Annotated in this window: 208 protein-coding genes, 4 tRNA genes and 1 riboswitch (2 of these 213 only partly in view); of the genes, 114 read left to right on the top strand and 98 right to left on the bottom strand. The window is 69.8% G+C overall.

The features are described from left to right. From ACFY3D_RS28745 to ACFY3D_RS28720, 6 genes are all read right to left on the bottom strand, one after another. Window positions 1–913 carry the start of a valine--tRNA ligase gene (locus tag ACFY3D_RS28745; RefSeq protein WP_389984839.1) on the bottom strand. Its footprint begins 1673 nt before the window's first position, so only the first 913 of its 2586 coding nucleotides appear in the window; it begins with the start codon at window positions 911–913; its stop codon lies beyond the left edge, outside the window. 337 nt (window positions 914–1250) lie between these two features. After that, window positions 1251–2531: an ATP-dependent Clp protease ATP-binding subunit ClpX gene (gene clpX / locus ACFY3D_RS28740; protein WP_350949523.1), complete on the bottom strand. Its 1281-nt coding sequence runs from the start codon at window positions 2529–2531 to the stop codon at window positions 1251–1253. A gap of 192 nt (window positions 2532–2723) precedes the next feature. Then, entirely contained in the window at window positions 2724–3368 is a 645-nt protein-coding gene (locus ACFY3D_RS28735; protein ID WP_350949522.1) for an ATP-dependent Clp protease proteolytic subunit, read from the bottom strand. Window positions 3369–3379: 11 nt separating this feature from the next. Then, a complete protein-coding gene (locus tag ACFY3D_RS28730; protein ID WP_386206743.1) occupies window positions 3380–4024 on the bottom strand; it encodes a ClpP family protease in 645 nt (214 codons plus the stop codon). A 465-nt stretch (window positions 4025–4489) separates the two neighbouring features. Further along, on the bottom strand, window positions 4490–5869 hold the full coding sequence (gene tig, locus ACFY3D_RS28725) for a trigger factor (RefSeq protein ID WP_362900085.1): 1380 nt from the start codon (window positions 5867–5869) through the stop codon (window positions 4490–4492). A gap of 209 nt (window positions 5870–6078) precedes the next feature. After that, window positions 6079–6945 (bottom strand): helix-turn-helix transcriptional regulator, encoded by an 867-nt coding sequence (locus ACFY3D_RS28720; protein WP_350949520.1) that lies wholly within the window; start codon window positions 6943–6945, stop codon window positions 6079–6081. Between the two features lie 243 nt (window positions 6946–7188). Between ACFY3D_RS28720 and ACFY3D_RS28715 the strand changes: the two genes are divergently transcribed. Beyond that, entirely contained in the window at window positions 7189–7698 is a 510-nt protein-coding gene (locus ACFY3D_RS28715) for an ATP-binding protein (RefSeq protein WP_350949519.1), read from the top strand. Between the two features lie 138 nt (window positions 7699–7836). On the opposite strand, the gene ACFY3D_RS28710 is transcribed toward ACFY3D_RS28715, so the two are convergent. Beyond that, window positions 7837–7910 (bottom strand) — tRNA-Pro (locus ACFY3D_RS28710). An 88-nt stretch (window positions 7911–7998) separates the two neighbouring features. Here ACFY3D_RS28710 and ACFY3D_RS28705 point away from each other — a divergent pair. After that, window positions 7999–8069: transfer RNA gene (locus ACFY3D_RS28705), tRNA-Gly, on the top strand. Window positions 8070–8595: 526 nt separating this feature from the next. On the opposite strand, the gene ACFY3D_RS28700 is transcribed toward ACFY3D_RS28705, so the two are convergent. After that, the gene (locus ACFY3D_RS28700; protein WP_389984836.1) at window positions 8596–9876 is read right to left on the bottom strand and encodes an FAD-dependent oxidoreductase; all 1281 of its coding nucleotides are present in this window, start codon (window positions 9874–9876) and stop codon (window positions 8596–8598) included. An 86-nt stretch (window positions 9877–9962) separates the two neighbouring features. On the opposite strand from ACFY3D_RS28700, the gene ACFY3D_RS28695 reads away from it, so the two are divergent. The 3 genes from ACFY3D_RS28695 (at window position 9963) to ACFY3D_RS28685 (ending at window position 13989) form a co-directional block, all read left to right on the top strand. Next, the gene (locus tag ACFY3D_RS28695; protein ID WP_362514978.1) at window positions 9963–10580 is read left to right on the top strand and encodes a TetR family transcriptional regulator; all 618 of its coding nucleotides are present in this window, start codon (window positions 9963–9965) and stop codon (window positions 10578–10580) included. A gap of 104 nt (window positions 10581–10684) precedes the next feature. Continuing rightward, window positions 10685–12271 (top strand): phytoene desaturase family protein, encoded by a 1587-nt coding sequence (locus tag ACFY3D_RS28690; protein ID WP_389984833.1) that lies wholly within the window; start codon window positions 10685–10687, stop codon window positions 12269–12271. 44 nt (window positions 12272–12315) lie between these two features. Continuing rightward, window positions 12316–13989, top strand: coding sequence for a SpoIIE family protein phosphatase (locus tag ACFY3D_RS28685; RefSeq protein WP_389984830.1), 1674 nt, complete (start codon window positions 12316–12318; stop codon window positions 13987–13989). A gap of 94 nt (window positions 13990–14083) precedes the next feature. Here the strand turns inward: ACFY3D_RS28685 and ACFY3D_RS28680 are convergent, their stop codons facing one another. After that, window positions 14084–15622 (bottom strand): choice-of-anchor I family protein, encoded by a 1539-nt coding sequence (locus ACFY3D_RS28680; protein ID WP_389984828.1) that lies wholly within the window; start codon window positions 15620–15622, stop codon window positions 14084–14086. Window positions 15623–15829: 207 nt separating this feature from the next. On the opposite strand from ACFY3D_RS28680, the gene ACFY3D_RS28675 reads away from it, so the two are divergent. After that, window positions 15830–16402 (top strand): TIGR03086 family metal-binding protein, encoded by a 573-nt coding sequence (locus ACFY3D_RS28675; protein ID WP_389984825.1) that lies wholly within the window; start codon window positions 15830–15832, stop codon window positions 16400–16402. An 18-nt stretch (window positions 16403–16420) separates the two neighbouring features. Here the strand turns inward: ACFY3D_RS28675 and ACFY3D_RS28670 are convergent, their stop codons facing one another. Next, window positions 16421–16552 (bottom strand): hypothetical protein, encoded by a 132-nt coding sequence (locus tag ACFY3D_RS28670; protein WP_350949513.1) that lies wholly within the window; start codon window positions 16550–16552, stop codon window positions 16421–16423. A gap of 198 nt (window positions 16553–16750) precedes the next feature. Here ACFY3D_RS28670 and ACFY3D_RS28665 point away from each other — a divergent pair, with 198 nt between their 5' ends. The 4 genes from ACFY3D_RS28665 (at window position 16751) to ACFY3D_RS28650 (ending at window position 20495) form a co-directional block, all read left to right on the top strand. Beyond that, window positions 16751–17347 (top strand): metal-dependent phosphohydrolase, encoded by a 597-nt coding sequence (locus ACFY3D_RS28665; RefSeq protein WP_389984822.1) that lies wholly within the window; start codon window positions 16751–16753, stop codon window positions 17345–17347. 84 nt (window positions 17348–17431) lie between these two features. Further along, a complete protein-coding gene (locus tag ACFY3D_RS28660) occupies window positions 17432–18232 on the top strand; it encodes a DeoR/GlpR family DNA-binding transcription regulator (RefSeq protein ID WP_389984819.1) in 801 nt (266 codons plus the stop codon). After that, a complete protein-coding gene (gene galT, locus ACFY3D_RS28655) occupies window positions 18229–19308 on the top strand; it encodes a galactose-1-phosphate uridylyltransferase (protein WP_389984816.1) in 1080 nt (359 codons plus the stop codon). The genes ACFY3D_RS28660 and galT overlap by 4 nt, the downstream gene beginning before the upstream one ends. Window positions 19309–19380: 72 nt before the next feature. Beyond that, window positions 19381–19517: riboswitch (cyclic di-AMP (ydaO/yuaA leader) on the top strand. 3 nt (window positions 19518–19520) lie between these two features. Next, window positions 19521–20495, top strand: coding sequence for a hypothetical protein (locus ACFY3D_RS28650; RefSeq protein WP_350949509.1), 975 nt, complete (start codon window positions 19521–19523; stop codon window positions 20493–20495). A 34-nt stretch (window positions 20496–20529) separates the two neighbouring features. Here the strand turns inward: ACFY3D_RS28650 and ACFY3D_RS28645 are convergent, their stop codons facing one another. From ACFY3D_RS28645 to ACFY3D_RS28595, 11 genes are all read right to left on the bottom strand, one after another. Continuing rightward, on the bottom strand, window positions 20530–20958 hold the full coding sequence (locus tag ACFY3D_RS28645; protein WP_362900062.1) for a nuclear transport factor 2 family protein: 429 nt from the start codon (window positions 20956–20958) through the stop codon (window positions 20530–20532). 209 nt (window positions 20959–21167) lie between these two features. Continuing rightward, entirely contained in the window at window positions 21168–21881 is a 714-nt protein-coding gene (locus tag ACFY3D_RS28640) for an AfsR/SARP family transcriptional regulator (RefSeq protein ID WP_362900060.1), read from the bottom strand. A 1045-nt stretch (window positions 21882–22926) separates the two neighbouring features. Further along, window positions 22927–23964: an aldo/keto reductase family protein gene (locus ACFY3D_RS28635; RefSeq protein WP_362900058.1), complete on the bottom strand. Its 1038-nt coding sequence runs from the start codon at window positions 23962–23964 to the stop codon at window positions 22927–22929. Between the two features lie 129 nt (window positions 23965–24093). Further along, window positions 24094–24675, bottom strand: a complete 582-nt coding sequence (locus ACFY3D_RS28630; protein ID WP_389984813.1) for a flavin reductase family protein — start codon at window positions 24673–24675, stop codon at window positions 24094–24096. Between the two features lie 10 nt (window positions 24676–24685). Continuing rightward, entirely contained in the window at window positions 24686–25390 is a 705-nt protein-coding gene (locus ACFY3D_RS28625) for an SRPBCC domain-containing protein (RefSeq protein WP_362766312.1), read from the bottom strand. Window positions 25391–25459: 69 nt separating this feature from the next. Further along, window positions 25460–26821 carry an MFS transporter gene (locus ACFY3D_RS28620; protein WP_389984809.1) on the bottom strand — a complete coding sequence of 454 codons (1362 nt, stop codon included), beginning with the start codon at window positions 26819–26821 and terminating at the stop codon, window positions 25460–25462. Beyond that, entirely contained in the window at window positions 26818–28044 is a 1227-nt protein-coding gene (locus ACFY3D_RS28615; RefSeq protein ID WP_389984806.1) for a hypothetical protein, read from the bottom strand. The genes ACFY3D_RS28620 and ACFY3D_RS28615 overlap by 4 nt, the downstream gene beginning before the upstream one ends. A gap of 487 nt (window positions 28045–28531) precedes the next feature. Next, window positions 28532–29401: a L,D-transpeptidase family protein gene (locus ACFY3D_RS28610; protein WP_389984803.1), complete on the bottom strand. Its 870-nt coding sequence runs from the start codon at window positions 29399–29401 to the stop codon at window positions 28532–28534. A gap of 33 nt (window positions 29402–29434) precedes the next feature. After that, window positions 29435–30553, bottom strand: coding sequence for an FAD-dependent oxidoreductase (locus tag ACFY3D_RS28605; RefSeq protein WP_389984800.1), 1119 nt, complete (start codon window positions 30551–30553; stop codon window positions 29435–29437). A 583-nt stretch (window positions 30554–31136) separates the two neighbouring features. Further along, complete coding sequence (locus tag ACFY3D_RS28600; RefSeq protein WP_389984797.1) at window positions 31137–31658, bottom strand: MarR family winged helix-turn-helix transcriptional regulator; 522 nt, start codon at window positions 31656–31658, stop codon at window positions 31137–31139. Between the two features lie 127 nt (window positions 31659–31785). Further along, window positions 31786–33045, bottom strand: a complete 1260-nt coding sequence (locus ACFY3D_RS28595; RefSeq protein ID WP_389984854.1) for a M50 family metallopeptidase — start codon at window positions 33043–33045, stop codon at window positions 31786–31788. A 262-nt stretch (window positions 33046–33307) separates the two neighbouring features. Between ACFY3D_RS28595 and ACFY3D_RS28590 the strand changes: the two genes are divergently transcribed. Then, the gene (locus ACFY3D_RS28590) at window positions 33308–33913 is read left to right on the top strand and encodes a response regulator transcription factor (RefSeq protein ID WP_389984794.1); all 606 of its coding nucleotides are present in this window, start codon (window positions 33308–33310) and stop codon (window positions 33911–33913) included. A 36-nt stretch (window positions 33914–33949) separates the two neighbouring features. On the opposite strand, the gene ACFY3D_RS28585 is transcribed toward ACFY3D_RS28590, so the two are convergent. After that, window positions 33950–35065 carry a PP2C family protein-serine/threonine phosphatase gene (locus ACFY3D_RS28585; protein WP_389984791.1) on the bottom strand — a complete coding sequence of 372 codons (1116 nt, stop codon included), beginning with the start codon at window positions 35063–35065 and terminating at the stop codon, window positions 33950–33952. 119 nt (window positions 35066–35184) lie between these two features. Between ACFY3D_RS28585 and ACFY3D_RS28580 the strand changes: the two genes are divergently transcribed. Together ACFY3D_RS28580 and ACFY3D_RS28575 are read left to right on the top strand one after the other, a co-directional pair. Then, window positions 35185–36414, top strand: a complete 1230-nt coding sequence (locus ACFY3D_RS28580; protein ID WP_389984787.1) for a GNAT family N-acetyltransferase — start codon at window positions 35185–35187, stop codon at window positions 36412–36414. Between the two features lie 55 nt (window positions 36415–36469). Beyond that, window positions 36470–36670 carry a hypothetical protein gene (locus ACFY3D_RS28575; RefSeq protein WP_350949495.1) on the top strand — a complete coding sequence of 67 codons (201 nt, stop codon included), beginning with the start codon at window positions 36470–36472 and terminating at the stop codon, window positions 36668–36670. 3 nt (window positions 36671–36673) lie between these two features. Here ACFY3D_RS28575 and ACFY3D_RS28570 read toward each other — a convergent pair whose 3' ends face one another. Further along, window positions 36674–37141 carry a ribose-5-phosphate isomerase gene (locus ACFY3D_RS28570; protein WP_389984784.1) on the bottom strand — a complete coding sequence of 156 codons (468 nt, stop codon included), beginning with the start codon at window positions 37139–37141 and terminating at the stop codon, window positions 36674–36676. A 99-nt stretch (window positions 37142–37240) separates the two neighbouring features. Here ACFY3D_RS28570 and def point away from each other — a divergent pair, with 99 nt between their 5' ends. After that, window positions 37241–37729, top strand: coding sequence for a peptide deformylase (gene def, locus ACFY3D_RS28565; RefSeq protein WP_350949493.1), 489 nt, complete (start codon window positions 37241–37243; stop codon window positions 37727–37729). A 72-nt stretch (window positions 37730–37801) separates the two neighbouring features. Here def and ACFY3D_RS28560 read toward each other — a convergent pair whose 3' ends face one another. Together ACFY3D_RS28560 and ACFY3D_RS28555 are read right to left on the bottom strand one after the other, a co-directional pair. After that, on the bottom strand, window positions 37802–39211 hold the full coding sequence (locus tag ACFY3D_RS28560; RefSeq protein WP_362900037.1) for an aldehyde dehydrogenase family protein: 1410 nt from the start codon (window positions 39209–39211) through the stop codon (window positions 37802–37804). A gap of 153 nt (window positions 39212–39364) precedes the next feature. Further along, on the bottom strand, window positions 39365–39985 hold the full coding sequence (locus ACFY3D_RS28555; protein WP_389984781.1) for a disulfide bond formation protein DsbA: 621 nt from the start codon (window positions 39983–39985) through the stop codon (window positions 39365–39367). A 221-nt stretch (window positions 39986–40206) separates the two neighbouring features. On the opposite strand from ACFY3D_RS28555, the gene pepN reads away from it, so the two are divergent. Further along, window positions 40207–42774, top strand: coding sequence for an aminopeptidase N (pepN, locus tag ACFY3D_RS28550; protein ID WP_389984779.1), 2568 nt, complete (start codon window positions 40207–40209; stop codon window positions 42772–42774). 177 nt (window positions 42775–42951) lie between these two features. Further along, window positions 42952–43914 carry a hypothetical protein gene (locus ACFY3D_RS28545; RefSeq protein ID WP_389984776.1) on the top strand — a complete coding sequence of 321 codons (963 nt, stop codon included), beginning with the start codon at window positions 42952–42954 and terminating at the stop codon, window positions 43912–43914. Between the two features lie 18 nt (window positions 43915–43932). Here the strand turns inward: ACFY3D_RS28545 and ACFY3D_RS28540 are convergent, their stop codons facing one another. The 3 genes from ACFY3D_RS28540 to ACFY3D_RS28530 form a co-directional block, all read right to left on the bottom strand. Continuing rightward, window positions 43933–44523, bottom strand: coding sequence for a hypothetical protein (locus ACFY3D_RS28540; protein WP_389984773.1), 591 nt, complete (start codon window positions 44521–44523; stop codon window positions 43933–43935). A gap of 89 nt (window positions 44524–44612) precedes the next feature. Continuing rightward, a complete protein-coding gene (locus ACFY3D_RS28535) occupies window positions 44613–44975 on the bottom strand; it encodes a DUF5130 family protein (RefSeq protein ID WP_350949487.1) in 363 nt (120 codons plus the stop codon). 61 nt (window positions 44976–45036) lie between these two features. Continuing rightward, window positions 45037–45336, bottom strand: a complete 300-nt coding sequence (locus ACFY3D_RS28530; protein ID WP_350949486.1) for a hypothetical protein — start codon at window positions 45334–45336, stop codon at window positions 45037–45039. Between the two features lie 282 nt (window positions 45337–45618). Between ACFY3D_RS28530 and ACFY3D_RS28525 the strand changes: the two genes are divergently transcribed. The 3 genes from ACFY3D_RS28525 to ACFY3D_RS28515 all read left to right on the top strand — a co-directional run bounded on the left by ACFY3D_RS28525 (window position 45619) and on the right by ACFY3D_RS28515 (window position 49371). Beyond that, window positions 45619–46443 carry a nuclease-related domain-containing protein gene (locus ACFY3D_RS28525; RefSeq protein ID WP_362900029.1) on the top strand — a complete coding sequence of 275 codons (825 nt, stop codon included), beginning with the start codon at window positions 45619–45621 and terminating at the stop codon, window positions 46441–46443. A gap of 522 nt (window positions 46444–46965) precedes the next feature. Then, the gene (gene ilvD / locus ACFY3D_RS28520) at window positions 46966–48804 is read left to right on the top strand and encodes a dihydroxy-acid dehydratase (protein WP_389984770.1); all 1839 of its coding nucleotides are present in this window, start codon (window positions 46966–46968) and stop codon (window positions 48802–48804) included. A gap of 81 nt (window positions 48805–48885) precedes the next feature. Further along, entirely contained in the window at window positions 48886–49371 is a 486-nt protein-coding gene (locus tag ACFY3D_RS28515) for a WYL domain-containing protein (RefSeq protein ID WP_350949483.1), read from the top strand. Between the two features lie 144 nt (window positions 49372–49515). Here ACFY3D_RS28515 and ACFY3D_RS28510 read toward each other — a convergent pair whose 3' ends face one another. The 3 genes from ACFY3D_RS28510 to ACFY3D_RS28500 all read right to left on the bottom strand — a co-directional run bounded on the left by ACFY3D_RS28510 (window position 49516) and on the right by ACFY3D_RS28500 (window position 51239). Continuing rightward, window positions 49516–49755, bottom strand: coding sequence for a zinc ribbon domain-containing protein (locus tag ACFY3D_RS28510; RefSeq protein WP_389984767.1), 240 nt, complete (start codon window positions 49753–49755; stop codon window positions 49516–49518). A gap of 32 nt (window positions 49756–49787) precedes the next feature. Then, a complete protein-coding gene (locus ACFY3D_RS28505) occupies window positions 49788–50609 on the bottom strand; it encodes a GNAT family N-acetyltransferase (RefSeq protein WP_389984764.1) in 822 nt (273 codons plus the stop codon). A 120-nt stretch (window positions 50610–50729) separates the two neighbouring features. Beyond that, complete coding sequence (locus ACFY3D_RS28500) at window positions 50730–51239, bottom strand: HNH endonuclease (protein ID WP_362900022.1); 510 nt, start codon at window positions 51237–51239, stop codon at window positions 50730–50732. A gap of 318 nt (window positions 51240–51557) precedes the next feature. On the opposite strand from ACFY3D_RS28500, the gene ACFY3D_RS28495 reads away from it, so the two are divergent. From ACFY3D_RS28495 to ACFY3D_RS28485, 3 genes are all read left to right on the top strand, one after another. Then, on the top strand, window positions 51558–53630 hold the full coding sequence (locus ACFY3D_RS28495) for a prolyl oligopeptidase family protein (protein WP_389984761.1): 2073 nt from the start codon (window positions 51558–51560) through the stop codon (window positions 53628–53630). A gap of 278 nt (window positions 53631–53908) precedes the next feature. Continuing rightward, the gene (locus tag ACFY3D_RS28490; RefSeq protein ID WP_389772104.1) at window positions 53909–54715 is read left to right on the top strand and encodes a helix-turn-helix domain-containing protein; all 807 of its coding nucleotides are present in this window, start codon (window positions 53909–53911) and stop codon (window positions 54713–54715) included. Between the two features lie 114 nt (window positions 54716–54829). Then, window positions 54830–55177 carry a VOC family protein gene (locus ACFY3D_RS28485; protein ID WP_389984758.1) on the top strand — a complete coding sequence of 116 codons (348 nt, stop codon included), beginning with the start codon at window positions 54830–54832 and terminating at the stop codon, window positions 55175–55177. Between the two features lie 136 nt (window positions 55178–55313). Here ACFY3D_RS28485 and hypF read toward each other — a convergent pair whose 3' ends face one another. Then, entirely contained in the window at window positions 55314–57737 is a 2424-nt protein-coding gene (gene hypF / locus ACFY3D_RS28480) for a carbamoyltransferase HypF (protein ID WP_389984755.1), read from the bottom strand. A 325-nt stretch (window positions 57738–58062) separates the two neighbouring features. Here hypF and ACFY3D_RS28475 point away from each other — a divergent pair, with 325 nt between their 5' ends. From ACFY3D_RS28475 to ACFY3D_RS28400, 16 genes are all read left to right on the top strand, one after another. Further along, a complete protein-coding gene (locus tag ACFY3D_RS28475) occupies window positions 58063–58740 on the top strand; it encodes a phosphoheptose isomerase (RefSeq protein ID WP_389984752.1) in 678 nt (225 codons plus the stop codon). After that, window positions 58737–59030, top strand: a complete 294-nt coding sequence (locus tag ACFY3D_RS28470; protein ID WP_389984749.1) for a HypC/HybG/HupF family hydrogenase formation chaperone — start codon at window positions 58737–58739, stop codon at window positions 59028–59030. Before ACFY3D_RS28475 ends, ACFY3D_RS28470 begins: the two co-directional genes overlap by 4 nt. Further along, complete coding sequence (locus tag ACFY3D_RS28465) at window positions 59017–59751, top strand: SIS domain-containing protein (protein ID WP_389984746.1); 735 nt, start codon at window positions 59017–59019, stop codon at window positions 59749–59751. The genes ACFY3D_RS28470 and ACFY3D_RS28465 overlap by 14 nt, the downstream gene beginning before the upstream one ends. Before the next feature lie 87 nt (window positions 59752–59838). Then, on the top strand, window positions 59839–60915 hold the full coding sequence (locus ACFY3D_RS28460; RefSeq protein WP_389984743.1) for a hydrogenase expression protein HypE: 1077 nt from the start codon (window positions 59839–59841) through the stop codon (window positions 60913–60915). A gap of 1 nt (window position 60916) precedes the next feature. Next, window positions 60917–62698, top strand: coding sequence for a nickel-dependent hydrogenase large subunit (locus ACFY3D_RS28455; protein ID WP_389984740.1), 1782 nt, complete (start codon window positions 60917–60919; stop codon window positions 62696–62698). Between the two features lie 39 nt (window positions 62699–62737). Further along, window positions 62738–63457, top strand: coding sequence for a NifU family protein (locus ACFY3D_RS28450; protein ID WP_389984737.1), 720 nt, complete (start codon window positions 62738–62740; stop codon window positions 63455–63457). Continuing rightward, the gene (locus ACFY3D_RS28445) at window positions 63454–64137 is read left to right on the top strand and encodes a DUF5947 family protein (RefSeq protein ID WP_389984734.1); all 684 of its coding nucleotides are present in this window, start codon (window positions 63454–63456) and stop codon (window positions 64135–64137) included. Before ACFY3D_RS28450 ends, ACFY3D_RS28445 begins: the two co-directional genes overlap by 4 nt. After that, entirely contained in the window at window positions 64130–64762 is a 633-nt protein-coding gene (locus tag ACFY3D_RS28440) for a DUF6084 family protein (RefSeq protein ID WP_389984731.1), read from the top strand. The genes ACFY3D_RS28445 and ACFY3D_RS28440 overlap by 8 nt, the downstream gene beginning before the upstream one ends. Continuing rightward, a complete protein-coding gene (locus tag ACFY3D_RS28435; protein WP_389984728.1) occupies window positions 64759–66303 on the top strand; it encodes a hypothetical protein in 1545 nt (514 codons plus the stop codon). The genes ACFY3D_RS28440 and ACFY3D_RS28435 overlap by 4 nt, the downstream gene beginning before the upstream one ends. Continuing rightward, entirely contained in the window at window positions 66300–66803 is a 504-nt protein-coding gene (locus ACFY3D_RS28430) for a hydrogenase maturation protease (protein WP_389984725.1), read from the top strand. The genes ACFY3D_RS28435 and ACFY3D_RS28430 overlap by 4 nt, the downstream gene beginning before the upstream one ends. After that, complete coding sequence (locus ACFY3D_RS28425; RefSeq protein ID WP_389984722.1) at window positions 66797–66901, top strand: DUF6893 family small protein; 105 nt, start codon at window positions 66797–66799, stop codon at window positions 66899–66901. The genes ACFY3D_RS28430 and ACFY3D_RS28425 overlap by 7 nt, the downstream gene beginning before the upstream one ends. A 237-nt stretch (window positions 66902–67138) precedes the next feature. Continuing rightward, the gene (locus tag ACFY3D_RS28420) at window positions 67139–67531 is read left to right on the top strand and encodes a hydrogenase maturation nickel metallochaperone HypA (protein ID WP_389984719.1); all 393 of its coding nucleotides are present in this window, start codon (window positions 67139–67141) and stop codon (window positions 67529–67531) included. Beyond that, entirely contained in the window at window positions 67506–67757 is a 252-nt protein-coding gene (locus tag ACFY3D_RS28415) for a HypC/HybG/HupF family hydrogenase formation chaperone (protein WP_350949465.1), read from the top strand. Before ACFY3D_RS28420 ends, ACFY3D_RS28415 begins: the two co-directional genes overlap by 26 nt. Before the next feature lie 6 nt (window positions 67758–67763). Further along, complete coding sequence (gene hypD, locus ACFY3D_RS28410) at window positions 67764–68891, top strand: hydrogenase formation protein HypD (protein WP_350949464.1); 1128 nt, start codon at window positions 67764–67766, stop codon at window positions 68889–68891. Next, window positions 68888–70177: a hydrogenase expression/formation protein HypE gene (gene hypE / locus ACFY3D_RS28405; protein WP_389984715.1), complete on the top strand. Its 1290-nt coding sequence runs from the start codon at window positions 68888–68890 to the stop codon at window positions 70175–70177. The genes hypD and hypE overlap by 4 nt, the downstream gene beginning before the upstream one ends. Before the next feature lie 28 nt (window positions 70178–70205). After that, on the top strand, window positions 70206–70589 hold the full coding sequence (locus ACFY3D_RS28400) for a hypothetical protein (protein WP_389984712.1): 384 nt from the start codon (window positions 70206–70208) through the stop codon (window positions 70587–70589). Between the two features lie 181 nt (window positions 70590–70770). On the opposite strand, the gene purU is transcribed toward ACFY3D_RS28400, so the two are convergent. Beyond that, the gene (gene purU, locus ACFY3D_RS28395) at window positions 70771–71625 is read right to left on the bottom strand and encodes a formyltetrahydrofolate deformylase (protein ID WP_350949462.1); all 855 of its coding nucleotides are present in this window, start codon (window positions 71623–71625) and stop codon (window positions 70771–70773) included. A gap of 294 nt (window positions 71626–71919) precedes the next feature. Here purU and ACFY3D_RS28390 point away from each other — a divergent pair, with 294 nt between their 5' ends. Then, window positions 71920–72423 (top strand): NUDIX hydrolase, encoded by a 504-nt coding sequence (locus ACFY3D_RS28390; protein ID WP_389984709.1) that lies wholly within the window; start codon window positions 71920–71922, stop codon window positions 72421–72423. A 289-nt stretch (window positions 72424–72712) separates the two neighbouring features. On the opposite strand, the gene ACFY3D_RS28385 is transcribed toward ACFY3D_RS28390, so the two are convergent. Continuing rightward, complete coding sequence (locus ACFY3D_RS28385) at window positions 72713–73207, bottom strand: GNAT family N-acetyltransferase (protein ID WP_350949460.1); 495 nt, start codon at window positions 73205–73207, stop codon at window positions 72713–72715. After that, entirely contained in the window at window positions 73204–74775 is a 1572-nt protein-coding gene (locus tag ACFY3D_RS28380; protein ID WP_389984706.1) for an XRE family transcriptional regulator, read from the bottom strand. The genes ACFY3D_RS28385 and ACFY3D_RS28380 overlap by 4 nt, the downstream gene beginning before the upstream one ends. 342 nt (window positions 74776–75117) lie before the next feature. Here ACFY3D_RS28380 and ACFY3D_RS28375 point away from each other — a divergent pair, with 342 nt between their 5' ends. The 4 genes from ACFY3D_RS28375 (at window position 75118) to ACFY3D_RS28360 (ending at window position 78944) form a co-directional block, all read left to right on the top strand. Continuing rightward, window positions 75118–75402: a hypothetical protein gene (locus tag ACFY3D_RS28375; protein ID WP_362514799.1), complete on the top strand. Its 285-nt coding sequence runs from the start codon at window positions 75118–75120 to the stop codon at window positions 75400–75402. A 650-nt stretch (window positions 75403–76052) separates the two neighbouring features. Then, window positions 76053–76928, top strand: coding sequence for a mechanosensitive ion channel family protein (locus ACFY3D_RS28370; protein ID WP_389984851.1), 876 nt, complete (start codon window positions 76053–76055; stop codon window positions 76926–76928). Window positions 76929–76948: 20 nt separating this feature from the next. Further along, complete coding sequence (locus ACFY3D_RS28365; protein ID WP_350949457.1) at window positions 76949–77347, top strand: globin; 399 nt, start codon at window positions 76949–76951, stop codon at window positions 77345–77347. A 55-nt stretch (window positions 77348–77402) separates the two neighbouring features. Continuing rightward, on the top strand, window positions 77403–78944 hold the full coding sequence (locus ACFY3D_RS28360; RefSeq protein WP_362899977.1) for a glycoside hydrolase family 13 protein: 1542 nt from the start codon (window positions 77403–77405) through the stop codon (window positions 78942–78944). Window positions 78945–78985: 41 nt separating this feature from the next. On the opposite strand, the gene ACFY3D_RS28355 is transcribed toward ACFY3D_RS28360, so the two are convergent. The 4 genes from ACFY3D_RS28355 to ACFY3D_RS28340 all read right to left on the bottom strand — a co-directional run bounded on the left by ACFY3D_RS28355 (window position 78986) and on the right by ACFY3D_RS28340 (window position 84734). After that, window positions 78986–79426, bottom strand: coding sequence for an acyl-CoA thioesterase (locus tag ACFY3D_RS28355; RefSeq protein WP_389984703.1), 441 nt, complete (start codon window positions 79424–79426; stop codon window positions 78986–78988). A 174-nt stretch (window positions 79427–79600) separates the two neighbouring features. After that, entirely contained in the window at window positions 79601–81265 is a 1665-nt protein-coding gene (gene ettA / locus ACFY3D_RS28350; RefSeq protein ID WP_362899973.1) for an energy-dependent translational throttle protein EttA, read from the bottom strand. A gap of 146 nt (window positions 81266–81411) precedes the next feature. Beyond that, window positions 81412–82668 carry a GGDEF domain-containing protein gene (locus tag ACFY3D_RS28345; protein WP_389984700.1) on the bottom strand — a complete coding sequence of 419 codons (1257 nt, stop codon included), beginning with the start codon at window positions 82666–82668 and terminating at the stop codon, window positions 81412–81414. A gap of 722 nt (window positions 82669–83390) precedes the next feature. Further along, window positions 83391–84734, bottom strand: coding sequence for a hypothetical protein (locus ACFY3D_RS28340; RefSeq protein WP_389984697.1), 1344 nt, complete (start codon window positions 84732–84734; stop codon window positions 83391–83393). Between the two features lie 322 nt (window positions 84735–85056). On the opposite strand from ACFY3D_RS28340, the gene ACFY3D_RS28335 reads away from it, so the two are divergent. Further along, window positions 85057–85584, top strand: a complete 528-nt coding sequence (locus ACFY3D_RS28335; protein WP_389984694.1) for an ATP-binding protein — start codon at window positions 85057–85059, stop codon at window positions 85582–85584. A 235-nt stretch (window positions 85585–85819) separates the two neighbouring features. Here ACFY3D_RS28335 and ssb read toward each other — a convergent pair whose 3' ends face one another. Beyond that, entirely contained in the window at window positions 85820–86716 is an 897-nt protein-coding gene (ssb, locus tag ACFY3D_RS28330) for a single-stranded DNA-binding protein (protein WP_389984691.1), read from the bottom strand. Window positions 86717–87009: 293 nt separating this feature from the next. On the opposite strand from ssb, the gene ACFY3D_RS28325 reads away from it, so the two are divergent. Beyond that, window positions 87010–88377, top strand: a complete 1368-nt coding sequence (locus ACFY3D_RS28325) for an acyltransferase (RefSeq protein WP_389984688.1) — start codon at window positions 87010–87012, stop codon at window positions 88375–88377. Between the two features lie 36 nt (window positions 88378–88413). On the opposite strand, the gene ACFY3D_RS28320 is transcribed toward ACFY3D_RS28325, so the two are convergent. The 9 genes from ACFY3D_RS28320 to ACFY3D_RS28280 all read right to left on the bottom strand — a co-directional run bounded on the left by ACFY3D_RS28320 (window position 88414) and on the right by ACFY3D_RS28280 (window position 101400). Next, window positions 88414–90051, bottom strand: coding sequence for a GTP-binding protein (locus tag ACFY3D_RS28320; RefSeq protein WP_389984685.1), 1638 nt, complete (start codon window positions 90049–90051; stop codon window positions 88414–88416). After that, a complete protein-coding gene (locus ACFY3D_RS28315; protein WP_389984682.1) occupies window positions 90048–92504 on the bottom strand; it encodes a dynamin family protein in 2457 nt (818 codons plus the stop codon). Before ACFY3D_RS28315 ends, ACFY3D_RS28320 begins: the two co-directional genes overlap by 4 nt. Before the next feature lie 1121 nt (window positions 92505–93625). Continuing rightward, window positions 93626–94858, bottom strand: a complete 1233-nt coding sequence (gene cobA, locus ACFY3D_RS28310) for a uroporphyrinogen-III C-methyltransferase (RefSeq protein WP_389984679.1) — start codon at window positions 94856–94858, stop codon at window positions 93626–93628. 229 nt (window positions 94859–95087) lie between these two features. Beyond that, window positions 95088–96170 (bottom strand): nicotinate-nucleotide--dimethylbenzimidazole phosphoribosyltransferase, encoded by a 1083-nt coding sequence (gene cobT / locus ACFY3D_RS28305; protein ID WP_362899952.1) that lies wholly within the window; start codon window positions 96168–96170, stop codon window positions 95088–95090. Window positions 96171–96245: 75 nt separating this feature from the next. Then, window positions 96246–97073 (bottom strand): sirohydrochlorin chelatase, encoded by an 828-nt coding sequence (locus ACFY3D_RS28300; protein ID WP_389984676.1) that lies wholly within the window; start codon window positions 97071–97073, stop codon window positions 96246–96248. A gap of 327 nt (window positions 97074–97400) precedes the next feature. Then, window positions 97401–97943, bottom strand: a complete 543-nt coding sequence (locus ACFY3D_RS28295) for a GNAT family N-acetyltransferase (RefSeq protein WP_389984673.1) — start codon at window positions 97941–97943, stop codon at window positions 97401–97403. A 232-nt stretch (window positions 97944–98175) separates the two neighbouring features. After that, window positions 98176–98940 (bottom strand): lactate utilization protein C, encoded by a 765-nt coding sequence (locus tag ACFY3D_RS28290; RefSeq protein WP_389984670.1) that lies wholly within the window; start codon window positions 98938–98940, stop codon window positions 98176–98178. Then, window positions 98937–100343, bottom strand: coding sequence for a lactate utilization protein B (locus ACFY3D_RS28285; RefSeq protein WP_389984666.1), 1407 nt, complete (start codon window positions 100341–100343; stop codon window positions 98937–98939). Before ACFY3D_RS28285 ends, ACFY3D_RS28290 begins: the two co-directional genes overlap by 4 nt. A gap of 136 nt (window positions 100344–100479) precedes the next feature. Next, window positions 100480–101400 carry a heterodisulfide reductase-related iron-sulfur binding cluster gene (locus tag ACFY3D_RS28280; protein WP_389984663.1) on the bottom strand — a complete coding sequence of 307 codons (921 nt, stop codon included), beginning with the start codon at window positions 101398–101400 and terminating at the stop codon, window positions 100480–100482. Between the two features lie 70 nt (window positions 101401–101470). Here ACFY3D_RS28280 and ACFY3D_RS28275 point away from each other — a divergent pair, with 70 nt between their 5' ends. Beyond that, entirely contained in the window at window positions 101471–102226 is a 756-nt protein-coding gene (locus ACFY3D_RS28275; protein WP_350945368.1) for an FCD domain-containing protein, read from the top strand. On the opposite strand, the gene ACFY3D_RS28270 is transcribed toward ACFY3D_RS28275, so the two are convergent. Next, entirely contained in the window at window positions 102155–103648 is a 1494-nt protein-coding gene (locus ACFY3D_RS28270) for a sulfatase (RefSeq protein ID WP_389984660.1), read from the bottom strand. The genes ACFY3D_RS28275 and ACFY3D_RS28270 overlap by 72 nt on opposite strands. Before the next feature lie 111 nt (window positions 103649–103759). On the opposite strand from ACFY3D_RS28270, the gene ACFY3D_RS28265 reads away from it, so the two are divergent. Continuing rightward, complete coding sequence (locus tag ACFY3D_RS28265; protein WP_389772033.1) at window positions 103760–104779, top strand: LLM class F420-dependent oxidoreductase; 1020 nt, start codon at window positions 103760–103762, stop codon at window positions 104777–104779. 78 nt (window positions 104780–104857) lie between these two features. Here the strand turns inward: ACFY3D_RS28265 and ACFY3D_RS28260 are convergent, their stop codons facing one another. Together ACFY3D_RS28260 and ACFY3D_RS28255 are read right to left on the bottom strand one after the other, a co-directional pair. Continuing rightward, window positions 104858–106054 (bottom strand): hypothetical protein, encoded by a 1197-nt coding sequence (locus ACFY3D_RS28260; protein WP_389984657.1) that lies wholly within the window; start codon window positions 106052–106054, stop codon window positions 104858–104860. Continuing rightward, the gene (locus tag ACFY3D_RS28255) at window positions 106051–106569 is read right to left on the bottom strand and encodes a sigma-70 family RNA polymerase sigma factor (RefSeq protein ID WP_362899934.1); all 519 of its coding nucleotides are present in this window, start codon (window positions 106567–106569) and stop codon (window positions 106051–106053) included. The genes ACFY3D_RS28260 and ACFY3D_RS28255 overlap by 4 nt, the downstream gene beginning before the upstream one ends. A gap of 359 nt (window positions 106570–106928) precedes the next feature. Between ACFY3D_RS28255 and ACFY3D_RS28250 the strand changes: the two genes are divergently transcribed. Next, on the top strand, window positions 106929–107579 hold the full coding sequence (locus tag ACFY3D_RS28250; protein ID WP_350945363.1) for a response regulator transcription factor: 651 nt from the start codon (window positions 106929–106931) through the stop codon (window positions 107577–107579). Between the two features lie 85 nt (window positions 107580–107664). Next, window positions 107665–108492: a DUF4328 domain-containing protein gene (locus tag ACFY3D_RS28245; RefSeq protein ID WP_389984654.1), complete on the top strand. Its 828-nt coding sequence runs from the start codon at window positions 107665–107667 to the stop codon at window positions 108490–108492. A gap of 51 nt (window positions 108493–108543) precedes the next feature. Here ACFY3D_RS28245 and ACFY3D_RS28240 read toward each other — a convergent pair whose 3' ends face one another. Continuing rightward, window positions 108544–108810, bottom strand: coding sequence for a DUF6504 family protein (locus tag ACFY3D_RS28240; RefSeq protein ID WP_350945361.1), 267 nt, complete (start codon window positions 108808–108810; stop codon window positions 108544–108546). Window positions 108811–108881: 71 nt separating this feature from the next. Then, window positions 108882–109637 (bottom strand): GntR family transcriptional regulator, encoded by a 756-nt coding sequence (locus tag ACFY3D_RS28235; RefSeq protein ID WP_350945360.1) that lies wholly within the window; start codon window positions 109635–109637, stop codon window positions 108882–108884. Window positions 109638–110024: 387 nt separating this feature from the next. On the opposite strand from ACFY3D_RS28235, the gene ACFY3D_RS28230 reads away from it, so the two are divergent. From ACFY3D_RS28230 to ACFY3D_RS28200, 7 genes are all read left to right on the top strand, one after another. After that, a complete protein-coding gene (locus ACFY3D_RS28230; protein WP_350945359.1) occupies window positions 110025–111140 on the top strand; it encodes an extracellular solute-binding protein in 1116 nt (371 codons plus the stop codon). Next, window positions 111137–112015, top strand: coding sequence for an ABC transporter permease (locus ACFY3D_RS28225; protein ID WP_350945358.1), 879 nt, complete (start codon window positions 111137–111139; stop codon window positions 112013–112015). The genes ACFY3D_RS28230 and ACFY3D_RS28225 overlap by 4 nt, the downstream gene beginning before the upstream one ends. Then, complete coding sequence (locus ACFY3D_RS28220) at window positions 112003–112857, top strand: ABC transporter permease subunit (RefSeq protein ID WP_350945357.1); 855 nt, start codon at window positions 112003–112005, stop codon at window positions 112855–112857. The genes ACFY3D_RS28225 and ACFY3D_RS28220 overlap by 13 nt, the downstream gene beginning before the upstream one ends. Further along, entirely contained in the window at window positions 112854–113999 is a 1146-nt protein-coding gene (locus ACFY3D_RS28215) for an ABC transporter ATP-binding protein (protein WP_389984650.1), read from the top strand. Before ACFY3D_RS28220 ends, ACFY3D_RS28215 begins: the two co-directional genes overlap by 4 nt. Continuing rightward, the gene (locus ACFY3D_RS28210) at window positions 113989–114651 is read left to right on the top strand and encodes an HAD family hydrolase (RefSeq protein WP_389984647.1); all 663 of its coding nucleotides are present in this window, start codon (window positions 113989–113991) and stop codon (window positions 114649–114651) included. The genes ACFY3D_RS28215 and ACFY3D_RS28210 overlap by 11 nt, the downstream gene beginning before the upstream one ends. Window positions 114652–114688: 37 nt before the next feature. Then, complete coding sequence (locus ACFY3D_RS28205) at window positions 114689–116437, top strand: serine/threonine-protein kinase (RefSeq protein ID WP_389984644.1); 1749 nt, start codon at window positions 114689–114691, stop codon at window positions 116435–116437. 62 nt (window positions 116438–116499) lie between these two features. Continuing rightward, window positions 116500–117462: a quinone oxidoreductase family protein gene (locus ACFY3D_RS28200; protein ID WP_389984641.1), complete on the top strand. Its 963-nt coding sequence runs from the start codon at window positions 116500–116502 to the stop codon at window positions 117460–117462. 16 nt (window positions 117463–117478) lie between these two features. Here ACFY3D_RS28200 and ACFY3D_RS28195 read toward each other — a convergent pair whose 3' ends face one another. Genes ACFY3D_RS28195 through ACFY3D_RS28185 form a run of 3 tightly spaced genes read right to left on the bottom strand, consistent with a single transcriptional unit; the run spans window position 117479 to window position 120292 of the window. Further along, window positions 117479–118588 carry a PucR family transcriptional regulator gene (locus ACFY3D_RS28195; protein ID WP_389984638.1) on the bottom strand — a complete coding sequence of 370 codons (1110 nt, stop codon included), beginning with the start codon at window positions 118586–118588 and terminating at the stop codon, window positions 117479–117481. Then, window positions 118588–119391, bottom strand: a complete 804-nt coding sequence (locus ACFY3D_RS28190) for an ABC transporter permease (RefSeq protein ID WP_389984635.1) — start codon at window positions 119389–119391, stop codon at window positions 118588–118590. The genes ACFY3D_RS28195 and ACFY3D_RS28190 overlap by 1 nt, the downstream gene beginning before the upstream one ends. Then, window positions 119360–120292, bottom strand: a complete 933-nt coding sequence (locus ACFY3D_RS28185; protein WP_389984632.1) for an ABC transporter ATP-binding protein — start codon at window positions 120290–120292, stop codon at window positions 119360–119362. The genes ACFY3D_RS28190 and ACFY3D_RS28185 overlap by 32 nt, the downstream gene beginning before the upstream one ends. 176 nt (window positions 120293–120468) lie before the next feature. Between ACFY3D_RS28185 and ACFY3D_RS28180 the strand changes: the two genes are divergently transcribed. Continuing rightward, window positions 120469–121302, top strand: a complete 834-nt coding sequence (locus tag ACFY3D_RS28180; RefSeq protein WP_389984629.1) for a patatin-like phospholipase family protein — start codon at window positions 120469–120471, stop codon at window positions 121300–121302. A gap of 174 nt (window positions 121303–121476) precedes the next feature. Next, window positions 121477–122511: a 1-acyl-sn-glycerol-3-phosphate acyltransferase gene (locus ACFY3D_RS28175; protein WP_350945338.1), complete on the top strand. Its 1035-nt coding sequence runs from the start codon at window positions 121477–121479 to the stop codon at window positions 122509–122511. A 194-nt stretch (window positions 122512–122705) separates the two neighbouring features. Here the strand turns inward: ACFY3D_RS28175 and ACFY3D_RS28170 are convergent, their stop codons facing one another. The 5 genes from ACFY3D_RS28170 to ACFY3D_RS28150 form a co-directional block, all read right to left on the bottom strand. After that, entirely contained in the window at window positions 122706–122921 is a 216-nt protein-coding gene (locus tag ACFY3D_RS28170) for an SHOCT domain-containing protein (RefSeq protein WP_389984626.1), read from the bottom strand. 253 nt (window positions 122922–123174) lie between these two features. After that, entirely contained in the window at window positions 123175–124698 is a 1524-nt protein-coding gene (locus ACFY3D_RS28165) for a cobyric acid synthase (RefSeq protein ID WP_389984623.1), read from the bottom strand. Then, a complete protein-coding gene (locus ACFY3D_RS28160) occupies window positions 124695–125642 on the bottom strand; it encodes a cobalamin biosynthesis protein (protein WP_389984848.1) in 948 nt (315 codons plus the stop codon). The genes ACFY3D_RS28165 and ACFY3D_RS28160 overlap by 4 nt, the downstream gene beginning before the upstream one ends. Before the next feature lie 55 nt (window positions 125643–125697). After that, window positions 125698–126504 (bottom strand): phosphotransferase, encoded by an 807-nt coding sequence (locus ACFY3D_RS28155; RefSeq protein ID WP_389984620.1) that lies wholly within the window; start codon window positions 126502–126504, stop codon window positions 125698–125700. A gap of 58 nt (window positions 126505–126562) precedes the next feature. Then, complete coding sequence (locus tag ACFY3D_RS28150) at window positions 126563–127036, bottom strand: hypothetical protein (RefSeq protein WP_389984617.1); 474 nt, start codon at window positions 127034–127036, stop codon at window positions 126563–126565. Window positions 127037–127180: 144 nt separating this feature from the next. On the opposite strand from ACFY3D_RS28150, the gene ACFY3D_RS28145 reads away from it, so the two are divergent. Further along, window positions 127181–127254, top strand: a tRNA-Arg gene (locus ACFY3D_RS28145). Window positions 127255–127605: 351 nt separating this feature from the next. Continuing rightward, entirely contained in the window at window positions 127606–128388 is a 783-nt protein-coding gene (locus ACFY3D_RS28140; protein ID WP_389984614.1) for an alpha/beta fold hydrolase, read from the top strand. A 45-nt stretch (window positions 128389–128433) separates the two neighbouring features. Here the strand turns inward: ACFY3D_RS28140 and ACFY3D_RS28135 are convergent, their stop codons facing one another. Beyond that, entirely contained in the window at window positions 128434–129627 is a 1194-nt protein-coding gene (locus tag ACFY3D_RS28135; RefSeq protein ID WP_389984611.1) for an IS110 family transposase, read from the bottom strand. A 483-nt stretch (window positions 129628–130110) separates the two neighbouring features. Here ACFY3D_RS28135 and ACFY3D_RS28130 point away from each other — a divergent pair, with 483 nt between their 5' ends. Then, the gene (locus tag ACFY3D_RS28130; RefSeq protein WP_389984608.1) at window positions 130111–130380 is read left to right on the top strand and encodes a hypothetical protein; all 270 of its coding nucleotides are present in this window, start codon (window positions 130111–130113) and stop codon (window positions 130378–130380) included. A 231-nt stretch (window positions 130381–130611) separates the two neighbouring features. Here ACFY3D_RS28130 and ACFY3D_RS28125 read toward each other — a convergent pair whose 3' ends face one another. After that, window positions 130612–132126 (bottom strand): family 43 glycosylhydrolase, encoded by a 1515-nt coding sequence (locus tag ACFY3D_RS28125; protein ID WP_389984605.1) that lies wholly within the window; start codon window positions 132124–132126, stop codon window positions 130612–130614. Window positions 132127–132457: 331 nt separating this feature from the next. Between ACFY3D_RS28125 and ACFY3D_RS28120 the strand changes: the two genes are divergently transcribed. Together ACFY3D_RS28120 and ACFY3D_RS28115 are read left to right on the top strand one after the other, a co-directional pair. Continuing rightward, a complete protein-coding gene (locus ACFY3D_RS28120) occupies window positions 132458–132793 on the top strand; it encodes an SCO4225 family membrane protein (protein ID WP_389984602.1) in 336 nt (111 codons plus the stop codon). A gap of 204 nt (window positions 132794–132997) precedes the next feature. Then, window positions 132998–134251: a YihY/virulence factor BrkB family protein gene (locus tag ACFY3D_RS28115; RefSeq protein WP_389984599.1), complete on the top strand. Its 1254-nt coding sequence runs from the start codon at window positions 132998–133000 to the stop codon at window positions 134249–134251. On the opposite strand, the gene ACFY3D_RS28110 is transcribed toward ACFY3D_RS28115, so the two are convergent. Both ACFY3D_RS28110 and ACFY3D_RS28105 read right to left on the bottom strand, forming a co-directional pair. Beyond that, window positions 134222–136459 (bottom strand): family 2 encapsulin nanocompartment cargo protein terpene cyclase, encoded by a 2238-nt coding sequence (locus ACFY3D_RS28110; RefSeq protein WP_389984596.1) that lies wholly within the window; start codon window positions 136457–136459, stop codon window positions 134222–134224. The genes ACFY3D_RS28115 and ACFY3D_RS28110 overlap by 30 nt on opposite strands. A gap of 142 nt (window positions 136460–136601) precedes the next feature. Beyond that, complete coding sequence (locus ACFY3D_RS28105) at window positions 136602–136823, bottom strand: hypothetical protein (protein ID WP_350945322.1); 222 nt, start codon at window positions 136821–136823, stop codon at window positions 136602–136604. A 143-nt stretch (window positions 136824–136966) separates the two neighbouring features. Between ACFY3D_RS28105 and ACFY3D_RS28100 the strand changes: the two genes are divergently transcribed. From ACFY3D_RS28100 to ACFY3D_RS28085, 4 genes are all read left to right on the top strand, one after another. Further along, window positions 136967–138232 carry a GAF domain-containing protein gene (locus tag ACFY3D_RS28100; protein WP_389984593.1) on the top strand — a complete coding sequence of 422 codons (1266 nt, stop codon included), beginning with the start codon at window positions 136967–136969 and terminating at the stop codon, window positions 138230–138232. A gap of 98 nt (window positions 138233–138330) precedes the next feature. Beyond that, window positions 138331–139848, top strand: coding sequence for an aldehyde dehydrogenase family protein (locus ACFY3D_RS28095; protein ID WP_389984590.1), 1518 nt, complete (start codon window positions 138331–138333; stop codon window positions 139846–139848). After that, window positions 139848–140297, top strand: coding sequence for a DUF779 domain-containing protein (locus tag ACFY3D_RS28090; RefSeq protein WP_350945317.1), 450 nt, complete (start codon window positions 139848–139850; stop codon window positions 140295–140297). Before ACFY3D_RS28095 ends, ACFY3D_RS28090 begins: the two co-directional genes overlap by 1 nt. 84 nt (window positions 140298–140381) lie before the next feature. Further along, window positions 140382–141548, top strand: coding sequence for a helix-turn-helix domain-containing protein (locus tag ACFY3D_RS28085; RefSeq protein ID WP_389984585.1), 1167 nt, complete (start codon window positions 140382–140384; stop codon window positions 141546–141548). 106 nt (window positions 141549–141654) lie between these two features. Here ACFY3D_RS28085 and ACFY3D_RS28080 read toward each other — a convergent pair whose 3' ends face one another. From ACFY3D_RS28080 to ACFY3D_RS28055, 6 genes are all read right to left on the bottom strand, one after another. Further along, window positions 141655–141879 (bottom strand): hypothetical protein, encoded by a 225-nt coding sequence (locus tag ACFY3D_RS28080; protein ID WP_350945315.1) that lies wholly within the window; start codon window positions 141877–141879, stop codon window positions 141655–141657. A gap of 107 nt (window positions 141880–141986) precedes the next feature. Next, a complete protein-coding gene (locus tag ACFY3D_RS28075) occupies window positions 141987–142601 on the bottom strand; it encodes a TetR/AcrR family transcriptional regulator (RefSeq protein ID WP_389984582.1) in 615 nt (204 codons plus the stop codon). 134 nt (window positions 142602–142735) lie between these two features. Next, complete coding sequence (locus tag ACFY3D_RS28070) at window positions 142736–143203, bottom strand: hypothetical protein (RefSeq protein ID WP_362899863.1); 468 nt, start codon at window positions 143201–143203, stop codon at window positions 142736–142738. A 263-nt stretch (window positions 143204–143466) separates the two neighbouring features. Then, window positions 143467–144279, bottom strand: coding sequence for an SAM-dependent methyltransferase (locus ACFY3D_RS28065; protein WP_362899861.1), 813 nt, complete (start codon window positions 144277–144279; stop codon window positions 143467–143469). Between the two features lie 145 nt (window positions 144280–144424). After that, window positions 144425–145339, bottom strand: a complete 915-nt coding sequence (locus tag ACFY3D_RS28060) for a helix-turn-helix transcriptional regulator (protein WP_350945311.1) — start codon at window positions 145337–145339, stop codon at window positions 144425–144427. A gap of 123 nt (window positions 145340–145462) precedes the next feature. Continuing rightward, window positions 145463–146215: a DUF6907 domain-containing protein gene (locus ACFY3D_RS28055; RefSeq protein ID WP_389984578.1), complete on the bottom strand. Its 753-nt coding sequence runs from the start codon at window positions 146213–146215 to the stop codon at window positions 145463–145465. Window positions 146216–146494: 279 nt separating this feature from the next. On the opposite strand from ACFY3D_RS28055, the gene ACFY3D_RS28050 reads away from it, so the two are divergent. Next, window positions 146495–146968, top strand: a complete 474-nt coding sequence (locus ACFY3D_RS28050) for a PepSY domain-containing protein (protein WP_389984575.1) — start codon at window positions 146495–146497, stop codon at window positions 146966–146968. A gap of 35 nt (window positions 146969–147003) precedes the next feature. On the opposite strand, the gene ACFY3D_RS28045 is transcribed toward ACFY3D_RS28050, so the two are convergent. Continuing rightward, window positions 147004–147720, bottom strand: a complete 717-nt coding sequence (locus ACFY3D_RS28045) for a hypothetical protein (RefSeq protein WP_389984572.1) — start codon at window positions 147718–147720, stop codon at window positions 147004–147006. Between the two features lie 134 nt (window positions 147721–147854). On the opposite strand from ACFY3D_RS28045, the gene ACFY3D_RS28040 reads away from it, so the two are divergent. Continuing rightward, on the top strand, window positions 147855–148103 hold the full coding sequence (locus ACFY3D_RS28040) for a hypothetical protein (RefSeq protein WP_389984569.1): 249 nt from the start codon (window positions 147855–147857) through the stop codon (window positions 148101–148103). 109 nt (window positions 148104–148212) lie between these two features. Further along, window positions 148213–148509 carry a hypothetical protein gene (locus tag ACFY3D_RS28035; protein ID WP_389984565.1) on the top strand — a complete coding sequence of 99 codons (297 nt, stop codon included), beginning with the start codon at window positions 148213–148215 and terminating at the stop codon, window positions 148507–148509. Between the two features lie 59 nt (window positions 148510–148568). On the opposite strand, the gene ACFY3D_RS28030 is transcribed toward ACFY3D_RS28035, so the two are convergent. Next, window positions 148569–149195, bottom strand: a complete 627-nt coding sequence (locus tag ACFY3D_RS28030) for a uridine kinase (RefSeq protein ID WP_389984561.1) — start codon at window positions 149193–149195, stop codon at window positions 148569–148571. A gap of 290 nt (window positions 149196–149485) precedes the next feature. On the opposite strand from ACFY3D_RS28030, the gene ACFY3D_RS28025 reads away from it, so the two are divergent. Beyond that, the gene (locus ACFY3D_RS28025; RefSeq protein ID WP_389984558.1) at window positions 149486–149887 is read left to right on the top strand and encodes an isoamylase early set domain-containing protein; all 402 of its coding nucleotides are present in this window, start codon (window positions 149486–149488) and stop codon (window positions 149885–149887) included. 130 nt (window positions 149888–150017) lie between these two features. On the opposite strand, the gene ACFY3D_RS28020 is transcribed toward ACFY3D_RS28025, so the two are convergent. After that, the gene (locus ACFY3D_RS28020) at window positions 150018–150461 is read right to left on the bottom strand and encodes a DUF6789 family protein (RefSeq protein ID WP_389984555.1); all 444 of its coding nucleotides are present in this window, start codon (window positions 150459–150461) and stop codon (window positions 150018–150020) included. 88 nt (window positions 150462–150549) lie between these two features. Next, on the bottom strand, window positions 150550–151662 hold the full coding sequence (locus tag ACFY3D_RS28015) for an acetate/propionate family kinase (RefSeq protein ID WP_389984552.1): 1113 nt from the start codon (window positions 151660–151662) through the stop codon (window positions 150550–150552). A 386-nt stretch (window positions 151663–152048) separates the two neighbouring features. Here ACFY3D_RS28015 and ACFY3D_RS28010 point away from each other — a divergent pair, with 386 nt between their 5' ends. Then, entirely contained in the window at window positions 152049–152396 is a 348-nt protein-coding gene (locus ACFY3D_RS28010) for an STAS domain-containing protein (protein ID WP_389984549.1), read from the top strand. A 147-nt stretch (window positions 152397–152543) separates the two neighbouring features. Here the strand turns inward: ACFY3D_RS28010 and ACFY3D_RS28005 are convergent, their stop codons facing one another. After that, entirely contained in the window at window positions 152544–152762 is a 219-nt protein-coding gene (locus tag ACFY3D_RS28005) for an EF-hand domain-containing protein (protein ID WP_362899841.1), read from the bottom strand. 155 nt (window positions 152763–152917) lie between these two features. Here ACFY3D_RS28005 and ACFY3D_RS28000 point away from each other — a divergent pair, with 155 nt between their 5' ends. From ACFY3D_RS28000 to ACFY3D_RS27990, 3 genes are all read left to right on the top strand, one after another. Continuing rightward, on the top strand, window positions 152918–153397 hold the full coding sequence (locus ACFY3D_RS28000; protein ID WP_362899839.1) for a GNAT family N-acetyltransferase: 480 nt from the start codon (window positions 152918–152920) through the stop codon (window positions 153395–153397). Between the two features lie 406 nt (window positions 153398–153803). Then, the gene (locus tag ACFY3D_RS27995; RefSeq protein ID WP_389984546.1) at window positions 153804–154874 is read left to right on the top strand and encodes a lytic polysaccharide monooxygenase; all 1071 of its coding nucleotides are present in this window, start codon (window positions 153804–153806) and stop codon (window positions 154872–154874) included. 188 nt (window positions 154875–155062) lie between these two features. After that, window positions 155063–155623 carry a cellulose binding domain-containing protein gene (locus ACFY3D_RS27990; RefSeq protein WP_389984543.1) on the top strand — a complete coding sequence of 187 codons (561 nt, stop codon included), beginning with the start codon at window positions 155063–155065 and terminating at the stop codon, window positions 155621–155623. Window positions 155624–155759: 136 nt separating this feature from the next. On the opposite strand, the gene ACFY3D_RS27985 is transcribed toward ACFY3D_RS27990, so the two are convergent. Both ACFY3D_RS27985 and rpmG read right to left on the bottom strand, forming a co-directional pair. After that, on the bottom strand, window positions 155760–156005 hold the full coding sequence (locus ACFY3D_RS27985; RefSeq protein WP_350945297.1) for a type B 50S ribosomal protein L31: 246 nt from the start codon (window positions 156003–156005) through the stop codon (window positions 155760–155762). A gap of 2 nt (window positions 156006–156007) precedes the next feature. Beyond that, window positions 156008–156172: a 50S ribosomal protein L33 gene (gene rpmG, locus ACFY3D_RS27980; RefSeq protein ID WP_350945296.1), complete on the bottom strand. Its 165-nt coding sequence runs from the start codon at window positions 156170–156172 to the stop codon at window positions 156008–156010. Window positions 156173–156340: 168 nt separating this feature from the next. Here rpmG and ACFY3D_RS27975 point away from each other — a divergent pair, with 168 nt between their 5' ends. The 4 genes from ACFY3D_RS27975 (at window position 156341) to ACFY3D_RS27960 (ending at window position 164309) form a co-directional block, all read left to right on the top strand. After that, complete coding sequence (locus ACFY3D_RS27975; RefSeq protein ID WP_389984540.1) at window positions 156341–158083, top strand: sialidase family protein; 1743 nt, start codon at window positions 156341–156343, stop codon at window positions 158081–158083. A 136-nt stretch (window positions 158084–158219) separates the two neighbouring features. After that, complete coding sequence (locus ACFY3D_RS27970) at window positions 158220–160589, top strand: Tex family protein (protein ID WP_389984537.1); 2370 nt, start codon at window positions 158220–158222, stop codon at window positions 160587–160589. A gap of 948 nt (window positions 160590–161537) precedes the next feature. Continuing rightward, entirely contained in the window at window positions 161538–162941 is a 1404-nt protein-coding gene (locus tag ACFY3D_RS27965; RefSeq protein WP_389984534.1) for a ricin-type beta-trefoil lectin domain protein, read from the top strand. Window positions 162942–162986: 45 nt separating this feature from the next. Continuing rightward, a complete protein-coding gene (locus ACFY3D_RS27960) occupies window positions 162987–164309 on the top strand; it encodes an RICIN domain-containing protein (protein WP_350945293.1) in 1323 nt (440 codons plus the stop codon). A 246-nt stretch (window positions 164310–164555) separates the two neighbouring features. Here ACFY3D_RS27960 and ACFY3D_RS27955 read toward each other — a convergent pair whose 3' ends face one another. The 7 genes from ACFY3D_RS27955 to ACFY3D_RS27925 all read right to left on the bottom strand — a co-directional run bounded on the left by ACFY3D_RS27955 (window position 164556) and on the right by ACFY3D_RS27925 (window position 172031). Beyond that, entirely contained in the window at window positions 164556–165998 is a 1443-nt protein-coding gene (locus ACFY3D_RS27955; RefSeq protein WP_362899825.1) for a WGR domain-containing protein, read from the bottom strand. 79 nt (window positions 165999–166077) lie between these two features. After that, window positions 166078–166734, bottom strand: a complete 657-nt coding sequence (locus ACFY3D_RS27950; protein WP_389984531.1) for a DUF998 domain-containing protein — start codon at window positions 166732–166734, stop codon at window positions 166078–166080. A gap of 362 nt (window positions 166735–167096) precedes the next feature. Next, window positions 167097–168260: a 4-hydroxybenzoate 3-monooxygenase gene (locus ACFY3D_RS27945; protein ID WP_350945290.1), complete on the bottom strand. Its 1164-nt coding sequence runs from the start codon at window positions 168258–168260 to the stop codon at window positions 167097–167099. Window positions 168261–168406: 146 nt separating this feature from the next. After that, window positions 168407–169153 carry an IclR family transcriptional regulator gene (locus ACFY3D_RS27940; protein ID WP_389984527.1) on the bottom strand — a complete coding sequence of 249 codons (747 nt, stop codon included), beginning with the start codon at window positions 169151–169153 and terminating at the stop codon, window positions 168407–168409. A gap of 57 nt (window positions 169154–169210) precedes the next feature. Then, window positions 169211–169654, bottom strand: a complete 444-nt coding sequence (locus ACFY3D_RS27935; RefSeq protein ID WP_350945288.1) for an SRPBCC family protein — start codon at window positions 169652–169654, stop codon at window positions 169211–169213. Between the two features lie 23 nt (window positions 169655–169677). Beyond that, complete coding sequence (locus tag ACFY3D_RS27930; RefSeq protein WP_350945287.1) at window positions 169678–170583, bottom strand: aminoglycoside phosphotransferase family protein; 906 nt, start codon at window positions 170581–170583, stop codon at window positions 169678–169680. Next, on the bottom strand, window positions 170583–172031 hold the full coding sequence (locus tag ACFY3D_RS27925; RefSeq protein ID WP_350945286.1) for a helix-turn-helix transcriptional regulator: 1449 nt from the start codon (window positions 172029–172031) through the stop codon (window positions 170583–170585). Before ACFY3D_RS27925 ends, ACFY3D_RS27930 begins: the two co-directional genes overlap by 1 nt. 230 nt (window positions 172032–172261) lie before the next feature. Here ACFY3D_RS27925 and ACFY3D_RS27920 point away from each other — a divergent pair, with 230 nt between their 5' ends. Then, window positions 172262–172546, top strand: a complete 285-nt coding sequence (locus tag ACFY3D_RS27920) for a hypothetical protein (RefSeq protein ID WP_350945285.1) — start codon at window positions 172262–172264, stop codon at window positions 172544–172546. A gap of 320 nt (window positions 172547–172866) precedes the next feature. Beyond that, window positions 172867–173604: a glycosyltransferase family 2 protein gene (locus ACFY3D_RS27915; protein ID WP_350945284.1), complete on the top strand. Its 738-nt coding sequence runs from the start codon at window positions 172867–172869 to the stop codon at window positions 173602–173604. A gap of 77 nt (window positions 173605–173681) precedes the next feature. Here ACFY3D_RS27915 and ACFY3D_RS27910 read toward each other — a convergent pair whose 3' ends face one another. Both ACFY3D_RS27910 and ACFY3D_RS27905 read right to left on the bottom strand, forming a co-directional pair. Continuing rightward, window positions 173682–174047 (bottom strand): STAS domain-containing protein, encoded by a 366-nt coding sequence (locus ACFY3D_RS27910; protein WP_389984524.1) that lies wholly within the window; start codon window positions 174045–174047, stop codon window positions 173682–173684. 88 nt (window positions 174048–174135) lie between these two features. Beyond that, on the bottom strand, window positions 174136–174510 hold the full coding sequence (locus ACFY3D_RS27905; RefSeq protein WP_389984521.1) for an STAS domain-containing protein: 375 nt from the start codon (window positions 174508–174510) through the stop codon (window positions 174136–174138). Window positions 174511–174608: 98 nt separating this feature from the next. Between ACFY3D_RS27905 and ACFY3D_RS27900 the strand changes: the two genes are divergently transcribed. Continuing rightward, window positions 174609–175850 (top strand): hypothetical protein, encoded by a 1242-nt coding sequence (locus tag ACFY3D_RS27900; RefSeq protein ID WP_389984518.1) that lies wholly within the window; start codon window positions 174609–174611, stop codon window positions 175848–175850. 475 nt (window positions 175851–176325) lie between these two features. Here the strand turns inward: ACFY3D_RS27900 and ACFY3D_RS27895 are convergent, their stop codons facing one another. Beyond that, the gene (locus ACFY3D_RS27895) at window positions 176326–177666 is read right to left on the bottom strand and encodes an APC family permease (protein WP_389984515.1); all 1341 of its coding nucleotides are present in this window, start codon (window positions 177664–177666) and stop codon (window positions 176326–176328) included. A gap of 133 nt (window positions 177667–177799) precedes the next feature. Here ACFY3D_RS27895 and ACFY3D_RS27890 point away from each other — a divergent pair, with 133 nt between their 5' ends. Further along, entirely contained in the window at window positions 177800–178195 is a 396-nt protein-coding gene (locus ACFY3D_RS27890) for a hypothetical protein (RefSeq protein WP_389984512.1), read from the top strand. Window positions 178196–178468: 273 nt separating this feature from the next. On the opposite strand, the gene ACFY3D_RS27885 is transcribed toward ACFY3D_RS27890, so the two are convergent. Next, the gene (locus ACFY3D_RS27885; RefSeq protein WP_389984509.1) at window positions 178469–179701 is read right to left on the bottom strand and encodes a glycosyltransferase family 4 protein; all 1233 of its coding nucleotides are present in this window, start codon (window positions 179699–179701) and stop codon (window positions 178469–178471) included. Between the two features lie 35 nt (window positions 179702–179736). On the opposite strand from ACFY3D_RS27885, the gene ACFY3D_RS27880 reads away from it, so the two are divergent. From ACFY3D_RS27880 to ACFY3D_RS27870, 3 genes are read left to right on the top strand one after another with little or no spacing between them, the layout of a single operon-like run. Continuing rightward, window positions 179737–180594: a PIG-L family deacetylase gene (locus ACFY3D_RS27880; protein WP_350945277.1), complete on the top strand. Its 858-nt coding sequence runs from the start codon at window positions 179737–179739 to the stop codon at window positions 180592–180594. A 54-nt stretch (window positions 180595–180648) separates the two neighbouring features. After that, window positions 180649–181710 carry a YbhN family protein gene (locus ACFY3D_RS27875; RefSeq protein WP_389984506.1) on the top strand — a complete coding sequence of 354 codons (1062 nt, stop codon included), beginning with the start codon at window positions 180649–180651 and terminating at the stop codon, window positions 181708–181710. A 53-nt stretch (window positions 181711–181763) separates the two neighbouring features. Beyond that, the gene (locus ACFY3D_RS27870) at window positions 181764–185135 is read left to right on the top strand and encodes a BTAD domain-containing putative transcriptional regulator (protein WP_389984503.1); all 3372 of its coding nucleotides are present in this window, start codon (window positions 181764–181766) and stop codon (window positions 185133–185135) included. A 40-nt stretch (window positions 185136–185175) separates the two neighbouring features. Here ACFY3D_RS27870 and ACFY3D_RS27865 read toward each other — a convergent pair whose 3' ends face one another. Further along, on the bottom strand, window positions 185176–185754 hold the full coding sequence (locus ACFY3D_RS27865) for a hypothetical protein (RefSeq protein ID WP_389984499.1): 579 nt from the start codon (window positions 185752–185754) through the stop codon (window positions 185176–185178). A 189-nt stretch (window positions 185755–185943) separates the two neighbouring features. Between ACFY3D_RS27865 and ACFY3D_RS27860 the strand changes: the two genes are divergently transcribed. The 7 genes from ACFY3D_RS27860 to ACFY3D_RS27830 all read left to right on the top strand — a co-directional run bounded on the left by ACFY3D_RS27860 (window position 185944) and on the right by ACFY3D_RS27830 (window position 193432). Beyond that, the gene (locus ACFY3D_RS27860; protein WP_389984496.1) at window positions 185944–186489 is read left to right on the top strand and encodes a DedA family protein; all 546 of its coding nucleotides are present in this window, start codon (window positions 185944–185946) and stop codon (window positions 186487–186489) included. Window positions 186490–186541: 52 nt separating this feature from the next. Beyond that, a complete protein-coding gene (locus ACFY3D_RS27855; protein WP_389984493.1) occupies window positions 186542–187555 on the top strand; it encodes a D-alanyl-D-alanine carboxypeptidase family protein in 1014 nt (337 codons plus the stop codon). A gap of 127 nt (window positions 187556–187682) precedes the next feature. Further along, on the top strand, window positions 187683–188330 hold the full coding sequence (locus ACFY3D_RS27850) for a GntR family transcriptional regulator (RefSeq protein WP_350945271.1): 648 nt from the start codon (window positions 187683–187685) through the stop codon (window positions 188328–188330). A 263-nt stretch (window positions 188331–188593) separates the two neighbouring features. After that, complete coding sequence (locus tag ACFY3D_RS27845) at window positions 188594–189274, top strand: isochorismatase family cysteine hydrolase (protein ID WP_362899785.1); 681 nt, start codon at window positions 188594–188596, stop codon at window positions 189272–189274. A gap of 3 nt (window positions 189275–189277) precedes the next feature. Beyond that, complete coding sequence (locus tag ACFY3D_RS27840; RefSeq protein WP_389984490.1) at window positions 189278–190894, top strand: hypothetical protein; 1617 nt, start codon at window positions 189278–189280, stop codon at window positions 190892–190894. 78 nt (window positions 190895–190972) lie between these two features. After that, entirely contained in the window at window positions 190973–192850 is a 1878-nt protein-coding gene (atzF, locus tag ACFY3D_RS27835; protein WP_389984487.1) for an allophanate hydrolase, read from the top strand. Between the two features lie 177 nt (window positions 192851–193027). Continuing rightward, the gene (locus ACFY3D_RS27830) at window positions 193028–193432 is read left to right on the top strand and encodes a RidA family protein (protein WP_350945267.1); all 405 of its coding nucleotides are present in this window, start codon (window positions 193028–193030) and stop codon (window positions 193430–193432) included. Here ACFY3D_RS27830 and ACFY3D_RS27825 read toward each other — a convergent pair. After that, entirely contained in the window at window positions 193416–194384 is a 969-nt protein-coding gene (locus ACFY3D_RS27825; RefSeq protein WP_389984484.1) for a TrmH family RNA methyltransferase, read from the bottom strand. The two genes, ACFY3D_RS27830 and ACFY3D_RS27825, sit on opposite strands and share 17 nt — an antisense overlap. Continuing rightward, window positions 194377–195150, bottom strand: a complete 774-nt coding sequence (locus ACFY3D_RS27820; protein ID WP_389984481.1) for a DUF4184 family protein — start codon at window positions 195148–195150, stop codon at window positions 194377–194379. The genes ACFY3D_RS27825 and ACFY3D_RS27820 overlap by 8 nt, the downstream gene beginning before the upstream one ends. A gap of 337 nt (window positions 195151–195487) precedes the next feature. Here ACFY3D_RS27820 and ACFY3D_RS27815 point away from each other — a divergent pair, with 337 nt between their 5' ends. From ACFY3D_RS27815 to ACFY3D_RS27775, 9 genes are all read left to right on the top strand, one after another. After that, window positions 195488–196120: a hypothetical protein gene (locus tag ACFY3D_RS27815; RefSeq protein WP_389984478.1), complete on the top strand. Its 633-nt coding sequence runs from the start codon at window positions 195488–195490 to the stop codon at window positions 196118–196120. A gap of 199 nt (window positions 196121–196319) precedes the next feature. Continuing rightward, window positions 196320–198104, top strand: a complete 1785-nt coding sequence (locus ACFY3D_RS27810; protein WP_389984475.1) for a substrate-binding and VWA domain-containing protein — start codon at window positions 196320–196322, stop codon at window positions 198102–198104. A 282-nt stretch (window positions 198105–198386) separates the two neighbouring features. After that, on the top strand, window positions 198387–200594 hold the full coding sequence (locus ACFY3D_RS27805; RefSeq protein WP_389984472.1) for a sigma factor-like helix-turn-helix DNA-binding protein: 2208 nt from the start codon (window positions 198387–198389) through the stop codon (window positions 200592–200594). 522 nt (window positions 200595–201116) lie between these two features. Beyond that, window positions 201117–202244 carry a GNAT family N-acetyltransferase gene (locus ACFY3D_RS27800; protein WP_389984469.1) on the top strand — a complete coding sequence of 376 codons (1128 nt, stop codon included), beginning with the start codon at window positions 201117–201119 and terminating at the stop codon, window positions 202242–202244. A gap of 157 nt (window positions 202245–202401) precedes the next feature. Then, window positions 202402–203232: a glycosyltransferase family 2 protein gene (locus ACFY3D_RS27795; protein ID WP_362899771.1), complete on the top strand. Its 831-nt coding sequence runs from the start codon at window positions 202402–202404 to the stop codon at window positions 203230–203232. 2 nt (window positions 203233–203234) lie between these two features. Then, entirely contained in the window at window positions 203235–204185 is a 951-nt protein-coding gene (locus ACFY3D_RS27790) for a glycosyltransferase family 2 protein (RefSeq protein WP_362899769.1), read from the top strand. Next, window positions 204182–204985 carry a polysaccharide deacetylase family protein gene (locus tag ACFY3D_RS27785; RefSeq protein WP_362899767.1) on the top strand — a complete coding sequence of 268 codons (804 nt, stop codon included), beginning with the start codon at window positions 204182–204184 and terminating at the stop codon, window positions 204983–204985. The genes ACFY3D_RS27790 and ACFY3D_RS27785 overlap by 4 nt, the downstream gene beginning before the upstream one ends. A gap of 278 nt (window positions 204986–205263) precedes the next feature. Further along, window positions 205264–208572, top strand: a complete 3309-nt coding sequence (locus tag ACFY3D_RS27780) for a hypothetical protein (RefSeq protein ID WP_389984466.1) — start codon at window positions 205264–205266, stop codon at window positions 208570–208572. 92 nt (window positions 208573–208664) lie between these two features. Then, entirely contained in the window at window positions 208665–209891 is a 1227-nt protein-coding gene (locus tag ACFY3D_RS27775) for a DUF418 domain-containing protein (protein WP_389984463.1), read from the top strand. Here ACFY3D_RS27775 and ACFY3D_RS27770 read toward each other — a convergent pair. Both ACFY3D_RS27770 and ACFY3D_RS27765 read right to left on the bottom strand, forming a co-directional pair. Continuing rightward, window positions 209888–211270, bottom strand: a complete 1383-nt coding sequence (locus ACFY3D_RS27770) for a xylan 1,4-beta-xylosidase (protein ID WP_389984460.1) — start codon at window positions 211268–211270, stop codon at window positions 209888–209890. The genes ACFY3D_RS27775 and ACFY3D_RS27770 overlap by 4 nt on opposite strands. Before the next feature lie 284 nt (window positions 211271–211554). Further along, window positions 211555–212580, bottom strand: coding sequence for a phosphotransferase family protein (locus ACFY3D_RS27765; RefSeq protein ID WP_389984457.1), 1026 nt, complete (start codon window positions 212578–212580; stop codon window positions 211555–211557). A gap of 195 nt (window positions 212581–212775) precedes the next feature. On the opposite strand from ACFY3D_RS27765, the gene ACFY3D_RS27760 reads away from it, so the two are divergent. Further along, window positions 212776–213858 carry a GNAT family N-acetyltransferase gene (locus ACFY3D_RS27760; protein WP_389984454.1) on the top strand — a complete coding sequence of 361 codons (1083 nt, stop codon included), beginning with the start codon at window positions 212776–212778 and terminating at the stop codon, window positions 213856–213858. A gap of 135 nt (window positions 213859–213993) precedes the next feature. Here the strand turns inward: ACFY3D_RS27760 and ACFY3D_RS27755 are convergent, their stop codons facing one another. Beyond that, window positions 213994–215400, bottom strand: coding sequence for a PLP-dependent aminotransferase family protein (locus ACFY3D_RS27755; RefSeq protein WP_389984451.1), 1407 nt, complete (start codon window positions 215398–215400; stop codon window positions 213994–213996). 67 nt (window positions 215401–215467) lie between these two features. On the opposite strand from ACFY3D_RS27755, the gene ACFY3D_RS27750 reads away from it, so the two are divergent. From ACFY3D_RS27750 to ACFY3D_RS27720, 7 genes are all read left to right on the top strand, one after another. Continuing rightward, window positions 215468–216142, top strand: a complete 675-nt coding sequence (locus tag ACFY3D_RS27750) for a pyridoxamine 5'-phosphate oxidase family protein (RefSeq protein ID WP_389984449.1) — start codon at window positions 215468–215470, stop codon at window positions 216140–216142. Between the two features lie 339 nt (window positions 216143–216481). Continuing rightward, window positions 216482–218194, top strand: a complete 1713-nt coding sequence (locus tag ACFY3D_RS27745; protein WP_389984445.1) for a serine/threonine-protein kinase — start codon at window positions 216482–216484, stop codon at window positions 218192–218194. A gap of 42 nt (window positions 218195–218236) precedes the next feature. Next, window positions 218237–219688 (top strand): hypothetical protein, encoded by a 1452-nt coding sequence (locus tag ACFY3D_RS27740; protein ID WP_389984442.1) that lies wholly within the window; start codon window positions 218237–218239, stop codon window positions 219686–219688. Between the two features lie 55 nt (window positions 219689–219743). Next, window positions 219744–220868, top strand: coding sequence for a DUF2510 domain-containing protein (locus ACFY3D_RS27735; RefSeq protein ID WP_389984439.1), 1125 nt, complete (start codon window positions 219744–219746; stop codon window positions 220866–220868). A 22-nt stretch (window positions 220869–220890) separates the two neighbouring features. Beyond that, window positions 220891–221493: an oligoribonuclease gene (gene orn / locus ACFY3D_RS27730; RefSeq protein WP_350945247.1), complete on the top strand. Its 603-nt coding sequence runs from the start codon at window positions 220891–220893 to the stop codon at window positions 221491–221493. Window positions 221494–221569: 76 nt separating this feature from the next. Next, a tRNA-His gene (locus ACFY3D_RS27725) sits at window positions 221570–221645 on the top strand. Between the two features lie 153 nt (window positions 221646–221798). After that, complete coding sequence (locus ACFY3D_RS27720; protein ID WP_389984436.1) at window positions 221799–222053, top strand: LuxR C-terminal-related transcriptional regulator; 255 nt, start codon at window positions 221799–221801, stop codon at window positions 222051–222053. A gap of 62 nt (window positions 222054–222115) precedes the next feature. On the opposite strand, the gene ACFY3D_RS27715 is transcribed toward ACFY3D_RS27720, so the two are convergent. Next, entirely contained in the window at window positions 222116–222475 is a 360-nt protein-coding gene (locus ACFY3D_RS27715) for a transposase (RefSeq protein ID WP_389984845.1), read from the bottom strand. 10 nt (window positions 222476–222485) lie between these two features. Further along, the gene (locus ACFY3D_RS27710; RefSeq protein ID WP_389984433.1) at window positions 222486–222623 is read right to left on the bottom strand and encodes a hypothetical protein; all 138 of its coding nucleotides are present in this window, start codon (window positions 222621–222623) and stop codon (window positions 222486–222488) included. A gap of 314 nt (window positions 222624–222937) precedes the next feature. Between ACFY3D_RS27710 and ACFY3D_RS27705 the strand changes: the two genes are divergently transcribed. The 4 genes from ACFY3D_RS27705 to ACFY3D_RS27690 form a co-directional block, all read left to right on the top strand. Beyond that, window positions 222938–223507, top strand: a complete 570-nt coding sequence (locus tag ACFY3D_RS27705) for a helix-turn-helix domain-containing protein (protein ID WP_389984842.1) — start codon at window positions 222938–222940, stop codon at window positions 223505–223507. 89 nt (window positions 223508–223596) lie between these two features. Next, window positions 223597–224964, top strand: a complete 1368-nt coding sequence (locus ACFY3D_RS27700; protein ID WP_389984430.1) for an amidohydrolase family protein — start codon at window positions 223597–223599, stop codon at window positions 224962–224964. Between the two features lie 114 nt (window positions 224965–225078). Then, window positions 225079–226608: an aspartate ammonia-lyase gene (locus ACFY3D_RS27695; protein WP_389984427.1), complete on the top strand. Its 1530-nt coding sequence runs from the start codon at window positions 225079–225081 to the stop codon at window positions 226606–226608. A gap of 69 nt (window positions 226609–226677) precedes the next feature. Then, a protein-coding gene (locus ACFY3D_RS27690) for an MFS transporter (RefSeq protein ID WP_389984424.1) crosses the window boundary here: on the top strand, window positions 226678–227948 show its 5' portion. 40 nt of this gene lie beyond the right edge of the window; the window shows 1271 of its 1311 coding nt (coding positions 1–1271); the start codon lies at window positions 226678–226680; its stop codon lies beyond the right edge, outside the window.

Raw genomic sequence — 227948 nt, 5'->3', positions numbered from 1 at the left:
CCCCGCGCTCGTCCATGACCGCCAAGGACGGCAGCGAGTGACGTCGCCCGATCTCGAAGTCATTTGGGTCGTGCGCCGGGGTGACCTTGACCGCTCCCGTACCGAAGGCCGGGTCGACGTGCTCGTCGGCGACGATCGGGATGCGGCGACCGGTGAGCGGCAGCTCCACCTCGCGGCCGATCAGGTGCGCGTAGCGCTCGTCGGAGGGGTGCACCGCCACAGCGGTGTCGCCGAGCATCGTCTCGGCCCGGGTGGTGGCGACCACGATGGAGTCGTCGCCGTCGCCGTAGCGGATCGAGACGAGCTCGCCCTCGTCCTCGCTGTGCTCGACCTCGATGTCCGACAGCGCGGTCAGGCAGCGCGGGCACCAGTTGATGATGCGCTCGGCACGGTAGATGAGCCCGTCGTCGAAAAGCTTCTTGAAGATCGTCTGCACTGCGCGGGAGAGACCGGGGTCCATGGTGAAGCGCTCGCGCGACCAGTCGACACCGTCGCCGAGCTTCTTCATCTGGCCGAGGATCCGGCCACCGGACTCCTCCTTCCACTGCCAGACGCGCTCGACGAACGCCTCACGGCCGAGGTCGTGCCGGGACAGACCGTTCTTTGCGATCTCGCGCTCGACGACGTTCTGGGTCGCGATGCCCGCGTGGTCCATGCCGGGCAGCCAGAGCGTCTCCTGGCCGCGCATGCGAGCGCGGCGGGTCAGCGCGTCCTGGATGGAGTGGTCGAGGGCGTGGCCGATGTGCAGGACACCGGTCACGTTCGGCGGAGGCAGGACGATGCTGTACGGCTCGCGCTCGCTGCTCGGGTCGGCGGTGAAGTGTCCCTCCGATACCCAGCGCTCGTAGCTCCGGGTCTCCACGTCGGCGGGTGCGTACTGGGTGGGCAGCTCTGGCGTCGTCACGATGCCCAAGTCTAGGGATGTCCGCGTGTCCCCCGTCCCACGGACCGTCCTATGGATCGCTTCTCCTGTGACTTCTTCCGGCGAACGAGATGCTCCCCTCCCCGTTGCAGGCCGACGAACACCGAGCGGACACCGGCGGATACGAAGCAGGCACCCGCGGGCTCCGGCGAACAGGTGACCAGGATCGGCGGATACCCGCGGATACGAAGCAGGGGCGGAGAGGGACATCGGCGGCCTCAGCCGGATACGTCGCGGGAGTCGGTCAGCCGGAAACAGGCGGTGCCCCCCGCGGGAGAATCCACGGGGGGCACCACTCGTGCGAGCCTGGAGCGGCTCGCGCGGACTTCTACGCCGACTTCTCCCGCGGCGGCCGCTGCTGCTTGTTGAGCTGGTCGCGCGGGACGAGCGTGGGATTGACGTGCTCCAGAACCGACTCGCGGGTGATCACCACTCGCGCCACGTCCTGCCGCGAGGGCACCTCGTACATCACCGAGAGGAGAACCTCCTCCAGGATCGCCCGCAGGCCGCGGGCGCCGGTGCCTCGGAGGATCGCCTGATCGGCGATGGCCTCCAGCGCGTCGTCGGTGAATTCGAGCTCGACGTTGTCCAGCTCGAACAGCCGACGGTACTGCTTGACGAGGGCGTTACGCGGCTCGGTGAGGATCTGGATGAGCGCCTCACGGTCGAGGTTGTGGACACTCGTGATCACCGGAAGGCGGCCGACGAACTCGGGGATCATGCCGAACTTCAGCAGGTCCTCGGGCATGACGTTCTCGAAGATGTCGGCGCTGTCGATGTCCTCCTTGGAGCGGATGATCGCGTTGAAACCGATCCCCTTGCGGCCGACCCGGGACTCGATGATCTTTTCGAGACCGGCGAAGGCCCCACCACAGATGAACAGCACGTTGGTGGTGTCGATCTGGATGAACTCCTGGTGCGGATGCTTACGTCCGCCCTGTGGCGGCACGCTCGCGGTCGTGCCCTCCAGGATCTTCAGCAGGGCCTGCTGCACGCCCTCGCCGGAGACGTCCCTGGTGATCGACGGATTTTCGCTCTTACGAGCGATCTTGTCGACCTCGTCGATGTAGATGATGCCGGTCTCGGCCTTCTTGACGTCGTAGTCGGCGGCCTGGATCAGCTTGAGCAGTATGTTCTCGACGTCCTCGCCCACGTAGCCCGCCTCCGTCAGGGCGGTGGCGTCGGCGATGGCGAACGGAACGTTCAGCATCTTCGCCAACGTCTGGGCGAGCAGTGTCTTGCCGGAACCGGTGGGGCCCAGGAGCAGGATGTTGGACTTGGACAGCTCAATGCCGTCGTCACGCCCGCGCTCGCCGGACTGCACCCGCTTGTAGTGGTTGTAGACCGCCACGGAGAGAGCCTTCTTCGCCTGGTCCTGACCGATGACGTAGGCGTCGAGGAATTCGTAGATCTCCCTCGGCTTGGGAAGGCTGTCCCACTTGAGCTCAGAGGACTCGCTGAGCTCCTCCTCGATGATCTCGTTGCAGAGGTCGATGCACTCGTCGCAGATGTATACGCCGGGTCCGGCGATGAGCTTCTTGACTTGCTTCTGACTCTTTCCACAGAAAGAGCACTTCAGCAGGTCTCCCCCGTCGCCGATGCGTGCCACCCCAGATACTCCTTTGCGTGGGACCGCCCTGGCTACCGCGGTCCGTTTCTTCCGACCGGCCCGATACCCGATCGAAAAGTCATCCCGCTTAGGTTTCGACGTTACCGTCTTCTGAGCCCTCAGTGAGCCCCCTAGCGGCGAGTCGCACCGGAACGTGCCTGATTCGGCACGGTTCCGGTGCGATATGCCTCGTTAGGAGGCTACGGCCTTCGCGAGTTTCTTGCGGGACGGGATGATGTCGTCGATCAGCCCGTACTCCTTCGCCTCGACGGCGTCGAGGATCTTGTCCCGCTCGATGTCCTTGCGGACCGCCTCCGGCGCCCTGCCCGAGTGCTGAGCGATGATCATCTCCATCTGCGAGCGCATCCTGAGGATCTCGCGCGCCTGGATCTCGATGTCGCTTCCCTGGCCGCCGCCCTCGGTGGACGGCTGGTGGATCAGCATGCGGGCGTTCGGCAGGGCGAAGCGCTTGCCCGGCGTGCCGCCGGCCAGCAGGACCGCCGCCGCCGAGGCCGCCTGGCCCAGGCAGACCGTCTGGATCTCCGGCCGGACGAACTGCATCGTGTCGTAGATCGCCGTCATGGCGGTGAACGAACCGCCCGGCGAGTTGATGTAGATGCTGATGTCGCGGTCGGGGTCAAGTGACTCCAGGGTCAGCAACTGCGCCATGACGTCGTTGGCTGACGCGTCGTCCACCTGCACGCCGAGGAAGATGATGCGGTCCTCGAAGAGCTTGGCGTACGGGTTCATCTCCCGCATGCCGTAGGACGTGCGCTCGGTGAAGGACGGAAGAACGTAGCGGCCGTTGATGTCTCCCGGCCGGATCAACTCACTCACCTTGTGCCCCTTCAGGAGACGGCGCCCGTGGAGGGCACCTGCCGAGCGCTGCGCACGACCTGGTCGATGAAGCCGTAGTCCTTGGCCTCCTCGGCCGTGAACCAGCGGTCGCGGTCGGAGTCGGCCTCGATCTGCTCGAGATTCTGGCCGGTGTGGAACGCGATGCGCTCGGCGAGGGTCTTCTTGACGTAGAGCATCTGCTCCGCCTGGATGGCGATGTCGGCGGCGGTGCCGCCGATGCCGCCGGAAGGCTGGTGCATCATGATGCGGGCGTGCGGCAGGGCGTATCGCTTGCCCCGCTCGCCGGCGCACAGAAGGAACTGGCCCATGGAGGCGGCCAGACCCATCGCGACCGTGCACACATCGTTAGGCACATATTCCATCATGTCGTAAATCGCCATACCAGCGGTCACGGAACCGCCTGGCGAGTTGATGTAGAGCCAGATATCGCGCTCTGAGTCGTCCGCGGCGAGCAGGAGCAGCTCGGCGCAGATCCGGTTGGCGATCTCGTCGTTGACCTGGGTGCCCAGCACGATGATGCGCTCACGCAGCAGCCGCTGGTAGAGCTGGTCTTCGAGCCTGAACGAGCCGGTTGGCTGGCTCATCGACTCGGGCCCGGAGCCGGTCGGCTGGTAGAAGGTCGGCGGGCTGGTCACAGCGTCACCTTCCGATGCGTCGTAATCGATTGGCTTTGCTTGTGACCTTAACGCGCGCCACCTACCGGACATGCCTCCTCAACGCACTGTTCGCTGACGGCGCATGCTGCCCGCCGCCTCCCCACCACGTCCGCGGCTCCCCTGTTGTGCCTCCCTGCGAGGGCTGAGAGGCCGGAGCCTCCCCGGCGTGTCGCCGCTCGCCGGAGAGGCGAAGGTGGGCATGCGAAGGAAGGCGCGCGACAGGCTGGGGCCACGAGATCCCTCAACGGCTCTCAGAGGGCCCAGGAGCCCTCGAAGCTCTGGGGCGGAGCAGTGGGGCCGGGGAGATTCCGGAGACCTCCAGGCGTCGCCCTGCGGCACGCGCACCCTCACCCGGGGACGAAGACGCCCCCGCCGCGCGGAGCGCGGCGGGGGCGTCGGGCGGCGGAGGCAGCGGACGAATCCGGTCTCCCGCTCGGCCGAAGACTACTTGGCGGCGGTCTCGACCTCGGTGTCGTCGGCCTCCTCGGAGACCTCCTCACCGTTGATCTCGGTGTAGATGGCCTTGAGGTCGACCTCGTTGCCGGCCTCGTCGGTCACCTTGGCGGCGTCGCCGATGACGCTCTTGGCCTTGTCGCGGACGATCTCGACCATGGCCAGCGTGAGCTGGTCGTTGTCGGCCAGGTGCTGGGCCAGCGTGTTGGGCGCGACGTTCATCTGCATGGCGCGGCGCACCACGAAGTTGGTCAGCTCCTGCTCGCTGACACCGAGGTCCTCGCTCTTGACGATCTTGTCGAGGACGAAGCCCGTCTTGAGCGCCTTGGCGGCGCTCTCGTCGAACTCCGCGAAGCGCTCCTCCTCGGTGGTCTGGTAGAGGCGGAAGTATGCCTCCCTGCTCAGGCCACTCTCGGCGATCTGGTGCTCAAGGTTGTGCTTGCGGTTGTCGACCTCGGCCTTGAGCGCGCTCTCGGGCAGCGGAATGTCGATCTTGTCGAGCAGGGCGGCGAGGGCGTTCTCGCGAGCCTGGACGACCTGGTCGATCAGCTTGTTGCGGCGGGCCGTCTCGCTGATGCTCGCCTTGAGCTCGTCGAGAGTGTCGAACTCACTGGCGAGCTGGGCGAACTCGTCGTCGAGCTCGGGGAGGACCTTCTCCTTGACGCTCTTGACGGTGATGGTGACCACTGCCTCCTCGCCGGCGTTCTCGCCGCCGACCAGGTTGGTCGTGAACTCCTTGGTCTCACCCGCGGACAGGCCGACCAGTGCGTCGTCCAGCCCCTGCAGCACCGAGCCGGCGCCGACCTCGTAGGAGACGTCGTTGGCCTGCTGCTCCTCGATGTTGACGCCGTCGATCGCGGCGGCCAGGTCCATGACGACGAAGTCACCGGAGGCCGCGGGGCGCTCGACGCCGGTCAGCGTGGCGAAACGCTGACGCAGGCCGTTCAGCTGCTCCTCGATGTCCTTCTCGGAGACCTCGGAGACCGGGACGGTCACCTCGATGCCCTGGTAGTCGGGGACCTCGAAGCCGGGACGAACATCCACCTCGGCGGTGAACTCGACCTGCTGGCCGTCCTCGATCTTGGTGACCTCGATCTCCGGCTGGCTGACCGGGAAGATGTCGCTCTCGTCGACGGCCTGGCCGTACAGCTTGGGCACCGCGTCGTTGAGGGTCTCCTCCAGCACCACGGCGCGGCCGAACCGCTGCTCGATGATGCGAGCCGGAACCTTGCCGGGGCGGAACCCGGGGACGCGCACCTGCTGCGCGACCTTCTTGTACGCCGCCTGCAGGCTCTCGCCGAGCTCCTCGAACGGCACCTCGACGGTAAGCCTTACCCGGGTCGGGCTGAGCTCCTCCACAGCGGTCTTCACGGGGTCGTCTCCTTGATCAAGCTTCGAGTGATCGCGGGCGCGTCAGGACTTAACGGCTACCGCGGCAAGCTCGCGCGCCGCGCCCACATGAGCGGCACCTGGCACAGCCGTCGAGACACGCGAGATTAGGGCATGCTCCACAGCGGCGGGTGTTCAGCGCCGCTGGCCAGTCTAGGGCAGAGCGGCACCAGGGAGCGACCAATGGCCGCTCAGTCCTCCTTGATGATCCGCCGCAGGATGTCGTTCGTCTCGCCGGGCGTGGTGCTGACCGCGCACAACCGCTCCATGACCTCGCTGTAGCGGTCGACGTCCTCACGCTTGTCCAGGTAAAGGGCGCTGGCCAGCTGTTCGACGTAGACGACGTCGGGGAGTTCGCTGTCGTTGAAGCGGAGCACGCTGAAGGCGCCGCCCTCCGCGCTGTGACCTCCGAAGCTGAAGGGCATGACCTGGATCGTGATGTTCGGCTGCCGCATGAGGTCGAGCAGATGCTCCAGCTGGGCCCGCATGACGTCCGCGCCGCCGATCGGACGCCGCAGGGCGGCCTCGTCGATCACGGCCCAGAAGAAGGGGCCGTCGGGTCGGCCGAGCACCTGCTGGCGTTGCATGCGCAGATCGATGCGGCGGGCGATCTCCTCGGGCGCGATGCCGGCGCTCCCCGCGGTGATGACCGCCCTGGCGTACTCCTTCGTCTGCAGCAGGCCCGGCACGAACTGCACCTCGTAGGTACGGATCCGGGAGGCCGCCTCCTCAAGGCCGACGTACGTCTGGAACCATGAGGGCAGCAGGTCGTTGAACCTGTGCCACCAGCCGGGCTCGTTGGCTCTGAGCAGCAGATCCATCACCGCCGACCGGGCTTGCTCGTCCTCCACCCCGTAGAAGGTGAGCAGGTCCGCCACGTCGCGTTCCCTCAGGCCGACCCTGCCGAGTTCCATCCTGCTGATCTTGGACTCGGATCCGCGGATCAGATGGCCCGCCTCCTCGCGCGACAGCCCCTTGGCCTCACGCAGGCGACGCAGTTGGGAGCCTAAAAGGATACGCAGAGCTGTGGGACCCGATCCCGGTTGAACCTGCGTCACTTCGCCTCCCTCTGTACTTGGGCCAGCGCACACAGTGTCACTACTTCCGGCCGCTATGACAAGGTCTCAACTCCCTGCCCAATTCGCCAAGTCGACGTCCTAACCGCCCATGCGGCTGCACATTGCAACTGCACGTGCATTTGGGTCTTGCAGCGGACGTGTCGGTGACCCATGATGGCCTAGTGCATATTGGGCTTATGGTGCACAAGCTCTGAAAACTCTCAAGTAGTACGGAGACTCACGATGACAGCGGGAGGTACCGGCAGGATGGTGGAGGAGCCAAAATCGGCTGCCGACTACCTGCAGGCGACCCGCCAGGTGGGCTTTGACGAGCTACTGGAGGCCAACCACTCCGGCGCCACCGCGTGTCCCCTGCCCAATCAGGCCGACTCGGTGAAGACCGCCAGGGACGTGACACGTTCCACATTCCACGACTGGGGGCTGGCGGAACTCAGCGATGACGCAGCGCTAGTGGTTTCGGAACTCGTCACCAACGCGGTCCGTTACGCGCTGTGCCCGCCCGGCCGGACCGAGATCAACCCGATCACGCTCGTCCTGGTGCACCTCTCTCCCCACGTGCTCCTGGCCGTGACGGACCCGAGCAACGAGGTGCCGACGCCCAAGGAGCCCGACTTCGTCTCGGAGAACGGCCGGGGCCTCTACATCGTGGAGACCTACAGCCAGGGCTGGGGCTGGGATCACCTCAACTGCGGCGGCAAGGCCGTCTGGGCCTTCTTCAGCCCTCACTCCTGACATTCTCCCCACAGCGGGATCATTTCCGCGTTTCTCTGCGGGCACCCTTGGCCCGCCCGTCCCACGCGCGCCGCGAAGAGCCACTCGCCCTCCGGAACGAAGAACCGGGCACCGGTCGAAACCGATGCCCGGCACGTGTCGGGGTGACAGGATTTGAACCTGCGGCCCCCTGCTCCCAAAGCAGGTGCGCTACCAAACTGCGCCACACCCCGTAGGTCGAGTGCGCGCACGCTCCGGAACTCCGGTACGCTTACGCCCTGACGAACGGATGAAGTCTAGACCAGACTGACGCCGGCTCGCGCGGACGTAGCTCAATGGTAGAGCCCCAGTCTTCCAAACTGGCTACGCGGGTTCGATTCCCGTCGTCCGCTCAGATGATGAAAGGCCAGGTCAGCCCATACGCGGCGACCTGGCCTTTCACGTTTCGCCAAAACTTCAGGAACTTCCGTGCCCGCTGCGTGCCCGATGGTTTTCTGGACCCGTTTTCGCGGGCTTTCTTGAATTCCTTCCCCGGCGCCCGAGCGATGGCCTGGTCAGGTCCTTGCTCGCGTGCTGGTAGACGAGCGCCGCCCGAGTGGAGGAGTGTCCCATTCCGGTCATCAGGCTCTTCGGGGCTCCCCCCGCTGTCCGATGCCAAGGTGTTACCGACGCGCCGGGGATCATGGAAGTGGAACGCCGGAAGACCCACCTCGGTCTGTACCTTCCTCCAGATCCCACGGGAGCGGGAGCGCCCCCTTGGGACCGACGAAGACAAGGCCGCCCTCCCCCGGCTCCGCGAACTCGTCGAAGTGTGCTCGCAGAACGGGAATGATCTCCGGAGGAATGGAGACCGTCCGCCGACCAGCCCGCGACATGGTCGAAGGTCTGAGTCCGACGTGACGGGTAAGGCACCAGATCTCACAGGGAGGCTTTGCGTCTCAGGGCCGTGAGGTGCCCGGCGGCGCGCAGGAAGGTCCTCAGGCCGGCCCGGGTTACCGGGTTCTCGTCCACGAACCGATGGGCCGCCTTGAGGGAGTCGCGCACGGCGGCGAAGCCGTACTCGCGCATCCTCGCCTCGTAGACGGCGATGGCCGCGACGGGGTCGCCGCCACCGGTGAGAGCGTCGCGAAGCGACCGGGCGTCGCGTAAGGCGATGTTGGCGCCGATCCCCCGCATCGGGGTCATGCTGTGGATCGCGTCTCCGAGCAGGGTGATGTTCGTGGCGGGCCAGGGGCCGATCGGCACCGAGGTGCGGATCGGCAGCAGCGAGACGGTGTCGGGGTCGGAGGCGGTGACCAGTGTGCGGAGGTCCGGGTGCCAGCCCTCGGTCATCCGGGTCACGATGTCCCTCAGCCGCTCACCGTCCATCGTGGCGAGGTCGTGGGGGAAGCGACCGGTCGCGGCGCCGAAGGCCCACATGACGTAGCCGCCGGTGTTGTCGAACAGGGCACCCTCCCGTTCGGTCCTGCCGATCCCCGGCGGCAGGACCGTACTTCCGGCGTTCCCGGCGCCCGCGAGATCGTGCGGCGCGGCGAACATGCCGAGGCCCCTCGGTGGAATGACCATGTTGATGGCCTCGTACAGGCCCGGGTCGATCAGAGGGCGCGTGGCGGCGGTGAGCGGGAACTTGCCCGCGATCGTGACGATGCCGGTGTCGACGCGGCGGGCGTGCGGCAGGTACTGGCGTCTGACGCGGGAGTTTCCGCCGTCGGCGGCGATCACGATGTCGGCGGTCTCGGCGGTGCCGTCGGCGAAGCGCAGGGTGACGGTGCCTTCGGGGTCACGGGTGTAGCTCTCGAAGGTCTTGCCGAACCGGACGACACCGCTGGGCCCTTCGAGGCCGGAGAGCAGGATCTGCCGCAGGGTGATCCTGCTGACCGAGTGGTGGGCGTCCACCGGATCGGTCACGGACGGACTTTCCAGGGTCAGCAGCGGTCTCATCCGGTGGCTGAGAAAGCGGAAGTCCTGTGCACCGCGACCGGAGGTGGCCAGGAACGCCTCCCACAGTTCGGGGGGCAGGCAGTCGCGCAGGGCCCGGGAGCCGTCGGGGTCGATGTGGACGCGGTAGCCCTGGAGCCGGTCGGAAGGGGTGCGGTCGCGCTCGTAGACCGTCACGTCGATCCCCGCGCCGTGCAGCCCCTGCGCCAGGCAGAGACCGCCGATCCCGCCTCCGACGACGGCGACTCTCATGTTCGCCATGGCATCACTATCAACCATCGGGATGAATCTATCAACCAAAAGGTTGATAGATTCATCCCGATGGTTGGCCGGTGTTACCGTGAGGCATGGACAAGCCCTCTCGCCGCGCCCCCGTGGAGCGCAGGCGTGATCCCGAGCGCACCAAGAGGCGCATCGTCGAGGCGGCCAAGGCCGAGTTCTCCGCCAAGGGATTCGCCGGAACGAGGGTGAGTGAGATAGCCGCCAGAGCCGGAGTGAACAAACAGCTCATCTCTTACTATTTCGGCGGGAAGGAAGGGTTACTCAAGGCGCTCACGGCGGATTGGCAGGGCAAGGAGAGCACCTTCGCCGGGACGTCGCCGCCGCCGACGCTGCCCGAACTGGTACGCGGCTACGTCACCGCGACCGTGCGTGACCGCGACCTCGCCAGGATCCTCATCTGGGGTGGACTGCAGGACGACGGCGAGGAGGACTCCGCGCTGCTCAGGGACATGCGGGACAACGTCGAGGACCTGCGCAGGCGGCAGGCGGAGGGGGAGTTCCCCGCCGACCTGGACCCCGCGTACCTGCTCCTGATGCTCTTCGCCGCGGCCGACGCCGGAGCGATATTCCCCCAGCTGGTCCGCGCGATCTGCGGGGACGATCCGGCGTCGGAGGAGTTCGGGGAGCGCTACGGGGAGCAACTGGCACGCCTGCTCCGCCACCTCAACACCGACAAGTCCTAGTTCGTATGGAAATATCTATGAATCTCTGTTAAACACGAGGTTCGCATGTAGATCATTCTTTACAATCCTCCATAACCAGAAGTCAGACTGCCCCTGGAGGGAAAGTGTCGGAGTTCGACGGCGTCATCGTGGGCGGAGGTCACAACGGCCTCACGTGCGCCGCCTACCTCGCGAAGGCGGGGTTGTCGGTCGCGGTCGTCGAGCGCAACGACGTCGCGGGTGGCGGTTGCAGCACCCAGGAGCTCACCCTCCCGGGATTCCGGCACAACACTCACAGCAGCTACCACTTCCTGGAGGAGGGCCCGGTCCCCGCGGACCTGGAGCTTCAGCGCTACGGCCTGCGCTACATCTACCCCGAGACCCAGCACGCCACGGTCTTCAGGGACGGCCGGGCGATCACGGTCTACACCGACCCCAAGCGCACCGCCGAGTCCTTCGCCCGTTTCTCCACGGCCGACGCCGCGCGCTGGCTGGAGTTGTACGAGCGCTACGCCGAGGCGGCCAGAGGGCTGATGAACGGCTTCCTGTACTCCAGGCCACTGCCGCCGCCGGTGCTCGCCGAGCGGATCAAGGGCGACCTGGGACGCGACATGATGAGCTACATGCCGCTCTCGCTGTACGAGGCCGTCGACAGAAACTTCGAGAGCGACCAGGTCAGGGTGCTGTTCAAGTCCTTCCTGCACGCGATCTCCATCGAGAACGTTCCCGGCACCGGCGGCTTCTTCCCCCGGCTGCTGTCGCGCATCGCCAGGCTCGGGGTGCCGGTGGGAGGCGCGGCCAACGTCGCGAGCGCGCTGCGCGCCGTCATCGAGGAGCACGGCGGCACCGTGGTGACCGGCGCCCACGTCGAGCGGATCCTGGTCGACGACGGGCGGGCCACCGGGGTGCGGCTCGCCACCGGCGACGTGCTCACCGCCCGCAGGTTCGTGGCCAGCGCGGTGGACGCCCCCCAGACCGTACGGCTCGCCGGTCCGGAGAACTTCGGCGCGGAGATCACCGCCAAGGTCGAGGACTACAGGTGGGCCGCGCACAGCCTCGTCACCCTGCACCTCGCGCTCGGCGAGGCGCCACGCTACCGGGCCGCCGAGTTCGAGCCCGACGTGGACCGGGCCTTCCTCGTGGTGCTCGGCGCCGACGACAGCGAGCAGCTCGGCCGTACCTTCGACCAGATCCACCGGGGGGAGCTGCCCGAGCGGCTGGCCGGCAACGGCGCGTGCCCCTCGCTGTTCGATCCCTCGTACGCCCCCGCCGGCAAGCACGTGGCGTTCTGGTGGCCGTGGGCCCCGTACGACCTCGGCGGTGACCCGGCCAACTGGGACCTGCGGCGCGAGGAGGTCGGGGAGCGGCTGCTCGCCGAGTGGGCCGAATACGCCCCCAACCTCACGGGGGGCGCCGTCCTGGGTAAACGGGTCTTCTCACCACTCGATATCGAGCGGCACTGCGTCAACATGGTGCGCGGCAGTCATCACGTGGGGGCCTACGAACCGTCCCAGCTGGGCGGCAACCGCCCGATTCCCGAGATGGGCCAGTATCGCACCCCCGTCGACGGCCTCTACCTCTGCGGCGCCAGCAGTCACCCGGGCGGCTCGGTCTCCGCGGCCCCCGGATACAACGGCGCCAACGCCATCGCAGAAGACCTCGAACTGGAAACCTGGTGGACGCCGGTTCCCGCACCCCGGTGGAGCGAGTGAAGTCCCGTTTTGTCACAAAAAATCCGGCCACGCCAGGGTTCAGGATGGGCAGTCCCGCGTCCATGCACGAGCAGCTGTCCCTGCTCAACGCCGCCAGCAAACGCATCGGCAGCACACTGGACGTGTTCGAGACCGGCAGGGAGTTGATGGACGTCGCCGTGCCGCGCTTCGCGGACGCGGCGGGCATCCTCGTACAGGACCGGCTGGTGACCGAGGGAGAGTTTCCCCAGGAGACCACCGACGGCTCGGCGCTGGTGCGGCGGATCGCAGTCGGCGTGGCCGATCCCTCTCCCGGCGAGTACGCCAGGGCGTTTCCCGTGGACGAGGTCGCCGTCTACGAGGCCTGGACCCCCTACGCCCGGTGCATGGCGACCGGCAACCCGATCCTCTATCCGCGCCTGGGGCGCAGGACCGCCGAGGAGATCGGGCGGTTCTGGAAGCGCGACTCGGTGTCGAAGGTGCTGGAGGACAGTTCGTTCCTGGTGGTGCCGCTGAAGGCGCGTGGCCGGGTGCTGGGCTTCGTCATCTTCACCCGCAGACCCACCAGCCAGCCCTTCGACGAGCAGGACGTCAACCTGGCCGAGGAACTGGCGGCCAGGACCGGGGTCTGCCTCGACAATGCGCGCCTCTACAACCGCGAGCGCCGCACCGCGCTGACCCTGCAGAGCAGCCTGCTGCCCGTCGACCTCTCCCAGCCTCTGGGTCTGACGATCGCCTCCCGTTACCTGCCGGCCAGCGACCTGGTCGGGGTGGGCGGCGACTGGTACGACGTGATCCCGCTGCCCGGCTGCCGGGTCGCCCTCGTCGTCGGCGACGTGATGGGGCACGGCATCAGGGCGGCCGCCACCATGGGCCAGCTCCGCACGGCCGCGCGCACGCTGGCCAGCCTGGACCTGAGCCCGGCCGACGTGCTGTTCCGGCTCAACCTGATGAGCCAGGACCTGGACGCCAGCCAGATCGCCACGTGTGTGTACGCCACCTACGATCCCGTCACGCGGCGGTGCGCGATCGCCTGTGCGGGACACGTGCCGCCGATCCTGGTACAGCCCGACGGCGAGACCGAACTGCTGGAGCTGCCGCCGGGGCTCCCCCTGGGCATCGGCAACGAGCCCGCCGAGATGCGGGAGTTCACGCTTCCCGGCGGGACCGTGCTCGCCTTCTACACCGACGGCCTGGTGGAGAGCCGCAACCGGGACATCGAGGAGGGCATCAACGCGTTGCGCGGTCTGCTCTCCGGCCCCGACCACGACCTGGAGGAGGTCTGCGACCTCACGATCAGGGCACAGCGGCCCGGACACGAGCGGGACGACATCGCCCTCCTGCTCGCCAGGGTGTCGGAGCTGACGGAGAAGGACTTCGCGGAGAGGTCACTGCCCTCCGACCCCCGCTCCGCCTCCCAGGCCCGCCGTTTCGTCCGGGCCACGCTCGACGAGTGGGGACTGTCCTCGCTCAGTGACAACACCGAGCTCATGGTGAGCGAGCTGGTCGCCAACGCGGTCGAGCACGGCCGGGGCGCGGTCGAGCTGCGTCTGCTGCGCGGGCCCACCCTGGTCTGCGAGGTGTCCGACGGATCGGTGTCCGAGCCGGTCATGCGGGAGGCGTCCACCACCAGCGACACCGGCCGCGGCCTGCACCTCATCAACTGGCTCGCCCACCGCTGGGGATCCCGCCTCACCCCGAAGGGCAAGATCGTCTGGATCGAGCAGAGGCTGCCATAGCCGTCTTGACCACGGGCGCCGGTGACGGCGACACGATCGAACGATCCTGCAACGGACGGGGCCTCGCGGTGCCGGAACGGGGCCCGGCGAGCCCTCAGCGGATCTCGTAGAGGGCGGTGGTGCCGCTGACCTCGTTGCCGACCACCAGGAGCGGGTGGCGGGTGGGACTGTCGGAGGCGGGGATGAACAGCACGCCCTCGGGACCGACGTCCCCGGCGGTGCCGTCCTCGACCGAGCCGGTGAAGTCGCGGGTGTTGACGTAGCCGGCCAGACGCGGGGCGCGCGGGTCGCCCAGGTCGTAGGCGACGATCCCGCCGACCCGCTCCAGCCCGGCGAAGGCGTAGGTCCGGCCACGCACCTCACCGACCGTGATCCCCTCGGGCTCGGGGCCCTTGTTGTCGCTGCGGCTGTCGAAGGAGTCGTTCTCCTCGTTGTCGGCGTTGAAGGCGCCGGGCAGTTCCCTGGCGACGAGCCGCTCCAACTGGTCGCCGGAGTCCCAGACGAGCTCTCCCGAGGTGGACCTGACCGAGATCGAGCGGGCGCCGAACGCGTGCAGTTCGGTGTAGGCGCCGTTCGCGTCCCTGGGCGAGTCGACGGCCACGTTCAGGCGGCCGAGCTCGGTGTCCTTCTTGAGGTTCTCCGCGTCGGGCAGCGCGAGGTTCAGCGACTTGACCCTGACCTCGTCGGCGTGGCAGCCCCACTCGCGCCCGTCGCCCTCGTTGGCGGTGACCAGGTAGGTCCGCCCACGGTCGCGGAAGTGCGCGATCGCGTCGGGCTGGTACATGCCCTTCACCGGCCGGGGCCTGATGTCGATCTTCCCGTCCCTGTCCGACGCGTCGAACCCGCTCTTCGACCAGTCCTTCAGCCCCAGCGGGACGACGTCGCGAACCACGACCCGGTTCAGGTCGACGATCGCGAGCGCGTTGTTCTCCTGAAGGGTCACATAGGCGGTGTCGCCGTCGACGGTGACGTACTCCGGCTCCAGATCCTGGGCCGCGGTGGCGCCGGGGCCGGTGATCCGCACTCCCCTGGCCCGCAGCCGCTCGGCGTCGAACTTCGCGAACCCCGCGGTCCGCACCGTCCAGCGGTGCAGGTCGACGACGCTCACCGAACCCTCGGGGTCGGCCGCCTCGCCCTCGCAGTAGGAGGACGGCTCGCCCTCGTTGGCCACGACCACCCGGGTCCCGTCCGGAGTGAAGGTCAGCATGTCGGGCAGCGCGCCCACGGTCACCTGCCTGAGCTTCTTCCCGCTCGCGGCGTCGAAGAAGGCGACGGTGCCCGGGTCGGTCTTGACCGCGGCCTGCTGGGCCACGGCGACCAGGCCGCGGCGCACCGCGACGCTGTTGGCTCCGGGGGTGGCCAGGGTGGCGACCTTGCGCGGCTTGCGCGGGTCGCGGATGTCGAGCACGTCGACGGTACCGGCCTGCGCGTTCACCACGAAGACCCTGCGGGTGGAGGCGTCGTACGCGGTGATCTCCGAGGCCCCGGCGGTTCCGGCGGTGTGACGGCCGAGGAAGGTCAGCGTGATGCCCCGGTGGCCGGATTCGGCGGTGGCCGGAACCGCGGAGAGGGGCAGGAGGAGCAGACCGGTGACCGCCGCGGCGGTCGCCCTGGTGAAAGTCATGGTGCGCATGAGATGAAGTTTCGCAAAATATCATGACTTACTGCTGACGTCGATCTGACCGTGGAATGAAGTCCCCGGTCAGGTGTGCACCCTACGGAATTCCTTGGGCACCTCGGGCATGACGGTCATGTCCGTTGACGCGATGACTACTGGCTGTTCAGGGGTTACGGTCAAGATGAGAGCCGGGAGGAGACCCGGGAGGGCATCGGGAGGGGCATGATGACCATCGACGTACCCGAGGCTTACCACCGCGCACTGGACGACTTCGGCGCTCTTGTCCACCGGATCGGCCCCGAGCAGTGGGAGAACCCGACCCCGTGCGTCGACTGGGACGTGCGTGCTCTCGTCAACCACGTGGTCGGCGAGAACCTGTGGGCTCCCGTGCTGCTGGCCGGGGGGACCTCCGCGGACGTCGGCGACGCCTTCGACGGAGACCTGCTGGGCGACGATCCCATCAAGGCCTTCGACACCTCGGCCGTACCCGCCATCCAGGCGGCGACAGGCGTTCACGCCCTCGGCCGCCTCGTCCACCTGCCGTTCGGCGACGTGTCCGGCCGGGAGTACATCACCGAACTGTTCGCCGACGCGCTCATCCACACGTGGGACCTGGCCCGCGCCATCGGTGCCGACGAGCGTCTCGATCCCGAGTTGGTCCAGGCCTGCGCCACCTGGTTCAGCGACGCCGAGCCCGGCTATCGGCAGGCCGCGGCCACCGGGGAGCACCCGCAGCCTCCCTCGGACACCGACCCGCAGACCCTGCTGCTCGCCTCCTGGGGCCGCCGCGCCTGACCATCGGAGCGCGTGCCGTCAGCCCGCCGCCGGCCGCCGGCCGTGGTTGGCCCTGCGCTTCTTGCGCGCCCTGGCCTTGCGTGCTCGTCTGCCCATGCCGACCACCCCTTCGCCGAGGTTCCTCCGGATCCGTACGGGACTCGATCTCACTCGCCCAGATCTTCACATTCCTCCTGGAACGTCCGTCGCGCAAGGTCTGGACGGCGATCCGTCCGGCTCCAGCGGACCGTATTTCCCCGGCGTTTCCCCCGTCTTGACGTTCCCCACCCGTTGGATGGACGCGTGACCGGGCTCCTCACCTGTCAGGCCGGACTCCCGGCTCCGTCACCGGACTCTAGGCTCCGTCACATGAGCGAGAAGCTGATGGCCCGCTGGCGATCCCTCGTCGGCGCGGGGGCCGACCCCCTCGGCCGCGAACTGATCACCCGGTACGACGAGCCGCACCGCAGGTATCACACGACCGCCCATCTGGAGGCGGTGCTCACCCATGTCGACGCCCTCGCCGACCACGCGGGGCACCCGGACCTGGTACGGATGGCTGCCTGGTTCCACGACGCCGTCTACGACCCGCGGCGCGCGGACAACGAGGAGCGGAGCGCGAGGCTGGCCGAGCGCGCGCTGCCGGAGCTGGGGGTGCCCGCGGAGGATGTGGCGACGGTCGCCCGGCTGGTCAGGATGACCGTCACGCACGCACCCGCGTCCGGCGACGCGGACGGGGCCGTGCTGTCCGACGCGGACCTGGCGATCCTGGGCTCCTCCCCCGACGTCTACGCCGCCTACGCGGCGGCCGTGCGCGAGGAGTACGGCTTCGTCCCCGACGACGTGTTCAGGGCGGGAAGGGCCGCGGTGCTGCGCTCGCTGCTCGATCTTCCGGTGATCTTCCATGTCGCCGATCTGGAGGGGGCGGCGAGGGCGAACATCGCGGCGGAGCTTGATCGACTGTGAACGGCCGGCCACCACAATCCAACAACCTCCCCCACCTGGTCGTGGTATTTTGGTGGAATCTGATGGATTAAGGGGAGTGAGGCGATGCTCGCCCAGCAGCGACAGCAGGCGATCCTGGAAAGGGTGCGCGGCAGCGGCGGGGTCAGGGTCGCCGATCTCGTCCGGGAGCTCGGCGTGTCCGACATGACGATCCGGCGCGACCTCGAGGTGCTCTCCGAACGCGGCCTGGTGGAGAAGGTCCACGGTGGCGCCACCGCCGCCGGGCCCGGCTCGACCGAAGAGCCGGGTTTCGCCGCCAAGTCGGTGCGCCAGCAGGCGGAGAAGGAGGCGATCGCCCGGCACGCCGCCCGGCTCGTCCGGCCGGCCACGGCCGTCGCGCTCTCCGCGGGCACCACGACCTGGACGCTCGCCCACCACCTCGTCGACGTGCCCGAGCTGACCGTGATCACCAACTCGATCCGAATCGCCGACGTCTTCCACCGCTCCCCCAGGGCCGACCAGACGGTCGTGCTGACCGGCGGGGTCCGCACCCCCTCCGACGCGCTGGTCGGTCCGGTCGCGGTCTCGGCGATCCGCGGCCTGCACGTCGACACCCTCTTCCTCGGCGTGCACGGTATGAGCATCCGCGCCGGATTCACCACCCCCAACCTGCTCGAGGCCGAGACCAACCGCGAACTGGTCGCCTCCGCGCACCGCCTGGTGGTGCTCGCCGACCACACCAAGTGGGGCACGGTCGGCATCAGCACGATCGCCGAGCTGGCCGAGGCCCACATCGTGGTCACCGACTCCGGCATGACCGAGAAGGCCCGCGAGGAGCTCGCCGCCTCGGTGGGCGAGATGATCATCACCGAACCCCAGCGCGAGAGCGAGATCGCCGGCCGATGAAGCGTACGATCACCCACCTGGCCGACGGCCGGGAGCTTTTCTACTTCGACCGGCGCGACGACGCCGACCGCACGGCACCCGACCGGCGCGACCTGCCGCCCCGTCCCGCCGCCTCCGAGCTGCGCTACGACCCGCTCACCGAGGAGTGGATCGCGGTGGCCGGGCACCGCCAGGGCCGCACCTTCCTGCCCCCCGCCAACGAGTGCCCGCTCTGTCCCTCGACTCCGGGCAATCTCACCGAGGTCCCCTCCTCCGACTACGAGGTGGTGGTCTTCGAGAACCGGTTCCCCTCGTTCTCCGCCCAGCCGGGCGACCACCGGCCGATCGGAGGGCTGAGCGAGGTCCGTCCGGGGGTCGGCAGGTGCGAGGTGGTCTGCTTCACCTCCGAGCACGACTCCGCGTTCTCGCGACTCTCCCCCGAGCGGGTCGAACTGGTCATGGAGGCCTGGCTCGACCGTACGGCGGAGCTGTCGGCGACACCCGGCGTGGAGCAGGTCTTCTGCTTCGAGAACCGGGGGGCGGAGATCGGCATCACCCTGGCCCACCCGCACGGCCAGATCTACGCGTACCCCTACGTGACCCCGCGCACCAGGCTCACCCTCGGGGCGGCCGAGCGCCACAGGGGGCGGACGGGCGGCAACCTGTTCGCCGACGTCCTGGCCGCGGAGCGTGCGGCCGAGATCCGGGTGGTGGGCTCGAACGAGCACTGGACGGCCTTCGTCCCCGCCGCGGCGCGCTGGCCCGTGGAGGTCCACCTCTACCCGCACCGCAGGGTCCCCGACCTGGTCGCGCTGGACGCCGGGGAACGCGCGGCGTTCGGCCCCCTCTACACCGACGTGCTCCGCCGCCTCGACGGGATCTTCGGCGTGCCCATGCCGTACGTCGCGGCCTGGCACCAGGCACCGGTCTCCACCGGCCGCGATCTGTCGTACGCGCACATGGAGCTGTTCAGCATCCGCCGCGCGCCGGACAAGCTGAAATACCTCGCCGGGTCGGAGTCGGCGATGGGCGCCTTCGTGAACGACGTGTCGCCCGAGGCGACAGCACAACTGCTGCGCTCTGTTGTCACGAACTGATTACCGCTTGGTCTCGTCTTGAGGTCGCATGACCTGCTGTTTACCACTACTATCCTTCCCACATCGGCTGTAAACGCTGATTTGCCTAATCCCGGGCACCTTGCCCGGGAGCCGGGGAACCACCGCACCTGGGGTGAAACCACTTCGGTGGAAGGGCTTCCTCCAGCCCGAACCCGTCAGCTAACCCGGTAGGCGTAAGGAGAGGAGAGTGCGTGGCGGCCCCGTCCCCCACGTTCCGTCGGCGTGCGTCTCTGGCCCTCTGCCTGAGCTCGATCGTCGTGTTCACCATCGGCGCCCCCACCGCCGGAAGCGCGGACCCCAAGCCCACCGAGGCCAAGCTCCGCGCCGAGCTGGCCAAGCTCGGCAAGCAGGTCGACAAGCTGATCGAGACCTACGCGGCCACCCGCGAGTCGCTCAAGATGGCGCAGAAGGCCGAGATCGTCGCCAAGCAGAACCTGGAAAAGGCCGAGAAGACCTACGTCGAGGCCAAGCGGGAGGTCGACTCCATCGTCCAGTTGCGCTACCAGAGCAGCGGCGGAGGGCTGCCCGCGCTGATGTTCTCCGGCGACATGGGCGCCGCCGCGGTGATGGAGCAGCTCACCGCCCAGCAGGCCGCCCACCTGGAGGGCTTCGTCAACAGCATCGAACGCAGGAAGCGGGCGGCCGAGACGGCCGCCACGCTCACCGATGAGATCGGCGACGAGGCCAAGGAGGTGCAGGCGCAGCGCGAGAAGGCCGAGAAGCTGATCCGCGACATGAAGAACAAGCTCGACCGGCTCGCCCCCACCGGTTCCGGCCGTCGCGCCGACGGCAGCTGGGCGCCGCAGCTGCCCACCGGCGCCGACAACATCACCGACCGCACCCGGATCATGCGCGACGCCGTCATGAGGCGCTTCAACCTGCCGTACTCGGTCGGCTGCTACCGGGCCGTCAACGACGGCGGCGAGCATCCTCTGGGCCGTGCCTGCGACTTCATGATGAGCGCCGGTGGCGCGATGCCCACGGCCGCCAACCTCGCGCTCGGCGACGAGATCGCCGCCTGGGCCATCAAGAACAAGGCCAAACTCGGCGTGAAGTACGTGATCTGGCGCCAGCGCATCAACCACGGCTCCGGCTGGAGGTTCATGTCGAACCGAGGCGGCATCACGGCCAACCACTTCGACCATCCGCACATCTCGATGTACTGATCTCCGGGGGGCGTCCGGTCGCGTGAGCGGCGGCTCACCCCTGGGCGCCCCCGTGGGCGAAGGTGGGCGCCGCGCCCGTGGACGCGGGCTCGACGGCGCCCCCGCCCGCCTGGAGGGGGGCGAGGTCGACGAATATGCGGTAGTCAGAGATCAGGCCGTCGTCGCGGGTGCGCCAGATCGATACGGCCACGACGCCGACGTCCGTGCCGTCGAGCCGCCGGTAGGTCACCTCGGTCTCGGCGATGATGTCGGCGTCCACCTGCCAGTTCCGCACGATCCTGTGCCGCAGGCCGCCGATGGTGGAGAAGAAGTCCCGCAACCCGGCGGCGATGGCCTCGCGTCCCGCCATCGGCTCGGCGTTGCCGAACACCAACGTGGCGTCCTCGGCCAGCAACCGCACGAACTCGTCGGGGTCGAACGAGTCGACCGTCCGGAAAACGCGTCGCACCGCGTCGTCGCTCATGCCGATCCTTCCTCACACCGTCGGGATCACTGGTGGGGACGATACGGGGCGAGGGACGAGGCACAACTATCGCCGGGGTAGGTGTCCCGTCGCCCGAAGGCACACCGAAGGTCTGCGGAACCGGGGCGCGACGGCCAGGTCGGCGCACCGCGCCGGATCGCGGCGCGTCCAGCCCTCCGCACCCCTCGTCAACGGCACCGGCCCCTGGTTCACCGATGCGCGGCCTTCAGGCCGACCTCTCCCAGACATTCCAGTACGGCGTCGACGGACATCAGGAACGGGTCGGACTGCAGAATTCGCGTGTGCATCGTGCTCATTTCCTGACCCGGCAGGATTCCCAGCTCCCGGTCGAGCAGCACGATGGTCTCCTGGAACACCTCCAGCGCCTCCCCTTGGCGACCGGTCCGGTAGAGGGCGAGCATCAGCAGGGTGCGGAACCGTTCGTGGAACGGGAAACGCATGATCAGGCCGCGCAGCTCGGGTATGGTCTCGAAGTGGTTCCCGAGGCCGATGTCCGCGCCGATGCGAAGCTCCAGCAGTGAGGTTCGCAGTTCCTCCAGCCGGCTGACCTCGTGGTCCGCGACGGCGCTCTCCGCCAGGTCCGCGTACGGCCTGCCGCGCCACATGTCGAGCGCCTCCGCCGAACAGCGCGCCAGATCCTTTATGTCGGAGGAGAGCATGGCGTTCAGCGCCTGTTTGGCGAGCGCCTCGAACCTGTGGACATCGAGTTCGTCGGGATGCGTGACCAGCGCATAGCCCTCACCCCGCTGCTGGATCCGGTCGTGGCCGAGAACATGCCGGAGGCGGAACACGTAGACCTGCATCGCCTTCCGCGGATTCTTGGGTTGTTCGGTCCACAAAATATCCGACAGGATCCCGACGGGCACCGACTGCCCCGCTCTGCTGAGCAGTATGCTCAACAACTTTCGCGGTTTCTGGGCCGGCATCGGCACTTCGACGCCGTTCACGGTAACCGCCAGATCCCCGAGAACGTGGAACTGTACCTCGCCCTCCGGGAGGGTGTTAGGCGACATGTGTTTTCCTTCGCGGGTGGGAAAGGGACGTCAGCCTCTTCATGGGAATGTCGTCTTCTCCGCCGTGCATGCCGTCACGGAACGACGGTCGCGCACGGATCGGGAACGTGAGGTGTCGGTCGATGACAGGCGCGTACGACGTCTCGACGAAGCGCCACCTCGATCAGGGCGGAACTGTGCCGCCGCGCTCGGAACGGGTGGCCGGTGGCTCGGCCGGAAACGTGAATCGCGGATCTCACCGGTCTCGCACCCGATGGGAAGGCCCGGAAAGGGGACCCGAAAGAGGGTCGTGAACCGCCTTCGCCCCATGGGCGACGGGACGGGACCCGCTGCGAGCCCCCTGACAGCGCGTACGGTCCTGGGGAGACCATCGCGGGCGCGCTCCGGCGCGGCTCAGGTCACACCACTACGGCGAGCGCGGCCGCTTCAGCCGAGGGCCGGATCCCGCCCTGTGCTCCCGGTCAAGGTCCGTACGAGCGGGATGTGACCGCCCTTCGCGCGGCGATCCTCCCGATTGATCGCGCGCGGCCGCCCTGTGGCGTGCCCTTCCTGGACGCGCGGCGACATGAACGTGAACCGCTCGCACCGGCGGCGCCCCAAGCCGACCATGTGCCTGTCCACGGTGATTTCAACGTGCCTGAGAACATGAAAACGCACAGCCATCCGGTAGCCCCCATACCTCTTGTCTGCTTCCGGCCATTATACGTAAATGCTGGACACAGTTGTGGCTTTTACCTCAAGCTGAAAAGTTGTCATAAGCGGATATATCTCGCACGAGTTACGGACATGACGTTATGTCTTCATAACGTCATGTCCGTAACCGGCGTTTCCGGCGGACACCGAGCTGCCCCCGAGCTGCCTTCGGGCTGCCTCCGCGCCCCGGCTCGGCGAACCGCGGTGAGGTCACGAGGTGAGGTCACGCGGACGCCCGCGGTTAGCCGTTCTCCGCATCGGCCTTCATCCAGCTCGGCTTCACCGCCATCATTTTCGCGGTCTTGGCGGGGTCCCGGTCGACGAGGTCCCCGAGCACCTCGTCCACCCGCTTCAGGACGGCGTCGTCGATCGTCCTGCCGGACGCCGAGGCGTTCTCGGTCACCTGTTCGGGCCTGGTGGCACCGGCGACCACCGAGGAGACCCCCGGCTGCCGAAGCACCCAGGCGATCGCGAGCTGGGCCGCCGAGAGGCCACACTCCCCCGCGAGCGGGAGCAGGGCCTGCACACGTTCGAGGAGCGTCGTGCCCAGAACCCTCCTGATGAAGGTGGGAGCCCGCCCGCCGGCCGTTCCCCGCGACCCGTCCGGCGGCTCCTGGCCCGGCCGGTACTTGCCGGTCAGCACCCCCTGCGCGAGCGGCTGGAAGGCCAGCTGGCCGATGCCCTCGCGCAGGCACAGCGGGACGATCTCCGGTTCGACGACCCGCCACAACATGTTGTACTGCGGCTGGTTGGAGACGATGCGGCTGCGCAGCCCGAGCTCGCCGGCGATGGCCAGCGCCGACGCGATCTGCGGGGCCGTCCACTCGGAGACGCCGAGGTAGAGGACCTTGCCCTGGCGTACCAGGTCGTCGAAGGCGATCAGCGTCTCCTCCAACGGGGTCGTCTCGTCGAAACGGTGCGCCTGGTACAGGTCGAGGTAGTCGGTACGCAGCCGGCGCAGGGACGCCTCGCAGGATTCCACGACGTGCTTGCGACTCAGGCCACGATCGTTCGGTCCCTCGCCGGTGGGCAGGCAGACCTTCGAGGCGAGGACCAGCGACGATCGTCTCACCCCGTCGAGCGCGGCGCCCAGCACCTCCTCGGCCGCTCCCCGCGCGTAGACGTCGGCGGTGTCGAAGGTGGTGATGCCCGCGTCGAGTGCCGCCCGGATGCACGCGACCGCCTGGTCCCGATCCACCAGTTCGCCGTGGGTGAGCCAGTTTCCGAAGGTGACTTCACTGATCATCAGGCCGCTCTGCCCGAGGTGGCGATATTCCATTGGTCGTCAGGATGCGGCGCCCTCCTTCGAGGAGCCCGTCTTCCCGATCCTCCTTTCGGATGAAGGTCACGATACTGCTCCGCGCGCGGCACGGCGGATCGGTCGCGCGGGCGCCGATCCGCCGACGTGTCAGGACGCGCGGCTCCGGTGTGCGTTCCCACCTCTGAACTCGCCCGCCTCGCCCGGACGCGCGTCGTCCCGAGGGATGGACGGGTCGCCTGGGCGACCTCCGGGGAAGACGGTGGCGAGAGGGTGAAAGGCCCTCCTGTAGTAGATCAGCGGAGCACCGTCACGCACGCTGTACGCCTGTACCGCGCCGATGACGACCTCGTGGTCCCCCGCGGTGAGCACACTGTGCACGGTGCACTCCAGTGAGAAGAGCGCGTCGGGGACGACCGGCGGGCCGTCCCGGGTGAGTGCTCCCCATCCACCCTTGACCTTGTCCAGGGCCGTCGTCGCGAACAGGCGCGCCACGTCGTCGTGGTGCTGGCGGAGCATGCTCACCGCGAAGCGTCCCGACTCCCGTATGGCGGGCAGCGTGCGTGCGGACCGCGCCAGGCAGACCAGGACGAGCGGAGGTTCGGCGGAGACGGAGCAGAAGGCGCTCACGGTCAGACCGTGCGAGCCTTCCCGCTCCCCCCGGGCCGTGACGACCGTGACGCCGCTGGGAAACCGGGCGAGTGCGGCCCGGAAGCCGTCCACGCTGATCATCGTCGGGACGTCATGCCGTGAACGGACGCAGCACCAGTTCGACCGTGCGGTCCTGGAGGGTGAACGTCGCCTTCTGCCCGGGTACCGCGTCGTCGAGCCAACGGTGGAAGTCCTCCATCTCCTTGAGCGTGACGCCGTCGATGGCGTGGATCTCGTCGCCGGGCTGGATCCCGACGAACTCGGCGGCGGAGTTGATCGCCACATCCTGCACGACCATCCCGGTCTCCGGGGTGACCCCCAGCGGGATGATGCCCGTCTTGGGCGGCGTCAGCGTCTTGTGGAACTGGAACGGGCGGTGCTCCAGGTAGGCCGCGAGCCGCTCCAGGTAGTGCCACCAGTGGTGGTCGTAGGCGTCGAACTCCACCCGGGAGCGGACCGAGTCACTGAAACCCGAGTGGCGTACCTTCACCTCGGTGCTGTCCTCGTCGACCTGGACGAACTCCACCTCCACGGAGGTCGGCTCGTCGTTCCCCGGCACGTCCCAGTCGTAGGAGCACGAGAAACCGGGGTTGACCTCGCGCAGCGTCGCCGTGAAGACGAGGTCGACCCTCCCTCCCCGGTTGAAGTGCCAGCGAAGCGGATCACCCGGCTCGACCGGGACGCTCGCGTCGTGCAGGTTCAGCCAGGCGCGGACCTCCTTGGGGTCGGTCCAGGCCTGCCAGACGCGCTCCCGGCTCACCTTGATCTCGCGTGCCGTCGATGTTTCGAGTGCCATGCCACCGTTCTCCATTCTTGGGATTCGCGTCGACGAGGGCACGGGCTCAGCCGTACACCGGTCGATCGCCTACTTGGCCCCCGCCTCGTGCAGGGCCCTCTCGACTGCGGCGTTGGAAAGCGTCAACAGTCCGATGAGCGACACGGCCGCCCCGAACAGTCCACCCACCCGGTAAACGGTCTCCAGGTCGGCGTGGGTCGCGATCTGACCGGCCAGGAATATGCCGACCGGCATCAGCCCGAAGGCCACGAGCCTGTTCACGCTGCTCACCCGTCCGGTCAGCTCCTTGGGGACGATCGCCTGCCGGATCGAAACGGTCGTGACGTTCCAGGTCATCGCGGTGTAGCCGGTGATGGCGAGGCCGAGGGCGACGAAGGCGACCTCACCGGTGAACCCCAGGATCGCGAAGCCCAGCGCGCCCAGCATCGCCCCGCCGAGCGCGGACCTCGCCGGTCCCAGCCGGCGGGTGAACATCCGGCACGTGAAGCCCGCCGTCACGCTGCCGACCGCGACCGAGGCGAGCAGCAGACCGTACGCCACGTCGCTGATCAGCATGACCTGGCGGGCGTACAGCACCAGCATCGCCAACTGGCCGACCGTGCACATGTTGGTGAGACCCGCGACCAGGGTGAACACCCGGAGCACGCGATGGCGGGCCAGCCAGCGCACCCCCTCGCCGATCTCCTCGCGCATCGCGCGCCGGGGTTTCGCGCCGGGCGCCGTCGCCGCCCGGACACCGTCGGTGCGGAAATCGCCGCGCATGAGGAACGAGAAGAGGGAGCTCAGGGCGAAGCTGACGGCGTCCACGCCCACAGGTACGGCACGGCCCACGGTGTAGAGCACACCGCCGAGCGCCGGCCCCAGGAACTTCAGCGCGACCGTGTTCGCGGTCATCAGCCTGCTGTTGGCCCGCTCAAGCGCCTCCCGGTCCTGCGAGACGGCCATCGGCAGGATCGCCGAGCGCGAGCTGTCGTAGACGGTCTCGATCGACGTGATGCTGAAGGCGATCACCATGAGGAGCGGGATCGAGGCCCAGCCGCCGAGCACCGCGACGAACAGGACGATGAGGATCGCGCACCGGACGGCGTCCGACACCCACATCGCCCGGCGCCGGTCCCAGCGGTCGGCGAGCGCGCCTCCCATCAGGGCGAGCAGCAGCCAGGGAAGCTTGTCCGCCATCCCGACGAGGGAGAGCGTCGCCGGATCGCTGGTGAGGTCGGCGGCCAGCAGCGGCAGCGCGGTGACGGTCAGGCCGTTTCCCACGCTCGAGACCGACCAGCCTCCCCAGAGCAGCCAGAAGTTGCGGCCGAGGCCGCTGGAGATCTTCGAGCCCAGGCGCCGCCCTCCGTGCCCGCCCGGTGGCGCGCCGGAGACCTTCGGTTCAGCCGTGGTCCGTAGGTCTCCGGCGCCCGGGACCTCCCTCGTCGTCATGCGCTCACGCCCTCCGGGGTGGAGTCCTCGGGGAGCAGCGCGGCGGGGTCGAGTTCGAAGAGCAGGCGAGTGGTGCGCGCGACTCCGTCCGCGTCTCCCAGCCGCCGCCGGCAGAGCACCGCCTTGTACGCCGCGCCGGCTCCCCGAAGACCACCCGCCTGGGCACCGAGCTCGAACTCCACCGCCGCCCGCTTGAGGTCGCCTTCGCGCTGGAACCAGGCGCCGGCGAAGTAGCGCGCGGAGGGCTCGTTGCCGTCCAGCCGCAACAACTGCTCGGCCGCCCGTTCCACGTGTTCTGCGGGGTGGAGCATGGTGCCCGCCTTCACGGTCACGTCCAGGAGCAGCCTGGTGTTCTCCCGGGCGCTGTGCCACTGCTGCGAGTCGGCGGCGAGGCTCTCGGCCTCGGCACCCGCCTCGTACGCCGCGTCCATCGCCTCCCGCGCCCCGTACTCGTCCTTCTCCGTGATCCGGTGAAAGGCCGCGGCCCGCCAGAACCTGCTCACCGTGAGCGCGCGCGACCAGGGCTCGACCTCGTTCAGGGTGGGCAACAGCTCCTGGCCGTACGCCATCCAGTAGTCGCTCCCGCGCTCGCCTCCCCTGTCCCGCAACAGGATCGAGATCAGCTGGGTGCACGAGAGCACGCGCGGTACCGGCAGTTCTCCCTCTGTGGCGAGCCTGGCGAAGGCTTCCGTCACCGCGGAGTCGCGCAGATGCTGGCGCAGCGCCCGCGCGGTCTCGTAGGCGAGGTGGTCGCCCGCGGGGTGGGTGCCCTCGGCGCCGCCGGCGGTCAGCTCCGCCGCGAGCCGGTAGAACCCGAGCTGCGTGAGGATCCTGACGAGCACCGCGCGCCGTGGTACGGACTGATGCGGCCACTCGGCGATCTGGCGGCTGAGGAACAGCCACGGTTCCAGGCCGGTGTTCGCCGCCACGTCCGCCGGCGAGTCCCCCAGGAACACGTCCTGCCTCGCCTGCCTCGCCAGCCAGGACCGCGAGTCTCCCTGCAGGATGAGGGAGCAGTGCGGAAGCAGTTCGTCCTGGTTCTCGTCGCGCAGCAGGGCGAGCAACAGGGGGGTGCTCTCGGCGCAGAGCGGCCCGCCCACCGTGGAGGTCAGCGTGAACCAGGCGCTCCAGTTGCGCCGCAGTCCGACGGTGTCCAACTCGACCACGGGCGGGAACTCCAGATCCCCCCACGCGACGTCGTCCGCGCGCGTATACGTGTGCAAGCCCGCCAATGCCCCACTCTTTTCCAGATCAGCCGATCACATGGTCAAGTATGGTTAAAAGGCGGGAGAAGACTTATGAAATCCTCTCCCGCCAGATATCGGCGTTCAATTCACCGAATTAGTAGACCTCGCTGGGCGCGTACACCTCGCTCGGCGCGTAGACCTCGCTGGGGGCGTACACCTCGCTCGGGGCGTAGACCTCACTCCGCATCTGAAACACCTCCTTTCGGGGTTGTTCCTTGCTGGCGGAGTCAGCTTTTCCGAGTGCAGTTTCACGATGGTTTCGCGTCGGTTTCACGGCACCTTTGACAGTTCTTGAATATGGTTGTCCTGCCTGGTGGCCGGGGTTCGAATCTTTTCCCGCGACCCGCCGGCCCCGGTGGTTCGACCCGGTGCCGGGGGTCGTTCGGACCGGGAGGGCCCGAGGTGCCGGACATGAGTCCGCCCCCGGCCCAAACGGCCGGGGGCGGGCTGTGCGACGGCGTTCTCAAAGCGTCTTCGGCCGGTCCGTGTCCCGCCCGGGAGAGGCCGGAGACGCCGGAGACACAGGGCGCTCGGAGGACTTCGAGCGCTCGGGAGCCTCGGGACGGCGGACGTGGACGGGAGTGCCGATCGGGGTCATGTCGTAGAGCGCCTTGGCGTTGTGCAGCGGCACCCGGATGCATCCGTGGGACGCGGGGTGCCGCGGGACCCGCTCCGAGCCGTGGAAGCCGATGCCCTGGTTGAAATAGATGGTGTAGAACTGGTCGCCCAGCGGCCCGCTCGTCCATCCGGGCGTCCGGTACCAGGCGCGGAAGTCACCGGTGGGCGTGACCGCGACCCCGCAGTGGCCTTTCTTGCAGTAGTGTTCGCCGTTTCCGGTTGAGATGTGGGAGACCAGCGCGGGCCTGCCGTCCTTCCACGCGGTGAGCAACTGGCGGCGCAGGTCGATCTCCACCCTCGTGGGCTCCCCGTACGGCACCAGCGGCTTGAGGCGCGCCGGGCGGGAGAGCGCTCGCCAGGTCCGCGGGTCGATCTGGTCGGTGGCAGGCAGTCCGTTCGCCTTCTGGAAGGCCCACACGGCCGCGCGCAGCGCGGGACGGTACTCGTCGCCGACGTCTCCCGGCCCGAACCCCAGCCGGTCGAGGCGCCGGTAGATCTGCTGGACCTGGGCTCCCCTGTCGCCGACGCGAAGAAGGGGGAACCGGGCCGACGGGGTGTGCTCGGAACGAGGCATGGGCGAAGGGCTTTCGTGGGGAACGGGTGGTCCTGAATGCCGCGACGACATGACACCGGTGTTCACGACACCGAATGGCAGGCACGCGGTGAGCACGAGGGCCGAGTTCGCGACCAGGAAGCACTTGACGGTTCTCCGCATTTTTGACGCCTATCCGCTCTCTGGCGAGGTCCACTAGAAGGAATACGAGTACTTGCGGTCCTCTATCGCCGCGCGCACCAGACCGACGGCCTCCTGGGCGCAGCCCCAGGAAAAACTGAATCCGGCCCCGCCGTGCGCGAAGTTGTAGACGACCTTTTCCTCGTCGTCCCACTCAAGGCAGACGTTCTCGGCCCGGAACGGCCGCAGTCCCGCCCGTACCGGCTCGTCGGGATCCAGCCTGGCGTGTCGCAGCGCGGGCATGAAGGCGAGGCATCGCTCGTACATCTCCCGTACCGGAGCGTGGTTCTCCAGATTGATTCCGGTGTCCCACTCGTCCTTTTCCGCCAGCCCGCCGAGAACGAGGAGTCTCGGATTGCGCGGCACGATGAAGACGATGTCCTGCTCGTCCTTGTTCTCCTCGTCGTGGGAGACGCAGTGGGCCTCGCGGATCCGGCGTCCGCGAAGCCCGTCGTTGCGTACCCGCACCAGCGCGCCGCGCAGCGGATACATGTCGATGCCGCGGAGTGCGGCGGTGCCCAGGCCCGCGCAGCAGACGATCACCTCGGCGTCGAAGCGGTCGAGGAGTTCCTCCCTCCGCTCGGCCAGCAGGCCCTCGACCCGGTACCGTTCGACCCGCACACCGTGGATCTTGACCTGCCGCATCAGCCACGCCATGTACTGATCGGTGTCGATCATGGGCGCCAGGTGCGAGTACGCGTCGACCACGCCGTAATCGGGACTGACACCGTTGCGTTCGGCGAGGGTCCGGTCGCGGACGAAGCCGCGCACCTTCCCCGCGAGTTCCCGCATCTTGTGGAGGTCGTGCGGATTCTCCTCGACGGGGTGCTTGAAATAGAAGTTGGACCTTCGCATCGCCACCCCGGGAACCTTCGCCCTGGCCAGCCTCTCGAACATCTCGTACGAGGTGACGCACCAGTCCTTGGAGCGGGCGAGCGAGATCTGGTCGTGGTGGTAGCCGCACACCGCGGGTGGCCACTCCCACAGCGCGCCCGCGACGACCGAGACGATGTCGGGGGCGAATCGCTCCGCGACGACGGTGACGCGGAACCCCTCCCTGGCCAGGCACAGCGCGCTGGTCAACCCGCTTACCCCGGCCCCGACGACAAGTATTCCCTCTGAATTCGCGCGCACCTGGGAACGCCTTCTTTCCTGTTCCATCCAGCTCGATCACTTTTCGGCGCGACCGACGCGGGGGGCCGTCACGACGAACACCGAAACCCCTCCACAGTAATTCGAGCACCGGCGAATCCCCGAATGGCGGCGAACCCGGCACCGGAGAAAACCGGCCTCGGGCGATGGGAAAGCATGACCGCTTGAAGAAAGAATCTGGATCGAGCGGCGAAAAGCCACACTCGGCCCGAATGATCCGATGACAAACCTTTGGCCGCGTGCCGGATTTTCATCACCGATCCACCGGTCGACCCGGGCGAATATTGACACTCCTTGATCCGGTCCCGGCTGTCGCGAAGGGTCGATCGAAGCGATCGCAGGGCGAATTGCCGACTTTACTCGTGGACTCGCCTATATGCCCTCGGTGGGATTGTTAAGGGGCAGGTAGCGGGCCAAGTCTCACTTGTTGGAGAACATGATGACTAAACACATATACCGAGAGGCGCACCCCCGTCCGCTCACCTCCGACGCCGCCCGGCGGGAGCCTACGCGACCAGGAGGCCGCACAGACCCCGCGAAGACACCGGACCCGAGAGGGTGCGGTTCAGCCCGGGGCGGAGGTCTCCGCGAGGGTCTCGGCGATCAGCCGGTCGAGGTTGGCCAGGTTCGCCGGACGGGCCACGGCGGCCTCGGCGAAACGGCCGAGCAGCCGGGCGAACGCCTCGCGGTCCGGCTCGTCCCAATCGGCCATCAGGCCGTCCAGGTAGGTGCGCCGGTGACGGACCACCACCTCCAGCACGCGGCGGCCCCGCTCGCTCAGCACGAGCCTGGCCCGCCTGGCATCCACGGCCGACTCCTCACGGTCCACGAACCCCGCGCCGACCGCGTCGTTGACCAACCTGCTGGCGGTCGACGGATCGACGCCCAGTTGCTCGGCGACGGCGCCCACGGTCACCTCGGGCACATCCAGGCTCAGCTTGTGCACGGCGTGCACGACCATCACGTTCGACATGTGCACCGGCCGCTGCGGCTCCCCGGCGTTGCGCGGCCGCAACGGCCGCGACCAGATTCGACGAAGCCGGAACAGGGCCACGTCGATCACCGCTCCAGGCGTCCCCTCGTTCACGGCGCCACCCTAGCCGCTGCGGACGGATGTGCCGCGTGCTCCGGCCCTGCGGCGACGGCGCGCACGACGCCGCCTCGGGCCGGGACCGGGAAGATCGGCGCGCACGGGACGCCTGGGCGGGAGACGCTCAGCCGGACAGGCGGACCGGATTGACCAGGTCGGCGTACATCAGCAGGCCCGCCATGATGATCATCAGGAAGGCGATCGCGTAGGTGAGGGGAAGCGCCTTGGCGATGTCGACGTGGCCGGGCGCGGGACGGCGCGCCACACGGGCGAAACCGCGCTTGAGCCCCTCCCACAGGCCGCCCGCGATGTGGCCGCCGTCCAGGGGAAGCAGCGGGATCAGGTTGAACAGGCCGATCGCCAGATTGAAGCCCGCCAGCAGGTTGATGAAGACGACGACCTTGTTCTCCAGCGGAATCGCGGCCGCGGCGATCTCACCGCCGATACGGCTCACGCCGATGACACCGATCGGGCCGTTCTTGTCGCGTTCGTCGCCGGAGAAGGCGGCGTGCCAGACGCCGACCATCTTCTCGGGGAACCTGAGCAGCGCGGCGGCGGTGGCCGAGGTGAGGTCCCCCATGTGCTCGGCGACGGCGCCGAAGCTCTGCTGCTCGATGACGATCTTCGGGCTCACCCCGAGATAGCCGACACCCTTTTCGATCTTGCCGGGCTCGTCCAGCGACTCACGGTCCTGCGCGATGAGGCCGGCGGTGACGGTCAGCTCCTGACCGGCCCGCCTGATACCGATCTCGACCGGCCCCGCGCCGTGGTCGCGGATGGCCCGCGTCGCGACGTCCCAGCTCGTGGCGGGCATACCCGCCACGGACACGATGACGTCCCCCGGCCGCAACCCCGCCACGCTGGCCGGGCTGGGCATGTCGGCCGCGGTGCACTCGGGGTTCTTGGCGTAGTCGGCGGCGGTCTTCACGCACTGCGGGATCGAGGCGATCTCGGTCTTCTGCGTGGGAATGCCGAACCCCATGAGCACGACGCCGAACAGGATGAACGCCAGCACGAAGTTCATCGCCGGGCCGCCGGACATGATGATGACCTTCTGCCACCAGGGCTTGCGGTAGAACACCCGGTCCTCGTCGCCCGGTCGTACGTCCTCGAGGGCGACGTCGCGGGCGTTCTCGATCAGGCCCTGCCAGGGACCCGTGGAGACCGAGCGCACCTTGCCAGGGGCGTCGTTGGGCCGGGGCGGCAGCATGCCGATCATGCGGATGTATCCGCCGAGCGGGAGCCACTTGATGCCGTACTCGGTCTCGCCCTTGTGACGCGACCACATGGTCGGACCGAACCCGACCATGTACTGGGTGACCTTGACACCGAACAGCTTGGCCGGCACCAGGTGACCGATTTCGTGCAGCCCGATGGACACCATCAGCCCCACGAGAAAGACAATGACCCCGACCACGGAGAGCCAGCTCACAGGTTCGTACTCCCATCGCGGTTTCACCGACAATGCCCCATAAGAGGTTAGCCCAAGTATCCGTCCTCCACGCCGACGCGGAGCGCGGCGTCACCGGCTACTCCTGGCCGGTCCGGGCCATTGCCCATCCTTCGCCGATCGGACACACTCCGTTGACATTCAGCGATCACACGAACACTCTTTGACGAGGGTGAGGGCGGGAGAGAGGGGCGTTTTGATCGGGATCCTGGTGGCCGAGCATCTTCCCCTGGTCCGGCGCGGACTGGTGGCGACGCTGGAGAACGAGAACGACATGAAAGTGGTGGCCGGCGTCTCCGCCGGGGAGGCCGTGCTCCCCGCCGTCCTGCGGCACACCCCGGAGACGGCGGTCATCGATCTCGAACTGCCGGACGTCTGCGGTTTCACCGTCGCGCTCCGGCTGCACGAGAGGGCTCCCGGCTGCCGGGTCCTCCTGTTGTCGCGCACTCCCAGTCCGGTCCAGGTCCGCCGGGCCTTCGCCGTCCACGCGCTCGGGTTCATGAGCCTGGAGGTCGGCCCCGAGCAGCTGGCCGACGGCGTCCGCCAGGTCGCGGCCGGCCGCCGCGCGGTCGACTCCGAGCTCGCGGTCGCCGCCCTCAGATCGGCGGAGAACCCCCTGACCCGCCGGGAGCTCGACGTGCTCAGGCTGGTCGCGCAGGGGGCCAGGTCCGGCGAGATCGCCGACCAGCTGTTCCTCTCCGTGGGAACGGTCCGCAACCACCTGTCACGGATCATGTGCAAGACACAGGCGCGCAACCGCCTCGACGCCGTACGCATCGCCGGCGACTCGGGGTGGCTCTGACCTTCCCCCGACGGCCTTCCCCCGGCGACGCCGGATTCAGGGGCGCCAGATGAGGATGAGGGCGCAGTCGTCGTTGTGGCCCGACGACATGGAGGCGACCAGATTGCGGGCACCGTCGCGGAACCCCGAGGGCATCAGGCGCTCGGCCTCTCCGAGCAGGCGGTCGAGACCGGCGTCGATGTCGCGCCCCGGCTGCTCGATCAGGCCGTCGGTGTAGAGCATGAGCGCGTCGCCCTTGCGCAGCATCCCCCGGTCGACCTCGCAGTGCAGGTCGGGCACGACACCGAGGACGACCCCCTTGGCCGTGGAGACCCGCCACGTCCCGGTCCCCGACTCGAACTTGACCACCGGGGGGTGGCCGGCCGAGGTGATGACGTACTCGCCCGTCACGAGGTTGAGCCGGAGGTGGACCGCGGTGACGAAGCCCTCGGCCTCGCGCTGGCGGTGCAGATAGGTGTTGCAGGCGGGCAGGAAGTCGGTGGCCGAGCCGAGCAGCCCGCCGAAGGTGCCCGACAGCAGCAGTGCCCGGGTGCCCGCGTCGACGCCCTTGCCCGACACGTCGACCAGGGCGAGATCCACCATGTCGCCCTCGCGCATGGAGACCAGGAAGTCGCCTCCGAAGGAGGAGCCTCCGGCCTGCTTGAGAACGACCTTGGAGCCCCACTCCTTGGGCAGCGGGGGCAGGTCGCTCTGGCTCTTGAGGCGGTCGCGCAACTCCAGCAGCATCGCGTCGCCGCGCAGGCCCTGCACACCGAGCTTGCCGCGGGTGCGGGCCATCAGCGCGGCCAGCACCGCGGTGAAGCCGAAGGTGACCAGCAGGCCGGGGCCGATGTGTCCCACCCCCCGCACCACGGCCACGTAGATCAGGGAGACCGCGACCGCGCACAGCAGCTTGACGAGACTGTTCAGCCGGAGCTGGAGCCCCGCCACGAGGGTGATCGGGATCATCAACGCCGGCGAGAACCACTCCATGGAGACCCTGGCGGCCAGCCCGCCGATCAGCAGGGTGAGCAGAATCAGGGTGATGAGCAGGTTCCGGTCGCGTGCCAGAGGGCCGCGCCGCAGGAATCGCACGATGGGGACGAGAAGCGGGATGCGGACCAGGAACGCGCGGAGCGCCGGAGGGAGCAGCGGCACCGGACGGGAACTCATGATGCGCTCGACTGTATCGGGCTATCCCCCCTTTGGGCAGCCCACTTGACCAACGCCTTGATCATTAAGCAGGGATATTAGATGGCCAGACCCGTTTGTCCCCTACTACCGTTTGACAGATGACTCTCAGCATGCGCCCGATCAGCAAAGCCGAATGGTCCTCCTGGAACACCCTGGACGAGGAGGCGTTCGGCATCGCCACCCCCGAACACCGGCAGGAGCTCTTCAGGCGCATCGCCGAGTTCGACCGCTCGCTCGGCGTGTTCGACGGCGACCTGCTCGTGGGCACCGCCGCGGCGCTCAGCTTCAGCATGAACGTGCCCGGCGGCCCGATCCCCGTCGGCGGCGTCACCGCGGTCGGCGTGCTGCCCTCGCACCGGCGCCGGGGCATCCTCTCCTCGCTGATGACCCGCCAGCTGTCGGATCTCCACGAGCGAGGTGAGGCCGTCGCCGCGCTCTACGCGGCCGAGGCCGCGATCTACGGTCGTTACGGCTACGGCAGGGCCGCCGACACCCTGCTCTTCCGTATCCCCACGGCGAAAGCGGCCTTCACCCGGAACGCCCCGGTCGATCCCACCCTGCGGTTGCGCATCGTCAAACCGGCGGACGCCAGGTCCGTCTTCGAGAAGATCTACGAGTCCGCGTTCGAGGAGCGCCCCGGGCTGTACGACCGCCCGGCCGCGCGTTGGGACGCGGTGCTGAGCGACCACGAGTCCGACCAGGGCGGCGCCGGTCCGCTGCGCGCCGTGGTCGCCGAGGACGACGGCGGCCCGCGCGGCTACGCGCTCTTCCGGATCAAGGCATCCTTCGACGACCACGACCTTCCCGCGGGCGAGTTGCGGCTCAAGGAGCTGTTCGGCCTCGATCCCGCCGCCTACGCGTTGCTCTGGCGCCACGTCCTGGACCGCGACCTGGTCTCTCACGTCTTCGCCCCGAGCCGGCCCGCGGACGACCCGCTGATCCACCTGCTCGCCGAGCCGCGCGCACTTCACGCGCTCTGGCTGGACGACCTGTGGATCCGCGTCGTGGACGTCGAGCGTGCCCTTCCCGCCCGCCGATACAGCGCGCCGGTGGATGTGGTGATCGAGGTCGAGGACACGGTGTGCCCGTGGAACGCGCGCCGCTGGCGGCTCACGGCCGACACCTCCGGCGCCCGCTGCGCCCCCTCGGAGGACCCCGCCGACCTGACCCTGCCCGTCTCCGTACTGGGCGCCGCCTACCTGGGCGGGCGCCCGCTGGCGGCGCTGCTCGCGGCGGGCGTGGTGCGCGAGTCGCGTGCGGGTGCCCTGCGAGAGCTGTCCACCGCCATGTCGTGGGGCCCCGCTCCCTGGGCCGGCCTGGTCTTCTGACGGCTCTTCCGAGGACCCTTCTGGGGGTGGGCCCGAGCGGGTTATGGTGACCGGCATGGCACTGCAGAGCTTGCAGATCACCGCGATCACCGCGATGCGGGCGCGAGACGTCTCACGCCCGTCGCGCGAGCAGCAGGAGGCCGCGGATCGCCGCCCCCTGCGCGACGAGACGCCACCCCGCAAGGAGCCCGCGCGGAGCGGGCCGCGCCGGGAGGCGCCGCGCGGGGAGTCACCGCCCCGCGAGCGCCACCGGTGAGGACTACGGCAGCGACGGGAGCTGGCCGATGGTCTCGTACGAGTCGAGCTGCGCGATCCTCCGGTTGTGCCGCTCGGCCCCTGAGTAGGCGGTGCCGAGGAAGGTCTCGACGAACCGGATCGCCTCCTCCGGCTCGTGCATCCGCGCGCCGACGCTGACGACGTTGGCGTTGTTGTGTTCGCGGGCGAGCCTCGCGGTCTCCTCGCTCCAGGCCAGGGCGGCCCGGACGCCGCGCACCTTGTTGGCCGCGATCTGCTCGCCGTTCCCCGAGCCACCGATGACGACACCCAGGCTGCCCGGGTCGCCCACGACGCCCTCGGCCGCGCGCAGCACGAACGGCGGGTAGTCGTCCTCCGCGTCGTAGACGAAGGGACCGCAGTCCTCGACCTCGTGGCCGTTCTCCTTCAGCCAGGAGACGACGTGGTTCTTGAGCTCATAGCCGGCATGGTCGGCACCGATGTAGACGCGCACCCGCACAGTTTCGCAGGTGTGCGCGGGCGACTCCACCCGGCCCCCGACTAGAGTAATGGCCGCAATACTTCCCCGCCCCTTACAAGAGAGAGTTCCCACATGCGTGACATCCGAGTGGTCGGTGACCCTGTCCTGCGCACACCCGCCGAACCGATCACCGAATTCGACCGCGACCTGCGGCGCATGATCGACGAGATGTTCGCCGTGATGTACGCCGCTCAGGGTGTCGGCCTGGCCGGTCCGCAGATCGGCGTGTCGAAGCGGATCTTCGTCTACGACTGCAGCAACCGCAAGGGCCATGTGATCAACCCGGAACTGACCGTGGACGACGACGCCGAGGTCCTCGACGAGGAGGGCTGCCTGTCCGTTCCCGGCCGCGAGACCGGCACCCCGATCTACGCCAGGACGCCCCGGGCCGCGGGAGTCACCGTGAGCGGCCTGGACCGGCTGGGGCGGCCGATCCGGATCAGGGCCCGCGGCATGCTGGCGCGCTGCTTCCAGCACGAGACCGACCACCTCGACGGCAGGCTGTATGTGGACAGGCTCGCCAGGGACGCCGCCAGGAAGGTCCTGCTCCAGGCCCCCTGACCTCCGTGGCCGCCGGGCGGCCGTCACGTGAGGGCAACCTCGGGCCGATCCCCGGTGGTCGCCGGGCGGCCGTCAGAGCTGGACGGCCTTGATCTCCAGATACTCCTCGAGCCCGAACTCGCCCAGCTCGCGGCCGATACCCGACTGCTTGTAGCCGCCGAAGGGCGCCCGCGGGTTGAACCGGCCGCCGTTGACCGCCACCTGGCCGGTGCGCAGCCGCCTGGCGACCTCGACCGCACGCTGCTCACTGCCCGCCCACACCGCGCCCGCCAGGCCGTACGGTGTGCCGTTCGCGATCGCGACCGCCTCGTCCTCCCCCCGGGTGTAGGGGATGATCGTGAGGACCGGGCCGAAGATCTCCTCCTGCTCGATCACCATCCCCGGCTCCACCCCGGCGAACACCGTCGGCTCGACGTAGAAGCCGCGCTCCAGGGGCCGGTCGGTGCCTCCCGCGACCAGCCGGGCACCTTCCTCCTCGCCCCGGTTGATGTAACGGACGACCCGGTCACGCTGGGCCGCCGACACCAGGGGACCGAGCCTGGTCGCCTCGTCGAAGGGGTCGCCGACGGTGTATCTCCCCGCGGCCTCGACGGCGAGACGGACGGCCTCGTCGTACCGGTCGCGATGGACGATCATGCGGGTCCATGCCGAACAGGTCTGGCCGGAGTTGACGAAGGCGTTGGCCACCGTCGCCTTCGCCGCCGCCGCCAGGTCGGCGTCCGGCAGGATCAGGCTGGCGGACTTGCCGCCGAGTTCCAGGGCCACCCGCTTGATCGTCTCGGCCGCGAGCGCGGCGACCCGGCGCCCGGCCCGGGTGGAGCCGGTGAACGACACCATGTCCACCTCGGGATGCGCGGCCAGCGCCTCACCCACCACCGGGCCGTGACCGCTGACCATGTTGAAGACCCCGGCGGGCAGTCCGACCTCGTCGAGGATCCCGGCGAGCGCGAAGGCCGCCAGCGGTGCCACCTCGCTGGGCTTCAGCACGACCGTGCACCCCGCGGCGAGCGCGGCGCCCACCTTGCAGACGACCTGGTGGAGCGGGTAGTTCCAGGGGGTGATCGCGGCGACCACCCCGACCGGCTCCCTGAAGACGCGGGAGTTGCCGACCTGCCCGCCCTCGAAGTCGTAGGTCTCGGCCAGCTGGGCGTACGAGGCCAGCACACCGGCCGGCATCAGCGTGTGCACCCTCATCGCCACGCCGTACGGCGCGCCCATGTCCGTGGCGATGATCCTGGCTATCTGGTCGGAGCGTTCTCGTACCAGGTCCGCGGCCGAGGCGAGGATCCTGCCCCGCTCGGCGGGAGGCGTCGCGGACCAGGAGGGGAAGGCGGCGCGGGCGGCGGCCACCGCGGCCTCGACATCGGCGGGCGCCCCTGCGGGAACCCTGTCGATCCGCTCCTCGGTGGCGGGATTGATCACATCGATGCTCTCGCCCGACGCGGACGCCTGCCAGGCTCCATTCAGATAAAGGTGACGCATGCCCTCATCCTGGCGTGCGTCCCGTTGTTACGCGAGGGCACCCGAAACGCGCCCTCACACAAAGACGACCTTGGTATGGGAGCAGGACGTCCCAGGCGGGCGAGTTCGCCCGCCGCGGTCGCGCACGGCGGGCGGAAACATCGGAGAGGCGGATCAGTCGAAGATCGGTTCCCGGGTCCTGGAGCGCTTGAGCTCGAAGAAGCCGTCGGTGCCCGCCACCAGGCGCACGCCGTCCCAGAGCCTGCCCGCCTCCTCGCCCTTGGGAGCGGGCGAGATGACCGGGCCGAAGAAGGCGACGCCCTCGACGGAGATCACCGGAGTGCCGACCTCCTGGCCGACCCGGTCGATGCCGTCGTTGTGCGAGGCGCGCAGTGCCTCGTCGAACTCCGTCGAGTCCATCGCGTCGGCGAAGGCGCGGTCGAGCCCCGCGGCCTCCAGCGCCTCCTCGACCGTCTCGCGGAGCCTGTCGAGCTCCCTGGCCCTGCCCTGGTTGTGCAGACGGGTGCCGAGCTCGGTGTAGAGGCGGCCGACCGTCTCGGAGTCGTACTTCTCCTGCACGGCGGTGACCACCCGGACCGGGCCGATGGCCTTGGCGATCAACTCACGGTAGCTGTCCGGGACGTCCTTGTCCTCGTTCAGCACGTTGAGGCTCATGATGTGCCAGCGCGGCTCGATCGGCCGTACCTTCTCAACCTCCAGCAACCAGCGGGAGGTCATCCACGCGAACGGGCAGAAGGGATCGAACCAGAGATCGACAGGGGTTCGCTCAGTCATCTTTTCCGGCTTCCTGGTCGTGAGGCTTCTTCGGTAGCGACAACCCGGAGAGCGGAGTCCCCTATTCCACAGGTGGATTAATACCTTGACATGCCTCTTTATTCTCGGATCTGGGGTACGAGTCCGCAGTCCGAGGTGAAGCGGCGGCCCGCGGCCTTACGTGGCAGGATTCAGTCACCCCTTAGCAATGGAGCGGGGGAAGTTGTGAAGAGGGAGCGGTAGTGGCAGGCAATCTGACCCGTGACGAGGCGCGCGAGCGCGCACGGCTGCTCAGTGTGCAGTCCTATGCGGTGGAGCTCGACCTGACCGAGGGTGAGGAGCGCTTCGAGAGCGTCACCACGGTCCGCTTCACCAGCACCCGGCCGGGTGCGGAGACGTTCGTCGACCTGGCCGGCGCCAAGGTGCGCACGGCGGTGTTGAACGGCGTCGAGCTGGACGTGAGCGGCTACGACCTGGAGACCGGACGGCTGCCGCTGCCTGGCCTGGCCGAGACCAACGAGCTGCGGGTGGACGCCGACTGTTCCTACAGCCGCACCGGCGAGGGCCTGCACCGCTTCGTCGACCCGGTGGACAAGAGCGTCTATCTGTACAGCCAGTTCGAGACGGCCGACGCGCACCGGATGTACGCGTGCTTCGACCAGCCCGACCTCAAGGCCTCCTTCGAGCTGACCGTGCTCGCGCCCTCCCACTGGGAGGTCATCTCCAACACGGCGCCCGACGCGGCCGACGAGCTGCCGGAGCACCACGGCAGGCACGGCGCGCTCCAAGCCGCCAAGCGCTGGCACTTCCCGCCCTCGCCCGTGATGTCGACCTACATCACCGCGCTGTGCGCCGGGCCGTACCACAAGGTGACCTCCGAGCACGACGGCATCCCGCTGGGCCTGTACTGCCGGGCCTCGCTCGCCGAGCACCTCGACCCGGAGAACATCTTCGAGGTCACCAGGCAGGGCTTCGACTTCTTCCACCGGATCTTCGGCGTCCGCTACCCGTTCGGGAAGTACGACCAGCTCTTCGTCCCCGAGTTCAACGCCGGGGCGATGGAGAACGCGGGCTGCGTGACCTTCCTGGAGGACTACGTCTTCCGCTCGCGCGTCACGGACGCGGTGATCGAGCGCCGCGCGGAGACGATCCTGCACGAGATGGCGCACATGTGGTTCGGTGACCTGGTCACCATGCGCTGGTGGGACGACCTGTGGCTGAACGAGTCGTTCGCCACCTACGCCTCGGTGCTCTGCCAGGCCGAGGCCACCCGCTGGGGCCAGGGTGCCTGGACGACCTTCGCCAACGTCGAGAAGGCCTGGGCCTACCGTCAGGACCAGCTGCCCTCGACCCACCCGATCGCCGCCGACATCGTCGACATGCACGCGGTCGAGGTCAACTTCGACGGGATCACGTACGCCAAGGGCGCCTCGGTCCTCAAGCAGCTCGTCGCCTACGTGGGCCTGGACAACTTCCTCGCCGGGGTCCGCGACTACTTCAACGAGCACGCCTGGGAGAACACCACGCTCACGGACCTGCTCGGCGCGCTGGAGCGCACCTCGGGACGCGACCTGTCCTCCTGGTCGAAGGAGTGGCTGGAGACCTCCTGGGTCAACACGCTGCGCCCCTCGTTCACCGTCGACCCCGAGGGCCGTTTCCTGGAGTTCGACGTCCTCCAGGAGGCCCCGGCCGACTACCCGACGCTGCGCTCGCACCGCGTCGCCATCGGCCTGTACTCCCTGCGAGACGGCGAGCTGGTCCGCGTCAGGCGGGTCGAGCTGGACGTCGTCGGCGCGCGCACGGCCGTGGCCGAGCTGGTCGGCGAGGTCCAGCCGGACCTGATCCTGATCAACGACGACGACCTGACGTACGCCAAGGTCAGGCTCGACGAGCGGTCGCTGCGGACCCTGACGGAGGGCGGCATCGCCAGGTTCACCGAGTCGCTGCCCCGCGCGCTGTGCTGGTCGGCCGCCTGGGACATGACCCGCGACGCCGAGATGGCCACCCGCGACTACCTCACCCTGGTCGTCTCCAACATCGAGTCGGTCACCGACATCACCGTCGCCCAGACCCTGCTCCGCCAGGCCCGCCTCGCCGTCCAGCAGTACGGCGACCCCGCCTGGCGCCCCGAGGGCCTGGCCAGGCTCGCCTCCGCGCTGCGCCGCCTGGTCGGCGAGGCCGCGCCCGGCTCCGACCACCAGCTCGCCTACCTGAACGCGCTGTCGGCCGTGGCCACCTCCACCGAGGACCTGGCGTTCCTGAAGGGGCTGCTGGACGGGGAGACGGTGCTCGACGGCCTCACCGTCGACGCCGACCTGCGCTGGACGCTGACCGGCGCCCTGGTCTCCGGCGGCCTGCTCGGCGAGGAGGACATCGCCCAGGAGCTGCTGCGCGACGCCACCGCGACGGGCGAGCGTTCCGCCGCGCTCTGCGGCGCCGCGATCCCGACCGCCGAGGGCAAGGCGAACGCCTGGACCGCGATCACCGAGGGCAAGCTGAGCGGGGCGCTGCTCCGTTCGACGATCGCCGGTTTCATGGACCCGCGCCACCCGGAGCTGCTGGAGCCGTACGGGGCGAAGTACTTCGAGGAGATCGGCGGGATCTGGGCGTCCTGGAGTTCCGACAGCGCCCAGAACTTCGCGAACGGCTGCTACCCGGCGCTGAGCATCTCCCCCGAGACGGTCGCCAGGACCCAGGACCTCATCTCGTCCACCCAGCCGCCGCACGCCCTCAAGCGCCTGCTGCTCGAGGGCGCCGACGGCATCGGCCGCGCCCTGCGCGCCCAGGCCAAGGACGCCTCGGCGGCCTGACCCGGCCGCGAGACCCGGGCGGGGCCGTCCCGCACCGCCCGGGTCGACCACAGGTGAAGTTTTAAGTGGTTCCTGACGGACACTGGGAGGAATGTCGGTAAGCGCGGGAGGTACCCCACATCTCGCCGTGTGTGGACACCTGTCCCGTCGTCTCTGGGTCATGAGAGGGTAAATCACGTGGAATCAGCACGTGACCTGCTCATCTCCCTGGCCCGGAGATACGCCTTCGGTGACATCGGAGCCCTCGCCTCGGGTGTCGTACGCGACGCGGACGAGATCGAGGCGGTCTGCGAGTTCGGCCAGCGGCTGCTCTCCCTCGACGCCGAGGACTTCGCCGTCGAGGCGCGGTCCGTGCCGAGCGACCTTCGGCGGCGAGCGCGGGCCTGCACGATGCCGCAGACGCCCCGCGAGCAGCCGCGCGGCGCGCTGGAGTCGCTGCGGCCCGCGTACGGGCTGCTGCTGGAGGTCATCGCGGTCAGGTGGCACCGCCGCGAGCTGAGCCCCATGGTCGCCGCCCTCCACATCGCCAGCGAGTATCTCCCGCTGCTCGCCTTCGAACCGGTGCTCGGCAACGCCGGAGACCCGGCGCGCTGGCCGGAGGGGCTCACCGCGCCGGGCAGCAGGTTCGGGGTGATCGGCGACCGCGACTGCGACCACACCAGGGCCGAGCAGTCGGCCGCGAACCGGACCCTGCGCGTGGCCGGGGAGCCGCCCGAGGGATGGCGCGCCTACTTCGACCGCCAGCACAGCCAGGTGGCCGGGGCTCTGGCCACCTGCGTGGCCGACTGCCGCAACCCCTGCACCGCGATGGAATGGGTCGATCCGGACCTCCGTGAGGACCTCGCGCTGCGCTCCCAGGTGGCTCTCGCCTTCGCCGAGACCCCGCTGGTGCGGTTGCGCCACGCCGCCCCGGTGGGCCACGGATTCGGCGTGCCCTCCCCCGAGGAGGTCATCGAGGCATGGGAGCGCAGCCGGACCACTCTGGCCAAGAACGGTGTGGGCGGGGAGGCCTCCAGCGACGACGGCTTCCCGCTGCCGGGGTTGCCCTCCCTGTTCTCCGCCGTCGCGGGCGCGGCGCTTAAGCCCTCGACACTGCTGGAGGACACCAGCGCGCACCTGGTGAGGCTTCTGCGGCACTGATCGTGCGGCCCGAGGAGCTCAGAGCCCGCCGTCGACGAACACCGCCAGCGCGCAGCAGGCGATGGAGACCATCATGAGCAGGACGCCGCGGCGGATGAAGCGCCGCTTGGCGTCCCCGACGGCGTTGAGTCTCCTGATCTCCAGGACGAGCAGGTCGACCCTGACCTCGGCGCCACGGCCCTGCCGCCCCACGCCGTATCCCAGCCGGGGGTCCGGCTCCGGCGGCGCGTCCCGGGCGAAGGTGCCGGGGTAGAAACGGCGCCGCTCCAGGACCCTGCCCGCGAGCCCGGAGGTACGGCCGCAGAGGGCTCCGGTGAGCACGAGGATCCCCATCAGCCAGAAGAACACGCTCGTCCACCAGAGCCACTCGACCTTGCCGGACAGCTCGCCGGGCCTCCAGTGGCCGTTCAGCAGCCCGACGACGACGGCACCGGCGGCGGCGCCCGTCGTGAACAGCAGGGCGGCCGCCGTCTCGTCCTCCCCCCGGACCTTCCTGCGGGCGTCCGCGAGCGTCGCCTGGACGTAGTCGAGGATCCCGTCCGACTCCCGTTCCGCCGTGGGGCGCCTGCGAGAGTGACCCGGCGGCGCGTCCCTCGTGATCCTCAGCACGAGCCGATTATCCGGGAAAACCGACCTCGTTCCGCCCGGACGGACCTTCGGGAAGATCACTTCCACCCCGGCGTGACCGGCCGGCGGGATCACCTGCGCCGCGACGCCTGGTCCGCGAGCAGCAGGACCCCGGTGACCAGTCCGCCCACCAGGTCGCCCAGGCCGAGCACCGCGGCCATCGACGTCGCGACCGCGCGGCATTCCGCGTCGGGCAGCCGCTCCCTGGCCAGGGAGCCCGTGACGATCTCCAGGGCCCTGCCCCGCTGGTCCACGAAGACGAGCACGGCCCTGTCGGCGTCGGCTCCCAGCGCGGCGTGCAGCCGCTCGGAGAAGTGGCGGCGCGGTCCGATCGCCGGACCGAGGTAGGCGGCGAAACGCAGCCCGGTGCGCCGTTCCGCGGTGCGCAGTGCCCCGCGGACGTCGTCGCCCTGTGTCGAGGTCAGGGTGAGCATCCTTCGTCACCTCGCCTTTGTCGGTTTGGCGGTGGTCCGGCGATCCGCCGGACGACCGGGTTCACCAGGCCGCCGACGCCCCGCCGGTGTGTCGTCCCGGCTCGGAGGTCACCGCGAGCGAGACCCAGTCGATCTCTGGCGCCGGAGCCCTCGCCGGACGCCGTTCGGTGAGCACGAGGACCGAGTCGGTGATCCCCCGCTCACTGCCGTGCGGGCCTCCCAGCCAGACCGCGCCCGCCGAGGTGCTCCTCGCGGCCCTGTCGCGCATCCTGCCCGGCATCGTCACGAGCAGGGCGATGAGCAGGAACAGACCGCCGGAGACTGCGACGAGAAAACCGAAGACCTCGATCGCACTGTCCACACCTCAAAAGTAACCCGACGCGGAATCACCCGTCGAGGGCCACCGGGTGGCGGGGCGCGCCGGCTGGGGAGACCCCCGTGGCGGCCTCGATCCGCGACCGCCGGCCGCCCTGGACGTTAAGATCGTGAACGTGAGCCACACCCCGCGCGGCACCCGGTGATCCAGAGCGAAAAGTCCCTAAGGTACCCGGTTCATAGCAGTGCCAAGCGGGTGACGGCGGTCACAAAAGTATGAGATACGCAATACTAGGCACCCCCGAGGACGTCAGCTACCGTGAGTTACGTGGATTCCGGTCAGGTACCAGAAGACGGTAACACTACGTCACCGATTTGGGTCAGTGACCGACAGGCCGAAGATCGGCCGACGTCTCGACCCGCCGCGCCAGCGTCTACGTACGCACCTGTTGAGCGCGCCTCGCTACGCAACCTGCTCGACGACCCCAAATACCGCCACCTGCGCCGCCGCGCCATCATCGCGGTCGGCGTCGGCGTGCTCGCGGGCGTCCTGCTGGCCAGCTGGCCGCTGGGCTTCACCGCCGCCGTGGTGGCCGCGATCGTCGACACGGTGCTCCGCGCCCGCTCCAACTCCTCCGTGCCCGCCTGGCGGCGCGCCTCGGTCGCGGAACGGCGCACGGAGATGCAGCTCAAACGGCTGGAGCGCGGGGGTTACCGCACCCTGCACGCCCGCGCGATCCCCGGCAGCGAGGCGCAGATCGACCACCTGGTCGTGGGCCCCACCGGCGTCTACGCGGTCGACTCCGAGAAGTGGGACAAGCGCCTGCCGGTCCGCGTCCAGTCCCACCGCAAGCTGTTCCACGGCCCGTTCAACCAGAAACCCCGCCTCGACGAGGCCCGCTGGGAGGCATCCCAGGCCGGCGAACTGATCGGCGCCGAGCTGGGGCACGATGTCACGATCGTGCCGTCCCTCGCGATCTACGGCCCCGCCATCCCCTGGAAGGTCCTCAACGTCCGCGAGGTGGACGTATTCGACGGCAGTCGTGTCCGTAAATGGATCACCAAGCGGGAACGCTCACTCACCGACGCCGAGATCGACAGGATCTTCGAGGCCGCCGAGCGGGTCCTGCCCGCACGCTACCCGGAGAACTGATTTCGGGTTGTCCCGCGAGCCCTTTCCGGCACGCCCGTACCTCCGCCGTATCTCTCCCTACGGGGACCGACGGGAGCCCGCCCCGCCACGACGCCCCGGCCAGGCGGCTCCCGTCCTCCTCCCCTCCCGGTTCCCGCGAGTGCGGGCCCGGTCGCGCTCCAGCGCGCGTTCCCTTTCGTGTGGACGTCGCGGCAGGTGATCGAGGGTTCTCCGCGGCTGCCGTTCGCCCCGGGTTCGCCGGGCGCGGAGACCTTCGGTAGTGTCGAAGAACACCCTGGGCCCGTATCGGGCCCGCCGGCCGTCGCCCCGGTGCCCACCCTGTGCCCCGTCGTCGTCCCGGAACCCTCCCGGCGACCTGCGCGCCCGCCTCGCCGCCCCGGCCCCGTACGTCGATCACGCTCGTACGGTGTTCACAGAACATGTGGCGAGAAGCCGGATGTCTCGTGGCCTGGACAGGCGTCTCACGCACCGGGCGGTAGCCGTACCATTTGTAGACACGGTTTCGATGATGGGAGAAGCCTCATGCCCGCCCTCAGGTCTCGTACGGTCACGCACGGCAGGAACATGGCCGGGGCCCGGGCCCTTCTCCGGGCGACGGGCGTAGCCGGCGAGGACTTCGGGAAACCGATCATCGCCGTGGCCAACAGCTTCACCCAGTTCGTCCCCGGGCACGTCCACCTGCGCGAGGTCGGCGACGTCGTCGCCGGCGCGATCCGCGAGGCGGGCGCGATCCCGCGCGAGTTCAACACGATCGCGGTCGACGACGGCATCGCGATGGGCCACGGCGGCATGCTCTACTCGCTGCCCAGCCGGGAGCTGATCGCGGACGCGGTCGAGTACATGGTCAACGCGCACTGCGCCGACGCGCTGATCTGCGTCTCCAACTGCGACAAGATCACCCCGGGCATGCTGCTCGCCGCCTTCAGGCTCAACATCCCCACCGTCTTCGTCTCGGGCGGGCCGATGGAGGCGGGCAAGACCCCCAACGGCAAGCTCGACCTGATCGACCCGATGATCGCCTCCGCCAACGACGCCGTCTCCGACGCCGAGCTGCTGGAGATGGAGGAGAACGCCTGCCCCACCTGCGGTTCGTGCAGCGGGATGTTCACCGCCAACTCGATGAACTGCCTCGCCGAGGCCATCGGACTCGCGCTCCCCGGCAACGGCACGATCCTCGCCACCCACAAGGCGCGCAGGAAGCTGTTCGAGGACGCCGGGCGCCGGCTGGTGGAGATCACCCGCCGCTACTACGAGCAGGACGACGAGACGGTCCTGCCGCGCGCCGTCGCGACCAAGAACGCGTTCGAGAACGCCATGGCGCTGGACGTGGCGATGGGCGGCTCGACCAACACGATCCTGCACATCCTCGCCGCGGCCCGCGAGGCCCAGGTCGACTTCGGGCTGAAGGAGATCAACGAGATCTCGCTGCGGGTGCCCTGCCTGTGCAAGGTCGCCCCCGCCACGGCGAAGTACCACGTCGAGGACGTCCACCGCGCGGGGGGCATCCCGGCGATCCTGGGCGAGCTCGACCGGGCCGGACTGCTCCACCGCGACGCCTACACCGTCAACGGCGGCACCCTGGGCGACTACCTCGACCGCTGGGACCCGAAGTCACCGCAGGTGCTGCCCGAGGCGCTGGAGCTGTGGCACGCGGCCCCCGGCAACGCCCGCACCGTCAAGCCCTTCTCCCAGGGCGCCCGCTGGGAGGAGCTGGACCTCGACCGCTCCGAGGGCTGCGTCCGCGACGCCGAGCACGCCTACACCCGCGACGGCGGCCTCGCCGTCCTGTACGGCAACATCGCCACCGAGGGCTGCATCGTCAAGACCGCCGGGGTCGACGAGTCGATCTGGCGGTTCGAGGGTCCGGCCGTCGTCTTCGAGTCGCAGGACGACGCGGTCGAGGGCATCCTCAACAACAAGGTCAAGGCCGGCGACGTCGTGGTGATCCGCTACGAGGGCCCCAAGGGCGGGCCCGGCATGCAGGAGATGCTCTACCCCACCTCGTTCCTCAAGGGCAAGGGGCTGGGCAAGGACTGCGCGCTGGTCACCGACGGCCGCTTCTCCGGAGGCACGAGCGGGCTGTCCATCGGCCACGCCTCCCCCGAGGCCGCCGAGGGCGGCACCATCGCCCTCGTCGAGGACGGCGATCTCGTCGCGATCGACATCCCCGCCCGTTCGATCGACCTGAAGGTCCCCGAGGAGGAGCTGGCCGCCCGCCGCGAGAAGCTCCTCGCCGACCTGGGCGGTTACCGGCCGCGCGACCGCCGGCGCCAGGTGAGCGCCGCCTTGCAGGCGTACGCCGCGCTCACCACCTCGGCCTCCACCGGTGCCTCGCGCGACCTGTCACAGCTGTCCCGCTGACCTGGGCTTCCTGTCGGGTAGAGATGCCTTACCCGACAGGAAGTTCGAAAAAATGTCAGTGCTCGGACGTATTATCTGGGTATGACTAACGTCATGAAGCTCACCGCCCCGCTCACGACTGCCGAGATCGCCGCCCTCGCCCTGTCGATGGCGCATCTGGGGTCGGGTCCGCAGGCCAACGCCGCCCGCAGCGGCCTGCGTCACGCCTTCGAGCAGATGGAGCTCGACGACGACATCGTCGCCACCACCCTGGCGACCCTCACCGAGCCGATGCCCGCCGAGACCGCCGACCGCGCCCGGACGATCGCCAACGCCATCACCTCAAACCTCGTCATCCGTCTCCACTACCAGGACGTCTCCGGGCGGGTCACCGTCCGCGACGTCGACCCGGTGACCTGCATGGTTCACCGCGAACACTGGTATCTCGTCGGGATGTGCCGCCTGCGCGGCGCGATCCGGGCGTTCAGGTTCGACCGGATCATCGCCACCGAGCCCACCTTCGTGCCGGCCCGCCCGCACCGGGCCGAGGCGTTCCTGCCCTTCCAGGGCAAGCGCGCCGCCGCATAGCCCACGGTCGCACGCTGTCGGCCGCGGACCGGCCGTTTCGATTCGAGCTGTCACCCGGAGGCGCGAGCCGATCCGGGTGACAGTCCGCGACGGGAGCCCTGCCGCCGTGACGGCTCCGGCTCCCCACCGCGCGAACCTCGGCTCCTAACCGCAGCAGCCGCCTCCGCAACACCCGCCGCCGCCTCCGGAAGGGCGGGGCGCGGCGGCGGAACCCGCGGAGCTCGCGGAGCTCGCGGAGCCACCGGTCACGGCGACCGTGGAGAGCAGCTTGACGGTGTCGTCATGTCCCTCGGGGCAGGGCGCCGGATCGTCGGAGCGGGCCATCGGGCGGGAGATCTCGAAGGTGGACCCGCAGGCGCGGCAGCGGAAGTCGTATCTGGGCATGGCACCCAGGTTACCCAGCTCGCCGCGCTCGCTCACGTGAAGGTGATGGAGACGTGGTCGCTCACCGGCCGGTAACCGATCGCCTGATAGATCGAGTTGGACGTGGGGTTGGACAGGTCGGTGAAGAGCAACACCTCCGTGGCGCCCTCGGCCCGCACCTTGGCACTCGCCGCGTGGGAGACCGCGGTGCCGTAGCCCTTCCCGCGAGACTCGGGGGGCGTGTAGACCGGGCCGACCCGGCTCATCCCGCCGATGGGCGCGGAGACCCCGGCGAACGCGACGGGCCGCCCGCCCGCCTCCCACACGACCAGCTCCCGTCTCGCGATCCTGCTCGCCACCAGCGCGGTCAGGTCGACGTCACCGACACCTTTCGCCTCGGCCTGAAACTCCTCGCTCCACCGGACCAGGAGGCCGAGATCGGCCGCGACGGCGACCCGGGAGGCCCCTGCCGCACGGGATTTCGGGGGGACGAGCGCGTCGAGCCGGTAGAGGCGCTCGGCGCGGCGGCTCTCCTCGGGCCGCCACCAGGAGGCGGCGAACGTCTCGGCCGGCGAGAGCGGACCGCTCACACCGGAGATCACCCTCTCGGCCTCGATCAGGCGGGCGGCGAGCTCGGGCACCGTGTCGGCGGGGATCGCGGGGAGCAGGAGGGCGTGGGGCGGCGTCTGGATCGCCGTGGCCACGACCCGGCCGTCACGCTCCAGCCGCCCCAGCAGCGGGTCGTCACCCCACAGGCCGTTGCGTATGGCACGCAGGACCGTGAGAAGGACGGTGTTGCGAACCGGATCCCGCAGCAGCCACGGCTCCGCCACGCCCGTGTACGCCTCGACATCGGAGGTGAAGATCCACGTCATGAGGTGATTGTGCCCATCGGGGATCTTCCGTGCCAGCGGATAAAGCCCGGCTCACGGGCATGACGAGGGCCGCCGCGCTCCATCGGGTGGCGCGGCGGCCTCGTCATCGGGTGCCGGCCCTCAGGCCGCGCTCTCCGCGAGATAGGGCGCCCACTGGGGATCGCCGACGACGTGCGCGCCGATCAACCGCCAGTGGACGCCGCGTGGCACCACCGGGGCGACGTTGAGCGTCCACCCCAGTTCCTCCAGCATGCGGTCGGCCTTGCGGTGGTTGCACGTCGTGCACGAGGCGACACAGTTCTCCCAGGTGTGGGGGCCGCCTCGCGAGCGCGGGATGACATGGTCGATGGTCTCGGCCCGCTGGCCGCAGTAGGCGCACCGGTAGTCGTCCCGGCGCATCAGCGCGGTCCGGGTCAGCGGGATCCGTGACCGATATGGGATCCGGACATATCTCCGAAGCCTGATCACCGAGGGGACGTCGAGCGTACGGCTCGCCGAGCGGAACACGGCGCCCCGCCCGTCACGGTGCACGACATCGGCCTTCTCCCTGAGCACGAGCACGACGGCCCGGTGCAGGGAGAGGGTGGTCAGGGGTTCGTAGGTGGCGTTCAAGAGCAGGACCTGGCGCATCAGCGGGCCTCTCCCGCCGCACGACGTGTCACATGAGGGGGCACGCCACTGCGTGCCCCGGCTGGCGGCCCCTCCTGGGGCCCGGGCGCTTCCGTCACGAGGACCTCCGCCGGACGGCCCAGCGGATGCTCACCACGGCACCGTCCTTCACCAAGTTTGGCTGCTGCTACCTGGTTCTCGCCACCCATAAATGACTGGAGAGACACCTGATACGTTTTATGCCCGCATTACCAGTTCTTAACTCCTCCTGCCGCAGATCAGATACGCCGCCCGCGCAATGGCCGCGTCTCGCGGCCTTTAGGTCGTAGGGTTCCAGCCATGACGAGACAGCCGTATCCTCCAGCCAGCCGTCTTGAGCTCGTCGACGAGCTCCACGGTGTTCCTGTTCCCGACCCCTACCGGTGGCTTGAGGACCCGGACGATCCGGCGACGAAGGACTGGCTGGTGGGGCAGGAGAGACTGCTGGAGACCGAGCTGGACGCCCTTCCCGGACGTGAGGGCTTCAAGACCCGGATCGCCGAGTTGCTCGGCTCCGGGTCGATCGGCGCACCGACGTGGCGCGGGGAGCGGCGGTTCTTCATGCGGCGCGCCCCCGGGCAGGAGCACGCCGTCCTCTACACCGTGGACCCCGATGGCTCCGAGCGGGCGCTGCTCGATCCGATGGCGCTCGACCCGACCGGGCTGACGACCCTCGACTCCTGGCAGCCCGACAAGGAGGGCCGCCTGCTCGCCTACCAGGTCTCGGTGGGCGGTGACGAGGAATCGAGCCTCTACCTGATGGACATCGCGTACGGCGACCGGATCGAGGGGCCGATCGACCGGTGCCGCTACTCCCCCGTGGCGTGGCTGCCGGGCGGCGAGGCCTTCTACTACGTGCGCAGGCTGCCCTCCACCGAGGTACCCGAGGGCGAGGAGCAGTTCCACCGCCGGGTCTACCTGCACAGGGTCGGCACCTCCACCGAGAAGGACGTCCTGATCTTCGGTGAGGGCCTGGAGAAGACCAACTACTACGGGGTGGCGGTCTCCCGCGACGGCCGCTGGCTGCAGATCTCCGCCTCCAGGGGCACGGCGCCGCGCAACGACCTGTGGGTGGCCGACCTCCAGGCGTCCTCGCCCTCCTCACCCGAGCTGGTCGTCGTCCAGGAGGGGGTCGACGCCCAGAGCGCCCTGCACTTCGGCCGCGACGGCCGCCTGTACGTCTTCACCGACCGGGAGGCCCCGCGCGCCCGCGTCTGCGTGACCGATCCGTCCGATCCCCGGTTCGAGAACTGGCGTGACCTGATCCCGCAGGATCCCGAGGCCGTGCTCACCGACTTCGCGATCCTCGACGATCTCGACCGGCCGGTGATGCTCGTGGGCTGGACCCGTCACGCGATCAGCGAGATCTCGGTCCACGACCTGGTCACCGGCGAGCGCGTCGGCGAGGTGCCGACCCCGGGTCTCGGCACCATCGGCGGCATCAGCGAGCGCCCCGAGGGTGGCCACGAGGCCTGGTTCGGCTACACCGACAACACCACGCCGCCGAGCATCCAGCGTTACGACGCCCGCACCGGTGAGACGACGCTCTGGGCGTCCTCCCCCGGCGCGATCGAGGTGCCCGCCATCACCACCGAGCAGGTGACCTACCTCTCGGCGGACGGCAGCGAGGTCCACATGCTGGTGATCTCCCCTCCCGGTGCCGAGGGACCGCGCCCCACCGTCCTGTACGGCTACGGCGGCTTCGGCATCTCGATGACCCCCGGTTACTCGGCGTCCGTCCTGAGCTGGGTCGAGGCGGGGGGCACGTACGCCATCGCCCAGTTGCGCGGCGGCGGTGAGCAGGGCGAGGAGTGGCACAGGGCCGGGATGCTCGCCAACAAGCAGAACGTGTTCGACGACCTGCACGCGGCGGCCGAGCACCTCATCGACACCGGAGTGACCACGTCCTCGCAGCTGGCCATCTCCGGTGGTTCGAACGGCGGCCTGCTGGTGGGCGCGGCCCTGACCCAGCGGCCGGAGCTTTACGCCGCGGTGGTCTGCTCGGCGCCGCTGCTCGACATGATCCGCTACGAGCTGTTCGGCCTGGGCGCGACGTGGAACGTCGAGTACGGCTCCGCCGAGAAGCCCGATGAGTTCGCCTGGCTGCACTCCTACTCCCCCTATCACCACGTTCGGGAGGGCGTGTCCTACCCGGCGACGCTGTTCACCGTCTTCCAGTCCGACACCCGGGTCCATCCGCTGCACGCCTGGAAGATGTGCGCCGCCCTGCAGCACGCACAGGCCTCGGAGCGGCCGATCCTGCTCCGCAACGAGGCGGAGGCCGGTCACGGGGCCCGCGCGGTGAGCAAGACCGTCGAGCTCGCCTCCGACCAGCTCAGCTTCCTCGCCTACCACACCGGCCTGACCTCCTGAGGGTGCGGGCCTGAGAGCCATCGGCAGAAAAGGGCGCGTCCGGGAGTCCGGGCGCGCCCTCTCCACGTCCGCGGGGGCCGGACCGTCGAGGGCTGTGGCCATGGTCGGGGCACGGTCAGGGCCGCACGGCCGGGGACCGCACAGTCAGGGCCGTGCGGTCAGGGCCGTGCGGTCAGGGCCGTGCGGATGGGGCCGTATGGACGGCGCGGCTGGACCGTCGGGGCGGCGGCCATGATCGGGGCTGCCGGACTGTCGGGGGCGGCGGCTATGGTCGGGGCGTGAACGACGCGGCGGTGACCGAGGGCCTGACCTTCACCGAGAGTGAGCCGGGAGCCTTCCTGCGGCCCTACGTCACGCACCTGTCGGCCTACACCGAGCGTTACGCCGATCCCATGCCCCGACGGCAGCCGCCGTTCGCCGGGGTCGTCATGATCTTCGGGTTCGGTGCGCCGCTGACGCTGGACGGCCCGGAGGGCGCCCAGCGGCTGGCCTCGTTCGCCGGTGGCCTGCATGACACCTACGTCGACACCACCACGACCGGGATCTCCGAGGGGGTGCAGGTCAACCTCACACCGCTCGGGGCCAGGCGGCTGCTCGGGATGCCCCTGCGGGAGCTGGCCAACCGGGTGGTTCCGCTGGAGGAGGTTCTCGGGGGGTGGGCCACGGCCACGGTCGAGCGGCTGGCGGAGGCTCCCGACGGGGCCGTCAGGATCGCTCTGCTGGACGAGGCGCTCAGCACGCGCATCGGCGACGCCCCGCTGCCCGACCGCCGTGTCGGCTGGGCGTGGCAGCGGCTGGTCGCCACCCGGGGCACCATGTCCGTGGCCTCGATAGCCGCCGAGCTGGGATGGAGTCACCGGCACCTCGTCTCCCGCTTCCACGACCAGATCGGGCTGGCGCCGAAGGCCGCGGCCAGGGTGCTGCGCTTCGAGCACGCCTCCGGCCGCCTGAGGTCCGGCATGTCACCGGCCGACACCGCCGCCGTCTGCGGCTACTACGACCAGGCTCACATGAACCGCGAGTTCAGGGCCATGGCGGGCGTCACTCCCCGCGGTCTGGCGTCTCCCCCTCGCGCCATCGGGTGATCAAGAACCTTGGGCGCGGCCTCCCTCGGGGAGGAGGTCCACAGGTCAGATTTTTCCAAGCCCTGACGCTCCCGCCGGTGACATCGTGGTGATCACTACATGGGAGGAGAGAACATGCGAACGGTGTACCCACTGGTCCGTTACCGTGACGCGGGCAAGGCCGTCGAGTGGCTGGTCCAGGCGTTCGGTTTCGAGGTCCACGAGCTCCACACAACCGCCGACGGGGGCGTCGGTCACGGGGAGCTGATCGTCGGCACCGGAATGATCATGACGAGTCCGGGCGAGCCGGGAGGGCCGGGAGTCTACGTCGCCGTGGACGACCCCGACGCCCACCACGCCAGGGCCGTCGCGGCCGGGGCGGAGGTCACCATGGAGCCGGCCGACAAGGACTACGGCTCCCGCGATTACGCCTGCAAGGATCTGGAGGGCAACATCTGGTACTTCGGCACGTACCGGCCCTGATACGACGATCCCGGCGCGGTGGTCCAGGCCCCACGACCGCGCGGCCGGCGGTCCGGGCCCGGTAGCGGCGTGCCCCGGCTGTCCAGGCCCGGTGACGGCGCGCCCGGTGGTCCGGGCCTGGTGGCGGCGTGCCTGCTCAAAAAAGGCCGAGGGTGTCGCGGGCCGCGGCCACGGCGGCCTGGCCGAAGCTGATGCCGCCGTCGTTCGGCGGGACGGTTCGGTGGGTCAGGACCCGCAGCCCGCGCAGCCGGAGGGCGGTGACGAGACCGTCCAGCAGCAGCCGGTTCTGGAAGACCCCACCCGACAGGGCGACCGTACCGATGCCCGTGTCCTCGCGCAGCCGCGCGCACACCCGTGCGGCAGCGGCGGCGAGGCCGTTGTGGAAACGGGCCGCGACGAGCGCCGGAACCGCCCCGGCGCGCGTGTCCTCCACGACCGCGCGGACGAGGTCCGCGGCCAGGATCGTCAGAAGCGGTCCGTCGTCGACGATCCTGGCCCGGTAGGCGCCCTTCTCCACGGGGTCGGCACACTGCTCCAGGGCGATCGCGGCCTGCCCCTCGTATCCGGCGGTGTCGCGGAGCCCGATGATCGCCGCCACCGCGTCGAACAGGCGTCCGGCGCTGGAGGTGAGGGGGGAGTTCGTCCCGGACTCGGCCACCGCGACCACCTCGTCCCAGCGCGGGCCGTGGCGGACCCTGACCGGCAGGTCCTCGGGGAGCGCGTCACCGTAGGCCGCGTGCAGGTGCGCGGCCGCCATCCGCCAGGGCTGCCTGATCGCCGCGGTGCCACCGGGCATCGGTACCGGCGCCAGGCGCCCGGCACGGGTGAAGCCCGCCAGGTCGGCCACCAGGAACTCACCGCCCCAGATGGTGCCGTCGGTGCCGTAGCCGAGACCGTCGAAGGCCACCCCGATGACCGGGCCGCGCTCCCGGTTGTCGGCCAGGCAGGAGGCGATGTGCGCGTGGTGGTGCTGCACGCCGGTCAGGTCCACCGACCCGGGCACCTCCAGGTCGAGGGCGTACTTCGTGGACAGGTACTCGGGATGCAGGTCGTGGGCGACGAGCGCCGGGGTGATGCCGAGCAGGCGCCGGAGGTGCTCGATCCCCTCGGTGAAGGAGCACAGCGTCTCGTAGTTCTCCAGGTCGCCGATGTGGTGGGAGACGAAGGCGTGCTCCTGCCGCGCGAGGCAGAACGTGCTTTTCAGCTCGGCGCCACAGGCGAGTACCGCCCGGCGGGCGGGCGGTGAGAGCCGCAGGGGCTCCGGGGCGTACCCCCGGGACCTGCGCAGCGGCAGCGCGCCCCCTCCTACGGCGAGGAGCACCGAGTCGTCGGCGCGGGCGTGGATCGGCCGGTCGTGGGTGAGGAAGGCGTCCGCGACCCCGGCGAGCCGGGTGAGCGCGTCGTCGTCGCGGTAGGCGATGGGCTCGTCGGAGAGGTTTCCGCTGGTGAGAACGTACGGGCGGGCGAGTTCGGCGGCGAGCAGGTGGTGTACCGGCGTGTACGGCAGCATGAGACCGAGGCGGCGGTCGCCCGGCGCGACCGCTTCGGCCACCGCGCCTCCTGGGCGGCGGGGCAGCAGCACGATCGGACGCCGGGAGCCGGTGAGCAGCCGCTCGCCCTCGGCGTCCAGCTCGCACAGCGCCCGCGCGGTGCGCAGGTCGGGGACCATGACCGCGAACGGCCTCTCCTCGCGGCGCTTACGGGAGCGCAGGGTCCGGGTGGCCTCCTCGTCGGTGGCGTCGACCGCCAGGTGATACCCGCCGAGTCCTTTGACGGCCAGGACGCCTCCCGCTCGCAGCACCCGCACCGCCGCCACGATCGGATCGACGCCGTCGTCCGGCCTCTTACCGGGATGCCCGGTACCCGGTCCGTGGACATGCGAGCCGCCGTTCGGACCAGGGGGATCCGGGCCGTCACCGGAATCACCCCCGCCCGGATCACGAGCGTGCGAGGCGCCGCGAAGACCGCCGTCCAGGAGGCGGAGGGCCGGGCCGCAGGCCGGGCAGCAGATCGGCTGGGCGTGGAACCGGCGGTCCGACGGGTCGAGGTACTCCCTCTCGCACTCACCGCACATGGCGAACCCGGCCATCGTGGTGGCGGCTCGGTCGTAGGGGACGTCCCGGATGATGGTGAACCTCGGCCCGCAGTTGGTGCAGTTGACGAAGGGGTGGCGGTGACGCCGGTCGGCGGGGTCGAACAGTTCGGACAGGCAGTCATCACATGTCGCGACATCAGGTGAGACAAGGGTGAACCGGTGGTTCCCCTCTCGGCTGGCCACGATGCGAAACCCCCGGTCCCCGCGTACCGGTATCTCGGTGGCCGTCAGACGGTCGATCGCCGCCAGCGGCGGGGCCTGGTCCCGCAGGCCCTTCCGGAAGCGCTCGAGGTCACCGGGCTCCCCCTCGACCTCGACGAACACACCCCGGTCGTCGTTGCCCACCCACCCGGACAGGTTCAGGCGCCGGGCGAGGAGGTGGACGTGGGGGCGGAATCCCACCCCCTGCACGATTCCCTCGATCCTGATCCTGACCCTGACCCGTGTTCCCCGCCCCACGCCCATCCCGCCATCCTTCCCGTCCTCACGGGAATGCCTCCGGGGCTCGCATGATCTGGACGGGAAGGTTACGTGAATGATCAGAGCTTTGCCGTTGGTTGTCGAGCCGGGGGTGTCGGGGCTGAAACGGCCAATCGTAATCTGGCGACTACCGTGAGAAATACGGAGCGTCGACATGCCTGGCACACCGAGTACGCGAACAACGCCTCTCTCACCACCGGTGGTCATACCGGTTACGGAGTCGGCAGTGATCGCCGCCTTCGCGCGACGGGGTCACGCCGGGCGCGCTCTGACGGGTGAGGTGGAACGTGTCGCGTGCGCCGCTCGCGCCATGGCATCGAGGTTTCGTCTCGGCGGCAAGCTGATCGTGTTCGGCGACGCGAGCGCGGACGCCGCGCACATCGCGGTCGAGTTCATGCACCCGGTCATCGTGGGCAAGAGGGCACTCCCCGCCGTGGCGCTGAGCGGCGACATCGCGACGGCCGACCCGATGAACGACGCGGGCCGCGAGAGCGACGGAGATCGTGGGAAAGGCGTGGCCGGAGGCGGGGAGAACGAAGACCACCGGCAGAGCGGGGACGGCCGGAAAGGCGGGGGCGGCGACGAGGTCTTCGCCCACCAGGTGCGCCACTGGGCGGACCCCGCCGACACAGCCCTGGGGATCTTCCGCGACGGCCGATGTCCGAGCGTTCTGCGAGGTCTGGAGGCCGCCGGGGAGCTCGGCCTGCTGACCATCGCCCTGGCCGGAGCCCTGGCCGGCGGCGGTGAGGGCGACACTCCGGGTCGCGGGGCGACGGGCCACTTCCCGACCGGGCCCATCACAGGCGAGCACACCCCGGGCGGGCGCGCCACGACCGGTCGCCTTCCGGCCGACCACATCCTGGTCGCCGCGTCCGACGAGCCGGCCGTGGTCAAGGAGGTCCACGTCACCACCTATCACCTGCTGTGGGAGCTGGTTCATGTGTTCCTCGACCGGCTCGGTCCGCCCGCGCGAGGGGCGGACCGGTGAACGGGCCCGAGGACTGCACCGACGGTGTCTGCGTCACCTGTTCCGACCAGGCGCTGCCGATGAGCGTGGTCAGGCTGCTTGAGGGGGACCTGGCGATCGTCGACGCGGGCGGGGTCCTCGAAGAGGTGAGCGTGGCACTGGTCGACCCCGCGGTGGGCGACACCGTCCTCGTCCACGCCAGGGAGGCCATCGCCGTCGTCGCGCGCGGAAGCACCGGGAAGAGCGACGAGGAGATCTCCGAGGAAGGCGACGACGGCGCCGAGGAGGAGGACGGCGATGAGCGCGCTTGACGAAACGCCCGCGGAGGGCGTGCGCGAGCTGTACCCCTTCCTTTACGACCACCCCGAGCACGACGAGCACCTCGGCCGGGCCGATCTCGGCACGACGGAGGTGCGGGCGGAGGCGGTGCGATCGGCCGTGGAGAAGACCGGCGAGATCGTACGGCTGCGCGAGCGGATGGGCGCGGAGTCGGCGGCGGAGCTCGCGGCGTGCGCCGAGGAGATGGCCGCGCGGTTCGTCGCGGGCGGGCGGCTGTTCAGCTTCGGCAACGGCGGGAGCAGCACCGACGCCCAGGAGGTCGCCACCGCCTTCCTGCGGCCCTGCCGCGGCCCGGCCCTGCCCGCCCTCTGCCTGACCGCCGACGTCGCCGTGGTCACCGCGCTCTCCAACGACGTCGGCTTCGAGGTGGTCTTCGCCAGGCAGCTCGCGGCGCTGGGCCGTCCGGGGGACATCGTCGTCGGACTGTCCACGAGCGGCGGATCGGCCAACGTCGTCCGGGCGTTCGAGGAGGCGGCCCGTCGGGGCATGCTCACCGTCGGGCTGGCCGGAGGCGGGGGCGGCAGGCTGGCCGAACTGTCCGAGCGGGGCGTCCTGGACCATCTGTTCGTCGTCCCCTCCTCCTCGGTGCACCGGATCCAGGAGGCGCAGACCACCCTCTACCACGTCCTTCGGGAACTGGCCTGGCACGCGCTCGGATCGGCGCCGATACCGCGAGCGCACAGCCCGGGGTGAGCCCGGCAGCCCGGGCGCACAGCCCGGGTGAGGAGAACCCGTGCCCCCCTTCACGTTCCGCAGACATCACGAGGAGTGGGAGGCGTCATGGCAGCGCCGACGGACACAGCGAGCGGCAGAGCTCAGGAGCAAGAGGAGCCCGTCGTCCACATACTGTGGATCAACGCCGGGCTGAGCTGCGACGGCGACTCCGTCGCGCTCACCGCGGCGACCCAGCCGAGTATCGAGGAGATCGTGCTCGGCGCGCTTCCCGGACTTCCCAAGGTGGCCGTGCACTGGCCACTCATCGACTTCGAGTCCGGGCCGATGCAGGGCTCCGATGTCTTCATCGAGTGGTTCTTCAAGGCCAAGCGTGGCGAACTGGACCCGTTCGTCCTGGTCGTCGAGGGCTCGATCCCGAACGAGACGATCAAGCAGGAGGGCTACTGGTCCGGGTTCGGCAACAACCCGGAGACCGGCCAGCCCATGACGACCAGCGAGTGGCTGGACCTGCTCGCGCCCAAGGCGACCGCGATCGTGTGCGCGGGCACCTGCTCGGCGTACGGCGGCATCCACGCCATGGCGGGCAACCCGACCGGGGCCATGGGCGTCGCCGACTATCTGGGCTGGGACTGGAAGTCCAAGGCGGGGCTGCCGATCGTCAACGTGCCGGGCTGCCCGGTGCAGCCGGACAACCTCTCCGAGACGCTCCTCTACCTGCTCTACCAGGTCGCCGGGCAGGCACCGATGATCCCGCTCGACGAGGAGCTGCGCCCGACGTGGCTGTTCACCCAGACCGTCCACGAGGGGTGCGACCGGGCCGGCTACTACGAGCAGGGCCAGTTCACCACCGAGTACGGCTCCCCGAGGTGCCTGGTCAAGATCGGCTGCTGGGGGCCGGTCGTCCGGTGCAACGTCCCCAAGCGCGGCTGGATGAACGGGATCGGCGGCTGCCCGAACGTCGGGGGCATCTGTATCGCCTGCACGATGCCGGGTTTCCCCGACAAGTTCATGCCCTTCATGGACGAGCCGCCCGGCGCGCACATCTCCTCGACGGTGAGCGGCGCGTACGGGACCGTCGTCCGCGCGCTGCGCGGCGTCACCCTGCGGACCGTCGACAAGGAACCCAAATGGCGCCGCAAGGGGCGCGAGCTACTGACCGGCTACAAGGCGCCCTGGAGCTGATATGACGACCTCGGAGCAGAACCCCGACCTCGTGGAGATGGCCTGGGATCCCATCACCAGGATCGTCGGGAGTCTCGGCATCTACTGCAAGATCGATTTCAAGAACCGGCGGATCGCCGAGTGTCACAGCACCTCGTCGATCTTCCGTGGCTACAGCATCTTCATGAAGGGCAAGGATCCGCGCGACGCCCACTTCATCACCAGCCGCATCTGCGGGATCTGCGGCGACAACCACGCCACCTGCTCGGTCTACGCGCAGAACATGGCGTACGGGGTGCGGCCTCCCGCCCTGGCCGAGTGGATCGTCAACCTGGGCGAGGCCGCCGAGTACATGTTCGACCACAACCTCTACCAGGAGAACCTGGTGGGGGTCGACTACTGCGAGAAGATGGTCCGCGAGACCAATCCCGGGGTGCTGGCGATGGCCGAGCGCACCGAGGCCCCGCACGCGGGCGACCACGGCTACCGCACCATCGCCGACATCATGCGGTCGCTGAACCCGCTGGAGGGCGAGTTCTACCGCGAGGCGCTCGCGGTGAGCCGCCTCACCCGCGAGATGTTCTGCCTCATGGAGGGCAGGCACGTACACCCCTCGACGCTCTATCCGGGCGGGGTGGGCACGGTCGCGACGGTGCAGCTGTTCACCGACTACCTGTCCCGGCTGATGCGCTACGTCGAGTTCATGAAGCGGGTCGTGCCCATGCACGACGACCTGTTCGACTTCTTCTACCAGGCGCTGCCCGGCTACGAGGAGGTCGGCCGCAGGCGGGTGCTGCTCGGCTGCTGGGGAAGCTTCCAGAACCCCGAGCACTGCGACTTCACCTACCGCAACATGAGCGACTGGGGTCGCGAGATGTACGTCACGCCGGGGGTGATCGTCGACGGCAAGCTGGTCACCGACGACCTGGTCGACATCAACCTCGGCATCCGGATCCTGCTGGGCAGCTCCTACTACGACGACTGGCAGGACCAGGAGCCGTTCGTCACCCACGACCCGCTGGGCAACCCGGTCGACATCCGGCACCCGTGGAACCAGCACACCATCCCACACCCGCAGAAACGCGACTTCAGCGACAGGTACAGCTGGGTCATGTCGCCCCGCTGGTTCGACGGGGAGGACGCGCTCGCGCTCGACACCGGCGGCGGGCCCATCGCCAGGCTCTGGTCGACGGCGCTGTCCGGCAGGGTCGACATCGGCTACGTCAGAGCGACCGGCCACAGCGTGCTGATCAACCTGCCACGGACGGCGCTGAGGCCGGAGAAGACGTTCGAGTGGAAGATCCCCGAGTTCAAGGGGCAGCCGCTGTCCAACGCCCTGGAGCGCAACCGGGCCCGCACCTACTTCCAGGCCTACGCGGCGGCGTGCGCGCTCTACTTCGTCGAGCAGGGCCTGGCCGAGGTACGGGCGGGCCGTACCCAGACCTGGGAGCCGTTCACGGTTCCCGACGAGGCGATCAGTTGCGGTTTCACCGAGGCCGTGCGGGGCGTGCTCTCCCACCACATGGTGATCAGGAACGGGAAGATCGCCAACTACCACCCGTACCCGCCGACGCCCTGGAACGCGAGCGTCCGCGACGTGCACGGCACGCCGGGGCCGTACGAGGACGCGGTGCAGAACACGCCGATCTTCGAGGAGAACCCGCCCGAGGACTTCAAAGGCATCGACATCATGCGCACCGTGCGGAGCTTCGATCCGTGCCTGCCGTGCGGGGTGCACATGTACCTCGGCGGCGGCGAGGAGCTTCGCAGGGTGCACACCCCCCACGCCTTCGACACCCAGTGAACCGACCGTTTCCCGGCGCAGGAAAGGGGACCCTGGCAGATGCCGCGAACCCATGACGTCCAGGCGACGGGCGATCGTGTCGAGGCGCTCATCGCCGACCTCGGCGCGCTGAGCGACGCCGTGACGCGCGCCAAGGCCGAGGACCTCGTACGTGCCCTCGTCGAGCTGTACGGCGCCGGTCTGGAACGCGTCGTCGAGATCGTCACCGACGCCGAGGCCGCCGAGGTGCTGGGCCGCATGGTCGGCGACCCGCTCGTGTCCGGGCTGCTGGTGCTGCACGACCTGCACCCGCTGAGCACGGCCGAACGCGTCCGCGACGCGCTGGAGAGCGTACGGCCCCACCTGGGGTCGCACGAGGGCGGTGTGGAACTGCTCGGCGTGGGCGAGGACGGGATCGTGCGGCTCCGTCTGGAGGGCGCCTGTCGCGGCTGCCCGTCCTCGCTGCTCACCGTGACCGACGCCATCGAACGAGCCATCGCCCAGGCGGCGCCCGAGGTGTCGGGGGTGGAGGTCGAGGGGGTGAGCGACGGGCGGCAGGGGCTGCTGCAGATCCAGCGCCGCGCGCCCGGCCCGTGCCCGGTTCCGGAGCGGGCTCCGGACTCCGCGCCGGCCCCGGGAGCGGCGCGAGGACCGGGAGCGGCGCCGAGGTCGGGGCCGGGACCGGCCCCCGATCCGGAGCGGGAGCCAGGATCGCGGCAGGAGCGGCAGGAGCAAGGATCGGGCTCACCGCGGACGGCGAAGCCGGAGCCGGTCCCGTGACGGCCACCGGGCTGCGCAGGTTCCGCGAGCCGCCCCGGACGGACCGGCCCGCCGGGGCGCCGACGACGTCAAAGGCACCCGCGACACCGACAACGCTGTGCGAGCTGTGCGCGACCCCCGCGAGTGAGGAGCACGGCCACCTCGTGAATGTCGAGAGCCGAGCGCTGCTGTGCGCCTGCCGGGCCTGCTACCTGCTGTTCACCCGCGACACGGACGGCCGGGCACGCTACCGGGCCGTCCCGCGACGCTACCTCCACGCCCCGCGTTTCCTGTTGAGCGCGGCCGACTGGGACGAGATGCAGATCCCGGTCCGCACGGCCTTCTTCTTCCACAACTCCGCGATGGACCGGACCGTGGCGTTCTATCCGAGCCCGGCCGGAGCCACCGAGTCGCTGCTGCCGTTGGAGACGTGGCGGCGCGTCCTGGCGAACAACCCGGAGATGGCCGACGTCCGGCCCGACGTGGAGGCACTCCTGGTGGACCGCCGTCCCGACGGCGGTTTCGCCTGCCATCTGGTGCCGATCGACACCTGCTACGCGTTGGTCGGCCTGGTGCGGATGCACTGGAAGGGCTTCGACGGCGGCGAGGCGGCGCGGGAGGCGATCGACGGTTTCTTCGCCGACCTGCGCGGACGCGGCCGCACCGTACCGCCCCTCCGAGGTGGTGAGGACGGTGAATGAGCTCACGTTCGACTGCGTGGGCGTGCGGGCGGAGGCGTACGCGGCCTTCCCGACGCTCGTCTTCCGGTTGCGCGTCACCGCCCCCGCTCCCTCGGGGGTGCACACCGTCGCGCTGGGCTGCCAGATCCGGGTGGAGCCCCACCTGCGGCGCCACGGCGCCGACGAGGCGGAGTTGCTCGGCGACCTGTTCGGTGACCCGGCGCGCTGGGGCGACACGCTGAAGCCCCTACGGTTCGCCGACGTCTCCGTCATGGTCCCGGCGTTCACCGGGAGCACCGAGATCGACGTGCCGGTGCCGTGTGGCTACGACCTGGAGGTGTCGGCGGGCCGGTATTTCGCCGCCCTGGAGGACGGCGATATCCCGATGCTCATGCTTTTCCACGGCACGGTGTTCGCCAGGGCACGAGACGGCTTCTCGGTGAGCCAGGTGCCGTGGCATCGCGAGGCCCGCTGCCGGTTGCCGGTGGCGGTGTGGCGGGAGCTGATGGACCGCTACTTCCCGGACTCGGGGTGGTTGCGGCTGCGTCGCGGCACGCTGCGGGAACTCAGCAGGTTCAAGTCCGGGCGCGCCCTGGCGACCTGGGACGAGACCCTGGAACTACTGCTCAAGGAGACGCGGCGATGAGTGTTCCGATGGACATCGCGCGGCGGGTGGCGGACGCGGTGCTGTACGAGGGCTACCTTCTCTACCCCTATCGCGCCTCGGCGCCCAAGAACCAGGTGCGCTGGCAGTTCGGGGTGCTCGTCCCTCCGGGGTTCACCGCGACCGCCGAGTATCCGTACAACGTGACCGAATGCCTCCTCGAAGGGGCCGCGTACGCCGTCGCGCACCTGAACCTGCGCTTCCTGCACCTGAGGACACGCGGCGTCGAGCGCGCCGAGGACGACGGCTACTGGCCGGTCCAGCAGTTGCGGAACGGCCACCGGACCTACCTCGCCTTCGACGAGGCGACCGAGCGGGAGACGGAGGTGACACTCCCCATCGCCGGTCTGCTCGACGCCCCAGAGCGGGTTATCGAGGTACGGATTCCCGGAGACCGCGTGGTCGAGCCGATCGTGGCGCCGTCCGAAGAGGTGATAGGACGCCTCGTCTCCGAGCACCTGCCGCTGAACGCGGCGCTCAGGGTCTCCGCCGAGTTGGTACCGGGCCCCTACGACCTGGTCAAACTGCGCGTCCGGGTGGAGAACACCGACCCCTGGAAACCGCTGGGCGCGCCGCGCGAGCAGGCGCTGCGGCACTCGCTGATCTCGGCGCACCTGCTCATCGCGGTGACCGCCGGAGCCTTCGTCTCCCTGCTCGACCCGCCGAACTGGGCCCGGCCCGCCGTGGAGACCTGCCGCAACGAGCACACCTGGCCGGTACTCGTGGGCGAGCCGGGCCATCGGGACGTGGTGCTGTCCTCTCCGATCATCCTCTACGACCACCCGGACATCGCGCCGGAGAGCCCCGGGCCCCTGTTCGACTCCACGGAGATCGACGAGATGCTCCACCTGCGCACCCTCACCCTCACCGACTCGGAGGCCCGGGAGGCCCGGGAGACCGACCCCCGGGTGGCCGAGCTCATCGACATGGTCGGCCACATGCCACCGGAACTGCTGGAACGACTCCACGGCGCGATCCGTTCGGTGGAGGAGACCACCGACCCGCGCTCTCGGACGTCTCCGGAGATGTCCTCGTGCACGTTCGCGGAGGCGTCCTCACCCACGTCTCCGGCGAGTGAGGAGTCGTCCTGGGCCCTGGAGGAGAGGTCCGCCCCCCAGTGGGCTGACGCTGCGGTCTCCCCGGAGGCCGACAGCGTGACGATTTCCGGGGTGGCCGTCTCCAGGGGCAGCAGGGTCAGGCTGGTTCCCGGCCGGCGACGCGCCGACGCCCACGACATGTTCCTCGCCGGCAGGACCGCGCACGTCGAGGCCGTGCTCCTCGATCTCGACGGCGCCCACCACCTGGCCGTCACCCTGGAGGAGGATCCGGGCGCCGACCTGCACCGATCGCACGGCCGCTTCCTCTACTTCGCCCCCGACGAGGTCGAGCCGCTCACGGACGGCTCGCCCACCGGCCCGGCGACGGGATCCCCGGCGCGACCGGCGACCGAGAGGTCAGCGGAGAGTCCGGCCAGAGGTCCGCGGCGCGATCTCCCGCCCGGCGACGAGGAGGTGGGCGCGTGAGGATCCTGGTGGCCGGTGTGGGAAACGTCTTCCTCGGCGACGACGGCTTCGGGGTGGCGGTGGCCGGACACCTGGCCCGCACCGACCTGCCCGGCGGGGTCGAGGTCAAGGACTTCGGCATCCGAGGCGTCCACCTGGCGTACGAGCTGACCGGCGGCGGGTACGACGTCACGATCCTGGTCGACGCGGTCTCCCGCGACGGGCCGCCCGGCATCCTGTACGTCCTCGAACCGTCGGCGGGCGACGTACCGCGATCCTTCGCCGACGCGCACTCGATGACGCCGGAGACCGTGCTCTCGCTGGTGGGCGTGCTCGGCGGCGAGGCCGGTCGCGTCCTGCTCGTCGGCTGCCAGCCCGCCGACACCTCGCCGGGCATGCGACTCAGCCCTCCGGTCGCGGACGCCGTCGCCAGGGCGGCGGACCTGGTCGTCGAGCTCGCGGGGCAACAGATCGCGATGGCGCTCGCCACCGCGGGCCACGAGGAGGAACGGACATGCTGAAACGCCTTCTGGCCGGAGCGGTGCTGGCGGGGGTGGCCGTATTGGTCTACCAGTCGCTCCCCGACATCAAGCGCTACCTGAGGATGCGGAACATTTGACGTCCTCCTCGGCGTGAACGCCGAAAATTCCTGCCATGTCGCTCACGCGACATCTTGGTGGGTTCCTGTTTCACAGCCAGGAGCCTGGACGAGTCCAGGTCTTACCTCGGCTCCGCAGGCGTTTAACGTCTCCGCCCGTCCAGCGGCGACTCGAACACACTACCGGAGCGTATCCCGACCTGACGGCAAAACCAGGAGGGTCAGGGCACGCTCGCGTCAGAACGAGAGGAAACGATCATGCACGAGTTCGGGATCGCCGAGGCGATCCTCACCGCGGTGGAGAAACGGGCGGACGGCAGGCGGGTGCGACAGGCGCGAGTCCGCGCGGGCGCCCTTCTCCGCCTTACGGAACCGGCCGTCAACCTGGCGTTCTCCTCGATCTCCGAGGGTTCCGTGGCCGAGGGCGCCCACGTGGAACTGGTCATCGTCCCGGTGAGGATGACCTGCCGTTCCTGCGGGAGCACGTCCACCTCCGTCGAGCCCTTCGCCCTCTGCGCGGGGTGCGGCGACACCGATATCGACACCGAGGGCGGCGAAGACCTCGTTCTCGAGTCCATCCAGCTGGCGGAGGCCTCTCATGTGCCTGGGAATTCCCGGCGAGATCGTGGAAATCCTGTCGGATCGTCCTGATCTGGCCATGGTCGACGTCTGCGGCGTCAAGCGCGCGATCAACATCGGCCTGCTTGAGGACGAGTGCGTCGCGCCCGGCGACTGGATCCTCATCCACGTCGGGTTCGCGCTGTCGAAGATCGACGAGGTGGAGGCGAGGGCCGCGCTCGACTTCCTCGAAAGCATCGGCCAGGCGTACGAGGACGAGATCGCGGCCCTCCGAGAATCCACGATCGAAGAGGGGTGAGGGCTGATGCGTTTCGTCGACGAGTACCGCGACGCCGAGAAGGCCCGGATGCTCGCCGCGCGGATCGCCGCGCTGTGCGAGCCCGGCCGCGACTACAAGTTCATGGAGGTGTGCGGTGGGCACACCCACACGATCTACAAGCACGGCCTGGAGGACTACCTGCCCGAGGCCGTCACCCTGGTGCACGGTCCCGGCTGCCCGGTCTGCGTCATCCCGATGGGAAGGGTGGACGACGCCGTCCACATCGCCGGACAGCCGGACGTGATCATGACGTCGTTCGGCGACATGATGCGGGTGCCGGGCGGGAACGGCTCGTTCCTCGACGCCAAGGCGCGGGGGGCCGACATCCGGATGGTGTACTCCCCGCTGGACGCCCTGAAGATCGCCCGGCAGAACCCGGAACGGCGCGTGGTCTTCATGGCCATCGGGTTCGAGACCACCGCGCCCTCGACGGCGATGACGGTCCTGCGTGCCGAGGCCGAGGGGATCGAGAACTTCTCGATCTTCTGCAACCACGTGACGATCATCCCCGCCATCAAGGCGATCCTGGACTCTCCCGACCTGCGCCTCGACGGGTTCATCGGGCCGGGCCACGTCTCGACCGTGATCGGCTGCCGGCCGTACGAGTTCGTCGCGCGTGCCTACGGAAAGCCCATGGTGGTCGCCGGTTTCGAGCCGTTGGACGTACTGCACACGGTCTACCGCATCCTTCTGCAACTGTCGGAAGGCCGTTCCGAGGTGGAGAACCAGTACTCCCGGGTGGTCCCGTGGGAGGGCAACCTCAAGGCCCTGCGCGTCATCGGCCAGGTGATGGAGCTGCGGCCGTACTTCGAATGGCGCGGGCTCGGCTTCATCTCGCAGTCGGCGCTCAGGGTCACCGAGCGGTACGCCGCCTTCGACGCCGAGCGGATCTTCCGGATTCCGGGCGGGAGGGTGGCCGATCCGAAGGCGTGCCAGTGCGGCGAGGTGCTCAAGGGAGTGCTCAAGCCCTGGGAGTGCAAGGTCTTCGGCACCGCGTGCACTCCGGAGACGCCGATCGGCACGTGCATGGTGTCGTCCGAGGGCGCCTGCGCGGCGTACTACAACTTCGGCCGGTTCTCGCGCGAGCGCGTCAGGGAGGCGACCCGGACGTGAACGGCGCAGCAGACGGCGACGGGCGGACCGAGGAGTACGCCGTACGGGAGATGGATCCCCCGGGATCACGCGACGGGTGGCAGGCGCCGGGCCTGCGGGAGGAGACACCCTGCCGCGGACACGTACCGGACCTGAGTGACTCGAAGGAGGAGATGTGCGTCCGCGGACACGTACCGGACCTGAGTGACCCGAGGGAGGAGGCGCGCGTCCGGGAGCAGCGGGTGCTGGACCGGATCGAGCGGGTACGGCGACGCGGGGCGCGCGTCCGGGAGGACCGCGTCACCCTGGCGCACGGCGCGGGCGGCAAGGCCACCAGGACCCTGATCGAGGCGGTGTTCCTGGAGTCGTTCCGCAACCCGATGCTGGAGACCCTGGAGGACGGCGCGGTCACCGACGGGCTCGCCCTCACCACCGACGCGTTCGTGGTCACGCCGCTGTTCTTCCCCGGCGGCGACATCGGCGACCTCGCGGTCAACGGCACCGTCAACGACCTGGCCATGTGCGGTGCCCGCCCCCGCTACCTGTCGGCCGGATTCATCCTGGAAGAGGGGTTTCCGGTGGCCGACCTGCGGCGCGTCACCGCCTCGATGGCCGAGGCGGCGCGGGCGGCGGGCGTGTGGATCGTCACCGGTGACACCAAGGTCGTGGAGAGGGGCAAGGCGGACGGCTGCTACATCACCACCTCCGGCATCGGGACGCTTGAGCGGCCCGTCCGGCTGAGTGCCGCCTCCGCGCGGCCGGGAGACGCGGTCATCGTGTCCGGGCCGATCGGCGAGCACGGGATCACCATCATGCTCGCCCGGGGAGAGCTCGACATCGAGGCCGACCTGTGTTCCGACACCGCTCCGCTCAACGCCCTCGTCGACCTGCTGCTGGACGCCTGCGACGGCGACAGCGACGGTGGCGGCGGCGCGGTGCGCTGCCTGCGCGACGCGACCAGGGGCGGGGTCGCGACGATCGTCAACGAGATAGCGGAGTCCTCGCGGGTCGCCGTCGTCCTCGACGAGGACGCGGTGCCGGTCCGCCCCGCCGTACGGGGGGCGTGCGAACTGCTGGGGATCGACCCGCTCTACGTCGCCTGCGAGGGCCGGATGGTCGCGGTGGTGGCCGGGGATTCCGCGGAGACGGCCCTGGCCGCCCTTCGTTCCCACCCGCTCGGCTCCGACGCGGCGATCATCGGGCGGATCGCCGACGATCCGCCGGGGCTGGTCCTGCTCAGGACCGCCTTCGGCGGCACCCGCATCGTCGACCTGCTGGTCGGCGACCCGCTACCGAGAATCTGCTGACCACCGAACGAATCCAGAGGTGCCGAACATGAACAACAAACGCAAATACGGAGAAAAAGGCCGGAATGGTAAGGGCGAGAAGGGCGGCCACTCCCGCGACGTGGGCCACGCGAGCGAGGAGGTCGTGAGGTCGGGCAACCTGGCCTTCAACACCCCTCCGGATGACAAGGGGCCGCCCCGCGTGGTGTCCAAGGTGGAGCGCGAGGGCGTTCCCTCCACCGACACCAAGGCCCGGTCACCCCTCGGCGTCGGCACCAGCGAGAACCGCGGTGCCGAGAAAATCGCCTCCCGGAGGAAGGAGAAGGGGCGCGAGAAGACCGGCGTCGACGAGAGGGGACGTCCCTACGGCGTCTCCCACCCCGAGGACGTCACCGGCGTCAGCCCTCGGAAACCCGGCCGCCGGACGCGGTGATCGGTCGCCGCGCCGACCCCGCGTTCCACGCGTCCCCCCGATCGGCCCAGGGTGATCACCCGCCGCACCGGATCAGGGATGGCCGCTGACCCGCAACGAGGTGGCACGTGCAGGTCGAGGGCTATCACCGATTCGACGCTATGGGTAACCAGGTCAATCGAGGTGATACGCGGAAACGGGGCTAGCGGGGAAAGACGATCGTCTTGTGACCGTCGAGCAGGACGCGCTGCTGGGTGTGCCAGCGGACGGCCCGCGCCAGGGCCTGGCACTCGACGTCACGGCCGATGGCGGCGAGGTCGTCCGCGGAGTGGGTGTGGTTGACCCGGGCGACCTCCTGCTCGATGATCGGGCCCTCGTCAAGGTCGGCGGTCACGTAGTGCGCGGTCGCGCCGATCAGCTTCACGCCGCGGGAGTGCGCCTGGTGGTAGGGCTTGGCGCCCTTGAACGACGGCAGGAACGAGTGGTGAATGTTGATCACATTGCCCGCGAGCTTGACGCAGAGGTCTTCCGACAGCACCTGCATGTAGCGGGCGAGCACCACCAGGTCGGCCCGGTAGTGGTCGACCAGGGTGAGGACCTCCGCCTCCTGTCTGGGCTTGGTCTCGGGGGTGACCGGCAGGTGGTGGTAGTCGATGCCGTACGACTGGGTCAGCGGCCGCAGGTCCGGGTGGTTGGAGACGACCGCGACGATCTCGATGTCGAGCAGGCCCGAGCGCGTCCGGTACAGAAGATCGTTCAGGCAGTGACCGAACTTGCTCACCATCACCAGCACGCGCGGCTTGACGGAGACGTCGCGCAGCTTGAAATCCATGCCGAACTCGGGGGCGAGCGCGGCGAAGGCCTCGCGCAGCTCCCCGTCGGACAGCGGAGAGGCGAACTGCACCCGCATGAAGAACCGCTCGGCCACGGCGTCACCGAACTGCTGGCTCTCGATGATGTTGCATCCCCGCCCGGCGAGGAGACCGGAGACCGCGGCCACCACTCCCGGACGGTCCGGGCAGGACAGCGTCAACACAAACTCGGCCCTGGAACTCATGCCTTCACCCTTGAGCTTGAGAGGTCGGATCGTACGGTGCTCGCACCTGACCTGGGCAGGGTACAGCGAATCCCACCGCCGCATCCGGCCGTCCGGCACGTGGCGGACCACGAGACCCCAAGGCCACCACAGACCCCCGGAACCACCACAACCACGCGATCTCGCTCTGGTCGTCGGAGCACCCGGGATCGGCCGACATCGCCCGGAGTCAAGAAAGCCATCCGGAACCGTCCGAGGCGCTGATCCGCTGGGCGAACGGGGTGCTATCGTCCCCACCCTATGACCCCCCATCCTATGGAGACCCCAGACCCCGCGGACACCCCGGATACCACGGACATCGCGGACACCCCTCAGCCGAGCGACAGGCCCGCGACCCGGGTGATCTGTGTGGACGGGACAGGCCGGGTGCTTCTCATGCACTGGCGCGACCCCGTCGGCGGCCAGACCCTCTGGGAACCGCCGGGCGGCGGGATCGACCCGGGCGAGACCCCTCTGCAGGCCGCGCGGCGCGAACTCACCGAGGAGACGGGGCTGCCGGGCGAGGCGGTGCTGAACCTGTGGGTGCCGGTACGTAGGGAGTTTCGCTGGATCGGGGTCGACTACGCCAAGACGGAGCGGTTCTATCTGGCGAGGTTCGAGGGCACCCCCGAGGTGAGCGCCGGGGCGTTCACCGCCGAGGAGCACATCACCTACCTCGGCTGCGACTGGTTCTCACCGGCGGAGATGGTCGATCTCCCCGGCTCCCTGGAGCCCCCTGACCTGCCGGAGGTCGTCTCCCGCCTGACACTGCTGGGGTGAACCGGTCACCAGCCGGAAAAGGGAACGAACAGCCGGACAAGAAAAGCCCGCGCGGCCCTCGATCTCTCGGATCGGGGGCCGCGACCGTTGGAGGATGATTCTCTCGGTGGGGAAGAATCTCATCCCTTGTGGATGGTGCCGGCAGCGCCACCCAGTCGCGACACGCCGGCTTTGTGGACAATGATCTTTTTCATCGCACTCACCAGGGAATGGCGGTAGGTACGAAAATAATTATTCGGATATTTCCGAAATAGGCAATACCAAACCGAAAGATATCCCTAAATATAGATCACTTAGTTAAAGAGGACATAGCGGCTATTAGGTCTTTTTCTCCGTAAATCACCACACACCCCCCTCGTTCTTCACGGCGGACCTCGCGCCAGCCGAACTTGCGATAGAGCTCCATCGCCGCGAGTTGATTCATGGTGGTGTCACCGCGAAGACGTACATAACCGAGTTCGGTGGCCCGCGTCTCCAGCGCGAGCACCATCTGGGCACCGAATCCGCGACGCTGGAACTCCGGATGGACCCGCATGCGGCACATCTCGGCGGTCTGGTCGTCGACACGACGCAGACCGCCCATCGTGATGACGCGCCCCTCGGGCGTCTCGCCCACGAGGAACTCACCCCGGTCGGCGAGATAGATCTCGTGGATCCTCGGGAAGTCGTCCTCGTAGTAGACGCCGTCCCCCGGCGCGAGACCGACCTGCGCGAGGCAGATCTGGTGAAGCGCCCATACGGACTCCAAGTCGGACCAGCGATAACGCCGAAGCCTCGGCTTCAAGTGCCACTCCTGTCGGTCACCGGATCCTCCGTCGACGTGCCGCGGCTGCGCAGCGACTCCATGTAGGTCTTGAGCTTGGGATGGCCCGGGACCTTCACCTCGACCTGTTTGCCCACCTCGTGGGCGCGTTGCATGAGGATGTCGGGCCGGCAACTCTCGTCGAGGCCCAGGACCGTACGGTGGGCGATCTCCAGCGCCTCGTCCACGTCACCCTCAAGGATCTTGCACTGGGCCCGGTCGAACTTGATGAAGGTCGGGTCGAGCCAGTCGGTCGGGCCGTACTTGGTGAGCGCCTGCTCCAGGATGAGATCGGCCTCCATCGCCTGCCCGAGCTTGACAAGCGCGTCTCCCTGGTGGAAGTAGAGCTGGCGCTCGGTGTAGCCGAAGGTCGAGTCGTCCTGCTCCGTGGCGGACATCTGGGAAAAGGCGGCCCTCGCCCTCGACAGCGCCCGCTTCGCCTGGTCGACCACGTCCTTCTTGCCCGAGCCCGACATCATCGCCAGCGCGCGGGCCTCGACCACCGGAGCCATGACCTGGGCCGCACAGGGCGTCTGCCCAGCCAGGTCCCTGCTCTTCTTGGCGAGGTTGAGGGCCTCGCGCGGGTCGCCGTAGTAGAGGGGGACCAGAGCCTCCCTCGCCGTGACCCACGCCCTCAGCGCCCGGTCGCCGGTCTCGTCCGCCGCGGTCCTGCCCGTCCTGAAGAAGGACCGCGCGAGCCGGTGGTCGCCGAGATTGATCATGATCATGCCGCTCAGACCGGCGAGTTTCGCCGCCATGCGGCACAGCCGTTCTTGCAGGTCGACCGGCTGGTGCCGCTCCATCGCCTTGCGCACCGCGGCGAATTCGAGCATCACGTCGCACAGCAGCCTGAGCGGGGGGGTGTTCATGTACTGGCGGCCGAAGCCGATGGTGGATTCCTCCCACTGATCGAGCATCGCGGGCGAGACGGTGGCCGAAACCAGCGTGTCGTCCATCCGCCGACGCATGCTTTCCACCGATCCGAGCACCTGCCCGTCCAGCGCGATGCCGCTGCCGGCCAGAAGCTGTAAGAGCGTCCTCCGTAGCACGTTCTCGTCCTCCTCACCCCCGTCCGCGGGAGGGTCGGCGCCGATCGGCTGGATCAGCAGCTCACGCGGACCAGGGGAAGTGTCGGGTCTTCCATCCTGGAGATCACCTCGCACGACACCGGGCATCTTGTGGCCGTGGCCACAGATGCACGGACCGTCGTACCCGAGGGAGGGGGGCTCGACCCGGTAGGCGGAGCACAGGTAGTGCAGGTATTCGGGACCGGGCCGCTTCAGCCCGCTCTCGTACGCGGACAGGAGCGTCTCACCGATGCCGGGAGCCGCCTTACCGTCGCGTTCGAACAGCGCCCGTATCTGTTCGATGACGTCCGCGAGAGCGACGCCGTGCGCGAGGCGGTGACCTTTTATCCGAGTGGTCCCGAATTGCGAACTACACTTTTCATATATTTCCTCGGCTATCTGCGCCGAGGACTTCCCGGCCGCCAGGCCACGGGCCCGGACCTGCCTCGCCAACTCTGTCTCCCTGTGCTGCCTGCCGGACATACCGGCCCCTCTCTCGTGACCAGCTGGGCTGGCTGGCACACTGGTCCCGACCGGATCCCCATCTCCCTTGACGCAGTGTGATCTTTCGGTCGCACTGCGCCTACCGAGAATGATGGACCACGTTTGACTCATCCGGAACACGCTAATAAAGCCGCTGGCTAAGAATCGTCCTCCGAAGGACTGTTTCTTTCAACCCACTTGGCACATCGCCCACCCTGAACAGGGTTTTCCCTGAATTGACCCGTAGGGCCGCTGTGAGTCATCTTTGGCGGGCAGCACCGGAAGCGTGATCGAACGAACACGATTCGGTGCCGGCCATCCGAGAGCACGAGGAGGGACGAGGTGGGTGAAGACGATTTCCAGCACCTTGAGCGGCTGGTGACGGAGCTTGACTGTCGCGGGCTGCACGCCCGCGTGGTGCGGACCCACTCGGGCCGTGCGTTCGTGCGTGTGATCAATCCGAAGGCGACCAGCCTGGCGGAGAACGTCACCTGCAGGGCGCAGGCCACCCCCAGCCATCGGGACTGGTACTACTGGTGGTCCTGGGGCGAACGAATGCACACGGTGGAGGACCCCGCCGGTGCCGCGACCAAGGTCGCACGCGTGCTAGCCGCGGTAGGAGAGTGAGGTGAGCGGCACAACGGGCGTTCATCCGCCCGGTGTGCCGCGCCTACCGCGGCCCGACGGAGCCGGCGGGGTGATCCGGTGCGGAGCGTCTTCGGACGCTGGACACCCCGCCGGCTCCGAATCGTCAGGCCCGCACCCGCGGGCCGCCGTTCCACGAGAACTTCCACGAAAAACGCGGAGGCTCCCCGTGAGCCGAAGCCCACGAACCGCTGCAAAGCACAGGCTGCCGTCCGGTCTCTCGTCCGGGCGGTGACCGGAGGGATCCCTTTCGGGAACGGCACGGGACACGCTTCCGGGTGCGTGCCCCGTGCCGGGTCACCCGTCACCGGGGCATCCGGGTCCGCCTCCGCGGCTCCAGACCAGGATGTCCCCGTCTTCCCCGGCGTGATGTGACGGAGGCCGGTTCGATCGGCAAGATGAGTGGGTCATGACTCACTCGGTCAGCCTGTCGATCCGATCCGAAGGGGATCCACTCCGTGTTCCTGCTCTCCCCCACGCCCGTCCCTACTCCCATCCCCAGCGTCACCCCCACTCCCAGCGTCACCCCGACATCCGGGGCGGAAGCCGTCGTTGAGGACCTCCTCGACGCGAGTGCGGGCCTGACAAAAGGGTGCGGAGACGGCGGGGGAGTAATCTGCGACTTCGTGAAGATGCTCATCCCCGCGTCCGTCGACTGGGTGGCCCCCGTGATCGCGTGGCTGATCGCCATCACACTGGTCGTGGCCATCGCGCTCATCCTGCGCAACCTGTCGCACCGGCTGATCGGCCGGATCGTGCGCCGGGCGTCCGCCGAGCGCACCTCCCTGGCGGGACGGCTGCGCGGCAGGGAGACGGTCGCCCCCGAGGGCCTCGACGCGATCGTGGCCGAACGGCGCAGGCAGCGGGCCGAGACCATCGGCTCGGTGCTCAGGCACATCGCCTCGATCATCATCCTGGGCACCGCCGCGCTCACCATCCTCGAACGCCTCTCCATCCCCATCGCCCCCCTGCTGACCAGCGTCGGCATCCTGGGCGTCGCGATCGGCTTCGGCGCCCAGGAACTCGTCAAGGACTTCATCGCCGGCATGTTCATGCTCCTGGAGGACCAGTACGGCGTGGGTGACGTGATCGACACGGGCACCGCGGTCGGCACCGTGGAGGCGGTCACCCTGCGCATCACCCGCCTGCGCGACAGCGACGGCCGCGTCTGGTACATCCGCAACGGCACGATCACCCGCGTCGGCAACGAGTCCCAGGGCTGGGCCCGCGCCACGGTCGACGTGCCGGTGGCGTACGCCTCGGAGATCCCCGTGGTCCGCGACCTCCTCAAGGAGGTCGCCGACGAGATGTGGAACGAGCCCACCTTCCGCGACAGCGTCATCGTCGAGGAGCCCCAGGTCTGGGGCATCGAGCAGATCTCCGACACCGCGGTCATCTTCCGGGTCAGCGCCAAGACCCTCCCCTCCCGGCAGGGCGAGGTCGCCCGCGAGCTCCGCCTGCGGATCAAGTTCGCCCTCGACCGCGCCGGCATCACGATCGCCTCCTGACGTCAATTAGGCTGGATGACGTGTCCGCTACCCCCGAGGAATCCCAGTCCTTCTACGACGCCGTTGGCGGCGAGGAGGCCTTCAGGCGTCTGGTGCACCGCTTCTACCAGGGAGTGGTCACCGACCCGATCCTCCTGCCGCTGTATCCCGAGGAAGACCTCGAAGGCGCCGAGGAGCGGCTCAGGCTCTTCCTCATCCAATACTGGGGCGGTCCCAACACGTACGGCATGCAGCGGGGCCACCCCCGGCTGCGGATGCGGCACAACCCGTTCGTCATCCGCTCGGCCGAGCGCGACGCCTGGCTCCGCCACATGCACGACGCGGTGGTCTCCCTCCAGCTCCCCGACGAGCTGGAAAAACGCCTCTGGGACTATCTCGTGTACGCGGCGCACAGCATGGTAAACACCCCCGACGTATAAACCACCGTAAGGTCGGGGTCTGCCACGCATAAACCCCACCGGCCTGGGGCAACCCATGCACATGGAAACCCCCTGGTGGCGTGATGCCGTCGTCTACGAGATCTACGTTCGCAGCTTCGCCGACGCCTCCGGAGACGGCGTCGGCGATCTGCCCGGCATCCGGCAGCGCCTGCCGTATCTCGCCGAGCTCGGCGTGGACGCGATCTGGTTGACCCCCTTCTACCGCTCCCCGATGGCCGACGGCGGTTACGACGTGGCCGACTACCGCGACGTCGACCCGCTCTTCGGCACGCTCTCCGACTTCGACGAACTCGTCTCCGAGGCGCACCGGCTCGGGCTGCGGGTGATCGTCGACATCGTCCCGAACCACAGCTCCTCCGCCCACGAGTGGTTCCAGGCCGCCCTGCGAGGCGAGGGGCGCGACCGCTACATCTTCCAGGACGGCGGGGAGTCCCCTCCGAACAACTGGCAGTCGACCTTCAGCGGCCCCGCCTGGAGCAAGTCTCCCGACGGGCAGTGGTATCTCCACCTCTTCGCCCCCGAACAGCCCGACTTCAACTGGCGCAATCCCGAGGTCCACTCCGAGTTCCTCGACGTGCTGCGGTTCTGGCTCGACCGCGGGGTGGACGGGTTCAGGATCGACGTCGCGATGGGCCTGTACAAGGCCGAAGGGCTGCCGGACACCCCGCCGGAGGACCAGGCGTTCAAGGCCGAGTCGCCGATCTGGGGGCGGCCCGAGGTACACGAGGTCTACCGCGACTGGCGCAAGGTCCTCGACTCCTACGAGGGCGAGCGGATGGCGATCGGCGAGGTCTGGACCGACTCCGCCGAGGATCTCGCCCTGTACGTCCGCCCCGACGAGCTGCACCAGAGCTTCAACTTCGCCTGGCTGGAAGCGCCCTGGTCAGGGCCGGCGTTCAAGAAGATCATCGATGACACGCTCGCCGCCGTGACCGCCCCCACCTGGGTCCTTTCGAACCACGACGTGATCCGCCACGTGACCCGGTACGGCGACGGCCTCACCAACTCCACGACGGGCCTCGCCCGTGCCCGCGCGGCCCTGCTCGCGATGCTCGCCCTGCCGGGATCGGCATATCTCTACCAGGGGGAGGAACTCGGCCTCCCCGAGGTGAAGGATCTTCCCCCGGAGGCCCGCCAGGACCCGATCTTCGCCCGTTCCAAGGGCGAGCTGGCCGGCCGCGACGGCTGCCGGGTCCCCATCCCCTGGTCCGGTGCGGCCGAGCCCTACGGCTTCTCCCCCGACGGAACACGGCCCTGGCTGCCACAGCCGGTCGAGTGGGCCGCACTCTCCGCCGAGCGCCAGTCGAACGACCCGGGCTCGACGCTCCACTTCTATCAGGAGGCGCTGCGCGCCCGCCGCGAGCTCCGCGGCACGCTGCCGGACGAGATCACCTGGCTGGACTCCCCCGAGGACGCCCTCATCTTCAGCCGGGGTCCGCTCACCTGCGTCATCAACTGCGGTTCCGAGCCGGTGCAACTGCCTCCGCACGACCGTGTCCTGATCGGCAGCGCCCCGGTGGAAGGTCACCTTCTCCTGCCGGACACCGCGGCCTGGCTGCACACACCTGAGGCCTGACAGACCGCCTGCCACCGGCGGACGCCCGGTGGCAGGCGCCCTCAGCCCGTGACGAACCTGTCCAGGTAGGCGAGCTCGTCCTGGTTCAGCCGTCGGGGGGAGGCCTTCTCCACGTCGTAGGCCACGATCACCGAGCGGGCCCTGACGAAGATCTCCTCGTCGTCGCGGATCTCGTACACGAGGGTGAACCGCACCGGCCGGATCTCCGTCACCCATGACTCCACCCGGACCGGATCGGGGCGGAAAGTGAGGGGCCGCACATAGTCGACCTCGTGTCTGGCGATCACGAGCCCCTTGAAGGGCTCGCCGCCCTCACGCCGGGGATCGACGTGGAACAGCGCGAGCCGCGCGTCCTCCAGGTAGTCGAGAAACCGCACATTGTTGACGTGTCCCAGCGAGTCGATGTCGGCGAACCTCACGGCCCTGGGGAACACATGCCGGTGGCCACGGCCGACGCCGTCCACGATGCTCTGTCCAAACACACCCAAAACCGTAGCGGGCCCCGACGCGCCGTCGTACGGCGGTACGTCGGAAGCCCGTCGGCACGGCGACACCGCATCCGTCGCGGGCGGGCCCGCGCCAGGTGCGACAGACACCCCTGCCCGGAGACCGGCCGATCTTTGAGGCGATCTCCAGGCCGGTCTCCGGGAACGGGATCAGTCGCGGGTGAGCTTGCGGTAGGTGACCCGGTGCGGCCTGGCCGCGTCGGCACCCAGGCGCTCGATCTTGTTCTTCTCGTAGTCGGCGAAGTTGCCCTCGAACCAGAACCAGTTCGAACCCTCTTCCCAGGCGAGGATGTGGGTCGCGATGCGGTCGAGGAACCACCGGTCGTGCGAGGTGATGACCGCGCAACCGGGGAATTCCAGCAACGCGTTCTCCAGGCTGGAGAGCGTCTCGGTGTCGAGGTCGTTGGTGGGCTCGTCGAGCAGCAGCACGTTGCCGCCCTGCTTGAGGGTGAGCGCCAGGTTGAGCCGGTTGCGCTCTCCGCCGGACAGGATGCCCGACTTCTTCTGCTGGTCAGGACCCTTGAACCCGAACGCGGCGATGTAGGCGCGGGACGGCATCTCGACCTGGCCGACCTTGATGTAGTCGAGCCCGTCGGAGACGACCTCCCAGACGTTCTTGGCGGGGTCGATCCCTCCCCTGCTCTGGTCGGCGTAAGAGATCTTGACCGTGTCGCCGATCACGATCTCGCCGCTGTCGGGCGTCTCGCTGCCGGTGATCATCCGGAACAGGGTGGTCTTTCCCACACCGTTCGGACCGATCACACCGACGATGCCGTTACGCGGGAGGTCGAAGGAGAGGCTCTCCATCAGGACCCGCTCCTCGAAGCCCTTGGTGAGCTTCTCGGCCCGGATCACCGTGGTCCCCAGGCGCGGGCCCGGCGGGATCTGGATCTCCTCGAAGTCGAGCTTGCGGTGCTTGTCGGCCTCGGCGGCCATCTCCTCGTAGCGCTGCAGACGCGCCCGGCTCTTGGTCTGGCGGGCCCTGGCGTTGGAGCGGACCCACTCCAGCTCCTCCTCCAGGCGCTTCTTGCGCTTGGCGTCCTTCTGGCCCTCAAGCTTGAGCCGCGCCGCCTTCGCCTCCAGGTAGGTGGAGTAGTTGCCCTCGTAGGGGTGGCAGCGGCCCCGGTCGAGCTCCAGGATCCAGGTGGCCACGTTGTCCAGGAAGTAACGGTCGTGGGTGACGGCCAGGACGGTGCCCGGGTATTTCTCCAGGTGGGATTCGAGCCACTGGACACTCTCGGCGTCGAGGTGGTTGGTGGGCTCGTCGAGCAGCAGCAGGTCGGGCTGCTCCAGAAGCAGCTTGCACAGGGCGACCCTGCGGCGCTCTCCACCGGAGAGCTGGGTGACCTCGGCGTCCGGCGGAGGACAGCGCAGAGCGTCCATCGCCTGCTCCAGCTGGCTGTCGAGATCCCAGCCGTTGCGGTGGTCGAGGGCGTCCTGAAGCTTGCCCATCTCGTTGAGCAGATCGTCGCTGTAGTCGGTGGCCATCAGCTCGGCGATCTCGTTGAAGCGGTCGAGCATCGCCTTGGTCTCGGCGACACCCTCTTCGACGTTGCCGAGGACGGTCTTGGATTCGTTGAGGGGGGGCTCCTGCTGAAGCATGCCGACGGTGAAGCCGGGCATGAGCCGGGCGTCGCCGTTGGACGGCTGCTCCAGGCCCGCCATCATCTTCAGCAGCGTCGACTTCCCGGTGCCGTTGGGGCCCAGGACACCGATCTTGGCGCCCGGCAGGAACGACAGCGTCACGTCGTCGAGGACGACCTTGTCACCGTGCGCCTTGCGCACGCGCTGCAGCGTGTAGATGTACTCCGGCATGCCTTTAGTTTAGGGCCTGGGGAGTTCAGCTATGGGCGGCCCTGGATAGGGCCGTTGGGGGTTCCGCCCTGAACGAAGACCGATTCGGCGAGGACGGCCCCGGACGAAGGCCGGTTCAACCGAAGGCGGCCCGAACGAAGGCCGGTTCAACCGGGAGCGGTCTCGGATCCGGGCCTGCGGGCCGGGGGCACGATGGTGGCCGACAAGCAGATCTGGTCGCGGCCGAGCTCCTTGGCCCGGTAAAGAGCGAGGTCGGCCGCCGCGAGCAGCTCGATCAGGTCGTCCCCGTGCACACTCATGATCGCGACACCGACCGAGATGGTCACAGTGATCATGTTGTCGTCGGCCGGGACGGCCATCCGCCCCACCCGTGAGCGCAGCCGCTCCGCCACCCTGCGCGCCTCGGTCACGTCGGCCCTGGGCAGCAGGACGACGAACTCCTCACCACCGAACCGGCCCACCACGTCGTAGTCACGCAGCTGGCTGCGGATGGTGTCGGCCACCCCGACGAGGACCTGATCGCCGATCAGGTGACCGTAGGTGTCGTTCACCTTCTTGAAGTGGTCGATGTCGACGATCAGCAACGCGAGCGTCTCCCCGGTGCGCCGCGCCCTGACGATCTCGGTGTCGGCCTCCCGCTGCCAGGCCGCGGCGTTCAGCAGGCCGGTCTTGAGATCGGTGCGGGCCGCCGCCTGGAGCTGGGCGTGGAGCAGGCTGCGCTGGAGCAGCACGACCGGGGGCAGCGCGAGGACCAGCAGGGCCAGGTTGAGCCCGCAGGTGATGGAGACGAGGACGCCGAGACAGAGCTCGACGAAGTCGAGGAGCAGGTTCTCCCGGTTCCACAGGACCTCCCGCCAGCGGCTCTCGGGGTCGGCGGTGTGCGCGGCGATGGCGATCAGCGCGGTGTTGATCACTGTGAATAAGATCGCGCAGCCGATGGCGACGAGGATCGGCCATCCTTCCCCCCTGGTCAGCGCCCCCAGATCGCCGACCACGGCGTGGAAGAGCAGCGAGGCCGCGCATCCGGCCAGTCCGATCGCCGCCGAGCTGACGACCCGCCGGTAGACCACCGTCGCGCGCACCCGCTTCTGCAGCAGGAACTGGAGCGGGATGGGCGCCAGAAGCGCGTAGATCGGCGGGAGGAGCAGGGCTGCGGGTAACCACCAGGCGGACAGCAGATCGCGGTAGACGCCCGCGGGCATGCCGAGTCTCCGGGTCGCCTCGATGCACACGGCTCCGCACATCATCAACGCCGTGAACGTCAGCACATCGGACCAGCGGAAAACACCGGAAATCGAGAAGAACACGATCGCGACGAGATCCAGCGCTACTATCCCGCACAGGTAGCCGACCAGCGGACGACGCTGCCCCAGCAGGGGCCATCGATCGACCAAAGGTGTCATGCCGTCGCGTGGTTTGACCGGTGAGTGACTGGGAGCCACCATGTCGTCCCCCTCTCCGACTAACGATGTGTAACACAATAGTTGCGGAGTGTGCGACGCGCGACGGCAACCGCTACCTTTGGCGGAGTGAGTCAGCCCACCGGCCGGCTCACGACTTGGAAACCGCTCGCTCGCGAGCGGGCCGTGGTGGGAAAGGAGCAAGCCATGCTGCGGGGCGTGACCTGGACCTAACAGGTGTCTCGGCATCTGACACGGGCAAGACCATCGGCCGGTTATCTCGGCGTCACCGCGCAGTCACGGCGAGACCCCGACCGCGCCCGGCCGGTGCCCCCTCACCTCGCCCGCACCCAGGCTCTCTCCATGTTCCATGCGAGCCTGCTGCCCCCCACCAGACACCCTGCTCACTCGAACCCCCTGGATCTCCCCTCTCCCCCCGGCGAATCCTCCAGCGCTTCCTTCCCTGCCTTTTCCTAGCCTCGTTGCCCGGTTACGGCCGTTTCGACGTCTGGCACCGTCATCTGGTGCCCGGACACACAGGCCGTGGGATCGAAAACGAACCGGGGAGGGGAGGACGCCAAGAGGGCACTTCCCCCTCAACATCGAGGAGCCGCCAAGAGAGTCGTCTCCGAGAGCACGTTCGTCCGGTTCCGCGGCGATGGCTCTGCCAGGGCCGCGGAGGTCGGCTCCGGTGACGACGGCGACGCGTCGAGGTCCGGGCACGGTCACCCGGTCAGGGTGGACAGCCTCTGGTCGAGGTCGCTCCTGCGGGTGTCGTCGGGCAGGCGATCGCGAACGGCAAGCAACTTGCCGACGTTGCGCTTGGAGGGGGCCTGCTCGATCAGCGGAACCCCCTGGTGGAGCAGGTCGGCGGCATGGTCGGCGTTGCCGAGGTCGTTCTGGACGTGGGCATGCTTGGTCAGGTAACCGACGTAGTCTCTGCGCCGGGTCGGGGCGTACGCGTTTCTGGCCTTGTCCAAATGGAGCTCCGCGCGTCGCGGGTCGCCCAGGTCGAGCTGGCAGGTGGCGACATGGTTGTGGAATTCCCCCTCGTCGAACCATCGGATCCATCGGGGGTCGTTCGCGCTGGTACCGCGCCCGAACTGGGTGTCGGCGATACCCAGAAAGCGATGAGCCTCAGCCTTTTCGCCGACACTCGCGTGGGCCCACGCCAGGCGCATGGCCAGCACGCTGGCGATACGCGGTGTGACCTTTCCGGCTCCCTCGTAGGCGGCACGGGCAAGGGTCAAGGAACCGGGAAAGTCCCCTACATCCCTGCATTGCAGAGCCATCGACTTGAGGATGTCCGCCCCTACGGCGCGGTCACCGGCTGCCTGCGCGGAATGGACAGCAGCGACCCAGTATCGCTGAGCCGCGGAATGCAGGCCCGTGTCGAAGGAGGCGAAACCCGCCAATTGCCCGAGCTCTGCGGCCAGTGTGTGAAGACGTCGGGCGATGGCCTCGCTGTAGGAGGACTTCTCCAGCACCCCGGTGACCATGCCGAGCTCGGCGTCGAGCAGCTTGCGGACGTACTGCCCGCCGTGGCTGCCCTGCAGCGTATGCAGACGAGGCAGGCTCGCCTCGATCTGCTCCACGAACTCCTCGCCGATCTGGCCCCCGCCCAGCACAGAGGTGAGCCGGGCCGGTTCGACGTTGAGCCAGTCGGTCGCGAACGCGGTCAGGCTCATCCCGGTCAGCCGTACGAAACCTCGCCGGTCCATCATCGCCTTCTCCAATGCGTGGTTGAGAGCGAGCCGACTGCCCGTCTGGTCCCAGGAGAAGTCGACTCGGATGGGGTCGCCGACCGGCAGCCAACCGGGCCAGGGCCGGGCGTGGACAGTCTCCGGGGAGACGCCGAGCTCGGCGGCGAGAGCGAGTTGGGTATCACGGTCGGGCACGACCCCCCAGTGCTCCCAGCGCCACGCCTTCTCCCTCCTTCGCGCCATGTTCCCGACACGTCGGGCGATGACGGTCACCAGGTCCTGGTAGGTCCAGCCGCGCTCGGCGCGGACATAACTCAACGGATGGACGAAGACCTCTCCGGGCTGCATAGAGACTGGTCCGGACATTCGCCACTCCCCTTTCTCCGACTGTAAATCTGATTAATCCACCCGGACAGGCCACGAGAGGCTTCCCCTGATGGGGGGACAACCCCGGACGACGAGATCTGCCTGTTCGAGAGGGGTGCGAGCAGGTTTTCTGGAGCCCGTCTGGTTCGTTCCGCTCTCGCAACACTACGCTCCGCAGTCGCCTCATTACAACGGATAATCAGGGCAAGAATTTCACGAAAGCCCTAATGAGCAGCGCCCCGTCCCGCGATAGGCGACTTTTCCAAAACCGGTTTCCGTCCGCCGGTGAAACGTCTCCATTTCCCACCTGTTAGGAGCGACGATGCTCATTGAGCACGTGCCCGTCCCGGACCCCGACGGGCACGGCAGACTCCCCAACCGCTTCCGGATGACCGCCTGGTGCCTACCTCCCGGCAACGCCGCCCGCCGCGCCCGGGAGCTGTTCCGCGACCAGCTGACCAAACAGCTCCCGGACCCCGACGTGCTCGACGACCTGGAGATCGTGGTCTCCGAACTCGTCACCAACGCCACCCGCTACGCCCCCGCCCCCTACGAACTCCGCCTCCTGCACGACCACAACCTGCCCGTCCGCGCCGAGGTCGTCGACGCCGGAGCCGGAACCACCCTCATCGACCACCTCCTACGCCGCCCATCGGCCGTCCCCGAACACCTCGACGACCTCGAACCCGGCGGCCGGGGCCTGCGCATCGTCACCGAACTCACCCACGGCCACTGCGGCACCCAATGGACCCGCCTGTGCGGCACCGGCCAACTCGGCACCGCCGTCTGGTTCGACCTACCGACCGAGCGATACCGGCTCGACCTCACCACCCGACAACACCACCCCTGACCTCCCCAACCTCCGGGCAGCCAGGATCGTCCCCCGATCCCCCTGGCCCCGGAGCCGGCCCACGCCCACCACTCCCCCACTGGGCGTGGACCGCACCCAGAGGCCGGCGTCCACGGACCCGATCCCCCGTCCGTGACGTCGGCCTCTCCACCCCGTGCCTCTTTCACTCCGCGCTTCGGCCTTGAGTTCCCGGTCAGTGGGGGATCCGCAGTCCAGACCCCCCACTGGAAGCGGCTCAGGCCGCCATGGGCGCCTGGGTCGGCCAGGGCGTCTCGTCGCTCGTATCGGGGTGGATCCTCGGCGCGCCCGGTCCGCTCCCGACGGGCGCCTCCCCCGCGTTCGGGCCTCGCGTCCCCGTCGTGCCTCGCCGCCGCGTCGTCGTGCTTCTTGCCGCCTTCGTTCTCCCGGTCACGGCCTGTCCCTCCGCCGTTTCCTCCCTGGCGGGACCGTGGCCCTGCCCGGTGAGCTCGTGATCCGCCGGGCGCGGCGGAACCTCGGCGGCGTCCCAGGCATGAGTGGTGTCCTCTGGGCCGGTGGCCTCCGGGCGATCGGTGGTATCCACGGAAATCGCGCGGTCCTCGGTCATCCCATCACCCGGCGTGATCTCCACCTCGCGCGGCGCTGAGGTCTCGGCGTCGGAGCCGGTCTTCAGCGGAGACGGGGCGCCGAGAGCCCCGGCCGTGACGGGGGCGCCGCCGCTCATGGCCCAGTCGGAGGTCTCGCGGTCAAGCTCGATCCGCTCCGCGCTGCCCAGAGCCGCGACCGGCCCGCCGCGCTGCGGCTTGGAGAAGCTCCCGAGCCCCCAGCGCAGGTCGTGACCGAGCGAGTTCGCCTCCACCTCGGGCATGAACCGGCGCTCTCCCTCATGGGCGAACTCGCGGATCCGCAGCCTCCCCTGGACCACGACCGGCTGGCCCATCTGGACCGACTGGGCGACGTTGTCGGCGAGCCCGCGGAAGCAGCGGACGCCGAAGTAGGTCGTCTCGCCGTTGCGCCACTGCTGGTTCTCCCGATCGAAGTAGCGGCTCGTTGAGGCGATCTTGAGTGAGGTCACCCGGGAGCCGTCGGGGAAGGTGTGCTGGCGCGGCGGGGCCGCGACATTACCGGTCAGCGTGACGTAGATGTCGTTCATCGTGCCTCCCATGAGAGCCGGCCGAGCGCCGGCGGCATGAAGGACACGATCGCCTCCTCCACCCCCCGCACGGGTTACCGAATCACGCTCTGGGGAAAACCCGGCACGCGCGAGAAAGCTGTGGACGACCCGGTCTTACCGACCCCGAGCAGCGCGCGCCGGTCCGATGTTTTCCATCGGTTCCACCCCGTAAAAAATCCGCGGGAGCCGATCAGGCGGCAAGGGCAGAGAAGAAAGATCGCTTGATATGGCGTGGACGGAGGAATGCCCCCATCGTGGGAAACATCGGTGACATGGCAGCGCGCCTCTTTATGGCCATCCAGAGGATGAGGCGGCAGGTGCGGCTGCTGGCCGAGCGGACACCGCCGCATCGGGAGCGCTACGTCGACCTGCTGCGCGCCGTCGCGATCACCGCGGTTGTGATCGGACACTGGCTGGCGATCTATGTGACCCACGACGGCGGGGAGTTCCAAGGTGGCAGCATCCTCCAGGTCGTCCCGTGGACCCATCCACTGACGTGGCTGTTCCAGGTGATGCCCCTGTTCTTCCTGGTCGGCGGCTTCGCGAACGCCGCGTCTCTCACCTCCCATCTCAAGCGGGGCGGCAACGCCGTGAGCTGGATGCTGGGCCGGACGGCTCGGCTTCTGGGTCCGACGACGATACTGCTGGGCGGACTGGTGGTGGCGGCTCTGACGGCCAGGGGTCTGGGTGTCGAGCCCGCTCTGATCGGTATGGCGGTCTGGCTGGCCTCGATCCCGTTGTGGTTCCTGGTCATCTACATCGCCGTGACGGCCCTCACCCCGCCGATGCACGCCTTGCATCGGCGTGCGGGCCTGGCCGTGCCGATCATCCTGGCGGCACTGGTCGGTGCGGGCGACCTGACAGGTCTGGCGCTGGACGTTCCCCACGGGGGCCAGGCGAACTTCCTGTTCGCCTGGCTGGCCGTGCATCAACTCGGCTTCGCCTGGCAGGACGAGCGCCTGCCGGGCCGGCGGAGCGTGGCTCTGTCGATGGCGGCGGTCGGATTCATCACCCTCGTACTTCTCACGGTGGTCGGCCCCTATCCGGTCAGCATGGTGGGATTCGTAGGGAAAGGGGTACAAAACACCTCTCCCCCTACGCTCGCCCTCCTGGCTCTGGCCGTCACGCAGACGGGAGTCGCCCTGTGCGCGCGTGGCCCGGGAAACCGGTGGCTGCGGCAACCGGGTCCGTGGACCGTCGTCGTGGCGATCAACTCGGTGATCATGACGCTTTTCCTCTGGCACATGACCGCCGCCGTCATCGGTGTCCTGCTGCTCTACGGAACGGGGGTGATGCCCGACGCCACGCCCGGGTCGGCACCCTGGCTGCTCCTGCGCGTTCCCTGGCTCGCCTGCCTGGCTCTGGTTCTCGCTTTCCTCGTCATACTGTTCGGGGGTTTCGAGCGGCGCGCGGGGCGATGGGCCTCATCCGGGAACACGGCGAAGGGCGTGTGGCCAACGGCACTGACGATCGTCGGGGTCGGTGCCGTGCTCGCCGCACTTCTGTCCATCGCTCTGGTCGGCCCGGGAGAGGAGCACGGACCGATGGGTATGCCCGCAGGGGTGTTGGTCGCCTACTTCGTCGGCATCGCCGTCCTGGGTTTCGTCCGTTGGAGATATTCGCATCCCATGCGGGAGTGATCGAGGCCAGGGCGTTGAGAGGGAAGCCGAGGGGAATCAGTCCTTCAGGCTTCGCATCGCCGAGTTGAACTCGTTGTAACGGGTCAGCTCCCGCTCCACCGGCTCGATCACCATGTTCTCGGCGATCCCGGCGACCCTGCGGCGCATCTCGCGCTCCAGCGCGTCACGCTCGTTGCCCGCGCCGAGCACGACGAAGTTGCGGCTCGCCGTCGCGGTGAGCGCCCCGAGCCCCAGAACGGAGAAGATCATCAATCCGACCCATGGCAGTGAGGCCACGTCGGCGAACATCTCCAGCCCCTGCGGCGGGGTTCCCAGCCCGAAAACGCCGTAGGCGAGGGCCGTACCGACCCAGGCCAGGCCCGCGACGAAGAGCAGGACCAGGAAGTACTGCCAGGCCAGCAGCAACCGCCACCAGCCGGGAACCCTGTCCAGTCTCGGCGCGACCTCCGACAGCTCCTCGGAGAGCACCTCGGGCAGCTGCGAGGAGCGGGAGCGCGCGGCGTCTCTGATCCCGTTCTGCCACGCCTCGTGCATGCCCGAGGTCAGGCCGTCGGTGAGCGCCTGGACCGCGGTGTCCACCTCGGCGGGCTGCGCGCTGACCGAGCCGCCGGTCAGGCCGTGGATCTCGTCTCGCAGTTTGCCCAGGCGCAGGCTTTTCAGCGGGTCGGGACGGAGCTTGGCGGCCCAGCGGGTGTAGGGCCAGCCGACCCACTCACCGGACCGCGTCGCGTACACGTTCTCCATCGCCTCGCCGACCGCGGGGACGCCGACCGCGTCGCAGAGCGCGTCGGTGAGACCGATCCTGCGGGCGTCGTCGATGGCGGAGGGCGAGGAGGCACCGTCGGCGGGCATGACCTTCGCGAGGCGGAGCGTCAGCCGGTCGAGATCGGCCTCCAGCCGCTGGGTCGCGGCCCTGCGCTTGGAGACGGTCTCGGCGAGGACGGCCTTGAGCTCGTCGACGCCCCTGCCCATGATCGCCGAGGTGGTGACGATCACGGGGTTCTCGACCCCCTCGCGGCGGAGCAGGCCGTCCAGGTCCTCGACGCACTCGGCGAGTTCTTCCTGGTCGAGCTTGTCGGCCTGGTTGAGTACGAAGATCGTCACGGCCTCGTGCCCGGCCAGATCGGTCACGTAGCGCCGGTGCGTGGAGGCGTCGGCGTACTTCTGCGGGTCGAGCACCCAGACGACGAGGTCGGCGATCTGGATGAGCCGGTCGGCCTCGGTGTCGGTCAGCGCCCGGATGGAGTCGTGGTCGGGCAGGTCGAGCAGGATCAGCCCGTGAAGCTGGCCCTCGTCCTTGTCCAGGGCGCTGGCCCGTGCGAAGCGGTGCCGCCACTGGATCTGCAGCCAGTCGAGCAGCGGACCCGCCCCGTCCAGGCCCCAGACGCAGGCGTGCGTACGGGCCGTGGTCGGGCGGCGCACCCCCGTCGGCGACAGTTCCAGGCCGGAGATCGAGTTGAAGAGCGTCGACTTGCCGCTGCCCGTACCTCCCGCGAGCGCGACCACGGTGTGCTCGGAGGAGAGCTTCAGCCTGTCACCGGCGCGCAGCAGCAGCTGACCCGACTCGGTGAGGAGCTTGGGCTCGACCTTGCCCGGCCCCAGCTCCACGATCCGAGCCAGCGCGGCGAGCCGGCTGCCGAGACCCTGGCCTGACTGGGTGGTGCCAACACTCATCGGGCGACCTCAAGGTTGTACGTTGCCTGGTAAAGGCGGGTGGCGGCGGATTCGTCAGGTATGCCCGCACCGTCGAGAGCCTGGGCGTAACGCGCCATCTCGTCGTCGAAGAGCATGCCGATCCGGGCTCGGAGATCGCTCCGGGCCTTCACGCCGAGGTTGCGCAGCGACTCCGCGCCGAGCAGCGCGTGCACCAGCCGTTGCGGCAGGGCCCCGGCGCCGTTCCGCTCGTCCGAGGAACCGTAACCGAGCAGCCCGATGGTCAGGATCAGCGAGAGGGACTCGTCGTCGAACGAGATCACCCTCGCCACCGCCCGTTTGGTCACCCCCTCGGTGCGTATCAGCTCGATGATGTGCTCCTGCCAGGCCGCGACGGCCCGGCCGGTCCTGCGCGCGAAGTCGTCGGACGGGCGGCCGAGATCGGGGGTCGCGGCCAGGGCCTCCTGCGCGCCGGGGCGGTTCAGCCAGCGCGACGCGGCCTCCTCCGAGGCCCGCTGCGCCGCAGAGACGACCACCGACTCCAGCCCCGCACGCAGCGCGGACTTCAGCGCGCTGATCCGCTCGGGCGCCTGCTGGTTCGCCTTGCCACCGAAGCGGCTCGGCCTGCGCAGGTGGAGGGTACGCATGAGGTCGCCGGACCCGGCGAAGTCCTGCCAGCGGGCGAGCACCTCGCCCTTGAGCAGCGAACCGTCCTCGGTGCTCCTGTCGATGTCGGCCATCGCGCGGGCGTAGGCGCCGTCCACGTCGCCGCGAAGGTCCCTCCGGAAGGCGACCTGGATCTCCAGGTGCTTGGCCAGGGCGGGGACACGGGTGCGAAAGCTGTTCAGCACCCCGTCCAGGGTCGCCCGTACGGCCTGCGCGCGACGCCGGTCGTCGACCGAGAGATCCGTGAGCCACTGGCGCAGCTCGCTCACCTCTGCGTCGGGGAGCATCCCGTCGGTGACCCTGCTCTCGTTGATGACGAACCGCTCGACCTCGCCGAGGCCGTACTCGGTGAGCATCCTGACGAAGTGCTTGGTGATCACTTCTCGGGACCTGGGCGGCACCCGGGAGAGCACGATGGCCAGGCGGGCTCCACGCTCCTTGGCCAGGCGCAGCAGCCGCCAGGCCGGGGCGTCGGCGTACCGGGCGGCGGTGGTGACGAAGATCCACAGGTCGGCCGCGTCGAGCATGCGGTGGGCGATCTCGTGGTGCTCCTCGACGACCGAGTCGATGTCGGGGGTGTCGAGCAGCGCGACACCGGAGGGGAGGTGCTCGGTGGAGACGAGCACGAGGCTCCCCGAAACGGCCTCGGGGTCGGGCTCACTGAGCCGCCGCAGGCTGCCGAGCAGGTCGCTCTCGGTGAACCACTCGTGGTCGTCGGGGTGGCAGGCCAGGATGGGCGTGCCGGTCGTCGGGCGGCGTACTCCGGTCGCGCTGATCTTGGCGTTGGCCAGGGTGTTGAGAAGCGTGGACTTGCCCGCGCCGGTGGAACCCGCGACCACGACGAGCGCGGGCGCGGTGCTCATGTGGACGCGCGGGATCACGTAGTCGTCGAGCTGGGCGAGGATCTCGCCCTGGACCCGCCTCGCCTCCTCCGCGCCGGGGAGGTCCAGGCCGAAGGTGAGCTCGGTGACGCCGGTGCGTACGGCGGTGAGCGCGTTGCTCAGCGCCTCGGAGACGGCCTCGGGAAGCGGGGTCTCCCGCGTCCCGTCCGGCGCCGCCTCCGCGCCCTCGCCTCGGCGCTCTTCGTCCTCGCCCCGGGTTTCCTCACCCTCGCCTCGACGTTCGCCATCCTCACTTCGGAGTTCGCCGGTCTCGCCCTGGGCCTCTTCGTTCTTGATCTCCTCGCCGCCGTCGACGGTTCCGGCCTCGTCCCGGACATCGTCACCGGCCGCGTCGTCGCTCCCGTCCTCGTTCTCGCCCGGCGTCTCGTCGGCGACGGCGGAGGGCTCGGCGTCACTCGCGGTTTCGTCGGCGATGCCGGTGTCGGCGGTGGCGACCGTGGCGTCGCGCCGACCCTCGCCGCTCTCGGCATCGTCGTCCTCGACGAGGCCGGTGGTGCCCGGCGTGCCGCCGTCGCTCTCCGCGTCGTCCTCGGAGTCGTTCCGACGTTCCTGCGAGGTCGTGCCGGGAACGACCTCGTCCGGCTCCGCGTCCTTGTCGGATCGTTCCTCCTTCTCCTCCGCCCTGCTCGCGCGAAGGGGCGGAGCGCCTCCGGTGCCGGACTCGCTGCCCGGGGCGCCGCCCTCGGACCGGGAGAGGGCTTCCTCAACAGCGGTGCCGGAGGCGGAGACCCCTGTCTCCCGCGCGGGGTCCGGGACTTCCTGGGAGGCGGGAGCCTCTGCGCCGGTTCCGGGCGGGGAGGTGGCGGGGTCGGCGGTGCGAGGGACGTTCGTCGGAGGAACGGGTGCACCCGGACGGAAAAGCGCACCGGGAGCGGCATCCCCACCAGCAGGTGCGGACGGAGGCACCGGAGCACCAGGACGGAAGATCGCGCCGGGTTCGGCCGGGGGTGCGGGAGCACCGGATGAGGGCCTGGCGGGGCCACCGGTGCGGGGGATGTTCAGAGGAACGGATGCACCGGGACGGAAAAGCGCACCGGGAGCGGCATCCCCACCAGCGGGTGCGGACGGAGGCACCGGAGCACCAGGACGGAAGGCCGCACCGGGATCGGCTTCGGCACCGCGCGAGGGGACAGGAGCACCTGGACGGAAGGCGGCGCCGGGAGAGCCGGCTGCGGCGCCTCCGCGAGAGACGCCCGGAGGGCCACCGGGGGCGCCCTGCCCTCGGGGAGTGTCCTGAGGAGTCGTGGGCGTGCCCCCACGAGGAGCAACCGGAGAAGCAGGAGCACCCGGCGAGGCGGGGACGCCACGGGGAGCGGGGGTGCCGGGACGGGGGGCCGCGCCGGGCGAGGCGGGAGCACCTCCACGGGGGACACCCGCGGAAGGACGAACCCCCTGACCAGGAGTCGTGCCGGGCGCGGAGGGAGCGCCTCCGCGAGGGACACCGGGGGAAGCGGGGCCGCCCTGACCGCCGCCCTGACCGGGGGCCGTGGCGGGGCCGCCTCGGGAGGGACTCGTCGGGCGGTTGCCCTGGGTGCCCTGGGAGGCGGGCTTGGCGGCCGCTTCGCGGGCGCGGGATGCGGTGATGGCTTCGATCTTGGCCTGTGCGGCGGCGGCCGCGGCGTGGAATGCCTCCATCGTCTCCTTGGAGGCGGGTGGGGCCGCGGGGTCGCTCGCCTCGGCGGAGGTCGCGGGACCGCCTCCCGCCGGACCCGCCGTCCTGCCCGAGGGCGCGGCGGTGCCGCCTCCTCCGGCCGGGGTCGCGGGACCCGGTGTCCTGCCCCGGGGCACGGCGGGGCCGCCGGCCGCCCTGGGAACGGCTGTCCCCGGTGGCTGGGCACCCGGAGGCCGGGTGCGGGCGCGGATGGAGGCCGCGTCGTCGTCGGCACGGATGGCGCCGAAGGTCACCGTCTGCTCGCCGGGGGATTCCCTGTCGTCCGACGAGGTGTCGTCAGGCGGCTCGTGGGGGGTGCCGGCGAGGCGAGGGTCACGGCCACCACCCGATTGGGGGGGCCTGTTGGACGCCGATTTCACGGTACTCGCTCCGCTCGAACCATCTCGACCTCCTGGCCGACCTTCACGACATCCCCGACGATCACGATCGCAGGTGGCCGAATCCCAGCCGCGCTCACACGCTCGGCCACGGTGGACAGCGTGGCGTAAAGAGCGCGTTGGGTGGGAAGGGTACCGTCCTGCACCACCATTACGGGAGTTTCCGGCGAACGGCCGTCACGAATCAGCGCTTCGGTTATCGCGCCGATTCGTTCGACCGCCATCATCAGCACCAGTGTTCCGCCGGATCTTGCCAGATTAGGCCAGTCGACGGTGGATCTCTCATCACCGGGCGGAACATGTACGGAAATCACGTGAAATTCCTGGCTCACGCCGCGATGGGTCACGGGGACGTTCGCCGCGGCGGGCACCGCGATCGGACTGGTGATACCGGGAACCACGATGACCGGGATGCCCTCGCGGGCGCAGGCGAGCATCTCCTCGCCACCGCGACCGAAGACGAACGGGTCGCCCCCCTTGAGCCTGACCACGAATTTGCCCTGTTTGGCGTGCTCGATCAGCAGTTCGTTGATCCGCTCCTGGGCCATGTAACGACCATAGGGGATCTTGGCCGCGTCGATCAGCTCGACGTCCGGCGAGAGCTCGTCGAGCAGGGGCTGCGGGGCGAGGCGGTCGGCGACGACCACGTCGGCCTGGGCCAGCAGCTGCCGCCCGCGGACCGTGATCAGGCCGGGGTCGCCGGGTCCTCCGCCGACCAGGGCGACGCCCACCGGCTTGGTACGGTTGCGCCTGGCGTCGACCGTGCCGTCCCTGAGGGCTCCGACGACGGCGTCCCTGATCCCGGCGGCGCGGCGGGGGTCGCCTCCGGCGGTGATCGCCACGCTGATCTCGTCCACCTTGCCGCTGGCCGGGGTCCAGGCCGCCGAGGCGTCCTTGTCGTCGGCGCGTACGCACCAGACGCGCTTGGCCTCCGCCTCCGCGGCCACCGCGGCGTTCACCGCGCGGTCGTTGGTGCAGGCCTGCACCAGCCAGGCCCCGTCCACGTCGCCGACCTGGTAGCGCCTCGCCTCCCAGGTCACCCGACCTGTGGCGATGAGGTCGTCGAGGGCGTGCGTGACGCTCGTCGAGACGACGGTGACCAGGGCGCCCGCGTCGAGCAGCGCCGGCACCCGCCGCTGGGCGACGCGTCCTCCACCCACGACGAGCACTCGCCGCCCGGAAAGGCGCAAGCCAAGTAGGTAGGGCGACATGGCGACCGATCTCCCATTCACGAGGAATTGCGAAGCATGGCGTGCTAGGAGGTAAACCTACCGGCTAATGGCGCTCGCTTCACTGCGCCCGTGTTAACAGCTGTCAAGACTGGGCTGACCGCTGTCAACCTGTCCCTCCAAGCCTTCCGTACTTGGCTTCCTCCCCGCGACCGAAGCCGGAGGATTCGCGTGGCTGATCTGCGGACAAGCCGCGACCGTGACGGTTGGATCAGGTTTCCTTGTCCGTCACACCGGCGGAGTCGAAGGTCGCGACCTCGTGCATCACCCTGACGGCCGCGCAGACGATGGGGTGGGCGAGCAGGCCACCCGTGCCCTCGCCGAGCCGGAGTTCCAGCTCGACCAGGGGCCGCAGGCCGAGGTGATCCAGCGCGACGGCGTGTCCGGGCTCGGCCGAACGGTGACCCGCCACACAGTGGTCGACGACGTCGGGGGCGAGGGCCGCCGCCGCCAGCGCCGCCGCCCCGGCGATGACACCGTCCAGGATGACCGGTACGCGAAGGGCGGCCCCGGCGAGGACGAATCCGGCGATCGCCGCGTGCTCCAGGCCGCCGACCGCGGCCAGCGTCCGCAGCGCGGACATCTCCGAGGCACTGTCCCGTCCGTGCTCCAGGCCGTTCGCCCGCAGGGCCTCGCGGACCACCTCGACCTTGCGCGCGAGGGTCTCGTCGTCGACACCGGTGCCCCTGCCGGTCACCACGGCCGCGTCGTGCCCGGTGAACGCGCAGATCAGCGCGGCCGAGGCGGTGGTGTTGGCGATGCCCATGTCGCCGGTGATCAGGCAGCGGGCGCCTCCCTCGACGAGGTCGCGGGCCACCGCGATCCCGGCCTCCAGTGCCGCGACCGCCTGCTCGGGGGTCATCGCGGGCCCGGCGGACAGGTCTGCGGTGCCGTACGCGACCTTGCTGATCGTCAGACCGGGCGCGGGGTCGAGGTCGGCCGCCACGCCGACGTCGACGACCGTCACCGAGACCCCGGCCTGGACGGCGAAGGCGTTGGCCACGGCGCCGCCCGCGAGGAAGTTGCCGACCATCTGCAGGGTGACCTCCCTCGGCCACGGGCTCACGCCTCTGGCGTGGACGCCGTGGTCGGCCGCGAAGATCGCCAGAGCCGCGGGAGCGGGGAGGGGCGGAGGACTCACCGCCGCGGCTCCCGCCAGCCGTACCGCCACGTCCTCCAGGGCGCCCAGTGCGCCACGAGGCTTGGTCAGGCGGTCCTGGTGGGCGCGAGCCTCCGCGACGGCCGCCGGGTCCGCGGGACGGATCGCCGCGATGGTCTCCTCAAGGGTGGTCATGTGATCATTCTCCCTTGAATGCGAACTTTCGGGAAAATACTGAAAAGTCATACCGACCCGTCGGGGATCGACGGATCACCACGCGATGCCGCTGAGCGCCTCCTCGTAGCGCTCGATGACCACGTCGGCCAGGCCCTCGCAGTCGCCGATGACGTCGGCACAGCGGACGTCCAGATTCGGGTGTCCGGCCGCGTAGGCCATCGCCTGCGCCCAGACGCGGTCGAGCAGGCCACCGGCGAACAGCAGGTAGGGGACGACGATCACGCGCTTGGCGCCGAGGCGGCGGCAGCGCTCGATGCCGCCGGGCACGCCGGGCGGGGTGAGGGAGACGAAGGCCGTCTCCACGGTCATGTACTCGTGGGCGTGGGTCTCCCAGAAGAGGCGGGAGACCCGGTGCACGTCGGCGTTCGTCTCGGGACTGGTGGAGCCGTCGCCTACCAGGACCACGGCGGTCTCGCCGATCTCGATGTGCTCGGGCTCGTCGTCGAACACCCCGGCGGCGGCCGGGACGAGCCGGAGGCTGGCGACCTCGGCGGCCGCGTCGGCCAGACGCTCGGCGAGCAGCGCGAGAATGCGCGGGTCCGAGCCGAGGGGACGGCCGTAGTCGCAGGTCAGCATGGGGTGCCTCTCCTGCTCGCGGGCCATCGCCGCGGGGATGTCCGCGCCGAGCCACACGTCTCCGGCCAGGCTCATCGGCTGGGCCACCATCCGGTGGTGCCCGCGAGCGACCAACGAGGCGACGGAGTCGCTGAGGCGCGGCCTGGCCCTGGCGATGTAGCCACCGGAGACGTCCACGGCCTTCTGATCCAGGCGGCAGCGCAGCCGATGGACGAACCTACCGAATTCAGCAGATCCATTGTCGTCGTGCGAGCCCTGCCCGATGAGCAGCAGCGGCGGTTTCATGGAACGGGGACTCCAATGACCTTGACCTGGGGTTACGCAGTGGCGACTCGCGACAATATCCGATAAAGCCACTCCATGGACAGGTAACGGATCGGTAAATACGTCTTTTTTCACACGGGTGTGACGGGTGGTGCGGATTGGACCGGTGGTGGCGACACTCCCTCACCTGCCGGGCCATCTGGATCACACGCCCTGGCACGCTAGCCCGGCTCGCGGGAGACGTCCAGCAGGGCCACGCCGTCGTTCCACACCCCGCGCACCCCTCCCCCCTTCCCGGCCAGGCATGACGTCCATCGCGCCACCCGCGACACGAAAATCCCGCGTGGATCAGGACAGATCACTTCTGAGCATTCCGAACACCACGATGTCGCGCGGACCGTCCTCCCCCAGCTCGGCGGCGCGAAGTACGCCCTCCCTGACGAAACCGGCCTTCTCCGCGACCCGGAGGGAGGCCGTGTTGTCCAGGCCGGCGCGAAGCTCGATCCTGCGTATCTCCGTGGTCTCGAACACCCAGCGCGCCACACCGAGCAGGGCTTCGGTGGCGTAGCCCCGGTCCCGGTGCAGCGGATGCACCCCGTACCCGACCTCGGTGGTCCCCGCACCCCAGAGGGTCCTGAAGAGGCTGATCGCACCCACGATCAGACCGTCGGCCTCCGCCGCCAGGTGCACGCCCTGGCCGGAGCGACGCAGTTCGTGCACGCCGTGGGAGAGCCACTGGGAGATGCCCGACGGGTGCCCTGGGGCGCCTGGCGGCAGGAACCTGTCACGCGCCCTGATCACCGAGCGGACGCGGGGGGCGTCACCCGGGCGAAAAGACCGGATCACGAGCCGGCCGGTCAGGATCGGCGGATCGGGGACGAAGGCGGTCACGCGCCCTCCTTGCCGGAAGATGTGTGGTCCCAACCTCACCCCGGCGAACCCCGCCCGCGCAAGATCCCGATCCGGCCCGGACGGGCCGGATCGGGATCCGAGGAGAACGCCTCAACGGACGACGAGCCGGTGGCGATCATCCGGACCGAGCCGGCTCGGGGTACGGCTCAGCGGACGACGACCTCTCGCCGGCGAGGATCGTCCCCGCCGAACCGGCTGGGGGTACGACGGCTCAGCGGACGATGACGACCTCCAGCGTGCGTGGGCCGTGCACGCCCTCCACCCGGTTCAGCTCGATGTCGCTGGTCGCGGAGGGGCCGCTGATCCAGGTCAGCGGCCTGGTGGGGTCGAGCCTGCCGACGGCCTCGGGGACCCCCGCCACGATCTGCCCGGCCCGCACCACGCACAGGTGGTAATCGGGGACCAGGGTGAGTGCCCGCCGCCCCTGGCCGGGTCCGGCGTCCAGCACGATGGTGCCGGTCACCGCGATCGCGACCGCGCATCCGGTGACGACCCCGTCCACCCCGTCCAGTTCCACCGCGCTCAGCGGAGGGTCGTCGGTGACCGGGTCGTCCGGAGCCCACTCCGGCGGCAGCCCTTCGGGGACGACCAGTCGGCCGGCGCCCCGCCGGGCCAGCGCCGCCGCGACCGTCGCGGCGACCTCCGCCTCGTCCACCACGTGCACGACGGCCCGGTAGTCGGCCACACGCTCGGCGAACAACTCCACCACGCCCTCCGGGGCCACCGACTCCGGTGACGTGCGGTAGGCGCGGGTGATCTCGACGTCGGGCGCTCCGGCCACGGCGGAGCGGATCCTCGCCAGAATCCGCTCCTTGGCCCCCGTACCGGAGAAACCACCCGTAGCCGAGGAGCCACCCGTACCGGAAAGACCGCCCGCGGCCGAGGAACCGCTCTTGCCGGAGAGGTCACCCGCTCCCGAGGAGGCACCGGACGGCCGCCCGGGACCAGGCGCGGGGGACGCTGCTCCGGCGGTCATCGGGCACCTCCGTCGGTACGGTTCCACCAGTCGCGGAAGGACTCGGCGGGGATGTCGGGAATGTCGCGGGTGTCGGTCCAGCCGGAGAGCGGCCCCGGCAGACGGCCGGGGACGAACCTGCGCAGGCGCCCGCCGAACCGCTGGGCGCGTGCCAGCCGCGTCGGGCGGTCGAACACCCACCCGGCGACGCGCATGCCCAGGCGCTCGGCGCGCGCGTGGCGGACCTTGCCGCGCAGGTGGACCAGGACCTCGGGGATGTCGATCGCGACCGGGCAGGCGTCGAAGCAGGCGCCGCAGAGGGTCGAGGCGTACGGCAGCGACGCGTCCAGCTCCGAGGCGGTCCCGCGCAGCTGCGGGGTGAGGATCGCGCCGATCGGTCCCGGATAGACCGACCCGTACGCGTGGCCTCCGGCGCGCTCGTAGACCGGGCAGACGTTGAGGCAGGCGGAGCAGCGGATGCAACGCAACGCCTGGCGGCCCACCTCGTCGGCGAGCACGTTCGTGCGGCCGTTGTCGAGCAGCACCAGGTGGAACTCCTGGCCCTCGGTCGCGCCCGTCCAGGTGGAGGTGTAGGGGTTCATCCGCTCGCCGGTGGAGCTCCTGGGCAGCAGCTGGAGGAAGACCTCCAGGTCCCGCCAGCTCGGCAGCAGTTTCTCGATGCCGACCACACTGATCAGCGTCTCGGGCAGGGTGAGACACATCCGCCCGTTGCCCTCGGACTCCAGCACCACCAGCGTGCCGGTCTCGGCGATCATGAAGTTGGCGCCGGAGACGGCGACCTTGGTCGACAGGAAACGTTCGCGCAGGTGGAGCCTGGCGGCCTCGGCGAGGGCGCGGGGCTCGTCGGTCAGGTCCTCGGGCGCCGCGCGGCCCCAGTCGGCCATCTTCTCCTGGAAGATCTCGCGGATCTCCGAACGGTTGCGGTGGATCGCCGGGACCAGGATGTGTGAGGGCCAGTCGTCACCGAGCTGGACGATCAGCTCGGCCAGGTCGGTCTCGTAGGCGGTGATGCCCTCCGCCAGGAGTGCCTCGTTGAGGCCGATCTCCTGGGTGGCCATCGACTTGACCTTGACCACGGTGGTCTCGCCGGTGGCCTTGACCAGGTCGGCGACGATCCTGTTCGCCTCCTCGGCGTCGGCCGCCCAGTGGACGTGACCGCCCGCGGCGGTGACGGCCTCCTCCATGCGGAGCAGGTAGTGCTCCAGGTTGCGCAGGGTGTGGTCCTTGATCTCCTTGCCCGCCCGGCGGAGCTCGGCCCAGTCGGGCAGCTCGTCGACCATGAAGGCCCGCTTGCCGCGGATCGTGCGGGTGGCCCTGCGGAGGTTGTATCTGAGCTGCGAGTCCCGCACCGCGACCGCGGCGTTCGCCGGGAAGGCGGGCATGCCCAGGAACGTGCCGCTCACCGGTGGACCTCCCTCACGTGAGTCCTCTCGTCGACGCTCTCCTCGTCAACGCCCCGCTCACCGACGCTCCTCTCGCCGACGGCTCCCTCACCGGCGCCTCTCCCACCGACGGCTCTTTCACCGGTGGCCGGGCCGCTCATCGGGTGGTCTCCGTGGCGGCGAGGATCTCGGCGAGATGCATGATCCGCACGCCGGTGCGCTGGCGTTTGAGGGTGCCGCCGATGTGCATCAGGCAGGAGTTGTCGGCGGCGCACAGCACCTCGGCGCCGGTGGTCGCGACGTTGTGCACCTTGTCGGCGCACATCGCCGCGGAGATCGCCGGGTTCTTCACCGCGAAGGTGCCGCCGAAGCCGCAGCACTCGTCGGCACCGGGGAGCGGAACCAGTTCCAGCCCCCTGACCTGCTCCAGCAGCCGGGTGGGCCGGTCTCCCACACGCAGGATCCGCATCGAGTGGCAGGTCGGGTGGTAGGTCACCCGGTGCGGGAAGTAGGCGCCCACGTCGGTGACGCCGAGGACGTCGACGAGGAACTCGGAGAGGTCGTAGACCCTGGGCACCAGCTCGGCCACCTCGGCGGCGAAGGACCCTGACCCGCCCTCGCGGGGCGCCGGGCCGGGGCGCGGGTCCTTCGGCGGAGCAGGCGACTCCGACCCACCCGCGAGAGGCGCCGGAGCGGGACCCGAGCCTCTCGGCGGAACCGCCCGGGGCGCCGAGGTCCCGACGGTCCCGGTGATCAGCCCTCCGGGGGACCCGGCCCTGACCTGGGCGGGGGCGGCGGCGGTGCGGGCGAGCCGGGGATACTGCTCGCGGACCATCGCGGCACACGATCCCGACGGCGCGACGACCGCGTCGTAGGGGGCGAAGACGTCCACGAAGTGCCGCGCGAGCCGCCGGCCCTCCTCGGGATATCCCGTGTTGACGTGCATCTGGCCGCAGCAGGTCTGGGCGCTGGGGAAGTCGACGTCGCATCCGAGGCGGCGCAGCAGTGTGACGACCGCCCGCCCGGTGCCGGGGAACAGCGTGTCGTTCACACAGGTGACGAAGAGGGCGACGCGCACGGCGCTCCTTCCTTTCAATGGCCTGACCACAGTATGGTCTGACCATATTTCTCCACAAGAGGAGGTCCTCTTGAGCGGTTGGCAGCCGGTCCGGCGCACCCGGACGTTCGAGGAGGTGATCGCCCAGATCGAGCGCCGTATCGCGGACGACGGCCTCAGGGTCGGGGATCGCCTGCCCGGCGAGCGGCAACTCGCCGAGCAGCTACGGGTGAGCCGGTCGTCGGTACGCGAGGCGATGCGGGTGCTGGAGACGCTGGGGGTGGTCTCCTCGCAGGTCGGACGGGGTCCCGACGCGGGGGCCCTCCTCATCTCCAGGCCCGCCGAGGCCCTGAGCGACCTGCTCAGGCTGCACCTCGGGCTGGCGAACCTGTCGCTGGAGGAGGTCGTCGACGCCCGGTTGATGATCGAGAAGTGGTCGGTCTCGCACGCCGCCGTCCACGGGGCCGATCTGTCCGCCCTGACCGCCGCGCTGGAGCGCATGGACGCCACGACGACGGCCGAGGAGTTCGTCGAGCACGACACGGCCTTCCACGTCGCCATCGCCGAGGCCTCGGGCAACAGGCTGACCACCGCGATGATGCTCTCCCTGCGCGACTCGCTCCGCCGCTACGCGGTCGAGGCGGTCGAGCGCCTGGGCGACACCGCGGGGCTCATGGCCGACCACCGCCGGATCCACCGGGCCATCGCCGCCGGGGACGCGGCGGAGGCCGCCTCCGCCGTCGAGGACCACCTGCGACGGGCCTACCCCGGCATCTCACGTCCCCCACGGGCTGAGAATGACGAGGGGCTTGAAGGGCAACAGGGGCGGTCTGACCGAGTCGGCTGAGCGGCAGGAGGCGCCCGAGCAGGAGACCAGGGCGTCGAGTTGCCGGTTGAACTCGGCGATCACCGGGAGTGGGATCTCCGCGGCGAGGTTGTGGAGCTGGTAGGGATCCCTGACGACGTCGTAGATCTGGTACTCGCCGGTGGAGTAGCGGACGAAGGTGCTCTGGGCGGTCCGCATCCCCTGGTAGGCGGGGACGGGGGTCTGGCGGGCCGAATCCGGACTGGTCGGGCGGTAGAACTCCAGCAGCACGTTCTGGCGCCACGAGGGCGGCGTCTCACCCCGCAAAAGTGGCAGCAGGGAGCGTCCCTCGGCGAAGTCGGGGAGCGTGACCCCGGCGAGCTGCGCGAACGTCGGGGCGAGGTCCACGCTCGCGGCCATGTCGCCGACGACGCGACCCGCCTGCACGCCGGGTCCCCTCACCAGCAGCGGCACCTTGATCGACTCGTCGAAGGGCGTGGTCTTGCCCTGGCCGAGCCGGTGCTGGCCCAGGTGGAACCCGTTATCGGAGGAGAAAAAGATATACGTTTCGTCGAGCTTGCCGGAGGCCCTGAGCGATTCGACGAGGGCGCCCACCATGTCGTCCACGCCGAGCATCGCCCGGAGCCGGTCCCGGTAGTGCCGGTCGATCTTGCGGATCCTCGCGGCGTCGAACGGCGGGAGCGACCTGAGCCAGAGTGGCTCGGCGCTGACATCCGCCTGGTCGAAGGACGGGGTGCGCGGAGCCACCACCCCGGCGAAGGCGGCCTCGTGCCGGGGGGCGTAGTTGGCCGGGTTGTGCGGGGCGACCGGGGCGAGATACAGGAAGAACGGATCCCGGCTCGGCTGGGAGACGAACGCCCTCGCCTTCGCGCTGAGCACGTCGGTCAGGTAGTCCTGCGGCGCGAAGCCGTATTTCCGCAGCATGCCGTTCTCGTTGAGCGTGTAGCCGTACTCCTCGTACAGCCTGCGCACCGGCACGTCCCACTCGTCCCAGCCGGGAGGCACGTGGGTGGCGGAGGTGGCGCCGCCGGGATAGTGGTTGAGGTATTTGCCCATCAGCCCGGTGCGGTATCCGGCCGACTTCATCCAGGTCGCGATGTTGGAGCGTTCCAGACCGGACGTGTAGTACTTGGTGAACCCCCCTTCGGGGGCGGTGTTGGTCAGCACGCCGTGGCTGTGCACGTACTGGCAGCGCATGATCGACGCGCGGGAGGGGCAGCACCAGGAGTTCGGCACGAAGAACCTGTCGAAGCCGGTGCCGCCCTGCGCGAGGAGGTTCCAGATGTTGGGAAATCTCCGTAGATCACCCGCCTCCAGGTCGTCGACGAGGACGAACAGGATGTTGGGCCGTCCCTGCGCGTGCGCCACGGCCGGGATCGTTCCCATGGCGGCGAGGGCGAGGAGCGACACCAGGGAGAGGAGTTTGCGAGCGGCGTTGAGCACAGAAGCACGCTTCCCGGAAGACAGAATCTCGACACCTCACACTCGACCGACCAATATAGAACGTGTTCTAATTGCGGGATCCGTCCGGCGCCGCGTCGCGAGGAGAACCCCGTGAGCACCGACCTGAAGCTCGGCCTGAACCTCGGCTACTGGCAACGGAACGCCGACGACGCCACCGAACTCGTCCAGACCGCGGAGCGATTGGGCTATGAGTCCGTCTGGACCGCGGAAGCCTACGGTAGCGACGCCTTCACTCCCCTGGCCTGGTACGGCGCGCGGACATCCCGCATCAAACTCGGCACATCCGTGGTGCAGATCTCCGCCAGAACCCCGGCGGCGACCGCGATGACCGCGATGACCCTGGATCATCTCACCGGCGGGCGGTTGCTGCTCGGTATCGGCGCGTCGGGGCCCCAGGTCGTCGAGGGCTGGTACGGGAACCCGTTCCCCAGGCCGCTCGCCCGCACCCGCGAGTACGTCGAGATCATGCGCAAGGTGTGGCGCCGCGAGGAGCCGGTGACCAGCGACGGCGAGCACTACCCCCTCCCCTACCCGGGAGGCGCGAACCTCGGCAAGCCGCTGAAGCTGATCACGCACCCGCTGCGCGCCGAGATCCCCCTCTACCTGGGCGCGGAGGGGCCGAAGAACGTCGCGCTCGCCGCCGAGATCGCCGACGGCTGGCTGCCGCTGTTCGTGTTCCCCGAGAAGATCGAGCGGATGTACGGCCCCTCGCTCGCCGGCGCCGACCCCGGCTTCGACATCGCCGCCATGGTCATGACCCTCATCACCGACGACGTCCGAGCGGCGCTGGACGGGGTGAAGATGATGCTCACCCTCTACATCGGCGGCATGGGGGCCAAGAGCCGCAACTTCCACGCCGACATCATCGGCAGGATGGGCTACGCCGAGGCCGCCGAGGAGATCCAGGCCCTCTACCTGGCCGGACGCAGGGACGAGGCGTTCAACGCGATCCCCGACGAGCTGGCCGACGGCATCTCCCTGGTCGGCCCCGCGGGTCGCATCCGCGAGCGCCTTGAGCTGTGGCGCGACAGCCCGGTGAGCAACCTCCTGGTGATGGGCCCTCGCGACGAGGCCTCCCTGAAGACCGTCAGGGACCTCGTCCTGGGCTGAACCGTCCCGGGCGGCGTCGCTCCTCCTCGCGAGGACCGCCCCGCCGCCCGCCGGTCTCGCCGCGCGGCGGGGCGGACGTCACCTCCGAACGCCGACCTTCCCCACCCAGCCGGACTCCTCGTAGGCGATCCTGAGGCCCTTGCGGAAGGGGAGGTGCGCGGAACGGTCACCGGTACGGGGGCTCTCGTCCGGGCCCGTGTAGACGAAGGCCAGCAGGCGCGACCCCGACTCGTCGACGACCAGGGTGTGGTGGCCTTCGGCCGTGGTGACGGCGAAGCCGGTGCGCCCGAGCGGGTCGAGGACGTCCTTCTCCAGGACGATTCCGGGCTGGGCCGCGAGGACGCGCAACGTCGCGGCACGCGTGGCCGGGCTCGCGGGTGAGGCGAGCAGGTACCGCGCGGCGTCGAAGACGAAGGCCGGGAACGGCCCGTCCCGGTGGACCGAGCGGAGCCACCGCTCCAGCTCTCCGGCGTCACCGGGCAGGTCCCGCACCTCGTCCATGGTCAGCGTCTCGCTCCCGACCCGCCACCGCAGCGAGAGCCGGGAGAAGTCCTCGGTACGCGGCCCGGGCCACAGTGCCGGGGCTCCCTTCGCCCTCCATGCCGCCTCCGCGGCCTCGGTGGCGAAAGTGATGTCCACATCCTGGTTGGACACGACCCGCCCGGCCCGGCCGTCGTACCAGGACTCGTCGGTGTGGGCGACGGTCGCGCCGGACCCGGCGGGTTCGAAGGTCCTGGTGCGCTCGAACCAGTACCGGCCTTCCGGGGAGGTCGTGCGCGCCGCCGTCTCCGCACCCGTCAGCAGGAACGACCGGGCGTCGAGCGTGACCACCGGCGTGCCGGGGGTCGCGGCCGGGAGCGAGCCGGAGGTCTCGGAGGGCGGCACCTGGGTCTCGGGGTGCCGTACCGGGGAGGTGCCCGAGGCCGGGTCCGGGGAGGCGATCGCCGCGGTCCGGCCCCCGCCCGGCCCCCGCAGCCCGACCGTCCCCGTCATGACGGCGGGCACCGTCACGGCGGCGGCCAGCCCGACGAGGGCGCCGGTCAGCACGATTCCGGGGGTGAGGCGGAGACGGGACAGGGGACGGGAGGCGTCGAGTGGCACGCGGGAGGACACGGAATCGGAAGCGCGACCGGACGCATGATCGGACGCGCGACCGGGCTCGGACACGGCCGTCGCGAAGGCGCGGGCGAGGTCGGCCTCGCGGCGCCGCCGGTGGGCGTCCTCGGTGAGTGCGTCCGGGCGTAGCGCGCGGACACGTTCGTCGACGTCGTTCAAGGCTGCTCCTGCAGGGTAGTGGCCGGGGTGAGGTCGAGTGCCTGGGACAGGCGGCGGCGGGCGCGATACAGGCGGACGGTGAAGGCCCGGGCGGAACAGCCGGCGAGCTTGGCGGCGTCGGCCGGAGCCAGCCCGTACCAGCTGGCCAGGATCACCGCCTCGGCGTCCAGCTCGGACAGCCCGGCGAGCGCCGCGAGGGCCGCCTCGCGCTCGGCGACCTGCTCGGCCACCCGCTCGGTCACGTCGCCCTCCGAGGACAGCTCCGCCAGCCGTTCCACCAGTGCCCGCCGTCGCAGGCCGGAACGCCGCTGCCCGCGCAGCAGGTTCCGGGCGACGCCGAGCAACCAGGGCAGCGGCGGCTCCGGCAGCTCCTCCAGCTGCCGCCAGGCGATCAGGAACGTCTCGCTCGCGATGTCCTCGGCCGCCTGCCGCTCCGCGCGCAGCAGCGTGTAGCCGAGCACGCTGCGATAGTGCTGGTCGTACAGCGCGGTGAATCGCGCTTCTGGATCATCCACACCAAGGAGTGCCTTTCCCGGCCCCCCGATCACCGGCCGGGAAGAGAAAAGTTATCCGGCACCCTGTTTCCGCACCCACCCGCCTCGGCCTGCCCCTGCCTTCTCCGCGCCCTCGCCCGCGTGGATCGCCGGTCTGACGCCGCCCGGCGCCACGGTCGTTCCTAAGCGCTTGACCAGCCCGGATCCCTCAAGGACAACGTTCACGCGAGCACTTTCCCGCGCGGAGGACGGCGGCAGATCGACCGATCGTCTCCACGCCCCCGGACGGGATCGGCCGAAAGGGCGATTCGCCGTCGCTTACCGGCACATCGGCCGGATGCCCGATCCGGAACCGCCCGTGGGCTGGCACAATCCAACAGGTGACGATTCGGGTGCTCATCGCCGATGACCAGGAACTGGTACGGACCGGGTTCCAGATGATTCTGGACGCCCAGCAGGACATGGAGGTCGTGGCGACGGCCGCCAACGGGGCCGAGGCCGTCGAGCTGGCACGACGGTTACGACCGGACGTGTGCCTGCTCGACATCCGCATGCCCAAGCTGGACGGTCTGGAGGCCACCCGCATCCTCGCGGGGCCGGGGGTGGCGGACCCGATGAGGGTGGTGATCGTCACCACCTTCGACCTCGACGAGTACGTCTACGGCGCGCTGCGCGCGGGGGCGACCGGTTTCCTGCTCAAGGACAGCGGGCCGACGCTGCTCATCGAGGCGATCCGGGCCGCGGCGGCCGGGGACGCGCTGGTGTCGCCCTCGGTGACCGTGCGCCTGCTCGAACACCTCTCCCACCCTCGGGCCGGTGGCGTACGCCCGCCCAGCGAGCCCCTCACCGAGCGCGAACTGGACGTCGTGCGGCTGGTCGCGAGGGGGCGGACCAACCAGGAGGTCGCCGCCGAGTTGTTCGTCTCGCTGTCGACCGTGAAGACCCACCTGGGGAGCATCCAGGCGAAGCTGGGCGCGAGGAATCGGGTGGAGATCGCCGCCTGGGCGTGGGAGTCCGGCATCGTCGGCTGAGCAGGGCATCCGCGCTGATTAGCGGGAGCGCTGACGGGATAGGAAAAGGGGCAGGTCCTCAGCGCATGGCGGGGGGGAGATATACATGCGCTCTATCCCATCTCTACAAAAATCGGCCTCGGCCGTCTATGTCACGCTCACCGCACTGGTGGTCGCGGTCGCCGCCCTGGCGGTGTTCGAACAGGTCCGCGGCCGGCGCCTCGTCCTGGAGATATCCGAGCTCAACGGCGACCCCCACGCCCCCGGAGCCGACGCGGTCTTCGGCGCGGTCACCGTCTTCGCCATTCTGATCATGTTCTTCGCCGCATCCGCGATCGCCGCCGTCGCCGCGTACCTGAACTGGCTGCTCCGCGCCCGGCAGGGCGCCGACCGGCCCGCGGTGGCACCGGTGCTGGTGAGCTGGTTCGTGCCGGTGGTCAACCTGGCCGCACCCCCCGTGCTGGTCGACCGGCTGTGGCGAGCCTCCCGTCCCCCGCTGGATCGCCGCCTGCGCTGGAAGGCGCTGCTCACCGCCTGGTGGCTGAGCTGGCTCGTCGCCTCCGCGCTGGTGTTTGCACGGTTGTGGCCGGGGGCGCCCCAGGGAGGCACGAGCCTGACCGGGTTCGGCCTGACCGAGCTGATCGCCGTCGCGACCGCCTCCCTGCTGTGCGCGACGACCGTGCGGCAGATCACCGGGATCCAGGCCGCGGGCGCCGGGCACCGGCGGCGGAGCAGGCCGGAGCGCCGCCTCCCGACGCAGGCGACGGAGACGGCCCCGGTGAAACCGACCTCGGTGCAGCAGGACCGGGTGAAGCGAAACCCGGTGAGATCGGTCCCGACCCCGCCCGCGGAGGACCCCACCCCCTCCGAGGCACTCTCACCGGAGGTCTCCGGGCAGGAGCAGCCCCAGGAGGTCCATCCCGCCGGGCAGTGAGCACCGCCCCGCCCGATGGAAGGCACGCGGGAGGCGTGCCGGGGCGGGGCGTCACTCCCAGGCCCTGATCAGCAGCCAGCCCTCGCCCGCGGTGTCGAACCTGAGCTCGTAGGTGCCGGCTCGGCCTCCCGAGGCGGCCTCGACCCGCCAGAACCGGCGCTCGCCGGGATCACCGGCGGAGGTCTTCCACCACTCGCGTGCGACGACCCAGTGGTCGAGAACCCTGCCGACGGCGTGGAGGCGATCGCCCCAGACGAACTGGACGGGCTGCCCGTCGCGGATCCACACTTCGACGGGGTCGCCGTAAAGTCTGCTCAAGACGCTCTTCTCCCACGGCTTTCCGATGAGCACCCGGGGGAAGACGGGTCTGGCGTATCGAACATACGTTCTCACGGGGCCGGGCGCAAGTCCCCCATCTGCCGTACGAGCGGATTGGCGTCCACCGAGTTGCGGATGCTGAAGGTGACGCTGCCCGCGCGGTAGCGGTCGTCGGACCACTCGACGGGCCGCCCCTCGTGGGTGGTGGTGACCCGGCGCTGGCGCAGCAGCGGGCTGCCCCTGCGCACGGCGAGCAGCCTGGAGTCCTCGACGCCCGCGGCCACCGCGTCGATGAGGTGCTCGCCGTAGGCGAAGACGAGGCCGACGCTCTCGTAGAGGGCCTGGGTGACCGACTCGCAGCCGGGTTCGATGCGCTCGACGGCCGGGGCGATCCACCCGGCGTAGACCGTGCGTTCCAGCATCACCGGCTCGCCCTCCAGGGAGCGCAGCCGCAGCACGAAAAGCACCGGATCGCCCGGCTGGAGGGCGAGCCTGGCGGCCTCGGTGACGTCGGCGCCCCTGCGGCGCTGCTCCAGCATCCGCCCGCTCACCCGGTAGCCCATCGCCCGCGCCCACTGGGCGAAGCTGTGCAGCTCGGCGAAGCTCTGGCTGCGCTCGCGGCCGAGCACGATGCGTCTGGCGCCCTGGCGAGACCCGACCAGGCCCTCGGTGGCGAGTACGGCGACCGCCTGGCGGATCGTGCCGCGCGAGGCCGCGAAGCGGGCGGCCAGCTCGGCCTCCGAGGGGAGCTGGGCACCCACGGGGTGCTCGCCTCGCATGATCGCGTCGCGCAGCTCCTCCGCGATGCCCATGTACCGGGCCGTCACCTCCGCCCCCCTTCCGGCGTACCCGCGAACCCCACGGCTCTCTCCCACGCCCTCCCGCACACCCGGTGACCGTGCAATCTCGCCTCGCCTCTCGAACCGCCCACTCGCGTCCGGCCCGGCAGGCGTCAACGGAATCCCTCGCTGCGCGCACCATATGTCCGGATGAACCCCACCCTAAACAAGCATTATCGCCACACATAGCCCGAGTTTCCGCATTTCACCCTTGTACTTCGCCCGTTCACCAAACAGCAACTGATTCACGACATAGGGGGTCTAGCTTGTTTGTACAAGTTCGTCTACTTTCGTGAAATATTGCGCGACACCCCCTTGGGAGACACAGTGATCGCATCCCGAGTTCGCTTTGCGGGCCTGGCCGCCTTCCTCCTGATGAGCGCCACAGCGTGCGGAGCCGCCCCCACCACAGCGGCCCCCACGGCGGGCGCCGACGGCTCCGCGGCCGGAGTGGACGCCAGAACCGCCACCTCCGCCGCCGACTTCGGCGGGCTGGACAAGCTCGTCGAGGCCGCCAAGAAGGAGGGCAAGCTCCACGTCATCGCCCTCCCGCCCGACTGGGCCAACTACGGAAAGATCATCGAGGCCTTCACGGCGAAGTACGGCATCGAGATCGAGAGCGAGACCCCCGACGCCTCCAGCGCCGACGAGATCAACGCGGTGAAGACCCGCAAGGGCCAGGACCGCGCCCCCGACGTGCTCGACATCGGCCAGTCCTTCGCGATCAGCGGCGCCGCCGAGGGCCTGTTCGCGCCGTACAAGGTCGAGAGCTGGGACAAGATCCCCGACAACCAGAAGGAGCCGAGCGGCCTCTGGTTCAACGACTACGGCGGCTACATCTCCATCGGCTGCGACGCCAAGAAGATCGACAAGTGCCCGGAGACCTACGCCGACCTCCTCAAGCCCGAGTACAAGGGCAAGGTCGCGCTGAACGGCAACCCCACCAAGTCGGGCTCGGCGTTCGCGGGCGTGTACGCGGCGGCCCTCGCCAACGGCGGCTCCTTCGACGACATCCAGCCCGGCCTCGACTTCTTCAAGAAGCTGAAGGAGACCGGGAACTTCAACCCGGTGGAGACCACCCCGGCCACCATCGAGAAGGGCGAGACCCAGATCAGCATCGACTGGGACTACAACAACGCCGCCTACGCCCCCAAGATGGCCGAGAAGGGCATCGACTGGAAGACCGTCATCCCCGACGACGGCAAGTACTTCCAGCTCTACGCCCAGGCCATCAACAAGGACGCCCCGCACCCGGCCGCCGCGCGCCTGTGGCAGGAGTTCCTCTACAGCGCCGAGGGCCAGAACCTCTACCTCGGCGGCTTCGCCCGCCCGGTGCTGCTGCCCGCGATGAAGGCCGACGGCACGGTCGACGCGACGGCCGAGGCCAACCTCCCGCCGGTCGAGGGTGACCCCACCTTCCCGACGGAGGCCCAGGTCAACAAGGCCAAGGAGGTCCTGGCCGACGGCTGGGGCGCCGCGGTCTCGGGATGACGGTCCCGGCTGTCACGGCCGCCGCCCCGCGCGGCGGCCGTCCTCGCTCCAAGAACTGGGTGGGAGCCCTGCCGCTGCTCGTCGTGACGGCGGTGGCCTTCGGGATCCCGGCGCTCACGCTGCTGGTCGGCGCGTTCACCGTCAAGGACCCGGTGACCAAGGTCTCCTCCCTCGGCACCGCCAACCTGTCCAGAAGCCTGCAGGGCGCCTACCTGAACGCCCTGATCAGCAGCGTTCAGCTGTCGGCCGTGGTGGCGGTCGCCGCCGCGGTCGCCGGGACGTTCCTCGCCCAGGCCGTCGTCACCTCCCGGTTCACCGCCCTGCGCGAGGCCGTGCTCACCTTCTCCGGGGTGCTGGCCAACTTCGGCGGCGTGCCACTCGCCTTCATCTGGATCGCCACCCTGGGCAACTCGGGGGTGATCACCACCGCGCTGGGCCTCGGCCCCGGGGTGCTGTACAACTTCTGGGGCCTCGCCCTGGTCTACATGTACTTCTCGGTGCCGCTGATGGTGCTCGTCGTGACCCCGGCGCTGGACGGCCTGCGCCCGCAGTGGCGGGAGGCGGCGCAGAACAACGGCGCCACCACCTGGCAGTTCTGGCGCTACGTCGGCGTCCCGGTGCTCACCCCGGCCCTGCTCGGCGGCGTCGTCCTGCTGTTCGGCGGCGCCTTCGCCGCCTACGCCACCGCCTACGCCATGGTCGGCAGCACGGTCCCCCTGGTCACCCTGCAGATCGCCGAGGCACTCACCGGGGACGTCCTCATCGGGTACGAGAACGTCGCGCTCGCCCTGAGCCTCGACATGATCGTCGTCGCGCTGCTGGTGATGGCGGTCTACCTGCCGCTGCAGAAGAGGAGCTCCCGATGGTTGCGGTAGCGACCCTGCCCGACGTCACCCCGGGTCCCGCCGCCACCGCCCGCCCCGGAGCGCGGCGGGCCTGGCGCGGGATCGTGCTGGTCGTCGCGGCGGTCTACTTCGTCGTGCCGATGGCGGTGTCCTTCTGGTTCACCGTCTACTCCGAGGGCCAGGGCTTCTCGCTCGCCGCCTACGGGCGGATCCTGTCGGCGCCCGGCTTCGTGCCCAGCCTGCTGCTCTCCCTGGCACTGGCCGCGGCGACCATCGTCGCGGTGCTGCTGCTCACCCTTCCCGCCATGCTCGCCGTACGGCTCGGCGCGCCCCGGCTGCGGCCCGTGCTGGAGGTGCTCTCCACGCTCCCGCTGGTCGTACCGCCGATCACCTACGTGGTCGGCATCAGCACGGCGCTGCGTGACGGCGTCGAGGCGCTGGCCGCCACACCGTTCTGGGCGACGCTCATCGCCATCCAGAACGAGAGGTTCCCCTTCGTCCTCGTGCTCGCGTACGTGATGCTGACGCTGCCGTTCGTCTACCGGTCGCTGGACGCCGGGCTACGCGCGATCGACGTGCGGACGCTGGTGGAGGCGGCACGCAACCTGGGCGCCTCGTGGCCGTACGTGCTGTTCCGCGTGATCATCCCCAACATCCGCTCCTCCATCGCGAGCGCCTCGTTCCTCGCCCTCGCGCTGGTGCTCGGCGAATACACCGTCGCCGCCCTGCTCGGCTACCAGACGTTCCCCGTCTGGATCGTCACCATCTCCGGGAACGACGGACAGCTCTCCGTCGCCCTGTCGATCATCAGCCTGCTCCTCATCTGGCTGCTGCTGCTCACCCTCTCGGGTGCGGGAAGGAAACGCCGATGACCGTCGAGTTCCGGGGGCTGCGTCGCGCGTTCGGCCGCACGGTGGCCCTGGACGGCCTGGACCTCACCGTCGAACAGGGCGAGCTGATGGCCCTGCTCGGCCCTTCCGGCTGCGGGAAGACCACCGCGCTGCGCTGCGTCGCCGGCTTCGAGCACCCCGACGCCGGAGCGGTGCTCGTGGACGGCAAGGACATCACCCGGGTGCCCGCCAACCGGCGGGACGCGGGCATGGTCTTCCAGTCCTACAGCCTGTTCCCCAACCTCAACGCGCGGGACAACGTGGCCTTCGGGCTGCGGGTGCGCAAGGTGCCGACCGCGAAACGGCACGCCCGGGCGGACGAACTGCTGGAGCTGGTCGGCCTGCCGACGCACGCCCAGCGCTACCCACACGAGCTGTCGGGCGGCCAGCAGCAACGTGTCGCCCTGGCCAGGGCACTCGCGCTGGAACCACGCGTACTGCTGCTCGACGAGCCGCTGTCCGCGCTGGACGCCAAGGTCCGCGTCTCACTGCGCGAGGAGATCCGGCGCCTCCAGCTCGAACTGGGCATCACCACCATCTTCGTCACCCACGACCAGGAGGAGGCCCTCTCGGTCGCCGACAAGGTCGCGGTGCTGCGTGCCGGACGGCTGGAGCAGTGCGGCCCACCGGCCGAGGTCTACGACCGGCCCGCCACCCCTTTCGTGGCGGAGTTCGTCGGCGCGATGAACCACGTCCCCGGCCGGCTGTCCGGCCGGGAGGTGACCGTGATGGGGAAACTCATGCCGGTGGACGGCTCCGTGCCGTCCTCGCCCGATGTCGACGTGCTGGTGCGACCGGAGGCCGTGCTGGTCACGCCCTCCCCGGAAGGGAACGCCACGGTCGTGGCGTCGTCCTTCCGCGGCTCCACCGCGCGGCTGCGGGTGCGGGTGGGCGAGCTGGAGGTCCTCAGCGACGTGCCGGGACATGACGCGGTACGCCTGGCGCCGGGCACGCGGGTGGACGTCTCCCTCGTGCAGCGGCCCGTGCTCGTCGCCGCGCGCACCGCCCCCGCCCCCGCCCTCACCCCTGAGGGCTCCCCGGACTCCGCGACGCCCGCCGCGTCGTCGAGGGCGTCCGGGGCATCCGGAGCGTCCGAGTCCGAGGACGTCGCGGGTGTCGGGTGAGCTCAAGGCCGTTCTGTTCGACATGGACGGCACGCTCGTCGACACCGAGGGGATGTGGTGGCAGGCGTGCCTGGCGGTCGCCGCCGAGCTGGACCTGGAGCTGACGGAGGCCGACGCCGGCCACGTCCTGGGTCGCATGGTCGAGGACGTGGCCGGCTACCTCGCACGGCGCGCACCGTCCCCGCCCGGCGTGGAACGGATCGGGGCGCGACTCACCGAGGCCTTCGCCGGACGGATCTCCGGCGGGGTGACACCGCTGCCCGGCGCGATCCGACTGCTGGACGAGCTGAGGGCGGAAGGCGTGCCCGCGGCACTGGTCAGCGCCTCACCGCGACTCATCGTGGAGATGGTGCTGCGCACCGTCGGGACGGAGCGCTTCGCCCTGGTCGTGGCCGCCGAGGACACCGTTCGCGGCAAGCCGCTGCCCGACCCGTACCTGCGGGCGGCCTCCGTGCTGGGCCTCGACCCCGCCGACTGCGTGGCCGTGGAGGACAGCCCGACCGGGCTCGCCGCGGCCCGCGCGGCGGGGTGCCGGGTGGTGTCGGTCTCCGGCGGTCCGGCGCCCGAGGACGTGCTGACCGTGGACGGCCTGGAAAAAGTCGGCGTGCCGCTGTTGCGTCTGCTGGTGAGCGGCAGGAGATCGATAGGCTGAAACACTCATGTGACGGCGTAGGCGGTTAGGCACAAAGGTGAGCGACCTCAGTCCCGACGAACCCCTGCAGATAGGCCGATACCGCGTGCTCAGTCGGCTGGGCAGGGGCGGGATGGGCACGGTCTATCTCGGCGAGTCCCCTGAGGGGCAGCAGGTCGCCATCAAGGTCATCAATCCGGAGTACAGCCGGCACGAACGGTTCCGGATGCGCTTCCGCAGGGAGGCCGACGCGGCGCAGCGGGTCCGCAGGTTCTGCACGGCCGCGGTCGTCGAGGCCGCGCTCGACGGCGACCAGCTCTACGTCGTCACCGAGTACGTCGCCGGCCCCAGCCTTGAGGAGGCCGTCGACACGGACGGGCCGCTCCGCGGCTCCAGCCTCGACGCGCTCGCCGTCGGGGTGGCGACCGCGCTGACCGCCATCCACGGCGCCGGAGTCGTGCACCGCGACCTCAAGCCTTCCAACGTGCTGCTCTCCCCCGTCGGCCCCCGCGTGATCGACTTCGGTATCGCCCGCGCGCTGGACACCCTCGGCGGGATGACCGGGACCGGCGAGATCCTCGGCACCCCGCGATACATGGCGCCCGAGGTGCTGCGCGGTGAGCCGGTCTCCGCCGCCTGCGACGTGTTCTCGTGGGGCTGCCTGATGGCCTTCGCCGCGAGCGGGCGGGCGCCGTTCGGCGGCGAGGCGCTGCCCGCCGTGCTGTACCAGGTGCTCAACACCGAACCCTCCCTGGAGGGCATGGAGCCCGCGCTGCGCGAGCTCGTCACCTACGCCCTGACCAAGGACCCGCACAACCGGCCCACCTCGCAGCAGCTCCTCGACCACCTGGTGGGCCGCTCCGCCGCGCCGGAACAGGCCGCCCACTCGGTCCAGGCCTCCTGGCAGGAACTCGGGGAGACGCCTGACGACGTCGCCTGGAGCGGAACCGGTCCCGGTGGACCCTCGGGTACGCCTTCCAGCCCCGGCCACACCCTCTCCGGGCCACCGGAGGGCGGCACCGAGCCTTTCCCGCGCGGCCTCGCTGCCGGGCGGCGAAACCTCGTCGTCGGGGCGGCGGTGGCGGCCCTGCTGGTGGCGGCAGCGGGGATCGGGCTGCGCCTCGCCCTCGCTCCCGGCGGCCCTCCGGAGGACCTCCCCCTGCTCTACCAGGACGACTTCACCCAGAGCGGCACCGGCTGGAGCGGCGGCACCTACAGCCCGTTGACCGGCACGTACGGCTACTCCCCCAACGGCTACTACGCCGTCGACGTCAGCGGTTACTCCCCCATCAGGCGGGAGCAGGCCCCGATCCCCTTCGTCTCCGCTCCCCCGGCCACCCCCGACCCCACGGCCAGTCCCATGCCGATCACCCCGAGCCGTATCCTGCTCGGCTCCGACATCACGATCCGCTCCGGCACCGTCGGTATGGGCGAGTACGGGCTGTTCTGCCGGGGCGAGGACGACAACAAGGCGACGCGGTACGAGTTTCTGCTCGACACCTCGGGCAACGCCCGCATCCGCAAGACCGTCAAGAGCGCCGGGGGCGAGCTCACCAAGCCCGTCAAGATCGACCTGCCCAAGGGCGAGGCCGTCCGGCTCACGGCGGAGTGCGCCGGCGTGAAGGAGGGCGTTCGGCTCACCATGTGGGTCAACGACGAGCAGACCCAGTCGTTCCTCGACACCAACCCGCTGCCCAACGGGCTCGTCGGCGTGATCGCCCGGGTGGGCGAGAACAGCGACGCCGTCCTGCGGACCGCGTTCGACAACTTCACCCTGCACGGCCCCGCCCCCACCACACAGCCCTGACGGCGAGTGATCCGCACCCTGCGGGGAACGGGGCATCCGACCGACCGAAGGAGTTCAGCACGATGCGCGCCATAGTCGTCTCCGCCACCGGTGGACCCGAAGTTCTCACCTACACCGACGATCACCCGGACCCCGAGATGAACCCCGGTGACGTCCTGATTGACGTCGCCGCCTCCGGGGTGAACTTCATCGACGTCTACCACCGGATGGGCCGCTACCCGCTCTCCCTGCCCTTCGTTCCCGGCGAGGAGGGCGGGGGCACCGTCGTCGCGGTCGGCGAGGACGTGCGCGACGTCGCCGTCGGCGACACCGTGGCATGGGCGAACGTGCCGGGCAGCTACGCCTCCAGGATCGTGGTGCCCGCCTCCAAGGTGCTCGCCGTACCCGAGGGGGTGACGGCCGAGGCCGCGGCGGCCGTCACCCTCCAGGGACTGACCGCCCACTACCTGACGCACTCCACGTACGAGGTGAAGGCGGGCGACGACGTCCTGGTGCACGCCGCCGCCGGGGGGATGGGCCTGCTGCTCACCCAGATCGCCAAGCTGCGCGGCGCCCGGGTCATCGGCACGGTCTCCACCGACGAGAAGGAGACCCTGGCCCGCCAGGCGGGCGCCGACGAGGTGTTCCGCTACAAGGGCTTCGCCGACGCGGTCCGCGAGCTGACCGGCTCCGGCGTGCACGTCGTCTACGACGGCGTGGGCGCGGCCACCTTCGACGAGAGCATCGCCTCGCTGCGACCACGCGGCATGATGGCGCTGTACGGCCAGGCCAGCGGCCCGGTCCCGCCGTTCGACCCGCAGATCCTCGCCAAGAACGGCTCCCTCTTCCTCGCCCGTCCGACACTGGGCTCATACATCGCCACCCGCGACGAGCTCGCCTGGCGCGCCTCCGACCTCTACGGCTGGGTCGCCTCCGGGCAGCTGCGGGTGCACGTCTCCGAGCGCTACCCGCTCGCCGAGGCCGCCCGTGCCCACGAGGACCTCGAAGCCCGCCGGACGACCGGCAAGGTGCTCCTGATCCCGTAACGGCGCGGAGGTCCGGTCAGTGCGTCGGCTGGGCGGGCCAGTCCAGGAGCCGGGCGCCCAGGACCGCCGTCTCCAGGGTGAAACGCTGGGTGGGATCGTCCGGCGAGAACCCGGTGAGGCGGCGGATCCGCTCCAGCCGGTAGGTCACCGCCCGGGTGCTGATGTCGAGCCTGCGCGCGGCGGCGGTCTGGTTGCCCTGGGAGGCGAAGACGGCCTCCAGCGTGGCGAGCAGCGGCTCGGGGCCGCCCCGCGCCTCGAGCAGCGGGCTGAGGACGCTCGTCACCAGGTCCTCGATCGCCGCACGGTCCCGCAGCAGCACCGGGAAGACCAGCAGGTCGGCGGCCTTGAGCACCGGGGCGCGCAATCCCAGCCTGTCGCCGAACCCGATGGCGTTGACACCCTCCCGGTAGGAGGTGACCACCCCGCCTGGGCCCCGGTGCGCCCTGCCGAGCCCGACCCGCCAGCCGGGTGCCAACAACTGACGCACGTGATGGGTGAACTCTCCGGTCACGACGTCGAGGCTGCCCGGCGCCACGCACACGAGCATCCCGTCGCGCACCGTGACCAGCACGTTGTGCGAGCCGAACCGGGCGACCAGCGCCTCCTCGATCCTCCTGGCCGTCCCCTCGGCCTCGCCCGCGAGCCCGCGGACCTCCTCTTCCCCTCCGTGCCCCTCGAACCCACCGTGCCCCTCGAACCCGCCGTCCTCCGAAGCGACGGCCGCGGCGGCTCCGGTGACAGGGCGGGCGACGGCGACCACGTACGTCTCGGCCATGCGGAGCCCGAAGTGCTCGGCCCGTTCGGCGAGCCTGTCGGCACGGCCCTGGAGCAGGTCGTCGACGAACTTCCTGCGCGCCGTCTCCTCCCGGCGCAACGCCGCCCGCTGGGCGTTCTCGTACCCCTCCATCAGGGCGGAGACCGTACGCCGCAGGGCCGGGAGCGGGGTGGGGGTCACCGACTCGGCCGTCGCCAGCGCGGCCTCGACCAGTGCCCGCACGGACACGCCCCGCTCGGCGGCCAGCGCGCCGACGGCGCGGCAGTCGTCGAGCTCGGCCCGCCCCGGCAGCCTGCCGGTGGCGGCCGCCTCCCGTAACATCCGGAGATGGCCGCCGAGCAGCTCGTCCATCAGACTCCCACGTCACGCCTGTCGAAGGCCGGCATCGCGATCAGGAGCAGCACGACGGTCGCTCCGGCCAGCACGAGATAGTCCCCTACCGGGAATCCCAGCTGGATCGGCCGACCGTCGAGGTAGTAGTGGAACGGCGAGATCCAGCGCAGCCAGGACACACCGGCCACGTCCTTGCCCATGGTCTCGACCACGTATCCGGCCACGGCGACCGCCCCGACCACCGCGAGGGCGACCCCCCTGCGACCCGTCGCGGCGCCGACCGTCAGGCAGAGCGTCCCGAAGAAGAGTGCGAGCAGAAAGACGCCGACGTGACCGGCGAGGATCCTGCCGGCGGGTACGCCCATGTCGACGGCGACCGCCAGGCCGAGCACGGCGAGGAAGGTGGCCGCCGCCACGCCGAGCAGTGCGAGGGCGAGGGCGGCGAAGCGCTCCAGGACCAGTCGCCTGCGGTCGACCGGGAGGGTGAGGACGAGCTCCAGCGTGCCCGACTCCTCGGGCTGGGCGATCGCCCGGTTGCCGATCACGGCGGCGCACATGATGAAGAGCAGCGGCCCGAACAGCTGGTAGACCAGGGTCTGCAGGTAGCCGGAGCCGCTGGTGAATCCCTCCTCCAGGCCGCCCATGAGGTCGCGCATCGCCCCGGGGAACTTGGTCAGCGCCACTTCCCCGTAAAGGTCGGGGTTGCTCTGGATGTTCGGGTAGAAGGCCAGGTACAGCGCGAAGAAGGCGCTGATCCCGATGGTCCAGCCGAGCAGCGGCCTGCGGTAGTCACGCAGGCTTTTCGACACCAGTGCGGGCATCGCGCGCCTCCTCTTCCTCTTCGTGCCGGCTGTAGTAGGTGAGGAAGATCTCCTCCAGGTCGGGCCGGGCGCTGACCATGTGCACCACCGTGAACCTCGCCGCCGCCTTGATCAGCGCGTCCGGGCGGCCGTCGATGGTGCAGCGCACCCCGGCCCCCTCCACCCGCAGGTCCCGTACGCCGGGCAGGTTCTCGAACGCCTCCCGGGGCACCGGGGCGTCGAAGTGGAACTCCACCCGGCGCACCGCCTTCTCCCTGAGCGCGGAGACGTCCTCCACCGCGACCAGCCTGCCGCCGCGCACGATGCCGACCCGGTCGGAGACGTCCTCGACCTCGGCCAGCACGTGGGAGGACATCAGCACGGTGCGGCCCGAGGCGCGGACCTCGCGGACCATCGCGAGGAACTCCTGCTGCATCAGCGGATCCAGGCCACTGGTCGGCTCGTCGAGGATCAGGAACTCCGGCTCGTGCATGAATGCCTGGATGAGCCCGACCTTCTGCCTGTTGCCCTTGGAGAGTCTGCCCATCGGCACCGACAGGTCGGCCTCCAGCCTCTCGGCCAGCTCCTCGATCCGCCCCTTGGGCACGCCGTCGCGCATCATGCCGAGGAAGGCGAGGAACTCCCCCGCCTTCTCCCTGCCCTCCAGAGCCAGCTCGCCGGGCAGGTAACCGATCCGGCTCCGCACACCCGCCTCGCGGGGATCCCTGCCCAGGACCGTCATCCGGCCCCTGGTGGGACGGATGACGTCCAGGAGCAGCCTGATGGTCGTCGTCTTTCCCGCTCCGTTCGGGCCGAGATACCCGAACACCTCCCCCGGTCGGATCTCCAGGTCGAGATCCTCAAGTCCTCGGCGTCCGCCGTAGAACTTGGTGAGCCCTTCGGTCTCCACCACACTTGTCATGCGTCAGATCGTGCCCTCTCGCCGGCGCCTGAGGTCATGTCAGGACCCGGACAACTGGCCGCCTTTTCTTTGCGGGGATCCGGAACCGCCCGGTTCCTCGGCTTCTTCCCGTGGATCCGGAACCGGCGCGGCCTCGGCGGGAATCCGGCGCTCCGGGGCGAGGATATGGTGAGCCCATGAGCCTGGACACTGCCTTCGTACTGGGTGGCGGGGGCGTTCTCGGCGCTCACGAGGTGGGCATGCTGCGCGCGCTCGACGAGGCGGGCATCAAGCCCGACCTGATCGTCGGCACGTCCGTGGGCGCGCTGAACGGCGTCGTGTTCGCCGCCTCCCCCGGTGACGCGGTCGAGCGTCTGAACACGCTGTGGAGTTCCGACATCGTCCGTACGGCGTTCGCCGGGTCCTGGGTGACCCGGCTGTCCACCCTCGCCAAAAGCGGCACCCACCTGCACTCCTCCGAGCCACTGCGCGACCTGCTGGCCAGGACGCTCCCGGTCTCCCGCATCGAGGATCTTCCCGTGTCGTTCCAGTGCGTGGCCGCCTCCGTCGAGCGCGCCGCCGCGCACTGGTTCACCGAGGGGCCGCTCGTCGACGCGGTCCTCGCCTCCTGCGCCGTTCCGGGGCTGCTGCCGCCGGTCCGCGTCGGCGAGGGTCACTATCTCGACGGCGGGCTGGTGCACAGCATCCCGGTCGGCCGGGCCGTCGCGCTCGGCGCCCGGCGGGTCTACGTGCTGCACGTGGGCAGGATCGAGCGTCCCCTGACGGTGCCCCGGCGCCCGTGGGAGGTCGGCATGACCGCCTTCGAGATCGCCCGGCGGCACCGCTTCACCGAGGAGATGGCCACCCTGCCGGACGACATCGAGGTCCACGTGATGCCTTCGGGGGGTGAGTCCCGGCCGGGAATGGACTTCTCCCAGCTGCGATACCGGGATATTTCGCATATATCTAAATACATCGATCGCGCGTACCAGGCCTCGGCCGACTACCTGGCCCGACACGCGCCCTCCTGAGCCACGTCACCCGTCCGCCCTGGCATGGATATGAACCACATCGCGTTGTACCTATACATCTGGGTACTTCACAGGGACATGTCCGTATCAGCGCCCAACTGAGTCGCACCGGCCTGAGTCACACCGGCACCCACACGTCTACACACCGCACATCCACACAGGCAGGAGCCGCTCGTGCTGCCTCCTCGCATCATCCGCCGCCTGGTCCTCGCACCTCTCGTCATCGTGCTCACCGTCCTCGCGGTGCTCACGCTCCCGATCTGGCTGCTGGTGGTGACCGCGGCCTCGCTGCGCCTGCCACCCCCGCAGCGGCGCGGCACCCGGCTGGTCTGGTTCGCGATGGCGTGGCTGACGCTGGAGTCGATGGCACTGTGCGCCTGCCTGTGGCTGTGGGTGACGAACGGCCTGGGCGGCCGGCTCAGCCGTGACGAGTACCAGGAGCAGCACTACGAGCTGATCCAGTGGTTCCTGTCCAAGATCTACGAGGCCGCGGTGCGGATCTTCCGCCTGAGCGTCGAGGTCGACGAGCCTCCGCCGACCTCCGAGGAGACCTCCCGGCGCCTCACCCGCCCCGTCATCGTCCTGTCCCGCCACGCGGGCCCCGGCGACTCCTTCCTGCTCGTGCACCACCTTCTCGCCCGATACCACAGGCGCCCAAGGATCGTGATGAAGGCGGCCCTGCAGTTCGTCCCCTCGCTGGACGTGGTGATCAACCGTCTCCCCAACGCCTTCGTCCACCGCAAGACCGCGGAGAGCGGCATCCTCGCCGAGATCCGCCGCCTGTCGGCCGGTATGGACGCCGACGACGCCCTGGTGATCTTCCCCGAGGGCGGCAACTTCACCCCGAAGCGCCGCTGGCGGGCCATCCTGAGGCTGGAGCAGAAGGGCCTGGCCGAGGAGGCCGCACGGGCCCGCAGGCTGGAGCACCTGATGGCCCCCCGCCCCAACGGGGCGATCGCCGCCATCGACGCCTGCCCCGAGGCGGACGTGATCTTCGTCGCGCACACCGGCCTCGACGACCTGATCACCTTCGGGGACATCTGGACCCGTCTGCCGCTCAGCGCCCAGATCAAGGCCAAGTGGTGGCGGGTCCAGGCGGCCGACGTGCCCCGCGAGCGCGAGGAGCAGATCCGCTGGCTCTTCGAGCACTGGGAGGAGATCGACGCCTGGATCACCGAGAACCAGCCGGCCCCCGCCCCCGCGACCTGACACGCGCCGGCGTCACGATGTGGGTCCGACCACGTCGGCTCGTGACACCGGTCCGACCGCGTCGGCTTGCGACGCCGGTCCGGCCACCTCGGTTCACGGCCCGGGGCCGAGGCCGCCGGTTCGCCACGCCCGCCTGACCGCGTCGGCGTCGCGACGCCGACGTGACCGCGGATCGATACGCGACGTCGGCTGGACTACCAGTCCTGGGAGAGGCCCGACATCCGGCGGAGGTATTCGTCCTCGTCGATCTCACCGGCCGCGTAGCGGCGCTTGAGGATCTCGCGGGGACTGTCGGCGACGGGCTCGTGTTTCACCCCGCCTGCCACGGCGGCACGTACCCTCCTGGTCACGCCGAGGATCACCACCACGATCACCGCGATGACGACGAGCAACACCAGGATGCGGAACATCGTCGGCCTCCCCTACCTCCCCATCGGATTCGCCGGGGATCTATCGAGTTTACCCGGCGGAAGACCTCCCCCTTTTTCGCTATCTGAACTAATTTATCCGTCTTCGCCCCTCAAAAGAGGCAGTACAGGTGATAAATCACCTGTACTGCCTCGCTGGAACGGACACCGGTCTCAGCCGACGGAAGGACCGGCACCTCACCCGACGGAGGGAACCCCCGGCTCCGATCGCTTCGCCGGTCGCCTACGGCGCACCTCACCCGACGGAGGAAGCGCCCGCCGAGAAATCCGGAGCCTCACGCGAGACCCCGCCGGGCGGCAGCGACGGCAGCCCCGCGGGAGCCCCGCCCTCCAGCAACCGGAGCAGGGCACCGGTGTCGACGTTCCGCTCGATCAGGTCACCGAGCGCGTCCAGCCTCTCCTCCCTCAGCACGGCGAACGACACGTCCGGCGCCGGGGTGAAGTCGCGGCCGGAGACGGCGGCCACGTCGGCGAGGAAGGCCCGGCGGAAACCGTCGTTCTCCAGGGCGCCGTGCCAGGTGGTACCCCACACCGAGCCGGCACGGCAGCCGTCCAGGAAGGGCTCGCCGCCGTCGGCCGTCACCACGCCGTGGTGGATCTCGTACGCGGAGACCGGGTGGCCGTACGCGGCACCGACCGGACGGCCCAGCGTCTTGTCCTCGGCGAACTCCACCGACGCGGGCAGCAGCCCCAGCCCTTCGACCAGCCCCGCCCCCGACTCCACCTCGTCGCGGATGGTCCTGGCGAGCATCTGGTAACCGCCGCAGATGCCCAGCACCGCCCGCCCCGGCAGGGCGGCGGCCAGGCCGGTGGCACGGAGCCACCCCAGGTCGGAGACCGTGGCCCGAGAGCCCGGCAGCACCACCAGATCGGTGTCCTCCAACTCGCCCGGGGAGGTCACGAAGCGGACCACCACCCCGGGCTCGGAGGCCAGCGCGTCCACGTCCGTGAAGTTGGAGATCCTCGGCAGCCGCACCACCGCCACCCGCAGGGTCTGCCGGCCGTACGGGGCACGCGTCCCGGACGCGGGCCGGTTGTCCAGGGCGAGGGAGTCCTCGACGTCCATCCAGAGGCCGTCCAGCCAGGGCAGCACCCCGTACACCTCGCGGCCGGTCAGCTCCCTGATCATGTCCAGCCCCGGTTCGAGGAGCTCGGGCGCCCCGCGGAACTTGTTGATCACGAACCCGGCGATCAGCGCCTGGTCGGCGGGCTCCAGCAGCGCGACCGTCCCGTACAGGGCGGCGAAGACCCCACCCCTGTCGATGTCGCCGACCACGACGACCGGCAGGTTCGCGGCACGGGCCAGGCCCATGTTCGCGATGTCGCCCCTGCGCAGGTTGATCTCCGCCGGACTGCCCGCCCCCTCGCAGACCACCACGTCGTACGCGCCCCGCAACCGCTCGAGCGCGTCGACCGCGACCTGGCGGAGCCGCTCCTTGACGTCCCAGTACTCCATCGCGTCGACCTCGGCCATCGGCCTGCCCATCACCACGACCTGGCTGCGCCGGTCGCTGCCCGGCTTGAGCAGGATCGGGTTCATGTCGGCGCTGGGTTCCAGCCCGCACGCGGCGGCCTGCATCGCCTGGGCCCTGCCGATCTCGGCGCCGTCCGCGGTGACGAAGGAGTTGAGCGACATGTTCTGCGCCTTGTACGGCGCGACCCTCACCCCCTGCCTGGCCAGCCAGCGGCAGATCCCGGCGGTGACGACGCTCTTGCCCGCGTCCGAGGTCGTCCCCGCGACCAGCAGCGCCCCCTTCACCCCTCACTCCCGTACGAGCCCGCCCCGCGTGAACCTCGCCCGTACGAGCCCCGAACGGCGGCCAGGACGGCGAGCCCCGCCGCCGCCAGGCCGACCGCCCGCGCCAGCCGTACCGACCTGCGGATGTCCGCGACCGAGGGCGCGGGCCCCTCGCCCATCTCCGGCCGGTGCTCCACCCTGGTGCCGTACACGTTCACCCCGCCCAGGGTGAGGTCCAGCGCCCCCGCGAAGGCGGCCTCGCAGCGGCCCGCGTTGGGACTGGGGTGGCGGTGGCCGTCCCTGCGCAGCACCGCCGCCGCCCGCCGCGCCGAACCACCCACCAGCGGAGCCCCGAGCGCGGCGAGCAGCCCGGTGATCCGGGCGGGCACGAAGTTGGCGACGTCGTCGAGGCGGGCGGCGGCCCACCCGAAGCGCTCGTAGCGCGCGTTCCGGTGCCCCACCATCGCGTCCAGCGTGTTGACCGCCCGGTACGCGAGCAGGCCGGGCACCCCGGCCACCGCACCCCAGAACAGCGGCGCCACCACCGCGTCCGAGGTGTTCTCCGCGATCGACTCGACGGTCGCCCTGGCGAGCCCGGACTCCGCGAGCCCTGACGGGTCACGCCCGCACAGGTGCGGCAGCCTCCCCCGCGCCCCCGCGAGATCGCCGTCCTCCAGGAATCCGGCCATCGCCGCACCCTCGCGGCCCAGCGTCGTACCGCCGACGACCACCCACGTCGCAGCCGCGCTCAGCCCGGCCCGCACCACCGGGTTGCGCGGCCGGGTGGCGAGGTGACCGAGCAGCGCCACCGGGACCACGCACAGGACCACATGGAGCACACCTCTCGCCCGGCTGTCGCCGTACACCCGCCCCTCCACCCCGGCGGCGGCGGTGCCGAACAGCGCGACCGGATGCCCGCGCCGGGGATCGGCGAGCACGGCGTCGATCGCGACCCCGACGAGCATCCCCACCCCTTCGGCCACTCCAGGTCTCTTCGGTCCCACTTTGGCGATCAGTCGGCTAAACGAGGTGTTCATGGAGTTCATCCTGGTGGGTCTCCAGCCACACACAGGCCCGCCGGATGCGCTCCCCCGCCCCGCCGGCCCACATCCGGGCCCACCCGCCGTTCCCGCCCTGCGCCTCGGCCTTGGCCCGCATCGCGTGGTAGGAGCGGTCGAAGCGGAGCCGGGCGAGATCCAGCAGGCGCCGGCGATCACGGGGCTCCAGGCCGTACGCGTCACAGAACAGGCGTAGCCGGGGACCGATGTCGAGACGACGCTGGAGCGGCTCCAGATCGAGGGGATCGGCGATCGGCGCCCAGTGCCGCAGCGTGGTCACCACGTCGAACAGCCGGGTCGTCGGCCGGGCCATGTCGAAGTCGATCAGCGCGGCGGGAAGCCCGTCGCGGAAGATCACGTTGTCGAGGTTGACGTCGCAGTGCCCGACCAGCCGCGGCGCCGCGTCGTCGTTGGACCCCGCCTCCCAGACCGCCTCCCGCGGCGGGACGAACCCCTCGGCCGCGTCGTGAAAAGCGCGCAGCAGCCGCGCCAGCCCGGCCAGAGACTCCTCGGTGAGCGCGAACGAAGGTAAAGGCCTGGCCGCGGACTCCCCCTCGACATAGCTCAGGATCTCCCTGCCCCGCTCGTCCACCCCCAGCGCCCGGGGAGCCCCCTCGAACCCAGAACGCTCCAGATGACGCAGGAGCGCGTGCACCGAAGCCGTGGAGGCCCTGCAGGGCCGCCGGACGGTGTCCCCGACCCGCACCACCCCGTCGGTGACATCACCGCCCAGAAGGGGAATCTCCTCTTGGGCCGTCGCGACGAACATGGCATACGAGCCTAGACCGCCCCGTCTCCTCAGGAGAACGATTCGGACAGACCGATCTTCACACGCCGGGACAGCCGGAAGCCGTTCTCACCGATCGGCCGTCGCCGAGCCGGTCGGCCGTTCGCGCCCCTGCCCGGTCGCCGACCGCGCTTCGCGCCCTGATCTGGACGGTCCGGCCTGGCACGCCTTCGAGACGTACCACCACGCGAGCGAGCAGGTCACGAATCTCGATCTGCCCGGTCTTCAACTCGGCGATCTCGTCGCGCATGACCGCGGTGTTCTTCTCGATGTTGCCGACGGATCGTCCGAGCACACCGAGACGACTTTTGATCTCGGTACTGTCGGTCTCAACGGTGTCGACGCGCTCTTCGAGGTACGGCATGCCGACCAGCACAGATTTGGTGTCCGGCCCGGCAAGGGTGCGAATCGTGGAGTCCCGAGCGAGGATCATCACTTCGATGCGCGGGGCCATCCACCCCGAAGCAGGCGCATAACCAGGCAAAGCCTGCCCTCGAGCCTCCTTTGGGCGCACCCTTGGACCTCCCGGCCCCGCTCGCCCACACCCGGCATCCGCGACGTTCCCTACAGGATCCGGAGGATTCACGGGGTGATCCTCACGACACAGCCAGGAAACCGATACATGAGCACTCCCCGGATCATGCACAATTAAGCGGGAGCACCCTTAGCTCAGCTGGATAGAGCACCGGACTTCTAATCCGACGGTCGCAGGTTCGAATCCTGCAGGGTGCGCTGCCAAGACCAGGTCATCTAGCCACTGACCTGGTCTTTTGCTTGCCTGCGACCCGCCCTTCTCGTGCAACCGCAGGCGACCGAAAGCAGCCGTACGCCCCGCGCCGTCGTCCCCGCGCCGCGCTGCGGCCTGGGCCGGTCACGGCGCGGGCGCCGCGCGGGGCATCGCCGCACGCCCGTCACGCCGCAACCCAACAAACGCGTCGACCACCGCCACGCCGCCGCATGACTACAGACACCCACTCCGAACTCAATCGTCAACAATGGTTGACACCAACACGCTGGTCAACCTAAGTTGACGCCATGGGAAGGAATGGGAAACCCGAAAACAACGATGTACCGACGCCGGTAATGATCGATGTAGGCGATCATGCGCTATGCGCCCAGGTCCGCGGGAAAGGCCCCACCGTGGTTCTCGAGTGCGGCGGATCAGGCCAGGGCGTGGGAACCTGGGGAGAGGAATTGGAACTTGCGTTGGCCGAGCGTGTCACTGTAGTGACCTACGATCGGGCCGGTGTCGGCCGCTCCGGCGGATCGCAGGCCCGTACCGTCACCGAGATGGCCGAAGACCTGCGTCGGCTTCTTCGCGCCCTGCACCTTGAACTGCCGATGGTATTCGTGGGCTGGTCTTACGGTGGGCTCGTCACCCAGCTTTATGCCGCCCGCTATCCCAGTGATGTGGCGGGGCTGGTCTTCGTGGATCCGACCGCCAGCGGAACACCGCCGGGCTCGGCGCTCGTACGCGACCTCTCCTTCCTCCTAGCCCCACGGCTGCTCCGCCTGCGTGCGATGTTCGGCGGCACCAATGCGCGGTCGCTGCGCGAACTGGCCGACACCCTGGCCGGGATGCAGAATGCCATGAACGAGGTCGCACAGGCGCGTCAGGAGAGCGGGTTGCCGCCTGTGCCCATCCGTGTGATCACGGCAGGCAAGCGGCCGCGCATGCCCAAAGCGCATCTGGAGCATCTGAACGCCGACCATCGCGCTCTGGCGAGTCAGTCCCCGCATGGGCAAGTAATGATCGCCGAGCGGGCCGGTCATCAGATTCCGTTCGAGCAACCCGAGATCATTATTCAGGCGGTCGACGAGGTGTTGGGGCTGCCGCCGACATCACAGGAAGGCATGAACGAGTGAGCCGCTGGATTTTCCGACGCGGCCCCTTACTTCCCAATGAGGTTGTCAAGCGGCGACGGGGGCGTTTGCCGGCGGCTGATAGCGCCGTCGATCACGTATAAGAGCCCACAGGACGTTGACGCGTCGGCGGGCCAGAGCCAGGATCGCTTGAGAGTGGGTTTTGCCCTCGGCTCGTTTGCGGTCGTAAAACCTCCGCGACTCCGGTGAGACACGCAAGCTGGAGAAGGCCGCCAGATAGAGGGCGCGTTGCAGTCGGCGATGGTAGCGCTGCGGTCGGTGCAGATTACCGCTGACGCGTCCAGAATCGCGCGGGACAGGAGCCAGACCAGCGAAGCCGGCGAGCCGATCGGCGGAGCCGAAGGCACCCATATCGCCGTGGGTGGCAGCGAGGAACTCGGCACCGACCTGGGGGCCCATGCCGGGCAGGCTGCTAATGAACATAGCCAGTTCATGATCGGCAAAGCACGTCTGGATACGGTGGTCGATCTCCTCGATCCTGGCGTTGAGAGCCATCACCTCCTCGGCCAAGGCAGCCACGATGTCCGCGGTGACCTGCTCCCCGGCCACAGTCGTGTGCTGGCGGCCGGCGGCCTCGACCGCGGCTTGGGCCAACGCGGCGGCGCTACGGACCTTGCGGGCCCTCAGCCAGGCTTCCACACCCCCACGTCCCGACCGGCGGATCGCCGCCGGGCTCTGATATCCCGACAACAGCACCAAAGGCCCCTTGTTGGACAGCTCAAGGACGCGCTCCAGAGCGGGAAAGATCCCACTCAGCAGACCCCGTAGCCGGTTGATCGCCCGGGTACGATCCGCCACCAGATCAGCTCGGCGGGCAACGAGCAGTTTCAGTTCGGTGGTGATCTCATTCCCGCGCCGGATCGGATGCAGGTCATAGCGCATACGCGCCTGGTCGGCGATGACCAGGGCATCGCGCGCGTCGGTCTTCCCCTGGCCTCGATAGCCGGCTGCGGCCCGGTTCACGGTGCGGCCGGGGATGTACAACACCTGCTGCTCGTGATCGAACAACACCGCCAGGACAAGCATGGCCCCGCCGTCGACGATGTCGATACACCAGGTGACCTCCTGGCTCAGGGCCAGTACGTCAGCCAGCAGCGTCAGCAGCTCGGGCTCGTCGTTGAGCACTCGCCGAGACAGCAGTTTGGTGCCCTCGGCATCCATGACCACACAGTGGTGATGGGTCTTGCCCGCGTCGATTCCCGCCCAGATCCGGCTCATCATGCTCCCGCACGTCGTCGTTGCATGGGATCCCGCAGACGACCTCGCCGACGTTGTCCTACTCAGCGATCAGCGCACAGTTCCCAATCAGCGGTCGAGTCGTCGCGGGATACGGGGCGGCCAAGTAAGGGAAGCCATCGAGGGCCACGATCGCCTAAGCCACACCCCGTACCCCTGCGGGTAAGCCAACCCTACGAACGGCTCGCATCACCCGCACCAACAACGTAGGACGATCGCCATGCGGTGGTCGGCCGCCGTAGATGGCCGGGGGCGATCGACGGTCCAAGGCTTCGTTCCTAATGACGGTGCGGGCGCGTTCCCCAGCCGGGATGGCGGATGCCTTCTTCGTTCCGGGGTCTTTGAGTCCTTCTTGCTGAGACCGGCGCTGTTTCCCAAATGGCCGGACGGAGCGTGCCCGCACTGGCAGATCGTGGTTTGAGCCCGCCCGTGCGGGCCGTACCCCTTCTGTGCGTTGGTGAGCTCGCGGTGGGAGCCGTTACCGTCGGGTCGAGTGCGCTGAGCCCGGCGTCGGCAGGGGCCAACGGCTGTGACTACACCTTCGGTCAGAACTCGTTTTCCGCCCGATGCGCGACGATCGGCCCTGCCTACGAGTTCCGCGCGTGGGTCCAGTGCAGCAACGGCCGCAGGGACGGCGGATGGGTGACGACCAACAGCGGTCAGTGGAGCATGGCGAGCTGCGGACCAACGTGGATCAACCGCCTGAGCTACGGCGTGGACGTGCGTCCGCTCTCCTGACACGGGTATGGCGGCACCGCCGGGGCGTGGCCGGCGGTGCCGTCGGCGAAGAGCTCCTATCACGATGAGGTGTGACAGGAACTCTTCGCCGTCCATGGGCGCCGACTACCCGGGTGAAGGTTCTCAGCGCACCGGCACAAAAAGAGAACCGCCACGAGGAACAGGTTGTGCTCGAAGGCGACCATGCCGGCCGTCGGCCGGTAGGTGATCAGACGCTGACGACGGTGCGGGTCACTCCAGGGTGAAGGTGGCACCGGCGCGGAAGGTCGCCGAGCCGTCGTCGCGCTCCACCCACATCTGGAGGTCGCGATGGCGCAGGTAGTAGCCGGGGAAGTTGACGGACTCCAGCGACACCGCCGAACCGTCGGCCAGGCCGGTCCTGCGGGTGAAGGTGGCGTCGGCGCGAAAGATCGCCGAGCCGTCGTTGCGCTCCACCCACGCCTGGTGGTTACGGTGCCGCAGGTAGTAGCCGGGGAAATTGGTGGACTCCAGCGACACCGTCGTCCCACCGTTCAGCCCGGGGACGATCCTGAACTGGGAGTCGGCCAGTGGTGCGACGTTGGCGTCGATCCGGGCCCGATACTCCCAGTGCCGAACGAAACGGTCGGGCTGGTCGTAGGACCTCAGCCGCACCGGCGAGATCCCGTCGGGTACCGGGATGCCGAAGTCGGGGGTGCCGTCGGCCTTCCAGTACACCTTCTGGAGCCTGGTACGCCGGTTGGGATCGTTGAGCGGGTCGCCGGAGATGTCCCGGTAGTTGCGGTCGTGATAGACGAGGATGTCGCTCTGCCCGTCCTCGGAGACGGTGAAGGAATTGTGCCCCGGCCCGTACTGACCGGTCGCGGCGTTGGTGGCGAACACCGGATTCTGGCTCTTGGTCCAGGAGGAGGCGTTGAGCGGGTCGGCCGAGGCCGAGGCGGTCAGCATGCCGAGGCAGTAGTTGGCGTCGGTGGCGCTGGCGGAGTAGGTGAGGAAGATCCGGCCGTTGCGCTGGATCACCGACGGCCCTTCGGCGACCTTGTATCCGCGCGTCTCCCAGGCCAGGGTCGGCACGGTCAACCGGGTCGTCGGCCCGGTGATGGTCCACGGGTTGGTTCCCATCCGGGCGATGTACAGGTTCGAGTTGGTGGCGATGCCGGGTTCCTGCTGCGCCCAGGTCAGATACCGGACGCCGCCCGCGACGAACGTCGAGGCGTCCAGCGCGAAGGTGTCCCAGGGGGTGACGATCCGGCCGCGTTCGGTCCAGCTGCCGGTCAGAGGGTTGGCGGCACTGCTCTCCAGGACGTACATCCGGATCCGCCAGACGTCGTCGGCACGGCCGGCGGCGAAGTAGACGTACCACTTGCCGTTGATGAAGTGGATCTCCGGTGCCCAGATGTGGGCCCCCATCTCACCGCTCGTGTGCTTGCGCCAGATCACCGTCTCCGGCGCGGTGGACAGGCCCTGCAGGGTGGTGGCCCGGCGCAGCACGATGCGGTCGTACTCGGGAACGGTGGCGGTGAAGTAGTAGTAGCCGTCGGTGTGCCGGAAGATGTGGGGATCGGCTCGTTGCGCGACCAGGGGGTTGGTGTACTGGACGGCCGGTGCGGCATGGGCGGCGGGGGCGGTCAGCAGGGTGGCGATCAGGCTCAGCACGACCATGACGGCCGTCACCGCCGACCGCGACGAGCGGCACAGGAGCTTTCGGCTGCCCGCTCGCCGGATCGTCACGGTCTCGACCGCCGCGCGGGGGGTGATGCGCAGCATGCTCGTATCTCCCAACAAATGTTAACGCTAACAAGAAATGGATGACGAGCCGCGAAAGTCACGAGGGGATTTCGCGGAGGTTTCCGCCCAAAGCGTTAACGCAAACATTGCTGCCGTCAAGAGCGACCGTCAATTCCCCACCGCCCCTGGCGCCTGATCGTTCCTCTGGCCCGGACGTTACCCGGGCACAGTGGGTCCGGCAGGCATTTCGGCGCGGCACGAGCCGCTCACTCGAACGCGGTAGGGCCGCCGGTTTCTGAGTATTCGTACCGGGACCGGTCAGGTAGCCGTACCGAGATCTCGGTGGTGATTCCCGGGCAGAGTCAAAGTCATGAGATCAGTTCGCGGTGTGTTCCGCTCCGCCTCCCGGTACAGGCGGGGAACCCTCGCCCTTGTCGTCAGCGGCCTGTACGTTCTGCTCGTCGTCGTCGGGCTCGTCATCGTCGCGGTCGGCATGAGCGGGCCGGACGAGCAGGGCCTGTCGGCGGTCACGCTGATCCTGGTGACCCTGCCGCTCTCGTGGCTGGTGATGGTGATCCCCGGGGAGGTCCTTCCCGCCGGCGCGCACCTGATCCTGCTCACCGCCGCCGGGCTGGTCCAGGCCTGGTTGCTGTGGTTCCTGCTGCGCGGACCCCGGAGAGAGGCGTCCCCGCCCGAGGAGAGATGACGGGCGCCGGCTCGGAAGGCTCCGGGCCGGCTCACCACGTTCGCGATCCCGGTGCGGGTCGGGTCCGGGTCCGGCGAGGGATCGCCGATGGCGTTGTTCGTCGCGGCGGCGCGCCGGGTCGCTCCGCTCCGGATGTCACAGGACTCGCGACGCCGCCCGACTCACCAGCGGTGAAACGCCCGCTTGGGGGTAGGGTGCGCAATCATGAAGGCCACCTCCGGGGCGAGCCGGTGGACCAGCGGGTTCGTCGGAGCATGGACCGCGGTACGGAACCGGTGCGGTTGGTTCGACCATCTTGTCCGGGCGGCCGTCCACTACGACCGCACCGACGCGGGCCGCCTGTCCGCGGGAATGACCTACTACGCGTTCTACGCCACCTTCGCGCTCGCACTGCTGTCCTTCGTGATCATGGGCCATGTGCTGGACACACCGGCCGCGCTCGGTCAGGTGGAGGACTACCTGAGCGACACGTTCCCGCGACTGGACGTGCAGGCACTGCGCGACGCGCGGGACACGGCGGGGCTGATCGCCTTCTTCGGCCTTCCGCTGACCGGCGTGTTCTGGATCGACTCGATGCGCTCCTCCATCCGGGCGGTCTGGGGCCTGGAGCAGTATCCGGGCGGTTTCTTCCTGCGGTGGCTGCTCGACCTGGCCGTGATGGTCGCGCTCGGGCTGCTGCTCTCGATCTCGCTCACCCTCTCCTTCGGCACCCAGAGCGCGCTCATCTGGCTGGCCGAGCATACGATCGGGGTCGAGGCGCTACCGGCGCGCTGGGCCCTGTCCACGACCACCTTCGTGCTCGGCATCTGCGTGAACTTCCTGCTCTCGACGGCGTTGATGACGCTGCCCCCTCGGCTGCGCCTGTCGCCACGGCGGGTCGTCGGACCGGCCCTCGTCATCACCATCGGCCTGGAGCTGCTGAAGACGATCGGACAGGTCTATTTCAACATCAGTTCAGCGAATCCCGCGTACAAGGTGGTCGCGGGCGCGGTGGGCATGTTGCTCTTCCTGAAGCTGGTGAACGTGCTCATCCTGTTCGCCGCCTCGCACGCCGCGACCAGCCGCCACGGCACGGTCCTCGACCTGGCCACCCGGCGGCCCGTCGGCGAGCCTCGCACCGAGGTCGTCACCGCACCGGCGATCCCCGAGATCAGGACGGGGCCGTCGGCACAGGCGGACCCTGAGGAGGAGGCGCAGAGGGACGACGAGGCGGCGGTCTCGGGAACGGCCCCGGAGGCGGAACCGCGGGTGCGGACACGGCCGAGACCCGTGCCGCGCAGGTACGACTTCAGAACGCGACGGGCGCGCTCCTCGGCGAGGGGCAGCCGAGATTTTCCTGAGGACCGTCGAGCCCAGACGGCCGCCCCTCACCCGCCGACACCTCCGGTGAGACAGTGGGAAGGCTCCGGCCCCGAACCCCCTGTCGCGTCAGGAGAGCGAGGCCGGCACCGCCCGTAGCGGGGATCCGACGCGCGCGGCCGCGGTGCCGAGCCCGGAGAGGACGAGAGGGCGTGTCGTCGCGGGCGGGTGGCGCAGCTCGGCCTCGTCGTAGCGGCGGGTCTTCATGTGCCACAGCAGCACACCCGCCATCCAGTCCTGCAGCTCCCGCACGTATCCGTCGAGGGTCTTCCTCGCCTCCCCGTCGAGGTCGAAGTCGTCGAAGAGGGCGGGGAGCTCGGTGGCGACGATGTGCTCGAACTGCCGCATCCTCGACGTCATCAGGTCGTTGACGATGTCGGCCGCCTTCGGCGGATCGCAGTTCAGGAAGTCCTGGACGACGAGCACGCAGTTGTGCAGCTCGCCTTCGAACTGGATCTCCTTCTGGTACGAGCAGAGGTCGTTGACCAGGCAGGCGTAGTCGGCGGCCGAGTCGTCCAGCCCGCGCATCGTCCGGGTGCGGTAGATCTCGGGCGGCACCGCCTGGCCGTGGGCCAGGCGCGACAGGCTCATCGTGAGGTCGGAGCCGAAGGTCCTGCGGCGCATCTCGATGTAGTCGACCGGGTCGGGGACCCGGTTCTGGATGTGGTTGGCCAGCTCCCACAGCCAGCTCTCCGTCATGTCCTGGACGGCCCGGCGAAACTTGGCGCGCGCGCTCTCCGTCATGGAGGCCGCCGTACGGAACCACAGGTCGGCGAGGCCGCGCTCGATCGGGTTGACCGGCGGCGGGGTGGCCGAGAGGTCGAGCGGCATGAACGCCGACAGCCGCTCGTTGAACACCTTCGCACCCGCCATGTCGCGGCGGGACCCGAACACGAGCGGGAAGTAGTCGTCGGCGTAGGTTCCCCAGGTGAGCCAGAAGGTCGAGATGTCCAGCTCGGGGCCGGGGGCGTCCGGATTGATGGCTCCCGCGCAGATGGCGAAGTCGTAGGTGTCGAGCTTGTGCTCGGTCCAGACCGCCAGGCCGGGAAAGCCGGGCAGCTGCTCGAACATCCCCATCTCGCGCGCCCATTCCACCGTGTTGCGGCGGGCGCTGTCGAGGTTGGGATTCATCCGGGCCGTGTACGGCATGTAGATCTCGGGCAGCGGCAGCGGCCCCACCTTCCTGAGCGGGACGTGGGTGTGGCTTCTCGGGCCCCCCGGGCCCGTGATGCCGGGCGCCAGCCGGATGCGCGCCGCCGAGACGCCCAGGCCCGTGGGCCCGCCGAGGAGGGCCGGGGCCACCGGGTCGGCCCGCGAGGCCCCGTTCATGTAGCGGCTGGAGCGCATGTGCCACTCGTGGCCGCCCGACTGCCAGTCCTGGAGTCCCTTGACGTAGGCGAGGACGTCGAGGCGGGACTTCAGGTCCAGGCCGTGCTCCTCGAAGAGCGGGGGCAGCTCGGTGAGCGCGGTGTTCTCGAACTGGTGCAGCCGGGAGGTGATCAGGTCGTTGACCGCGTCGGCGGCCCGCTGGGTGTCGTAGCCCAGGAATCGCTCGAAGACCAGGACGCCGTTGCTGAGCTCGCCCTCGTCGCCGACCTCCCGCTCGTAGGAGAAGAGGTCGTTGCGCAGGTGCACCCCGTCGGAGAAGGTGTCTCGCAGCACGCGCATCGGCCTGCTCGCGGCGATGACGGCCGGGACCTCGGCGCCCGCGGCGTGCTCGACCAGGTTCGCCGACCAGGGGGCGCCGCCGACCTTGCGTCGCATCTCGATGTATTCGATCGGGTTGGCGACGCGTCCCGCGTTGATGTTGGCGAGCTCCCACAGGGACTCGTCGAGCAGGTTCTTCGTGCTCTCGACGAAGCGTGTCCGCCAGTCGGCGGACATCGCCGGGATCGTCCGGGCCCACAGGTCGGCCAGGCCGCGCTCCACCGGGTTCTCCGGCTCGGGAGGCGGCCCCGTGGGATGCACCGGCATGAAGGCCGTCAGCCTGTCGAGGTATTCCTTCGCCCCCGTCAGGTCGCCACTGCGCTTGAAGGTCTCCAGGAAGTGGTCGTCGAAGAAGAAGACCCACACGTACCAGTCGGTGATGAGGTCGAGCTCGGCGGCGGGGGCGTCGGGGTGGGTGTAGGCGCACAGCAGGCCGTAGTCCATGGCGTCGAGCTTGCGCTCGTCCCAGATGCCCAGGTCGGGGTCGAGGATGCCCATGTCGTACGCCCAGGCCCTGGTGTGCTCTCGCGCGGTCTCCACGTGGGGGTTCAGCCTGGCCGGATACGGCAGATAGAAGTCAGGAAGCTCGAAGGGTTGCATGTTCTGTCCTTCCGTATCCGATATCGACGCGTCCGGGAGCGCCCTGGGCATCAGGGGGCATGACGAGTCGACGAGGCGGCTCCCTCACCTGGGAGCCACGACAGGCAGAACGCTACGCAACGACCACGGAGAGTGAAAGGGATTACCCCGAATAGGCCATGGCACGATCAGGACATCCGGCGCCCGCCGACCGGTGCTCCTCGCGACCCGGGCGCGACACGGCGGTCGCGAGGTCGCGGAGCCGGTCGGCGAACGCGAGCGCCTGCTCCGGTGTCATGCGGGGCTCGACGCCGACGTAGAAGACCACGATGTCCCCGCTCGGGGAGGTCGTGGCGGCGAAAGGAAGGGAGGGGGTGATAACCATGATGGAGCCATCCTTCCCTGCCCCACCGACAATTCGCAGGTCCTTTTACACCCGCCCGAGATGTGAACGCGCGTCCCGAAGGGGTGCGTCCCGGCGCACGGTGAGGCATCATCACGGTAGGCGTCGACGGGTTTGAGGCAGGCATGGAAGGAAGCCAGGCGCTACGCCGGCATCGCACCAACCTGGAGCTGGAGTGGGCACGCTGGGTCCAGGGCGGGCGTCCGCATGACCGCGAGCGGCTCAGGAAGGAGATCGTCGACTCCTGGGGCCGGTCCATCGCGACGGTGAGGCCCGAGCAGGACAGCGCCCCCGAGGAGGGCGAAGCCCTGCAGCGGTGGAGAGCCTCGCCGTTGCGCGAGCCCCTGGCCACGGTCGCCGACGAGCTGCGCGGGATCGCCGAGGACGGCGGTTTCATCGCGGCGGTCACCGACGAGACGGGCACCATCATGTGGACCTGCGGCGGCCGGGTCATGCGGCGGCGGGCCGAGGCGGTGAACTTCGCCCCGGGAGGTCGCTGGGACGAACAGGCCATGGGCACCAACGCCCTCTCCCTCGCGCTGCGCACCGGCCGCCCGACCCAGGTGTTCTCGGCCGAACACCTGGTGCGTGCCCTGCACGGGTGGGTCTGTTACTGCGCCCCGATCCGGTCCCCCGGCGGCCGGGTTCTCGGTGTGCTCGACCTGTCGAGCACCTGGGAGCGCTCGCATCCCCTCGCCATGCCCGCGTTGCACACCCTGGTCGGCGCCATCGAGAGCCGGCTGGCCGAACGGATGAGCCCTTCGTCCGCGAGCGGACCCTCCGTTCAGAGCTTCTTCGCCGGAGGTACCGACAAGAAGAGCGGCCTGCGGCTGCGCGCCCTCGGCGGTGCCGAGCTGACCCGTGACGGCGTTCCCCTGAAGCTGCCCCCTCGCCAGCTGGAGATCCTCACCCTGCTCGCGCTCTCGGGACCGCAGGGGCCCGGGATGTCCCCCGAGCGGCTGATGGACGAGCTGTACGGCGAGCGGCACGTCGCCGCGACCACCCTCAAGGCGGAGGTCTCCCATCTGCGGCGGGCGCTCTCCGGCGCGCTGGCCACCCGGCGCTACGAGCTGACCGCGCCCCTGGACTGCGACGCCGCCGAGGTGCTCGCCGCACTGGGCGCCGGGCGGGTGGAGACGGCGGCGCGGCTCTACGGCGGTCCGCTGCTGCCGTGGTCGGACGCGCCGGGGGTCAGGACCTGGCGCGAGCACATCGAGGTCGCGCTGCGTGAGGCGGTGCTGCGCTGGCCCGGCCCGGGTCCGGTGTTCCGCTTCGGCGAGCTGCACCCGTACGACCTGGAGATACACGAGCGGACCCTCGCGGTCCTCGGGGTCGATGACCCGCGCAGGGCCGTGGCGCTCGCCCGTCACCGCACGGCGCGGAGCGACTGACCTCGCCCCTCCCCCGGCATCGGCCGGACGCCAACCTTTCACCAACCTCGGCCCTCCATCGTTGGCTCTGTTACAGCCATGTGAAGGAAGGCGGAGTCATGGTCTACACACCACCCGGTTCCGAAGGAAGCATCGTCACCTACGCCGCCCGGTACGACAACTTCATCGGCGGCGAGTGGGTGCCCCCGGTGAACGGGGAGTACTTCGACAACCCGAGCCCGGTCACCGGGAAGACCTTCACCAGCGTGGCCCGCTCCACCGCGGCCGACGTCGACCTGGCGCTGGACGCCGCCCACCGCGCGGCCGACTCCTGGGGCCGGACCTCGCCCGCCGAACGGTCGAACATCCTCAACCGGATCGCCGACCGTATCGAGGAGAACCTGGAGCGGCTCGCCGTCGCCGAGACCTGGGAGAACGGCAAGCCGGTGCGCGAGACGCTCGCCGCGGACCTGCCGCTCGCCGTCGACCATTTCCGCTACTTCGCCGGGGTGATCCGCGCCCAGGAGGGCGGGATCAGCCAGCTGGACGAGGACACCGTCGCCTACCACTTCCACGAGCCGCTGGGCGTGGTGGCTCAGATCATCCCGTGGAACTTCCCCATCCTGATGGCGGTGTGGAAGCTCGCCCCCGCCCTGGCCGCGGGCAACTGCGTCGTCCTCAAGCCCGCCGAGCAGACTCCCGCCAGCATCCTGCTGGTGATGGAGCTCATCGCCGATCTGCTCCCGCCCGGTGTGATCAACGTCGTCAACGGGTTCGGCGCGGAGGCGGGCCGGCCTCTCGCCTCCAGCCCGCGCGTGGCGAAGGTGGCCTTCACCGGCGAGACCACGACCGGGCGGCTGATCATGCAGTACGCCTCGGAGAACATCATCCCGGTGACGCTGGAGCTCGGCGGTAAGAGCCCGAACATCTTCCTTCCCGACGTCACGGCCTCCGACGACGACTTCCTGGACAAGGCCGTCGAGGGTTTCGTGATGTTCGCCCTGAACCAGGGCGAGGTGTGCACCTGTCCCTCGCGGGCCCTGATCCACGCGTCCATCTACGACGAGTTCATGAGCAGGGCGCTCGACCGTACCAGGGCGATCGTCGGCGGCGACCCGCTGGACCCGGCCACCATGATCGGCGCGCAGGCGAGCAACGACCAGTACGAGAAGATCCTGTCCTACATCGACATCGGGCTGAAGGAGGGGGCCGAGCTGCTCACCGGCGGCGGCCCGCGCACGGTTCCCGGTCTGGACGGCGGCTACTACATCGAGCCGACGGTCTTCAAGGGAAGTAACGACATGCGCGTCTTCCAGGAGGAGATCTTCGGGCCGGTCGTCTCGGTGACGACCTTCGACTCGGAGGACGAGGCCCTGAAGATCGCCAACGACACCCTGTACGGCCTGGGCGCCGGGGTGTGGACCCGCGACGTGAACGCCGCCTACCGGTTCGGCCGGGCGATCAAGGCCGGGCGGGTGTGGACCAACTGCTACCACGCCTATCCCGCGCACGCCGCGTTCGGCGGTTACAAGCAGTCGGGCATCGGCCGCGAGAACCACAGGGCGATGCTGGACCACTACCAGCAGACGAAGAACATGCTGGTCAGCTACTCGCCCAAGAGACTGGGCTTCTTCTGATGCCGACCGGCCCCACCGGTGAGCCGCATCCGCTCCGAGTGGAGCGGGTGCGGCTCAGCCCCGCGGCCGAGGAACTGCTGACCGTGCTCCACCGGCGACACGGCCCGTTGATGTTCCACCAGTCGGGCGGTTGCTGCGACGGCAGCTCGCCCATGTGCTATCCCCGGGGCGAGTTCCGGGTCGGCGGCGTGGACCTGCTGCTCGGCGTGCTGGCCCTGGACACCCCGTTCTGGATCAGCGCCTCCCAGTACGCCTACTGGCAGCACACCCATCTCACGGTGGACGTGGTTCCCGGCCGTGGCAGCGGATTCTCCCTGGAGGCGCCCGAGGGGGTGCGCTTCCTCATCCGCTCCCGGCTGTTCACCGACGAGGAGGCCGAGCGGATTCTGGCGGAGCCTCCCCCACCGAGCGGCGCCGACCGTGATACGGGGACATACAACATCAAATAGGGTCACAGCGGGAGTACGATGCACGGAAATGAAGTGTCGGCGGTGATCGCCTGACACCGGGCGAAGCGTGAGCGGAGGTCGCCCATGGACCGGCGGAACTCCGCACAGAGCCCGCAGGCCGTCGCCGACGCGTTCGACCAGGGGCGGCTCACCCAGGCCAGGCAGCTGGCGGGGATGACGAAGAAGGATCTCGCCGAGCGGATCGGGGTCACCCCCGCGGCGGTGGGACAGTACGAGACGGGCATGAGCCGCCCCCGGCCCGACCTCGTTCCCCGCCTGGCCGACGCCCTCGGCGTGCCGCCGGCGTTCTTCCTGCTGGGCCGCCCGCACGGCAGGCTGGACGGTTCCATCGCGCACTTCGGGAGCCCGCGCTCCACCCGCGCGTACCAGCGGGCCAAGGCCGCGGCCTTCGTCGAGCAGGTCTGGGAGCTGGCCCACGCGCTGGAGAGTCAGGTCGGGCTGCCCCCCGTCGTCCTTCCCGGTCTCTCCGGCGGCGAGGTCCACTCCGGCGTGGAGCCGCCCGGCGACCCCGCCCGGGCCGCCCGCGCGCTACGGCGGCTCTGGGAGCTGGGTACCGGCCCGCTGTCGCACCTCGTCCGGCACATGGAGGCCCACGGGATCGTCGTGGTCTTCCTCCCCCCCGACGAGGACGACGAGGACACCGTCACGGTGGACGCCTTCTCCACCTCCCGGCTGCCCCGCCCGATCGTGGTGCTGACCGCCAACCGGTGCGACGACGTTCACCGCCACCGGTTCACCGCCGCCCACGAGCTCGGCCACCTGGTGCTGCACGGCGACACGGCCTCGGGAGACGTCCGGCAGGAGCGGGAGGCCGACGTCTTCGCCGCCGAGTTCCTCACCCCGCGCGACAGCATCCTGCCGGAGCTGCCGGACCGCCTCGACCTGCGCGGGCTGGTCGAGCTCAAGCGCACCTGGGGCGTGCCGGTCGACTCCCTGCTGCATCGCTGCCGCGAGGCCGGCCTGATCTCCGATTCCGCGGCGAGCCGCGCCCACCGGCGGCTCAAGACGTTGCGCGACCAGCCGGGCTTCGCCGCCGAGCCGATCGGCGGTCATCCCGACGAGCAGCCCGTGCTGCTGCACCGGGCCTTCGAGCTCGCCGTCTCGCAGACCGTCCTGACCACGGAACTGCTCGCCGCCCAGCTGGCCTGGCCCGTCTCACGGGTGCGCGAACTGCTCGACCTGCCCGACCTGCCCGACCGTCGCCCGCCGGCGCTGCGTCCGGTGCCCTGACCGCTCCTTCGCGGCACCGGCCGCCGATCGCGCCGTGCGGTGACGCTCGTCGCGACCGCTTCGCGGAGCCTCCCCCCGTGACCACCCCGCGTCGCCCGCCATCCGCTCACTCGCCCTCGACACGCTCCCTGATCCACTCCAGGCCGTCCTGCCAGGAGGCGAAGGCCTGGAGATAGCGGCCGTCGCGGGCGTGGAAGGCGTGGTATCGGAAATCTCCGTCGCTGCCCGTGCGAATCAAGTCGTAAATATCGCCCTTTGAGCGATACCAGACACATTCACCGTCGGCGGGACGCGAGGATGATGCGTAGGCGAACTCACGCGTGATGGACATGGGACGGATGCTACGGACCGGCGAATCAGCAGGCAATGCCGCGTCTATTTCATTCAGGGATAAAGTTCGCCCCCGCCGATAATTCGGCTGGAAACGCCTACGCGGGATCACCCACCGCCGGCGGCGGGCGCGGGACGGCCACCGCCGGCGGGCGCGGTGAGCTGGTCGATCAGCATCGCCAGCCGCCGCTCGTGGTGGGCGGCCGGGAGACGTCCGCTGCGGGTGAGGGTGACGAGTCCGTGCACGGACCCCCAGGCGATCTCGGCGAGGACTCCGGTGTCGCGGTCGTCGGCGAAGGCGGCGATCGCCTCACGGAATTCGGCGAAGGCGGCCTGGAGCGGGGCCGGCGTGTCGGGACGGCCGAAGGGCAGGTCGACGGCGAGGGTGAGCATGGCGTCGTACAGCGACGGGTTCAGCCGGGCGAAGTCGGCGTAGGCGTGGATCAGGGCGGAGAGGGCCTCGCGCGGATCCTCCGCCCTCAGTCGGGCCTTCACCAGCTCCGCGGTGAGCTCGGCGAAACCCTCCAGCGCGACGGCCGCCACGATGGCGTCCTTGCCCGCGAAGTGGCTGTAGAGGACCGGCTGGCTGTATTCGATACGTTCGGCGAGACGGCGCGTCGTGACCGCCTCCCACCCCTCGGCCTCGGCCAGCTCGCGGGCGACCGTCACGATCAGCCGACGGCGCCGCGCCCGCTCGCGCTCACGGCGCTCCTGTGTGGACATCACGCTGATGCTAGCACCGCTATTAAGTCGCCCCTTGTTATTAATAACGCCGCTCGCACATCTAGCACCGCTATGGCAAGCGGCGGCCCGGCCCGCACCGGGCGCTCACCCGGTGCGGAGCAGGGGGGCAGATGTCACCCGGCGGGCGGTGTGGAGGTCGGGGTCACCCGGTGGTCGGTCAGGTGCAGCTCTCCTCCGAGCGTCACGCGCAACTCGTCCAGGACCTTCCTGGCGCCGAGTACGGTCCACAGTTCTCCGACGAGGTGGGGGTTGTACTCCGGCGCCTGGTCCATCCACTGGTCCTTGCCGGACTGGGTGACGAAGGTGCTGATGAAGAACTGACCGACGGAGGTCTTGCAGGCTCCCGTCCGGATGTCGACCGCGTCGACCTGGATCCTGGGCTTGCAGTCGACCTTCTTCGCGAGCTGCTCGACGGTCGGAGGCGGGCCCGCGGGGACTGCGGGGACGGCGTTTCCGGCCGCGGCGGGGGCGCTCGCGGGCTGGTCCGCGCTGCAGGCGAGGGAGAAGGACAGGGTGAGGATCACCGTGGCGACCACCCGGAGGTTCCTGGCGACACCGGTCCGGCGCGAATGTGTCAACATCCTTCAGATACGCTCACCGGCCCCGGCGGGTTCACCGTTCGCGGGCATCGCCGATCGGGAGCGCGGTCACCGTGTCTCGCGTCGAGGGCGCCCGAACGGAATCGAGGGTCCCGTGAGGGACCCGGGGACCGGAAAGGACGTCGTGCCCCCGCTCCGCTCCCGGTGTCCCACGGCCCCGCCAAGTTTCCGCGCTCCGGGATTTCACACTCTTCCGAGGTTCCCGTCCGCGCTCCGGAGAGGAACGCGGACGGGAGACGAGACTTCTACGGGACCCGCCCGACGGCCCCCACGGTGACGGCGCCGGCTCCCGGCGGGATGACGACGTCGCCGGCGTCGGGCCTCCAGTCGTAGACGGGCACCAGGCCGGGTTCGAGCACCTCCAGCCCGTCGAACAGGCCGCGGATCTGGGTGAGGGTGCGGGGGAAGATGCCGCCCGCCGTGGTCGTCCCGTAGACGCCGCGGCCCTGCCGGACCTGTTCCTCGGTGAGGTCGCCGGAGGTGACATGGGAGATCACCAGGTGGCTGCCGGAGACCAGCCGCTTCCCGAAGGAGGCGGCGATGTCGGCGACCTCCTTGTCCTCGGCGACGAAGTGCAGGATGGACACCATGAGGACGGCGACCGGCTGGTCGAAGTCGATGCGCTCGCGAACCTCCGGATGGTCGAGGATCGCCCCCGGCTCCCGCAGGTCACCGGGGATCACCACGGTCTGCGTGTTGTCGGCGAGAAGTGCGCGGGCGTGGACGAGCACGATGGGGTCGTTGTCGACGTAGACGACCTGGGAGTCCGGCGCCTCGCGCAGGACGACCTGGTGCACGTTCTCCTGGGTCGGCAGTCCCGTACCGATGTCGATGAACTGGCGGATTCCCGAGGCGGCGAGATGCCGCACGGTACGCCCGAGGAAGGCGCGGTTGGAGCGCGCCACGTCCTTGACGTTGGGGACGAGTTCAACGATCTTCTCGGCGGCGATCCGGTCGGAGGCGAAGTTGTCCTTGCCTCCCAGGTAGTAGTCGTACATACGAGCCACACTCGGGACCGTAGGGTCGATTCCCGGCGGAGCCTGCTCGTGTTCAGTCATGTCCTCGCCTTCACCATCTCTTTCTCGAATGGTAGACGAGTGATCGACGCCTTCAGATCATGAACCGACATTTCGTCTGATGACCGAATGTGGTTTCCCCAGGTCAGCGGACCTCACCGGTCCCGTGAAACCACGCCGAACCGCATCAGACCGAGAGTTCCTCGCGGAGGTCGCGCAGGAACCGCTTGCTCTCGGAGACGGAGTACGCCTGGATGCACAGACGGTCCATGACCTGCATGTAGTGGTCGGTCTCTTCGAGCTTGTCCACGTAGAGGGCGCTGGTGAGCTGCTCCATGTAGACCACGTCGGGCAGGTCCCGCTCGGGGAAGCGCAGGATGGAGAACGGACCGCCGGCCGCGGCGTGGCCGCCCCGCTCGAACGGCATGATCTGCAGCCTGACATTGGGCAGCTCGACCACGTCGAGCAGGTGATCGAGCTGGGCGCGCAGCACGTGGGGGCCGCCGATGGGCCGCCGCAGCACTGCCTCGTCCATCACGGCCCAGAGCGTCGGGGCGTCCGGCCTGGTCAGGCGCTTCTGGCGGGCCATCCGCAGCGAGACGCGGCGGTCGACCTCGTCGGTGGAGGCGGCGCCGTGCACGAGCATGATGACGGCCCGCGCGTATTCGGGACTCTGCAGGAGGCCCGGGACGAACTGCACCTCGTAGGTCCGGACGATCGAGGCGGCCTCTTCGAGCCCGACGTAGACCTCGAACCAGTTGGGCAGCAGATCTCCGTACTTGTGCCACCAGCCGGGGGCGTTGGCCTGGCGGGCCAGCGTGAGCAGCGGGGCCCTGTCCTCGGGGTCGGTCACCCCGTACATCGTCAGCAGGTCCGCGACGTCGCGTTCCTTGAAGCCGACCCTCCCGAGCTCCAGCCGACTGATCTTGGCGTGGGAGGCACGGATGGCGTAACCGGCCTGCTCGCGGGTGATGTCCTTGGCGACACGCAGCCTCCGCAGCTGGGCGCCGAGCAGAATCCGCAGGATCGTGGGACCGCCACCACCCGCGTACGCGAGAACGCCACCCTGCTCACCGCTGTCTTTCGCGGTCTGTCCGGCCATGCGGGCTCCCTGTCGCGCCTTCCTACGGTGCCACAGTTTCACACATACAGCGTGTTTCGCACAGCTCCGCCGGACACGCACTTGCGTTTGCACTTGCATCTGCGACTGCAGATAGCTACAAATCTACCTTTGTGGGCGAATGTCGATGAATTCATCACCCCTAGGGAATCGCCGGTAAAGTCGCTCGGCCCTACAGCCCGCGGCGAGGTCACCCGAGTCCTCGTACGCGTCGTCGCGGAGGGTTCCCCGGTTCGCGGCGGTACGGCGCGACAGCATGCCGCGCACGATGTCGCACAACTCGCTCGTCTCCCTCGGCGACAGCACCCGGCTGAGACGGCGCTCGACCACTCCCCCGCTCAACGGCGTCGGCGCCCTGGTCACGTCGAGGTACCCGGACAGGTACGCGATCCTGAACAGCTTCTCCTGCGAGGGCGACACGGCGGTGGGGGCGGACACCCTGACCGGCCCCGTCGCGCCCTGCCCGTCGCGGGACATCTCCGGCCCGGGAAGCAGCAGGTGCGCGGCGGCCCGCTGCAGGGCGAGCCCGTACGCGCGCATGGACCCGTCGGGCGAGAAGGCGACGATCGAACGTCCGACGGCCTCCGCGGAGTCCGGTGACAGGTCGGCGATGCCGGTCTCCGCACCGAGGCAGGTGTAGACACGCACGACCCGCTCCCCCACGTACCCCGGCTGGACGTGCTGGGAGAGCGTGACGGTCACCGTGGACCCGTCGGGGTTGCGCAGCTCGGCGATGTCGGCCGTGTGGGTGACGTACGTGGTGGAATGCTCGCGCTCGCACCACGAGGGGCACGAAGCCTCCGAGCGGAGGCGAGGAGTCCCGGCCGGGACTCCTCGCCAGGCCGTGATGTCGTCCATCCCAGTCCTTCCGGCGTGGAGATCCGCGTCATCGACGACGCGAGGACACGACGGCGGATCGCGCCCGGACCCGAGCCGGACCAGGCGACGGGTCCCGGCTCGCGCCGTCGATTTCGAGGTCGCTTTCACCGGCAGGTACGCAGCACCGGCATGGCCGGTTCATCGGGAAAGGGCCGACAGGGGGGCGAAATCCGAGGCCCGGAACCGCTCGACGGTCTTAACCTGCCTTTAGGGTTGCCGCAGCGTGCCGCTAACGACGACCCCGGCAAGCTTTGGGACATGCGAAACACGACGAAACTCACCATCGCCGCCGCCGGACTCCTCGCCGTCGTCACCGGAGGTAGCGCAGTAGCCTTCGCCGGAACCGCGACGCCCACTCCGGCCCCCAGCGGTACGGCGACGACTCCCGCGCCGGTCAACGAGACGCCGGGGACCGGCACCGCTCCCGCGACCCCCGCGCCCGGAGAGGCGGAGGCCAAGGTCGACCGGGACGCGGCCATCAAGATCGCCCAGGACAAGGTTCCCGGCGCCAAGCTCGTCAAGACCGAGTTCGACGGCGACGAGACTCCCACCAAGTGGGAGATCGAGTTCCATGAGGGTGACGTCGAGCACGAGTTCGACGTCGACGCCACCACCGGCGCGATCCTGGAGCACGAGCAGGAGACCGAGACCGCCGCGGAACGGGCCGCCGACGCCGCCGATGACGCCAACGACATCGACGACGATGACGATGACGACCAGGACGACGACTGACGGAAAGACGAACAGCGAAGTGGAGGGAGGCCGGGTCATCGAGGCGGAACGCCGGTGATCCGGCCCCGCCGCATCCGGTGGACGAGCACGGCGAGGATCGTGACCCCCGCGACCCCCGCGAGCGCCGTCACCGCGTACCCGGGCCGCCACCAGGTTCCCCGCTCCACGACCGCGACGGTGGTCGTCTCTCCTGGCGAGCCTCCGGCGGGTGCCGCCGCCGGGGTGGCGACGGGCGTGGGAGTGGCGGACCTGTACGGGAGAAAGCCGGGAGTGCCGTCACCGAGGGGAATCCTCGGCGGGCGAATCGCCCCCCAGTGATCCTCCTCCGGCGGCTGCTGGCCGGTGATCGCCGGCCTGAGGTCCGGGGGAACCGGGGCGACCTCCAACCGTCCCGGCACGGCCAGGGTGCCGATCCGGTAGGACGGGAACCAGCCCTGGATCGCGGTCACCTCCCAGGTGCCCTTGGGCAGGGAGACCGCGGTGGCGTAGTGGGCGGGCTCCTTCAGCGCCACGCCGGGGAACCGGAGCGTCTTCTTCCCGTCGGTGAACTCCAGCGCGACCTCACCCAGGTCGTCACCCTCGTACGGATGGGTGCCGTGCTGGAGCAGCCAGAAGCCGAGGGTGTACGTCGTGTCCGGGCTCGTCACCGGGACCGGGTCCATCACGGTGAGCGCCCAGCCTCCCGCCCGCGCCGGGGCGCCCAGGGCCAGCAGGGGGACGATGAGCGCCAGAAGTAAAAGAATTCTTCTCATGCGGGAGATACACCGGTCGAGTCGATCAGGTTCCGCCACCGCGCGATGCGTCTCCCGGTCACCGGGCCGCTATGGCCCGGAGCGTGAGGTCAAGGCCGTGGAGTCAAGGCCGAAAGCAGGGGTATGGACAGCGAATGAGTCTTCAGGAAGAACTGCGGCAGGTCGACGAGGACCTGGAGAGACTGCGTGCCGAGGTCGCGGAGCTGCGTGGGCAGGTGGGAGAGATCGGCCCCACCGACGCCGTCGAACGGGCAATGTTGATCAATCAGGCCGACGAGCAGGAGATCCTGATCGGCGAGCTCGAAGCCAGGCGCGACGACCTTCTCAAACGCCTGGGCGAGGACGACGAGCGAAACCCCTCGAAAACGCGCGGCACGACGTAGCGGGACGGGCTTCACCCGCTGGAAGCAGCCCCACCTGCGGTTCGCCACATTCGGTTATCCGCCATCTCACTGGGTAACCATAAGGACGAACCATCATCAGGGGGATGAAATGATCAATATGCTTCACAAGATGGGCGTGAAGTCCAACATGATGTACGCCGCCGCGATCGCCTCGGTCGGCGCGTCGATCGCGGCGTGGTTCACGTCGAACGTGCAGGAGAGGGCGGGGGTCGAGCGGGCGGACCACTGGGGGATCTTCATCGGCGAGTGGGCACCGACCTTCTTCGCGATGGGGATCGCGCTGCGCATGGAGGAGACCCGCGAGGAGATGCGGTCCTCCTTGGGGCAGGAGTCGCTCGGCGAGCCGTACTCCGAGCGCAGGACGCCCTCCCGCGCGGGTGTGTAGCACCGTCACCGGAGGATCGAAGGTGGGGCGCGTCAGGGGACGTGTCCCGCCTTCGCTCGTCACGGGGTGACCAGGGCCGGATGTCTCGGGTCGTCGACGCGGACGACCACGTCGGCGAGCTCCGCCGGGGCGGCCTCCTCCTCGTAGCGCGCGTAGGCGGGCAGGGTCCAGTGCAGTTCCTCCGGGGTGCGCCGGGCGAGCGCGCCCGGCGAGAGCCTCAGGTGCACGGTCAGCTCGAACGGCAGTCCTCGGCCCAGCAGCAGGGGTCCGGCCAGCAGCAGCACACCGCCCGGGGGGACCGTGACGTACGGCGCGCGGGTGGCCCTGTCGACGGCGCTGTCCCACAGCGTGGGCAGCACCTTTCCCGATCGGCCCGGGTCGAGTGGTCCCAACACCTCTCTGACCAGCCCTCCGTAGTCGAACCAGTCGGTGTAGAAGGAGTCCGGGTCGGTCCGGCCGTACTCGAAACGCAGCGAGGCCGGGCGCAGGAAGTCGGCGGTGGAGACGCGGAGCACCTCCCTGCCGCGCAGCCGGAGCGGGCCCGCCAGCGCGTCGGCGAGTTCCTCCGGCCGCGTCGCGGGAGCCCCGTCGAGCGCGACGCGCACCCAGGAGTCGCGGGGCTCCGCGGCCACCCGGTCGGCGAGTTCCTCCACCAGCGAGGAAGGGGAGATAGGCCGTATGTCCACCCCACCATCCTGGCCGACGCGCGCCGCCTCCGGCGGGGACCGGTCAACCATCACGGTCGGGTCAAGGTCGGACGTGATGCCGATCAAATATCGGTCTGTCCGGGTTGTCCGACCGCTACGGGCGGTAACGATCCATATGGATCGACGGCTCGGCCGTGACCGGGCGTCGGCCTCCAGGTCGCGTCACGTCCGCGTCGGCGCGATCCGGTAGTTGGCGTGATCTTCACGTCTTTCCGCAACCGAGATCACGGCACGTTACGCACGGAGACAGCGATGTCAGGAGGACTTCAGTGATCAAGCGCGGTAAGCCGACCAAGAACGGCCAGGTCAAGCTGACTTTCACCATAGTGGAGAGCCCGACCCGCGGAGGGGTCTCGCTGGTCGGTGACTTCAACGGCTGGGACCCCTACGCCCATCCCATGCGGCGCAGGGACGACGGCACCTATCAGGTGAGCCTGATGGTTCCCGCCTATCAGCCCATCCGCTTCCGCTATCTCGCGGAGGGCGGCGTGTGGTTCGACGACGCGGACGCCGACCACCATGACGAGCACGGCGGCCGGATCAACCCCGCCGACGTCCAGGAGGCTCCTGAGAGCCCAGGCGCGGCGCGCACCGCGGTCGGCAAGCCGATGCCGATACGGCAGACGCTCTCGGCCGGGCAGCCGGTCACGGCCTCGGTGGCCTCCTCCTAGCACCTCGGTGACCGTTCGCAGGAGCGGGATTCCCCGGACGGAACCGTTCCACCGGCTCCGCGATCATCGTTGCGGCTCGTGCCTTCCCCGTCCCGGCCCATTCCGGCGGGGACGCGGAGGGTGCGGGCCGTCAGGTCTCGCGCCGGGGGCCGTTCACCGCGAGGGCGAGCATCGCGCCGTACACCACGTGGCCCGCGGCCATCACCGCCCGACGTCCCGGCTGATCCTCGTCGATCGGCGGCAGGACCTCCAGTTTCGGCACCCAGCCCTGGTAGCTGACCAACCAGATGGCCAGCCCGTAGGCCACCCCGAGCGTCACCGGGGCACGGCGTCCCCCGCAGAACAGGGCGAACGCGGCCCCGCCCGTGGCGCCGAAGCCGAAGTGGGCGATCGCGCCCAGTGCTCTCTCCCCCGACTTGGGCCGGTGCCTGTGGCCCGGCAGGAGGCCGCGGACGATCCTCTTGGGAGGCTGATCCCTCATAAGCCCCGCGCGTTCCCCGGCGAGCATCACGGCGCTCATCGCCGCCGTGGCCAGAACGCCGCTCCCCGCGCCCCTGACGAGATCACGAATCACGATCCTTACCCCTGCCTTTCCGGTGAAAGTCCTCGAAACGCCGGTGGGATTCCTCGAAACGAAGATCCTCGAACGGCGGCCGGTCCCCTCACGGATGCCCGCCGAGCGCGCCGAGGGTCTCCCTGGCGAGTTGCAGTTCCTCTCTCGGCCTGACCACCAGTACGGGCACGGACGCGCCGGACGCGCTGACCGTCCCGTCGGTGTCGAGGTCACCGCGGGCGGGCGGCTCGACGCCGAGCAGGGAGAGCCTTCCGCAGACGGCCTCGCGGACCTCCGGCTGGTCCCAGCCGATCTCCCCGGTGAACACGAGCGCGTCGAGCCGGTCCAGGCTCGTCGCGGCGGCGGCGATCTCCCGGCTCACCCGATGCGCGAACACCTCCAGGGCCAGCGCGGCGGCCGGATCCCCTGAGGCGACCAGTTCCCGGGTGTCTCCCGACTTCCCGTCGGAGAGGCCGAGCAGGCCCGAGTGGTGTTCCAGTCCTTCACGCAGTTCGTCGAGCGTGAGCCGGGAGTCCGACAGCAGCCACAGCAGCATGCCGGGATCGACGCTCCCGGACCGTTTGCTCATCGGGACCCCCTCCAGCGGGGTGAATCCCATCGAGGTGTCCACGCTGCGGCCGTCGCGGACGGCGCACACCGAGGAGCCTCCGCCGAGGTGGGTCAGCACGACCTGGAGGGTGCCCGCGGGCCGGTCGAGCATCTCCGCGGCCCTTTCCAGCGTCCAGGCGTACGACAGGCCGTGAAAGCCGTAGCGGCGCAGGCCGTAGCGGCTCCTCCACTCCGCGGGCAGCGCGTAGGTGGCGGCGCTGTCGGGAAGTTCGGCGTGGAAGGCGGTGTCGGGGCAGAGCACGTGCGGGATGTCGGGCAGCCTGTTCCGGGCGGCCTCGACGAGCGCGAGCGCGGGCGGTACGTGCAGCGGGGCGAGATCGGCGTACTCCCCCACCGCTCGCAGTACGCCGTCGTCGACGACCGTCGGCTTCCGAACCGCCTCGCCTCCGTGGACGAGGCGGTGGCCGACAGCGGCGAGGCCGGTGCCGGGGGCGACGTCGAGGAAGTCCGTGATCACCCGCTCGGCCGCGCCGGGATCGAGGCTCTGCTCGCTGTGCTCGGTGCGCAGGACCTGACCGTCCCGGACGAGGTGGAGTTGCAGGCTCGACGATCCCGCGTTGACGGTGAGCACCGCCGGATCAGTGGTTCCCATCTTCCTCACGTGCCCGAGGGCGGATGGGACAAACGGCGACCCGCGGCGGCCCGCCGTCCGTCACCGTGCGTGAGCATCCGGGGGTATCCGAGGGAAATCCGGGAGTATCCAGTGGGTATCCGGGGGTATCCGTGGGCAAGGACGTCGCCCCTCGTCTCACCGCGACGGCCTGGTCCTGTGAGGTCCCGCACCGAGAACGAAACCGGAGCGCGGCGATCCACCTCCGGATTCCTTGACCGCTGACGGTTCGCAATCACTTGTTGAACTGTCATGAGCGACGGGCGTACGGTGGGGGTAACGGCACCCGTCCTTCGTACGGCTCCCGACAGGGCGCTGTCTTCAACCGCCGTAGACAGCGGGGCGATATGACTCGACTTTCCGTAAGCATGGACGCGCACCCGCACTTCTCCGTGGTGACCTTGGTCGGCGACCTGGACAAGTCCTCGGCACCGCTGCTCGAGGAGAAAATCGCGGAGTACATGAGGCGCGGTCACGTCTGCCTCGTCGTCGACACGACGGGGGTGGGATTCTGCGACTCCACGGGCATCTGGGTGCTGCTGACGAGCCTGCGACGCGCCTACGAGCGGAAAGGCTGGCTGCGCCTCGTCGGCGTGCACGGATTCCTCGGCCGCCTGCTCGATCTGACCAGGCTGCGCGAGGCGTTCCCCATCGACTCCACCGTCGAGGAGTCACTGCGCGAGATCTCCGACAGTCACGTCCCGGTCCCGCGCTGACCCTCGCCGTCTCCGGTGAGCGCGGTCAGACCCGCGGTAGCGCACGACGTCACCGAGGGAGAACGCCGAGAGAAGATCGCGCGAGGTGGCACCCGTTCTTCGAGGGGGCCACCGGTTCCGGTGGCCCCCTCGAAGAACGGGGAACGGTCAGTCTCGGGAAACCAGGCGGACGAACTCCTCGAACGAGAGCCGGCCGTCGCCGTCGGAGTCGCCGTTCTGGTTCAGCGATCCGATGGCCTCGGCGGGCAGGGCGGGAAAGTGCTCACCGAACTCCCGCTCCGTGATGAATCCGTCGCCATCGATGTCGATGGCCGCGAACGCCTCCCTGAGCTCCGCCAGCCGCTCCCCGTGGGGTTCTGTCGACATGGTGACCCGCCTTTCTCAACGACCCGCACTTCGATCAGCAGACAACTTACGGGAGGCGTCTCCCGTGCAGCCATGCGACCCTATATAACACCTTTTATCACTGAAAATCCTTTTCCAACTCGTCCCCGACCGCGGCCCCGCCCTAGACTTCGAACATGATTCGCCCCGCAACGCCGGACGACGTCCCGGCGATCATCGACATGATCCGTGGACTCGCGGAGTACGAGAAGGCGCTGGACAAGGTCGAGAACACCCCCGACATGCTCCACGAGACGCTCTTCTGCCCCTCCCCCAGCGTGTTCTGCCACATCGCCGTCGACGGGGAGAGGATCGCGGGGTTCGCGATCTGGTTCGTCTCCTACTCCACCTGGCTCGGCACCCACGGGATCTATCTCGAAGACCTCTTCGTCCATCCGGCCCACCGGGGCGGCGGGCACGGCAGGAGGCTGCTCGCCGAACTGGCGGGCATCTGCGTGGAGCGCGGCTACGGCCGCTTCGAATGGTCGGTGCTCGACTGGAACACCCCGGCCATCGACTTCTACCGGGCGATCGGCGCGGAACCGCTCGACGAGTGGGACAGGTACCGCCTCACGGGGCCCGCACTGGAGAAGGTCGCGGCGGGAAGAACGCGGTAGCCCCACAGGAAAGGCGCGGTGGCCCCGCGGGGAAAGGCGTCTCGCCCAGAGCCCGTCCCTTCACCGAAGACCGGCCGGAAATCCTCCGGCCGGTCTTTCGTTTTTCCCCATCGTTTTCTCCTACACCTCGAAGATCCGCAAGTCCTTCGCTCTCCACCTGGTGCGACCCTTCCCACGCAGACTCACCACAGGGCACCCCAACCGTGAACCTTTCATTGGGTGAAATCACCCCGTAACCCCCTGAACTGGTACAACAAGCCGCTACCTCACGGTGAAAGAAGCACTCCGTTTACACCCCCGCAACCTGCGACCTAGAGTCCGTCTCGCGTGAGCGCCTCACCGCCATTGATCAATGTCTCGTCACCCCCTCGAAAGGGATGGTAATTCTGTGAGTAAATGGCGAAGTATGGCTGTCGCCGGTGTGGTCACTTTCATGACCGCGCTGCTCGCCGTCGTTCTCGTTCCCCTGCCGGCCTCCGCGCACGGCGCGATGATGGTGCCCGGCAGCCGGACGTATTTCTGCTGGCAGGACGGCCTCTCCCCGCAGGGGAACATCGTGCCGATCAACTCGGCGTGTTCGGCGGCGGTTGCCCAGAGCGGGGCGAACTCGCTGTACAACTGGTTCAGCCTGCTGCGGTCCGACGGAGCCGGGCGAACCCGCGGGTTCATCCCCGACGGCCAGGCGTGCAGCGGCGGCAACCCCGGCTACAGCGGGTACGACCTGCCGAGTGCCAACTGGCCGGTGACGCACCTGACCGCGGGCGCGAACATCCAGTTCAAGTACAACAAGTGGGCCGCCCACCCCGGCTGGTTCTACCTCTACATCACCAAGGACGGCTGGAACCCCAACCGGGCCCTGACCTGGGATGACCTGGAGTCGGAACCCTTCCACACGGCCGACCACCCGCAGAGCGTCGGAAACCCGGGGACCAACGACGCCAACTACTACTGGAACGCCAGGCTCCCCTCCGGCAAGTCGGGCCGCCACATCATCTACTCGGTGTGGAAGCGCTCCGACAGCGCCGAGACGTTCTACAACTGCTCCGACGTCGTCTTCGACGGCGGCAACGGCCAGGTGACCGGAGTCGGCCGTACGGGCAACAACCCGGACCCGACCCCGACCCCGACGCCGACCGTGAGCCCGACCCCGAACCCGACGCCGACGCCGAACCCCGGCACCGGAGCGTGCACCGCCACCTACAAGACCGTCAGCTCCTGGTCGGGCGGTTACCAGGGCGAGGTGACCGTGCGCAACTCGGGATCGGCCACCATCAACGGCTGGACGGCGACGTGGACACTCGGCAGCGGTAGCGCCATCAACAGTCTGTGGAGTGCCACGCACACCACGTCCGGATCCACCGTCACGGCCAAGAACGTCGACTGGAACCGCACGATAGCCCCCGGCGCCTCGACCACCTTCGGGTTCACCGGATCGGGCACCAGCGGCTCTCCGAGCGTCACCTGCTCCAGCCCCTGATGTAACGCGGTCCCCGCCGGTGCCACCGGCGGGGACCGACCCGTCTCCCCCCCACCCCGTTCGTCCCCACAGACCGACAGACCGACGGATGAGCGGACCGGCAGACCGCCGGGCCGCCACAACCGCACCGGATCACCGCCCCTCCCCACGGCCGCCGCGCCCTCGTAAAAAGGGCGGAAGGGAGTCCCGTGCCGTTCACCACGAAGATCGCGCCACTGCTGGGCCTCGTCTCGCTCGGAGCGGCGGTGGCCCTGGTCGCGGGCGCCTGCGCCGGCCGGACCCAGGAGAGCGGGCACACCGCGGCGCACCCGATCTCCCAGCACGTCACCCAGGTGTCCCCGTCCGTCCAGGGGAACCCCCCGGCGGCCCCGTCCGATGACGGCAACCCTCCGGTGTCGTCGTCCTCCGCGCCCCTCCACGAGGACATGGACACCCCTGCCCCGGACACCAAGAGGTGTCAGGCGACGGTCACCCTGGTGGAGTCGTGGCCCGGCGGCTACCGAGGCGCCGCGACGATCACCAACACCACCGACAAGCCGATACGCGACTGGTACATCCAGTGGATGCAACCGCGCGAGGCGACCTTCACCCAGTCGTGGAACGGCACCCACATGCAGAGCGGCCCCGTCGCGATGCTGCACGCCCCCACCGAGAAGCCGTCGCTGGCGCCGGGGGCGACCGCCACCGACATCGGCTTCGTGGGGTCCGCCACCACGCCCCCGACCTTCACCGAGATCACCTGCGGCTGACGCGGCCCGGCCTGTGCACGGTGGCCCGCGCCCCGATGAGCGGTGCCGCGCGTCCTGGCGAGGCGGGGACGCGAGTCCCGGCCAACGGAAAACAGCACGGCCCCGGCCAAGGCCGGGGCCGGAATCGGTTCTGGGGTCAGCTCCTGCCGTAGCGCCGCTGGAAGCGCTCGACGCGCCCCGCCGTGTCGACGACCCGGCCGCGCCCGGTGTAGAAGGGGTGACTCGCCGAGGAGACGTCGACGTCGACCAGCGGGTAAACGGCGCCGTCCTCCCACTCGACGGTCTTACGGCTGCTGACGGTCGAACGGGTCAGGAAGGCGACACCCGCACTCGGATCGCGGAAGACGACCGGGCGGTAGTCGGGGTGGATGCCCTTCTTCATGGCTATCTGTCCTCTCGGAACGGGACGTGCTGGCGGACGATCGGGTCGTACTTGACGAGGGTGAGCCGGTCGGGGTCGTTACGCCGACTCTTGCGGGTCACGTAGGTGAAACCGGTGCCCGCCGTGGACCTCAGCCTGATCACCGGTCGCATCTCGTTCTTGGCCACGTCTGCTCCTCTCGGAGGGCGGATTACCGACGCCGACGATAACGGTTTTCATTAGCCAGGCATTCCCGCCCCGCGCTCACCCGGGTTCGGGCGGACGCGAGACGTCGGCCGCGTGGGCTTCACCCCCCGATAACCTCCCGTCCATCCGCCCACTGTTGCCTGTGATCCATGCCCTGGCCGGAAAGTGAGATCGTCGGATCGGACGTCAGCCCTCCCGTCGTCGTGTACGGCAAGGTCACCAGGAATCCCGACGGGGAACTCGCCCACGAGGGCAACCGGGTTCCCGACATCGTCGCCCTGGACCACCGGCGGCTGGTGGTCGCCTGGCGGGCCGGTGTCAGGGACGCGCGGGACCCGGCGCCGACCGATCAGGGCTCCATCATGTACGCCCGTTCCGAGGACGGCGGCCTGACCTGGACGGTGGGAATGCTCGCCGCCGCCACCGCCACGACCCGCTACCACTATGTGATCTTCCTCAACGACGCGGGCACGCTGTACGCGTTGCTCGGCCTGATCTCCGTCGAACGTGACCGTGACCGGGAGGGCGACGTCGACGGCTTCCCCACCTCGCTCGTCGTCAGGAGGAGCGCCGACGGCGGCCGCACCTGGACCGCCTTCCCCGTCACCGTCGACGTGCCGGACAACGGCAGGGGCGTGGTCGTGGCGGGCAAACCGCTGCGGCACGGCGGCGTGTGGCTGGTTCCCTACTGGCGGCACTCGGACGGTACGAACAGGGCGGGCGTGCTGCGCTCGACCGACCTGACGACCTGGACCTCCGGCGGGCTCGCGGAGAACCCGCCGGGGGTGGCGATCGAGGAGCCGCAGATCGCACCCTCCCAGGACAACCCCGGGACGCTCGTGATGGTGACCCGCTCCCTGGATCTGAGGAGTGGCACCTCGGCGGCGGCGCGCGACGCCCGCTACCGCTCGGGCGCGACCCACAGCGCCACGGCGACCAGCACCGACGGCGGACTGACGTGGTCGCCGCTCAAGCTGGACGCGAACCTTCCCAACTACTACGTCAAGACGTTCTTCACCCGCGACTCCGCGGGGCGCCACCTCGCCGTCTTCAACACACTGGCCGGGCCGTTCACCGGCTCCTCCGCGAGCAAACCCGACCAGTATCGTGAGGTGCTCTACTACAAGGTCAGGCGGCCCGGCGAACCCTGGGAGCCCGCACGGCTCTTCGCCGACGGCCCCCGGCTGACGCGAGGCGCGGCGCGGGGATGGGACGTCTACCCCAGCGCCGACGAGTACGAGCCCGGCCGGTTCTTCGTCGTCTGGGAGCACAACCAGACCAACATCAAGGTCGCCAGGCTCGACATCTCCCGCCCTCTCTCCGACGCGCCCCTCGCCTCGGGCGACTGGAGCGCGGGCACGGGGAACGCGAGGGGGTGGACGCTGAGTGGCGGCGCGCGGACCTCCACCGGCGGGCTCCGGCTCGAAAGCACCGGCACCACGGTGTGCCGGGCGTCCTTCCCGCTCGACGCCTCCAAGGGATGCGACTTCACCCTGGAGTTCCGCGGCCGGGTGGACGACGACAGCGCACTCGACCCTCGTAGCGGCAACGGTGTCTGTCTCGGCGCGAAGGTGGCCAACGGCGCCAGGCGGCTCATGCTGACCGTGCAGCGCAGCGGAGTCTGGACGATGCGCAAGGGGTCCGCCGTCTGGGAGAAGGTCCACTCGCTGGACGCCGCCGGCCGGACGGCGACGTGGCGGGTACGGGTGGACAGCGCGGGGACGGCCCGGCTGTTCAGGGACGGCGTGGACACCGGGGCGACCTGGGTCGTCCAGGACAGCAGGGAGACCCCTCAGCTCACGCACTGGGTGACCGGAACCCCCGGCGGAAACACGGCCGCCGCCACCGTCGAGTGGACTCGGTTGACGCCCACCTTCGAGGTGCTTCCCTGACCGCCGGCCTCCCGGTACGGCCGCGCCGAGAATGCGGTCCTCTTCCCGCTCTCGGGTGATTCGTCCCTCCGGCTCTCCGGACCACCAGGGGGGTGAGGCGGTAACTTGGGACTGCCATCACACGGAAAGAGAGATCGTGACCACGTCTATTCATCAGCGGATCGCCGAAGAGCTGGGTGTGCGCGAGCGACAGGTGAGTGCGGCGGTGGACCTGCTCGACGGCGGGGCCACCGTGCCGTTCATCGCCCGCTACCGCAAGGAAGCCACCGAGATGCTCGACGACACGCAGCTGCGCACGCTGGAGGAGAGGCTGCGTTACCTGCGGGAGCTGGAGGAGCGGCGCACCGCGATCCTGGAGTCGATCGACGCCCAGGGCAAGCTCGACGACGCCCTGCGCGCGCAGATCCTCCTCGCCGACTCCAAGGCCCGCCTGGAGGACATCTACCTCCCGTACAAGCCCAAGCGGCGGACCAAGGCGCAGATCGCGAGGGAGGCGGGACTCGAACCGCTCGCCGACGGCCTGCTCGCGGACCCGTCGGTCGATCCGCGGGCCGCGGCCGAGGCGTTCGTCGGCGAGGGGGTGGCCGACGCCGCCGCCGCGCTGGACGGTGCCCGCGCGATCCTGGTCGAGCGGTTCGGCGAGGACGCCGACCTCGTCGGCGAGCTGCGCGAACGGATGTGGACGAAGGGCCGCCTCGTCGCGGCGGTCCGCGAGGGCAAGGAGGAGGAGGGCGCCAAGTTCTCCGACTACTTCGACTTCGCCGAGCCGTTCACCAAGCTGCCCTCGCACCGGATCCTCGCGATGTTCCGCGGTGAGAAGGAGGAGGTCCTCACCCTCACCCTGGAGCCGGAGCAGGAGCCCACCGGCACCTACGAGGGCCGCATCGCGCACCGCTTCGGCATCTCCGACCAGGGAAGGCCCGCCGACGCGTGGCTGGCCGACACGGTCCGCTGGGCGTGGCGCACCCGCATCCTCGTCCACCTCGGCATCGACCTGCGGACGCGCATGTGGCAGGCCGCCGAGGAGGAGGCGGTACGCGTGTTCGCCGCGAACCTGCGCGACCTGCTGCTCGCCGCGCCCGCCGGGAGCCGCGCGACCATGGGACTGGACCCCGGACTGCGCACCGGCGTGAAGGTCGCGGTGGTCGACGCGACGGGCAAGGTGCTGGCCACCGACACCGTCTACCCCCACGAGCCGCGCCGCCAGTGGGACCAGTCGCTGGCCACCCTCGCCACGCTGGCGAAGAAGCACGGTGTGGAGCTCGTCTCGATCGGCAACGGCACCGCCTCGCGCGAGACCGACAAACTCGCGGGCGAGCTGGTCAAGCTGGTCCCCGGCCTGACCAAGGTCGTGGTGTCCGAGGCCGGGGCCTCGGTCTACTCCGCCTCCGCGTTCGCCTCCCAGGAGCTGCCCGGCATGGACGTGTCGCTGCGCGGCGCCGTCTCGATCGCCAGGCGGCTGCAGGACCCCCTCGCCGAGCTGGTGAAGATCGACCCCAAGTCGATCGGCGTCGGCCAGTACCAGCACGACCTCGCCGAGACCAAGCTCTCCCGCTCTCTCGACGCCGTGGTGGAAGACTGTGTGAACGCGGTCGGCGTCGACGTCAACACCGCCTCCGCGCCGCTGCTCACCCGGGTCTCCGGCATCGGCTCCGGGCTCGCGGAGAACATCGTCCAGCACCGCGACGCCAACGGCCCCTTCCGTTCCCGCAAGGCGTTGAAGGAGGTGCCGAGGCTCGGTCCGAAGGCCTTCGAGCAGTGCGCGGGCTTCCTGCGCATCCGCGACGGCGACGACCCGCTCGACACCTCCAGCGTGCACCCGGAGGCGTACCCGGTGGTGCGGCGCATCCTGAAGAGCACCGGCGGCGACCTCGCGTCCCTGATCGGCAACGGTACGGCGCTGCGTGCCCTGCGCCCGCAGGAGTTCGTGGACGACACCTTCGGCCTGCCGACCGTCACCGACATCCTCGCCGAACTGGAGAAGCCGGGTCGCGACCCGCGTCCGGCCTTCAAGACCGCGACCTTCAAGGAGGGCGTGGAGAAGCTCTCCGACCTCAAGCCCGGCATGCTGCTGGAGGGTGTGGTCACCAACGTCGCCGCCTTCGGCGCGTTCGTCGACGTCGGTGTGCACCAGGACGGCCTGGTCCACGTGTCGGCGCTGTCGCACAGCTTCGTCAAGGACCCGCGCGAGGTGGTCAAGCCCGGCGACATCGTCCGGGTGAAGGTGCTCGACGTCGACATCCCGCGCAAGCGCATCTCGCTCACCCTCCGACTGGAGGACGAGGTCAAGCCCGCAGGGCCCCGGGGGCCGCGTGACCAGCGTGACCAGCAGGGTGGCGGCGGGCAGCGCCAGGGTGACGGCGGCGGCAGGCGCGGGGGCGGCCAGGGACGCGGCGGACAGGGGCGCGATCAGGGACGCGGCGACCGGCAGCGCAACGCGCCGAGCGGCGCGATGGCCGACGCCCTGCGTCGCGCGGGACTCGACGGCTCAGGCGGCAAACGCTAGACGTCCGCACCCGCGCACCCGCGGGGCACATCGCCGGGGACCGGCACGCGACGCCGTGTCCCCGGCGCGAGACCGACGACCGGCGACGGCGACTCCGTTCACGGACGGCGGCCTCTCACCGGCACGGGCCCGGCTCACGGACGGCTGCCCCTCACCGGCACGGCCCCGTTCATGGACGGCTGCTCCTCACCACCCCGGCTCCGTTCGCGGACGGCTGCCTCTCACCGGCACGGGCCCGGCTCACGGACGGCTGCCCCGCGGGGGCGCGACCCCGGGTGTCCGTGAGCGCACCGGAGGAGTACGCACGCCGCCCTGTCCCGTCCAGAGCGTCGCCGCATCGGGTCTCTCGCACCCCTCCGGCAGCGGCCCGAGATTTCCTGACAGCGCATCCTGACAACGCCGAGCTCTGGACCGTTCCTCCCAGGGCTTCTACCGTAAACAAACTTTCCATTTTTTACGGGAGCTCACATCGGTCCGCACGAACATGAGACCGGTGCTGTGATGCTTTTTTTACTGCTTGTATTGACCAAGGAACGAAGTCTGTCCTAAGGTCCGGGCAAGCGAAAGCCTGCCGTGAAGGGACCCCCATGACTCGCTTTCCTGACGCCGTGTGGCGGTGGGCGCGGTGGCCGCGCCCCGCTCCACCACCCTGACGACACCCCCTCACGAGCGGGAGGCACACCGACCGTCTCCCGCCTGTGAGGGCTCCCGTTCTCCCTGCCGTATCCGTCGCGGCAGGGCCCAGGACGCGCCGAGCAGCGCGTGCCGCCGCATGGCGATCCGTTCCGGGGACGCCGTACGGCCGCCCGCGAAAGGCACGCTCTCCGCGTCCGGCACCGCCCGCATGCCCCCCGCTCGTCCGGGTCGTGACGTCACGCGCACGTCACGTCCCCGCCCGGGCGTGACGTCACCCGCACGTCGCCTCCCAAGACGGAAGGAAATCCGCGCATGGACACAGGACAGCCGCCTCCCCGGCGCCGTCGCATGTCGCTCCCGGCCACTCTCGGCGGGATGTTCACCGTCGTCGTTCTCGCCCTCGCCGGCGTGACCACCGCGTCCCCGGCCGCCGCCGCCACCGGGCAGATCACCGGCATCGGCGGCAAGTGCGTCGACGTCGCCGCGGCCGGCACCGCGAACGGCACCCCCATCCAGCTGTACGACTGCAACGGCACCGCGGCACAGCAGTGGACCCGCAACGGCGACGGCACCGTGCGCGCGCTGGGCAAGTGCCTGGACGTCACCGCCGCCGGAACCGCCGACGGCACCCCCGTCCAGCTCTACGACTGCAACGGCACCGCGGCGCAGCAGTGGGCCTACAGCGCCGCGAACGACCTGGTGAACCCGGCCGCCAACAAGTGCCTGGACGCCACCGGCCAGTCCAGCGCGAACGGCACCCGCCTGCAGATCTGGACCTGTGGCGGCACCGCCAACCAGAAGTGGAACGCCCCGAGCGACGGCGGCACCACGCCCCCGCCGGCCGGCAAGATGGCCGGAGCCCCCTACCTCTACATGGGCTGGGGCAACCCGCCCAACCCGGCGACGATCATGAGCACCACCGGGGTGAAGTCCTTCACCATGGCGTTCATCCTGTCCGGCGGCGGCTGCACTCCGCGCTGGGACGGCTCGAGGCCGCTGACCGGCGGCGCCGACCAGGCGGCGATCAACCAGATCAAGGCCGCGGGCGGCAGCGTCCAGGTCTCCTTCGGCGGATGGTCGGGCAACAAGCTCGGCCCGAACTGCGCCACCCCGGCGGCCTACGCCGGAGCGGTGCAGCAGGTGATCAACGCCGTCGGCCCCGCGGTCGTCGACTTCGACATCGAGAACACCGACGAGTTCGAGAACTACACCGTCCAGGACCGCATCCTCAACGGCCTGAAGATCGTCAAGCAGAACAACCCGAACGTCAAGATCGCCGTCACCTTCGGCACCGGGGTGAACGGCCCCACCTCGGCCGGTGTCCGCCTGATCAACCAGGCCAAGGCGCTCGCCGTACCGATCGACAACTACACGATCATGCCGTTCAACTTCGGCGCCTCGAACATCTACACCGCCACCGTCAGTTCCTCGGAGGGGTTGAAGAACGCGCTCAAGGCCGCCAACGGCTGGACCGACGCGCAGGCGTACGCCCGCATGGGCATCTCCGGCATGAACGGCCTGTCCGACCAGGGTGAGCTGACCACCACCCAGGCCTGGACCCAGATCCGCGACTGGGCCAGGTCCAAGGGCCTGACCCGCTTCGCCTACTGGGCGGTCAACCGCGACCGCCCCTGCCCCGGCGGCAACGCCTCCTCCGAGTGCAGCGGCATCTCCCAGCCCAACTGGGAGTTCACCCGTATCACGGCCGGCTTCTAGACCGTGACCTCCCTCCAGCGGACACCGGTTAGAAAGGAACAGCCGATGATCGTCACCAGCCCGGCACCCCCCACCGGCCCTCGCCCCGCGCGGACGCGGTTCGCGCGGATCGGCGGCCTCCTCGCCGCGACACTCCTCGCCCTCGGCTCCGCCACACTCGTCCCCTCCCAGGCCGGGGCCCAGGCCACCGCCGCCCAGACCGCCACCCGGCAGGCCCTCGCCGCCCCGGCCCCCGGCCCCCTCGTATGGTCGGACGAGTTCAACGCGGCCTCCGGCACCGGCCCCGACAACGCCAAATGGCGCCGGGACGTCGGCGGCGGAGGCTGGGGCAACAACGAGCGGCAGTACTACACGTCCGGCAACGAGAACATCGCCCACGACGGCGCGGGCAACCTGGTCATCACCGCCCGCAAGGGCAACCCCGCCGGACACGGCTGCTGGTACGGCTCGTGCGAGTACACCTCGGGCAAGCTGACCACCGCCGCGACCTTCACCCGCGCCTACGGCCGTTTCGAGGCGCGGATGAAGCTCCCCAGGGGCAAGGGCATGTGGCCCGCGTTCTGGATGCTGGGCACCGGAGGGGCCCAGTGGCCCGCCAACGGTGAGATCGACATCATGGAGAACGTCGGCAGCGTCCCCGGGCAGGTGCTCGGCAGCCTCCACGGTCCCGGCTACTCGGGGGGCAACCCGCTGAGCGGCAGCTACAACCTCCCCGCGGGCCAGGCCTTCGCCGACGCCTTCCACACCTTCACCGTCGACTGGGAGCCCGGCGCGGTGACCTGGTACGTCGACGGCGTCCAGTACTCCAGGAAGACCCCCGCCGACACGCGGGGCAACCCCTGGGTCTACGACCACCCGTTCTTCATGATCCTCAACCTCGCCGTCGGCGGGAACTGGCCGGGCTCGCCCGACGCCTCGACCACCTTCCCCCAGCAGCTCACCATCGACTACGTCCGCGTCTACGCCCCGCCCACCGGCGGTGGCCGTACGGGACAGATCACCGGCATCGGCGGCAAGTGCGTCGACGTCGCCGCGGCCAACACCGCGAACGGCACCCCCATCCAGCTCTACGACTGCAACGGCACCGGCGCACAGCAGTGGACCATGGGCACCGACGGCACCGTGCGCGCGCTGGGCAAGTGCCTGGACGTCACCGCCGCCGGAACCGCCGACGGCACGCCCATCCAGCTGTACGACTGCAACGGCACCGCGGCACAGCGGTGGACCTACAGCGGGGCCCGGGATCTCGTGAACCCGGCCGCCAACAAGTGTCTGGACGCCACCGGCCAGTCCAGCGCGAACGGCACCCGCCTGCAGATCTGGACCTGTGGCGGCACCGCCAACCAGAAGTGGAACGTCCCGTCCTGACCCGCTCCGGCGCGGACCGGAACCGTCCCCCTCGGTTCCGGCCCGCGCCGGGCCTGTCCCGCTGTCACCGGCCGCCCGCGACGGGTCCTCCCCGTCCTCCCGATCCGCTGGAGACGCCTCGGGAGGCATGCTCGGTACCGACATTCCCGGGTGGGAAAAGCTCCCCGGATACGCCAGGGCGGCCCGGCGCCTCGCGGCACCATGACAAGATCTCGTCGACGTGGTGAACGCCTGCCCGACGGGAGATCAGAGCAGGCGCCTGATGTCGCCGTACGCGCGGTAGAAACCACCCCGCTCGGAGAAGCGGACGCCCTCCACGAGGTAGCGGGCCCCTGCCTCTCTGACCTCCTTGGGGAACTGCACGTTCCGCCGCACGTCGTAGCCCTCGCTGACGACCCGCACCCGGAGCCGCTCGCCCTCGCGGAAGCATTCGAGCACCACGCCGTCGCCGGTGTCCGGAACGGCGTCGAACACCACGGTCTCCAGCACGGCGGTGGGCTCCACCACCGCCAGCCCGGCGGACGCCTTGACGTCGACCGCCTCGGGGAGGGTGCCGTCCTGGGCCGCCCTGATCGCCTCCTCGGTCGCGTCGATGCAGGCCAGGGTGCCGTCGGTGGTGACGATGTAGAGGCGGTCGTCGAGATACTGCATGGAGAAGGCGGAACCGCAGCCGGTGGCCAGCTTCCACAGGCGCTCGCCGCTCTGGTCGAAGCAGTAGATCGAGGAGTGGTTGTCTCCGGCGAAGACGTACCGGCCGCCGGGGGCGGTGGCGCAGGAGAAGACGGTGGCGTCGCAGCGGTAGACCGCCTGGGAGGCGCCGTCGGACTTGCGCAGGCGGTGCACGGTGGAGCGCGAGGTTCCCGCGTAGACCGAGTCGGCCTCCTGCCAGCCGAAGAGCACCGCGCCGGTGAGGGGCGTCTCCCAGACCGGCGCTCCGTCGGCGGCGTCGTAGCGGGCCACCCCGGTGGAGTGGCCGTGGTAGACGGCCTCGTCGTCGCAGCGGACCATCCAGGCCGAGTCGCCCCTGCCCTTGCGTGCCCACTGGAACTCGTCCTCGTGGTCGATGGTGGTGATCCGCCCTGCCCGGTCGGAGACGCCGAGCACGCCGTCGTGGATGTCCAGCCAGTAGATGTCGACGTCCTCGGCGATCTCGTACGCGACCCTGGGAACCTTGCCGCCGAGGTCGTAGACCTTGCCGTCGTCGGCGCCCGCGTAGATCCAGAAGTCGTCGCCGACGATGCACTTGACCCCGTCCGGCAGCTTGAAGCGGCCGGTGACGGTGCCGCCGTGGGTGACGGTGTAGACGTCGCCGCGCTGGTTGCCGACCCAGCAGCGCTCGGAGTCGACGAAGATGCCGAACGCCGCCGCGCCGCTGGCGAAGCGCCACAGCACCGGCGCCTGGGTGGCGGTGGAGCGGGTGCTCTCCACGCTGCGCCGGGTGACCGCGCGGCGTTGGCGCACCCCCCGGACCGCGGGGGCGTATCCTCTGCGGACCTTCTCGTTGATCTTCTTCGCGGCGGCCGCCTCCGCCTTCGCCTCATTGGCGAACGCCGACGCCTTGGACTGGCCGGACTCGCCGATGCGGCCGTATCTGATCGTCACCTCGGTCCCGTCGACCACGACCTCGTAGAACTTGTGCGAGCTTCCGCCGTCCTCGGACAGTTCCAGGTAAGTGCTCCGCGCGGCCATGCTCCACCTTCTCGATCGATCGACTTTCCGGGAGCGTAGGGCAGCCGTACGACAAACCGGGAACAAACCGGAAAAGGGGTCAGGCGCGGGCGGCCGCCGGGAGCGGACGGCGGACGCGGCCGCGCCGGGCACCGGCCACCATCCCCAGCATGGCCAGCACCGCCACCTCGAAGCCCACCACCAGCCGCTGGGTCACCCCCGCGGGAATGTCGTCGTTGGTCAGGTCCACGCCGAACACCCGCACCACGTACGGGAGGACCACCAGGACCAGCACCCCCATCGCGGCCAGGCTGAGCAACCGGACCGCGCGGGCGTACGGGCTGGTCGCGTACCGCCTGGCGAGGAGCAGCCCCGCGATCGGCATGGTGAGGAAGGCCACGAACGCCGCGTACCTGTGGATGCCACCCGACATCGAGAGCGGCACGCCGGGCTCGTCAGTGGGGAAGGCTCCGATCAGCAGCATGCACAGGCCCCAGACTCCGACCAGCAGCGCCACCGCACGGTCCTCCCCGCGCCGGGCCAGCACCGCCCCGATGATCGTCGCCGCGGCGGCGAAGAGCGTGAGCGACAGGGGCAGCAACCAGCCGTCCGCCTCGAACGCGTACTCGCTGATCACGGTGTGCACCGGATCGAGGCCGGTGACCACGTGCAGCCCGAGCATCGCGGCGGCCCCGGCGCCGATCGCCGCGTAACCACCGAAGACCATCGCCGATCCCGTGAACGCCTGACTTCCCATGCCTCAACGATGGCGACGAGCAGGATTCCGGAACATCGGAGACAGCCCCCGGCCACCCCTGAACGCTCCCGGATGTCTCTCGGGACGCGGTGGTGCCCGCCCTCCGGGGACACTCGCCGCGTTACGCCCCTGAGCTGCGCGAAGAGCCGAGACGGTAGGGCGGTCCCCCTCAGGGTTCCGCCCCGGGAACGGGCCCCCGCGAGGCGATTCGTCCGCGACGTCGAGTGTCCCGGACGAATTCGACGATCCCATGGTGCGGACGATCCGCCTCGGCGACGTCGCCTTCGACCTCTCCTGAGCCCGCGGCCTCCTCACCAGGACCGCCCGTGTGACGTGGCGTGGGCTCGCGAGGGGACGCGGGCTCAGGAGTCGAAGGGCAGGCCGACGTAGTTCTCCGCGAGCGTGGTCGCGGCGGCCTCCGAGGAGGTGACGTAGTCGAGGTGGGAGGTCTGCAGGCGTCCCCCGTAGGGGTCGTCGGCGTCGAAGGTGTGCAGCAGCGTCGTCATCCACCAGGAGAAGTGCTGGGCACGCCAGACGCGCCTGAGACAGTCGGCGGAGTAGGTGTCCAGCAGCCCGGTGGAGCCCTTCGTGTAGAACTCGTCCAGTGCCCTGGTCAGCAGCCGGACGTCGGCGACGGCCAGGTTGAGTCCCTTCGCCCCGGTGGGCGGCACGATGTGGGCGGCGTCCCCGGCGAGGTAGAGGTTGCCGTGGCGCATCGGCTCGGCGACGAACGAGCGCATCGCCGACAGGTCCCTGGAGATGATCGGCCCCTCGGCGAGCGTGAACCCGGGTACCGTCTCCAGGCGTGCCCGCAGTTCGGCCCAGATCCGCTCGTCCGGCCAGTCGTCGAGCGAGGCGTCCGGCGGCACCTGGAGGTAGAAGCGGCTGATCTCCTCGGAGCGCATGCTGTGCAGCGCGAAACCCCGGTCGTTACGGGAGTAGATCAGTTCCTCGGACGACGGCGGGACCCGCGCGAGGATGCCGAGCCAGGCGAACGGGTAGTCACGCTGGAAGACCGACAGGACGCCCTCGGGGATCGACGTCCGCGAGACCCCGTGGAAGCCGTCGCACCCGGCGATGACGTCGCAGTCGAGACGCTCGCCCCCGAAGGTGAGGTAGGGGTCCTTCTCCAGCGAGTGCAGCGCGACGTCGGGGACGTCGAAGAGGATCTTCCCGCCGTCGGCGAGCCGCCGGGCGATGAGGTCCTTGACGACCTCCTGCTGCCCGTAGACGGTGATGGCCCTGCCGGGGACCAGCTTCTCGAACGCGATGCGATGCCCGGCTCCGCCGTAGCGCAGCTCGATGCCGTGGTGCGGCAGCCCTTCGGCGCGCATCCGGTCGCCGACCCCCGCCTCGTTGAGCACGTCCACCGTGCCCTGCTCCAGCACCCCGGCCCGCACACGCTGCTCGACGTACTGTCTGCTCCGCGCCTCCAGGACCACCGAGTCGATGCCCCGCAGGTGCAGCAGATGGGAGAGGAGCAGCCCGGCGGGTCCCGCGCCGACGATCCCGACCTGAGTTCGCATGCGTCGAGCATCGCGTACCGTCCGCCCGCGCATACCGCCCCCTTCCGCTCAGCGGAAAGCGACGAGGAAAGCTCCTCTCGGCGGGAGGAACGCCGCACTCGGCGGAGGGAGGAGGAACCGGGGAGGCGTGAGGCGAGGACGGACGCTCAGCGGAACGCGGCGACGAGGTCGCGGGAGAGCGCGGCGGCCGCGGTCAGCACGGCCGGTGCCAGCCGTCGCGGATCGGCGGTGTGCCGCCAGGCCACCAGCGACAGCGCCGCCACCACCCGGCCGCCCGCGCCCCGTACCGGCACCGCGACCGAGCAGGTGCCGACCGACATCTCCTCCTGCGTGCAGGCGATCCCGGTCCTGCGGACCTCCTCCAGCTCACCGCGGAGCCGCGCCGGGTCCACCACCGTGTTCGGCGCGTGCGAGGTGAGCCCTCCGGCGAGCACCCGCTCCACCGTCTCCGGATCCGCGAAGGCGAGCAGCACCTTTCCCACTCCGGTCGCGTGCAGCGGCAACTCCCCCGCCACGCGCGAGACGACCGGCACGGAGGTGGGCCCGCGCAGTCGCTCGACGTACAGTGCCCGGTCGTCGCGGAGCACCGCGAGCTGCACGTTCTCGCGGGTGGCGGCGTAGAGGTCCGCCATGTACGGCAGGGCGAGCTCGCGCAGCTCCCTCGGCTCCGCGGCCTGGGCACCGATCCGCCACAGGAGCATCCCGATCCGGTAGGAGCCGTCGGGGAGCCGTTCCACGAACCCGCCCTCCGCCAGCTCCTTGACCAGCCGGTGGCCGGTGGCGGGAGGCAGCTCGGCGCGACGGCAGATCTCGGTGAGTGTCAGCCGCACGTCTCCCGGCAGGAACGCGCCGAGGATGGCCATGACCTTCCCGGTGACCGTGGGCGCCCTCACGTCTCCCACCCTAGATCCTCACCCGCCGCCCCCACGGCGGTGATCGTGAAGGCGAGCCTAGGAGGCGGAGGCGAGGCGGGCGGCGAGGATCCCGGCGCGGGCGAGCTGCACCTCGCGGGCCTTCTTCGCGGCGTAGCCCAGCATCGGCCTCGCCCAGGCGTGCACCACGAGGATGTCCTCGACCTCGGTGCCCCCGTTCTTCTCGCTGAGGGTGAACCGGTAGTCCAGGCGCACCCCGCCGGGGCTGTCGACCTCACCCTCGACGGTCCGCGGCGTGCTCCGCAGCGTCACCTTGATCATGTTGTCGTACTTGACGAGGCCGAAGAACCTGAACCGCTCCACCGAGGTGTAGCGGGTCTCCGACTCCCCCTGCTCGACGTCCTTGACCGCGACCACCATCGGCGAGAGGCCCACGTAGCTCTGCGGCTGGCTCAGGTGGGCACGGACCGCCGCCGCGGTGTTCTGTACGTGGAAAGTGTTGCGCAGTGTGACCTTTGGCATCTTGTGCCCCCGTTTGAAGATTTTTACTGGGAGACACTAACGGGTTCGGCCATGTACCACCGGGCATGTTGCTCACCTCGGGTGAGGGAATTCAGTCTTCGGGGAAGCTCGCGCCGGGAGAAGGGGTCGGCGGCGGCGTTGCGGATGTGGATGCCCACCGCGTAGATGTCCCTCACCTCCATGAGGGTGGAGTATCCCGGCCAGGAGCGCAGGTCGCTGCCGTACGCGTCGGCGAAGGCGTCCACGTCGGCGGCGGTCAGGCCGAAGCGCCGCTGGCCGTGGTAGGTGTGGACCAGGTCCCACTCGCGAGGCCCGACCGCGACGCCGTCCCAGTCGCAGAGCACCACGTGCCCGTCCGTGCAGCGCAGCAGGTTGTCGATCCACGCGTCGCCGTGCAGCAGCACCGGCGAGTCGTCCATGCCGAGATCCGACCAGCGCTCCGTCAGCTCCGCGATGCGGTCGCGCAGCCACGCCCGCTGGCAGGCGGTGAGCTCTTCGGAGCGGTCCACGGCGCGACGCACCTCGCACAGCGGGTCGACGAAACGCCGCAACGCCACCGGTGGCACCGGCAGCAGGTGCAGGCTGCGCAGGATCTCGCCCAGCTCCGTGGTGGTGGGACGGCCGCTCGCCGGGACGTAGTGCCAGAAGGTGACGACCCTGCCCTCGTGCACCACCGGCTGCTCGGAGATCTCGTCGGCCGGGCGCACCGCGGGGAACCCCTGCTCGGCGAGCCAGCGGGCCACCGCGAGGACGAGCGGCAGCCGGGTCAGCGCGTTGGGAGCGGTGGCGATCCTGACCACGATCTCACTGCGCAGCTTGAAGACGGCGTTGCTGCGCACCCTCAGCAGCTCCGCGTCCCTGTGGTCGATGCCGAGGTTCTCGCAGACCTCCCGCAAGACGGTGAACGCCTCCTCGGCGAGCGAGTTCATCAGCTGACCGGCGCCGCGCCGGTGACCAGGTCGTTCAGACGTCGCACCGCCGCCGCCCTGTTTCTGGTCTGCGGCACCTCCGACAGCAGCGCCTTCGCTCGGTTGAGCACGATGGAGGTGCGGTGTTCCGGCGGAACCTGGAGCAGGGCCTTCTCGGCCAGGTGGCAGGCGTCCTCGACCTTGCCGTCGCGGACCAGGTGCGCGGCCTGGTCGAGCAGGAGGAGGACCGGGTCGATCGCGTACGGCACCGAGGGTCCCGCGGGTCCCGGGTTCCAGTCGACGTCCTCGCCGAGCTCGATCAGGGTGCCGATCCGGTAGAACTGCAGCCGCCGCTCGGAGAAGCGGAAGGCCAGGTGGTCGTGGCCCTCGGGAGGCATCTTGGCGAAGATGCGCTCCGCCTCGGCCAGCGCGACCCTCGCGGCCTTGTGCTCGCCCATCCGTGCCAGCGCCCGCGCCTCCGCCGCCGCGCCGAGCGCCGCCGGTGAGCTGGGGGCGCTGCCGGCGAGCATCCTGGCCTCGCGGGCGAGCCGCACGGTCTCGGCGAGGTCGCCGTAGTAGTAGGGGAGCATCGCCTGCTGTGCCCGGACGAGGGCGCGCAGCCGCACGTCGCCCATGTCGTCGGAGGCGTTGCGCGCGGTGCCGTACCAGGCGTGGGCCTGGCGGGTGTCGCCGAGCTTCATCAGCGCGTCGGCCGAGAGCAGCGCCAGCATCACGGTGGCGTTGAGCAGGCGGCGCTGGGCCATCGCGGGCTGGCGGGCCAGCGAGAGCGTCCGCACGTCCGACAGTTCCAGCATCAGCCGGTAGAGCATCGGCACCGGCGCACTGCTGATGTATTCGCGCCGGTAGCGCAGCACCTGCTCGTCGAGCCGGTCGAGCTGCTCCTCGGAGACGGTGGAGACGGCGAGCGTACGGTCCAGGTCCTGGCGGGTCCGCTCGACCTCGGCGAGCAGCCGGCCGGTCATCACCGACCGTGAGCCGAGCAGGGCGTGGTGGAACAGCGCGCGCCGCTCGATGTCGTCTTCGGACCGTTCCCGCTCCTCCGTCTGGTAGGGCGTGCGGCCCTCGCCACCGGAGACGACCACGACCTTGGCGCCCCCGCCGTCCTCGCAGTAATCTCCGGCCAGGCCTAGCCTGACGGCGTTCGCACGGTAAAGTCGAGCCAGTAGATCGATGGTCTGCGGGCGCGGCCGTGCCCGGTTGTTCTCCCAGGCGTTGAGCAGGTCGATGCTGGCCCGCGCCTCGCCCAGGTCCTGGCGCTCACAGAGCTCCTCCAGTTCCTGAACGGACTGCCTGGCCGACCAGCCCCTGGCCAGCCGGTGTGCCTTGAGCAGGCTCACCCCGCAGCAGCCGTGAATGGCCTGCGCGGTCTGCCAGTGGGTCCACTGCCTGGACGCCGCCTGCTCGCGCCAGCGTCGCGCGCATGCCGGCGAATGCTCACCTCGGGCCACGGCGCCCCTCCCACTTGCTGTTTACACAACATTAACAAGCGCGCACCTCAACGTAAACGCAGCTGTGCGCGGCATTCCGTTTATTCGCGGTTTCCCCACGGAACATCCACGACTTTCCGGTCTATTCCACTGTTCCCGGAGGGGGTTGCGGAGGGACCGATTGCCTCAAGTGCCGCAAAACCGCACTCTGCAGAGAGGCAAGTCACCAGTGTCCGCCAGGAGTGATCCGGATGATGACAGAGCGCGGCGAAGGTATCGACCATCTGCGTCGGTTGGCCACCCAGTTGGAGGCGCACGCCTTTCAGGTGCGCCTGAGGTCGGCCGCAGGGCTTTATCCACGACTTCATGTGATCAACCCCATGGCCCCGGCCAGGACCGAGGACGTGCTCGCCGCCCACGAGGAGGACGGCGAGTGGTGGTTCTGGCTGTCCTGGGCGGGGCGCATCGGCCACGCGGAGGACGTCGCGACGGCCGCGGAACGCGTGGCCAGCGTTCTTCATGTGATACGGAGATAGGTGATTCTTGGGCCTGGCGTGGGTAACACCCGGTGATCAAGCCCAGAATGGAGCGGCACCGTGAAAAGGATCCTGCTCGTACAACGTCCGCGTCCACCCCGTGAGCCGGTGCCACTCGACCTGCGCAGCCCTTCGGGTCGCACGCTCCCCTTCTGACAGCCCTCACGATCCGCATCGGGTCGTGCCTCCCCTTGGAACGGTCGGCGAAGAGACCCTCCCGCTACCCCCAAGGGGAGGTCAAAAGGCACGATCCTCTGTCACGTGAGGGCTTGCAAGAGGCTTTCAAGTGTTCTGCAGGTGGTGTGTTCAACCCTGTGGCCATGAACAGCGCCCCTTTTCCTTTCAGTGTCAGCGTGGTCGTCCCCGCCATGAACGAGGCGGAGAACCTCCCGCACGTCTTCGCGACCCTGCCGTCCTGGATCGACGAGGTGATCCTGGTCGACGGCAACTCCACCGATGACACCGTCGCCGTCGCCAGGACCCTGCGGCCCGGGCTGCGCGTCGTCAGCCAGACGGGCAAGGGCAAGGGCAACGCTCTCACCGAGGGGTTCGCCGCCGCGACCGGTGACATCATCGTCATGATCGACGCCGACGGGTCCACCGACGGCCGGGAGATCCACTCCTTCGTGACCGCGCTGGTCGAGGGAGCCGACTTCGCCAAGGGGTCTCGCTGTGCCCCCGGCGGAGGCTCGGACGACATCAGCCCGATCCGCTCGCTCGGCAACACGATGCTGACCAAGGTGACCAACCTGCTGTACGGCACCCGCTACACCGACCTGTGCTACGGCTACAACGCCTTCTGGGCCCGCCACCTCGACGCGCTCGACCTCGACTGCGACGGCTTCGAGATCGAGACCCTCATGAACATCCGCGCCGCCCAGGCCGGTCTCGTCATCCGCGAGGTTCCCAGCCACGAGCGCAGCCGCATCCACGGCGCCAGCAACCTGCACGCCGTCCGCGACGGCCTGCGGGTGCTCCGCACCATCCTCCGCGAGCGCGAGGGACGCGTCGACGGTGTCCGGCTGCGGCAGGAGCACGCCACCCAGGCCGCCGTCTGACCCGCCGGGGATCGGGCCGATCCTCCGGCGCTCCTCCGCGCCGGTCTTCTCATCGCCCCGGGGCCGTTCGCGAGGGCTCAGGCCACCTCGAGCGCGTCGGCCACGGAGGGGAGCACCTCGAACACCTGGGTCAGGCCGGCGAGGTTGAGACGCCGGGCCAGGTTGCCCTGAACGCCGGTGAGGATGACCCGCACCCCTCTGCTCAGCCCCTGGTGACGCACCTGGAGCAGCTCACCGATCCCGGAGGAGTCGCAGAAGGTCAGGGCGGACAGGTCGAGGATGAGCCTCGGTGAGGGCAGGGAGCCCCAGGCCCTTCCCATCTCCTCGCGGAGCACCGACGTGTGGTAGTGATCAAGCTCTCCGCTCGCCCGTACGACGAGTGTCGTACCGTGCAGCCCGGATGTGGCGGTGAAAACCGAATCCGGCTCATCTCCCACGAACATGACCAACCTTCTGAACCGACCCTTTGCCCAAGCAACCATAACTGTCTCATACGGCGCGGATCGCCCTGGTGCGGAGAAACCTGATCACTCATGTCACCTCGGCAAATGCTTCCACCGCCTCTTCAACCGTACGACGGGTGTCGAACAGGTCGGCCACCCCGAGACGCCTCAGCCGCTGCCTCATCACGGCGGAGGGGCCGACGAGAACGAGCGAGCCCGCCAGCCGGCGAACGCGGTTGAGGGCGTACATGAGCACGCCGTACCCGGTGGAGTCACAGAAGGTGACCTCGGTGAGATCGATCACCAGGCGCGGGGGGTCGGTCGCTCCCAGTGCGACGTCGGCCTGTTCCTTCAGCAGTGGTGAGGACCCGTAGTCCAGTGCCCCCACCGCGTGCAGGGCGACGAAATCACGGTGTTCGTCGGCTCGAACACGGAGTCTGCCGCCCTCTTCAGCCTTCGCCATCGACATCCTCTCCCGCCTACGTCCCCGGTGCCCCGGCCAGGCGGTTCTAATCACGCGGAGCACGACCGGATCGCGAAGGCATGCGGAACAATGGGGACATGGTGAAAGCGCGCCCGATGGCGGTCATGGTCGTCGGTACGCTCCTGATCGCCGCGTGCGGAGGTGCCCCCACGACGCCCGAACCCACCGTCGCACCGGGCGGCACCGCCTCACCGGCCCCCGCCTCCCCTTCTCCGAGTTCTCCAAACCCGGCGCCGGAGACCCCGTCGGCGAGTCAGGCGACCCCGGCGGCGACCGGGGCGGTCGCCGCGTCCGCCGAGTGGACGGCCGTGGGCGGCGCGAACCTGCCGGGCGCGACGGCGTTGCTCGACGTGGTGGCGACCGGGCCCCGCGACGCCTGGGCGGTCGGATACCAGGACGGCGCGGAGGACCGGGAGGGCACGCCCGCCGTCCTTCGCTGGAACGGAAGCCGCTGGAGGGAGATCTCCCTGGGCGGCGAGACCGACGTCCACCACCTGGAGGGGGTCGGCGCGGCCGGGCCCGACGACGTCTGGGTGGTGGGCAACGGCCCGAGCGCGTTCGCCGCGCACTGGAACGGGCGGGCGTGGAGCCCGCACCGGCCCTTCGGGGTGGCCGAGGACTACCGGCTGGCCGACGTCGCGACAGGCGGCGGCACGTGGTTCGCCGCGAACGGCCCCTCGGGCGCGGTCGTCCTGGAGTGGGCGGACGGCGGTTTCCGCAACGCGCTGACCACGCAGGGCACCTTCGAGGCGATCACCTCCGGGCAGGGGCACGTCTGGGCGGTGGGAACGAGCGAGACCCGCACCCCGCTGGTCTGGCGCGGCACCGCCGGATCATGGGAGAGCCTGGAGACGCCGCCGGTCCAAGGCGGTCGTCTCAGCGCGGTCTGGCAGGTCTCGCCGTCGGAGGTGTGGGCGGTCGGACGGGTCTCGACCGGCCAGGAGACCGGGTCGGAGACGCGAGGTGCCGAGGGGGCGCAGCCGCTCGTCATGCGCTGGGACGGGACCCGCTGGACGCGGGTCGAGGTGCCGGTCTCCCGGGGAGGCCTGTACGGGGTCACCGCCTCCGGCTCCGACGTGTGGATCAGCGGCGTCGACGCCGACCACGCCGGACAGGCGCTCATCCTCCACTTCGACGGCACCGCCTGGTCACGCGAGTACGGCCCGCTGTTTCGCACCTACGCCGCCACCCAGCAGTACGAGGAGACCGACGACGTGGGCGGCGCCGTCCTGACCCGGGTGCCGGGCAGCGAAACGCTGTGGGCGGTGGGCTCGGTCGGCGTGGGCGACGACGAGAAGGCCTTCGTGCTCCGCCGCTGAGACCTCCGGGATTCCCGGGACTCCCCGAGTCCGCCGACACCCTCGGCATCGCCGCCGCCACCGGACCGTCGTCGCCCCGGAGATCGCCGCCGAGGTCGCGGACTTGGAACAAACGGTGTCCCTGCCGGAAACATCGGCCTCCTAGTCTGCGGACATGGCGGACTATTTCTCCCAAACGCCACGACAGAGCCCTCGACGCCGCAGCCGGGACACCGAAGGTCAGACCTCCCCTTCGCTGCCCTTCCCCGCCCTCTCGGGCCCCGACATCCGCGCGATCACGCCGCCCGGCACACTCACACCCCGTCCTGCCGGTACAGATCAACACGAGCTGGGTAAAAAATCCGTGAAAAAGTCGGTCAGTTGACGTAGTCTCTCTCAAACTCCAACAAAGAGGGAGTATCACATGAAAAAGGTTCTTATCCTCCAAAAGCCCCGGCCGCCCCGGAAACCCATCGCTCTGGACCTCCGCACCCCCTCAGGACGGGTCCTGCCCTTCTGACAGGAACAACCGGTTGACGAACCAGAGGACCGCACCGATCGCGAGCAGGACCCCCGCGCGGAGATAGACGTCCGCGTCCCTGCCGGTGATCGGCAACGTCAGGACGAGACAGACCACCGCCCCGAGAACCGGCATCCAGCTCGGCGCCCGGAAGTGATCGTGATCGACACGGTCCTTGCGGAGAATCAGCACGGCCACGTTCACTATCGCGAAGACGCACAGCAACAGCAGCACCGTGGTGTCCGCCAGGTCGCTCATGTCGCCGGTGGCGACGAGCACCGCTGCGACGCCCACGGTGAAGACGATCGCCACCCACGGGGTGGACCTCGTCGAATGAACCGTCCCGAAGATCTTGGGCACGATTCCCTCACGCGCCATGCCGTAGACCAGGCGCGAGGCCATGAGCATGTTGATCAGCGCGGTGTTGCCCACCGCGAGCAGCGCGATGAGGGCGAACAACTTGGGCGGGAACGCCAGCCCGGCGACCTTGACGACCTCGAGCAACGGACCGGACGAGTCCATCAGCGTCCTGGTGTCGACCAGCATGGTCGCCGTGAACGCGACCCCCAGGTAGATCACCGCCGCGATGGTCAGGCCGCCGAAGAGCGCGCGGGGAAAGTCTCGCTGCGGCTCCTTGGCCTCCTCCGCGAGGTTGACCGAGTCCTCGAAGCCGAGCAGCGCGTAGAAGGCGAGGGCCGTGCCGCCCAGGATCCCGAGGAAGGCGCCGTTGACCGGATGGAACTCCAGTGCCCGCGCCGGTTCGCCGTCACCGGACAGCAGGGCGAAGATCCCGATCGCGATGATCACCAGCAGACCGAACGCCTCGATGATCGTGAGCACCACGTTGACCTTGATGGACTCGGAGATTCCGGCGAAGTTCACCAGCGTGATCAGGCCGAGGAAGATGAACGCGCCGACGACGACCGGCAGCGTGACGAACTCCCCGAGGTAGTCGCCGCCGAAGGCCCGCGCGGCGGCGCTCGCGGAGGTGATGCCGCTCATCAACACCGCGAACGCCACAATGAACGTGACAAAGGGAATGTTGAACGCTTTGTTCGCATAAAGCGCGGCCCCGGCCGCCTGGGGATATTTGCCGACAAGTTCGGCGTAGGCGGTCGCCGTCAGCGCCGCCAGCACGAAGGCCACCAGGAAGGGCACCCACAACGCCCCGCCGACGTGGCCGGCGACCTTCCCCACCAGGGCGTATATCCCGGCACCGAGGATGTCGCCCACCACGAACAGAAGGAGAACCCTGCGCCCGATGACCCGCTTGAGCGAGTGCTGACCGGAACCGGGATCGACGATCGCCTCAGCCATGCCCCGCACTTACCCTCGGCGGGGGCAAAATCACGTCAGGTCACAGGAGTCACTCCTGTAAGTGTCATGAAAGTGATCCGCAAGGAACCCTGCCTACAGTTCCAACTGTCACGAAATGCAATGAAAGGCAGAAATGTTCCGCGCCCTCTCCTCCCGCCGCCTCGCCGTCGCCGCAGCGGGAGTCGCTCTCATATCGATGACCGCCGCCTGCGGCGGGTCGTCCTCCAACAACGCGGTCTGCACGGAGGCCGCGTGGTCGAAGCCCTTCGCGGACTTCACCACCGCCGCCACGGCGAGCGCCGGTGATCTCACCAAGTACAACGACGCCACCGCCAAGCTCGCCGCCGACCTCAAGGCGCTCGCGGCCACGGCCGACGGTGAGGTGGCCACCGCCCTCACCGACCTCGCCACCTCGTTCGAGTCGGTCAAGATCGACCCGAACGACCCGGCCGCGGCCGCGACGGCCGCGACGTCGCTGGCGACGAAGGCCCAGGAGGCGAGCACCAAGCTCGCCGAGGCCTGCGCCTAGCCCCCTGGACCTCTTGGACGATCCAGGGACCGGTGCCTCCTGGCGACAGGAGGCACTCCAGGTACGGCCGCCGCTCCGCCTGCGGGGGGCAGTGCGGCGCGGCGGCCGTACCGACGATCTCCGGCAAGGCCCCTGCCACCGCACGGCAGGGGTCTTGCGCGTTTTCACCCGTCCGCCACCCGTCTGTCGCCCGGCCTCGCGACGGCGTCCCGCCGGACACCGGCCCCCGCCTCGGTCTCCCGTCCACCGGCCCTCCCATCCGGGGCCCGGCTCTCAGGTCCGGCCGGCGCGCGCCTGCTCGTAGCAGCGTTCGAAGCCTTCGAGCACCGCGGGCCAGGAACTGTGGACGGGCTCGGTCTCCCGGTTGTTCGCCGCGATCGACTCGCGCAACTCGCGGTCGCGGACCAGCCTCGCCACCGACGCGACCAGGTCCTCGAAAGTCCGCCCGAGGAGTCCCTCCTTGCCCGGCCGTACGAAATCGGCCACCCCGCTCTGCGCACGCGCCACCACGGGCACCCCCGCGGCTCTCGCCTCCAGTGCCGCCAGCCCGAAGGACTCACGGGGCGCGGGGGCGACGAACACGTCCGTCGAGGCGAGCAGCTCGCGGATCTGGTCGCGGCTGTAGCGGCCGGGGAGCGAGACCCAGCCGGTCATGCCATTCGCCCTCAGGTAGCGCTCCATCTGCGACCGAGCCGGGCCGTCCCCGACGACGGTCGCCCGCATCGGCGTCTCGGCGGGCACCTGGGCGCGGGCCTCCCGCAGGAGCCGCAGCAACCGGACCGGCTGCTTGCGAGGCGCGAGCCGCCCCACCGCGACGACGTGCACCGGCTGTACCGGGCCGCCTTCCCGCTCGGACGGTACGTGATCGACGCCCGCCTCGGACGGCACGTGTCCCGCTGGGGACGCGGCTCGCACGTCGTCGGCGAGGGAGGCACGGGAAGCCGGAGGGGCCGAGGGGGGCGGGGAAGCCGAGGGAAGGTGCGCCGAGCGCCAGCCGGAGACGTCCAGGCCGTTGGAGACCACGTGCACCGGCACCCCGGGCCCGGCCACCGCGCGGATCGGCAGGGCCGCGGCCTCGCTCACCGCGGTACCCACCAGCCCCCAGCGGTGCCACCCGAACAGCAGCCGCAGCCCCCGGTAGAGCGCCCGCGTGACCGGATCCCACATGCTGTGCACGGTGACGACCACGGGCAGGCCCGCGCGGGTCGCCGCCCGCACGCCCATCCAGGCGAACGGCGAGACCGCCCCCGTGTGCACGTGCACCACCTCGGGCCGCCGCGCTCCGATCAGGCGGAGCAGGTGTCCGGTACCGAACGGGTGGACCGGCAGGTCGAAGGGGAGTCTCGCGACGATCCTGTGCACCCCGGGAAGGCTCTCCCCCGGGGTGGCGGTCGCCACCTCGACGTCGTGGCCCGCCTCCCGCTGCGTCCGGATCAGATCGGCGACCTGCACCTCGATCCCGCCGAGGCGCGGCAGGTAACAGTCACTGATGTGGAGGATCCTCACCGTGCCAGCGTAGACCCGCGTGAGATCATGCCTGCGTGCCCCTGAGGGCGCATCCGCGTCGCGCGAACGGAGTGAGCCTGATCAGCAGCGTCAAGACAGCAGTGTTCTTTCATGCCCATCCCGACGACGAGGCCCTGCTGACCGCGGGCACCATGGCGATGCTCGCCGCCGAGGGCCACCGGGTGGTCCTCGTCGTGGCGACCTCGGGTGAGCGAGGCCAGGCCGACCTCGAACCCGGTGAGGCGCTGGGCGCCGCCCGCATGGCCGAGCTGTACAAGTCGGCCGCGGCACTCGGCTGCGCCCGGGTGGTGAACCTCGGCTACGGCGATTCCGGGCTCGCCCCCGGCGGCGGGATCGCCGACGACCGGCCGGACGACGCCTTCATCGACGCCGACGCCGAGGAGGCCGCCCGGCGGCTCGCCGCCATCCTCACCGAGGAGAAGGCCGACCTACTGACGACCTACGACCCCGCGGGCGGCTACGGCCACCCCGACCACGTCCAGGTGCACCGGGTCGGCGGCAGGGCGGCCGAGATCGCGAAGACCCCGATCGTGCTGGAGGCGACCGTCAACCGCGACCCCCTGCTGCGGGGGCTGCGGCTCGCGAGGAGGTTCTATCCGCAGCTCGACATCCGGGCCTTCGAGCGGGCGTACTCCCCCGGCGAGGTGATCACCCACCGGGTCCCCGTGCGGCGTTTCGCCCGCCAGAAGCGGGCGAGCATGGCCGCCCACGCCTCCCAGGCCACCGGCGCCGACACCCGCACCCTCGGGGTGATGCTCAAGATCCCCCAGCCTCTTTACCGCCTCGTCTTCGGCACCGAGTGGTATGTCCGCAGGGACGCCCCCCTGGGCTCCCGGCTGAGGCACCCCTTCGAAGTTCCTCCCAAAGGATGAGTTCGGTAGCGGCAGACTGGGTCGGGGGTATCGGTTGAAGAGCGGTCGTGTCGCATGAAGAGCAGGTTGTTCCAGGTCGGGCTGTCGGTCGTGTCGCTGGCACTCGCCGCCACGCTCGTGTTCTTCATGCCCCAGGTCGTGGCGGTCCTGACGGGCAAGCACGTCTCCTGGGCGCAGATCGGCGCGCAGTTCGCCGCGCTGGGTCCGCGAGAGGTCGCGCTGATGACCGTCGTCTGGCTGCTCAGCCTCCTCGCCTACACGTTCGTGCTCACCGCCTCCCTTCCCGGGCTGACCCACCTGCAGGCCCTCACGCTGAACGCGGGCGGCAGCGCGGTGAGCAACCTGCTCCCCTTCGGCGGCGCGGCCGGGGTGGCGATGACGTTCGCGATGACCAGGGGCTGGGGGTTTCCCGCGCGGGCGGTCGTGGTCTCCACGCTGACCACCGGCATCTGGAACACCCTGTTCCGCTTCCTGCTGCCCGCGGCGGGCATCGTCGCCCTGCTGTTCAGCGGGCAGTCGCTCAGCCCCACGGTGACGAGGGCGGGCTGGGTGGGTGCGCTCTCCATCCTGGGCCTGGTCGTCGTGGTGACCGCCGCCCTGTACTGGGACCGCGCCGCGAACGTCCTGGGTCGCGGTCTCGACGCCCTCACCCGTCTGCTCCCCCGCCGGATCCGTCCCGGCGAGCACTCCGCCTCCGAGGCGCTGTCCAAGCTGCGGGCCGACACCTCCGAGATCGTGAGGGACCGCTGGGCCGGGCTCACGCTGGGAATGATCTTCTTTCTGGGTTTCCAGTGGCTGATTCTCGTCGTCTGCCTGCAGGCGACCGGCGCCTATCCCGGACTGGCGCAGTCGATCGCCGCCTTCGCCCTGTCCAGGGTCCTGACCACGGCCTTGGTGACTCCCAGCGGTACCGGGATCATGGAGGCCGGAACCATCGGCGCGCTGGTCTTCTTCGGCGCCCCCCTCGACTCCGCCACCGCCGCCGCCCTGCTTTTCGGGTTCTGGACCTACACTGTCGAAATCCCCTTCGGCGGGCTGGCTCTAGGAGCCTGGACCTTCCTGCGCAGGCGTGAGAACGCCGCGACGGCCGCCGAAAAGGAGTCGATCAGCCGCTAGATTGGGAAATACCTTGTATGCGATTGGAAGGCCCACATAGCGTGGCGGCTGACATGGTGGCGTTCCGAGTTCTCGGCCCGGTCGAGGCGCATTCAGGTGAAGACGAGCTCGACCTGGGCGGGCTCCGTCAACGTGCGGTCCTGGCGCGCCTGCTCGTCGCGCGCGGGCAGGTCGTTCCCGTCGACTCGCTGCTGTACGACCTGTGGGACGACGACGCGGCCAAGGGCGCCCAGTCGGGGCTCCAGGTTTACATCTCCCGGCTGCGCCGGGTGCTGGAGCCGGGACGTCCGCGCGGAGGGCCGAACCGGCTGCTGGTGACCGTGGCCTCGGGCTACGCGCTACGCGCCGCTCCCGACCAGGTCGACGCGCTGCGTTTCGAGACGCTGGTCCGCACCGCGGGAGAGCACCTGGAGGGCGACGACCCAGCCTCCGCGCGGGCTCGCCTGGAGAAGGCCCTGAGCATGTGGCGGGGCACCCCCTACGCCGACTTCGCCGACCAGCCGTGGGCCGAGGCCGAGGTCAACCGGCTCGCCGAGCTGCGCCTGGTGGCCCGCGAGCGGCACGCCGACAGCGGCCTGCGATTGGGACTGCCCGCCGAGTCCGTGCCCGACCTGGAGGCGCTCACCACCGAGCACCCGCTCCGCGAGGAGGGCTGGCGGCTGCTCGCCCTGGGCCTGTACCGCTGCGGACGGCAGGGCGACGCGCTGGCGGCGCTGCGCCGGGCGCGCACGATCCTCTCCGACGAGCTGGGCATCGACCCCGGCCCGGCGCTGCGCAAGCTGGAGTCCGACATCCTGTCCCAGGACCCCGGCCTGCAGCTCGCCCCCTCGGCGCCGTCCAGGCAGCGCCAGCAGGTGGCCGCGGAGACCTGGCCGCCCAGGCCGATGGTGGCCCAGGTGGAGCTTCCCCCGCTGGAGCCCGAGCCGTTCGTCGGCCGCGACGCCGAACTGGGCAGGCTCACCACCGCCGCGGCGAGAACCGGCCGCTTCACCGTCGCGGTGATCAGCGGCGACGCGGGCGCGGGCAAGACCACCCTGGTCCGCCAGCTCATGAGGCGGCTCTCCGACGACGGGTGGGGCATCTCCTCCGGTGCCTGCCCCGACAGCAGCGCCACGCCTCCCGGCTGGGCCTGGGTGGAGATCCTGCGCACCCTGGTGAACGCGGCCGGGCCCGGCGAGTACGCCTCGCTGCTGGCGCCGCTCCTCGACGACGCGGCCCCCGAGCCCGACGACGACCAGGCCTCCGGCGGGTTCCGGCTGCACCGGGCGGTAGGCGGCTATCTCGCCGCCGTCGCCAAGGAGACGCCGATCCTGCTCACCCTGGAGGACCTGCACTGGGCCGACGACCAGACGCTGGCGCTGCTCCGCGCGCTGCCGAGCCTGCTCGCCACCAGCCGGGTGCTGCTCGTGGTGACCTGCCGGGACAGCGAGCTCAGCGACCAGCAGGCCGACGTGCTGGCCGCGCTGGCCAGGCTCGGTCCGGTGCGGGTCGGCCTCACCGGACTCGACACCAAGGCGGTGGCCGAGCTGGTCAGGGCGACGTGCGTGCGCGAGGTCGACGAGGACGCGGTGAGCAGCATCGTCGAGCGCACCGGCGGCAACCCCTTCTTCGTCCGCGAGACGGTGCGCCTGCTCGACGCCGAGGCGGTGAGCGACCGCGCGACGGCCGCCGAGGTGATCTCCGGCGTGCCCTCCGGCGTCCGCGACGTACTGCGCAGGCGCGTCTCCCGGCTGCCCGCGATCGCCCAGCAGATCCTGTTGCAGGCCGCGGTGATCGGCCGAGACGTCGACGTGGACGTGCTCGTCGACGTCTCGGGCGACGAGGACGCCGTGGTCGACGCGGTGGAGGCGGCGCTGCTCGCCGGCCTGGTCACCGAACCCGGTCCCGGCAGGCTCCGCTTCGACCACGACCTGGTCCGCGACACCCTGTACTCCGACGCCTCCCGGCTGCGCCGCTCCCGGCTGCACGCCGCGGTCGCCTCGGTGATCGAGCGCAGGAACCCCGGCGACGTGGCCGCGCTCGCCCACCACTACCACTCCGCGGGCACCAGCGAGACCGCCGGCAAGACGGTCCACTACGCGGGCCTCGCCGCCGAGCAGGCCGAGCGGCGCTTCGCCCACCGCGAGGCGGCCACCCTGTGGGAGCAGGCCATCGCCGCCTTCGACAGGTCGGGCGTCGCCCACACTCCCGACAGCACCAGGGAGCGACTGCTGCTCACCCTGCGGCTGATCAAGGCCCTCGCGCTCTGCGGCGACATGGCCGCGGCCCGCAGGCGGCGGCGCGAGGCGATGGACGCGGCGCTGCCCCTGGGCAACCTGGAGCTCACCGCCCGGGTGGCCGCCTCGCTCGCGGTGCCGCACAAGGGCATGGCCCGCGACTTCACCCGTACGGCCTGGGAGATCGTCGACGTCGCCGAGCAGGCGCTCGTCGAGCTGCCCGCCGGCGAGCAGTCGCTGCGGGCGAGCCTGCTCGCCACCCTCGCCCTGGAGCTGGAGGGGTCGGCGACCCCCCGGGGCGAGCAGGCTTCGCTGGAGGCCGAGGAGCTGGCCCGCCGCTCCGGTGACCCCGCCCTGCTCGCGACCGCGCTGAGCGGGCGGCTGCGCCAGTCGTACGGCATCACCCCGGTGGGCGAGCGCGAGGTCATCGGCAGGGAGCTGCTGGAGGTCGGCAAGACGACCGGGCAGATCTCGGTGCAGGCCCTCGCCCACCTGGTGCTGATGGAGTGCGCCGCCGCCTCGGGCGCGTTCGCCGAGGCCGACGCGCACGTGGCCGCCGCCGAGAGGCTCGCCAGGCAGTACGGCCTGTCCGCGCCCGCCTCCGTGGTCGCCTGGTACGCCGGGCAGCGCCTGATGATCGCCGGTGACTTCGCCGGGGCGGAGCGCGCCTACCGCGACGCCGCCCGGCTGACCGCGAAGGCCGGGATGCTGGAGGGCCGCCAGGACCTGCCGCTGATCACCACGTTCTGCCTGCGCCTGGTGAACGGGCAGGCCGCCGAGATGGTCGAGCCGCTCGCCGAGGCGCACCAGCGCGGAGCCAAGTGGACCCTGGACGCCTACGCGGTGGCTCTCGCCTCCGCGGGCCACCACCGGGACGCCAGGGCGGTCATCGCGGTGAAGACGCCCGTGCGCCCCGACTTCCTCTACGAGCTGGCGATGATCTGGCGGGCCCTCGCGGGCATGCTGCTGGACGACCGGGAGCGGATGATCGAGGCGTACGACACGCTGAAGCCGTTCGCCGACCGGATCGCGGGTGCGGGGACCGGGGTGGTCGCGCTCTGGCCCGTCGCTCTGACGCTGGGTGACCTGGCGCTGCGGCTGGGCTTCGCCGACGCGGTGAAGCCGCACTACGAGAACGCCCTCGCGGTGGCCGAGCGGGTCGGTGTGGACCGGTGGGTGGAGGCGGCACGGCGCTCACTCGGCAGCTGACGCCTCACGAGGGCGGGGATCTTCACCGAGACCCGCTCTCCTACGGGAGGCCCGGGTCGGATCGGCAGCTGACGAGGAACCTCTCGCTGCGCAGCGGGGCCTCGCCGGAGACCGACAGCACGACGCGGTACCAGCCGGGGTTGTTCACGACCCTGGGGTGCCACTCGACGACCTGGCTCTCGCCGGTGAAGCCGGACCCGGTGCCCAGGTATGCCTGCCAGCGGCGGGCGCCGGGGCTCCAGCGCTCCAGGCGCCAGCCGTAGGAGACGGTGGCCCGGGGGTCGTCGTTCTCGACGAGGCTTTTGGCCTGGTAGGGCCGGTCACAGGGGCCGAGCGCGTCGATCGCGCCGACGGTGACCGTACCGGGCGTCATGACCGTGTCGGAGACCCGCTCGACGGTGACCGGGACCCGCTCCGTGGCGGGCATCGATCGCGACGACAGCTCCACCGCCCGCACCGGCGCCTGCGCCGGCGCACCGGCCGTCACCTGGCCCGGAGTGCCGTACGCGGCCTCCACCCCCAGGTAGGCTCCAGCGAAGGCGAGGGTGGCGACGAGCAGCTTGAGTGCGCTCGCGACTCCACTCGCCACCACCGGTGCCACACTGCTACGCGGACTCATGACAGACACCTCTTTCGTTACCCCAAGGTGTACGCCACGGTTCTTGCCTTGGAGTTGACGTCCGCTTGCAGCCGGTGCGCCCACAGGCCGGCGGGTGCGCCCAAGGAGGGCTCCGCCATGCCGGCTCAGGTAAGCCTGCCCTAATATCAAGTAAAGGCAGCTGGAACGACCGCGGCGGTGATGTTCGGAATGCGACCTGTTGTGGCGGGCATCCCCGACCCGACCTCCGCGTCCTTCCTGGGCATGCCCCTGTGGCTCTGGGTGATCATCGGTGGCGTGGCCCTGTTCGGCGCGTTCCAGGCCTACTACTGGATCGGCCACGCCCTGGGCTCCAGGCTCTACGCCTCGCGCCTGGGCGCCAAGATCGGCCAGGAGAACATCACCCGGGTCGAGAACGTCGTCAGGAGGTGGGGCGCGCTCGCCGTCTACGGCTGCTTCTGGGTGCCCGGCCTGCGCCACACGCTGCCCTGGGTGGCCGGGGTGCTGCGGATCTCCTACCCCTGGTACGTCGTGGCGAGCGCACTGGGCTGCCTGACCTGGGTGCCGGTGACCTCCTTCGGCCTGTACTCGGTGATCTGGGGGTGGCTGGAGCTGGCCGCTCGCTCACCGCTCCTCGCGGGCCTGGCCGCGCTGGTGGCGGTCGCGCTCGTCGCCGGGTTCGTGCGGTGGCGCCGTCGCCGGGCCTCCCGCCGCGAACTGGAGAAACACCCGCCACAGATGTCAACTTTTCAATAGCCAAACCGACAACTTCCGTATATCGACGGTGGCCTCTGCCAGCATGGCTCGCATGCATCACGGGGGAACAGGCCGCACGGCCCGCGCCGCGCTGGTCACCGCGCTCATCCTGGGCACCGCGTCTTCGGTGTCCCCGGCCTGGGGGATCTCGACCTCCGCGCCGCCCGGCGGAGCTTCGGCGCGCGTTTCGGTCACCGGATCCACGGTGTCCGCCCCGCTCGCCACGCTTCGTACGCCCGCCCTCACCGCCACACCCGCTTTCGCGCCCGCTTTCGCACCCGCAGGGGACCGGCGCGCGTCGGTGCCCTCGGTGCCGGGGCGGGCCGCGTACCTGTACGACGCGAGCACCGGAACGATCCACCTGAGCAAGCAGGCGGGCAAGCGGATGCCGGTGGCGAGCCTGACCAAGATCATGACGGCGTACGTCGTCCTCAGGGAGGCGCGGCTGGCCGACACCGTCACGGTCCAGGCGGAGGACGTACGGCACGCGGCGGCGAACGGCGCGACCCACGCCTCCCTGCGCGCCGGGGAGCGGCTCACCGTGCGGGACCTGCTGTACGCGGTCATGCTCCCCTCGGGGGCGGACGCCTCACACGCCCTGGCCCGCGTCTACGGACCCGGCAGCACGAGGTTCGTGGCGAAGATGAACGCCACGGCCCGCTCCATGGGGCTCGTCGACACCCGTTACGCCACTCCCGACGGCCTGCCGAAGCCGGGGCCCGGTTACTCCACCGCCCTGGACCAGGCGAAGCTGGCCGACCTCGCGCTGCGCGACCCGGTGCTGCGGATCATCGCGTCCACCAGGCGCCACCTCGTGGCGAAGTCCAAGGTGCACCGGGCGCACACCTGGACCAACTCCAACAAACTGCTCGGCAAGACACCCGGGGTGACGGGCCTGAAGACCGGCTACACCAGCGCCGCCGGATACTGCCTGTCCTTCGCCGCCGACCGCGAGGGCCACCGGTTCATCGGCGTCATCCTCGGCGAGTCCAACGGCGACCGGCGTTTCCAGACCGCGGCACGGCTCCTGGACTGGGCGGGCGAGCAGACTCCACCCGAGCTGTGAGGACGGCTGGATCGCCCGCTCCCGACCGGCCCTCGGCCGGAACACCCGACCACGCCGCCATCCCGCGGGTGGGATTCCGGCCGTTCTCTGAGAGAGTTTGTTCCACACGTCGAGAGGAGTTGGACGGGTGGAACCCGATGGGGAGCTGAAACACCCCAGCCTGGTCGAGCTTTCGATGCGACGGCTCCGTCACGAGATCCTCTCCGGTGCCCTCGCACCGGGCGAGCGGCTGATCGAGGAGCAGCTCACCCAGCGGTTCGGCATCAGCCGGGCGCCGCTGCGCGAGGCACTGCGGTCGCTCGGGCAGCAGGGGCTGGTGGAGCACCTGCCCCGGCGGGGAGCCCGCGTCACCGAGCTGACCGGGAACGACGTGGACGAGCTGTTCGGGCTGCGCGACGTGCTCGAACGCTACGCGGTCGAGACCGCGCTGCCTCTCTCCGGCACGCACGACATGACCGCGCTCGCCGAGGCGCTTGAGGGGATGGCGGCGGCGGTGCGCCTGGACGACCCGCTCAGCGAGAACGAGGCGCACCGGCGCTTCCACCTCGCGCTGGTCGCGCTCGCGGGCCACCGCCAGCTGCTGATGGCGTACGAGCCCGTCATCCTGAAGCTGCAGCTCTACATGGCCGCGAACCTGCGCAGGGAGGCCGAGCAGCGCTCTCCGGCGGAGGGGGTGGAGCGGCACAGGCGGCTCTTCGAGGCGATCGCCTCCGGCGATCCCGTCACCGCGCTCGACGCCCTCTCCCGGCACGGAGCGCGCACCTACATCGGCTAGAACGGCATCGGGTTCCACCCGTCCCGTCCGGCTCCTCTCGACGTAGGGCGCAGGTGCCGGCCGACCGCCGCGCTCGCGCCCGTCGGCCGTCCGTGGGGGCACGGGGGCACGCATCGGCCGGACGCCCGACCGCGGGAGAGGCGCGCACCGGACACGATCACGCTCCGGTACAGGCCGCTAACAGAAGCGTAACCGGACGGGAAAACCACCGACATAATTCTGTCGACAATCGACAAAAGGAGGACCCGAGGAACGGAGTCAACGTGTCCGATCCGCTTCTCGTCGAGGCCGAGCCGTACGCATACGGGTTCGATCCCCGACATACAGCGCTGCTGCTCATCGACATGCAACGGGACTTCGTCGAGCCCGGGGGTTTCGGGGAGACCCTGGGCAACGACGTGTCCATGCTGCGGCGGGTCATCCCGCCGCTCCAGGAGGTGCTGGCCGCCACCCGCGCGGCGGGAATGACCGTCATCCACACCCGTGAGGGGCACCTGCCCGACCTGTCCGACTGCCCGCCCGCCAAGCTCAACCGCGGCACCCCCTCGCTGCGCATCGGGGATCCGGGGCCCAAGGGACGGATCCTGATCCGCGGTGAGTACGGCCACGACATCATCGACGAGCTCGCCCCCGTCGAGGGCGAACTCGTCGTCGACAAGCCGGGCAAGGGCTCCTTCCACTCCACCGACCTGGACCGGACCCTGCGGGCGGCGGACATCCGCAGTCTGATCGTCACCGGCGTCACGACCGAGGTGTGCGTGCACACCACCGTTCGCGAGGCGAACGACCGGGGTTACGAGTGCCTGGTCCTGTCCGACTGCGTGGGCTCGTACTTCGCCGAGTTCCAGCGGTACGGGCTCGAAATGATCGCCGCCCAGGGCGGCATCTTCGGCTGGGTCGCCCCCTCCGGCGGCTATCTCAAGGCACTCGAAACACGGAGCTGACCGATGACCACGACAACCGACCCCGCCAACCTCAAGCTCCCCTGGTGGGTCAGCGGGGACACCAACGCCTTCTTCGGCCTCGGCTTCAACGTGATGGTCAACGTGCTGGTGCTGAGCGGCCTCTGCCTCGGGGTCGTCCACCTGCCGGGCTCCGACGTCTTCGGCGTCATCCTCCCCGCGATGGGCATCCAGCTCCTCATCGGCAACGTGTACTACACCTACCTCGCCCGGCGGCTCGCCCGCCGGGAGAACCGCACCGACGTGTGCGCGATGCCGTACGGTCCCAGCGTCCCGCACATGTTCATCGTCGTTTTCGTGATCATGCTGCCGACCTACCTGGCCACCAAGGACCCGCTGCGAGCCTGGGTGGCCGGGCTCGCCTGGTGCTTCATCATCGGCGTCATCGTGGTGATCGGCGCCTTCGTGGGCCCGTACATCCGCCGCTTCACCCCCAGGGCGGCGATGCTCGGCACCCTGGCGGGCATCTCGATCGCCTTCATCTCGATGCGGCCCGCCGCGCAGATGTGGGAGGCGGCCTGGATCGCGCTGCCGGTGCTGGTGATCATCATGGTCGGCTTCTTCACCGACCTGAGGCTGCCGGGCAACATCCCCGTCGGGCTCGCCGCGCTCCTCGCCGGCACCGCGATCGCCTGGATCGGCGGCTACATGGACCCCGCCGACGTGGGCGCCGCCGCCGGGAACATCGCGGTGAGCCTGCCGTCGCTGCACATCGACCTCCTCCTCGAAGGACTCGGCCAGGTCTCGCCGCTGCTCGCCACCGCCATCCCCCTGGGCATCTACAACTTCACCGAGGGCATGAGCAACGTGGAGAGCGCCGCCGCCGCGGGTGACTCGTACAACCTGCGCTCGGTGCTCCTGGCCGACGGCGCGGGCGCGGTGGTCGGCTCGATGCTGGGCTCGCCGTTCCCGCCCGCCGTCTACATCGGCCACCCGGGGTGGAAGTCCGCGGGCGGCCGTACGAGCTACTCGATGGCGAGCGGCGTCGTCATCGCGCTCTTCTGCTTCCTCGGCATGTTCGCGCTGCTCGGCGCGGTGCTGCCGGCGCCCGCGATCGTGCCGATCCTGCTCTACATCGGCCTGCTCATCGGTGCCCAGGCCTTCCAGTCGGTGCCGAAGGCGCACGCGGTGGCCGTGGTGATCGCGATCATCCCCAACATCGCCTCCTGGGCGCAGGGCTACATGGACAACGCGCTCGCCGCGGCGGGCACCAGCGCGCGGGAGGTCGGGTACGACACGATCGCGCAGAGCGGGACGGTCTACGAGGGAACGGTCCTGCTCGGCGGCGGTGCCGTGCTCGCCGGCCTGGTGCTCGGCTCGATCACGGCCTTCATCATCGACCGGTCGTTCCTGTGGGCCGCCGGGTACGCCTTCGTCGGCGCGGCCCTGGCCTTCATCGGCCTCATCCACGGCGAACGGGTCGAGTGGAACGCCAACGGCCAGGTCTCCCTGGGCTACCTCTTCGCGGGACTGATCCTGCTCGCCTTCACCCTCCTCAAGCCCAAGCCTTCCGACGAGACGCCGGGGGCCACCGAGGAGCCCGGCGAGCCCGAGCCGGCCCCCGCGAGGCCCGTCTCCGCCGAGGCACCCGCCACCTCCTGAACACCGTCCCGCCGAACACCGTCCCGCGAACCACGTACACAGGAAAGGCATATGCACACTCCGCCTGATCCGGACAGCATGCCCCGCCTCCCCCTGAACCCGGTCCGGCTGGACCTGGAGAGCCTCTCCGGTCTCTACCGTTCCGGTGCGGCCCTCCCCGCCGACGTCGCCGGGGAGGTGCTCGCGCGGATCGCGGCGCGAGGTGACGACCACGTGTGGATCACCCTGCGCCCGGCGGCGGACCTGCTCGGCGACGCGGCCGAGCTGGCCAGCCGCTGGCCGGACCCCGGCACCCGCCCACCGCTCTACGGGGTCCCCTTCGCGGTCAAGGACAACGTGGACGTGGCCGGGCTGCCCACCACCGCGGCCTGCCCGGCCTACTCCTACGTCCCCGAGCGCGGTGCGCCGCTGGTGGAACGGCTGCTCGCGGCGGGCGCCCTCCTCGTCGGCAAGACCAACCTGGACCAGTTCGCCACCGGTCTGTCGGGCACCCGCAGCCCGTACGGCGCGTGCGAGTCACCGCTGGTACCCGGTCTCATCTCCGGCGGGTCCAGCTCGGGCTCCGCGGTGGCGGTGGCCGCGGACCTGGTCTCGTTCGCCGTCGGCACCGACACGGCCGGTTCCGGCCGGGTACCCGCCGCGCTCACCGGCACCGTCGGGGTCAAGCCGAGCCGGGGGCTCGTCAGCACGCTCGGCATGGTGCCCGCGTGCGCGTCACTGGACTGCCCGAGCGTCTTCGCCCGCTCGGCCGCCGACGGCCTGGCCGTCCTGTCGGCCATCGCCGCCTTCGAACCCACCGACCCCTGGTCACGCGTGCTCCCCGTCCCCGGCCCCGTACCGACCCGCGCGTCCCCCCTGCGGATCGGGGTTCCGCACGAACCGGAGTTCTTCGGCGACACCGCCGCCGAGACGGCCTTCGCGCGGGCGGTGGACCGGCTCGGCGGCCTCGGCCACCGGATCGTCCCCGTGGACCTCGGCCCCTTCCTCGCCGCCGGGCGGCTGTTGTACGAGGGGCCGTGGCTCGCGGAACGGCTCGCGGCGGTCGGCGACTTCGTCACCCGCAACCCCGGCGAGACCCACCCCGTCACCCTGAAGGTGCTGTCCGGCGGCGGCGCGCTCAGTGCCGTGGACGCCTTCGAGGGGCTCTACCGCCTGCGCGCGCTGGACGCGGAGACCCGGGAGGCATGGGCGTCGATGGACGTGCTCGCCGTCCCGACCGTACCCACGACCTTCACCGTCGCGGAGATGCTCGAAAGCCCGATCGAGCGCAACGCGATCCTCGGCCACTACACGACCTTCACCAATCTCCTCGACCTCGCCGGGATCTCCGTACCCGCGGGGACGACGACCGCCGGCCGCCCGCACGGCGTCACCTTCCTGGGACCGGCGGGCTCCGACGGACTCCTCGCCGGTCTCGGTGCCACCTTCCACGCCCTGACCGGCGGCCCCGCGCTCCCCGTCCCGGACCCGGGATCGGCGGCCACCTCGGCCTCGGCGAGCACCGTCCACGCTCCGAAGGCGGGACCGGCGGCGGTTCACGCCTCCAAGGCCGAGGCCGAGGCGCGGACGGTGCTCGCCGTGGTCGGCGCGCACCGCTCCGGCCAGCCGTTGCACGGCCGGCTCCTCTCCCTCGGCGCCACCGGTCTGGGAGTTGCCCTCACCGCCCCCCTCTACCGCCTCTACGCCCTGGAAGGCGGCGAGATGCCACTCCCGGGGCTGGTCCGCTCGACCTCCGGCGGGGTCGCGGTGGAGGTCGAACTGTACGAACTGCCCCCCTCGGCACTCGGCATCCTCCTGACGCAGACCGTTTCGCCCCTCGGCCTCGGCACGATCGAACTCGCCGACGGCCGCGCGGTGCACGGTTTCCTCTGCGAGCCGTACGCCACCGAGAAAGCCCCCGACATCAGCCGGCACGGCAGCTGGCCGGACTATCTCCTCTCCCGGTCACGATCCTGACGATTCGGCTCCCTGCCCGGCCACGGTCCTGAGAGACCGGCCCCCTGTCACGGTCCCGACGATCCGGCGACGGTCACTCCGCGGTCGTCCGGAGCTCGCGCCCCGGTGATCGCGGGTTTCGGACGACCATGTACGAGCCGATCAGGGGAGCCAACGAAGATTGTTACGGTTTTCCGCATGACTGAACGGTTCGCGATCCTGAGCGGGTCCACCTTCGAGGAGCAGATCGGATACGCGCGGGCGGTGGTCGACGGTGACCGCGTGCACGTGTCCGGGACGACCGGCTACGACTACGCGACCATGACGATCTCCGACGACGTCGTCGAGCAGGCGGAGCAGTGCATGCGCAACATCGGAGAGGCACTGGCCAAGGCGGGCTGCTCGTTCGCCGACGTCGTCCGGGTGCGATACATGCTGCCCGACCGCGAGGACTTCGAGCCCTGCTGGCCGACCCTGCGCCGTCACTTCGGCGAGGTCCGCCCCGCCGCGACGATGATCGTGTGCGGCCTCGCCGACTCCCGTATGAAGATCGAGATCGAGGTGGACGCGCGGCGAGGAGATCCGCTCAACCGGCGCGCATGAGTCCGTGGCAGGCGATGGCGGCGGCGGCCACCACGTTGAGGGAGTCGACGCCCATGTCCATCGCGGCCGGGCTCATCGGGATGCAGACCGCCTCGTCGGCCTCGCGCAGCCAGCGGGAGGAGAGCCCGTCCCCCTCCGAACCGAGGAGCAGTGCCACCCGGTCGGCCATGGCGACCTTGTCCATGGGGGTGGCGGACTGGTCGGGGGTGAGGGCGAGCGTCCGGAAACCCGCCTCGCGCAGTTCGGCCAGACCGGCGTACCAGTCGGTCATCCGCGCGTACGGGATCGCGAAGACCGCGCCCATGGAGACCTTCACCGAGCGCCGGTAGAGGGGGTCGGCGCAGCGCGGCGAGAGGATCACCGCCTCCACGCCCAGGGCGGCGGCGCAGCGGAAGATCGCGCCGACGTTGCCGTGGTCGACGAGGTCTTCGAGGATCAGGACGCGCCGGGGCGCCACGGGCTCGGCGGAAACCCCTCGCGGAGCCGGGAAACCCGATCCTGGTCCGCTCTCCGAGTGCGCCGCGTCCTCGGCGGAGGCCCCTCGCGGAGCCGGGGAGTCCGATCCTGGCTCACCGTCCGACCGCGCCGTGTGCTCGGCGGGAGCCCTTCGCGCCTCGCGTCCGGACAGGAGATCCTCCACCTCGGGAAGCGGGAGGCGTTCCATCGCGGCGAGGGCGCCGCGATGGACCTGGAATCCGGTGACCTCCTCCATGACGGCGTCGTCCACGACGTGGACCCGGTCGCCGAGCGGGCCGAGAAGATCGGCGAGAGGGCCGGCCCAGCGGGAGGTGAGGAGTACGGAACGCACGGGGTAGCCCGCCGCGACGGCGCGGCGGATCACCTTCTCCCCCTCGGCGATGAAGAGGCCGTGCTCGGCCTCCATGCTCTTGCGCAGCTCGACGTCGCGCAGGTTGGCGTAGTCGGCCAGGTGGGGGTCGATGGCTTCAGGCACCCTCGAATACTGCCATGACCCGCCTGAGCTGCCATATCAGCGCGTAGACGAGCAACATCGCGGAGCAGCCGACGACCGCCCCCGCGCCCAGCCTCGTCACGAGCTCGGCTCTGGTGTCCGAGGGGAAGGTCAGCGCCCAGGCGACCGCGCCCAGCGGGATCGAGACGGCGGTGGCCAGGAGCACGGCCGCCCGCTCACCGGTGGGCAGGAGCAGCCGTTCGGGCACCGGCCGCGGCTCCATCGCGCTCAGTCCGCGCCAGGCCCACCAGAGGACGACCGCCAGGCCGACCACGGTGGAGGTGTACTGCAGCAGGCGGAACAGGGAGATCACTCCCGCCACCCGGACATCCAGCCAGCTCCAGCCCCACAGGGCCGAACTGTACGAGTGGGTGAAGGAGTCCCAGAGCTTGTGGGTGAAGGCGCCCACGATGCCTCCCGCGACCACGGCGGGCAGCCGCCGCAGCCCGTACATCCCCGGGGTCAGCGCGGCGGCGCGCCCGGCGAGGGAGGGGGGCAGGAGCGCGGTCAGCGGGTCGCGGAGCGTCAGGTGGAAGACGGCGAGCAGCACCACGACGGCGAACAGGTCGATCGTGAAGACGCCCTTGGAGGAGTGCCAGAACATGTAGTCGGGCAGGAAGGGGAAGAAGATCGGCAGATCGGGCACCATCGCGCCCAGGGCGAGGGCCCAGGGGTCGAGAAACCTGCGCGTCCGCTCCGAGGAGATCAGCGGCAGCACGGCTGCGACGTGACTGGGCGTGAACGGCACGGATTTCCCTCCCGACGATCTGCTGGACAGCTCCATCTTGCGGCATGCCCGCGCCGGGACCGCGGACTTTCACCGGCCCGCGAAACCCGCCGCCCTCCCACGACCCGCCTACGGCGGGACAGGCCGGTCGACCGGCCTGTCCCGCCGCACAATCCGCCACACCGTTCGCGCGGTTCGCCATGCGGTTCCGTCGTGCGGTTCGTCACGGGGAGGCACGTGGTCCGCCACGGGGGAGGCATGTCGCCGTCATCATGAGGAGCTTCGCCGCTTCTCCACACTCCGACACCATGTGACACATAGATTACCGAGCGTTGTCGAACGGGTACCGGAGGCCGTCGTGACCGATCAGATCGTGCCGGTGGCACCGCCGAGCGCCGAGTGGCTGCGTGACGCCCGCAGGGCTCGCACCCTCTCCCTGGTGACCCTGGTCTGGCTGGGCGCCGAGAGCCTGCTCGGCATCGCCGCGGGTTTGGAGGCGCATTCGGTCGCCCTCATCGGCTGGGGCACGTCGGCCCTGGTGGAGGCGGCGGCCGGCCTGATCGTGGTCTGGCGGTTCACCGGGACGAGGACAGGTTCCGCGTACGCCGAGGAACGGGCTCGCAAGGCCGTGGCGATCAGCTTCTGGATCCTCGCCCCCTACCTGGTGGTGCACGTGGCGCACGACCTGGCCGCCGGGCACCGGGCCGTGCCGACCCTGCTCGGGATCGTGGTGACGGCGGTCAGCGTGGTCGGCATGCCGTTCCTGGGGATGGCGAAGCGGCGACTGGGGGTCCGATTGCACTCGGCGGCGACCGCGGGAGAGGGGACGCAGAACCTCATGTGCGCCACCCTCGCGGCGGGGGTCCTGGCCGGGCTTGCGCTGAACTCCGCCGGCTGGTGGTGGGTCGATCCCGCGATGGCGGTCCTGCTCGCCGCGGTGGCGGTACGCGAGGGGTTCAGGGCGTGGCACGGGCACTCCTGCTGCCACTGACCAGGCGATCCTCGCTGTCTCGGTCGTCGACCGCTCTTCGCGGACACAGAGTTCAATGATCAACACATACAGTAACAACCGCACCGAAATGCGTTTTTTGCCCCACTAATCATTGCAAGTACAGTTCCGTGAATATTGCGGACGACCTCCCGATAGGGTGACCCGCTAGCTCCATGACATCGACACCGAAGAGGACATCGTGGGCGGACGTCACCGGACAGATGAACTCGAGGACGGCTACACCCCGTACAGGGAACAGCAGACGAGACGCAGGCGTGGAGGACGCGGCAAGGTGCTGGTCCCGCTCGCCGGATCCGTCGCCCTCGCGGTACTGCTCGGCGTCGCCGCGTTCGTGGTCATCAACCGCGACCGTGACGGCGGGTGCGCGGGCGAGGCGGTCCCGTTGCGGATCACCGCCTCCCCTGACATCCAGCCCGCCCTGTCCCAGATCGCCCAGCGCTTCAACAAGGCGGCCCACCAGGTCGACGGCAGATGCGCCGCCGTCACGGTGGCCAAGGGCACCTCGGCGACCGTGGCCTCCTCCTTCACCGGGGGCAAAGCCGTCGCGATGGACATGTGGGTCCCCGACTCGAAGCTGTGGGTGACGAACCTGCGGACGAGGGTGGAGGAGGTGCCCGAGGCGGGCGCGTCCATCGCCCAGTCCCCCATCGTCATGGTGGCCTCGGGCTCGGTGGTGCCGAACCTGAAGAAGAGCTTCGGCGAGGCCAGCTGGGGCGGCATGATCAACGCCGCCAACGTGGCCAACGTGGACGGTCCCGGCCGCAAGGTGCGCGTGCTCGTGCTGGACCCCGCGCTCAACTCCGCCGGGCTCGGCGCGCTCCTGGCGGCGGCCGGGGTGGCCACCGCCTCGGGCGCGGGCGAGGAGCAGCTGGTCGGCGCGCTCAAGAGCCTGTCGGGATCGACGTCGACGGTTCGCGACCAGGACGCTCTGCTGTCCAGCCTGGGCGTCCAGGGCAGCAAGGCCCCGCTCGGCATCTCCTCGGAGCAGGGAGTCTGGGCGTTCAACAAGGCCAAGAAGCCCGATGTCCCGGCCGTGCCGCTCTATCCGGCCGAGGGGACCATCAACCTCGACTACCCGGTGGTGATCACCGCCAAGGACGCCGTCGTCCGCAAGGCCGCCGAGGCGTTCCAGAAGGAGCTCGGCAGCGAGGCGTCGAAGAAGGCACTGCAGGACCAGGGGTTCCGCACCCCGGACGGCAAGGGCGGCAAGGCCATCTCCGGCTCCGACGGCTTCCAGGCCAAGGCGCCGCAGGCGATCGAGCCGCCCGACGCCAAGACCGTCGCGAGGATGTCCCAGACCTGGTCCCGGATCAAACTGGGCACGAGGCTCCTCACCCTGCTGGACGTCTCGGGCACCATGGCACTCCCTGTTCCCGGTACGGACCTGACCCGGATGCAGGCGATCAGCAGGATCGCCGTCGAGGGCATGAAGCTCTTCCCCGCCAACAGCGAGCTGGGACTGTGGGAGTTCTCCACCCATCTCAACGGCCAGGGCGTCGACTACCGCGAGACGGTCCCGGTCGGCCCGCTCACCGAGGACATGAACGGCGCCCTGCGCAGGGACGTGATCAACCAGAAGCTGATCACGACCCAGGCCAAGGCGACCGGTGACACCGGGCTCAACGACACCCTCGCGGCCGCGTACAAGCAGATGACCGACGAGTACCAGAGCGACAAGATCAACACAGTGCTCATCCTCACCGACGGGGCCGGCAACGACGATCCGGACGGCGGGATCAGCAACCAACAGATCCTGAAGCGGCTCAGGGACCAGTTCAACCCCGAGAAGCCGGTCAGCGTCCTGATCATCGCCTTCGGTCCCGACGCCCCCAAGGGCAAGCGCCAGATGGACGCCCTCGCCAAGGCGACCGGCGGTGACGCCTACATCGCCAAGGACGTCCTGGAGGTCAGAAAGTTCTTCCTGGAGGGCATGAAGCGCCGGCTCTGCGCTCCCAACTGCTGACCCTCCCGCATCACTTTCACCCCGTACGGCTGGTGTCACATTGGCACCAGCCGTAGCAGTTTTCCCAGGTCATACCGTATCGGCATGATATTGACCCCTTTGGTCAACCAGTCGCGGGGAGGTGACGTCCTACGCGTGTGGGCTGGAACGGGCGAGTGGTGAAACCCGTGAACGAGCCCGTCTCACGGGGGAGGAATATCCGTGCCCGGATGGCCGACCGTCGGCCGGACCGACGACCAACGACTCGTTGAAGCGCTACGGCGTGCCGACACAGCCGACCCTGTGGCACCCGCGAGCCTCTACGACTCCTATGCGGAACGGCTCAACGACTACGCCCACTCGCTGCTGGGCGACCGTGAGACGGCCGCCGGCGCCGTACACGACGCCCTGGTCACGGCCCGGGGCAGCGTGGACCGCCTGCGCGAGCCCGGCCGCCTGCGCGCGTGGTTGTACGCGCTCGTACGGATCCGGTGCGCGGACGCCGGGCACGGCGGACCTCGGGGAGCGGTGCCACCGCCCGACATCCACGACGATCCCGGCGAGCGGGAACTCGCGGTCCTGGTCCACGAGGCGATGGCGGAGCTGAGCGTTCAGGAACGCGAGGTGCTCGAACTGTCGCTCCGCCACGACCTCGGCAGCGGCGAGGTCGGCGCGGTACTGGGGCTCACCTCCCGCCAGGTCACCGCGAGGCTCGGCCGGGCCCGCGACCACCTGGAGAACGCGGCCGGCGCCGTGGTGCTCGCCAAGGTCGGCCGGGCGCACTGTCCCGACCTGTCGGCGATGGTGGACTCGTGGGAGGGGCCCCTCACCACGATGCTGCGCAGGCGCCTGTCGGCCCACATCGGCCGCTGCGAGGTCTGCCTCGAGCGCAGGGACCGGCACGTCTCGGCCGGGCGGCTGCTGGACCTCGTCCCTCTGACCTACCCGCCGCTCTCCCTGCGCCGCCGGGTGATCGAGACCTGCGTGAACCCGGAGTCGCGCGAGGAGCGCGCCGCCATCGCCGCCGAGAACGGCTTCGACAAGGCCGGTTTCCCCACGGCGGCCGAACGACGTTCAGCAGGGCGCCGGTGGGGCGGGCGGAGGAGCGCGGGCGGCAGGCGGGCACGCGACGAGAAAACCTCCGAGAGCGCGGCCACACCGCCCACGGGCACCCGCGCCCGGCACGCGGCGCCTCCCGCGGACCCCGGAACGCCCCCCACGGGCGCGAGGGCTTCGCAGGCCGGGGCAACCGGGGCGGAGGCACGGTACGAGTACGAGGAGGAGCGAGCGGGACACACAGGGGGATACACAGTGGCCGGGACGCGATCCCCCGAGGGTGGGTCGGGCACGACGTGGCGAGGGCCGGAGAACCAGGGCGGACCGCACCGCACGGACGGCGGCCCGGCACCCCGATACGTTCTGCCGTCGCCCTCGGCCGGCGAGCCAGGGCCTGCGGCCCCCTGGACGAACACGGAGGTATGGCACGCGTCGTGGCCGGTGGACGACGAGTCCTGGCGCACCCCGCCGAACGGTGACGCCGAGGTCCGGCACACGCCACCGGCAAGGGCTCCCGAAGCTCGGCACACGGCGTCGGCAGAGGCTCCCGAGACCCGGCATACGGCGTCGGCGTGGGTTCCCGAAGCTCGGCACACGCCACCGGCGGGGGCTCCCGAGGCTCGGCGTACGGCGTCGCGGGAAGACCTGGAGGCCCGGCGTACGTCATCGGCGGAGAACGGCGAGGTCCGGCGTGCCGCACTCCCCGGCGGTGGGAAGCGGGGCACGGAGGCGCTCCCCGCGCAGCGGCGCAGGCGGCGCGGACGCAGGGGTCCGGTGCTGCTGGCGGCGGTGTGCGTGCTGGCCGCCACCGGGGCGGTGGTCGTGGTGGGCGGAGGAGACCTGGCCGGCGGGGAGTTGAGGGACCCCCAGGCCGCGCCGGGACCGGAACCCGCGCTGATCACGCTGGAGCCCGAGCCCGCGCCGGAGCCCGACCCCCTGTCGGAGGACCCGGAGACGGCGCCGACGCCGACGAGAAGCCGCAGGAGCGAGGCACCCGCCACCCCCGCCCCCACCGCCACCTCGGCGCGACCGGCTCCGAGCCGCGCCACCGGCGCGGGACGGCCCCGCCCCACCCGCACCGCCACCACGCCGCCCGCGACCGGACGGCTGAACGTCTCGTGCCCGAGCGACATCGGGGAGGGCGCCGGGCAGATCCGGCTCGCGGCCCGCGGCGCCACGGTTTCGTGGTCGGCGACCACCTCCGGCGGGCTCGCCGTGCACCCCGTCCGCGGGCAGTTGAAGGCGGGCGCGAGCGGCGTGATTTGGGTCACTGCCAAGGACCCGTCGGAGAGCGGTGCGGGGCGGGTCGCGTTCAAGTCCGCCGGAGGCAACGCCGGATGCGCGATCTCGTGGGAAAGCCCTGCCCCAGACGCCTCAGCACCCCCTGAAGACCCTGCCCCCGAACCGACTCCGACCCCCTCCGCCGGGGCGAGTTCGGAGGAGGCGACGGGCTGATTCCCACATCTCGTTTTACTTAACACCGAGACTTCCCTCAGGGATCCGGTAAACCATGGACTGGTGCCGAGCGTCGGCATTGACGTCCATGTTGAGTGATTGGTCACATGAAGAGCGCGATCAGTCACCTCATTACCAACCAGGAGCTCGGAAGATGTCGGTCAACCGCAGGGTGCTCAGATGGGCACTCACCCTCGCGTGCGTGGCGGGGGCAGTGATCGCCTTGGCCGACCTGGACACTCCGTTACGATTGATCCTTACGCCCCTGTTCCTGTTGGTCGTTCCCGGCGCCGCAGTGGTAGGACTGTTGCGTGATCGTGACCCTCTTGCGGCACTATCAGTGGGTGCAGCGGCGAGCCTGGTCGTAAACGTTCTCTTGGCCGCTGCCATGCTTACCTTTGACGCATGGTCGCCCCGCGCCGGAGTCGCGACCATCGCGGTGCTCGGCGGCTTCATATACGTACTACGCGTGTTGTATCGGGGGAGCGGGAGTTTGCAGACCGAACAGGGGGCCAGGTCAAGGTGAACATCGTCATCGTTCGCCCGGGAGACCTCGGGGAGCCCGAGATCTCGCGATGGCGGGAGTTGCAGGTGGCGGACCCGTCGCTGGACAACCCCTTCCTCTCCGTGGAGTTCACACTCGCCATGGGGCGGCTGCGTGACTACGTTCGAGTCGCGATCATCCAGGACGGCGGCAAGATCGTGGGGTTCTTCCCCTACGAGCGCCACAGCTTCGGGATCGGCAAGCCTCTCGGCGGTTTCCTCACCACCTGCCACGGGCTGATCGCGGTCTCCGGCCTCAAGCTGGACGTCCGGACGCTCCTGCGCGCCTGCAAGCTCTCCGTCTTCGACTTCGACCACCTCGTCCCCGGCCAGCCGACGTTCGCGCCGTACGAGTCGGACGTGCGACCGGCTCCGGTGATGGACCTCAGCGTGGGGTTCGAGACCTACATCGAGCGGGTGAAGGCCAACTCGCCGAAGAATCTCAAGACGGTCCGCTACAAGGAGCGCAAGCTCGGCCGCGAGCAGGGTGAGATCCGCTTCGAGTGGGCCTCGACCGACCTGGGCACGCTCCGTACGCTCACCAACTGGAAGTCCGACCAGTACCGCAGGACGGGCCGGGTCGACCGTTTCGCCCAGCCGTGGATCGTCCAGTTGCTCGACGAGATGCACGCGGAGAGGTCCGAGAGTTTCGCGGGCGTCCTGACCATGGTCTACGCCGGAGACAGGCCCGTCGCCGGCCACTTCGGCCTTCGGACGGCGACGACGCTGGTGGGCTGGTTCCCGGCCTACGACACCGAGTTCGCGCGTTACTCCCCCGGGATCATGCACCACCTGCACATGGCCGAGCACGCCGCGAACTCCGGGCTGCTGCAGGTCGACATGGGCAAGGGCGGACGCGAGTACAAGAGCTGGTTGAAAAGCGGTGATCTCTTCGTCGCGGAAGGTCGCGTGTCGCGTCCCTCCCCGGCCGCCGCCGTCCACTGGATCGGCCGCACCCCGGTCAACAAAGCACGAACGATCGTCACGGATCGCCCGAATTTATACAGGATTGCTGACCGTGTGCTGAAAGGTTTCGGCCGTATGCGCTCCCCCGCGCAGAACCAATCAGGCACTCCGGCCGTCAAGGAACCGTGGGGAGTGGGTTAGACCGCTCCCGTTCATCACCACACCACTCGCCAGGACCCTCGTATGCATCCCTCATCGCATTCGCCGTTTTCGCCGATCGTCCCGATCGGCCATGGCCCCGGGTCCGTCCGCCCAAGTCGCCCCTGACGACCGACCGCCCGGAAGGACATCCGTCACAATGAGTCCCGAGATCACCAAGCACTACAACAACAAGCCACCGCTGAGGGCGGTGCCTCCCATCGAGCGGTTCACCCCCATCACCCCCAACATGGCGATCTCCCCGACCGTCAGCGTCGTCGTGCCGGCGATGAACGAGGCCGAGAACCTCCCGCACGTCTTCGCGACGATCCCGCAGTGGATCGACGAGATCGTCCTGGTCGACGGCAACTCCAAGGACGACACCGTCGCCGTGGCCAAGAGACTGCGTCCCAACGTCCGTGTGGTCCACCAGACGGGCAAGGGCAAGGGCAACGCGCTGACGGACGGCTTCGCCGCCTGCACCGGCGACATCATCGTGATGATCGACGCCGACGGCTCCACCGACGGCCGCGAGATCATCCAGTTCGTGGGCGCCCTGGTCACCGGGGCCGACTTCGTCAAGGGCTCGCGTTACGCGTCAGGCGGCGGCAGCGACGACCTGACGTTCATCCGCAAGTTCGGCAACAAGTCGCTGACCGCGCTGGTCAACAGGATGTACGGCACCAGCTACACCGACCTGTGCTACGGCTACAACGCCTTCTGGGCCCGCCATCTGGACGTCCTCAACCTCGACTGCGACGGCTTCGAGATCGAGACCCTGATGAACGTCCGCGCCGCCAAGGCCGGGCTCAAGGTCCACGAGGTGCCCAGCCACGAGCGCTGCCGCATTCACGGCGAGAGCAACCTGCACGCCGTACGCGACGGCATCCGGGTGCTGAAGACCATCATCCGCGAGTGGCGGAGCAACCCGGCTCCCGCCGTTCACGAGCCGGCCGCCGCCGCTCCGGCCGCCGATCAGGGTGCCGCGTAACCATGAGAAGCAGTGTCGTCATCTGCGTTTACACCGAGGACCGCTGGGAGGACATCCGAGCAGCCGTCGAGTCGGTCCAGAACCAGACACGCGCGCCGCACGAGATCATCCTGGTCGTCGACTACAACCCGGATCTCCACCTGAGGCTCAAAAAGGAGTATCCCGGCGCGATCGTGGTGGAGAACGCTCAGGAGAAGGGGCTCTCCGGTGGCAAGAACACCGGTGCGGCGACCGCCTCCGGCGACATCGTGGCCTATCTCGACGACGACGCCGTCGCGGAGCCTGGCTGGCTGGAAGCACTGGAGGAGGGCTTCCAGGACCCGACCATCGTGGGGGTGGGCGGGCTGACCAGGCCGCTGTGGGGCATCGGGCACCGGCCCGGCTGGTATCCCCACGAGTTCGACTGGACCGTGGGGTGCAGCTATCTCGGCATGCCCACGCAACGGGCGCGGATCCGCAACGTCATGGGTGGTAACGCGGCCTTCCGCAGGGAGGTCATCGGCGGTGTCGGCGGGTTCCACACCGGCATCGGGCGCAGCGTGCAGGGGCGTAAGCCCCGCCCGCTGGGCTGCGAGGAGACCGAGTTCTGCATCCGGCTCTCGCAGCGGATGCCGGGGTCGGGAATGCTGTTCGAGCCCGCGGCGGTGATCGGTCACAAGGTCCCGCCGGTACGTTCGACGTTCGCCTACTTCCGTTCACGCTGTTTCGCCGAGGGGCTGTCCAAGGCGCTGGTCGCCCAGAGCGTGGGAGCGGGCGACGGATTGTCGAGCGAGCGGGCCCACGCGCTGAAGGCTCTGCCGATGGGCGCGCTGCGCGGAGTCGGTGAGGCGCTGCGAGGCGACCTGGCCGGCCTCGGCAGGGCCGGGGCGATCGTCGTCGGTCTGGCCTGGACGACCTGGGGTTACATCGTCGGTTCCCTTCGGCTGAAGCTGAAGCGGGTGCGTGCGGCATGATCCGCGTACCGATCCTGATGTACCACTCGGTCTCCGACCGGCCCAACGCCGAGACGAAGCCGCTCGCGGTGCGTCCCTCGGCCTTCGCCGAGCACCTCGCCTATTTGAAGGAGAACGGCTTCACGCCGCTCACGGTGGCCGACCTGGTCGCCTCGCTGCACAACAACAACGGCCGCTCCATCCCCGAGCGTCCGGTCGTGGTGACCTTCGACGACGGGTACGCCGACTTCCACAGCGAGGCGCTGCCCCTGCTCGAACGCTACGACTTCCCCGCGACGGTCTTCCTGACCAGCGGGTGGGTGAGGGACGCGGGCAAGGACGCGGCGGGCAGGCCCCTGGACACGATGCTCTCGTGGAGCCAGGCCCGCGAGGCCGCCTCCTGCGGCATCGAGATCGGCGGCCACAGCCACAGCCACCCCCAGCTCGACCAGCTGCCCGAAGACGAGCTCCGCCAGGAGCTGCGGCGCAACAAGGCCCTCCTTGAGGACAAGATCGGCTCGCTGGTCTCGACGATGGCCTACCCGTACGGCTACTCCAACGTGCGTGTGCGGCGCGAGGTGAGGAAGGCCGGATACTGGGCCGCCTGCGCGGTGAACAACGCCATCGCCGCCGACCGGCACGACGTGCTCGCACTGCCGCGCCTCACCGTCGCCGAGGGCACCTCGATGGGAATGTTCACCCGGGCGGTCGAGGGGAACCAGGTCCCGCTCATCTACATGCGGGAACGGATGCTGACGAAGGGGTACGCCGTCGTCAGGCGCACGAGATACGGTCTGCGCAAGGTGCGCGGCCAGGTGTGAACGGCCGGGTACGCCACGGAAAGAGCGCGATCCGCGAAGCGGGTCGCGCACCGGTGGCCGCCCCGGCGAGCTCGACGGTCTCCGCTGCCTGGCTTCCCCGTCCCCAGGGGGATCGGGGACGCCAGGAGAGGGCCATTTGGCCGGAGTACAGCCGCGATACCGCTTTTAACTGATCTACGCGAAGCGTCCGGACATGACGGATATCCGTAGTGACCCGTCACAGCCTGGTCCGCGTAGCCGCCATGATGTTAGACGTGAGGCAACGGGCAGGTAATGACGTGACGACGACGGGGGCGGCGGAAACCGCCGAGGTCGGGAAGATCGATCCCACTCACCCCGCGCCTTCGGACGAGCCCCAGGCCGGGGCCGACGGCGAGCCCGCCGGCACGGCGCCCTTCGGAGCGCCCGGCGACGAGGTTCCCGACGAGATCCCGGGCGGCGAGGTCCCCGACGACGAGGCTCCGGGCGATCAGACCTCCGGCGCCGGAAGTCCGCACGGCGAGACTCCCGACGACGAGACGGCCGGGGCCGGAGCCCCGTACGGGGAGGCATCCGGCGCCGGAAGCCCCCACGGCAGGAGCCCGTACGGGGAGACTCCCGACGGGCGGACGTCCGAGGAGAAGACCCCTGCGGGCGCCCCTCGTGACGAGACGGCGGACGACGAGACGGCCGATGACGGCACGCCGCCGGATTCCGCCGAGGACGCCGATCCTGACGTTGACGTTGACGTTGACGACGCCGCCGATGACCTGTCGCCGGCCCCCGACACCGACACCGACACCGACACCGACACGAAAAACGCGAAAGGCGCGAAAGACTCTCCCGAGGAGAGCGTCTACGGTGACGATCCCGAGGTGACCGCCGTCATCCGGCTGCCCCTCAGCCCATCGTCCCCGCCCTCCGCGGGCGTCACCCGCTCCGAGACGACAGAGGCCCCGCCCGCGCGCCGTGAGAACGCCTGGCGGGCCAAGGACACCGGGGACGCCGAGAACGGTAAGGACGGTAAGGACGCTGAGAGCGCCGAGGACGAGGACGGGGCCGACAACACGGCGGAGTTCCGCCTGCCCGACCTGACAGCGTCCCCACCGTCCACCGCGCCCTCTGCGCCCCCGGTGCGCCCTGTGTCCTCCGGACCTTCGGGACTCGACCGGCCTGCGGGCGTGGAGTCTCGGGAGAGGTCCACCGGAGCCCCTGGGGTCCCCCTGGAAGCTTCCGAGTCCTTCTCCGATGTCACAGAGACCCCGGCGGCCCATCGAGCCTCACAGGGCACGCAGAAGGGCTCGGAGACCGGCTCGGGAGCGGGAAAGAGCACCGGAAGGCTCACGGGGAAGGCGGCACCGGCGACGAGCGCGATGCCCCCGGCCGCGGTGGACACCGTCGAACCGCCGGTCACGACGCCCGTCGGACCCACTGCCGACCCCACTACCGGCCCCGCTGGCAGGCCCACGCGCCTGCAGACCCTGATGCGGTCGGCCATGGTGTGGCTGCCTCCGCTGCTCACCGTCGAGGGCCTGGTCATGTACGTGCTGGCCCTGCGCGTGTCGCCGGGCCCGCTGCGGGGCGTCGACCTGAACGACATCGACGGCGTGGGCCTGATCTCCGCCATGCCGTCCACCGCGTTCGCCGCGATCCTGCTGATGCTCGTCGCGTTCTTCGTCACGATCGCGCAGAACACCGACCGCAAGTTCCTGCTGCTCTTCCAGATCGCGGCGATCACCTTCGCCCTGCACGGGGCCGCGGCCCTGATCGAGGACGAGGCGAGGTTCCACACGGCCTACGTCCACGCGGGCTTCGTGGAGTACATCAACCGCACCGGTGAGGCCTCCGCCATCCTCGACGCCCGTCTGGCGTGGCCGGGGTTCTTCGCGCTGGTGGCGTTCGTCACCAAGGCCGCCGGGGTCACCGACCTGACGACGATCATGCGGTGGACACCGCTGTTGTCGAACCTGCTGTATCTCCTGCCGTTCGTGCTGATCCTGCGCCAGGTCGTCGCCACGACCAGGGCCCGCTGGTTCGCCGCGCTGCTGTTCGTCATCGTGCAGTGGATCGGCCAGGACTACTTCTCGTCCCAGGGCTTCACGTACGCGATCTACCTGGCCTTCGTCGCGATCGTGCTGCGCTGGTTCGGCAAGGTGGAGCCCCGTGTCAAACCGATGCCCGCCAAGGGGCCCGTCCGGCGGTTGCTCGCCCGCCTGGACGGGCTGACGCCGGGCGAGCTGCCCCATTCCACCGGCGTCTACGACCGGGCCATCATGCTGATCGTGCTGATCGGCCTGTTCTCGACGGCGACCGCCTCGCACCAGATCACGCCGTTCATGATGCTCGGCGCGCTGACGGGCCTGATCCTGCTCCGGCGCTCCTCGCTCAGCTGGGGGCTGCCCTTCTTCCTGGGCCTGATGGTGCTGGCCTGGATCAGCTACCAGACGGTCACCTTCTGGAGCGGGCACATCGACCAGCTCTTCGGCGGTCTGGGCCGGATCCTGGAGAACCTGCAGAGCAACACCGGCGACCGGATCGACGGCAGCGATCCCAAGCACGCGCTCGTCCTCATGGCCCGCCTGGGCATCTGCGGCGTCATCCTGACACTCGCCGCGGCCGGCCTTTTCCGCCGTCTGCGGCGCGGCGTCGGCGACCGCGCGGCCCTGCTGCTGCTGTGCGTCCCCGTACTCGCCCTCGGCCTGCAGAACTACGGCGGAGAGATCGGCCTGCGCATCTACCTGTTCGCGCTGCCCGGCGCCTGCATCCTGGCCGCGTACGCGTTCTTCCCGAACCTCCCCGCGGGCACCGAGGACGCGCCGGAGGAGACGGTCCCGATCCGCAGGCGCAACATCCGGTTCAACCCCGAGCTGACGCGGCGGATATCGCTGCTGCTCGCCGCCGGGTGCGCCATGATGCTGGCGATGGTCTTCCTGGTCGCGCGCTACGGCAACGAGCAGTTCGAGCGGGTCTCCGCCAGCGAGGTCGCGGCGATGCACTACATCTACGACAACGACGAGCCGAGCGCCCGCGTCCTCTACCTGGTCCCGGTGCTGGGCCAGGAGGTGACGCCGAGCATCCCGTGGGGCGAGCGCGACTTCGACAAGATCTCCTACCAGCAGGTGCTGGTGGACAAGGATCCGGCCCAGCTCTCCTCGGTGATCGACAAGCTCCGGGTCTCGCCGCCCAACACCTATCTGGTGGCCACCCGTGGGCAGGCCGGATACCTGCAGCTCAACCACGGCTTCCCCCACGACTGGGCGCAGCGGTTCCGCGCCGCGCTCGACGCCAACAAGGAGCTCAAGCGGGTCTTCAACGGCGAGGACGCGGCCGTCTACACACTGAGCTCCTATCCCGAGGGGGCCGAGATCCCCGAGCCGGGGGTGCAGCTGAACGGCAGTGACCCGACGTCGCCGTGGACGCCGGTCGGCCTGGCCGCGCTGGTCGTGACCTGGATCGCGCTGTTCGCCTACGAGGTGACCTGCCTGCGCGGCCGCGACCAGGCGACCCGGCGGAGGAGGCGCATCCTGTTCGTCGCGGTGCCCGCGTTCGTGCTGGCCCTGGCCGTGATCGCGGAGCGGTTCATCGTCATCGGCTACCAGCTTCAATAAGGAACAAAGTCTCATTGTGGGCGGTCGAACCGCACCATACTGAGCATCGTTCGCCGGGACGCACGTCCCGGCGCTGCTCGAAGGACGGTCAGATGCTCGCAGGGGAGCCCCGGGGCCGGGCAGGTACGTCCGCCGAGGCCACGGCGCCGAGGATCGCGGCGGTCGACGCGTTACGCGGCTTCGCGCTGCTCGGCATCGTGGTGGTCAACATCACCTACCTCGCCTCGGGGTACCGGATGGCCGGGCTGGCGACGCCGACGTTCTCCGCACCGCTCGACTGGGAGGTGCGCTGGTTCGTCTCGATCCTCTTCGAGAACAAGTTCTACATGCTGTTCGCCTTCCTGTTCGGCTACAGCTTCACCCTGCAGATCGACTCGGCCCACAGGTCGGCGACGAGGTTCGCCCCCCGGTTCCTGCGCCGCCTGGGAGGGTTGTTCCTGCTCGGACTGGCCCACGCGATCCTCCTGTTCCCCGGTGACATCCTGACGACGTACGCGGTCGTGGGGCTGGTCCTGCTGGCGATGCGGCGGATCGCCCCGCGCACCGCGCTGATCGTCGCGCTCGCGCTCACGGTGGCGCTGGCCGCGGGGATGTTGCTGCTGGCGGCGCTCGCGACACTGGGCACGGACGCCTCTCAGGCCATGTCGGAGAACGCGGCGCAGGCCGCCCTGTCCGACGAGGCGCTGCACGGCTCCGCCTCCATGATCATCAATGAGCACCTGCACAGGCTCGCCAAGATCTTCGTGCTGCGGGTCTCCTTCCAGGGGCCCACGGTGCTCGCCGCCTGCCTGGTCGGGCTGGCCGTGGGCAAGCTGCGGCTGCTGACCGACCTCTCCGGGCACACGGCCACGCTGCGGCGGATGCAGTGGGCGGGGTTCACCGTCGGGCTCGCCGGGGCGCTGGTCTACGCGCACTCGACCTGGTCGGGCGGCGGGCACGCGTACCACATGGTCGGCCAGGCGGTGAACCTGCTCACCGCGCCGCTGCTCGCCGCCGCCTACGCCGCGACCCTGCTGCGCCTGCTCCCGGCGATGCCGCGCCTGGCGGGGGCGCTCGCGGCGCCCGGCAGGCTGGCGCTCACGAACTATCTGGCGCAGTCGCTGATCAGTTCACTCATCTTCACCGGCTACGGGCTGAGCCTGGTCGACCGGCTCAGCCCGTTTCACGTCGTGTCGATCGGCGTCGGCATCTTCGCGGCGCAGTCTCTCTGGAGCCTGTGGTGGCTGCGTCGCCACCGCTACGGGCCCGTGGAGTGGGTGCTGCGCTGGTTCACCAACTGGCGCAGGCCCTCCCCCTCCGCCTCCGCGGGCGCCGCCTAGGCTCCGGTGCGGTCGCTCCATCTGACCTCGTACGGCCTGAGCTGGAACTCCCTGCCGTCCACGACGGTGGTGGCGGGCGCGTCGGTGGTGTTGACCATCACGAGCTGGCGCTCCTGGGCCAGGACCCGCACCTGCGTGTTGGAGGAGGTGACCGTCTCCAGCGTGACCCCGAGGGGGAACCACTTGGTGAAGCCGCTCATGATGCCCGCCATGGGCATCTCGACGCCGGTGGTCGGGTGCCACAGGCAGCCGGGGCACGCCTGGTTCGCGTCGATGGACTTGCGCTGAGGGTTCCAGAAGAGCGAGGTGGTGACGCCGCTGGTGGCGAACTCCATCATCGCGGCCGTGTGGACGGCGATGCGGCGATCCTCCTCCCAGTCGCTGTTGTTGGGTTCGACGTACCATTCGGCCCACCAGACCGGCAGGTTTCCGCTCTTCTCCTGGAGCCACCTGGTGAGGGCGCCGAACTTGCCCAGGGCGGTGAACTCGTCGGGGAAGGCCCCGGCCTCCTTCGTGACCGAGGCTCCGTCGACGACGATGAAGTCGGCGCCGTCCTTGTTGTCGATCCAGTAGCGGACCGCCTCCAGGTCGCGCTGGACGATGCTCCCCCACGGCCCCTGGATCTCCGCGCCCCGCTCGGGGACGGTGGTGCTGCCGACGGAGACGTAGGGGCCGCCGACCTTGATGTCCTTGTCGACGGCCTTCAGCGCGGCGTAGACCTTGTTGTACAGCTCGGTGTAGCCCTCGATGTCCCAGCGGTTCTGGGGGGTGTTCCAGAATCCCTTCAGCTCGTTCCAGACCATGAAGTGCTTGACGGTGGGGTAGCGCTTGGCGACGGTCACGGCGAGCTTGGCGTAGTCGTCGAAGTGCTCGCGCCGGGGTGCGGTCTCCAGCTGCGTCCAGTCGGTCCTGCCGGAGCTGCCGCCCTTCATCCAGTCGGGCGCGCAGCACAGCGTGATGATCGGGACGGCCTCGGAGCCGGCCATGAGTCTCACCCTGCGGTCGAGGTCGCGGAAGTCGTTCTTACCCGGCGCCGGCTCGGGATTGCCCGCGCCCCAGCCCATGATGTGCTGGTTCTGCAGCATCGGGACCCGGCTCAGCAGGTGGGAGGCGGCCTCGGTGACGTCGCTGCCCTCGTTGTCGGCGCTGAACTCCGTGTGGGTGATGCCCCAGCGCGGCCATTCCTCGAGGGAGGGGGGTGCCTCCAGCACGGGTGCCGGCTCCGTCGGAGCCGCGGTCATGGCCTGTCCGCGGGGAACGTCCGGCTTCGCGGCGTAGGCGATGATGCCGACCACGAGCACCACCGTCACGACCATGGCTCCCAGTGCGACCGGCCAGGCCGGGCGCCGTCGCTGGTGCCGTCCGTTAGTCGGTATCACCGAATTCCTCAATCCTCGCAGGTCAACGAATGTAGCGTTCCACAGCGGCAGCGGACCGTGACGGTGCCTCGACATGGTTCACAGGCAAGCGTTACCGGCCATGCCGCCAGCGTATCCAGGGTGGCTTGCACAACGCTTGAAACTTCTACCGTAGTTCCCGCCCGCTCTCCAGCCGCCGGGCCACCGCCGGGCCCGGCGACCGCGAATCCCCGGCGAGCGGGTCGGATCGGTGAGCCTCCCGGGACTCTCAGAACAAAGGAGACGGGCCCGTTGTGAGCCGCCGGTCAGTCTCCCAGGATCCGCAAAGCCCGCTCGACGAGCGTGGGGACGGCGGCGCCGATCTCCTCGAAGCCCTCGCCGACGGTCTTGCCCTGCTTGAACCTGGCGTGGATGCCCTCCACGATGACGGCGAGCTTGTAGTGGCCGAAGGCCACGTAGAAGTCCAGGTCGGACAGGTCCGCGCCGGAGACCTTCGCGTAGTGGGCGGCGAACTCGCGGGCGGTGAGGAAGCCGGGGGCCACGGTGACGCCCGCCGCGACCGGGACCGAGGCGCGCTCCTCGTCACCGGGGTCCTGCCAGTAGGTGAGGGTGAGGCCGAGATCGGCGAGGGGATCGCCGAGCGTGGACATCTCCCAGTCGACGACGGCGAGGATGTCGGGATCCGGGGACAGCCGCACGAGCGTGTTGTCGAGCCGGTAGTCGCCGTGCACGAGCGCCGAGGCGGACCGCGCCGGCAGTCGCTCGCGCAGGCGGGCCACCAGGCGGTCGTACGCGGGCAGTTCGGCGGTCTTCGACCGCTCCCACTGCTGCCCCCAGCGCTCCAGCTGGCGGGCCATGTATCCCTCGGGACGCCCGAAGTCCCCCAGCCCCGCCCTCTCGTAGTCGACGGCGTGGATCGCGGCGAGCACCTCGGCCAGGCGCTCCGACAGCCGCCGCGTCTGCTCGGGGGTGAGTGCCCAGGCGTCCTCCCGGGTGCGCACGGCCGCGCCGTCCACGTGTCCCATGAGATAGAAGGGCGCCCCGATCACCGCCGGGTCCTCGCAGAAGGCGACCGGCTCGGGCACGGGGACGGAGGTCGGCGCGAGTGCCGAGATCACCCGCCACTCGCGCCTCATGTCGTGGGCGGTCGGCAGCACGTGCCCCAGCGGCGGGCGGCGCAGCACCAGGCGGCGCCCGGGGGTCTCCACGACGTACGTCAGGTTGGATCTGCCGCCCGCGATCAGGGAGACCCCGGTAGGCTCACCGACGCCGGGGACATTGGCCGCGATCCATCCGACAAGGTGCGACCAGTCGATGCCAGGGGTGCTCATAGCCACCAATTAGAACGTCACTCGGACCGGCGGCGCCAGCCGGGGTCTCCCAATGAGATTCCGAAACGTTGCGATGTACACAGCCTGCCCTCAGTTCCGTCCTTTATCGTTACATTACGTCCCTCCCAGCATGCTTGAGCTTTACGGCATCCTTCGGGATGACGTAGGGGACCCCGCACATCCCAGTAGGAGCTCATGCGCGTCTCAGTTGTTCAGCCCCGTGATCTCGGACCGGCCGACATCGACCGATGGAGAGTCCTTCAGAGCGCCGACCCCGCCTTCGACACCCCGTTCCTGTCGCCGGAGTTCACCGTGACCGTCGGCGCGCTCCAGGAACGCGTCCGGGTCGCGGTGCTGCACGACGGTACGGACACCGTGGGATTCTTCCCCTTCGAACGCCACCCGATGGGCATCGGCATGCCCGTCGCCGCGGGCCTGACCGACGCGCAGGGACTGGTGCACGCCAAGGACGTGGAGATCGACGCGCAGCGGCTGATCAGGGCGTGCGGCCTCGCCGTCTACGAGTTCGACCACCTGGTCTCCGGGCAGCCGCTGCTCCAGGCGGGGCACAGCAGGCACCCCTCGCCGATCATCGACCTCCGTGACGGCCACGACGCGTACATCGAGACGATCAAGGTCACCTCCGGCAAGACCTACCGCTCGACGGCGTACAAGAGCCGCAAGCTCCAGCGCGACGTCGGGCCGCTCCGGCACGACTACGCCACCACCGACCTGGCGCCGCTGCGCACGCTGCTCGGTTGGAAGACCGAGCAGTACCGCCGCACCGGCCGCACCGACAGGTTCGCCAAGCCGTGGATCGTGGAGCTGGTCGAACGCTTCCTCGCCACCGACACCGAGCACTTCGGCGGGGTCCTCGACATGCTGTACGCGGACGGGCGGCCGGTCGCCGGGCACTTCGGGCTGCGCACCGGTACGACCCTCGCGGGCTGGTTCCCCGCCTACGACACCGCCTTCGCGAAGTACTCCCCCGGCCTGATCCACCACCTGGCCATGGCCGAGAAGGCCGCCGACGCCGGAATCCAGGTCATCGACATGGGCCGCGGCGAGAAGGAGTACAAGGAGAAGCTCAAGAACGGCGAGTACGAGGTCGCCGAGGGCAGGGTCGCCAGGCTGAGCCCCGGCGCCGGGGTCCACTGGATGCTGCGGGTCCCGGTACGCAAGGCACGCGGCACGGTCCTGGCGAGCCCGCTGCTGCGCACCACCGCCGACCGCGCGCTCAAGACGTACGGCCGCTTGCGGACGTCCATACAGGCGTGATCCGTCCGCCGTGGTTTGGGAACGGTCCCACGCCACGGCGGCACCCGCCCTTCGGGTTCGGGCGGCCGGTCACACGATCCGTCCGCCCTCCCCTGACGGCCGGTCGGCCCACCCGCTCGAAAGGCCGGTGGCCGGTCAACCGATCAGCTCGGCGACCACCGAGACACCCCGCCTGACGTCGGCCCGCGACGCGGAGCCGTAGCCGATCACCAGACCGTGCCGCAGCCGCGGCCCGTGGTAGTGGCGGGCCATCGAGTCGAGCAGCACCCCCCGGGCACGGGCGGCCTCGACCAGGGGCGCGACCGCGTGCTCGGGCAACTCCACCATGACGTGCAGGCCCGCGGTGTCGCCCGTGACCCGGGAACCGAGGATCTCGACGACCACGGCGCGGCGGCGCGCGTACTCCAGGCGCGTCCGGCGCAGGTGCCGGTCCAGATCCCCCTTCTCCAGGAGCACCGCCACCGCCTGCTGTGCCGGACCGCTCGTGCGGTCGGCGAGGGCGTCCCTGGTCACGGCGAGGGTTTCGACGAGGCTCTGGCGGGCGACCAGCCAGCCGACGCCGATGTCCGGCGTCAGGATCTTGCTCAGGCTGCCCAGCAGCACCACCGACGCGGGGTCGAGACCGTAGAGGGCGGGCAGCGGGGCGACGTCGTAGCGGAACTCGGCGTCGTAGTCGTCCTCCACGACGATCGCGCCGGTGCGGCGGGCCCAGGCCAGGAGGCGCTCCCTGCGCGGGATGGGCAGGCGCCCGCCGAGGGGGTACTGGTGGGCGGGGGTGGTGTGCAGGACGCGCAGGTCGCCGGGGAGTCCGTCCACGACGACACCGTCCTCGTCGACCGGGCAGGGCACGATCTCGGCGCCCCGCCCCGCGAAGACGTTCCTGGCGACGCGGTAGCCCGGCTCCTCCACGCCCGCCCGGTCACCGGGCCGCAGAAAGGTGGCGGCGACCAGGCCGAGCCCGTTGCCGGTGCCCCGGGTGACCATCACGTTCTCCGGGCCGACGGGGATCGCCCTGGTCCTGCGGAGATGCTCGGCCAGCGCGGCGCGCAGCCTCGGCAGGCCGCGCGGGTCGGGGTCGCTCACCGGAGGCAGGTCGGCCGCTCTCCGCCAGGCCCTGCGCCAGGCCGTCCTGTCGTAGTCGTGGACCCACGGCCGCCCCGGGCGCAGGTCGATCACCCCCTGCCCGCTCTCGCTCCGGTAGCCGTTCCACCCGCCGTGGTCGCCCCCTTCGAGCGGCACGGGGACGGGGGCCCGCAGCCCCTTCTCCTCCACGGCGGGAAACGTCATCTCGGCCACGTAGGTGCCCGAGCCGTGGCGTCCCTCGACCCAGCCCTCCGCGTACAGCTGCTGGTACGCCTCGGTGACGACGGTGCGGCTCACCGCGAGTTGGCGGGCGAGGGCACGGGTGGAGGGCAGGCGCTCCCCCGAGGTGAGGGCGCCGCCGCGCATGGCGTCCCTGAGGCTGTCGCCGAGCTGGACGGCGAGCGCCGTGCCCGCCTCACGGTCCACCGATACGGGTAGGTCGACGGAAGGGCGTGGCAAAGTGGTCTCCTGTAAGAGCATTAGAGTGGACGTGTTCTCGGTATCCACTTCTTTCTAGGTTAGGGTCATGCTCTCTACGACTCCCCGTACCACCCTCAACCGCGCGAAGGACAAGGCCAGGACCTCCCGCGAGGACCTGTACGCGGTGCTGGACGCCGGACTGGTCTGCCACCTGGGCGTCGTGAGCCGAGGCTTCCCCATGGTCGTACCCACCGGTTACGGCCGGATAGACGACACCCTCTACCTGCACGGTTCCACCGGCGCGACCTCCCTGCGCGACGCGGACGAGGTCTGCGTCACGGTGACCCACCTGGACGGCATCGTGCTGGCCCGCTCGTCCTTCAACCACTCGGTCAACTACCGCTGCGCCATGGTCTACGGCCGCGTCCGCCGGGTGGAGGACCCCGAGGAGCACCTCGCCGCGCTGCGGGCGATCACCGAGCAGCTCGCCCCCGGCCAGTGGGAGGCCGCCCGCAAGCCCACCCGCAAGGAGCTCGCCGCGACCATGGTGCTCGCCCTGTCCCTTGAGGAGGCGTCGGTGAAGGTGCGCCAGGGCCCGCCGGTCGACGAGGACGAGGACTACGAGCTGCCGATCTGGGCCGGGGTCCTGCCGCTCCACCAGTCCTGGGGAGCCCCCGAGCCCGACCCCGCGCTCACCGCGGGCCTGGCCGTGCCCGAGCACATCGCGTCGAGGACCATGCCCGCCCCGCCGGAGATGCCGGCCGCGAACCTCCCGCTCTAGCCGCGGGGAGCGCTTCGAAAGCCTTCCTGCCCGCACCCGCATCGCCGTCGGCACCGGCGACCGGCTCCTCCACCGCGTCGGCGGAGGAGCCGGTCGCCGGTGCCCGGCGGGCCGTCGTGAGGCCGCCGGCGAACCGCGACGTAGCGCCGAAACCGGGGATTGATCGGGATTTCGGTCCTGTCGCGAAAGCCGCCCGTCCGGGTCGGCCACGGTGGATAATCACTGATCAGCTCCACTCTGTGAGACTGATCCCCGGTTAATGAGCGGAATGCCGTTATCTATCGCTAAGCTGCGGTTCGTCTGTTATGGGTGGGGGCCCAGACAACTGAGGAGACCGTTATGTACGGCACGCCATCGGCCTGGCGAGTCCCCGGATACACCGAGATCCGCGAGTTGGGCGCCGGTGCGGCCGGGCGTGTGGTGATGGCTCGGCACGACGCCGACGACATCATGGTCGCGATCAAGTATCTGTCCGACGAGCTCAGGAGCGACGTCGGGTTCGTGGCGCGCTTCCGGCACGAGGCGAGGCTGCTCAACGCCCTGAGCAGCCCGCACTCCGTCCGGCTGTACGACTACGTGGAAACCGGCGACGGCGCGGCCATCGTCATGGAGCTGATCAACGGCGTCCCCCTGCGCGCGCTGCTGCGCTCCGAGGGGCCGACCGGTCCCGAGGCGGCGCTGCTCGTGCTCAAGGGCTCGCTCCTGGGGCTCGCCTCCGCGCACTCGGCGGGCGTGGTACATCGCGACTTCAAGCCGGAGAACGTGATGGTGGAGGCCGACGGGAGGAGCAAGCTCGTCGACTTCGGCATCGCGGTCCGTTCCGGCGACGGCGACCTCCCGGCGGGCACGCCGCCCTACATGGCCCCCGAGCAGTGGGTGGGCGGGCCCGCGGGACCCGCCACCGACGTCTACGCCGCCACCGTCGTGTTCTTCGAATGCCTGACCGGCACCCGGCCCTTCCGCGCCACGAACGTCGCCGCGCTGGCCCGCCAGCACCAGATCATGCCGCCGCCGGTCGAGGAGGTGCCCTCCGCCCTGCAGGGACTGGTCGAACGCGGCCTGGCCAAGCACCCCGCCGACCGGCCGCCGACCGCGAGCGCGTTCCTCACCGAACTCGAAGCGGTGGCCGCCGACGCCTACGGCCCCGACTGGCAGGACCGCGGCCGGCGTCGCCTGGCCGCGGTCGCCGGGCTGCTCGCCGGGATGTTCCCGATGGAGGCGCCCGTTCCCGGGGCCGACACCTCGCTGGCCATGACCGAGCTCGACGGCGGCGACCTCGACGGGACGAGAACCTCTTCGGTCGGCAGGCTGGGCATCAAGATCCTCGTCGGTGTCGGCTGCATCGCGGTGATCGGCGGGCTGACCGCGGTGCTGGTCGGCTCCGGCGACCCCACGGAGATCCAGTCGCAGGGTGCCGTCACCTCGCACAGTCCCTCCCCCTCCGACCCGCTGGAGACGCTCGCCCCCGAGGACGACCCGGACGAGCTCGACGAGCCGGTGGAGGAGTCTCCGTCCGCGGGCACCCCCACCCCCACCCCGACGCCGACCCCGAGCACCACGACCACCTCCGGTCCTCCGCCCGTGGCACCCACCGCGACGTCGGCGGCCGCGACGCCCACAGCGTCGGCGAGGCCCACCAGGAGACCCACCACCCGGCCGACGACGGCCCCGACGCGGCGGCCGTCCACGGAGCCCACCCCGGAGGAGAGCACCACCCTGGACGGTCCCCGCGACCCCGACCGTCCCACGACCCCGCCGCCGTCGGCCACCCCGACCCGGCCGACGACCGCCCCCACCCAGCCCACGGCCCAGCCGACCCGGACGCCCCCTACGCGGACGCCGTCGGGACCGCCCCCGGAGCCCACTCCCACCCGCACGGACCCCTCCTCGCCGGGCACCGAGCCGCCTCCCACCCTCTCCAGCTCACCTTTGCCGCCGGTCGAGACGGCCCCCGCGGCGTTCCTCGCACTGGGCCTGGTGACGAGCGGTGTCGTACCGTTCACACTGGCCGTCAAGCGCGGCATGACGGGACGGCACCGGAGACGCCGGTAGACCGGTAGACAGGGGAACGATCGCGATCATGAATATCACCCCATGAGCACCGATCGCGGAGACATCGCCGGGTTCCGGCTGACCGGCCGTACCCGGGCGGACGACCTGGGAGTCCGGTCGTCGGCCGTCGCGCCCGACGGACGACCGGCCGGTGCGCTCAGATTCGACCCGCGGCTGGTCGCCGATCCCGCGGCGCGCGAGCGGCTGGTCGCGGCCGTGCTCGCCGATCGCGGGCTCGCGCGAGGCGGCGTGACCGGGCTGGTCCCGGTCGCCGACCTCATCACGGCGAGGGACGAGGTCTGGCTGATCACCTCGAAACCGGTCGATCCGACGGTGGGCGACCTGCTCTCTGCCGGGCCGGCCTTCTCGCCCGGATCGTCCCGGCCCGACGCGGGCAGCGCGGCCACCGTCCTGGTGGAGACCGCGCAGACGCTGCTGGCCGTGCACGCCGCCGGGCTCGCCCACGGACAGGTTCACCCGGGCACCGTGGTGATCGCCTCGGACGGGTCGGCGCTGCTCACCGGGCGAGGGCTGGCCGACGCCCTTCTCGGCCGCCCCACCGCCCCGGAACGTGACGTGGCGGCCTGGGCTTCGCTCGCCCGAGGGCTCGCCGCGACCTGGGCCTCCGCCGATCGCGGGGCCGCGGCGCTGCTGGAGAGGGCGGCGGCCACGGCCTCCACCAGGGGGCTCGCCCCCGCGCGTGACGCGCTGCTCGCCGGGCGCGACGTGCTGCCGTCCGGGTTCACCACCCGTGACAGGCTCGTGGAGACCCTGCACCTGTGGCCGGCGCACGAGGCACCCGCTCCGGGCGGTGCCGCGCCCCCCGTACGGCCGGCCCCGGACGAGGGGGAGGTCGCGACCCTGCTGCACGTCCCGAGGGCCGATGAGCCGCGCGCCCGGGAGACCGGCGAGTGGGCCCCCGGGGGCGACCGGCGGGGGGCCGAGGAGGTGGTCATGCGGTTCGGTCCCGGGGTGCCCTCCGAGACCACGGCAGCCCAGCTCTGGCGGGCCGGAAGGGACCAGCAGCAGACCGAACCGCCCTCCGGCAGGCTCGACGCGGGTGCGGCCCCCCGCGCGCGTCGCAGACGCGGCCGTACGATCCTCGCCTCGGTGATCCTCGCGCTGATGGTCGTGGGCGCGCTGGCACTCTGGCTGTTCCGGGGTTCGGCGACGCCTTTGGAGGTGACGAAGGTGGACGTCAGCGCCCCGAAGAAGACGCAGGGGTGCGACACCACGGTAAAGATCACCGGCGTGCTGTCCACCAACGGCGCGGGCGGCGAGGTGCGCTACCAGTGGAAGCGGAGCGATCGTAAGAAGCCGATCGCGCAGACCGACCAGATCCCGTCGGGGACGACCTCGCACGAGGTGAGCCTGGAGTGGACGGTCAAGGGTGAGGGAAGTTTCAAGGGAACCGCCACCCTGGTGCTGCTCTCCCCGGTACCCGAGGGGAAGAAGATCCAGGACAAGGCTACCTTCGCCTACAAATGTTCATGATTGATCACCAAGGTCCACAATGCGACACAAAGCCGTTCTTACTACTCTGGCGGCCATGACCACGCAGACCCCCTCCGGCTGGTACCCCGATCCCTACGGCTCACCGTTGTTGCGGTGGTGGGACGGCAACCAGTGGACCGACGCCACCCACCAGGCGGACGCTCCCGCCGGACAGGGCACGGCGGAGGGGCCACGGACCGGCCCCTCCCTCCAGCAGCACCCGGCGGGGCCCGACTCCCGGCAGGCGGGCCCGCCTCCCGCGCGGGAAGGGGCGCACGGGGGTGGTCACACCGGCCCGTGGACCCAGCAGGCCGGCCCCGGGGCGGCGGGCACGGGACAGCCGCTGTGGGGCGGCGGGCCGCCGAACGGCGACACGGCGCAGATGCCCATGCCGCCGCACGGCGGCTACCCGTCCGGGCCTCCGCCGCGCAAGAGCAGCCCTCTCCCGTGGATCCTGGGAGGCGGAGGCGCGCTGATCCTCGTGATCGTGATCGTGGTCGCCGCGATGTACCTGATGAACCCCGACGGCACGAACACCGCGGGCAGGTCTCCCGCACCCCGGACACCACCCCCCACGGCGAGCCTGGAGCCCACCGAGCCGACTCCCGAGGCGACGCCCGCACCCTCGGGAAGCGCGCCGCCCCAGGCGGTGGACGGGCGCGTCACGGACCCGGTGACCGGCCTGTCGTTCGAGATGCCCGAGGGGCCCTGGGAGGTGCCTCCCACCGTCGGCGGCGGGCTCGGGTTCGTCTGGAACAGCGCGGCCATCGCCGTCGCCCAGGAGAACTTCGACGGCAGGGGCGGCGACTGGCTCGGCAACGTGCTCACCGGCGAGCTTCCCGACCAGTACGGCTACCAGGGCGTCGGCAGCCTGCGTTCGGCCGCCGCGACCCTGCTGCAGGTCGTGGAGCCCGCCTTCTACAGCCCTCCGCACAAGCGGAACATCGTCGAGGACAAGGCCGTCAAGGTGAGTGGCAAGGACGCCTGGCTGCTCGTCTTCGACCTGGACTTCTCCGAGCAGTCCGAGGTCAACGGCTGGAAGTGGAAGCGGGAGCGGGCCGCGTTCTTGATCGTCGATCGTGGCGAGAACACCCGTCCGGCGCTGGCCTACGTCTCCATACCGGACAATCTGGACATATCTGCAGTAGACAAGGTGATCAAGTCATTCAAGCTGCCCTGAAGTGAGTACTACCCTGAGGGCTATGAGTGACCTGCTGGTCTGGATCGACTGTGAGATGACCGGGCTCGACCTTGGCCGTGACGCGCTTGTCGAGGTGGCCTGCGTGGTCACCGACGGCGAGCTGAACCAGCTTGACGAGGGGGTGGACGTGGTCATCAAGCCCCCGCCCGAGTCCCTTGAGCAGATGTCGGAGGTGGTGCGGGAGATGCACACCGCCTCCGGCCTGCTGGAGGCGCTGGAGGGCGGCGTCACGCTGGCCGAGGCCGAGTCCATGGTGCTCGAATACATCAGGGGCCACATCCGGGAGCCGAAGAAGGCCCCGCTGTGCGGCAACTCCATCTCCACGGACCGTTCCTTCCTCGCCCGCGACATGCCCGCCGTGGACGGGTTCCTGCACTACCGGATGATCGACGTCTCCTCGGTGAAGGAGCTGGCCCGCCGCTGGTACCCCCGGGTCTACTTCGCCTCGCCGGAGAAGCAGGGCGGCCACCGGGCGCTCGCCGACATCGTCGAGAGCATCCGGGAGCTGCGTTACTACCGCGCGGCGGTCTTCGTGTCCCAGCCGGGCCCCGATTCCGCCACTGCGAGGGAACTGGCCGAGAGCGTGTCCACGCGCAGGCCTTGAACGTTTCACGAGAAACCCCGTACGAAACGACTCCCAAAGACCGCTACACTTTTCATGTGCTGCTGCGGCGGCGATGGTGGGCGTAGCTCAGTTGGCAGAGCGCTAGGTTGTGGTCCTAGATGTCGGGGGTTCAAGTCCCCTCGCTCACCCCACTGGAACGGCCGGTCCTTAAGGGCCGGCCGTTCCGCATTTCCAGCCCCATTACCCACCAAAAGTGGATATTGCAGGTTATGCTCGCTGCTATCGCAACGCCGTTAGGACCGGGGGTTTCGGCGACCTGACCGTGTTTCAGCCACGGAGGCCGGATGAGAGTCGACGATGCCCCGTTCGACGCGGAGCCCAGAGCCGTTACGGGTCTGAGCAGGCGTGAGACCGAGGTCATGGAATTGATCGCGATGGGGCGCTCCAACGGGCAGATCGCCCAGCACCTGTTCCTGAGCGAGAAGACCGTGAAGAACCACGTGAACCGGATATACGCCAAGCTCGGCGTCGACTCGCGGGTCACCGCGATCGACCTGTGGCTGGAACGGGCCGCCCACGAGGAGCCGCAGCGCCACTAGTGCCGCGTCCCTTGAAGCAGGTGGACGAACCTACGGCGCGGGGTCCGTGGCTGTGGCGAGGATCACCCCCAGGGCTGGGCGTGGGCGTTGAGTTGCGCGGTGGCGAGGGTGGCCGCGTGAGCGATCTCGGTGGCGTCGGCGAAGGTCCGCCCCGTGAACGCGGCCCGTCGCAGTAGCCGCCACCAGCCTTCGGCCAGGTTCAGCCGGCAGGCCTTGATCGGGATGAACACCTGGCGGATGCGCGGGTGACGCAGCAGCCATTGCCGGACCCGCCGGCTGAAGTGGCTGGACAGGTTGTCGGTGACGACGACGATCGGGCCGCGCCGGTTGGCCTTGCCGATCTGCTGGAGTAGCTGGATCCAGCCGTCGCTGTTGCGCGAGGGCGCGCAGAAGGTGAGCTCGATGCCATCACGGATACGCAGCGCGCCGTATTCAGGAACGTCGCACTAGGGCCTGTGAGGCGTACCAGGCGGGATCGTCCTCGTCGTTGACCTGCCGGCAGATCAACCCGGCCCCGTCGGCTCCGGCCTGGAGCGCGGCGAGGGTCCCGTCCAGAGCCCGGCGCACCACCGGCGCCGGAACAGCCCGTAGATCGTCTGCCAGGGCCCGTACTCGGCGGAGATGTCCCGCCAGGGCGACCTGCGGATCCGCCGGCGCACACCGTCGAACCGAGGAACCATCGGCCGTGTGGACAGGCGTGGGCCCGCAAGCCGCCGAAGCCCGCTCGCACCATCACCCCGCAGAGCGGGCGCTCACCGCCCACGAGCCTCCTGGTGCAGGTTGCGGAAAAACGACTTTCCCACCCTTGACACACAAAGATGTAGTAAACAAAAATGATTACTGCTGGTAGACGGCATGTTTAACGAGGAGTGGTAGTGGACCCGATGCATGACGACAGGGCGGCGCTGGGGGCACGCATCCGCGCGATCCGCCGCGGACATCGGGTCACGGTTCGGGCACTCGCTGACAGCGCAGGGCTCAGCCCGGCTTTCATCAGCCAGATCGAGAACGGCAAGGCCAATGCCAGCTTCGACGCGCTCCGCAAGATCGCCTCCTCGCTCGGCTTGACGTTCGCGGAGCTCTTCGACACGTCGACGCCGAGCAGCGGGAAGGTCCTTCGACGAGCCGAGCGGCCCCAGCTTCCGACCGGGGACGGCGTGCGGAACTTCAGCATCACCCGGCCGCCGGTCGGGGATGTCGAGGTGGCGGTGTCGGAGTACGAACCGGGAGCCTTCAGCGGCGGACCCGACTACACCCACGGGAACTCGCGGGAGGTCGTGGTCATCCTCAAGGGGCGGTTCTCCTTCGAGCTGGGAGGTGAGACGTTCCTCATGGAGCCGGGAGACAGCTTGGACTTCCGTACGAACGTCGCTCACATGATCACCAACGTGGGCACCGAGAAAGGCGAGGCGCTGTGGGTGGTGAGCCCGCCGTCGCTTCCGCATCAACCGTGAGGTAGCGGCCTCCCGCATGACCGGCCGGGCATCGCCGTTCGGCCGACATCACCGGCGGACAAGTGCTCCGCCGAGACAAGGAACGACAGATGAGTACTTCAGCCATGCCATTTTCCGGGTTGGCACACAACCTGGCGATCACCGGGAGCATCCCGGCGATCGACCATCACTCCCATGCGGCGTATGTGCGACCCGGTGAACGACTGGACACGTTCGACGCGCTGGAGATCGAGGTCGCGGCCGGCTACGTCGAGTCGAGGATCCCGGCGGATGCCTACCGGCGCTACGTGCGGGCGATGCGAGCAGGTGACCTCGAGGAGGCATCCGGCCTGGCGAGGCAGCACGATATCGATCGGCTTCAGAACGCCGGCCGGGTCCTGTATGAGACGACGGGGTTCGGTCGGGCACTCCGGCTGGGATGCGACGTGCTGTACGGCCCCGTCGGCCGGGACCGCCAGCTGGAGATCGCGCGTGAACGGCTCGGCGACTATCGCAGGCTGTATGACGAGGCGTTGGCGCTGTCGTCCACGAGCATGGTCCTGACCGATGTGCCGGAGCTGGACCCGGTGGCCTGGCCTGCGGAACGCTATCGGCAGATCGCCCGGATCGATCCGTACATGTACCCCTTCGGTCATGACCCCTATACGGGGCGTGGCTTCGACACGCCACGTTTCGCGGCCATCCTCGCCGAGAAGCTCTCCACCGAGCTGCACAACCACGGCATCGGCGCCCTGCCCGACACTCTCGACGAATACTGCGAGTTCGTCACCCGTTCCCTCACCCAACGGGTGAGCGCGGGAGTCGCGGGGTTCAAGATCGTCTCCGCCTATCTTCGCTCGCTGAACTTCGAGCAGGTCGACATCGGGGAGGCCCGCGACGCCTACCGGCTCCTTCGGCACGCTACTCCCGGGCAGCCCCGACCGCAGGCACGCCAGGCCCTCAGCGACTACCTCGTCAACGTCATGGCGCACCTTGCGGTCGAGCTGGACGTCCCCGTTCAGATCCACGTGGGGATCGGTCACAGCGAACCCGGGCTGCGGATCGCGAACGCGAACCCTCTGCTTCTCGAGGAGTTCTTGAACACTCCCTCGTTGAACAGGATGCGCGTCATCCTCATCCACGGCGGATACCCCTACTCGTCGCAGCTCGGGGCGCTCGCTCACTCGCTCGGGAACGTCTACCTGGACTACTCCTGGATGCCCTACCTGCACACGCATCTGACGGAGCGGGTGCTACAGGAATGGCTGGAGTTCCTTCCCGCGCACAAGGTCGTCTACGGCACGGACACGGCTCACCCCGAAGTCCATGTAGGCGCCACGCTGCGGGCTCGCGAGGCGCTGGAGAACGTCCTTCAGACCGGCCTGTCCGATCGGCTGTGGACGGCGGCGCAGGCCACGACGCTCGCCGAACGGGTGCTGAGCCGGAACGTCTCCGACCTGTACGGGCTCCCACGATGAACACCACGGCCGTGCATGCCCACCTCGCCGGCGACCTTGCCCACGACCTCACGATTCTCCGGCGCCCGCCGGCGGTATTCACGGCCGGCCGCCTGGTCCCGGCAGGCGGCGACGATGAGCGCTGACCAGGAACACGCTCCTGCCGCACAGGCTGTCCACGCCGGCGCCCTCACCTCTCAGCGGGAACCCGGACCTGCCCCGACGGGGACGCCGTCATCGGCGTGCACCGCGCCGGACCAGGGGCGCACAGAGCATGACCTGCTCGGCGACCGGCTGGTCGACGCCGACGCCTACATCGGCATCCACACCGTGCGTGCTCTCGAGAACTTCCCGATCACCGGGCTCGCGATCGGCAGGCACCCTGATCTCGTAGTCGCGCTGGCATGCGTGAAAGCAGCCGCGGCCCGAGCCAACAACGACATCGGCCTGCTCGACGACCCCGCAGCAGCCGCCATCGATCACGCCTGCGCCGAGATCATCGGCGGCGAACTGCACGATCAGTTCGTCGTGGACGTGATCCAAGGCGGCGCAGGCACGTCCACCAACATGAACGCCAACGAGGTGATCGCCAACCGGGCGTTGGAGCTGATGGGACGGCCGAAAGGTGACTACACCACGATCCATCCGGTGGAACACGTCAATCTCGGCCAGTCCACCAACGACGTGTATCCGACCGCGATCAAGGTGGCTCTGCACCTCGCGATCCGGAGGCTCCACGCCGCCCAAGCGCGACTGGCGGACGTGTTCCTGCAGAAGGCCGACGAGTTCGGCCAGGTCCTGAAGATCGGGCGTACCCAGCTGCAGGACGCCGTCCCGATGACCCTCGGCCAGGAGATGGCCGCCTACAGCACGATGGTGGCCGACAGCAACGAGCGGATCCTCGACGCCTCCAATCTGCTGACCACGGTGAACCTGGGCGGGACGGCGATCGGAACAGGTATCAACGCCCACCCCCGCTACGCGGCCATCGCGTGCGAGCATCTCCGACAGATCTCCGGTGTCCCGGTGACCCTGGCGCCCGATCCGGTGGCAGCGACCCAGGACACCGGTCCGTTCGTCCACTTGTCGGGAACCCTCAAACGATCGGCGGTCACGCTCTCCAAGATCAGCAGCGATCTTCGGCTGCTCTCCTCGGGCCCACGTGCCGGACTCGCCGAAATCAACCTCCCACCCGTCCAGGCCGGATCCTCGATCATGCCCGGCAAGGTCAACCCGGTCGTTCCGGAGATGGTCAACCAGGTTGCGTTCGAGGTCATCGGAAACGACCTCGCGACCACCCTGGCCGCGGAGTCCGGTCAACTCGAGCTCAACGCCTTCGAGCCGATCATCGTCCACAGCCTCCTGAAATCGATCACTCACCTCACCGCCGCGTGCACCACGCTCACGGATCACTGCGTACGCGGAATCACAGCCGACGAACATCGCCTGCACGAAACCGTCCAACGCTCCATCGGCCTGGCCACCGTACTGAACCCGCGAATCGGCTACAGCGCAGCCAGCACGATCGCCGCCGAAGCGCTCGAAACCGGGCGCACCATACCGGACATGCTCGCCGACACGAGCCTTCTCTCCCCCGCCGAGCTTGACGAGATGCTCACCCCGGAATCACTCATCCCCTCCCTCCGGCCCCGGAACGCGACCTAGCTCACCCGGTCCGCCCATCTGATCTCAAGCCGAACATCCCTGCACGGCCTGTCAAAGGAGACAGCCCTCATGAGCAACACAGCCTCAACAACACAGAACCCCCAAAAACCCCGGGTCCCCGCCGTCGCGGCCGCCCTGCTGGGCAACGTCGTGGAGTACTTCGACTTCGTCGTCTACGGACTGGTCGCCGTCGTCATCGGCGACCTCTTCTTCCCCAGCGACGACCACGCACTGTCCCTTCTTGCGTCACTGGCGACATTCGGTGTCGCCTTCCTCTTCCGCCCCATCGGGGCAGCGTTCTTCGGATCCCTCGGAGACCGTCGAGGGCGACGCCTGGCCCTGTCCGTAAGCATCGTGATCATGGGGCTCTCCACCGCCAGCATCGGCCTGCTGCCGTCCTACCAGACCATCGGCATCGCCGCGCCGATCCTGCTCGTGGCCGCCCGCTGCATCCAGGGATTCTCCGTCGGCGGAGAGTTCGCAGGCGCCGCCACCTTCATCGTGGAGAACGCACCCGCCGCCCGACGTGGCTTCTGGTCCAGCTGGCTCTCGACATCCTCATCCGTTGGGACGATCGCCGCGAGCCTCGTCGTCCTCATCCTCCGCAGCACCCTGTCACCGGAACAGTTCGAACAGTTCGGCTGGCGCGTCCCGTTCCTGCTGGCACTGCCCCTGGCGTTGATCGGCCTCTACCTTCGGCGAAAGACCGAGGAGACCGCCGCATTCAAAGAACTCGTCAAAGAGCAGAAGGTCGCCAAATCCCCGCTGCTCACCCTGTTCCGCGAGAACCCTCGCGCGATCATCCTCGCCGTCGCGCTCGCCTCCATGACAGGGATCACCTTCTACTACTTCAACACCTACTTCGTGAACTACCTCGTCGCGACCGTGAAACTCAAGGCGACAGAGGCAACCTTCCTCGCCATGTCGGCCCAGCTCGTTTACGCCCCGCTCTGCCTCGTCGTCGGCAAGCTGAGCGACCGCATCGGACGACGACCCATCATTCTCAGCGCGATCGCCGGAGTCGCGGTCTTCTCGTTCCCGATCTTCCTGCTCCTCAGCTCCCACAACCTCCCGCTGGCATTCCTCGGGCTCGCGACCTTCAGCCTGCTCGCCGCGTCCCTGAGCGTGGGAGTCACCGTGGCGCAAACGGAGCTGTTCCCCTCCGAGATCCGCATGACCGGTGTCGCCCTCGGCAACAACATCGGCACAGCCCTCGTCGGCGGCACCAGCCCCCTCGTCGCAGCCGCCCTCGTCGCCGGCACCGGCACCGTAACGGCACCCAGCTTCTACCTCATCGCGATCTCCGTCGTGATGTTCATCCTGATCGTGATCATGCTGCC

Source organism: Streptosporangium sp. NPDC000509, from assembly GCF_042898365.1.
GTDB lineage: Bacteria > Actinomycetota > Actinomycetes > Streptosporangiales > Streptosporangiaceae > Streptosporangium.
The sequence above is the reverse complement of the archived record's forward strand: the minus strand, read 5'-3'. Positions and strand labels throughout refer to the sequence as shown.

What these genes read in the sequence shown, in the direction of transcription:
- ACFY3D_RS28325 (WP_389984688.1), top strand. Translation starts at nt 87,010, where the DNA reads ATGGCAGCGCGCCTCTTTATGGCCATCCAGAGGATGAGGCGGCAGGTG.
- ACFY3D_RS28190 (WP_389984635.1), bottom strand. Translation starts at nt 119,391, where the DNA reads ATGCCCGCACTGGTGTCGAAAAGCCTGCGTGACTACCGCAGGCCGCTG.
- ACFY3D_RS28420 (WP_389984719.1), top strand. Translation starts at nt 67,139, where the DNA reads ATGCACGAGTTCGGGATCGCCGAGGCGATCCTCACCGCGGTGGAGAAA.
- ACFY3D_RS28010 (WP_389984549.1), top strand. Translation starts at nt 152,049, where the DNA reads ATGGACGCGCACCCGCACTTCTCCGTGGTGACCTTGGTCGGCGACCTG.
- ssb (WP_389984691.1), bottom strand. Translation starts at nt 86,716, where the DNA reads ATGAACGACATCTACGTCACGCTGACCGGTAATGTCGCGGCCCCGCCG.
- ACFY3D_RS27905 (WP_389984521.1), bottom strand. Translation starts at nt 174,510, where the DNA reads ATGGCGAAGGCTGAAGAGGGCGGCAGACTCCGTGTTCGAGCCGACGAA.
- ACFY3D_RS28340 (WP_389984697.1), bottom strand. Translation starts at nt 84,734, where the DNA reads ATGTCCGGACCAGTCTCTATGCAGCCCGGAGAGGTCTTCGTCCATCCG.
- ACFY3D_RS28595 (WP_389984854.1), bottom strand. Translation starts at nt 33,045, where the DNA reads ATGGTGTCCATCGGGCTGCACGAAATCGGTCACCTGGTGCCGGCCAAG.
- ACFY3D_RS28425 (WP_389984722.1), top strand. Translation starts at nt 66,797, where the DNA reads ATGCTGAAACGCCTTCTGGCCGGAGCGGTGCTGGCGGGGGTGGCCGTA.
- ACFY3D_RS27955 (WP_362899825.1), bottom strand. Translation starts at nt 165,998, where the DNA reads ATGGCCGCGCGGAGCACTTACCTGGAACTGTCCGAGGACGGCGGAAGC.
- ACFY3D_RS28380 (WP_389984706.1), bottom strand. Translation starts at nt 74,775, where the DNA reads ATGTCCGGCAGGCAGCACAGGGAGACAGAGTTGGCGAGGCAGGTCCGG.
- ACFY3D_RS28335 (WP_389984694.1), top strand. Translation starts at nt 85,057, where the DNA reads ATGCTCATTGAGCACGTGCCCGTCCCGGACCCCGACGGGCACGGCAGA.
- ACFY3D_RS28580 (WP_389984787.1), top strand. Translation starts at nt 35,185, where the DNA reads ATGACTCTCAGCATGCGCCCGATCAGCAAAGCCGAATGGTCCTCCTGG.
- ACFY3D_RS27890 (WP_389984512.1), top strand. Translation starts at nt 177,800, where the DNA reads ATGTTCCGCGCCCTCTCCTCCCGCCGCCTCGCCGTCGCCGCAGCGGGA.
- ACFY3D_RS28370 (WP_389984851.1), top strand. Translation starts at nt 76,053, where the DNA reads ATGCTCATCCCCGCGTCCGTCGACTGGGTGGCCCCCGTGATCGCGTGG.
- ACFY3D_RS28560 (WP_362900037.1), bottom strand. Translation starts at nt 39,211, where the DNA reads ATGCGTCACCTTTATCTGAATGGAGCCTGGCAGGCGTCCGCGTCGGGC.
- ACFY3D_RS28000 (WP_362899839.1), top strand. Translation starts at nt 152,918, where the DNA reads ATGATTCGCCCCGCAACGCCGGACGACGTCCCGGCGATCATCGACATG.
- ACFY3D_RS28320 (WP_389984685.1), bottom strand. Translation starts at nt 90,051, where the DNA reads ATGAGTGTTGGCACCACCCAGTCAGGCCAGGGTCTCGGCAGCCGGCTC.
- ACFY3D_RS27830 (WP_350945267.1), top strand. Translation starts at nt 193,028, where the DNA reads ATGACTGAACGGTTCGCGATCCTGAGCGGGTCCACCTTCGAGGAGCAG.
- ACFY3D_RS28700 (WP_389984836.1), bottom strand. Translation starts at nt 9,876, where the DNA reads ATGGCGAACATGAGAGTCGCCGTCGTCGGAGGCGGGATCGGCGGTCTC.
- ACFY3D_RS27960 (WP_350945293.1), top strand. Translation starts at nt 162,987, where the DNA reads ATGATCGTCACCAGCCCGGCACCCCCCACCGGCCCTCGCCCCGCGCGG.
- ACFY3D_RS28125 (WP_389984605.1), bottom strand. Translation starts at nt 132,126, where the DNA reads ATGCTGCGCATCACCCCCCGCGCGGCGGTCGAGACCGTGACGATCCGG.
- ACFY3D_RS27750 (WP_389984449.1), top strand. Translation starts at nt 215,468, where the DNA reads ATGCTCTCTACGACTCCCCGTACCACCCTCAACCGCGCGAAGGACAAG.
- ACFY3D_RS27945 (WP_350945290.1), bottom strand. Translation starts at nt 168,260, where the DNA reads ATGCGAACTCAGGTCGGGATCGTCGGCGCGGGACCCGCCGGGCTGCTC.
- ACFY3D_RS28450 (WP_389984737.1), top strand. Translation starts at nt 62,738, where the DNA reads ATGCCGCGAACCCATGACGTCCAGGCGACGGGCGATCGTGTCGAGGCG.
- ACFY3D_RS28515 (WP_350949483.1), top strand. Translation starts at nt 48,886, where the DNA reads ATGACTAACGTCATGAAGCTCACCGCCCCGCTCACGACTGCCGAGATC.
- ACFY3D_RS28660 (WP_389984819.1), top strand. Translation starts at nt 17,432, where the DNA reads ATGCTCGCCCAGCAGCGACAGCAGGCGATCCTGGAAAGGGTGCGCGGC.
- ACFY3D_RS28160 (WP_389984848.1), bottom strand. Translation starts at nt 125,642, where the DNA reads ATGCTCGTCGGGGTCGCGATCGACGCCGTGCTCGCCGATCCCCGGCGC.
- ACFY3D_RS27915 (WP_350945284.1), top strand. Translation starts at nt 172,867, where the DNA reads ATGAACAGCGCCCCTTTTCCTTTCAGTGTCAGCGTGGTCGTCCCCGCC.
- ACFY3D_RS28195 (WP_389984638.1), bottom strand. Translation starts at nt 118,588, where the DNA reads ATGGACGAGCTGCTCGGCGGCCATCTCCGGATGTTACGGGAGGCGGCC.
- ACFY3D_RS28135 (WP_389984611.1), bottom strand. Translation starts at nt 129,627, where the DNA reads ATGATGAGCCGGATCTGGGCGGGAATCGACGCGGGCAAGACCCATCAC.
- ACFY3D_RS27855 (WP_389984493.1), top strand. Translation starts at nt 186,542, where the DNA reads ATGCATCACGGGGGAACAGGCCGCACGGCCCGCGCCGCGCTGGTCACC.
- ACFY3D_RS28500 (WP_362900022.1), bottom strand. Translation starts at nt 51,239, where the DNA reads ATGCGCCAGGTCCTGCTCTTGAACGCCACCTACGAACCCCTGACCACC.
- ACFY3D_RS27775 (WP_389984463.1), top strand. Translation starts at nt 208,665, where the DNA reads ATGCTCGCAGGGGAGCCCCGGGGCCGGGCAGGTACGTCCGCCGAGGCC.
- ACFY3D_RS27895 (WP_389984515.1), bottom strand. Translation starts at nt 177,666, where the DNA reads ATGGCTGAGGCGATCGTCGATCCCGGTTCCGGTCAGCACTCGCTCAAG.
- ACFY3D_RS27745 (WP_389984445.1), top strand. Translation starts at nt 216,482, where the DNA reads ATGTACGGCACGCCATCGGCCTGGCGAGTCCCCGGATACACCGAGATC.
- ACFY3D_RS27705 (WP_389984842.1), top strand. Translation starts at nt 222,938, where the DNA reads ATGCATGACGACAGGGCGGCGCTGGGGGCACGCATCCGCGCGATCCGC.
- ACFY3D_RS28495 (WP_389984761.1), top strand. Translation starts at nt 51,558, where the DNA reads ATGACGAGACAGCCGTATCCTCCAGCCAGCCGTCTTGAGCTCGTCGAC.
- ACFY3D_RS28105 (WP_350945322.1), bottom strand. Translation starts at nt 136,823, where the DNA reads ATGGTTATCACCCCCTCCCTTCCTTTCGCCGCCACGACCTCCCCGAGC.
- ACFY3D_RS27720 (WP_389984436.1), top strand. Translation starts at nt 221,799, where the DNA reads ATGAGAGTCGACGATGCCCCGTTCGACGCGGAGCCCAGAGCCGTTACG.
- ACFY3D_RS28695 (WP_362514978.1), top strand. Translation starts at nt 9,963, where the DNA reads ATGGACAAGCCCTCTCGCCGCGCCCCCGTGGAGCGCAGGCGTGATCCC.
- ACFY3D_RS28535 (WP_350949487.1), bottom strand. Translation starts at nt 44,975, where the DNA reads ATGCTCACCCTGACCTCGACACAGGGCGACGACGTCCGCGGGGCACTG.
- ACFY3D_RS27695 (WP_389984427.1), top strand. Translation starts at nt 225,079, where the DNA reads ATGAGCGCTGACCAGGAACACGCTCCTGCCGCACAGGCTGTCCACGCC.
- ACFY3D_RS28345 (WP_389984700.1), bottom strand. Translation starts at nt 82,668, where the DNA reads ATGACACCTTTGGTCGATCGATGGCCCCTGCTGGGGCAGCGTCGTCCG.
- ACFY3D_RS28095 (WP_389984590.1), top strand. Translation starts at nt 138,331, where the DNA reads ATGGTCTACACACCACCCGGTTCCGAAGGAAGCATCGTCACCTACGCC.
- ACFY3D_RS27935 (WP_350945288.1), bottom strand. Translation starts at nt 169,654, where the DNA reads ATGCCAAAGGTCACACTGCGCAACACTTTCCACGTACAGAACACCGCG.
- hypD (WP_350949464.1), top strand. Translation starts at nt 67,764, where the DNA reads ATGCGTTTCGTCGACGAGTACCGCGACGCCGAGAAGGCCCGGATGCTC.
- ACFY3D_RS28630 (WP_389984813.1), bottom strand. Translation starts at nt 24,675, where the DNA reads ATGATCAGCGTGGACGGCTTCCGGGCCGCACTCGCCCGGTTTCCCAGC.
- ACFY3D_RS27930 (WP_350945287.1), bottom strand. Translation starts at nt 170,583, where the DNA reads ATGAACTCGCTCGCCGAGGAGGCGTTCACCGTCTTGCGGGAGGTCTGC.
- ACFY3D_RS28075 (WP_389984582.1), bottom strand. Translation starts at nt 142,601, where the DNA reads ATGTCCACACAGGAGCGCCGTGAGCGCGAGCGGGCGCGGCGCCGTCGG.
- ACFY3D_RS27700 (WP_389984430.1), top strand. Translation starts at nt 223,597, where the DNA reads ATGAGTACTTCAGCCATGCCATTTTCCGGGTTGGCACACAACCTGGCG.
- ACFY3D_RS28185 (WP_389984632.1), bottom strand. Translation starts at nt 120,292, where the DNA reads ATGACAAGTGTGGTGGAGACCGAAGGGCTCACCAAGTTCTACGGCGGA.
- ACFY3D_RS28060 (WP_350945311.1), bottom strand. Translation starts at nt 145,339, where the DNA reads ATGGCCGGACAGACCGCGAAAGACAGCGGTGAGCAGGGTGGCGTTCTC.
- ACFY3D_RS28015 (WP_389984552.1), bottom strand. Translation starts at nt 151,662, where the DNA reads ATGGGAACCACTGATCCGGCGGTGCTCACCGTCAACGCGGGATCGTCG.
- ettA (WP_362899973.1), bottom strand. Translation starts at nt 81,265, where the DNA reads ATGCCGGAGTACATCTACACGCTGCAGCGCGTGCGCAAGGCGCACGGT.
- ACFY3D_RS28225 (WP_350945358.1), top strand. Translation starts at nt 111,137, where the DNA reads ATGACGGTCCCGGCTGTCACGGCCGCCGCCCCGCGCGGCGGCCGTCCT.
- ACFY3D_RS28115 (WP_389984599.1), top strand. Translation starts at nt 132,998, where the DNA reads ATGAAGGCCACCTCCGGGGCGAGCCGGTGGACCAGCGGGTTCGTCGGA.
- ACFY3D_RS28575 (WP_350949495.1), top strand. Translation starts at nt 36,470, where the DNA reads ATGGCACTGCAGAGCTTGCAGATCACCGCGATCACCGCGATGCGGGCG.
- ACFY3D_RS28045 (WP_389984572.1), bottom strand. Translation starts at nt 147,720, where the DNA reads ATGAGAAGAATTCTTTTACTTCTGGCGCTCATCGTCCCCCTGCTGGCC.
- ACFY3D_RS28460 (WP_389984743.1), top strand. Translation starts at nt 59,839, where the DNA reads ATGGCAGCGCCGACGGACACAGCGAGCGGCAGAGCTCAGGAGCAAGAG.
- ACFY3D_RS27790 (WP_362899769.1), top strand. Translation starts at nt 203,235, where the DNA reads ATGAGAAGCAGTGTCGTCATCTGCGTTTACACCGAGGACCGCTGGGAG.
- ACFY3D_RS28180 (WP_389984629.1), top strand. Translation starts at nt 120,469, where the DNA reads ATGAGCCTGGACACTGCCTTCGTACTGGGTGGCGGGGGCGTTCTCGGC.
- ACFY3D_RS28485 (WP_389984758.1), top strand. Translation starts at nt 54,830, where the DNA reads ATGCGAACGGTGTACCCACTGGTCCGTTACCGTGACGCGGGCAAGGCC.
- def (WP_350949493.1), top strand. Translation starts at nt 37,241, where the DNA reads ATGCGTGACATCCGAGTGGTCGGTGACCCTGTCCTGCGCACACCCGCC.
- ACFY3D_RS28090 (WP_350945317.1), top strand. Translation starts at nt 139,848, where the DNA reads ATGCCGACCGGCCCCACCGGTGAGCCGCATCCGCTCCGAGTGGAGCGG.
- ACFY3D_RS28680 (WP_389984828.1), bottom strand. Translation starts at nt 15,622, where the DNA reads ATGCGCACCATGACTTTCACCAGGGCGACCGCCGCGGCGGTCACCGGT.
- ACFY3D_RS28665 (WP_389984822.1), top strand. Translation starts at nt 16,751, where the DNA reads ATGAGCGAGAAGCTGATGGCCCGCTGGCGATCCCTCGTCGGCGCGGGG.
- ACFY3D_RS28050 (WP_389984575.1), top strand. Translation starts at nt 146,495, where the DNA reads ATGCGAAACACGACGAAACTCACCATCGCCGCCGCCGGACTCCTCGCC.
- ACFY3D_RS27865 (WP_389984499.1), bottom strand. Translation starts at nt 185,754, where the DNA reads ATGAGTCCGCGTAGCAGTGTGGCACCGGTGGTGGCGAGTGGAGTCGCG.
- ACFY3D_RS28360 (WP_362899977.1), top strand. Translation starts at nt 77,403, where the DNA reads ATGCACATGGAAACCCCCTGGTGGCGTGATGCCGTCGTCTACGAGATC.
- ACFY3D_RS27760 (WP_389984454.1), top strand. Translation starts at nt 212,776, where the DNA reads ATGCGCGTCTCAGTTGTTCAGCCCCGTGATCTCGGACCGGCCGACATC.
- ACFY3D_RS28610 (WP_389984803.1), bottom strand. Translation starts at nt 29,401, where the DNA reads ATGCGGAGAACCGTCAAGTGCTTCCTGGTCGCGAACTCGGCCCTCGTG.
- ACFY3D_RS28245 (WP_389984654.1), top strand. Translation starts at nt 107,665, where the DNA reads ATGCGCTCTATCCCATCTCTACAAAAATCGGCCTCGGCCGTCTATGTC.
- ACFY3D_RS28005 (WP_362899841.1), bottom strand. Translation starts at nt 152,762, where the DNA reads ATGTCGACAGAACCCCACGGGGAGCGGCTGGCGGAGCTCAGGGAGGCG.
- ilvD (WP_389984770.1), top strand. Translation starts at nt 46,966, where the DNA reads ATGCCCGCCCTCAGGTCTCGTACGGTCACGCACGGCAGGAACATGGCC.
- ACFY3D_RS28085 (WP_389984585.1), top strand. Translation starts at nt 140,382, where the DNA reads ATGGACCGGCGGAACTCCGCACAGAGCCCGCAGGCCGTCGCCGACGCG.
- ACFY3D_RS27965 (WP_389984534.1), top strand. Translation starts at nt 161,538, where the DNA reads ATGGACACAGGACAGCCGCCTCCCCGGCGCCGTCGCATGTCGCTCCCG.
- ACFY3D_RS27875 (WP_389984506.1), top strand. Translation starts at nt 180,649, where the DNA reads ATGAAGAGCAGGTTGTTCCAGGTCGGGCTGTCGGTCGTGTCGCTGGCA.
- ACFY3D_RS27740 (WP_389984442.1), top strand. Translation starts at nt 218,237, where the DNA reads ATGAGCACCGATCGCGGAGACATCGCCGGGTTCCGGCTGACCGGCCGT.
- ACFY3D_RS28300 (WP_389984676.1), bottom strand. Translation starts at nt 97,073, where the DNA reads ATGAAACCGCCGCTGCTGCTCATCGGGCAGGGCTCGCACGACGACAAT.
- ACFY3D_RS28390 (WP_389984709.1), top strand. Translation starts at nt 71,920, where the DNA reads ATGGAGACCCCAGACCCCGCGGACACCCCGGATACCACGGACATCGCG.
- ACFY3D_RS28155 (WP_389984620.1), bottom strand. Translation starts at nt 126,504, where the DNA reads ATGTTCGTCGCGACGGCCCAAGAGGAGATTCCCCTTCTGGGCGGTGAT.
- ACFY3D_RS28070 (WP_362899863.1), bottom strand. Translation starts at nt 143,203, where the DNA reads ATGTTGACACATTCGCGCCGGACCGGTGTCGCCAGGAACCTCCGGGTG.
- ACFY3D_RS28100 (WP_389984593.1), top strand. Translation starts at nt 136,967, where the DNA reads ATGGAAGGAAGCCAGGCGCTACGCCGGCATCGCACCAACCTGGAGCTG.
- ACFY3D_RS27765 (WP_389984457.1), bottom strand. Translation starts at nt 212,580, where the DNA reads ATGAGCACCCCTGGCATCGACTGGTCGCACCTTGTCGGATGGATCGCG.
- ACFY3D_RS28645 (WP_362900062.1), bottom strand. Translation starts at nt 20,958, where the DNA reads ATGAGCGACGACGCGGTGCGACGCGTTTTCCGGACGGTCGACTCGTTC.
- ACFY3D_RS28140 (WP_389984614.1), top strand. Translation starts at nt 127,606, where the DNA reads ATGATCGATGTAGGCGATCATGCGCTATGCGCCCAGGTCCGCGGGAAA.
- ACFY3D_RS27975 (WP_389984540.1), top strand. Translation starts at nt 156,341, where the DNA reads ATGCCCTGGCCGGAAAGTGAGATCGTCGGATCGGACGTCAGCCCTCCC.
- ACFY3D_RS28220 (WP_350945357.1), top strand. Translation starts at nt 112,003, where the DNA reads ATGGTTGCGGTAGCGACCCTGCCCGACGTCACCCCGGGTCCCGCCGCC.
- ACFY3D_RS28400 (WP_389984712.1), top strand. Translation starts at nt 70,206, where the DNA reads ATGAACAACAAACGCAAATACGGAGAAAAAGGCCGGAATGGTAAGGGC.
- ACFY3D_RS28505 (WP_389984764.1), bottom strand. Translation starts at nt 50,609, where the DNA reads ATGACGTGGATCTTCACCTCCGATGTCGAGGCGTACACGGGCGTGGCG.
- ACFY3D_RS27785 (WP_362899767.1), top strand. Translation starts at nt 204,182, where the DNA reads ATGATCCGCGTACCGATCCTGATGTACCACTCGGTCTCCGACCGGCCC.
- ACFY3D_RS28290 (WP_389984670.1), bottom strand. Translation starts at nt 98,940, where the DNA reads ATGACCGCCGGAGCAGCGTCCCCCGCGCCTGGTCCCGGGCGGCCGTCC.
- ACFY3D_RS28675 (WP_389984825.1), top strand. Translation starts at nt 15,830, where the DNA reads ATGATGACCATCGACGTACCCGAGGCTTACCACCGCGCACTGGACGAC.
- galT (WP_389984816.1), top strand. Translation starts at nt 18,229, where the DNA reads ATGAAGCGTACGATCACCCACCTGGCCGACGGCCGGGAGCTTTTCTAC.
- ACFY3D_RS27920 (WP_350945285.1), top strand. Translation starts at nt 172,262, where the DNA reads ATGATGACAGAGCGCGGCGAAGGTATCGACCATCTGCGTCGGTTGGCC.
- ACFY3D_RS28120 (WP_389984602.1), top strand. Translation starts at nt 132,458, where the DNA reads ATGAGATCAGTTCGCGGTGTGTTCCGCTCCGCCTCCCGGTACAGGCGG.
- ACFY3D_RS28555 (WP_389984781.1), bottom strand. Translation starts at nt 39,985, where the DNA reads ATGACTGAGCGAACCCCTGTCGATCTCTGGTTCGATCCCTTCTGCCCG.
- cobT (WP_362899952.1), bottom strand. Translation starts at nt 96,170, where the DNA reads ATGACCACCCTTGAGGAGACCATCGCGGCGATCCGTCCCGCGGACCCG.
- ACFY3D_RS28040 (WP_389984569.1), top strand. Translation starts at nt 147,855, where the DNA reads ATGAGTCTTCAGGAAGAACTGCGGCAGGTCGACGAGGACCTGGAGAGA.
- ACFY3D_RS28585 (WP_389984791.1), bottom strand. Translation starts at nt 35,065, where the DNA reads ATGAGTTCCCGTCCGGTGCCGCTGCTCCCTCCGGCGCTCCGCGCGTTC.
- ACFY3D_RS28200 (WP_389984641.1), top strand. Translation starts at nt 116,500, where the DNA reads ATGCGCGCCATAGTCGTCTCCGCCACCGGTGGACCCGAAGTTCTCACC.
- purU (WP_350949462.1), bottom strand. Translation starts at nt 71,625, where the DNA reads ATGAGTTCCAGGGCCGAGTTTGTGTTGACGCTGTCCTGCCCGGACCGT.
- cobA (WP_389984679.1), bottom strand. Translation starts at nt 94,858, where the DNA reads ATGTCGCCCTACCTACTTGGCTTGCGCCTTTCCGGGCGGCGAGTGCTC.
- ACFY3D_RS28625 (WP_362766312.1), bottom strand. Translation starts at nt 25,390, where the DNA reads ATGGCACTCGAAACATCGACGGCACGCGAGATCAAGGTGAGCCGGGAG.
- ACFY3D_RS28685 (WP_389984830.1), top strand. Translation starts at nt 12,316, where the DNA reads ATGGGCAGTCCCGCGTCCATGCACGAGCAGCTGTCCCTGCTCAACGCC.
- ACFY3D_RS27900 (WP_389984518.1), top strand. Translation starts at nt 174,609, where the DNA reads ATGGTGAAAGCGCGCCCGATGGCGGTCATGGTCGTCGGTACGCTCCTG.
- ACFY3D_RS28055 (WP_389984578.1), bottom strand. Translation starts at nt 146,215, where the DNA reads ATGGACGACATCACGGCCTGGCGAGGAGTCCCGGCCGGGACTCCTCGC.
- ACFY3D_RS27910 (WP_389984524.1), bottom strand. Translation starts at nt 174,047, where the DNA reads ATGTTCGTGGGAGATGAGCCGGATTCGGTTTTCACCGCCACATCCGGG.
- ACFY3D_RS28065 (WP_362899861.1), bottom strand. Translation starts at nt 144,279, where the DNA reads ATGACTGAACACGAGCAGGCTCCGCCGGGAATCGACCCTACGGTCCCG.
- ACFY3D_RS28635 (WP_362900058.1), bottom strand. Translation starts at nt 23,964, where the DNA reads ATGGAATATCGCCACCTCGGGCAGAGCGGCCTGATGATCAGTGAAGTC.
- ACFY3D_RS28510 (WP_389984767.1), bottom strand. Translation starts at nt 49,755, where the DNA reads ATGCCCAGATACGACTTCCGCTGCCGCGCCTGCGGGTCCACCTTCGAG.
- ACFY3D_RS28465 (WP_389984746.1), top strand. Translation starts at nt 59,017, where the DNA reads ATGAGCGCGCTTGACGAAACGCCCGCGGAGGGCGTGCGCGAGCTGTAC.
- ACFY3D_RS28455 (WP_389984740.1), top strand. Translation starts at nt 60,917, where the DNA reads ATGACGACCTCGGAGCAGAACCCCGACCTCGTGGAGATGGCCTGGGAT.
- hypF (WP_389984755.1), bottom strand. Translation starts at nt 57,737, where the DNA reads ATGGGCGTGGGGCGGGGAACACGGGTCAGGGTCAGGATCAGGATCGAG.
- ACFY3D_RS27795 (WP_362899771.1), top strand. Translation starts at nt 202,402, where the DNA reads ATGAGTCCCGAGATCACCAAGCACTACAACAACAAGCCACCGCTGAGG.
- ACFY3D_RS27985 (WP_350945297.1), bottom strand. Translation starts at nt 156,005, where the DNA reads ATGAAGAAGGGCATCCACCCCGACTACCGCCCGGTCGTCTTCCGCGAT.
- ACFY3D_RS27860 (WP_389984496.1), top strand. Translation starts at nt 185,944, where the DNA reads ATGCGACCTGTTGTGGCGGGCATCCCCGACCCGACCTCCGCGTCCTTC.
- ACFY3D_RS27840 (WP_389984490.1), top strand. Translation starts at nt 189,278, where the DNA reads ATGACCACGACAACCGACCCCGCCAACCTCAAGCTCCCCTGGTGGGTC.
- ACFY3D_RS28475 (WP_389984752.1), top strand. Translation starts at nt 58,063, where the DNA reads ATGGCATCGAGGTTTCGTCTCGGCGGCAAGCTGATCGTGTTCGGCGAC.
- ACFY3D_RS27995 (WP_389984546.1), top strand. Translation starts at nt 153,804, where the DNA reads ATGGCTGTCGCCGGTGTGGTCACTTTCATGACCGCGCTGCTCGCCGTC.
- ACFY3D_RS28080 (WP_350945315.1), bottom strand. Translation starts at nt 141,879, where the DNA reads ATGTCCATCACGCGTGAGTTCGCCTACGCATCATCCTCGCGTCCCGCC.
- ACFY3D_RS28230 (WP_350945359.1), top strand. Translation starts at nt 110,025, where the DNA reads ATGAGCGCCACAGCGTGCGGAGCCGCCCCCACCACAGCGGCCCCCACG.
- ACFY3D_RS27950 (WP_389984531.1), bottom strand. Translation starts at nt 166,734, where the DNA reads ATGGGAAGTCAGGCGTTCACGGGATCGGCGATGGTCTTCGGTGGTTAC.
- ACFY3D_RS28620 (WP_389984809.1), bottom strand. Translation starts at nt 26,821, where the DNA reads ATGACGACGAGGGAGGTCCCGGGCGCCGGAGACCTACGGACCACGGCT.
- ACFY3D_RS28170 (WP_389984626.1), bottom strand. Translation starts at nt 122,921, where the DNA reads ATGTTCCGCATCCTGGTGTTGCTCGTCGTCATCGCGGTGATCGTGGTG.
- ACFY3D_RS27870 (WP_389984503.1), top strand. Translation starts at nt 181,764, where the DNA reads ATGGTGGCGTTCCGAGTTCTCGGCCCGGTCGAGGCGCATTCAGGTGAA.
- ACFY3D_RS28110 (WP_389984596.1), bottom strand. Translation starts at nt 136,459, where the DNA reads ATGCAACCCTTCGAGCTTCCTGACTTCTATCTGCCGTATCCGGCCAGG.
- ACFY3D_RS27735 (WP_389984439.1), top strand. Translation starts at nt 219,744, where the DNA reads ATGACCACGCAGACCCCCTCCGGCTGGTACCCCGATCCCTACGGCTCA.
- ACFY3D_RS28035 (WP_389984565.1), top strand. Translation starts at nt 148,213, where the DNA reads ATGATCAATATGCTTCACAAGATGGGCGTGAAGTCCAACATGATGTAC.
- orn (WP_350945247.1), top strand. Translation starts at nt 220,891, where the DNA reads ATGAGTGACCTGCTGGTCTGGATCGACTGTGAGATGACCGGGCTCGAC.
- ACFY3D_RS28215 (WP_389984650.1), top strand. Translation starts at nt 112,854, where the DNA reads ATGACCGTCGAGTTCCGGGGGCTGCGTCGCGCGTTCGGCCGCACGGTG.
- ACFY3D_RS28435 (WP_389984728.1), top strand. Translation starts at nt 64,759, where the DNA reads ATGAGTGTTCCGATGGACATCGCGCGGCGGGTGGCGGACGCGGTGCTG.
- atzF (WP_389984487.1), top strand. Translation starts at nt 190,973, where the DNA reads ATGCCCCGCCTCCCCCTGAACCCGGTCCGGCTGGACCTGGAGAGCCTC.
- ACFY3D_RS28715 (WP_350949519.1), top strand. Translation starts at nt 7,189, where the DNA reads ATGACAGCGGGAGGTACCGGCAGGATGGTGGAGGAGCCAAAATCGGCT.